Here is a 171169-nt window from a genome sequence, read left to right as displayed (position 1 = left end):
AACGCCTACCGGCAGCTGGCGGCGCAGTGCGACTATCCGCTGCACCTGGGGGTGACCGAGGCGGGTCCGGCGTTCCAGGGCACCATCAAGTCCGCCGTCGCCTTCGGCGCGCTGCTGTCGGAGGGGATCGGGGACACGATCCGGGTGTCGCTGTCGGCGCCGCCGGCGGAGGAGATCAAGGTCGGTATCTCCATTCTGGAGTCGCTGAACCTGCGGCAGCGGCGGCTGGAGATCGTCTCGTGCCCGTCGTGCGGGCGGGCGCAGGTGGATGTGTACAAGCTGGCCGAGGAGGTCACGGCGGGTCTGGACGGCATGGAGGTGCCGCTCCGGGTGGCCGTCATGGGCTGTGTCGTGAACGGTCCGGGTGAGGCCCGCGAGGCCGACCTGGGTGTGGCTTCCGGTAATGGCAAGGGGCAGATCTTCGTGAAGGGCGAGGTCATCAAGACCGTGCCGGAGTCGAAGATCGTGGAGACCCTGATCGAGGAAGCCATGAAGATCGCCGAACGCATGGCGGCCGAGGGAGCGGCGCCCGGCACCCCCGACGTCACCGTCGGCTGAACGAACCCCCGACGGCTCCGTCGGCTGAAACAAAGAGGAGGGGGACCCAGCATGTCGATGCTCGAATACATCAGGGAACCGCAGGACCTCAAGGAGGTACCGGCGGACCGCCTCGACGAACTGGCGGGGGAGATCCGCCAGTTCCTCATCCAGGCGGTCGCCCGCACCGGCGGCCACCTCGGGCCCAACCTGGGGGTGGTCGAGCTGACCATCGCCCTGCACCGGGTCTTCGACTCGCCCGCCGACCGAATCCTGTGGGACACCGGGCACCAGTCGTACGTCCACAAGCTCCTGACCGGCCGCCAGGACTTCTCCAAGCTCCGCGGCAAGGGCGGCCTGTCCGGTTACCCCTCGCGCGAGGAATCCGTCCACGACGTCATCGAGAACTCCCACGCCTCCACCGTGCTCGGCTGGGCCGACGGCCTCGCCAAGGCCAACCAGGTGCTGGGCAGGCGCGACCACGTCGTCGCGGTCACCGGGGACGGCGCGCTGACCGGCGGCATGGCCTGGGAGGCGCTCAACAACATCGCGGCCGACGACCGGCCCCTGATCATCGTCGTCAACGACAACGAACGCTCCTACGCGCCCACCATCGGGGGCCTCGCCGACCACCTCGCCACACTCCGCACCACCGACGGCTACGAGCGCTTCCTGTCCTGGGGCAAGGACGTGCTGCACCGCACGCCGGTCGTCGGCAAGCCGCTGTACGAGTCGCTGCACGGCGCGAAGAAGGGCTTCAAGGACGCCTTCGCGCCCCAGGGCATGTTCGAGGACCTGGGCCTGAAGTACGTCGGCCCGATCGACGGGCACGACATCGAGGCGGTGGAGTCCGCGCTGCGCCGCGCAGCCCGCTTCCACGGCCCCGTACTGGTGCACTGCCTCACGGAGAAGGGCCGCGGCTACCGGCCGGCCCTGGAGGACGAGGCCGACCGCTTTCATACGGTCGGTGTGATGGACCCGTTCACGTGCGAACCGGTCACGCCGCCGGGGGCACCGTCCTGGACCTCCGTCTTCGGCGACGAGATGGTCCGCATCGGGGCCGAGCGCCCGGACGTGGTCGCGGTCACCGCGGCCATGCTCCAGCCCGTGGGCCTGGGCAAGTTCGCCGAGGCGTATCCGGACCGGGTCTGGGACGTGGGCATCGCCGAACAGCACGCCGCGGTCTCGGCCGCCGGCCTGGCCACCGGCGGCCTGCACCCGGTCTTCGCGGTCTACGCCACCTTCCTCAACCGGGCCTTCGACCAGGTCCTCATGGACGTGGCGCTGCACAAGTGCGGTGTCACCTTCGTCCTGGACCGGGCCGGCGTCACCGGCACCGACGGGCCGAGCCACAACGGCATGTGGGACATGTCCGTCCTCCAGGTCGTGCCGGGCCTGCGGATCGCCGCGCCCCGCGACGCCGACCAGCTCCGCGCCCAGCTGCGCGAAGCCGTCGACGTGGCTGACGCGCCCACCGTCGTGCGCTACCCCAAGGAGTCCGTCGGCGAGCCGATCCCCGCGCTCGAACGCGTCGGCGGAGTGGACGTCCTCGCCCGCGGCGACCGCGAGGACGTGCTGCTGGTCGCGGTCGGCGTGATGGCACCGGTCTGCCTGGCGGCGGCGGAACTGCTCGCGGCCCGCGGCATCGGCACCACCGTGATCGACCCCCGCTGGGTCAAGCCGGTCGACCCGGAGATCCCGCGGCTGGCCGCCCGGCACGGGGCGGTGGCCGTGGTGGAGGACAGCAGCCGCACCGGCGGCGTCGGCGCCGCGGTCGGCCAGACGCTGCGCGACGCCGACGTGGACCTGCCGCTGCGCACCTTCGGCATCCCCGAACAGTTCCTCGCGCATGCCAAGCGGGGCGAGGTGCTGGCCGACATCGGGCTGACCCCGGCGGAGATCGCGGGCCGCATCGCGGAGAGCCTGCCCCGTACGGACGACCGCGCGGCCGTCGCGGCCGTCAAGGAGACCAACGACGCATGAGCGGATTCGACCTGACCAAGCTGCTCGCCGAGCGCGGCGGGGAACGCTACGACCTGCACGCCAAGTACCTCAACCATCAGCTCCCGCGGATGCTGCACACCATCGGCTTCGACCGGGTCTACGAGCGGGCCGAGGGCGCGTACTTCTGGGACGACCAGGGGCAGGACTACCTCGACATGCTCGCCGGGTTCGGCGTGATGGGCCTCGGCCGGCACCACCCCGTGATCCGGCAGGCACTCCACGACGTACTGGACGCCGGGCTCGCCGACCTCACCCGCTTCGACTGCCCGCCGCTGCCCGGGCTGCTCGCCGAGAAGCTGCTGAGGCACACGCCGCACCTGGACCGGGTCTTCTTCGGGAACAGCGGCACCGAGGCCGTCGAGACGGCCCTGAAGTTCGCCCGGTACGCGACCGGCAGACCCCGCGTCCTGTACTGCACGCACGCCTTCCACGGCCTGACCACGGGCTCGCTCTCGGTCAACGGCGAGGCCGGCTTCCGCGACGGCTTCGCGCCGCTGCTGCCGGACACCGCGATCGACATGGGCGACCTGGAGGCGCTGGAGCGGGAGCTGAAGCGCGGCGACGTGGCGGCCTTCGTGGTGGAGCCGATCCAGGGCAAGGGCGTGCACCCCACCCCGCCCGGCTTCCTGCGCGCCGCACAGGAACTGCTGCACAAGCACAAGGCGCTGCTGATCGCGGACGAGGTGCAGACCGGCCTCGGCCGCACCGGCGACTTCTTCGCCCACCAGCACGAGCCCGGCGTCGAACCGGACCTGGTCTGCGTGGCCAAGGCGCTCTCCGGCGGCTACGTACCGGTCGGCGCGACGCTCGGCAAGGAGTCGGTCTTCAAGAAGGTCTACTCCTCGATGGACCGGGTGCTGGTGCACTCCGCCAGCTTCGGGGCCAACGCACAGGCCATGGCCGCCGGGCTCGCGGTCCTGACCGTCATGGAGGACGAGGGGATCGTCGCCGGCGTGCGGTCGACGGGCGAGCTGCTGCGCACCCGCCTGACCGAGCTGATCCCCAAGTACGAGCTGCTGCACGACGTGCGGGGCCGCGGCCTGATGATCGGCATCGAGTTCGGCCGCCCGAAGTCGCTGGGGCTGCGCAGCCGCTGGACGATGCTCCAGGCGGCACGCAAGGGGCTGTTCGCGCAGATGGTCGTCGTGCCGCTGCTGCAGAAGCACCGCATCCTCACCCAGGTCTCCGGCGACCACCTCGAAGTCATTAAGCTCATCCCGCCGCTGATCGTCGGCGAGCCGGAGGTGGACCGGTTCGTCGAGGCGTTCACGGCCGTCATGGACGATGCCCACACCGGCGGCGGCCTGATGTGGGACTTCGGGCGGACGCTGGTGAAGCAGGCGGTCGCCCACAGATGAGCTGACGACGGGGGAGCGGGCAGTGGTCGCACCGACGACGGTACGGGCCGTGAACACGATGACGGCGCGCTGGGCGCGGGCCGCGGCCGGGGGCGGCGGCGCGGAGCGCTCCACCGTCCTCACCGCGGCCGGCGTCTGGCCCCTGCTGGCCCTGCTCGCGGGCCCGGCCCACGGCCCGGCCCGCGCGGAACTGTCCGCAGCGCTGGGCGTGCCCGCCGAATCCGCCGCCGCCGCGGGCCGGGAACTGCTCGCCGCGCTGGACGCCGCGCCCGGCGTCCGCGCCGCGGTCGGGCTGTGGGCCCGCCGCACGCTGGAGCTGCGCCCGGAGTGGCGCGCCGGGCTGCCCCTGGACACTCACGGCGAGCTGACCGGGGACGTCGAGGCGGACCTGGCGGAGCTGAACGCCTGGGCCGTGCGGCGCACCGACGGCATGATCGAGAAGATGCCGCCGGTCCTCGCCCCGGACACGCGCTTCGTACTGGCCTCGGCGCTGGTGGCCCGGACCACCTGGACGTGGCCGTTCGGCGAAACCCTGCTCGACCCGCGGACCGGCCCGTGGCGCGGGCGCCGGTCGGCCGGCCTGTTCCGCCTCGGTCCCCTGGACGACCTCCTCGCGGTGCACGGCACGCCGTACGGCCCGCTCACCCGGCTGCGCGTCGAGGGCGACAACGGCCTCGACGTGCATCTGCTGCTCGGACCCGAGGACCGCCCGGCGGGCGAGGTGCTGGAGACCGGGATCGCGGCACTGGACGGGGCGTACGCCACCACGTACGGGGAGGCGCTGCCGGAGGGCGATGCGGTGGCCCCGGGCGTCACCGTCGGTACCGTACCGAGCTGGAGCACCGGGCCGACCCTGGTGACCCGTGCCGTCTCCTTCACCGTCGATGCGGACCACGACCTGCGCGACCGCGCGGCACTGTTCGGCCTGGAGAGCGCGCTGGACACCGCGCATGGGCACTTCCCCGGCATCAGCGCCTACCCGCTGGCGGTCTCAGCGGCCCGCCAGTCCGCCACGGCGGCCTTCGGCCCGCTGGGCTTCCGTGCCGCGGCGGTGACCGCTGTCGCCGCGGCGCCCGGTGGCGCGCCGCGCACACCGCAGCACCGCGCCCGCCAGGTAGAGGCGCGCTTCGACCGCCCTTTCGGGTTCCTGGCCGTGCAGCGGGGGACCGGCCTGGTCGTCGCGGCCGGCTGGGTGGCCGAGCCGCCGGTCAGTCCTCCAGCAGGCGTTCCCGCAGGCGGCCGCGGGTTTCCGGGGTGAGCTTCAGGCCCTCGGTGAGGTACGCCTCGGTGGAGCCCCAGGTGGACTCGATGGTGTCGAAGGCGGCGTGCAGGTACTCGGCACGCGCGTCGAAGAGCGGTGCCAGCAGCGCCATGACCTCCTCGGACATGCCGGCCGCCGAGCGGTCGGAGCGGCGCACCTTGTACCGCCGGCGCGGGTCGTTGGACTCCAGGTAGTCCGCCTCGATGGCCTCCCGCTCCACGCCCACCGCGAGCAGGGTGACGGCGATGGACAGGCCGGCGCGGTCCTTGCCGGCCGCACAGTGCATGAGCGCCGGCACGCACTCCTCGGCGAGGGAGTGCAGCACCCGGCTGTGGTCGGCGGTGCGGGTCGAGATGATGTGCCGGTACGTGCGGGCCATCCGGCCGGCCGCCTGGCCGTCGCCGAGGACCGTACGCAGCTGGTCCAGCTCGCCGTCGCGCACCATCGCCCAGAACTCCGCGCCGTCGGCCGGGTCGGTGAGCGGTATGTTGACGTGGCGCACGCCGGGCAGCGTGACGTCCGGGCCCTCCAGCTTGATGTCGGCGGCGTTGCGGAAGTCGAAGATGGTGTGCAGGCCGAGGCCGCCGAGGAAGGTGGCGTCCGCCTCCGTGGCGTGCGCGAGGTGACCGCTGCGGAAGAGCCGCCCCTGTCGTACGCGCCGCCCGTCGACCGTCGGAAGCCCGCCGACGTCGCGGAAATTGCGCACCTCCACGAGCAGGGGCTCGGTCGACTGGACCTGCGGCGGCTGCTGCGTCGTCACGGGCGCGCTCCTTTGACGTCGGCCGTCGACGCTGCTCGTCGACGAGCGGGCTGTTTCGACCATACGGCACTGGTGCAATAGGCAACTAGCTCGCTCGGCCACTGTTTCCGACCGTATGACGTCGCAGTCTCGTCGTTCTGGATCTCATTGGGGCCCGCTCGCGGTCGCTCGGAGCCCGAGTTGGACCGTGACGGACGTTCACTCTTATTCCGACTTGGTCAGAATTTGACTGAGTGGCGATCATCACCTCCCGTCAACCCCTGGTTACGGTGGCGTAGGTCACTCCCTAAGGTGAATTATGTCCTGACGTGGCAGAGGATTCGAAGAAGATAAGCAGCAGCGAAGGTGGCTCGATCGGGTCGTACGCAGCCGTCGGCGACAGTTTCACCGAAGGCGTCGGCGACCCCGGTCCCGACGGCGCGTTCATCGGCTGGGCGGACCGGCTCGCGGTCCTGCTCTCCGACCGCCGCCCGGAGCACGACTTCCGGTACGCCAACCTCGCCGTGCGAGGCCGCCTCCTGGACCAGATCGTCGCCGAGCAGGTCCCGCGCGCCAAGGAGCTGGGTCCCGACCTGGTGACCTTCTGCGCCGGCGGCAACGACATCCTCCGGCCAGGCTCCGACCCGGACGCCGTCGCCGAGCGCTATGCCGCCGCCGTCGCCGACCTCAAGGAGTCGGTGGGCACGGTCCTGCTCTGCACCGGCTTCGACACGCGCGGCATCCCCGTGCTCAAGCATCTGCGCGGCAAGATCGCGACGTACACCGCCCATGTGCGGGCCATCGCCGACCGGTACGACTGCCCGGTGCTGGACCTGTGGTCGCTGCGGTCCGTGCAGGACCGGCGTGCCTGGAGCGACGACCGGCTGCACCTCTCGCCCGACGGCCACACCCGGGTGGCGCTCCGCGCGGCCCAGGTCCTCGGCCTGGACGTGCCCGCCGACCCGGACCAACCCTGGCCGCCGGAGGCCCGTACCGCGGCCGACGCCCGCCGCGAGACCATCCACTGGGCGCGCGAGCACCTCGTGCCGTGGATCGGGCGGCGGCTGCGCGGCGAGTCCTCGGGCGACCACGTCACGGCCAAGCGGCCCGAGCTGGCGCTGCTGGAGGCCGACGCGGCCACGCTCGCCCAGGTGGCGGTCCCGCAGCGGGCCGACGCCGGCCCGGCCCAGACGCTGCTGCCCTAGTACCCGGCAGCTCGAGGCCGGACTAGTACGCGAGATCGGCCCAGACGACCCGGCCCCGGCCGTCGTCGGAGGGCCGTTCGCCCCAGTCCTCGGACACCGCGCCGACCAGCAGCAGGCCGCGCCCGCATTCCCGGTCCGTACTGCGCGGCTGCGCGTGCGGCCGGGAGTCACTGTGTCCCTGGTCGGTGACCGCCACCCGCAGCCGCGCGCCGTCGAGGGTCAGCGCGCAGTGCACCCGCTCGCTGTCGGTGTGCCGCACGGCGTTGGTGAACAGCTCCGAGACCACGAGCTCGGCGTCGTCGCGCACCTGCTCGGTGGCGCCCCATTCCCGCAGCGCAGAGGTGACTCTTCGGCGGGCCTCCGGAACGGAGGTGCGCAGCGCCGGCAATTGGAAGGCGTCGCTGAGGAGTTCGACGGCGACGCCGCCGCATCCCCTTAACGATGCCGCGTTGTGGGAGGAAGGCACTCCGCAACTATGTGCGATGTTGGACAACCTTGGCAAGGATCATTCTGCAAATTGCAGAATCGTCATCGCAGTCTGTTCGCACTTCTGATGGCATGACACACTGCTGACCACGGAACTCGGTTGGAGGAGATCACAAGTGGTGGACGCACGGTCGGGCGGTGCTCCGACCGTCCTGCGGGTTGTCCTCGGCAAGAGGCTGCAGGACCTTCGCGAGAAGGCCGGACTCACCTTCGAACAGGCCGCCGATGCCCTCGACGTCACGCACGCGACCGTTCGCCGCATGGAGAAGGCCGAGGTCGGCCTCAAGATCCCCTATGTGGAGAAGCTGCTCGCGACCTACGGTGTCACCGACGCCGAGGAGAGCGAGACGTTCGTCGCCCTCGCCCGGGAGGCCAACCGCCCCGGCTGGTGGCACCGCTTCCGGGACGTCCTGCCCGACTGGTTCAGCGCGTACGTCAGCCTGGAGAGCGCCGCCAACCTCATCCGCGCCTACCAGCCGCACTACGTCCCCGGCCTGCTCCAGACCGAGGGCTACGCGCGCGCCGTCCTGCGCGCCGGCATGCCGCACGCCTCCGTCGAGGAGATCGACCGCTGCGTCGACCTGCGCATGGAACGGCAGTCGCTGCTCCGCCGCGACAACGCGCCGATGCTCTGGGCGGTCCTGGACGAGACGGTGCTGCGCCGCCCGGTCGGCGGCTCCGAGGTCATGCGCGAGCAGATCGGCCGGCTCATCGAGGCCACCGAACTCCCCAACGTCCGGCTTCAGGTCATCCCGTTCGCCGCCGGCCCGCACCCCGCCATGTACGGGCCGTTCCACATCTTCCGGTTCCCCATCCCGGAGCTGCCCGACATCGCGTACGCGGAGAGCCTGGTCGGTGCCGTGTACTTCGACCAGCGCGGCGATGTCTCGCAGTTCCTGGAGGCGCTGGACCGGATGTGCGCGCAGGCCGCGCCCGCACACCGCACCGCAGCCCTCTTGAGTGGCTTTCGCAAGGAGATCTGAACCATGGATCGCATACGCATCTACAACGGCATGCCCGCCAGCGAACTGGGCAGCGAGGGCTGGCACAGGCCGTGGAGCGGTGGCAACGGCGGCGAGTGCGTCGAGGCGATGAGACTTCAGGACGGCCGGGTGGCGCTGCGCCAGTCCACCGACCCCAACGGCCCGGCACTGATCTACACCCACGGCGAGATCGAGAGCTTCATCCGCGGCGCGAAGGCCGGCGAGGCCGACTTCCTGCTCGCGCCCTGCGGATGCGGAGAGATGAGGACGGCGTGAGCGACATCGTTTTCCCGGCGCACGGCGATCCCGCGGCGGACCGAGGCTTCACCGTCGAGGAGATCGACACCAGCCGGCCGCATCCGGCCCGGATGTACGACTACTACCTCGACGGCTGGGACAACTACGAGGTCGACCGCGAGGCCGCCGACCAGGTGATCCGCGTCCACCCCCAGGTCCGCGACAGTGCCCGCGCCAACCGCGCCTTCATGCGGCGTGCCGTCCGGGACGCGGCCGACAGCGGCATCCGGCAGTTCCTCGACCTCGGCACGGGCATCCCCACCTCGCCCAACACCCACGAGGTCGCCCGCGAGAGCGCCCCGGACGCCCGGGTCGTCTACGCGGACAACGACCCGATCGTCGCCACCCACGCGGGCGCCCGGCTCACCTCGGCGCCCGGCACCGGCTTCGTCCTCGGCGACGTCCGCGACCCGGCGAAGCTGCTGGCCGACCCGGTGGTCCATGCGCTGATCGACTTCGAGCGGCCGGTGGCCCTGCTGCTCGTCGCGGTGCTGCACTTCGTGCGCGACGACGAGGACCCGGCCGGGGTGGTCACCGCGCTCGCGGACGCCCTGCCCGCAGGCAGCCGGCTGATCCTCTCCCACGCCACGGGCGAGCCGTACGAGGCGTACGAAGCGGGCCGCACGGACGAGGTGGCGCGGGACGGCGTCCTGAACGTCTACAAGAACGCCACCGCCACCCTCAACCTCCGCGACAAGGCGGCGGTCGAGCGGCTCTTCGGGCCGTTCCGGCTCCAGGAGCCCGGCGTCGTCCGGGTCCCGCTGTGGCGCCCGGACGGCCCCGTGCCCACCGCCGAGGAGATCAACAACACGATCTTCTACGGCGGTGTGGGCATCAAGGACTGAGCGCCCGTCACCGAGGCGGCGGCGCGGGCGTCACGCGGTGAGCGAGGGCGCCCGTGTCTCCGCCGCCGGCACCTCGGCCGGCTCCCGCACCGACCGGACGGCGGCCGGCTCGTCACCGGCCTCCTCGTCACCGGCCGCCAGCAGTTCGTCCGCCGAGATGAGCGCCGTGTGCGTGCCCTCCGACGTGCAGGCGTGCGCGCCCGCGAGCGTACCCAGCCGGGCGCACTCCTCCAGGTCCCGGCCGGCCAGCCGGCCGTGCAGGAAGCCGCACACGAACGCGTCGCCCGCGCCGTTGCTGTCCACCACCGGCGCCGACGGCACCGCCGCCGGGACGTGCCGCGGGGTGGAGTCGTCCGGGGTGAGGAGGTACGCGCCGCCCGCGCCCGCCGTCGCGATCACCGCCTCGGCCCGGCCGTCGCTCAGGATCTCCCGCATCACCGACGCGATCCGCTCCCCGGCACCCGCGGCGCTCAGGAACACCAGGTCCGAGCGGAGCGCGAACTCCCGGTGGTGGTCGGCCAGCCCGTCCCAGTCGTGCAGGTCCGTGGAGACGGGGACGCCCAGCTCCCTGATGTCGTCGTAGAGGAACCGCGCGAAGTGCATGATCGACAGATGCACGTGACGGGTCCTGCGCAGGTACGGGAGATAGTGCTCGGCCGGCATCCGCAGGTCGAGCGGGTCCCGGCCGTCGTAGAACGACGTGCGGCGGCCGTCCGGGGAGACGAGGTTCACCGCGCGGCGCGTCCCGTGCGGCGAGATCATCGGATCGAAGTCGACGCCGGTGCCCCGCAGCCGCTCCTTGACCAGCTCACCCTCGTGGTCAGCGCCGATGAAGTCCACGAACGCGGTGGACAGCCCGAGCGCCGCACAGCCCAGCGCGACGCCCGTACCCGTATGCCCCGCCCACTCCCGGACCGGCGGTACGGCGTACGAGTCGGCCTGCGGTACCGGCAGCGCGCCGACCCGGACGATCGTGTCCACACCCGATCCACCGACGACCAGCACGTCGTACGGCTGGGTCGGCCGGGTGTCCTGCTGGATTCCCTGCTGGAATGTCACAAGTGTCCTTGAATCCCTGGCTGGTGAAACCGATAACGGCCCATTGGGGGCCGCTCCGGGGAGTGTAAACGCCACACTCCCCGCGCAACGCCAAGTCACTACCCCGTCACTCGCTGAGACGCGCCCCGCACCCCCGCCACCACCGTTTTCCGGACAACCCCCGCCCCGCACCCGCCCCACCCGGCCCGCCCCGCGACCCCTGCCGCGGCGTGCCGGTCAGCTCGCGGCGCACCCCCACGCCGCCCGCGGGCCGCGGCTCCACTTGGCCGATACCCGATGCCCCGGGCAGCCGGGAGAGGATGGCGGCATGGCGGACGAGGCGGACGGACTGTTCCCGCGCGAGGTGTTCCCGCGCGAGCGGACGGAGGTGGCACCGGGCGCGGTGCACGTACCGGACTGGCTGGACGCGGCGGAGCAGCGGGAACTGCTGACGGCGTGCCGCGACTGGGCGAGACCGCCGGCCGGGCTGCGCACGGTGCGGACCCCGGGCGGCGGCGTGATGTCCGTCCGGCAGGTCTGCCTCGGCCGGCACTGGAGCGCGGTGCCGCGCTGCCCGGACTGCGGCCGCGCGGTCCGCCACAACCCCGACTGCCCCGGCCGGCACTCCTACCCCTACGCCTACACCCGCACCGTCGTCGACGGCGACGGCGCGCCCGTGAAGCCCTTCCCCGAACGGCTCCGGACGCTCGCGGACCGGGCGCTGCGCGCGGCGTACGGCAGCGGGGCGGCAGCGGCACCGTACGCGCCGGGCGCGCCGTACGACATCGCGCTGGTCAACTTCTACGACGACACCGCCCGGATGGGCATGCACCAGGACATCGACGAGCGGTCCGACGCGCCCGTCGTCTCCGTCAGCCTCGGCGACACCTGCGTCTTCCGCTTCGGGAACACCGAGACCAGGAACCGGCCCTGGACCGACGTCGAGCTGCGCAGCGGCGACCTCTTCGTCTTCGGCGGCCCCTCCCGGTGGGCGTACCACGGCGTGCCCCGCACCACGCCCGGCACCGCTCCCGCGGCGCTCGGCCTGCGCGGCCGGCTGAACCTCACCCTCCGCGCCGGAGGCCTGGACCACCCCGCCGCACGCCCCTGAAAACCGGGTGCGTACCTGCTGCGCCGGGCGGCACGCTGGACCATGGACTGGACGACGACGCACGACCTCGACACGTTCCTGACCACGGCGGGTCCCTTCCTGCGGACCCGCCCCGACGCGCACACGCTGCTGCTCGGCGTCACCGCCACGCTCGCGGCGTCGGGCCCGGCGGTCTACGGCGACCGGCCACCGCGGTACGGCTGGTGGCACGGCCCGGACGGCCGCGTCGCCGCCGCCTTCGTATGGACCCCGCCGCGCCCCCCGCTGCTCTCCCCGATGCCCGGCCGGGCGGCCGCCGCCCTCCTGGACGTCCTGGCGGCGGGCCCCGAGCCGGTCGGCGGGACCAACGGTCCCCGCGTCGCCGCCGACGCGTTCACCGCCGCCTGGGAGCGCCGCGCGGGCCGCCCGGCGCGGCTCCGTACGCAGCTCACGCTCTACCGCCTGGGGGAGCCCGCCCCGCCCGACCCGGCGCCCCGCGGCCGGGCACGCGCCGCCACCGCCGCCGACCGGGACCTCCTCGTGGCCTGGTGGGGAGAGTTCGCACGGGAGAGCGACGGCGAGCCGTCCGGACACGCCGGCTCCGTCGCCGACCGGCTGGCGTACGGCGGGCTCATGCTCTGGGAGGCCGACGGCCGCCCGGCGGCCTTGGCGGGCCGCTCCCGCACCGTCGCCGGCATGGCCCGGGTCGGCCCCGTCTACACCCCGCCCGAGCTGCGCCGGAACGGCTACGCCGCGGGCGCCACCGCCGCCGTGTCCCGCGCCGCGCTCGCGTCCGGCGCCGCCCGGGTGCTGCTCTTCGCCGACGCCGCCAACCGCACCAGCACCGCCCTGTACGAGCGGCTCGGCTACCGCCGGGCCGGCGACCACAGCCGGTACGACTTCCCGCCGGACCGCTGAGGACCGGACGGCACACCCCGCTCATCCGTGCCACGAGTCGTCCGGCGTTCTGCGGGTACCCATCACCCGTCCGGCGGTACGCGGAATGCCCGGGCCGGTCGCGCGGTTGCCCGAGGAGGGTGATGGTGTTGTGTCCGGGCGGTGCGGCACCGCGGTCGTCGTGGGCCGCCGGCCCGCAGTTCCGCCGACCGTCCCGAACCTGGAGGTGTCGTGACCGCTCCCCGCTCTTGGCGCATGAGTACCGGCTCGTGGCGCACCGCCGCTTTCGGCGCCGTGCCCACTGGAGAGCGGCTGGCCAGGATCCGCCGCTCCCCGCAGTTCGTGGACGGACAGTTCCGCAATCCGGTGGCGACCCGGCAGCTCCGCCAGGGCCAGACCCTGCCGATGGTCCGTACGCAGCTGAACAAGGAAGGCCGGCTGCGCAGGTCGCCGGTGGGCGAGGTGCCGGTGCACCGGCCCACCGCCGCCGACCTGGCCCGGCCGCCCGCCTCCGGGCTGCGCATCACCTGGATGGGCCATTCGAGCGTGCTTGCGGAGATCGACGGTCAGCGGGTGCTGTTCGACCCGGTCTGGGGAGAGCGTTGCTCACCGTTCGGCTGGATCGGGCCCCGGCGGCTGCACCCGGTGCCGCTCCCGCTGGCGGAGCTGCCGCCGGTCGACGCCGTCGTCATCTCGCACGACCACTACGACCACCTCGACATGCCGACCGTCCAGGGGCTGATCGACACCGGCACCGCTTTCGTGGTGCCGCTCGGCATCGGCGCCGACCTGGAGTACTGGGGCGTACCGCCGGAGCGGATCACCGAGCTGGACTGGCACGAGTCGGCCCGGGTGGGCGGGCTGACGCTGACCGCCACCCCGGCCCAGCACTTCTGCGGACGCGGGCTGCGGGGTCCCCAGCACACGCTGTGGGCGTCCTGGGTGGTCGCCGGGCCCGAGCACCGCGTGTACCACAGCGGCGACACCGGTTACTTCGAAGGCTTCGCCGAGATCGGGCAGGCGCACGGCCCGTTCGACCTCACCATGATCCAGATCGGCGCGTACAGCGAGGAGTTCTGGCCGGACATCCACATGACGCCCGAGGAGGGCCTGCGCGCCCACATCGACCTCGGCGGCGGCCGTCCCGCCGGCGCGCTGCTGCCGATCCACTGGGGGACGTTCAACCTCGCGCCGCACCCGTGGGCCGAGCCGGCGGAGCGTACGGCAGCGGCGGCCATGGCGGCCGGCGCGAAGCTCGCCGCGCCGGTGCCCGGCAAGCCGTTCGAGCCCGCGGACGAATTCACCGTGGAGCCGTGGTGGCGGGCCGCGGCCGTACCGCCGGCCCACGGGTGGCCGTGCTGGCCGCCGGAGGGACCCGCGGCGATGGCGAGCGGGGCCGGCGAGGCGAGCAGCGCACCGGTCGCGGGGGAGTGACGGGCGAGAGAAGGTGAGCGGAGCGGCGGCCTGCGGGCCGCCGCTTCCGCCGTTTCCGGAACCGGGAGGGGAGGAAATCCCGGGCGACGAACGGCAGTTCGTAATCCCTCGCACTTCCGTACGAGGAACTGCCACTCAGGAAGGTGGCGTGGGGTAGCGAAACCCCGAAGTCCGCCCGGTCGGCCCCACCCCAACAACTAGCGTGCGTGCTCCGCGAACCGCCGACGGCCGATCCGGAGGGCGCCGATGCCTGCTGCATTTCCCCAGGGGACGGGGACCGACGTGTCCCAGGAGAACCCCGCATCCCACGGGACCCGGGGGACGGGGGGAATGGTTCCCGCACCGCTGCCCGGGCGGCGGCGGGACCGCGAAGGCGCCCGGCACAGCCGCGTACCCCTGCGCGAGACGGCCGCCGACTCCGTCATACGTGTCCGCCTCGTCCGTCTCGCGGCGGTGCCCTGCCTGCTCGTCGCCGCCACCTGCTCCGCCGTGACCGCGTTCGTCGCCCGGTCCGGCGGACAGCCGCTGAGTGGCGTCGCATGGATCGTCCTCGGCTGCGGCTTCGCCCTGGTGTGCGGCGTCACCGCCGTCGCCTGCGCCGCCGCCACCGCCGAGGCCCGCGCCACCGTCCAGCGCTACGCGCGCCTCCGCGAGGTGTGCGCCCGCAGCCAGTCCGACCTGTACGCCCTCGTGCACCGCGTACGCCAGGGGGAGTGGCTCCAGCAGCGCGCCCCCGAACCGCTGCCCCGCCCCGCCGGCGACACCCTGGACCTCCTCCTCCACGACGTCTCCGCCGCCGGCCGCGCCGCCGAGACCGCCGTCATCGACGCGGTGGCCGTCGCCCGCGGCAACGCCAGCGGCAGCGAACAGAAGGTCGAGGTCTTCGTGAACCTCGCCCGGCGCCTCCAGTCCCTGGTCCACCGCGAGATCGAACTGCTCGACGAGCTGGAGAACCGGGTCGAGGACCCGGACCTGCTCAAGGGGCTCTTCCACGTGGACCACCTCGCCACCCGCATCCGCCGCCACGCCGAGAACCTCGCCGTACTCGGCGGCGCCATCTCCCGCCGCCAGTGGAGCCGCCCGGTCACCATGACCGAGGTCATGCGGTCCTCCATCGCCGAGGTCGAGCAGTACCCGCGCGTCAAGCTCGTACCGCCCATCGAGGGCACCCTGCGCGGCCACGCCGTCGCCGACGTCATCCACCTCCTCGCCGAGCTGGTCGAGAACGCCACCGTCTTCTCCGCGCCGCACACCCACATCCTGCTCCGCGCCCAGCTGGTCACCGCCGGTCTCGCCGTCGAGGTCGAGGACCGCGGCCTGGGCATGGACCTGGAGGAGCAGGACCGGATGAACGCGCTGCTCGCCGACCCCGACCACGTCGACGTCGCCGAACTCCTCAACGACGGCCGCATCGGCCTCTTCGTGGTCTCCTCCCTGGCCCGCCGGCACGGCATCGTCGTCCGGCTCCAGAGCAACATCTACGGCGGCGTCCAGGCCGTCCTCATCCTGCCGCAGGGCCTCCTCGGCGACGAGCCCGCCGAAGAGGCCGACCGGCCGGCCGCCCCCGCCCCGCCCGCCGTCGCCCCCGCCGAGGCGCGCGAGCGGCACCGCGGCGTCGCGCGCACCGCCAACGGCCATACGGACCTCGGCACCGGCATCCTGCCGCCCCCGCCGCCACGCGCCGGCCGCCCCGTCCCGGCCCCGCCGGCCCACCGCCCCGCCCCGGCACCGCAGCCCGTCGCCGCAGCGCCCCGCGGCACGGCCGGCGCGCCCGTGGAGCCCACCGACCCGCGCCGGGATGCCGCACGCGCCGAGACGCGTGACCCGGGCAGCGGCCGGGCCGCGGCGGCGGACGCTCCCACCGCCGCCGCGGCCCCGGATCCCGGCCCCGTCCTACTCCCCCCGGCCCCGCCCGCCACCACCGGCGACCGGCCGAACCTGCCCCGCCGCCGCAAGCAGGAACACCTCGTCCCCGAGCTGCGCGACCCCACCCCGCCCGGCGGCGTCCGTACGCCCGGGCGCCCCGAGCCCGAGCACGACCCCGGCCTGATGGCAGCCTTCCGGCGCGGCATCAGCCTCGCCGACGACGCCTACGACGCGGCCGCTGCCCCGGGCACCGACCACCACCCCGCCCCCGCGTACGGCAGCAGCGCCCCGTACGACCAGACCGGCAACGGAACGGCCGTGAGCCGCCCACGAGGAGACGACCAGAACCATGGTGAGTGACCTTCACGTACAGCCCCAGCGGCACGGCGGCCGGCCAACGACGGACCTGTCCTGGCTGCTGACCGGACTCGTCCAGCGCGTCCCCCACGCCAGAAGCGCCCTGCTGCTCTCCTCCGACGGCCTGGTCAAGGCGGCACACGGCTTCGAGCCGGACAGCGCCGACCACATGGCCGCGCTCGCCTCCGGCCTGTACAGCCTCGCCCGCAGCGCGGGCGTCCGCTTCGGCGACGGCGACGACGTCCTCCAGGTCGTCGTCGAGCTGGAGTCCACCCTGCTCTTCGTGTCCACCGCCGGATCCGGCGCCAACCTCGCAGTCCTCGCGGGCCGCGAGGCCGATGTCGCCGTGCTCGGCTACGAGATGGGCATGCTGGTAAAGAGCGTACGGCCCTACCTCGCCACGCCCGCGCGACACCAGGCACGGGCGGGCGGGCGCTGAACATGGCGGTACGTCGCCGGCGACGGCACGGGTCGGAGCCGCTGTGGCTCGACGACGAGGCCGGCCGCCTGGTCCGTCCGTACACCGTCAGCAACGGACGGACCCGCCCCACCGCCCAGTTCGATCTGCTGACGATGGTGATGGCCACCGGCAAACGTCCGGTGACGTGTCAGGGCCCGGATCACATGCAGGTCCTCGGACTGTGCGGCGGCCCGGTCTCCGTGGCCGAGGTCGCCGCACACATACGCCTGCCGGCGGTGGTCACCAAGGTGCTCCTCGCGGATCTCGTCGACTGCGGAGCCCTCACCGCCCGGGCCCCCGTGCAGGATCCGAACGGCCCGTCGCCCCATACCGATCGAGCTCTCCTGGAGGCGGTGCTGAATGGACTCCGACAGCGTCTTTGAAACCCCCCGTACTTGTGAACCGTATGCTCCGGACGCCGCGTCCGAGGGCGCCTCTTTTCCCTCCGCCCTGAAGATCCTCGTCGCGGGCGGCTTCGGGGTCGGCAAGACCACCTTCGTCGGCGCCGTCAGCGAGATCGAACCGCTGTGCACGGAGGAACTCCTCACCCAGGTCAGCATCGGCACCGACTGCCTCGACGGGGTCGAGGACAAGACCACCACCACCGTCGCGATGGACTTCGGGCGCATCACCGTCAGCACCGACCATGTGCTGTACCTCTTCGGCACACCCGGCCAGGAACGTTTCTGGTTCATGTGGGACGAGCTGTCGGCCGGCGCGCTCGGCGCCGTCGTCCTCGCCGACACCCGGCGCCTCGAACACTGCTTCTCCGCCGTCGACTTCTTCGAGCGCCGCGGCATCGAATTCATCGTCGCGGTCAACCAGTTCGACGGCTCCTTCCACTACGAGCCGGACGAGGTGCGTGCCGCCATAGACCTCTCACCCAGCACCCCGGTCGTGCTGTGCGACGCCCGGCACTGCAGTTCCGCGACCAACGTCCTGGTCGCCCTCGTCCAGCACCTACTGACCCCCGCATTCGCCTCGGAGCTGCCATGACCCGCCCCGCGTCCCACCTGTCCGCCGCCACCTACGACCCCACCCGGCACCTGCTGCTGACACCGGACGACGACGAGGCGCCGGCCCGCGTCGCCCGGCTGCGTACGCTCGGCATCGGTGAGGCGCCGCTGCCCGCCTTCGACGACTTCGCGCGCAATCTCGCCCGGACCACGCAGGCGCCGTACGCCATGGTCAACTTCATCGACGAGCACCGGCAGTACTTCGCGGGGCTGTACACCCCGGCCGAGGAGCAGGCCCCCGTCGAGCTGGGACCCGCGCCCGCCAGCGCACAGCCGGGCCGGGTGATGGCCCGTGACCACGGCTACTGCCCGCACGTCATCGTTCGCCGCAAGGCGCTGGTCCTGGAGGACGTCTGCGACTACCCGCGGTTCGCCGGCAACCCGGTCGTCGACGAGATCGGCATCCGCTCCTACCTCGGCGCGCCGCTGATCGACCGTACGGGCATGGCGCTCGGCACGGTCTGCGTGGTGGACCTCGAACCGCGCCCGTGGGGCCGCGAGGGCCTGGAGACCATCAAGTCGATGGCGGCCCGGCTGGTGGACCAGATCCACCTGATGGAGCGGGAGCACACGGAGGGGCTGTGAGCCGCCGCCCGCGGTACGGAGGAACGGCCCGGTGGGGCCCCGCTGCCGGACAGCGGGGCCCCACCGGGCCGTTGTGTGCGGCTCTCCCGCGGTAAGCCGCCATGACGTCGATTCCCCCGGTCAGCAGCCCACTCCCGCGTAGGCCTGGTGGGGGTCGTACTGCTGGGGCACGTGCTCCGTCGTGCGGACCCGGTCCGCCAGCCGGCTGGACCACTCGCCGCGCGCCGAGCCCAGCGCCAGCTCGCCCAGGCGCAGCAGCTGGATGTCGGAGGTGCCGGCCGGCGCGAAGATGTGGTGCGCGTCCCGCAGATAGCGCTCCACCGGCCGGTCGGTGAACAGCCCGCACGCGGCGTGGATGTCCATCGCGTCGCGCGCCGACTCGATCGCCGACTCGACGTTGACGAGCTTGGCGTTCATCAGCTCGGCGTCGCAGCTCTCGCCCCGGTCCAGCAGGTGCACCGCGTGGTAGGCGGCGAGCCGGGCGGTCAGCAGCCGGGACTGGATCCGGCCCAGTTTGATCTTGATGTTGGTCAGCGCCCCGAGCGGCTTGCCGTAGCGCTGCCGTTCCGCGCAGAAGCGCGCGGTCTCCTCCAGGACCGCCTGGTGGATGCCGAGGGAGACGGCGGTGAGGTTCGGGCGGCCGTACAGCACGCTGGAGGAGTACGCGACGGACAGCCCGTCGCCCTCCCGGCCGAGGAGATTGGCCGCCGGGACGCGGCAGTTCTCGAAGAACAGCTCGCCGAAGCTGAAGCCGTGCAGGCCCATGGTGGTGGTCTCGGGGCCGACCCGGAAGCCGGGGCGGTCGTGCTCCACGAGGAAGGCCGAGAGGCCCTGCGAGCCCTCGCCGGTACGGACGACCACACCGTGCAGATCGCCGACGTGGCTGTTGCCGACGTAGATCTTGCTGCCGTTGAGGACGTAGTCGTCGCCGTCCCGGACCGCGCTGCTGGTCATGCCGAGGACGTGGCCGCCGGAGTGGGGTTCGGTGACCGCGATGGTCGGGAGGCACTCGCCCGCGGCGATGGCCGGCAGCCAGGTCTTCTTCTGCTCCTCGCTGCCGAAGTGGATGATCTTCGCGACGCCGAGCTGGGAGGCCTGCACCATCGCGCCCATGGCGGCGCTGACCCGGGAGAGCTCCTCGATTATCACCGTCTTTGCCAGGTGCCCCGCCCCCATGCCGCCGTAGCCGCGGGCCACGGTGGCGCCGATCCACCCCTGGCGGGCGATCCGGCGCGACAGGGCGTGGCTGACGGTGCGGCCGGCCTCCATCTCGGCTATGCGGGGCCGGACTTCGCGCTCTGCGAAGTCGCGCACCCTGTGCCGGAGTGCCTCATGCCGCTGGTCCGTGAAGTAGCGATGCAAGACGAGCCCTCCTCCGTAATGCGTCCGCGCTAGTGGAATTCGTTCATCCGGTATGCATCATTCCTCGATCGGATCCGGACAGTTGTTCTTTGGTTACCCCGAGTGCAATACCCGTTGGCATACCTGGCGCAGGGCGCATAAAACCTCTACTCATCGCATTTATGCGAAGACATCGGAGTGCGCATTGATCCTTCACCACCCCGTGGGGCTCCCACATGCGAAAACGCAGAACTGAGGCAGGAGTGATCAGAGTTGCTCGCTACGTGGGTACGCATGACCGAATTTCGACGGGGTCGCGTCACCGGAGGAGTGCGTAGCGCACGCACGTAGAGCACCCCTCCACGGCGCACCGCACCAGCGCAGGACGGCGCGGGGCGCGGCCTGCCGGTGCCGTAGCACACGCACGCCCGCCCCGCGCCACCCGACGCCTCCCCCTCGTAGGGCTAGTGGCCGGGGTCGCAGCAGGAGTCCCGGCGCAGCTGCCGGCCCACCGCCGCCCAGTCCTCCGCGCCGGCCGCCCGCGCCGCAGCCTGCCCCCGACCCTCGAACGCGCCCACCAGATCGCCCTGTTCGTACAGCCGCCCGCCGCGCAGCACCCCCGACGTCCGCACCAGCGCGTCGAAGTCACGGAACGGATCACCGTCCACCAGCGCCAGATCCGCGACCTTGCCCTCCTCCAGCGTCCCCAGATCCCGCTCCGCCCCGAACACCCGCGCCGGCAGCGCCGTCGCCGTACGCAACGTCTCCGCCACCGACAGCCCCGCCCGGTGCAGCGCCCGCAACGCCAGATGCAACGACAGCCCGATCGGCATCAGCGGCGCATCCGTACCCAGCGCCACCAGCCCGCCCTCGCCCAGCACCCGCCGGTAGAACGCCGTCTCCCGCGCGAGATCCGCCAGCTCCGCCTCCGTCGGCCGGTGCCCCGCGTCCTCCCGCACCAGCGCCACGTCCCACGGCGGCATCAGCGCCGTCACCCGCGGGTCGTCGGCCAGCCCGGGATCGGCGCCGATCAGCACGCCCGACGTGAAGGGCGTCGCCACGAGATGGAAATTCGTCGCCGTGTACACCTCCGCCACATCGCCGTACGTACGCGACGTCGCCGACACCGCACGCCCGAACTCCAGCCGCTGCGTCGCCTGCAGATGGGTCGTCAGATCCTGGCCCAGCTGCACCCCCGGCGTCAGCAGATGGCTCCCCGACCGCACCCCCAGCCGCTCGTGCGCGAACTCCGCCGCCTCCCGCATGACCCAGCCCGGCGCCCGCACATACGTCTTCACGAAGTCCCAGTCCAGCGCCGCACCACGGGCCAACGACCGGCGCAGCCCCTCGCGCGTCCGGTGCGCCCGCCCCATGCTGTACGCCACCCGCGCCCCGTCCAGCAGCTCCCCGCAGCTCAGCAGCCGCGGACCGGCCAGCACCCCCGCGGCCACCGCCTCCCGCAGCCGCGCCTGCTCGTACGAGAAACCACCGAACGACACGGCAGTGGTGATCCCGTACGCCAGCTGCAACGCCGTCTGCCGCCCGCCGTACGTCAGCTGCCAGGGATGCGTGTGCGAGTCCCACAGCCCCGGGATCACCGTCCGCTCCGAAGCGTCCACCCGCCGCGCGGCCCGGCGCCCGGCACGGTGCGGCGCGACCGCCGCGATCCGCCCGTTCCGGATCACCACGTCCACGTCGTCCCGGACCCGCTCGCCCGTCCCGTCCCAGAACCGCCCCGCATGCACCACCGTGTCCGCCGTCCGCGCCCGCCGGTGGTCCAACCGCAACGGCACCGTACGCGGCGCCCCGCCCGCCGCCGGCACCGTCCGCAGCCGCCCCGCCGAAAGGTAGAGCAGCGTACGGGAATCACCCGACCAGGACGGATGGTCCGCCGGCTCCTCCGTCAGCTGCCGCGGCGCACCGTCCGGCGTCCCGTCGGCGCGCACCGGCAGCAGCCACAGCGCCGACTCCGCGACCACCGCCAGCCACTGCCCGTCCGGCGACCAGACAGGGCCGGAGTCGTACCGGTCGGAGATCGAGACGTGCGCGTCCGGCGCGTGCAGCCGGCTCGCGCCCGACTCGGCGTCCACCACCCGGATGAGGTTGTAGCCCTCACGGAACCGCTGGTTGAGCCGGTTCCGGTCGCACAGCGCGAGATACCGGCCGTCCGGCGACCAGCTCGGCCGCCCCGGCAGCCCGCCCCCGCCCAGCGGCGCCGCGAGCTTCCGCTCCGTACCGGCCGCCAGGTCCCGCACCACGAGATTCCCCGACATGTCCAGCGCGGCCAGCCACCGCCCGTCGGGCGAGAGCGCCGGATGCACCCGGCCGCCCTCCGCGAGCACCCGCTCCGCACCGGTCGCCACGTCCCGCCGCCGCACCGCGTACAGCCCGTCCCGGTCGTCCGCGTACACCAGCGCCCGGCCGTCCCGCGTCCACGACGGCGCCAGGAGATAACGCGTCGGCGCCGTCCGCACCAGCCGCCGCGGCGCGCCGCCCGAGACGGACGCCACCCACAGCCCGTTGAGCGCGGCGAACGCGACCCGGCGGCCGTCGGGGGAGAGCGCGGGCAGATGCACACCCCGCACCGGGCGCGTGCCGTCCCGCTCGAAGCCGTAGTCCTTGACCCGGTACCGCGGCCGCTCCACCGGCATCCGCGCGGCGAACGGAATGGTCTCCGCGGCATCCGGACGCTCCGGCCGGACGACCGTGAACTGCCCGCCCACCGTCACCAGCAGCTCCTCGCGGGAGATCCAGCGCGGCGGCACCGGCATCACATCGCCGTCCACCGCCACCGCGGCGCCGTCCACGACCAGCGTGCAGGTGGGCCCCGGCGCCGGAGTCGTCCGCACGTAGGCCAGCCGCCCGGCAGGCGACAGCGCCGGAACCATGACCTGCGCGGCCGCCTTCTCGGTGTGCTCGGTGACCACCGCCCCGCCGCCGTCCGCCGGCACCGAGGCGACCGTACGGGACTCCAGCGCGGTGCCCGCCGGCCGGCCGCGCACGAACCAGACGCGCGCGCCGTCCGGCGCCCACACCGGGTCGAAGTCCTCCCATGCGCCGTCCTGATGCGGCCCGTCCTGGCCCGGCACGCCCGTGACCTGCGTCAGCTTGCCGCTCGCGAGCTCCAGCACCCAGATCCGGTACGGGCTGCCCGCCACCGGGTCGCCGCCGCGCTCCGAGGCGAACGCGAGCCGGGTGCCGTCCGGCGACCAGGCGGGCCCCCGGTCGTCCCACGGCCCGTCGGTGACCTGCCGCAGCCCCGAGCCGTCCGGGGCGAGCGTCCAGATGTGGAACTGACCGCCCTGATAGCCGCAGACCGCCAGCCGCGAGCCGTCCGGCGCGAAGACCGGCCTCGTCGGCTCCAGGAGCGGCGGGGTGAGCGCCGTCGCCGTACCGCCCGAGCGCGGCACCGACCACAGCACGTTCTGGACCTCGGCGATCAGCCGCTCCCCGTCGGGGGCGAGGGTGGCGGCGCCGTTGGTGGCGGCGGTGAAGGAGAGGGTGGTGGCGCGGGTCGCGGCGGCCGGAGCGGTGGTGGCGGGTGCCGCGGAGGCGGGGGCCGGGAGCCCGGCGAGCCCCACTGCGGCCGCCGCGGTGGCGGTGCCCTGAAGAAAGCCGCGGCGGGAAAGGGGAGAGGGAACGGCGCCGGCGTCGGCGTCCGGGAAACTGTCCGTGGTGTCCAACGGTCCTCCTATGACAGGGGATACGTGTGGTGCACAACCAGCCAGGAACCCGCCGATCTTGTCACGCTCCGGACAGCGAAGGTCAACACCTCGTCACGTCACCTCTTGGCGCGTCCCGCCCCCGGACGAGAAAGTGGCCTGGTTCACGGGCGAGAAGGTGGCCTGGTCCGCCCCGCGCCGCCCGCGTCAACAGTGAGGAGACGACGCCCATGCAGCAGGACTTCCACGAGGCGCCCGACGGCACCCGAGTGGCCACCTACACCTGGCTCCCCGGGACGGGCCACCCGCGCGCCCTCGTACAGATCGCGCACGGCGCCGCCGAACACGCCCGCCGCTACGACCGCTTCGCCCGCTTCCTGACCGCGCACGGATACGGCGTCCTCGCCTCCGACCACCGCGGACACGGCGCCACTGCCGCGTCCACCGGCGGCCGCGGCGTCGTCGGCGAGGATGCCTGGCGCCGCACCGTCGACGACCTCAAGGCCATCGGCGACACGGCGCGCGGCCTGCACCCCGGCGTGCCGCTGGTGCTGCTCGGCCACAGCATGGGCTCGATGCTCGCCCGCGACTACGCCCAGGAGTACGCCGACGGGCTGGCCGGGCTGATCCTCTCCGGCACCTTCCGTACGCTGCCCGGCGCCGAGATCGAGGGCTCGATCGCCGCACTGGAGGCCGAGGCGGCGCGCCAAGGCCGCACCGCGCTCTCGGACTTCATTCCGCGCCTCTTCGGCTCGTTCAATGATCCGTACCCGCACCGCACCGGCTTCGAATGGCTCTCCCGCGACGCGGCCGAGGTGGACACGTGCGCCGCCGACGACGACTGCGGTTTCCCCTTCTGTACGGGGCTCGCGCTGGACTGGGTACGCGCCGTCCGCAAGGTCAACGACCCGGCGAACCTCGCCCGCACGCCCCGCGACCTGCCCGTCCACCTCGCTGTGGGCGACCAGGACCCCTGTAACCAGCGGATGACCCTGGTCTACGAACTCCTGGAGGACTTCCGCTATCTCGGCACCGAGGACCTGACCTGGACGGCCTACCCCGACGCCCGCCACGAGATCCTCAACGAGACCAACCGCGACGAGGTCCAACAGGACCTGCTGGCCTGGCTGGACAAGCGAGTTGTCAGTGGCGGGCAGTAGCTTGAAATGAGTGTGGCGGCGGTGGGGGAGGGGCCACGTCACTTCTCGGGGAGAGGGAGGGGCCCTGCCCAGGGCCACGAGCCCCGCCCCCTCCCCGCCCCCAAGAACCCCCCAGCCCTCACCCCGCCCCCAAGAACCCCCCGATCCGCTCCCTCAGCGGCGCCGCATCCAGCCCATGAGCCGTCAGGTGGGCCGCCATGTCGCCGTACCGCCGCAGCTCCCGCCGCCCCACGCCCAGTCCCAGAACGCGGTGCGGGATGTCCTGCAGCGCCTCGCCCGCGGCCGCCGACGACGTGCCCGCCAGGTACGGCTCGACCAGGACGACGTCCGCCGCGCCCGTCCCGCCGGCGGCGGCCCGCAGCGCCGCGCCGTCGAAGGGCCGCACGGTCGTCGCGTACAGCACCGTGACGTCCATCCCCTCCGTCGCCGCCAGCACGTTGTCCAGCATCGGGCCGACCGCGACGACCGTCCCCGCGCGCCCCTCGCGCAGCGTCAGGAAGCGGCTGCCGTCCACCGGGCGCGACGCCTCGTTGGTCTGCACGGAAAGCCGGACGTACACCTTGTCGTCGCCGGCCGCAGCGGCGTGCCGCAGCAGCACCTCCGCCTCGTCCGGATGCCCCGGCACATGCACGGTCCACCCGTCGAGCGTGTCCATCAACGCCACGTCGCCGGGCGACATATGGGTGAAGCCGCCGGCGGGCCAGTCGTACGCCCCGCCCGCGCTGACGAGTACGCCGCCGACCCCCTGGTGTCCGAAGTCGAGCTTCACCTGCTCGAAGGGCCGCTCGACCAGGAAGCTGGCAAAGGTGTGCACGATCGGCCGTATGCCGGTCAGCGCCAGTCCGCCGCCCACCCCGACCAGCAGCTGTTCCCTGATCCCCACGTTCAGCACCCGGTCCGGGTGCCGGTCCGCTGCCGCGACGAAGCCGTCCCTGCCGATTTCGGCGAGTACGACGGCCAGCCGCGGATCCTCGTCCAGCAGCCGCGAGGTGACCGCGGCGAAGCGTTCCCGCATGGTGTCCATGTGCTCAGGCCTCCTTGGGCTCGACGCGGGCGACGACGGCGTGCGGCCGTCCCGGATGCGGTGCGGTGTACCCGGCGTACAGCGCGTCGTGATCGCGGCCGTCGACGGTCCGCACGGACCACCCCGCCGCCGCGAAGCGCGCGGCGATCCCGCCGTCCAGCGGGTACGAAGCCGAGGCGTTGTCGACCACGACCACATGCAGCCGGTCCAGCCCGGCGGGCCCGGCGTACGCGATGGCCTCGTGGTTGCTGCCCTCGTCCAGTTCGGCGTCCCCGATCAGCACCCAGACCGCGGGTTCGGTGCGGCCCTGGGCGCGCAGCCCGAGCGCGGTGCCGACCGCGAGCGGCAGCCCGTGCCCGAGCGATCCGCTGCCGATCTCCGCGCCCGGTACGAGCTGCCGGTCGGGGTGGTGCCCGAGCGGCGAGTCGTACGAGCCGAACCCGGGCAGCCACTCGGCCGGGAAGAACCCCTTCGCCGCCAGCACCGCGTAGTACGCCATCGGCCCGTGCCCTTTGGACAGCAGGAAGCGGTCGCGGTCCGGGTTCTCGACGGTGCCGGGCGAGACCCGCAGCACCCGGTCGTACAGCACCCACAGCGCGTCGAGGGTGGAGGTGGCGGCGGGCCCGTGCTTCTCGTCCCCGGTCATGAGCCCCATGAGAGAGGGCAGTTGGTCATACCGGTCGTACGGGAGCGGGCCGGCGTCGGCGCGCTCCCTCGCCATATCGGTCGTCATCTCGGTCATGCGACCACCGTGCAACCTCAATCAAACTTGAGGTCAAGCGGCCGCCGCCCGAGAGTGCCCCTCATCCTTGGGGCGACCCCTCTTCCTTGGGATGACCCTTCCGCCGGCCTTCCGGAGCTCACGCCCCAGGCTTGAACACATCCTGCTCGATGAGCAGCTTGTCGATCCGGGCCTTGTCCACCCGGTTGGTCACCTCCTCGACCTCCTGCCGGTCGCGGACGCACTTCGCCAGCGTGAACGCCGACGACACCACGAAGATGAGCCCGAGCCCGAGGAAGCTCCGCTCCCAAGCCCCTACGGGCAGCTTGGCGATCCCGATGGCCAGGGCCGCCAGCGACAGCCCGAACGAGAGTGCGGCCTGCACGAAGAAGGCCGTCGTCGTCGGACGCTGAATGGATGGTGTGCTCATGAGGGGTAGCGTGGCGCCCCGTGACCCGCGCCACATGAGTACGCCTACTCATCCTGTACCCGCGCGTCACCCCCGCCCCTTCGGCCGTCCCGCAGCGCGCACCCTCTGACATGGGGTATTGTTCTCGTGCACGGCCGCCCGGGGATCCCCCGAGCCGGCCCGGCACCGGGACGTGGCGCAGCTTGGTAGCGCACTTGACTGGGGGTCAAGGGGTCGCAGGTTCAAATCCTGTCGTCCCGACTCGGAAGAGTCGCAGAGCAGAGGCCGTATCGGAGAGCATCCGATACGGCCTTTTCCTGTATGCGGGGCCTTCTCCGGCAAGGCCCTCGAACTCGAACTCGCCGTCGAACAGGTGGGGTTCGGTGCTTTGGCGGGCGCCTCAATGAAAAGCCGGGCATGTGCTGCCACCCCTCCTCATGTCCCACATCGTGATATCCCCCGACCGTTGAATGAGATAGATGAGATGGTCGCGCTGCTCAGGCGGTTCGTGCGACTTTTCCGCGAGGGGGACGCGCGCTGCCGTCGGGCCGCCGGCGCGCGCTGCCGGTGACCGTTCTCCACCCTCGCGCGAAAGACCGAGACATGTCCGCATCAGCCAGCAGCCCCGCCCAGGCACCCGTCAATTCGCGGTCCCGCGTGCTCATCGCCAGCCTCATCGGTACGACGATCGAGTTCTACGACTTCTACGTCTACGCGACCGCCGCCGTCCTGGTCTTCCCCAAGCTCTTCTTCCCGAGCAGCGACCCGACGACGGCACTGCTGTCGTCCTTCGCGGTGTTCGGCGCCGCGATGATCGCGCGCCCGATCGGTGCCGTCTTCTTCGGGCACCTCGGCGACCGGCTCGGCCGCAAGGGGACGCTGGTGGTCTCGCTGCTCACCATGGGCATCGCCACCTTTCTCATCGGCGTCCTGCCCACGTACGCACAGGCCGGCTGGGTGGCCACCGCGCTGCTGGTGCTGATGCGGATCGCGCAGGGCTTCGCGCTCGGCGGTGAGTGGAGCGGTGCGGCGCTGGTCGCCACCGAGAACGCTCCCCGCGGCAAGCGCGCCCTGTACGGCACCTTCCCGCAGCTGGGTGCCCCGCTCGGTTTCATCATCGGCAACGGCCTCTTCCTGATCATCGCCGCGCTGCTGCCGTCCGCGGCGGGCGCCGACCCGTCCCAGCCCTCCGAGGCCTTCCTGAACTGGGGCTGGCGCATCCCGTTCCTGTTCTCCGCCGTGATGGTCGCGATCGGCCTGTGGGTGCGGATGCGGCTCGTGGAGTCGACGGTCTTCGCCAAGACCCGCGAGGCCGGACTGGTGCGGAAGCTGCCGCTGGTCACGGTCTTGCGCAGCCACTGGAAGCAGCTGATCCTCGGCACCTTCGTCATGCTGGCGACGTACGTGCTCTTCTACCTGATGACCACGTTCTCGCTGAGCTACGGGCGTGCCGCGAAGAACGCCGCCGTGCCCGGCCTCGGGTACGGCTACACCACGTTCGTGCTGATGATGATCTTCGGCGTGCTGTTCTTCGCCGCGTTCACCCTGATCTCCGGCCCGCTGGCCGACAAGTACGGCCGCCGCGCCACCCTGATCTGGATCACCGCCGCGATCGTGGTCTTCGGGCTCGTGTGGGTGCCGCTGATCGGCCTGGGCACGCTGGGCGTGGTGCTGTGGCTGGTGCTCGGCTTCACGCTGATGGGCATGACCTTCGGTCCGATGGGCGCGCTGCTGCCGGAGCTGTTCCCGACCAGCGTGCGCTACACCGGCTCCGGCATCGCCTACAACGTCAGCTCGATCCTCGGCGCGGCCGTCGCCCCGTTCATCGCGGTGGCGCTGTGGGAGGCTGGCGACGGCTCGCCGTGGCTGGTCGGCGTCTACCTCTCCGCGATGGCGCTGCTGACCCTGATCGCCCTCGTGCTCGGCAAGGAGACCAGGAACGTCTCCCTGGACGCCGGGGAGCCCGAGCCCCGCGGCGCCGACGAGGATGCGGCCGCCACCGCTGTCGCTTCCGCCGTCTCCTGAGACGCCCGCCCGAAGCCCGCCGCGGCCCCCTTCGTCCACCTGCGGGCGAAGGGGGCCGCACGCATCCGCGGTCAGTCAGCCAGAGATGTCTCCGTCGCCCCACTCCGCACCGGTGAATTTTCTTGACTCCTGGCGGGAAGTTGGCCAGAGCGAGAGCTGCTGCAGTCGTGGTGACGAGGAGAGAGAAGGCTTGCGATGACGGAGGAACCGGCCGGCGACCGCGCCCGGTTGAACGGCATCGACGTGCGGTACCACGTGGCCGGGGACGGGCCTCCCGTGGTGCTGGTGCACGGGCTGGGGGAGGACAGCGGGGCGTGGGAGCGGCAGCAGGCGGAGCTGGCCGGGTGGCGGACGTACGCGTACGACCTGCGGGGGCACGGCGGGAGCGGGCTGGGGGCCGCCGAGGGCAGCCTTGAGCAGTTGCGGGACGACCTGCTGGCCTTCCTGCGGGAGGTGACGGGCCCCGCGGTGTGCGTCGGGTTCTCGCTGGGCGGCGCGGTGGTGCTGGCCGCGGCGGCGACCGCGTCCGAGCTGGTCACGGGGGCCGTGGTGTGCGGTACGTCCACGGTGGTGGGGAAGGCCGCCGTGGAGTTCTACGAGGAGCGGATCGCGCTGGTGCGGGGCGGTGACCGGCAGCGGCTGGCGGCGGCGATGCGGGCGGACACCGTGGCCGCGCTGTACGGCACGGACGCGGACGCCGAGGCGGTGACCGCGCGGCGGATGGCCGCGATCGGGGACGGCGCCGGCTACGCCAACGCGGCGGCCGCGATGGCCGGGCTGCGGGAGCGTCCGCTCACCCCGGCGCTCGCCGCCGTCGAGTGCCCCGTGGTGGTGGTCGGCGCCGCGCAGGACACCTTCTGTCCGCGGCGGGCCGCCGACATCATGCTGGACGGGCTGAAGGCGGCGCCCTGCGACGTGACGTACGAGGAGATCCCGGCCGCCGGGCACCTGATGAACATCGAGCAGCCGGTGGCGGTCACGGACCGGCTGACGGCCGCGTTGCGGTCGATGGCGTAACGCCCCCTGCCCCGGGAGTCGGACGACCGAGTGAGGGCCCCTGCCCCGAGAACCGGACGACCGCGTAACGCTCCCCGTCCCGGGAGTCGGACGACCGCGTGACGCCCCTTGCCCCGAAAGCCGGACGTACGGCTCCCGGGGCAAGGGGCAGGCGGGAAGGCACGCGAAGCCCGTGCGGGCGGGCGACCGGACGGGACGCCCGCTACGAGATCTTCGGCATCTCTCCCTTGGTCGTCTGCAGGTCGATCACGGAGAAGCCGGCGCCCTGCTGGTCCGAGACCGCGGCGAAGCGGCCGAACGGGCTGTCGTGCGGCCCGAAGTGCACCTGGCCGCCGAGCCTGGTGATCTTCGCGATCGTGTCGTCGCAGTTCTCGACGGCGAAGTACGGGTTGATGTGCGACGGCAGGTCGGCGGGGAAGTCGCTGGTCATCTTCATCCGGCCGAGGGTGGTGTCGCCGCCCAGGTCGTAGAGGGCGAAGTCGATGGCCTCGTCCTCCATCCGCTTCACGCCGTACGAGAAGAGGGCGGGGAAGAACGCGTCCGCCTTCTCCGCGTCGCGCGTGGTGATCTCGGCCCAGCAGTACGAGCCGGGCTCGCCCTGCTTCTCGAAGCCCAGGTGGGTGCCGGGCTGCCAGAGGCCGAAGACGACGCCGCCGGGGTCGGCGGCGATCGTCATGTGCCCGAAGTCGTGGACGGCCATGGGGTCGATGACCACGCGGCCGCCGAGGTCACGGATCTTGTCGGTGCGGGCCTGGATGTCGGCCGAGGCGAAGAACAGGCACCACGCGGTCGGCCAGTCGTCCTGGCCGGGCATCTGGGGGGCGAGGCCGGCGACCGCCTTGCCGTCGGAGTACGCCTGCGTGTAATTGCCGAGCTCCGCCGCGCTCTCGCCGAACGTCCACCCCAGGACGTCGCCGTAGAACGTCTTCGCCGCCTCCAGGTCGGGGAACGAGGCGTCGAGCCAGATGGGAGTGCCCTCAGGTTGAACGGCCATGACGTGCCTTCTTCCGTCTTCCGCTGTGAGGTGCCTTCGAGAGGTCTGTTCGATTTGCCACGCTATCGACTGATCTTGCGTTTCGCCTGGCGAAGTATTCGAACATATGGTCAATTCTCGCGGCGGAGGGCAAGGGGGGCGGGGCCGTGCGGCCTCAGCCCAGTTCGAGGCTGGTCACGCCGAAGACCCGGGACGCGGCGAAGTCGCGGACGGGCCCGGTGTACATGCGGGCCGTGTCGAAGGACGGCGTGAGGCCGAGCGATTCGGCGAGCGCGACGGCCTCCGTGTTGGTCTCCGGGATGTCGACGGCGAAGGGGGCGCCGCCCAGGTCGGCGGTGAGCGCGTCGAGCAGCACCCGGGCGTCCTCGGCGGTGTCGGCGAAGAGCGGGCCGACGCGGTGCGCGTCGAGACCCGGGCGGATCACGCCGTACCCGGTCACCCGGCCGTCCACCACGCGGGCGAGCGCGCGGTGGCCCTCGGCGGTGAGCCAGTGGCGCAGGAACTCCGGGCGGTCGGCGGGGTAGCAGGCGCTGTCGTACGCGAGCAGCGCGTCGAGCCCGGCGGTCTCGGCGGGGACGACGTCCGCGGGCGCCGGGCGGCCGCCGGCGGGCACCGTGCCGCCGAACCGGCTGGTGCGGTAGGCCAGTTCGAAGCCGGAGCGGCGGTAGTTGTCCTGCTGGGCCGGTACGCCGTCCAGGCCGACGGTCCGCTCGCCGGCGTGGGCGAGCGCCGTCTTCCAGGTGGTGAGGCCGTGGCCGTGGCCGCGCTGGTCGGGCCGGACGAGGTAGAAGCCCAGGAAGGCGTAGTCCGGGCTGTAGTTGACGACCGAGATGGCGGAGACCGGTTCGCCGTCGATCCGGCCGATGAAGAACCCGTCGGGGTCCTGGGCGAAGAAGCAGGCGGCGTCGGAGAGGCCCGGGTTCCAGCCCTCGGCGCCCGCCCACTCGCTGACGACCTTCCAGTCCTCCGGCGTCGCTCGCGTGACGACGAGCTGGTCAGGGGCGTGCTGGGGCATCTCGGTGTCCTTTCCGGCGGTGGCGGGCCGACGCGGGACGGCCCGGCGGGCGGTAGCCATCCTTCCCGATCCGTACGCCGCTATCCAGCGGCTTCCGGGCGATCACCCCGGGTCGGGTGACGCCTGCGCGGTGGGCGGTTCCGGCCGCCGCGCGGTGCCTGACGTATGGCCGAATAACGACGGAAGAGAAGGTCAAGTCAAGGAACGGCTAAGGAAAAGAAAGGAAAAGAGGCGGTCAAGTGCCTGGAACGGGTGGTTTGTGATGTGCGGGCGGGAGGGGTGGAGCGCTAGCATGGGAATTGGTTGTCTGGGGCAACCAATTCCCGGGGCGGGGGAGCTCACTTGTGCCGGGTGCGCCGCCATGCGCCGTGCCGGCCCTGGGCACCACCGACCAACGGAGTACCACCACCGGGGTGCCGGGACGAGCGCGCGCCGGTGTCAGGAGGACGATTCATGCCTGCCGAGGCAGCCGCATCCCAGACCACCCCCACAACCCCCCACGACGGCCAGGGCAGTTCGCCGGAGGACGGGTTCCGTACATACGTCGAGGACAACCTCGACGCGCTGGCGGCCGACCCGGACCGGGAACTGCTCGTGCACGGCGACCGCCGGCTGACCGCCGGTCAGTTCTGTGACCTGGTACACCGTATGGCACACGCCATATCGGCGCAGGGCGTCGAGCGCGGCACCACCGTCACGCTGCTCAGCGGCAACCTCCCCGAGGCCATCGCCGCGCGCTACGCCGCCAACCTCGTCGGCTGCCGCGTCAACCACCTCTACAACAAGCTCTCCGCCGACGTGCAGGCCAACATCGTGCGCGACGTCGAGACCCGGGCGCTGATCGTCGACCCGCGGCTGGCCGACCGCGCCGCCGAGCTGACCGAGCGCGCGCCCGTGCCGACCGTGCTCACCCTCGGCGAGGCCAAGCGGGAGGTCGGCCGGGACGTGCTGGCGCTCGCCGCCGAGCAGACCGCCGAGCCGTTCGAGAGCACCGCGCGGCCGGACGACATCTGCAACATCCGGCACACCGGCGGTACCACCGGCCACCCCAAGGGCATCGTCACCACGTTCCGGCAGCTCAACCGCATGCGCCGGATGATGCCCGAGCAGGCCGAGCAGGGGTACACGCCCAAGCAGCTGGTGTGCACCACCATCGCGCACGCCGCCGGCATGCTCGCCGACGTGATGTTCCTCAGCGGCGGCACCGTCGTCCTGCACGACGACTTCGAGCCGGCCGAGGCGCTCGCCACCATCGAGCGCGAGAACATCACCCATCTCTTCCTGCTCCCGCCGCTGGTCTACCAGCTGATGGACCACCCGGACTCCGGGCGCCGCGACCTGTCCAGCCTGCGCGCCCTCACCTACGGCGGCTGCCAGTCCTCGCCCGCCCGCATCGCGGACGCGGTCCGCCGCTTCGGCAAGGTCCTGGTGCAGTTCTACGGCCAGAACGAGGCCGGCGGCATCAGCGTGCTGCCCGCCGAGGAGCACGACCCGGAGAACCTGGAGCGGCTGCGTTCGGCCGGCAAGATCCTGCCGGGCGTCGAGGTGGCCATCCGCGACACCGACGGCAAGGACCTGCCGGCGGGCGAGCTGGGCGAGATCTGCGTCCGCTCGGCCGGCACGATGACCGGCTACTGGAAGCAGCCCGAGCTGACCGCCGAGGTGCTCAAGGACGGCTGGCTGCACACCGGTGACGTGGGCTTCGTCGACGCCGACGACTACATCACCGTCGTCGACCGGATCAAGGACATGATCGTGGTGGTCGGCGGCCACGTGTACACCACCGAGCTGGAGGACCTGCTCAACTCGCACCCGAAGGTGCTGCAGAGCGCCGTCTTCGGCGTCCGGGACGCGGACAACATGGAGCAGGTGCACGCCGCGGTCGTGGCCGCGCCGGACAGCGGCCTGGAGGCCGAGGAACTGCGCGCGTCGGTGCGCGAGGCGCGCGGCGCGATGTACGAGCCGGCGAGCATCACCTTCGTCGACGCGCTGCCGCTGACGGACGCGGGCAAGCCCGACAAGAAGCTGCTGCGGCAGCAGGCCGAGGCCGCGCGCGACGCCGGCTGACCGGCGCCCGCCGGCCGGGCCGGCCGCGCCGGTGCTCCTGTACGCGTACCTGCCCGTACGGGAGCACCGGAGGCCGCTCGGCAGGCCGTGACGGGCGCCGGTGCCGGGCCCGTCACACGTCCGGGTAGACCGCCACCCGCACCGCGCGCGGCCCGTGCATGCCCTGGATCATCGCCGATTCGATGTCGCCCGAGCGGCTGGGCCCCGTGACCAGCTGGAGGCCGGACGGCATGGGGTCGAGCCGGCCGAGCGCCGCGATCAGCGCCGCGTAATCGGCGTGCAGCCGGGAGAGCGGTACGACCGCGAGATGGGTGCCCGGGAGTACCGCCGTGCCGCGCGGGCGGCCGGGCGCGGGGCCGAGCGCGAGGGTGCCGGTGTCCGCTGCGGCCCCGAGCACGCCGGTCACCCCGACCTCGGCGTCCCACGGGTCCCGCGGCCGCTCTCCGGCGACCTGCAGGCCCGCCAGGTCCGGATGGTCGTCGACGAGCACCGGGCGGTCGCCCGCCCACTCCCGGACCAGCGCCAGCGCCTCGCCGTGCGAGGCGGTCAGCTCCGCCCGTCCGCCGGCCTCCGCCAGCCGGTCGCGGAACAGCTCCGCCGACTGCTGGTTCATCCCTGCCTCCCGTCGCCCTGCCTGCTCTCCTCGTACCGCCGGAACCAGCGGCGGAAGGCGCCCGCCTCCCGCAGCGGTGGCAATGCCCGGCCCTCGGCCCAGGCGCGGCCGGGCCCGGGCAGCCGGGCCACCAGCCGGTCGGGGAGCAGCCGGCCGGCCAGCCGGGCCGCCGCCATCGTGGCGCGGAAACCGGCCTTCGTACGCCAGGCCAGCGCCCAGGCCCGCCAGCCCGCGCGGGCCGTCCGGCCGGCGGGCCGTTCGCTCTCGTGCCGCGCGCGGAGGTCCACCAGCAGGTCGGGGATCGGGATTTTGACCGGGCAGGCGTCGTAGCAGGCACCGCAGAGCGAGGAGAGGAACGGCAGGTCGGAGTCGGTGCCGGGGTCCCCGATCAGCGGGCTGAGCACCGCGCCGATCGGACCGCCGTACACCGCGCTGTACGGGTGTCCGCCGCCCACCGTCCGGTACACAGGACAGGAGATCTGGCAGTTGCCGCAGCGGATGCAGGCGAGCACCTCTTCCTGGGGCGTACCGAGCGCCTTCGTACGGCCGTTGTCGAGGATGACGAGGTGCACCTGCTCGGGCCCGTCGGTCTCGCCTTCCCGGCGCGGCCCGTTGACCAGCGTCTGGTAGACGGAGACGCGCTGCTTGGTGGCCGCGTCGCAGAGCAGGGGGATGAGGACGCCGAGGTCGGCGAAGCGCGGGATGACCTTCTCGACGGTCATCACGGCCACGTGGACGCGCGGCTGGGAGGTCACCATGTCGACGTTGCCCTCGTTGGTGACCAGGGCGAGGGTGCCGGTGTCGGCGGCGGCGAAGTTGACGCCGGTGATGCCCATGTCCGCGGCCTTGAAGTCGGCGCGCAGCCGGGTGCGCGCGAAGGAGGCCAGGTCCTCCGGCTCTCCTGAGACCTCGTCACCGGCCAGCTGCCCGAAGAGATCCGCCACGTCCTGCCGGGACTTGTGCAGCGCGGGCCCGACGATATGGCTGGGCCGCTCGTCCGCCAGCTGGACGATGTACTCGCCCAGGTCCGTCTCGACCACCTCGACGCCGTCCGCGGTGAGGTGGGAGTTGAGGTGGATCTCCTCGGTGGCCATCGACTTGGACTTCACCGCGAGGCGGACGCCGTTCTCGCGGGCGATCCGCCCGATGACGGCGCGGGCCTCGGCGGGCGTGCCGGCCCGGTGCACCACGCCGCCGTTCCGCTCGACGCTCCCGGTCAGCTGCTGGAGGTACTTCTCCAGGTCGGTGAGGGTCTCGCGGCGGATGGCTGCGCCCTGCTCGCGGAGCCGGGCCACCTCGGGGGTCCACGTGCCGACGTGCCGTTCCTCGTTCAGCGCGGCGAGGCGGTCGTGGGTGGGGCGGGCGGTGCGGACGGTCAGCGCGTCCCGGGTGATCAGCGGCAGCGGGCGCCGGTGCGGAGGGATCTCGCCGGCCGCCCACTCCGGGCGGTCGGGACGGATGCGCTCACGGCCGGCGAGAGCGGAGGAGCGCTGCCCGGCCGTGTCGGCGCCGCCACGGGGTCGCTCGGTCATGCGGGCACCTCCGCCGGGACGAGCGCGTCGCGCGCCAGCTCCGCGAGGTGCCGGGTGCGGACCGGCGGCCCGGTCTTCCGCGCCCGGCCTTCCAGGTGGAGCAGGCAGCCGGGATCGGCCGAGACCAGCCAGTCGGCGCCCTCGGCAGCGGCCGAGCGGAGCTTGGTGTCGGCCATCGCCACCGACACCTCGGGGAACTTCGCGGCGAAGGTGCCGCCGAAGCCGCAGCAGGTGTCGCAGCCCGCCATCTCCCTGACCTCCAACCCCTCTATTCTGCCGAGCAGTTGGCGTGGTGTGCGGCGCTCGCCGAGGGTGCGTGTCAGGTGGCAGGAGTCGTGGTACGTGACCGAGCCGGGCAGCCGGAAGCGCAGCTCCGTGCCGTAGGCCATCACGAACTGGCTGAACTCATAGGTCCGTTCGACGAGCGCGCGCTGTTCCGAGGTGGGGGTGCGGAGCCGGCCGAGGTGGTGGTGGAGGTGGGCGGCGCAGGAGCCGGAGGGGGTGACCACCGCGTCGTACGGTGCGAAGATCCGCAGCCAGCGGTCGAGCAGTGCTCCGGCCTCCCCCGGGTGCCCGGAGTTCAGCGCGGGCTGGCCGCAGCAGGTCTGGCCGCGCGGCAGTTCCACCGTGACGCCCATCGCCGCCAGCACCTCCACCGTGGCGCGGGCCGGACCGCCCGCCGCCAGGTCGCCCATGCACGAGGTGAACAGCGCGACGCGCTCGGGGCGGGGCCGGGCGCCCGTGTCCGCTTCCGTCATACGACTCCTCCAGTTCCGTACCGTCGAGCTCAGGCCATCACCGACTCCACCCGCCGCGCCGTGTCCCGTACCGCGTCCGCCAGCGCCAGCACCTCGTCGCGGCCGATGACGAAGGTGACGGTGGAGACGCTGACCGCGCCTACCGTGCGGCCGTCCGGGGTGTGGACGGGTGCGGCGAGGCAGCGCACGTTGGGTTCGTTCTCCTCGTCGTCCAGGGCGTAGCCGCGCTCCCGTACGCCGGCCAGTTCGGCGGAGAGCGCGTGGAGGGTGGTGAGGGTGCGGTCCGTACGCCGCTCCAGGCCGGTGCGGTCCACCAGCTCCGCCAGCGCCGCCGCGTCGAGCCCGGCGAGTATGCACTTGCCGATCGCGGTGGAGTGCAGGGGCTGCTGCATGCCGACCCGGGAGAGGAACGCGAACGGCTGCACGCCCTCGACCTTGTGGGTGTAGACGATGCGGTCCCCGCTGCGCAGACCCACGTGGATGGTCTGGCCGATCCGGTCCTGCAACTCGACCAGGACCGCCTCGACGGTGGTGTGCCGGCGGCCGCGGGCGACCGCCGCGCCGACGCCGCTGGCGGTCGGGCCGATGCCGTAGCGCCCGCCGGGGTGCGCCACCGCCCAGCCCTCGGCGACCAGCGTGCCCAGCAGGCGGTGGGCCGTGGGCTTGGAAACGGCGGCGCCGGCGGCCAGGTCGGCGAGGCGCAGCGGCTCCTGTGCATGGCAGAGCGTCTCGATGAGCCGCAGCACTTTGCGGGGGCCCGCGCCGTCGTTGGGTCTGCCGGAATCCGTCTGTGCAGAACTCGTTGACACGTCTTCGAGGCTAGGGCTAGCTTCCCCCGATATTCCACCCCCCTGAACGACGTTTCGCCAGGCAGAACGGGCGGAACGGCGGAACATCCCTGGATCATTCGTGCCGACGTCAGGAGAATCCGTGCCGACTCAGGCGGAGATACGGCAGCTGTCCGACCGGGCAGCACAGCACGTCCTCAGCAAACAAGGCACCGATACGGGGCGGCGCACCGGCTGGCTCATGATCTCGACGATCCTGATCGAGGCCTGGGACCTGTACGCGATCTCGTTCCTGCTGCTGTTCGTCAAGAACGACCTGCACCCCAGCGCCGCGATGCTCGGACTCGCCTCCGGCGCGGTGCAGTTGGGGGCGCTCATCGGCGCGCTGGGCGGGGGCTGGGTCGCCGACCGGATCGGCCGGCGCAAGGTCTTCATCATCACGATGGCGCTCTTCGTGGTGCTCGCGCTCAGCCAGTCCTTCGTGACCAGCATGTGGCAGCTGGTCGCGGTCCGGTTCCTGCTCGGCATCCCGCTGGGCAGCGACATCTCCACCGGCTACGCGTACATCATGGAGACCATGCCCAAGGGTAAGCGGGAGGTGATGGGCAACCGCTGGCAGGGCATGTTCGGGCTCGGCGAGATCGCCGCCATCGCGGTGATCACCGTGATGTACCTCAGCGGCATGGACCACGGCCTGCTGTGGCGGATCGGCCTCGGCCTCGGCGCGCTGCCGGCCCTCGCGCTGCTCATCGGGCGGCTGGACGTGCCGGACACCGCGCTGTGGCTGGTGCAGCGCGGCAAGTTCAAGAAGGCCAAGGCCGTCGCGAAGGAGATGTTCAACGACGACCTGGACATGCTGCCGGACGAGGACTTCGTCATGGAGCGGCCGCGCACCCGTGACTTCCTGAAGAGCATCTGGCAGGACCCGGTGCGCCGCAAGGCCAGTGTGTTCGCGTGGATCTCCAACGCCATGCAGGGCGCCGAGTTCGCCGCCTTCGCCTTCTATCTGCCGGTCATCCTCGTCCTCACCGGCGTCTCCGGCATCGGCGCCACCAACTTCGTCACCGGCGCGATCTACATCATCGCGACCGTGGCGGGCTTCGTCGCCCCGCAGATCACCCCGAGGATCGGCCATCGCGGGGTGGCCCGCGTGGGCTACGGCATGGCGTTCGTCTCGCTGCTGCTGGCCGCGCTCTTCCTGCACCTGGAGTGGCACGTACTGGTGCCGCTGGCCGCCGCCGGCCTGATGTGGGGCCACTACTGGGACGCGTCCAACGGCATGACGATCGCCTCGATGGTCGCGCCGAGCCGGTACAGGGCCACCGCCTCCGGCTTCGGCTACCTCTTCGTCAAGCTCGCCTCGTTCGTGTCCATCTTCTTCTTCCCGATCCTCTTCACCGAACTGGGCGTGCCGCTGGCGACCGTGATCGTCTCGCTGCTCTCGCTGACCGGATACCTCGCGGCCACCTACATCCTCCCCGAGGTCTACGGCTATGTGGAGCAGGAAGCGGGCGCCGGGCCGGACGCCGTCCCATCGCCGCCCGGTACCGCGGCACTTCGCGACTCCGGCGAGCCGGCCGCGTAAAGAAACGGTGTACGAGGAGTGAACGTTCCGGTCCGGCGCTCAGTGTGCTGATCAACAGCGGTGCCGCGAGCGCCGGACGCCGGGAATGCATGGGATGAATCGCTTCTCCTGCTCGGCAGTTCATGCCGATCCGCCCGAATATGGGCAGGTCAGTGGCCCGGGGTGAGTGAGCGGCAGCAGGCGGCGCATGAAATCGTGGGCACAGGGACGGTCCTGGTCACCGTCACCCCCCTCTCCCACGGCCCCGACGCAGGGGTCTTGTTGACATGCACCGCGTAGAAAGGTGATGGCATGCCCATCGCACTGCTCCGGAGGAAGCGGGCCGCCCGAGGCCCGCGCGGAGCCGGCCTCCTGCACCCCGTCCCCCCGGGTGCGGGTGCCTTCAACTGTGAGGTGCTCGACCCGCTCGGGGAGCCCCTGCCCCAGGCCGAGGTCACCGTCACCTCGGCACACGGCGGGCAGGTGGTGGCGAAGCTGACGACCGACCCGTACGGTCTGTTCTTCGTGACGCTGCCCGTCGGCCGGTACAGCGTCCTGGTCTCCGCCGACGGACTGCAGCCGAACCGGCAGACCATCGACGTCAGGGAAGGCGAGACCCTGCCCCTCTCGTCGATCCGCCTGGACTCCTCCGAGCCGCCCGAGCTGCCGCAGCCCGGCACCTGGCTCTTCGACCCGCCGCACACCGCGATCCGGTTCATCGCCAAGCACGTCGGCATGGCCAACGTGCACGGCCGGTTCACCCGCTTCCAGGGCGGCATCCGGGTGGCCCCCGACATGGCCGACTCGCGCATCGAGGTACGCATCGAGGCGGCGAGCATCAACACCGGCAACAACACCCGGGACGGCCACCTGCGCTCGGCGGACTTCCTGGACGTCGAGAACTACCCGTACCTGCACTTCGCCTCCACCCGCTTCATCCACAAGGGCGGCCAGAAGTGGGTCGTGCAGGGCGTCCTGGAGATGCACGGCGTCAGCCGCACCGTCAACCTGGACACCACCTACCTCGGCGCCGTCAACGGCGGCTACGGCGAGGAACTGCGCTGCGCCGCCCTGGCCAAGACCGAGCTGCACCGCGAGGACTACACCCTCAACTGGCGCAACATGCTCGCCCGCGGCATCGCCGTCGTCGGCCCCACGGTCAAGCTGGAGCTGGACCTCCAGGCGATGTACCGCAGCGCGGACACGCCTACTCCGCCGGACTAGTCGGCCCGACCGCGGTCCCGACGAGCGCGCGACAGGCCTGCGAGACCTCGCGGGCCTGTTCTCGCGTTCCGGGGGCTCGCGGGCGCCGGTGCGCGTTGTGATGGGATCGGCGCATGGAATCAGCGATGCCGGAGTGGGATCATTGCGCGGCAGGAGCCACGCAAGCCGACGCGACAGGCTGCCGCGGCCGCAAGGCGGAACGGTACAGCCGCTGCGTCGCCCACCTGGAGCAGCCGGAACTCCTCGATTTCCTGGCGACGTTGTCCGCGGCGGCGGACGTGGATTTCCGCGGCGTCACCTTCGACGCATCACTGCTCGGGCGCATTCTCGATGCCGTCAAGGCCCCCACCGACGGCAAGCCCGTTTTTGGTACCGCCGACTTCACCGAAGCACGGTTCTCGGGTTTCACGCCCCTGCGGGGCGTCGAGTTCCGCAGCGAAGCGAAATTCGACGGGGCGCGGTTCGACGGGTCCGTCGATTTCAGCCGCTCGGTGTTCCGTGCGGGAGCGAGCTTTGCCCACTCGGTCTTCGAGGGCGAGGGGTCCGTCGTCTTCCACGAGGCGGCTTTCGAGGGCGGGGTGCAGTTCTGGGACGCGGATTTCTCGCACGGCATCGGTGTCGTGGGAGCAAGGTTCGACGGTTACGCGCAGTTCGGCGGGGCGCGGTTCCGGGGCGAGTCGTATTTTCAGGGACTCTCCTTTGCCGACTCCGTCGAGTTCGAACACGTCACCTTCGAGGGCGCGCTGTACCTCCTCCACTCCGAAGTGTCCGGGTTCATGTCCTTCGCGCATGCGACATTCCTTGAACACGTGGTCATCGGGCCCATATCCGGGGCCGATCACTTGGAAATGGTGCGTGCCAATTTCCGCGCGCCGAGTGAAGTGACGGCCTCCGCTCGCCGCATCACGTACACGGACGTACGGCTCGAAGAGCCGGCTGTGCTGGAAGCCTCTTCGACAGCGGTGGAGCTCGACGGCGCCGTCCTCCTCCAGCCCCTCACCGTGGCATCCAGGCCGGCTGCGGAGTCCCGCGCCGAAGCGGGCGGCTTCGGTATGGCCGCCATTGTCTCCCTCGCACGCGTCGACGCCGTCATGCTGTTCCTGCACGAGGTCGACCTCCGGCGCTGTTCCTTCTCTCGCGCCCGGCACCTGGACCAGATCCACATCGAGGGCGAGTGCCGCTTCGCTCAGCCGCCATCCCCAACGGGCCCGGGCAACGCGTGGCCGTTCCGCTGGACCCGGCGCAAGGTCCTCGCGGAGGAAGGGCTCTGGCGTGCCCGGCGTGGACCTCGGCGCGGCCGGCCGGGATGGCTTTCCTCGGTCGTGGCGGAGGAATCCGGTACCACCCCCGGTGCGGCGACCGTCGAAATCCTGTACCGGAATCTGCGAAAGGCCCTCGAAGACGGGAAGGACGAACCAGGGGCCGCCGACTTCTACTACGGCGAGATGGAGATGCGCCGGCACAGCCGTGGCTGGCGCACCACGGAACGGTGGCTGCTCCAGGCGTACTGGCTGCTGTCCGGCTACGGGCTTCGCGCGGCCCGCGCACTGGGGTGGCTCTCCGTAGCCATGTTCCTCACGATCCTGCTCATGATGGGATACGGCCTGCCCGACGCGTCCCCTGCGCAGAGCGCCACCGGCACGGTTCCCGCGGGCGGCGGCAGGGTCACCTTCAAGATCGACAAGGACGATCCGAAGAACCCGACCGGCCGCCGGTTCACCGGCGAGCGGCTGGAGAAGGCGCTGACCGTCACCCTCAACTCGGTGGTGTTCCGCTCCAGCGGCCAGGACCTCACGACCGCGGGTACCTACATCGAGATGGCCTCCCGCTTCTCCGAGCCGGTCCTCCTCGGCTTCGCGGCTCTGGCCGTGCGGGGTCGGGTCAAGCGGGGGAGCTGAACTCCTCGCGCTGCGGGTGGGCCACCACCGCAATGGCGTGTGCCGAGTGGGGTGCGGAGCAGCGCCCTGCCTCTTGCGTCCGGGGCCCGCGCTCGGAGATCGTTCCGTCATGAACGAGTACGTGCATCCGGCGGACGACGGCGGGGCGGCACCGGGCGATGCCCTGTGCATCGGCGGGCCCGGGGTGGTCCTCGACGACGCGCAGGTCACGGAGTTCGTCACCCGGGCGCTCGACGGGGCGGACCTGGGCGGGCGGAGTGTCTGCGTCGTGGTGCCCGACGGGACGCGGAGCTGTCCGCTGCCGCTGCTGCTCTCCGCCGTGCACGGCGCGCTCGCCGGGCGGGTGAGCCGGCTGACCGTGCTGATCGCGCTCGGCACCCACGCCGCCATGGACGAAGCCCGGCTGGCGGAGCATCTGGGCTACCAGGAGGGCGGGCTCGCCGCGCGCTATCCGGGCATGACCGTACGGAACCACGAGTGGTGGGACCCCGACACCTTCGTCTCGCTCGGCACCCTCTCCGCCGACCGGGTCGGCGAGCTGTCCGGCGGGCTGCTGCACCACGCCGTCGACGTCCGCCTGAACCGCGCGGTCGTCGACCACGACGTCACCCTCGTGCTCGGCCCCGTCTTCCCGCACGAGGTCGTCGGCTTCTCCGGTGGCAACAAGTACTTCTTCCCCGGCGTCGCGGGCGCCGACATCATCGACCTCTCGCACTGGCTGGGCGCCCTGATCAGCAGCGTGGAGATCATCGGCACCCGCGGCATCACGCCCGTACGCGCGCTCATCGACGAGGCCGCGGCCCTCATCCCCGGCCGCCGCCTCGCCCTCTGCGCCGTCGCGCAGTCGGGGACGGACGCGCTGCACTCCCTCGCGTACGGCACACCGGAGGCGGCCTGGGCAGCGGCGGCCGAGGTCTCCGCCGAGACCCACATCCGTTACCTGGACGCGCCCGTGAAGCGCGTCCTGTCGGTCATGCCGGAGAAGTACGAGGACATCTGGACCGCGGCCAAGGGCTTCTACAAGCTGGAGCCGGTCGTCGCGGACGGCGGCGAGGTCATCCTCTACGCGCCGCACATCACGCAGCTCTCCGCCATGCACCCGGAGATCGGCGACATCGGCTACCACTGCCGGGACTACTTCACCAAGCAGTGGGACCGCTTCAAGGACCTGCACTGGGGCGTGCTGGCCCACTCCACGCACCTGCGCGGCGCGGGCACGTACGACGCGGAGGCCGGGGAGGAACGGTGCCGGGTCACCGTCACGCTCGCCACCGGCATCCCCGAGGACGTCGTACGCGCCGCGAACCTGAACCACCTCGACCCGGCGGACATCGACCCCGCGGCCTTCGCCGCCGACCCGGAGACCCTGGTCGTGCCGCACGCGGGCGAGATCCTCCACCGGCTGCGCACGAAATGAGGAGCGGTACATGACCTTCGCTCAGCTCCCGGAGCTCACCGGCGCGGACGCCGAAGCGGCCGACGCGGTCGCCGCGCTGCTGCGCGACGCCGCCCCGCTCGGCGTCGCCTTCTCCGGCGGCGTCGACTCCTCGCTGCTGCTGGCGCTCGCCGTACGGGCGCTCGGTGCCGAGCGGGTCGTCGCGGTCCTCGGCGTCTCGCCCAGCCTCGCCGCGGACGAGCGGGCCGGGGCCCACCGGGTGGCCGCCCACATCGGCGCGCGGGTCGTCGAAGTCACCACGTACGAAGGGGAGTCGGCGGCCTACCGCGCCAACGGGCCGGACCGCTGCTTCCACTGCAAGGACGAGCTGTTCACCAGGATCTCGGACGAGGTCGCCGCCGAGCACGGCCTCGCGGCGGTCGCGTACGGGGAGAACGCCGACGATGCCCGCCGCCCGGACCGGCCCGGCAGCCGCGCCGCCACCGAGCACCGGGTGCTGCGGCCGCTCGCCGAAGCGGGCCTGGACAAGGCCGCCGTACGCCGCCTCGCCCGCGCGCTCCGGCTGCCCTGCGCCGACAAACCCGCCGCGCCCTGCCTGGCCTCCCGCATCCCGCACTTCGAAGAGGTCTCGCCCGCCAAGCTCGGGCAGATAGAACGGGCCGAGAAGGCGCTGCGGGGACTGGGGTTCAGCGACTGCCGGGTACGGCACCACGGAGAGGTGGCGCGGGTCGAGCTGCCGGTCGCGGAGATCGCCCGGGCCGCCTCCGACGAGCTGCGCGAGGCGGTACTGAGCGCCGTACGGACGGCAGGCTTCCGCATGGTCGCGATCGACCTGGCGGGTATCCAGTCCGGCGTGTTCACCCTGCCGCTGGTGGGCATGACGGGAGGCGGCCGTGATGTCTGAGAACGCGCCGGGGCCCGAGGCGGCGATGAGCGGGGCGACGAGCCTCGCCGGGTTCGCCGAGCTGGATCATGACCGGGCCGCGCGGCGTGGATATCCCGAGGCGGTCTACTGCGAGGGCAAGACGGCCGGTCAGGTCGCCGCCATCGCGGCCGCGGTGCGCGAACGGTACGCCGGAGCCGGGGACATGGGCCCCGACATACCGGTCACCCTCTTCACCCGGGCCGACGACACGCACGCCAAGGCGGTGCTCGCCGAACTCCCCGACGCACGCCACGACACGGAGGCCCGGTTGCTCGCCTGGCCACCGGGGCCGCCGACCGCGACCGGCGGCAAGGTGACCGTGGTCTGCGCCGGTACCTCCGACCTCCCCGTGGCCCGGGAAGCCCTGCTCACCGCCGTGTACCTCGGCCGGCAGACCGAATTCGTGGCGGACGTGGGCGTCGCCGGGCTGCACCGGGTCCTCGGCAAGCTCGACCTGCTGCGTTCCGCGCGGGCCGTGGTCGTGGTCGCGGGCATGGACGGCGCGCTGCCCAGCGTGGTGGCCGGGCTGGTCGCGGCGCCGGTCGTCGCCGTGCCCACCTCCGTCGGGTACGGTGCCGCCTTCGGCGGCCTCGCCCCGCTGCTGGCCATGCTCAACGCCTGCGCCCCGGGCGTCGCCGTGGTCAACATCGACAACGGCTACGGCGCGGGCCACCTGGCAGCCCAGATCGCGGCACCGTTTCCCGCCGCGCCCTGAACCGTGCCGCCGAAGCCCCGCCCGCCCCGTGGCGGCCGTTGGCAACGCATCAGGCCCCGCCGGGCAGCGTCGCGCCCGGTACCAGGCCGGCTGATACGGCTGCCGCGACCGCGGCGTCAAGGAGGGTGGCCGCGGGGAGGCCGCGGTCGGCGGCGAGGGTGGCCACGTCGTCGAACTCGGGGGTGGCCCGGACGATCACTCCGCCGCGGTGCGCGACCTTGACCGGCAGCTCGGCGCCGTCCGCCACGGTGACGCGTACCCACGTGCGTTGCAGCGCGGTCTTCCGTACGGCCGACTCGCGCACCCCGATGGTGCTGGTCTCGCGGAAGATCAGGTCGCGCAGCGCGTCCGCCCGCTGTCGTGGGGCCAGTACCCGCAGCGTGTGCGCAGGGCGGCCCTTCTTCATGAGGATCGGTACCAGCCAGGCGTCCGAGGCGCCGGCCGCCAGCAGTGAGGCGAGGACGCCGGGCCACAGGCGCGGGTCCAGGTCGTCGACGTTGGCCTCCAGGACGGTGGCGGACGTCTCCTCGTCCGTGCCGGCCGCCGCGGCCGCGGGGGTACCGATCACCACGCGTACCACGTTCGGGCGGCCCGGGGTGTCCCGCGTGCCCGCGCCCACCCCGGTCGCCTCGGCCCGCAGCCGCGGCAGTTCGCCGCACTCCGTGGCCAGCGCGGTCACCAGCGCCATGCCGGTCGGCGTGGCCAGCTCGCCGGCGCCGCCGCCCACCACCTCCCAGCCCGCCGCCAGTTCGAGCACGGCGGGCACCGGCACCGGCAGGTCGCCGTGGGCAGTGCGGACCCGGCCGGAGCCCAGGGCGGCCGGGCTCGCGGTGATCCCGTCGATGTCCAGTTCGTGCAGCGCGGCACAGACCCCGACCACGTCCGCTATCGAGTCCCAGGCGCCGACCTCGTGGAAGTGCACCTCCTCGACCGGTACGCCGTGCACGCGGGCCTCCGCCGTCGCGAGCCGCCCGAAGACCGCCAGCGCACGGTCGCCGACCCGGCCCGGCAGCCCGGCCTCCTCGATCCGGCCCCTGATGGCGCGCCAGGTCCGGTGCGGATGGTCCTCGGCGAGCGGTTCGACGCAGACCCTGGTGGCGCGCAGCCCGGCGCGGGTGACGGCCGACCGGGTCAGCCGTACGGCGCCGGGGATCACCGCGTCGATCGCGTGCTGCACGGCCTCCGGCGCGGCTCCGGCGTCGATGAGCGCGCCGAGCAGCATGTCCCCGGCGACGCCGGAGGTGACGTCGAGCCAGGCGTCGCGGTGCGGCGCGGTCATGCGGTCGGCTCCCGGCGGCCGGACGGACGGAAGTGCGGCGTGTCGGACATGCCATTGATCCTATGGACCTCACACGCGCCGTGCGACCAGGTCTTTCCTGCCGTACCCGGACGGATCAGGTGTTCGGCGGGGTCTCGTCCGGGAAGATCTTCGTCACGATCGTGCCGTCCTCGGTGAGGTAGGCGTGCAGCATGCCCTCGCTGCTGTGCGGCGCGTCGAAGGTGCCCTTGCCGTCGAGCGCGATCACCCCGCCGTCGCCCCCGAGCTTCGGCAGCCGCTTCACCAGCACTTCGTACGCCGCCGCTGCCACGTCCTTGCCGCCGAACTCCATGAGGTTCGAGATCGTCGCTGTCGCGGCGCCGCGGAGGAAGATCTCGCCGTCGCCGGTGGCGCTGGCCGCGACGGTGCCGTTCTTGGCGTACGTACCGGCGCCGACCACGGGGGAGTCGCCGATCCGCCCGGACATCTTGTTGGTCATTCCGCCGGTGGAGGTGGCGGCGGCCAGGTTGCGCCGACCGTCCCGCGCGACCGCGCCCACGGTGCCCTTCGCCTGCTCGTCCGCGAGGGCCGCCGAGGAGCGGGCGCCGGCGGCCGAATGGTCCCCGCCGGCCTTCTTCTTGGCCGCCATCAGGGCGTCCCAGCGGGCCTGCGTCCAGTAGTAGTCCTGCGTCACCGTCGCCAGGCCGTTGCGGGCCGCGAAGTCGTCGGCGCCCTCGCCCGCCAGCAGCACGTGCGGCGACTTCTCCATGACCAGGCGGGCGGCGGAGATCGGATTGCGGACGTGGCGCACCCCGGCGACCGCGCCCGCCGCCAGGTCCGAGCCGCGCATGACCGACGCGTCCAGTTCGTGCCCGGCGTCCGCGGTGAAGACGGCGCCCTTGCCCGCGTTGAACAGCGGGTTGTCCTCCAGCGACCGGACCGCGGCCTCGACCGCCGAGACGCTGTCGCCGCCCCGGTCCAGCACCTTCTTGCCCGCCCGTACCGCGTCCGCGAGGCCGTCCCGGTACGCCTTCTCCCGCTCGGGCGAGGTCTCGTCGCGCTGCAGCGCGGTGCCGGCGCCGCCGTGCACCGCGAGCACCACGTGCCGGGCGTCGGGCCGCGCCTTGCCCTGCGGTGCCCCGGCCGCCGCGAGGCGCCCGGCGGCGGGCCCGGCCGAGGCGTCGCCGTCCCCGCGCCCGCCGCCCGTGGTTCCGTACGGCACGGTGGTCAGCAGCCCGGCGGCCACCGCGGCGGCGGCCAGTACCGGCAGGGTCCAGGGGCGGGTCAGGAGCTTGCCGGTACGTGGACGGGTGCGCATGCGTCCTCCTCGCCGTTCGGTGGGCTCGACCGTGGAGCGGATGCACCGTACATGCGGATGTGGTGCGTGTGCACCAGGACGAAACGGGCGCAGAAAAGTCCAAGTCCCGACCGGCGAGGCGGCATTGACGTCCGTTCCCGCATGTCGGAGGCTTGCGGACGGTTCCAGGCACCGGCTCCGCTTCCCTTCATGGACCGGCCGCGCACTCGCAGTCCGCCACACCTCCGGAGGCCACGTGACCGTCTTCGCCAGATCGCTCACCGGCTCGCTCGCCGTGCTGCTCGCCGCCGCCACGCTCGGTGCCGCGCCACCGGGCGGCGCGGCACCGGAAGCCGGCCACGAGCGGCCGCTCCCGGTGATCTCGCCGACCCCGCAGCACATGACCCGGGTCTCGGCCGACGTCCCGCTCGGCGGCCGCGTCCAGGTCGTCGTCGGGAAGGACACCGACGAGGCCGCGCGCCGGCTGCTCCTCAAGACACTGCGCGCGCACGGCGTGCATGACATCGATGTCAGCACCCGTGCCGACCGCCACGCCGCACTCACCGTGCTGCTCGGCCCGGCCGCACGCGCGGACGTCGCGGCGGCGCTGCGCGGCACCGACGTACCGGACCACGCCGAGGGGTACGCGCTGCGCGTCGCCGACCACCGGTCGCGGCAGGCCACCGTCGCCCTAGGCGGCACCGACGCCGCCGGCCAGTACTACGCCGTGCAGACCCTGCGCGGCCTGATCGCCGAGGGCCGGATCGCCGGCGCCTCGGTCTCCGACTTCCCGGCCATGCCGCTGCGCGGCTCCATCGAGGGCTTCTACGGCTCCCCGTGGACCCATGAAGAGCGCCTGGACCAGATGGACTTCCTCGGCGAGGTCAAGTCCAACACCTACGTCTACGCGCCCAAGGACGACCCGTACCACCGCGAGAAGTGGCGTGATCCCTACCCCGCCGACAAGCTCGACGAGCTGGGCGCCCTGGTGCAGCGCGCGACCGCCCACCACGTCCGCTTCACCTTCGCCGTCTCGCCCGGCAACTCCATCTGCTACTCCGACCCGGCCGACGTCAAGGCGCTCATCGCCAAGCTGGAGTCGCTGTACGGCCTGGGCGTCCGCTCCTTCTCCGTGCCGCTGGACGACATCAGCTACACGAAGTGGAACTGCGCGGGGGACGAGAAGAAGTTCGGCGCGCCGGGCCGCGAGCCCGCCGCCGAGGCCCAGGTCGGCCTGCTCAACGAGGTCCAGCGCGCCTTCATCGCCACCCACGAGGGCACCAACCCGCTCCAGATGGTGCCGACCGAGTACGGCGACCTGACCGACACCGCGTACAAGCAGAAGCTCCGCTCGGCGCTCGACAAGGACATCGAGGTGATGTGGACCGGCACCGAGGTGGTGCCGTCGGAGATCACCAACGACCAGGCCGCCAAGGCAGCCGAGCTGTTCGGCCGCAAGGTCTTCGTCTGGGACAACTACCCGGTCAACGACTTCGACAAGACCGCGGGCCGGCTGCTGCTCGCCCCGTACGACAAGCGCGAGGCCGGCCTCTCCGACCACCTCAGCGGCGTCGTCTCCAACCCGATGAACCAGGAGGCGGCCAGCAAGCTCGCCGTCTTCACCATCGCCGACTTCGCCTGGAACGACCGCGGTTACGACGTGCGGCGCTCGGCCCGGCAGTCCGCGCTGCACCTCGCGGGCGGCGACCCGGGGACCGCCGACGCCGTACAGACCTTCGTCGACCTCAACCACCTCGCGCCCGGCTCCACGCCGACGCCGTGGCAGCCGCAGGCCCCGGTGCTCAGCGCCCGGCTGGCGGCGTTCTGGAAGGCGTACGACAGCGACCCGGAGGCGGCGGTGGCGAAGCTGCGCCCGACGGTCGACGGCATCGCCCGTGCGCCGCGGGTGATCCGCTCCGGGGTGTCCGACGAGCTGTTCCTGCACGACGCCGACCGCTGGCTGGACGCCACGGCGCTGTGGGGCTCGGCGATGCGGCACGGCCTCGCCGCGCTGACCGCCGTGCAGGACGGCGACACGGCGGGGGCCGCGAAGGAACGTGCCGCCATGGACGCCGACGCGAGCGCCGCAGGCAGGATCACCTCCGACCCGGAGGAGACCCGCCCGCACGGCGCGGTCAAGATCGGTGACCCGTTCATCGGCGACTTCCTCGCCAAGGTGCGCGAGCTGCAGGACGCGGCGGCGCAGGACTGACCGGAGGCCGGGGTGCCCTCGTACGGGAGCACCCCGGACCGCCCTACTTCACATACGCGTTCGTGTAGGTCTTCTCCAGGTCGACGTCCGCCTTCGCGATCTCCGGCGTGAAGGCGGACAGCACCTTGTGCACCGCCGCCGCGCCGTCGGCCCGGATCCGGCCGTCCTTGGCGTACGCGTCCTTCGCCTGCGCGATGGCCTTCTCGTAGACCGCAGGATCGTCACCGGCGTACTGGCGCGGCATCTTCGCCGCGATCTCCTTGGCGGAGTGGGTGTCGATGTACTTCAGCGCCTTGAGGACCGCCTTCGCCAGCTTGCCGGCCTGGTCGGGATGGTCCTCCAGCCAGTCGCGGTCGGAGTAGAGGACGGCGGCGGGGTAGGTCGAGACCCCGAAGTCCTCCTGGACGCCCTTCTCGGTACGCGTGTCGGTGAGCAGCTTCACCTTCTCCGCGCCCACCCGCTTCTGGAGCTGGGAGACCGCCGGGTCGAGCATGACGGCCGCGTCCACCCGGCCCTGCTCCATCGCCGCGACCGCCGTGGAGTCGCCCCCGATTCCCTGCACGCTCGCCGCGTCGGCCTTCATGCCGTGGTCGGTGAGCAGCTTCTTGAGGAAGAAGTCGGTCGACGAACCGGGCGCGGTCACGCCGACCTTCGCGCCCTTGAGGTCCTCGACCGAGTCGATCTTCTTGCTCGCCCCGGGGGAGACGGCCAGCACCAGCGAGGGGTAGCGCAGCATGTTGACGAACGAGACCACGTCCCGGTGCTTGGCCTGCATCTGGATCGTGTGGTCGTAGTAGCCGCTCACCACGTCCACACTGCCGCCCTGCATCGCCTGCAGCGCCTTCGAACCGCCCTGCAGGTCCTCCAGCCGTACCTGGACGCCCGCCTCCTTGTAGTAGCCCAGCTGCTGGGCGAGCGTGGTGGGCAGGTAGACCAGCAGCGGCTGGCCGCCGACGCCGATGCGGACCGCGTCGCCCCCGCCACCGGACGAGCAGCCCGAGACGGCCGCGAGCGTGGCGAGGCAGGCAGCCGCGGCCACGGCGCTGCGCAGGGGGCGACGGGCGGGATGGTGCGCCATGAACTCTCCTGGAGGAAGGGGGACGGGTCAGGCGTGGCCGCGCTCGCGGGCGGGCTGCCAGCGCAGCAGACGGCGTTCGACGCGGTTGACGAGGAGGTCGATGACGACGACCACGGCGGAGAGCACGACCATCCCGGCGAACACCCCGGTCGTGTCGAACGTCCCCTCCGCCTGCGCGATCAGGTAGCCCATGCCTTCGGACGCGCCGAGGTACTCGCCGACCACCGCGCCGACGATCGCGAAGCCGACGCTGGTGTGCAGGCTGGAGAAGATCCACGACATGGCGCTGGGCAGCAGCACGTGCCGGATCAGCTGGCTCTCCTTCGCGCCCAGCATCCGGGCGTTGTCGACCAGTACCCGGTCCACTTCCCGTACGCCCTGGTAGGTGTTGAAGAAGACGATGAAGAAGACCAGCGTCACGCCGAAGGCGACCTTCGACCAGATGCCGAGCCCGAACCAGAGCAGGAAGATCGGTGCCAGGACGACCCGCGGCAGCGCGTTGAGCACCTTGATGTACGGGTCGAGGACGGCGGCCAGGGTGCGGGCGCGGGCCAGCAGGAAGCCGATGCCCAGGCCCAGTACGCCGCCGATGACCAGCGCGAGCGCCGCCTCCAGCAGTGTGGTGAGCAGATGCCCGTAGATCTCGCCGCTGCCCAGCCACTTGCCGATGCGGCCGGCCACGGCGGCGGGGGAGCTGAAGAAGAACGGGTCCACGACGCCGGTACGGGCGCCCAGCTCCCAGCCCGCGACGAGCAGGACGGCCAGGCCGAGCTGGGCCGCGAGCACGGCGGGCCGGGACGGGCCGGTCCGGCGGCGGCGCGGGGGCCCGGCAGGCCGTGGCGACGTGGCGTCAGCCGGCGTCCTGGACAGCTCCGGCGCCCGCGGTCCCGTGGGAAGCGCGCTCATAGGTCCTCATCACCTCGTTCCTCAAGTCCGCCCAGATCGCGCCGTACAGCTCGGTGAAGCGCGGCGTGGTCCTGATGTCGAGAAGGTCGCGCGGCCGGGGCAGGTCGACCGGGTACCGGCCGACGACGCCGCTGCCGGGACCGGCCGACAGCAGCACCACCTCGTCCGACAGCGACACCGCCTCCTCCAGGTCGTGGGTGACGAAGAGGACCGTCTTGCCGCTGTCGGTCCACAGCGCCAGCAGCTCGTTCTCCATGACCTGCCGGGTCTGCACGTCCAGCGCGCCGAACGGCTCGTCCATCAGCAGGATGTCCGGATCGCCGATCCAGGTCTGGGCGACGGCGGTGCGTTTGCGCATGCCGCCGGAGAGCTGGTGCGGGTAGGCGTTCTCGAAGCCGGTCAGGCCCACGCGGCGGACCCACTCGTGGGCCCGCGCCAGGCGTTCGGCCTTGTCCACGCCGGACAGTTCGAGGCCGAACGCCACGTTCTGCACGACGGTCTTCCAGGGCAGCAGGGCGTCCTGCTGGAACATGTATCCGGCCCCGCGGTTCAGGCCGTGCAGCGGTTCGCCGCCGATACGGACCTGCCCGGCGGACGGCTCGCGCAGCCCGGCCACCGCGTTGAGCACCGTGGACTTGCCGCACCCCGTGGGCCCGACCACCGAGACGAACCGCCCCGGCGCCACCGTCAGATCCACCTCCCGTACGGCCGTGTAGTCGCCCTCGGCGCCCTGGTACGTCATCGTGACGCCGCGCAGCTCGACGGCCGCGCTGTCGTCCCCGACAGCCATCGGCACCCTCCGTTCAGCGGGACCTGAAGATCACTCGCCGGTCATGATTGGTCACCGCACCGTGATCGCGCAACGGTCCCGCACGACGAAAGTCGGTCAGGACGTCTCACGAGGGGGAGGGGCCGCGTGCGCGGCCGGTGTCACCAGCGCATCGCGGTGAAGTCGACCGGCCGGGGCGTCAGTCGCCGCGTACGCGCCACAAGGCCGCGCAGCCGCTCCGCCATCCGGTCCGCCGGCAGGTGCTTGCGGTCGCCGTGGCCGGGCAGCAGCCACTCGAAGCGCAGCTGCCCCGCGGTACGTGCCAGGGAGGCGGCCAGCTCCTCGATGGAGTACCAGGTGACGCTCTCGGCCACCTCGACGTCTCCCGTCGTGCGGGACCAGTAGAAGCTGTCCCCGCTGAAGCAGTACCGCTCGTCGGCGACGTACAGCACGCTGCCCCGCGTGTGGCCGGGCAGCGGGTGCGCGACCAGCCCCGGGCCGATCTCCACGCGCTCCGTGCCGCGCAGCACCCGGTCGGCGTCGGGCGCCGCGTCCAGGTCACCCTCGTGGATCCAGAGCCGGGCGCCGAAGTAATCCGCGTACTGGCGGCCGTGTGCCGCGTGGTCCCGGTGGGTGAGCAGGACGTCGGTGACCGGGCCGAGCGCCGCGTACTTCGCGGCGAGCACCTCGCTCCAGCGCGGGGTGTCCACCAGCACGAGGTTTCCCGCCGGGCGGCGTACCAGGTAGGAGTTGGCGCCGGCGGTCTGCCGCGAGTTGTGGCCGCAGAGCGAGACGGCCGCGTCGAGGGCCAGCGGGAACGGGTCGAGCGCGGGATCGAGGCGCCCGGAGGCGGGGCGTACGGAGCGGGTCGGGCAGGCGAAGGCGGCGGCGTGCACCGCCCGGTCCTCCGCCGCGTCGCGCGGCTGGCGTACCACCTTGGACCGCCGGCCGACCCGGTCGATCAGGCCGGGCGCGAGCTGCCTCGCGACATCGCAGTCGGTGCAACGGTCGTCCACGTACCAGTCGTTGTCCATGGCGCCAGTACAACGGCCGGGCGGGGAAAGAGGAACCCGGGGCGGGTCTTGTCCTTGCTGGTCAGGTGCTCTCTGCGGGACATTGACGGGAGTTGAGTGGCGAGTGCATGACAATGAGTGCTGGGTGCTGGGTGCGCCGTGGCGTGCGCGGCCGCGGCGCACCGGGCAGTCAGGGCATGATCAGCGGTGCGCCGCGGCCGGGTCGGAGGCAGGCTCCGGGCCTGCGGCAGGCTCAGCCGGCCTGCGGGAACGGGCTGTTGCCCGGGTCGGTGAGGGACATCCCCAGCTGGGCGCGCTCGGTGAGCCAGCGGGTGGGGCGGTACCGCGGATCGCCCGTCGTGCGGTGCAGCGCCTGCTGAAGCGCGAGCAGCCGGGGAGCGCCGATGGTGTCGCCCCAGGCCAGCGGCCCGTGCGGATAGCCCAGACCGGTGGTGACGGCGAGGTCGATGTCGGCCGGTGCCGCGAGGCCGCGCTCCGCGATGGACGCCGCGACCGACACGATCGAGGCGAGCAGCCGCTGCGCCACGGAACCCGCGGCGTCCCGTACGACGGTCACCGCGTACGGTTCCGCGTCGCCGCCCGCCGCCGCGAGGACCGCACGGGCGTCGCCCGCCACCTCCGGGTCGGTGGCCGGCGTGGCGGCCAGCACCCGGCGCCGGGTGGCGAGGGACAGCGGGTCGACGCCCAGGGTGCGGGCCGGGGGCAGGCCCAGCCCCGCCACCGCTTCGGCGACCGTCGTGCCCCAGGTGGCGACCAGGACCAGCGAGTCGTCGCCCGGGCGTTCGGCCTCGTCGAGCACCGCTCCGGACGCGGCGAGCGCCGAGCGCAGCGCCTCCGTGCCGGGGCCCGTGCCCGCCACCCGTACGGGCCGCTTGGCGTCGCCGGTGACGGGCGGTTCGGGGACGGCGGCCGGCGTCGGGTCCTCGGGGCCGTACGCGTACCAGCCCCGGCCCGTCTTGCGGCCGTGCAGCCCCGCGGTCACCCGGTTGGGGGTGAGGAAGGACGGGCGGAGCCGGTCGGAGTGGCGGAAGCCGTGCCAGATCGTGTCGATGACCGCGGCGGTCACGTCGAGCCCGGTGAGGTCCATCAGCTCGAACGGGCCCATCTTCAGGCCGAGCACGTCCCGCGCGACACGGTCGATGCCGGGCACGTCGGCGACGTTCTCCTCCAGCAGCGCCAGCGCCTCGGTGGCCAGGCCGCGCCCGGCGTGGTTGACGAGGAACCCGGGGGTGTCGGCGACCACCACGGCACGGTGGCCGGTGCCGGTCACCAGCCCGGTGAGCAGCTCCGGGATCTCCGGCCGGGTCGCCGCGCCCGGCACCACCTCCACGATCCTCATCAACGGTACGGGGTTGAAGAAATGCAGGCCCGCCAGGCGCGACGGATCCGCCAGCGTGGCGCCGATCGCGGTGACGGACAGGGAGGAGGTGTTGGTCGCGAAGACCGTGGACGCGGGGAGTGCCTCGGCCAGCTTGCCGAAGACCTCGGCCTTGGTGTCCAGGTCCTCCCGGGCCGCCTCGATGACCAGCTCGACGTCGTCACCGGGCGCCCAGGGGGAGTCCAGCGGCACGATGCGGGCGAGCGTGTCCGCCGCTTCGCCTTCCGTGATCCGGCCCTTGGCGGCGGCCCGGTCGAGCATGCCCCGCACGAAGTCGACGGCCGCGCCGACCGCCTCCGTACGGATGTCGGCCAGCTCGACGGTGTGCCCGGCGGTGGCGGCCCACTGGGCGATGCCGCGGCCCATCACGCCGGCGCCCACGATCCTGATTCGCATGTTGGATACTCCCTTGGTTCTTGGGCGGGGGCGCTGCTGGATTGGTTCCTTGGCGGGGGGCCGCTCTTCGATTCCTTGGCGGGGCCGTTCCTCGGTTCCTTGGCGGGGCCGTTCCTCGATCCCTTGGCGGGGCCGTTCCTCGATCCCCTGGCAGGGCCCCTCCCTCTCCCCACAAGGAAAGTCCCGTCCCCACGAAGAGAGCCCCGTGGCCGAGACCCCCTCCCCCGCCTCCACCACACTCCTCGTGACGTTACTCCCACTCACTGACAACCCGCGGGTTGTCCACAGTGGGTTGTCCACAGGCCCTCAGCGCAGATAGACCCGCCCCGGGTCGACATCCTCGCGCAGCAGCCGCAGTTCATCCGCGCCGGGCGGGCGGACCGTCTCCACCGTGTCGGCGACCGCGAGGTCCCAGCCGGTGTTCTCGCGTACCTGGTCCACCGTCACGCCCGGGTGCACGGCCACCAGCGTCAGTTCCTGCCCGACGCCCGTACGGGCCAGGATGCCCAGCTCGGTGATGACCCGGGTGACGCCCGTGCCGAGCGGGCGCACACCCTCTTCGAGTGCGCGGTCGGGGCCCGGCGTGGTGCAGAAGTCCAGCTCCTCGGTGAACGAGCGCGGGTCGTGGCGGCGCATCACCACGAACACCTCGCGGGAGTTGGCCATCACCTCGATCGCGCCGCCGGATCCGGGCAGCCGCACCTTCGGCGCGTCCCAGTCACCGATGACGGAGGTGTTGAGGTTGCCCCACTTGTCGATCTGCGCGGCACCGAGGAACCCCACGTCGATATGGCCGCCCTGGAGGACGTACCCGAAGAGCGCGGGCATCGAGAGGACCGCCTCGGCGCCGGTGATCAGCACCGCGTCGGCGATCGTCTCGGGCAGGTGCGAGGGGTGCGCGCCGCACACCCCGGACTCGTACACGATCTCCAGCCGCGGGGCGACCGTGAGGTGCGCGAGCGAGGCGGCGAGCGTGGGCAGCCCGATGCCGGCGAACACCGTGCGGCGCGCCGCCAGTTCACGCGAGGCGACGACGGCGAGCAGCTCCGACGACGTCACGCCGGTAGTGGTGGTCAGGTCCGTCATCCCAGTCGCCTCCCGTAGTTGACCGGCAGGCTCAGCGCCTCGCCGACGGCGAGGGAGTCCCAGAACTCCTCGCCGAGCTTGCTGACGTACTCCGCGTGGTCCGCGGTGCCGTACACCCACTCCTTCAGCCAGTCCTGGAGCCGGTCGGGGTCCTTGCTGATGCCGGACCAGGCGCGGTAGAAGGCGTTGTCCCGGTCGTAGTAGCCCTGCGCGAAGGACGGGTGGGCGCCGCGCGGGCAGGCCACCACCGCGTCCACCGCGTGCGAGGGGATCACCGTGCGGTTGGGGTCGGAGCGGACGACCTCGTCCTCGACGATCTCCTCGACGACCACGACCGCCTTGTCCGCCGCGTAGACCGCCTCCGCCTGGACGCCGGTCAGGCCCCAGATCTGGGTGTTGCCGCTGCGGTCGGCGCGCTGCGCGTGAATGATCGTCACGTCCGGGTTGACCGGCGGCACGACGTACACCTGCTCCGGTTCGCCGTCCGGGCCCGGGTAGGGCGAAGTGACCTTGCGCAGGCCCTCGTTGACGGAGGGCAGGTCGCTGCCGCCGTACGAGCGCAGCGGGTGGAACGGCAGCCGCTGGGCGCCCGCGAGGTAGCGGCAGATCATGCCGTAGTGGCTGTACTCCTCGAAGTCCAGCGGCTCCGGATCGGCCTTCTCCACCCGGCGCCGCAGCTCACCCAGCGAACCGGCCGAGGAGTTGCCGACGAACGAGGAGACCAGCCGGGACACGCAGCCGGCGGCGAGCATCTGGTCCACGACGATGTCCGCGGTCATCCGGACGACGGTGAGGTCCCGGCGGCCCTGCCGGATGATCTCGTGCCCGGCGGCGGTGGGGATGAGGTGCGTGAAGCCTTCGAGGGAGACGGTGTCCCCGTCATGGACGAAGGAGGAGACGGCCTCCCGCATCGTCATGGTCTTGTCCACGGTGCTCCTCGGCGTGCGGGGTGTGGATCCGGTCCCGCTTACCGTTTCACCGGCCATTGATCTCCGTCCAATACCGAATTAAGGTCAGACTGATATCGGAAAGGAAATAGTCGGCTCGCGGGAACGGACGGAACGGTATGGAGCTGCGGCATCTCACCGCCTTTGTCGCGGTGGCCGAGGAGCTGCACTTCGGGCGGGCCGCCAAGCGCCTGCAGATGGCGCAGCCGCCGCTCAGCCAGCAGATCCGCCAGCTGGAGAAGGAGCTGGGCGTCCAGCTCTTCGAGCGCAACACCCGCTCGGTCCGGCTCACCAGCGCGGGCCAGTCCTTCCTTGATCCCGTACGCACGGTCCTCGCCGACCTGGACACCGCGACCCGCGCCGCCAAGGCCGCCGGGCGCGGTGAGTACGGCCGGGTCACCATCGGTTTCGCCGGTGCCTCCACGCACGAGACGCTGCCGCTGCTCACGCGCGCCGTGCGGGCCGCGCACCCGGCGCTGGAGCTGGTGATGAAGGGCCAGACGTACGCCAACGTCGCGCTGGCCGGGGTCGCCGACGGCTCGCTCGACCTCGGCTTCGTCCGCCTCCCGGTCACCCAGGCGGGCGTCACGACCCGGGTGATCGACGAGGAGGAGCTGGTCTGCGCGCTGCCCTCGGACCACCCGCTGGCCCGCCGCCGGCGCATCCCCATCGCCGCGCTGGCCGACGAGCCGTTCGTCAGCTTTCCCGCCAACGCCGGGTCCACGGTCCGGGACGCCACCGTCCGGGCGTGCGAGGACGCCGGGTTCAACCCGCGGGTGGTGCAGGAGGCGCCCGACTCGTACACGATCCTGGCGCTGGTCGCCGCGGGCGTGGGCGTCACCCTCACCGTCACCTCCTGCCAGCACATCCAGCAGACCGGGCTGGTCTACCGGCCGCTGGCGGGCCCGCCGATCCGGCTGCAGGCCGCGCTGGCCTGGCGTCCGGACAACCCCTCGGCGGCCCTGCGTACCGTCCTCGCGGTGGCCGAGGAAGCGCTGCCCACGCCTGAAGGGAAGGCTCCGGTTCGCTCCTGACCTGCGGCGATCTCGGATTGATAAGGCTGGCGTCCGAATCCTGGCCGAATTGGATATTGGACCGGCTCAGTACTCGGGTGGAAAAGTCACCGGGAAGCGCCCACCAGGAAAGGCCGTGGCATGTCCGAGCCCACAGAAATCGTCCTCTGCGAACCGCTGCGCACCCCGATCGGCAAGTTCGGCGGCGCGCTGGCCGGACAGCGCCCCGCCGCCCTGGCCGCCCTGCTGATCGGCGAGATCGTCCGCCGGACCGGCGTCGCGCCCGAGAAGGTCGACGAAGTGATCCTCGGCCACGCCTGGCCCACCTCCGACGCGCCGGCCATCGGCCGGGTGGCCGCCCTGGACGCCGGCCTGCCCGACACCGTCACCGGCGTGCAGGTCGACCGCCGCTGCGGTTCCGGCCTGCAGGCCGTGCTGGACGCCGCGATGCAGATCAAGGCGGGCTTCAGCGACGTGGTGATCGCCGGCGGCGTGGACGTGATGAGCGCGGCGCCGTACTACACCCACGACGGCCGCTGGGGCATCAAGGGCCCGAACCTCACCCTGCACGACTCCCTCACCCGCGGCCGGGTGACCGCGGGCGGGGCCAACCACCCGATCCCCGGCGGCATGATCGAGACCGCCGAGAACCTGCGCCGCCGGTACGGCATCAGCCGCGCCGATCAGGACGCGCTGGCGCTCCGCTCGCAGCAGCGGGCCGGACGCGCCATCGAGGCGGGCCTCTTCGACGAGGAGATCGTGCCGGTCACCGTGCGCGGCCGGAAGGGTGACACCGTCGTCTCCGCCGACGAGCACCCGCGCCCGGAGACCACCGCCGAGCAGCTGGCCAAGCTCAAGCCGATCATGGGCAGGCAGGACCCCGAGGCCACCGTCACCGCGGGCAACGCCAGCGGCCAGAACGACGCCGCCGCTGCCTGCCTGGTCACCAGCGCCGCCACCGCCGAGCGGCTGGGCCTCGCCCCGATCGTGCGGCTCGTCTCCTTCGCGCGGACCGGCTGCGCCCCGGAGACCATGGGTCTCGGCCCGGTCGGCGCCACCCGCTCGGCGCTGGACAAGGCGGGCCTGAAGCTTGCCGAGATGGACCTCATCGAGCTGAACGAGGCGTTCGCCGCACAGGTGCTGGCCTGCACCAAGGAGCTGGGCCTCGGCGAGGCCGACCACGAGCGGCTCAACGTCAACGGCTCCGGCGTCTCCCTCGGCCATCCCGTCGGCGCCACCGGCACCCGCATCCTGGCCACCCTCGCCCGCGAGATGAAGCGCCGCGAGGCCCGCTACGGCCTGGAGACCATGTGCATCGGCGGCGGCCAGGGACTCGCGGCCGTCTTCGAGCGGATCGCCTGACACCCGGCTGATCCCGCGTACGGAGCCCCTCCGTCACGGAGTTCCTCCGCACCCGTACAAGTACATCGCGCACCACCCGTACCACCCAGGGGCGCCGCTCGGGACGACGCGGTGCCCATGGTGTCCCCTTCCCCTGCTCAAAGACGCCCAGGGAGTCCGTATGAGTGCGCCCACCGCGCCCACCGCACGCGACCGCACCAGAGCCGCCAACCGCGCCGGGATCGGCGCCTTCATCGGCTCCACCATCGAGTGGTTCGACTTCTACATCTACGGCACCGCGTCGGCCCTCGTCTTCGACAAGGTCTTCTTCCCCGAACTGGACGGCGCCCTCGGCACGCTGGTCGCCTTCGCGACCTTCTGGGTCGGCTTCCTGGCCCGGCCGCTCGGCGGCATCGTCTTCGGGCACTACGGTGACCGGCTCGGCCGCAAGAAGACCCTCGTCATCACCCTGCTGATGATGGGCGTGTCCACCACGGCCATCGGGCTGCTGCCCGGCTACGCCTCCATCGGCGTCGCGGCGCCGGTCCTGCTCGTGGCGATACGCATGATCCAGGGCATCGGCCTGGGCGGCGAGTGGGGCGGCTCCGTCCTGATCGCCTCCGAGTCGGCGCCCAAGGGCAAGTCCGTGCTGTACGGGGCCTTCGCGCAGCAGGGCTCGCCCGTCGGCAACACCCTCAGCACCCTGTCCTTCCTGGCCATCAGCCGGCTGCCCGACGACGCCTTCACCTCCTGGGGCTGGCGGGTGCCGTTCCTCGCCTCCGCGCTGCTGGTCATGGTCGGCCTCTTCGTCCGGCTGAAGGTCGCCGAATCCCCGGCGATGGCGAAGCTGATCGAGAAGAAGGAGGTCGCGAAGCTGCCGCTGACCGAGGTGCTGCGCAGCCACCCGATGCTGATCGTCCTGGGTATCGGCGCCTGCACCATCGGCCTGTCGGCCACGTACTTCAAGTCCACCTTCGCGCTGTCCTGGGCGACCAGCGCCCTGGACTTCGACCGCAGCTCCTTCCTCACGATCATCCTGGTCGCCAACATCACCCAGATCATCGTGCAGCCCTTCGGCGCGGTCCTCGCCACGCGGATGAAGAGCTGGTCGCGCGCCGTCTGCCTGATGCTGATCCCCGAACTGTTCCTGATGCCGGTGATGTTCCTCCTCATCGGCACCGAGAACCACGGCCTGGCGATGTTCGGCGTCGCGGTCGCCACCGTCCCGCACTGCCTGTACTACGCGGCGCTGGCCGGCATGCTCGCCAGCCGCTTCCCCGCGCACCTGCGGTACACCGGCATCTCGCTCTGCTACCAGCTGTGCGGCACGCTGCTGGGCGGCACCACCCCGATCATCGGCCAGTCGCTGCTGAACTGGACCGGCTCGATCACCGCGGTCATCGTCTACGCGGTCTTCCAGGTCGCCCTGACCATGGGCTGCATGCTGCTGCTCCTGCGCCGCCCGAACCACGACGAGACGGCGGGGGACGCCGCGGCGGGGGTGCCCGTCACCGCGCCGCTGCCCGCGCGGTAGGAAGGGCGGCGGGCCGGCTGGGATGCTCGTGGACGTCCGTACGTCCGACGCCCACGAGGAAGGCCCCGCCGTGCCCGCCCCCGAGTCCTTCGTCCGCCTGCGCGGCCGCCGCTTCGCCTGCCTCGACTCCGGCGGTCCGGGCCCCGTCCTGCTCGCGCTGCACGGACTCTCCGACCACGGCGGCCCCTACACCCCGGACGCGTACGTGGCGGACGCGGCGGCCCTCCTGCGCGCCCTGGACGCCGGCCCCGCGGCCGTACTCGGCCACTCCATGGGCGGCGCCGTCGCCTTCCTGCTCGCCGAACGCCACCCCGACCTCGTGCGGGCCCTCGTCGTGGCGGACATGACCGTACGCAACCACGAGCCCGAGACGCGGCCCGTCCTGGACGTGTCGCGGTGGCCGCGCCGCACTCCCTCGCGCGCGGCCCTGCGCGCCGCCATCGAGGCGCGGGGCATCCCGGACGCCGGCTACTTCCTGGACAGCGCGGCGGAGTTCGAGGACGGCTGGGGGCTGCTCTTCGACACGGACGGCATGATGGCCTCGCAACGCGCCTTCACCGGCGACTTCTGCGCCCGGTGGGCCGCCTCCCGGCAGCCGGCCCTGCTGCTCAGGGCGGGCGAGAGCTTCCTGCTGACGCGGGCCACCGCGGAGTGGATGGCCGCTGCCCGGCCGCACACCGCACTCACCGAGTTCCCCGGCTGCGGGCACTGGCTGCACGCCGACGACCCCGCAGGGTTCGCGCGGGCCGTCGGCGGATTTCTCGACACCGTCCGTATCCGGGGAACCTTCTCAACCACGAGTTGATGCACGCACGCACCGGGAAGAGGTGACTGTCCGTAGGTGGACTGGTGCGTGTCGTTCCGCTCATGAAAGGATGAGCGCAGCGGAGAGCGCGCGACTCAACTGTCCGTTGGGTGCGCGCGTCGTTCGGCCGCTGCTGGGACCAGGACAGACAGGGATGGGGCACGGACATGGCGCGAGGAGGCGACGGTACGCCGAAGAGCGAGCACAGCCCGCTCGCCGAGCGGCTGAACCACCTCTTCGCCCATATGCACCCGCCCGGCGCGCCGTACACCAACGCCTACGTCGCCGAGGAGATCAGCGAGGGCGCCGAGTACGGTGACGTGACGCTCTCCGAGCAGTACCTGTCCATGCTCCGCAAGGGCAGGCGCACCAACCCCAGCCACGAAGTGCTGCGCGCGCTCGCCAAGTTCTTCGCGGTGCCGGTCGGCTATCTGGTGGGGGACCTCTCCCAGCCGCAGGCCGACCGGGTGGAGGAGGAACTGAGCTTCCTCGCGGCCATGCGCGACCAGCGGGTGCGGACCATCGCGCTGCGCTCGGTCGGTCTGCCGCCCGAGGTGCAGGACAGTCTCACGACGATCATCTCCCAGTTCCGGCAGCAGATGGACCTGCCGCCGGACCCGCCGGCGACCAGCGGTGAGGAACCGCATGCCGGCCACTGACGAGCAGCTCTTCGTCGCCTGGCGGCGGACGGGATTCGAGGACGGTACGGCCATGCGGGTACGGCGCATACGCCGGAGGTGCAAGCAGCTCGTCCAGGAGCTGGCGCTGCCCGCCGCGACCGACCTGACCGGCCTGTGCGAGGTCGTGGCACGGCGCGTGGGGCGTCCCGTGCGCATCGCGCCGATGAGCCTGGGCGGCGTGGTCTCCGGCATGACAGCGGGCACCGACGACGGCTGGTGGGTCTTCTACGAGCGGCAGACCTCGCCCTGGCACCAGACCCACATCGTCCTCCACGAGCTGAGCCACCTCCTCCTCGGCCACGAGCAGGACCCCACCGTCACCGAGAACGCGCTGAAGGTCTGGACGCCCACCATGGACGTCGCCACGGCCGCCCGGCGGATGGGCCTGACCGCCCGCTTCGCGCGCCACCACTGCTACGACGACGCCACCGAGCGCGAGACCGAGGTCCTCGGCACGCTCCTCATGGCGCACCTGGTGCCCGCCACCGCCAAGGACGATCCGCCGCTCAGCGGTGACGCGGCCGAGATCGCCGCCGCGCTGGGCCCGGCGCTCAAGCACATCCGCCGCGAGCTGGACGGCGCCCGGGACAGCGGCCCGGAGGACCGGGGGACCGGCTCCGAGGACGGAGGGCCGCCGCGTGTTTGACGTGGTCTATCTCTGCTTCGCGGCCGTCGCCTGGGGGCTCGCGGGCTACAAGTTCCGCGCCTGGCTGCGCGACCGCGCCAACGCCGACCTGGGCCTGACGTCCCTGATGACGGCGGGCGTCGCCACGGTGTTCCTGTTCTCGGCGCCGAGCCTGTACCGCGCCTTCGACCGGTTCACCGGCGTCGCCAACCTCGCCATGGTCTTCCTGTACTCCTCCGTCGTGGTCTTCGCGGCCGGCGCCCTGGTGCTGCTGCTGCGCTGGACCGGCGGCGAGGACGAGGCGGCCCGCCGCCGGGCCCGCGGCCGCACCCGTACGGTCCTCGGGCTCGTCGTGGTGGCGTGGGCGGTGGCCGTCACCGGCTTCGCCGTCGGCCGCCCGGACTCCGTGGAGCACCCGCGGGACTTCAGCACCGCGTACACCGACGCGCCCGGCGTCATGGTCTTCCTGATGCTGTACCTGGCCATCTTCGGCGCCAGCCTGGCCGGGCTCGGCACCCTCTGCCCGCGCTACGCCACCAAGGTCGGCCCGTCCTGGCTGGCCCGCGGCCTGCGCGTGCTGGCCGCCGGCTGCTGGCTGGGCCTGCTGTACTGCGCCTGCAAGCTCATCGGCTTCGCGCTCTCCTGGGCCGGCAGCCCGGCGCTGTGGCTCTCCAACGGCGTGGCCCCGCTGAGCGCTTCGGTCGCCGCGATCCTCGTCCTCATCGGGTTCGCGCTGCCCGCCGCCGGTCCCCGCGCCTCCGCCTGGCGCCGGCTGCGCCGCCTCTCGCCCCTGTGGCGCGAGGCCACCGCGCACGCCCCGGAGGTGACGATGGAGGGCTCGCGGCCGGGCGGCTGGCCCTTCGCCGACCTGGAGTGGCGGGCCAACCGCCAGATGGCGGAGATCCGCGACGTACAGCGCGGCATCCGCCGGTACGTCGAGGCCGACGCCGTGGACTTCGCCCGCGAGCGGGCCCGCGCGGTGGGCATCGAGGCGGCGCAACTGGCCGCGGTGGCCGAGGCGGTGGCGCTGCGCAGGGGCCTGGACAACCGGCAGGCCGGCCGGCTCCCGGAGCCGTACGCCGAATCCGTCGTCGTCACCACCGACATGGCGCCGGCCGCGGAGTACGAACACCTGGCACTGGTCGCGGACGTCTACCGCTCGTCCCTGGCCGAGACGGTCCTCGCCGAGTTGCAACAACGCAGCACCGTGCAGGAGCGGGGGGCATAGCGCCGCGAGGCGCACCACAGACAAGGTGGCTCGGTACGGGGGTCCGAACCGCCTACGGCACAGGGCGGCACGGGGCTTCGGCCCCGGGGCCGCCCTGTGCTCTGTCCGCTGCCGAAGACGGGCCCCGCCCCGGGTGGGGGCGACCGGCCGGCACCCCATAAGGTCGGGATCCATGCAGAAGACCCCCACATCCGACCGCCCGGACCCCCTCGACCCGACGATGCTGCTGGACGACCCGTACGCGGCGTACGAGGGGCTGCGGGAGGCCGGTCCGGTGCACCGGATCACCGGTCCCGACGGGCAGCCCGCCTGGCTCGTCACCCGCTACGCCGACGTCCGCAGCGGTCTGGCCGACCCCCGGCTCGCACTGGACAAGCGCAACAGCTCGAACGGTTACCGGGGTTTCTCCCTGCCGCCGGCCCTGGACGCCAACCTGCTGAACATGGACCCGCCGGACCACACCCGCGTCCGCCGCCTGGTGGTGAAGGCGTTCACGCCCGGCCGCGTCGAGAAGCTGCGCGCTCCCGTGGCGAAGGTCGCGCAGGACCTGCTGGACGCCGTCGAGCCCAAGGGCACCGCCGACCTGATCGCCGACTTCGCGGGCCCGCTGCCGATCATCGTCATCTGCGACCTGCTGGGGGTACCGGAGACCGACCGGCACGACTTCCGCTCCTGGACCGACGCGCTCATCACGCCCGACCCGTCCCGGCCCGAGGCGATGAAGGAGGCGATCGGTGCCATGCTGCGCTTCTTCACCGGGCTGATCGCCACCAAGCGCGCCGAGCCGGGGGACGACCTGCTCTCCGACCTGATCGCCGTGCGCGACGAGGCGGATTCCGACGGCGGGGTGGCGGGGGACCGGCTCAGCGAGGACGAGCTGACCTCGCTCGCGTTCCTCATCCTCTTCGCGGGCTACGAGAACACCGTCCACCTCATCGGCAACGCCGTCCTCGCACTGCTCGACCACCCGGACGTGCTGGCGGAGTTGCGTGCCGATCCCGGGCTGCTGCCCGCGGCCGTGGAGGAGTTCGCGCGGTACGACGGCCCGGCGCCGCTGGCCATCCGCCGCTTCCCGGTCGAGGACGTGGAGATCGGTGGTGTGCGGATTCCCGCCGGGGAGAGTGTGCTGCTCTCGCTGGCGTCCGCCAACCGTGACCCGGAACGGTTCCCCGAGCCCGCGACACTCGATCCGCACCGCGATATTTTCGGCCATCTCGCGCTCGGTCACGGCATCCATTACTGCCTCGGCGCTCCGCTCGCCAGAATGGAGACGCAGACGGCCCTCAACGCCGTGATTCAGCGTTTCCCAGGGCTTCGCCTGACCGTTGCGAGCACGGAGTTGCGGTGGCGCAGGTCCATCCGAGCGCGTGGCTTGATGTCGCTCCCCGTCGCCTGGTAACAGCGACTCGAACAGGCTTTTCCTGCATAACCGTTCCGGCATGCGGTAGAAAGGTTCTGAGCCCGCCCGGTGTGCATCCCCCGTCGCACCGGGCGGGCCTTCCGCTGCGACACGTGAGCCGTCTGGCGCATCAGGTACTGCGCGTGACCGCTTGTTTCCCTAGCGTGGTTCCATGGGAACCGACACCGCTTCGACCAGGACCACGGGCACCCTGACGGCCATAGCCGTGGCGGGCGCCCTTCTCGCACTCCCCGCCCCCGCGCATGCCGCGCCGACGACACAGGGCAGGGCACTCCCCGAACGTTCCGCGCCCCATACGGCGGCCTGGCCCGAACCCGTCCTGCCCGGGTCCTTCCTGCCGTCCTTCAGCCCCCGGCGGCCCGCGGCGGCGGCCCCGGCCGGCATCAGCGCCAAGGCCTGGGCGGTCACCGATGCCACGACCGGCCGGGTGGTGGGCTCGAAACAGCAGCATCGCCAGCTGGCCCCGGCCAGCACCCTGAAGACGCTCTTCGCGCTCACCGTCCTGCCGAAGTTCCCCGCCGACATGGTCCGCACGGTCACCGCCGCCGACCTCAAGGGCGTGGGCGAGGGCAGCAGCCTCGTCGGCATCAAGAAGGGGCAGCGCTATACGGTCGCCGACCTGTGGCGGGGCGTCTTCCTCCGCTCCGGCAACGACGCGGTGCACGTCCTGGCGAACATGAACGGCGGCTGGCAGGCCACCGCCAAGGAGATGCAGGCCAAGGCCCGCACGCTCGGCGCCGACGACACGACCGTGAAGACACCGGACGGCTACGACGCGGCCGGGCAGGTCTCCTCGGCGAGCGATCTCGCCCTCTTCGCCCGCAAGGGCCTGCAGAACGCCGACTTCGCGCGGTACTGCGGCACCGTACGGGCCACCTTCCCCGGCGGCGCCAAGGGTGCGCGCGCCATAGTGAACACCAACCGGATGCTGTCCGGCACGAGCGGTGTGAAGCGCTACCCCGGCATCATCGGCGTGAAGAACGGCTACACCAGCAAGGCGGGCAACACCCTCATCGCCGCAGCCAAACGCGACGGACGCACCCTCGTGGTCACCGTCCTCGACCCCAAGAACAGGAAGAACGCGGTCTACAAGGAGGCTGCCGCCCTCCTGAACTGGGGCTTCAAGGCGGGCTGAGGCGCTGTCCCCGGACCCGGGAGCCGGTGCGGCTCCCGGGCTTCAGCGGTCCGCCGCGGCGCGCAGCCGGGGCGCGTGGGCGGCGGCCGGGACCGGGCCCCGCAGCGATCCGGCCAGGTCACCCGCCCAGCGGACGAGCCCGGCGACGTCGATGCCGTGCGGTGCCGAGTCCGCGTACGGCCCGAGCGCTGCGGCGCCGCGGGTCAGCAGCGTGCCGGCGCCCGTGACGTTGCCGCGGGCCGCGTGGGTGAGCCCGACGGCCAGCTGGGCGAGCCCGCGCCACAGCTCGCGCTCCTCCGGCGGCCCGGACTTCCACGCGTCCTCCAGCACCTCGTGGGCGTGGAACGGCATCCCGTCGTCCAGCAACCGCTGCGCCTCCGCCAGCGACTCCGCCGGCTCCCGTACGACGCCCTCCGGCTGCCGGGCGACGCCGGGGGAGCCGTACGGCAGCGGGCGGCCCAGGCCGTCCCGCGGCCGGGCGTTGCGCGCCCGACCCTCGGTGTCCCGGTCCCGGCGCCGGGGCGTCCCGGCGCCGCGCGGGGCCGCCGCCGCGCCGTTCCCGGTGCCGCCGTCGGCCGCCTCCGCCGCGCAGTGCGGGCACGCGGCGGCCGGGTCCTCCCGGATCCGGCCGCACGCGTCGCAGACCCGGTCCAGCCAGCAGGCCGGGTCGCCGCCTTCGTCGTGGCTCCGCGTGCTCATCAGCCGTCGACGACCTCTGTCTCGTAGAAGCAGTAGTGGTCCTTGATCTCCGCCACGGCCTCCTTGGGCTCCGGGTACGCCCACACGGCGTCCTCGGGAGCGTCCGGCAGGGACCAGTAGGACGCGTCGCCCTTGAAGGGGCAGTGGGTCGTGGTCCCGGAGGGGACGAGGCGGTCGGTACGGACGTCCTGCGGCGGCAGGTAGTAGCGGGCCGGATACCCGGTCTCGCGCAGCACCAGCGGCCGGGTGCTGTCGGCGATCACTTCCCCGCCGTGCACCACGCGGACATGGGTGTCGCTCCGCTCGACGGTGATGCGGTGGCCTGTGGTCATCAGTGGTCCTCCCGGACGAGGGACGGTCCCCTCCAGGATGTCACCCACGGACGGTGCGGGCCCGGAACATCCGGACCCGCACCGCTGTCAGACCTCCCGGATGCCCCGCCCCGCCCACTCCGGGGCCGGGGCGGTCAGGGACGTGAGGCGGTCGCGCACCGCGTCGGGCAGCGGTGCCGAGCGGCCGGTGGCCTGGTCGACGTGGAGGGCGAAGAGTTCCTCCGTGGCGACCGGTTCGCCGGCCGGTTCGCCCGCCGCGTCGGCGACGTACATCTCGTGCAGGAAGCGGGCCTTCTTGGTGTCCGCGCCCAGCACGGTGGTACGTACGGCCAGTTCGGCGTCGCGGTCGACCTCGCGGAGGTAGCGGACGTGCGCCTCGACCGTGTACAGCGAGCAGCCGGTCGCCTCGCGGTACTCCGGGCCCAGCCCCGTCTCCGCCATCAGCGCATCGGTGGCGAAGCCGAAGACCAGGACGTAGTACGCCTCACTGAGGTGACCGTTGTAGTCGATCCACTCGTCCTTGACGGTCTGCCGGAAGAGCGGCAGCGCGCCGGCGGCCGCCGTCACTTGGCCCCGCCGAGCCGGCCGGTTGCGCGCAGCACGTTGATGACGCCCTGGTCGCGCTCGGCCACCAGGTCCGCGTACGTCCGCTCGCCCGCCTCGGCCTCGCAGCCGTCGACCATGGCGTCCCGCAGCTCGCGGGTCAGCTCGGGGGCCTCCAGGCGGGTCCACGGGGACTTCAGGGACGGGCCGAAGTGGTCGAGCATGTGGCCCATGCCGCCCTCGCCGCCGGCCAGCGCGAAGGTCAGCAGCGGACCCATGAACGCCCAGCGCAGGCCCGGGCCCTCGGTGATCGAGTCGTCGATGTCCTGCACGCTCGCCTCACCGTTGGCGACCATGTGCAGCGCCTCGCGCCACAGGGCCTCCTGGAGCCGGTTGGCGATGAAGCCGGGCAGCTCGCGGTCCATGGTGATCACGGACTTGCCCGCGATGTCGTAGAAGCGGGAGGCCCACTCGACGGCGGCGCTGTCGGTCTTCTCGCCGCCGACGACCTCGACGAGCGGGATCAGGTACGGCGGGTTGAAGGGGTGGCCGACGACGAGACGGCCGTTGTCGGCGGCGTCGGAGTGCATGTCCGACATCGGGTAGCCGGAGGTGGAGGAGGCGATGACCACGCCGTCGCGGGTGGCGTCGGTCAGCTCGGCCAGCAGCGAGCGCTTCAGCTCCAGCTTCTCCGGGGCGCTCTCCTGCACGAAGTCGGCGTCGGCGACGGCCTCGGCGAGGGTGGGCGCGACGGTGAGGCGGTCCTGCGAGGCGCCTTCGGCGAGCCCCATCTGCTCAAGGGCGGGCCAGGCGGCGGAGACCAGGCGGCGCAGCTTCTCCTCGGCGTCGTCGGCCGGGTCCCAGGCGGTCACGTCGTAACCGCGGGCGAGGAAGTGGGCGACCCAGCCGCCGCCGATCACGCCGGCGCCTATGCAGGCGACCTTGGTGACGTCTTCGGGGGCGAGCGGAGCGGGGGAGGACATGGGGAGGGCTCTCCTGGGGGTGGGAACGGGCGTACGGGAGGCGGGAGTCAGGCGCGGGGCTTCAGGCCCATGCGGGCGCGGGCCTGGTCGGGGGTGGCGACCTTGGCGCCGAGGGACTCGGTGATGGTCACGGCGCGCTCGACGAGCTGCGCGTTGGTGGCCTTCACGCCCTTGGAGAGGTACAGGTTGTCCTCCAGGCCCACGCGGACGTTGCCGCCGAGCAGGATGGACTGGGCGACCCACGGCATCTGCATGCGGCCGAGCGCGAAGCTCGCCCACTCCGCGTTCTCCGGCAGCATGTTGACCATCGACTGCAGCACGCCCGGGTCGGCCGGGGCGCCCCACGGGATGTCCATGCACAGCTGGAAGACGGTCGGGTCGTCGAGCAGGCCCTCGGCGCGCAGCTGCTTGGCGAACCACAGCTGGCCGGTGTCGAAGATCTCCAGCTCGGGGCGGACGCCCAGCTCCTGGATGCGCTTGGCGCCCTTGCGGAGCATCTCGGGGGTGGAGATGTAGAGGTTGTCGCCGAAGTTCAGCGAGCCGCAGTCCAGGGTGCAGATGTCGGGGAGCAGGTCCTCGACGTGCGGCAGCCGGTCCAGGCCGCCGACCAGGTCGGTACCCGGCTGGGCGCCCTTCTCCAGCGGCTGGTCGGGGTCGAGCACCAGGTCGCCGCCCATGCCGGCGGTCAGGTTGATGACGACGTCGGTGCCGGTCTCCTTGATGCGCTCGACGACCTCGGCGTACAGCTTCGGGTCGCGCGAGGGGTCGCCGGTCTCGGGGTCGCGGACGTGGATGTGCACCACGGCGGCGCCCGCCTCCGCCGCCTCCACGGCGGACGTGGCGATCTGCTCCGGCGTCACGGGGACGTGCGGGGAGCGGCGTACGGTGTCGCCCGCGCCGGTCAGCGCACAGGTGATGATGACCTCGTCGTTCATGACGGGAGTCCCTTCTGCGGGTGGGTGGGTGACGGACCGTCAGGTATGACGGCAGGGGAGGAGTGGGGGTGCGCGGGCAGGCGTCGGCCACGCCTGCCCGCGCACGATCGTGGGCGGACGGTCGTCCGGGGGTGCCTTACGAGGCGGTCAGCTCGTCGTCCACGAAGGCGGTCAGCGCGGCGTGCATGCTGTCCGGGGTGGTGCTGCCGGGCGCTGTGGCCAGTACCTGGGTGGCCAGGCCGTCGATCAGCGCGGTCAGCCGCAGCGCGGTGAACTCCACGTCGACGGGGCGGAACACGCCCTGTTCGACGCCGCGCCGCACGACGTCGGCGACGGTGGTCCGCCACTGCCGGTAGTAGTGGTCGTGCAGCCGCCCGACCTCGGTGGAGCGGGCCGCCTGGGCCCACATGTCCAGCCAGACCAGCCACTGCCGGCGCTGCTGCTCCGTGCGCGGGGTCTGCAGCGCGATGAGGTGCAGCATCTCCTCGCGCGCGTCGGCGGCTCCGGCCAGGCCCTGCGCGCGGCGCGCGGTGTCCTCGTCCATGCACCAGCGGACGGCGGCCTCCAGGAGGTCGTCCCGGCCGGGGAAGTGGTAGTGGATCGCGGCGGTGCTCGTCCCGCAGGCCGCCGCGATGTCGGCGACACGTACGGAGTGGAAGCCGTGCTCGGCGATCAGGCGCACCGTCTCGCGGACGATCTGCAGTGGCCGGCCGCCTTCGGGGAGGGCGGGTGCCGCCCCGTCCTCCGGTGGTGCGGGCGTCCCGGCCCGGGAACCCAGCAGCCAGCCCGTGTCCACGCCGCCGATCTCGGCGATGCGGACGATTTCGGCGATGGTGAAGCGGCGGGTCCCGCCGAGGGACCGGGAGAGCTTCGAGGGGTCCATCACGATGCGCCGGGCGAACTCACGGTGGCTGCAGCCGATGCCGTCGATCACCTTTTTGACGCGGTCCGTGAGGTCGCCGTTCTCGTCGGCGAGCCGGGTGCCGGGGTCTTCCTGCATGGTCCGGGACCGTAGCAGCGTGATGAGATCACCGCAACACCCGATGCGTCGATTCTCGGGAAAACCCTAGGCTCTGGGCGGGTAAGTGGCGCGTGATGAGCGCTGACTGATGAGAAAGTCAGATTCGGTGTCCGGTGGGTCCGGCCAGGTGCGCAGACATCCCCTAAGGGGTGGAAATGTGGGAAAGTGGCGACATGGCCGAACGGGGCGCGCAGTCCCCTCCCGTGTCGCCGCCGGAGGAGTGGCCCGCCCCGCCGGACCGCATCCTGGCGCTGAACGGGATGGGCGGCTTCGACTGGGACCTGGAGCGCGGCCGGCTGCACATGGACGCCGCCGCGCTGCGGATCTTCGACCTGCGCGCCGACGAGTACGACGGCCGTCCCACCTCGCTCTCCCGCCGGGTCCCGCCCGCCGAGGCCGCCCGGCTGGACTCCCTGGTCGCGCAGGCCATCAAGGACGGCAGCGAGTCGTACGGCGCCTACTTCCGCGTCCGGCGCCACGACGGCACGCTGCGCTGGATCCACACCCACGGCACGATCTACCGGGACGACAGCGGACGGCCGCACCGAATCGTCGGCATCGTCCGCGACGCCCGCCAGGAGCTGGAGCTCTCCCGCACCGCGAGCCCGGTGACCCCGGGCGCCCGGCGCCGCGGGCACACCTCCGTCGTGGAGCGCACCACCGCGGCCCTCGCGCACGCCCGGAGCGTCCGCGACGTCATCGCCGTCCTCGGCGACGACCAGGGGCTGAGCCGGCTGGGCGTGGAGAACGTCATCCTGGGGCTGGTGGAGGCCGGCCGCATCCAGCTCGTCTCCGAGGGGCAGGCCGGGAGCTTCGTCCCGGAGCACCGGTTCACCCGAGTGGCGGACGAGTTCCCGATGAGTGAGGTCGTGCGCACCCTCACGCCGCGCTTCGTCCGCTCCCGCGCGGAGTTCGCCTCCTGCTACCCACGGCTCTGGCCGCACGTCCAGCCCCTGAACGTCGGCTCGGCCGCCTACCTCCCGCTGATCGCGCAGGCCCGCCCCATCGGCGTCATCGGCCTCTTCTACCGGGAGGAGTGCGAGTTCAGCACGCACGAACGCAGCATCCTCGTGGCGCTCGGCAGCAGCATCGCGCAGAGCCTGGCCCGCGCGATGCTCTTCGACCAGGAGCACGACCTCGCCGAGGCGCTCCAGCGCGCCATGCTGCCGCGCCGCATCCCCGGCGTCCCCGGCGCCCGCATCGCGGTGCGCTACCGCACGGCGCAGCTGGGCCAGGACATCGGCGGCGACTGGTACGACGTCATCCAGCTGCCCGGAGGACTCCCCTCCGGCGGAGGCAGGGTCGCCGTCGTCATCGGGGACGTCCAGGGCCACGACACCCAGGCCGCCACCCTCATGGGCCAGCTGCGCATCGTCCTGCGCGCGTACGCCGCCGAGGGTCACGCGCCCGCCACCGTCATGGCCCGCGCCTCCGGCTTCCTGCACGAACTGGACCCCGAGCGCTTCGCCACCTGTACCTACGCCGACATCGACCTGACCACCGGCGCGCTGCAGATCGTCCGGGCCGGCCATGTCGATCCGCTGGTGCGGCACGCCGAGGGGATCTGCCGCCGGCTGTCCGTGCCGGGCGGGCTGCCGCTCGGCCTGTCCGCCGAGTTCGGGCAGCTGGACTACCCCGTCACCACCGTGCACCTCGCGCCCGGCGAGACGCTGGTGCTGTGCACCGACGGCCTGGTCGAGCGGCCCGGCGCCGACCTGGACGACGGGATGGCCCGGCTGGCCCGGGCGGTGCGCACCGGGCCGCAGGACGTCCAGCAACTCGCCGACCTGCTGTGCAGGCTCTCCCTCAGCGGTGACGGCGAGGACGACATGGCGCTGCTGCTGCTCCGCCGCAGCGGCACGGCCCCGCCGGACCACCACGGCACGGTCCGCCGGCAGGTCGCCCCCGGGGACGCCGACGCGCTCGCCGAGGCCCGGCACATGATCCGGGACGCGGTCCGCGGCTGGGGCGCGCCCGGGCGTGCCGAGGAGATCGAGCTGGTCGCCGACGAGCTGATCACCAACGCGCTGCTGCACACCGACGGGGCCGCCCTGGTCTCGCTCGCGCTGCCCAGGAGCGGGGAGCGGCGGCTCCGGCTGGAGGTCGCCGACCGCTCCAGCGTGCTGCCGCACCGCGAGGAGCCGGCCGACAGCCGGGTGCACGGGCGCGGCCTGCTGCTGGTCGACCGGCTGGCGGACGTCTGGGGCGTGACCCCGCGGGGCAACGGCAAGAGCGTGTGGTGCGAGTTCCTGTGTCCGTGATGCCGGGGAGGCGGATCGGGCGGCGGTCCGCACGAATGGCTGTCGTCTACAGCCTGTAAGGCGTGAAGGTGGCCCCCGCCACATACATGCCGCGCTCCGCGTGCTTTACTGCCGCGTGCCCACTGAGACCGCTCCCACCGGCCTGCGCTCGCGCATATTCGCCGACCTCACCCCGCTGCGCACCTCCGTCCACTACCGCCGCCTGTGGACCGGCAACACCGTCTCCTGGGTGGGGCAGCAGATGACCGCGCTCGCGGTCTCGCTCCAGGTCTACGACATCACCCACTCGACGTTCTCCGTCGGGCTGGTCGGCCTCTGCTCGCTCGTCCCGCTGGTCGTCTTCGGCCTGTACGGCGGCGCCATCGCCGACACCGTCGACCGCCGCACCCTGGGCCTGTTCAGCGCGCTGGGCGCCACCACGATGTCCGTCGTACTGGCCGGCGCCGCCCTCTTCCACGTCCGGCAGGTCTGGCTGCTGTACGCCGTCGTCGCCCTCCAGGCCGTCTGCTTCGCGATGAACTCGCCGGCCCGCTCGTCGATGATCCCCCGCCTGCTGCCCACCGAGCAGCTGCCGGCCGCCAACGCGCTGAACTCCCTCACCAGCAACCTCGGCCTGATGGGCGGCCCGATGCTGGGCGGCCTCATCGTCGGCTGGTGGGGCTACCAGGCCGCGTACCTCATCGACGTCGTCGCCTTCACCGCCTCCCTGTACGCCATGTGGCGGCTGCCCTCGATGCGCCCGGACCACGAGGCGGGCCCGGACGGCGCCCGGCCGAAGCGGGCCTCCGTCCTGGACGGCCTGCGGTTCCTGGCCACCCGCCCCAACCTGCGGATGACCTTCTTCGCGGACCTGGCCGCGATGGTGCTGGCCCAGCCGCGCGCCCTCTTCCCGGCCGTCGCCGCGCTCTGGTTCGGCGGCGACGCCAGGACCGTCGGGCTGCTGGTCGCCGCGCCCGCCGTCGGCGCCGTCCTGGGCGGGCTGTTCTCCGGCTGGCTCGGCGTCATCCGGCGGCACGGCCTGGCGATCCTGCTCTCCGTGGCCGCCTGGGGCGCCGCCGTCGCCGTCTTCGGCCTCACCCGCAACCTCTGGCTCGGCCTGGTCTTCCTGGCGGTCGCGGGCTGTGCCGACACCGTCTCGATGGTCTTCCGCTCCACGATGCTGCAGGCCGCCACCCCGGATCAGATGCGCGGCCGGCTCCAGGGCGTCTTCATCGTCGTGGTCGCGGGCGGCCCGCGGCTCGGCGACTTCCTCGCCGGCTCCGCCGCCGACCTCGCCACCCCGGCCGTCGCCGTGGTCGGCGGCGGCCTGGCCTGCGTCGTCGTGGTGACGCTGCTCGGCCTGGGCCGCCCCGCCTTCGCCCGCTACGACGCCCGGGACCCGCAGCCCTGAGCCGCCGCGCGGCCGCTCAGTACCGGGTGATCGCGGTCTCGCCCGACCTGGTCCCGATCGCGATGTGCGGCCGCCGGTCCGGGTCCGCCCAGGCCAGGATGCGGGCCATGGCGTCGGCCGGCACCGAGACGCAGCCCGCCGTCGCGCCCTTCCCGTTGACGTGCAGGAAGATCCCGGCGCCCCGGCCGCGCACCGGCTCGTCGTAGTTGAAGCCGATGACCAGCGCCCGGTCGTACTGCGTCGGGTAGTCCGCCAGCCGCTCCGACTCCTTCGCCGCGCAGTCTGCGGGCAGCGGCTCGGCCCAGCGGTTGTACGCGGTGGAGGCGTTGTCCTCGCACCACCAGGAGTCGTCGTGCACCGGGCGGTAGTCGACCTCGGTACCGGGCGGGGCCGCGCTGATCCCGAAGCCGTACGGCAGGTCGTACAGGCCCGTGGGAGTGGTGTTCGTGCCCTGCTCGCGAGTGCTGCCCTCGGTCACGCCCTTCGAGCCGAACCGGGCCGGCGCCGAGCCCGCCCGCTCCCAGTGGCCGTGCCGCTTCTCCCACCAGACCAGCCGGCCGTGGGTGGCGGACGTCTTCGGCGCCACCGCCGTGATCAGCTGACTGCCGCCGCCGGTGTCCGCCATCCGGGCGGGCAGCGGCGCCCCGGTCCGCTCCGCCGCAGGGGGCCCGGGGGACGCGGCGGCCGGTCCTGAGCCGGCCGTGGCGGCCAGCGCGAGCGCGGCCGCACCGGCCGCCAGTGCCAGGAACGAAGGCTTCATGACGGCACTGTAGGGCGCGGCCGCCCCGCCCGCGCCCCCGCGCACGGGTCTTTTCCGCGCCCGCTGCCCATCCGATTCCGCCGCGCGCGGCAGCGATAGCCGGGCCAGACTCGGGTACGGGGGCGAGAAGAACCACCGCCGCGGGCGGATCACCCGCGGTACGCACCGCACCGTGAGATCCAGGAGGTCTTCCGTGGAACGGCAGCCGCACCTCGCGCGCGCTCACGACCCCGGCGGCCCGACACCGCCCAACCCGGGCCCGGGACCGGTCCCGGACCCCGTGCCGGGCCCGCCCGACCCCGTACCGCCCACCCCCGAACCGTCCCCCGTGCCGCGGCCGCCCGGCCCGAGCCCGGACCCGGTACCGGAGCCGTCGCCGCAGCCGAGCCCGCTGGGCTGACCCGGCGGGATTGACCTGCCCGTAACGGGAACCCGTGCGTACGGCCCCGTGGCCGTACGCACCCCGTACGGCCCTGCGGCCGCCCGCACCCGCACCATCAGAAGGACAGAAGGAGAGGTGCTTCCCATGGCCATCGCCACGGTGAATCCGGCCACCGGCGAGACCCTCAAGACGTTCGACGCGCTCAACGAAGGCGAGATCGAGGACCGCCTGGTCCGCGCCGACCAGGCCTGGCAGGAGTACCGCACCACCGGCTTCGACCGGCGCGCCGCCCTGCTGCGCAAGGCGGCCGACCTGCTGGAGGCCGACGCCGACGACGTCGCCCGCACCATGACCACCGAGATGGGCAAGCCGCTGGCCCAGGCCCGCGCGGAGGCCGCCAAGTGCGTGAAGACCATGCGCTGGTACGCCGACCACGCCGAGGCGCTGCTCGCCGACGAGCACCCGCGGGCCGCCGACATCAAGGACTCCGGCGGGGCCCGCGCCTACGTGCGCTACCGCCCGCTGGGCCCGGTGCTCGCGGTGATGCCGTGGAACTTCCCGCTCTGGCAGGTGATCCGCTTCGCCGCGCCCGCGCTGATGGCGGGCAACGTCGGCCTGCTCAAGCACGCCTCGAACGTCCCGCAGACCGCGCTGTACATCGAAGAGCTCTTCCGCCGCGCGGGCTTCCCCGAAGGCGCCTTCCAGACGCTGCTCATCGGGTCCGGCTCGGTCGAGATGATCCTGCGCGACCCCCGGGTGGCCGCCGCGACGCTGACCGGCAGCGAGCCCGCGGGTCGCTCCGTCGCCGCCATCGCCGCCGACGAGATCAAGAAGACGGTGCTCGAACTGGGCGGCAGCGACCCGTACATCGTGCTGCCCTCGGCCGACCTGGAGAAGGCGGCGGCCACCGCCGTCACCGCCCGGGTGCAGAACAACGGACAGTCCTGCATCGCCGCCAAGCGCTTCATCGTCCACACCGACGTCTACGACGAGTTCGCCGCCCTCTTCGCCGAGAAGATGGCGGCGCTGGAGGTCGGCGACCCGATGGCGGACGGGACGGACGTCGGCCCGCTCTCCAGCGAGCAGGGCCGCGCCGACCTGGAGCAGCTGGTCGACGACGCCACGATGCACGGTGCCTCGGTGCTGTGCGGCGGCGGACGGCCCGAGGGCATGGACCAGGGCTGGTTCTACCGGCCGACCGTGCTCACCGGCATCACCAAGGACATGAAGATCTACTACGAGGAGGCGTTCGGCCCGGTCGCCACGCTCTTCCGGGCCGCGGACCTGGACGAGGCGATCGCCGTCGCCAACGACACGCCCTTCGGCCTCAGTTCCAACGCCTGGACCGAGGACCCGGCCGAACAGGACCGGCTGGTGCGCGACATCCAGGCGGGCGGCGTCTTCTTCAACGGGATGACCGCCTCGCACCCGGGCATGCCGTTCGGCGGCGCCAAGCGCTCCGGCTACGGCCGGGAGCTGGGCGACCACGGCATCCGGGAGTTCTGCAACATCACCACGGTCTGGTACGGCGCCAAGGGCTGAGCCCTGGATGACCGCCACCGCATGGGCGCTCGGGGCCGGGCACGGATCACGGGCCCTCGGGGCCGGGCACGGTGAACTCGCACCACAGCGCCTTGCCCGCGCCCCGGGCCTCCGCGCCCCACCGGTCCGACAGCGCCTCGACCAGCAGCAGGCCGCGGCCGGTGGTCGCGGTCTCGCCCGGGGTGCGCCGCCGCGGCCAGCGGCTGGACCGGTCCTCGACCTCCAGCCGCACCCGGTCCGGCGGGCCGGAACGCAGCTCCAGCGAGACCAGCGCACCGCTGTCGGTGTGCCGCAGCGCGTTGGTGATCAGCTCGGTGGCCACCAGTTCGAGGTCGCCCGCCACCTCACCCGCCCGCCACTGGTCCAGCATCCGCCGCAGCTCGGCACGGACCTCGGCCGGGCCCGTGGGGTCGGCCTGGTGGACGTGGAGCCGGATCCGCGGGGTCGCCGGGCCGCCCGGCTCGGCCAGCCGCCGCAGCAGCAACAGCGCCATGTCGTCCGGCGATCCCGGCCGCTCCCACAGCAGGTCCGAGAGGTGGTCGGCCAGCTCGTCCAGCTCGCCGGGCCCGTCCCGCACGGCGCCGGTCAGCGCTTCGAGCCCGGTCAGGATGTCCGAGCCCGGCTGCTCGACCAGGCCGTCGGTGCACAGCAGCAGCGTGGATCCCGGCTCCAGGGACAGCTGCGTCTCCGGGTAGTGGTCCTCGCCGAAGACGGTGGCGAGCCCCAGCGGCAGCCCGCCGCGCACCGTCGGCCAGTGCACGTGCCGCTCCCCGTCCACGAGCAGCGGTTCCAGGTGCCCGGCCCGCGCCACGTGCAGCATCCCCGAGGTGAGGTCCGCCTGGATGTACGTGCACGTCGCGAACCGTTCGGTCTCCAGCTCGGCCAGGAAGCGGGAGGCCCGCCCCAGCACCGTCTGCGGCGGATGCCCCTCGCCGGCGAAGGCACGCAGCGCGATCCGCAGCTGGCCCATGACGGCCGCCGCGTGCGTGTCGTGCCCCTGTACGTCGCCGATCACCACACCCGTACGGCCCTGCGGCAGCGGTACGACGTCGTACCAGTCGCCGCCGACGTCCCGGCCGGTGCGCGCCGCGTGGTAGCGGACCGCGACGTCGCCGCCGGTGATGCCGGGGATCCGGCGCGGCAGCATCGAGGCCTGCAGTCCGGTCGCGATCTCCCGCTCCTGGTCGAAGAGGGTGGCCCGCTGGAGGGACTGCGCGATGACGCCGGCCAGCGCCAGCGCCAGGTTGCGGTCCTCCGCCGTGTAGACCTTGGCCTCGGTGTTGACCAGCGCGAGTGCGCCGATCACCTTGTCCTGCGCGACCAGCGGCAGGAAGGCGGCGCTGCGGATGCTGATGTGCCGCACGTACGGGCGGAGCCGCGGGTAGCGCTGCAACAGCTCCTCGTGGGAGGTGACATAGGACGGTTCCCGGGTGAGGGCCGCGTCGGACAGCGGCAGCGTCCGGTCCAGCGGCATGTGCAGCAGCTCCGGCACGTCGTCCAGCGGCGGAGTGGCCGCGATGACGTCGAACACGCCGTTCTCGACCAGGCCGAGGACCAGCGCGTCGGCGCCCAGCCGCAGCGGGCCGCCGGGCGCGGTGAGCACGTCGGTGACGTCCTCGACCGACAGGGCCCGCGACAGTGCGGCGGTGGTCCACTGCACCAGCCTGGTCTGCCGCTCGCGCTCCTCGTCGGAGATGTTCAGCAGCGCGGAGTCGGCCAGCTCGGCGGTGGCCTCGCGGACGATCCCGGCCATCCGGTACGGCCGTCCGCTGCCGTTGCGCAGGATCCGGCCCTGGGCGTGCGTCCAGCGCGGCGTGCCGTCCCGGCAGCGGATGCGGAAGTACGCGGCGCAGGACCGCCGGCCCTGCTGGATCGCCTGCACGACGACGGCGTCCAGCCGGTAGCCCTCCTCCTGCGGCACGCGGGGGAGCAGCGAGAGCCGCGTCCCGTCGAATTCCTCCGGGCGCAGGTCGAAGACGGCCAGGCCGCCGGGGTCCAGGTCGAAGGCGCCGCTGTCCAGGTTCCAGTCGAAGGAGCCCATCCGGTTGAGCGCGAGCAGGTCCGGCAGGGCGATGCCCGGCCGGTGGGGCCGCTCCCGCCCCCCGAGGAGGCTGCGGCGGCTCCGGCGCGGCGCCCGCGCACCGTCTGCCGCCTCGGGCCCGTCCCAGCTCCGCTCCATACCGGGATCTTACGGTCATATCGGGTAAGGATGGGAACCGAGGACGGCGGGGTGTCCCGGACCGCGCGCCACGCCGTCACCCCTCGTGCCCGCGCCCCACCGGCCATGAGAGGCCCCAGGACATCGGGGCACCGGAGGCGGTGCCCGACCGACGGATCGAGGAGACCGTGAACAGCACCCTGCCCGTCATCGCCGGCGTCGACGGCTCGCCGAACAGCCTCCGGGCGCTGGACTGGGCGGCCGAAGCGGCCCGGCTCACCGGGGCCCGGCTGCACGTGGTGCACGTCTGGCCCATCACCCCCATGCCGCGCGCGCTGGGCGACGCCCGTCCGCGCCCGACTCCCGACCCCGCCGACCCCGTGCTGCGCGAGGTCCAGGAGCATCTGGCCGACCGCGCCGACGTTCCGGAGACCCGGTACCTCGCCGCGCACGGCGCGTCCACCTCGACGCTGATCCGGCTGAGCGCGCAGGCCAGACTGCTGGTCCTCGGCTCGCGCGGCCGCGGCGGCTTCACCAGCCTGCTGCTCGGCTCGGCGGGCCGGGCCGCCGCCATGCGGGCCGCCTGCCCGGTCGTGGTCGTGCCCGACGAGCGGCGCGCCGACCCGGGCGCCGGGGCGCAGGGCCGGGTGGTGCTCGGCCTGCACCCCGAGGAGACCTCCGACGAGGCGGTGGACTTCGCCTTCGCCGCGGCCGAACGCAGGTCCGCCGAACTGCGGGTGGTCACCGCGTACCCGAGCCCGTACCCGCTGCTCGTGGACCCCGAGAGCCTGCCGCCCGGCCACCGCACCTCGGGCGAGGAGGAGGCCCACGCCGGCGCCCGCCAGGACGAGCGGCTGCGCCCCTTCACCGAGCGCCACTACCCCGAGGTGGCGGTGGACCAGGTGGTCGCGCAGGGCGATGTGGCGGGCCGGCTGGTCGCCGCGTCCCGCGCCGCCGACCTGGTGGTGGTCGGCCGGCACCGCCGCCGGCTGCGCGAGGGCGGCCTGATGGGCTCCGTCGCCAACGCGGTCCTGCTGCACGGGCACTGCCCGACGGCGGTGATCCCCGTACGGTGAGCCGGCTCAGCTCCCCACGGCGGCCGGCGCGTGCACCGGCGTGCCGGTCCGCGTGCGGTGCGCGAGCTTCGCCGTACGGGTGGCCACGTCCACCGTGTACGCGTCGATCGTCAGGCCCTTCGCGGAGACCTTCAGCACCATGAAGCCGTGGCTCGCGAAGTCCTGCCACGCCGCCGGATTGCTGAAGTGCGCCTTGCCGTCGCCGGTCTTGGACGCGGCGCCGCAGACGACCTGGCGGGTGCCGCCGGTGCGCGCGGACGGCTCCAGGATCTGGAGCGTGTGGTCGTGGCCGGACAGGATCAGGTCCGCGCGGCCGCACACCACCTCCTCGTACAGCTCCTTGAGGTGGATGCCGCTGGTGTAGTGCCCGATGGTGAAGCCGTCGTAGGAACCGGCGCTGCCGTGCTTGCCGTTGTTGAGGTACGGGTGGTGGCCGAGCACGATCTTCCAGCGCGCCCGCGACGCCTTCAGCGCGCCCTCCAGCCAGGCCCGCTGCTCGCGCATGTAGCGGCCGTCCCAGTGGAAGTAGGGGTCGGTCTGCACCACGTAGGAGGAGACCGGGGTGGTGTCCAGCGCGAAGAACTCCACGAGCGGATCGCCCGCGGCGCCCTCGCCACCGCTCCCGGCCGGCAGCGCCACGCTGTAGTAGCGGCTGGGCATGTACCACCGCTTCGAGGTCGTCGCGTAGGCCACCTCCCGGTCCCCGCGCGAGGGGTCGCCGCCGCTGCCGGGTATCAGCCCCGAGCAGTCGTGGTTGCCCAGGATCATCAGCCACGGCACGTCCATGCCGGTGTTGGGCTTCTCGAACTTGTCCTGGAACTCGGAGTCGTGGGCGGATTCCGGCCCGTTCTCGTAGATGTTGTCGCCCAGCCCGACGGCCAGTCCGATCCGTTCGGTGCGCATCAGGTCGCGCGCTGCCGCGGCCACCGCGTACTGCCCCTCCTCGCCGGTCCCGGCGTCGCCGGTCACCAGCACGGCGAACTCCCCGTCGCTGTCGGCCGCGGGGAAGGGGTACTTCCCGTCCGCCGCCCGGTCCCGCGCCGCGGCCGCTCCGTACGGCAGCGCGGCGAGCGCGGCTCCGGCGACGGCGCCGCCGAGGAGCGTGCGCCGGTTCAGCAGGGGAGCGGGGCGGGTGTCGGCGGGGCTGGTCGGGTCCCCGCCGGGGACGGTGCCGCTCCGCAGCCACCGGTCCTCGGTCATGTCCGCCTGCGGCGGAATCAGCTCACACATGCCAGGAGTTGTCTCATGACCTACTGGTCAGTTGGTGAAGATGTCATGAACATGGAGTGGACGTACTGGGGTCGACGAGCCGTCGCAGCGTGCGTCCGCAGTGCCGCGCGTAGGCCCGCTGGAAGACCGGCACCAGCGGCCCCGCCAGCCGGGTGTACCACCGCGCCGGCAGGCTGAAGGCGGTGACGGTGAACCAGACGGAACCGTCGGGGCGCAGCTCCGCGACGAAGGACTCCTCACCGCGCTCGGGGTGCCCGTCGAGCGTCCCGTAACCGAAGCCGATCCGGTCGCTGTCGTACGTGCTCCACACCACCCGGCAGGGCGCGGCGACGCGCAGCGGGCCGATGCCGAGCCCGGTCTCCACCGGGACGCCCGGATCGGCGCTCGCCGCGCCCGCCCGGACGCGCACCCCGGCGGCCCGGTGCATCCGGAAGGTCGTGATCGCCTCGCCCGCCCTTTCGAGCACCTCCCGGCCGTGGCCGACGAGGACCTCCACCCGCAGGTGGTGGTACCCGGCGGGCAGCGGGCCGTGCTGGGTGGCGCCGTGTTCGGGGTAGCTGAGTGCGGCGGTCATGAACGCTCCTCGGTACGGGTGGAGTGCTGCAGGCGGCGCGCGGCGAGCAGGGCGCACAGGGCGAAGCCCAGCGCGTTGCCCACGCCATGGGTCGCCGCCATCCAGGTCAGGGTCGGGTGCGGCAGCCCGCTCGCCTCGCCCAGCGCCCAGCTCAGCGCCAGGAGCATGGTCACCACGAGCGTCGCGGCCGACACGGCGGACAGGGCGCGGGTCGTGCGGCCGGCGACCCGCGCGCCCCGCAGGGTGGCCAGTCCCACCAGCCACATCCCGCAGCTGAGCACCGCGGCACCCGCGAACTCCACCCACTCGCCGGTGAAGTACCCGGCCAGCACCAGCAGCGTGCCGGCCGGGACGCCGAGTGCGGCGAGGCGGGCGGCCGGGGTGTCGGCGGCCCGGCAGGCCAGCCCCGCCACCAGCGCGGCGGCGAACCCCGCGAAGTGGAAGTGCGGCACGGTCAGCGACAGCATGCGCAGGGAGAAGCCGAACAACTCGGTGCCGTACCGCTCGGCGGTCAGCGCCAGGCCGGCCACCGCCGGAGTGGCCAGCGCGGTGAGTACGGCGATCTCGCGCGGCGCGAGCGACCGGGTGCGCAGCAGTCGCCGGGGCGCGAGCAGGGCGAGGGCAAGGGTGGCCGCGGCGTAGCAGGCGGCGAGTGCGGTGGCGGCGGGTCCGCGCGGCAGCCACAGGCTCACCGCGCCGAGCGTAGCGGGCAGCCACCAAATCCCCCGCAGCCGCGCCGCGCCGGGCTCATCGACCAGCGCGAGCCCCATCGGCATCACCGCCACCATGCCCAACATCACCACCAGCCGCACAACGATGTCCACGCCACTCCCCGCCACTTGAACGTGTTCAACTAATCCACACAGCGGACCGTACACCCAGAGTTGAACACGTTCAAGCAGCCCCGCCCACCCGTCTTTTCCCCCACCACCGACGGGAGGGGACGGGCCGGAGCGGGTGGGGTACCGGACGTAAAGCGAAGCAGTCCGGTACCCCACCCGCGGAGGCCCGGCACCGTAGCGTCAAGCCCCGCGCAGCGGTAACCGCCCGCCGCAGGCGAAACGGCGCCGCACCCGGCAACGGCGAAACGGCGCCGCCCCCGGCAACATCGACGCCCCCCGCAGCGAAGAGGGTGCCTTAACCGTCCTTCGCCCCGTGCCGCCCCGCCCCCGCGGCAAACCGAGCCGCACCCTCGGCCGCCTGCGTCAACGACGCCACCCCGTACCGGAGTTCGGCGGCCATCGCGTCCTCCTCGGTGCGCCCCGCCTGCTCTCGCACCGACGCCCGGTCGCCCCGCAGACAGCCCTGCGGGAACCGGGCGATCTCCGCCGCCAGCGCCTCGGCCTCGGCCCTGGCCCGGCCCTTCGGCACCACCCGGTTGGCCAGCCCGATGTCCAGCGCCTCGGCGGCCGGCACCGGGCGGCCGGTGAGGATCAGGTCCATCGCCCGGCTCTCGCCGATCAGCCGCGGCAGCCGGACCGTGCCGCCGTCGATCAGCGGTACGCCCCAGCGGCGGCAGTAGACCCCGAAGACCGCGTCCTCCTCGGCCACCCGGAGGTCGCACCAGAGCGCCAGCTCCAGGCCGCCCGCCACCGCGTACCCGCTGACCGCCGCGATCACCGGCTTGGACAGCCGCAGCCGGGTCGGCCCCATCGGCCCGTCGCCGTCCGGCTCGACCCTGTTGCCGCGCGGCGTGCCGATCGCCTTGAGGTCGGCGCCCGCGCAGAACGTGCCGCCCTCGCCCCACAGCACCGCCACCGAGGCGTCGTCGTCACGCTCGAACTCCCGGAAGGCGTCGGCCAGCTGCCGGGCCGTGGCGCCATCGACCGCGTTCCGGGCAGCGGGCCGGGACAGCACGACGGTGCTGACCGGCCCCTGCCGCTCGACCCGTACCGCGCTCATCCGCGCGCGTCCGCAGGCGACTTGGTGCGCGTACGGGCCAGGATCGCGCCCAGGTCCACGCCGGCCGGCAGCGTGCCGAAGGCGTTGCCCCACGCGCCCGCGAGCCGGGAAGCGCAGAAGGCGTCCGCGACCGCCGGGTGGCTGTACCGGACGAGCAGCGAGCCCTGCAGGACCAGGGTCAGCCGCTCGGCGAGCGTGCGGGCCAGCAGCTGCGCCCGCTCCGGGTCGGCCAGTTCCGGCAGCATCGCCTTCAGGTCCGCCACCGCCGCGTCCAGCCGGGCGTCCGCGCCGGCCGCCTCCGCCACCTCGGCGAAGTACGCGTCCAGCGCCGCCGGTTCCTTGGCCAGCGCGCGCAGCACGTCCAGCGCCGCGACGTTGCCCGAGCCCTCCCAGATGGAGAGCAGCGGGGCCTCCCGGTACAGCCGGGGCATCCCCGACTCCTCGACGTACCCGTTGCCGCCCAGGCACTCCAGCGCCTCCGCCGCGTGGGTCGCGCCGCGCTTGCAGACCCAGTACTTGCCGGCCGCCAGCGCGAGGCGGCGCAGTGCGCCCTCCGCGGCGTCACCGGACTGCGACCTGTCCACCGCCGCCGCCAGCCGCATGCCCAGTGTGGTCGCCGCCTCCGACTCGACCGCGAGGTCCGCCAGTACCGCGCGCATCAGCGGCTGGTCCGCCAGCTCGCGGCCGAAGGCGCGCCGGTGCGCGGTGTGGTGCAGCGCCTGCCGCAGCCCGGCCCGCATCCCCGCCGCCGACCCCAGCACGCAGTCCAGCCGGGTCATGTTGACCATCTCCACGATGGTCCGCACGCCGCGCCCCGGCTCGCCCACCGGCCAGGCCACCGCCTCGTCGTACTCGACCTCGGAGGAGGCGTTGGAGCGGTTGCCGAGCTTGTCCTTGAGACGCATCAGGTGGAAGCGGTTGCGGCTGCCGTCGGGGAGCACGCGCGGGAGCAGGAAGCAGGTCAGCCCCTCCTCGGTCTGCGCGAGGGTCAGGAAGACGTCGCTCATCGGCGCGGAGGTGAACCACTTGTGGCCCGTGATCCGGTACGTGCCGTCGCCCGCCGGCACCGCACGCGTGGTGTTGGCCCGGACGTCCGAGCCGCCCTGCTTCTCCGTCATCGACATGCCGGCGATCAGCCCGCTCTTGCCCAGCGGCGGCCGCAGCCCGAAATCGTACGTACGGGCCGCGAGCAGCGGCTCGTACTCGGCGGCCAGCTCCGGCGTGGCCCGCAGCGCCGGGACCGCCGCGTACGTCATGGAGATCGGGCAGCCGTGCCCCGGCTCGGCCTGCGACCACACGTAGAACTTGGCGGCGCGGACCAGGTGGCCGCCCGGCCGGCCCTCCGCCCACGGCGCCGCGTGCAGCCCCTGCTCCACCGCCACGGTCATCAGCTGGTGCCAGGCCGGATGGAACTCCACCTCGTCCACCCGGTGGCCGTACCGGTCGTGGGTGTGCAGCTTCGGCGGCTGCTCCTCCGCCATCCGGGCCAGCTCCTGGACCTCCTCCGAGCCGGCCAGTGCGCCCAGCACCTGCACCTCGCGCTCGCCCCAGCCGGCGTCCTCGCGGCGCAGCGCCTCCAGCAGGGCCGGGTCGTCCGCCGCGCTGAATCCGGTGAGCGGCGGGGCCTGATTCACGACTTCATGGGTCACGGTCATACGGTGGACATTACAGAGCTGCGACAGGCGACGGAAGGGCGTAATGCGCGCGGCGCCGTCCGGTGGTTAGGATCCGGGCAGGCATGGACACGAAGAGAAGTACCGGGACGAGGGGCGCCGCCGTGGTGCACGACGACGAGCGGGCCCCCCTTGAGCTGCGGCCGCTCACCGCACGCTCCGTCGTGCTCAGCACCCTCCTAGGCCACCACCCGCCCCGGCTGCCCGCCCGCGCCCTGGTCCGGGTCGGCGAGCTGTTCGGCATAGCCGAGGGCACCGTCCGGGTCGCCCTCTCCCGGATGGTCGCGGCCGGTGACCTGCGGCAGCGCGACGGCGCCTACGGGCTCACCGCACGGCTCCTGGACCGCCAGGCCCGGCAGGACGACAGCCGCACACCGTGCACCGTGCCCTGGTCGGGGGAGTGGGAGATCGCCCTGGTCAGCGGCGCCGAGCCGCGGACCGCCACGGAGCGCGCCGCGCTCCGCCAGGCGATGGCGGCCCTGCGCCTCGGCGAGCTGCGCGAGGGCAGCTGGCTGCGCCCCGCCAACCTCGACCGGCCGCGCCCCGCAGTCGCCACCGCGCAGTGCACCTGGCTGACCGGGACGCCGGACGACGACCCGCGCGCCCTCGCCGGCCGGCTGTGGGACCTGGCCGGCTGGTCGGCGCGCGCCCGTACCCTCCTCGCCGCCCTCGACGAAGCCGCCGGCCCGGCCGGCCGTTTCACCGTCTCCGCGGCCATCCTCCGCCACCTCCTCACCGACCCTCTCCTCCCGGAGCCCCTGCTCCCCGAGGACTGGCCGGGAGCGGAACTCCGCACCCGGTACGACGGATTCGAGGCAGAACTGAGCACCCTGCTCCGCCGCTACGCGGAGGGGTGAGGCGGGGGCGGACGGCCTCGGGGAACACCGGTCCAGCGGCGTTCTCCCGCGCGGCCGCCCTGCCCGGTCGGGTCAGAGAAGGTGGCCGGCTTCGACTTGGTGCAGGTGGATGAGGATGTCGTAGGAGCGGCTGAGGGCGGTGTCCGGGTCTTTGGCCGACCAGTACAGGCCGTAGGAGCGAGTGGGGCGTGCCGTGTCGAGCCAGGCTCGGGCCGCCGCGGGCGCGGTGCGCAGGTCGAGGCTGAAGTCGCGGTGGCGAACCTTGTCGAGGGTGTTCTCGTTGTGGCCGTTCGGAGCGGGGTCGACGGTGTAGGTCTTGGGCTGCTGTGCGGTGTAGTCGGGCAGTGCGTTGATGGAGCCCTCGTTGAAGGTCAGGCCGATGCTGACGTAGTCGTCGCCGAGTCGGCGGTGCAGGACCATGCCGGTGGGCTCGGGGAACTGGGCCGGGTTGTCGCTGGTGTAGGCGATGTGGCCGTTGTTCGAGGCGAGCAGGATCCTGCCGCCTCGATGGCGCAGCCACCAGGCGGTGTTGGCGGCCATGGCCCGGTCGCGGTAGCGCATCCGCTCGGAGAACTGCTCGTCGGGGAAGGCGTAACCGTTGAAGCTCTGGGCGATGGCGGTGGCGTTCTGCACCGCCCAGGCGTACGCCTCTCGGCTGTGCTTGTCGGCGCTTGGCGCGCGCCCCCGGTCGCGCAGCAGCGCAAGGGCAGCGGCGGCCTTGTCGGCGTCGGCCTTCCGTTCGGTCGGGCTCTTGGCATAGAGCTGGTCGGTCATCCACGGGCCGGCCTCGGTGCCTGCTTCCGGCCGCAGGGAGGCGTACGAGGCCGCCATGTCGGAGGCCAGGTCCGGGCGGTATTCGGCGACGTAGTCCGCGACCTGGTCGAAGGCTGTTCTGCCCGGGAAGCCGAGGTCGTTGCCGACGAAGCGCAGCCGCGGCCGGTCGGGGTGGGCAACGTTGTAGCGGCGCATCCAGTGGATCAGGTCGAGATACTCCTGGGTGTTCCAGAAGACGTACTGGCCCTGGAACTCGTCCCGCATGATCCGCGCGGGATCGCCGACTCCGCGGGTGACATAGGCGTCCAGGCGCAGGCCGGTGCTCCAACTCGCCTCCAGGGCGAAGGTGGTGAAGCCCTTGGTGGCCACGAGGTGGCGGAAGACGCGCTGCTTGAGGGTGAAGAACTCGTGGCCGCTGTGGCCGGCCTCGCCCAGGCCCACGATGCGGGCGGCGCCGACCATGTGAGCGAGGGCATCCAGGTCGTCCAGAGGGTGCGCGCCGCGGTTCAGGGCGTCCACCGGGCCCGCGGCCGGTGAGGCCGCTGCCGTGGCGACGCCGCTGAGGCTCCCCGAGGTGAGGGCGACGGTGCCGGCCAGGCCGAGCAGGTAGCGTCGACTGACGGGGTGAGCGTCGCTCATGGCATCTCCCTCAACTGGTGGATTCGGCGCGACTATAGAGAGATTTGCGCGAGCGTTCAATGCGTACATCTTATGCGTACGCCTAAGACGGGCGAATCAATTGTCGAGTAGGGTTCCGGCATGGGAAATCGCGAGGATCTGCTGGCGGGGGCCAGGCGCTGCCTGGAGGAGAAGGGCTGGGCCCGCACCACTGTGCGTGACATCGCGACCGCCGCAGGTGGCGTGAGCATGGCCGCCATCGGCTACCACTACGGCTCCCGCGAGGCGCTGTTGAATGCCGCCCTCATCGAGGCGATCGACGAATGGGGCACACGGATCGGCCGCACGCCGGCCTCCTTCGGGGACACCGGAAGCAGCGCGGCCGAGCGCTACAAGGCGATGTGGGCCGCGATCATCAAGTCCTTCCAGGACGACCGAACCCTGTGGCTGGCCACGATCGAGGCCCTCCTGCAGGCCGAGCACTCCGAGGAGCTGCGCCGCCATCTGGCCGGCGGACAAGCGCAGGGTCGTCGGGGCCTGGCCGCCCTGCTGCTCAGCACGCCCGAGGGCGAGACGGACGACGCTGCCGCCCGCACCCTGGGCGCCGCGCAGATGGCCCTGTTCACGGGCCTGATGACCCAGTGGCTCACAGACCCCGAGCAGGCCCCCGACGCGTCCGAGGTCGTTACTGGCCTGCAGGCCCTCGCCGGCATCGTCAACTCGGACACGTAGGAGAACGTCCTGGGCCGGAAAGAGTTGAAGGCGGGGCAGGCCAGGAGCCTCGGGAGGGGCTGCCCCGCCGGCTTTCAGGTGCCCGGGGCCGGGTTCTCCGGGCCGAACGTGAAGTCCAGGAAGAGGGCGGCTGACAGCACCGCGTGGCTGCCGCGGGGGGCCAGTCCGGAGTCGCGCATGCGGGCGTGCAGCCGGTCCAGTGCGGCGCGGCCGCCCGGGCTGTCGTAACCGCCGGCCCGCACCACGTCCCGGGCGTCCATCTGTACCGAGAGCAGCGCCGCCGGTCCGCCCTCGTGCAGCAGCGAGGTGTCGTCCAGCGTCGCCATCAAGGTCAGCAGCGCGTCCATCCGCGCGGCGGTCTCGGGCCTGCCGTGCGCCCGGGACTCGCGCAGCGCGGGCAGCGCGACCCGCCGTATGTGCGGGAACCCCGAGTGGGCCTGGCCGGTCGCGCCGGGTACGTGGAAGTGCAGCCGGGCCCGGCCGCCCGGCGTGTCCGCGGGGCCGGGCGCGCCGTCGTACGGCAGCCGGGCCAGTGTCGCCGCCGCCGCGCAGGCCGTGTACGCCGACCGGCAGCCGGTGGCCGCCGCGCCCGCCACGAGCAGCCCGACGGCCCACAGCTCGCCCCGGTGGGCGGCGGTCCCGTCCGCGGCCCGCTCGCCGAGCCCGCCCAGTTCGGTGCGCAGCCCGCGGTCGAGGGCGCGGCCGTCGGCGGTCTCCGCGACGGCGGCGAAGGTGGGGCGCAGCGCTTCTATGGAGCGCAGTCCGGCGGTGCTGTCGGCGTCGTGCGGCACCGTCATGTCGGGGACGCGCGGCAGCCGGGCGCGTGCGGTGCAGGCGGCCACCGCGAGATCCGCGAGGAGATCCGGGGTGACCGGGGGAGTGAGGCGGGCGGGCGAGGTCGGCGCAGGCCGGAGCATGGCGGTGCCTTCCTTCTGTCGTACGGGTCGGACCTCGGAGCACGCGGAACGGCGCTCCGAGCCTGTGATGCCGCCCGCGGCACCCCGGCAAGCGGGACCTTCGTCCCGTATGTCCGGACCGTAGGTCCCCCTTCCGCGTGCCTTCCCCGGGGACCGGTGGGAACCGGCCGGGTCCGTGGCCCGGCGTTTGGGGCGTCGGGCCGCGGACACCCGCAACGTCCCAGTCCACGACGTGGAGGTCGGTCACATGACCCGCACGCACGAGTCCGGTGAGGCCACCGGGACGAAGGACAAGAACTACAACCTGCTCTGGTACACGCAGACGTGCCTGGACAACGCGCTGCGGATGGAGACGTACATCCAGGACGCGGAGCGGGAGAAGGACGCCGAGCTGGCGGAGCTGTTCCGCAAGGCCCAGGCCGACAGCCGCAAGGGTGCCGAGCTGGGCAAGCAGCTGCTGGGCAGCCGGCTGAGCAGCTGAGGGCAGGGGCGCTGGGTGGGTCCTCCGCGGAGGACCCACCCAGCGCTCGTCACTGCAGCGGCAGCACACACACCGGCATCGGCGCCTCGAACGGCGTCCCGGTGGGCCGCAGGTCTCCCGAGTCCGGGTCGACGGCGAAGACGGTGACCGTGTTCGACCGCTGATTCCCCGCGAACAGCAGCCGGTGGTCCGGTGAGAACGTGATGTGCCGGGGGAAGTCGCCGCCCACCGGCACGGTGTCCAGCAGCCGCAGCCGGGCGCCGTCCTCCGCCACGGCGTACCGGGTCAGGCTGTTGTGCCCGCGGTTGGCGAGATAGGCGAACCGGCCGTCGGGGGTGACCAGGAACTGCGCCGGGTAGCTGGTCCCGTCCCCGGTCCCGGTGGACTGCGGGGCGCCGGGCGTGAGCCGGCCGGTGGCGGGGTCGTACGCGCAGACCACCGCCGTGTTGTCGACCTCGTTGGCGAGGTAGGCGTACCGGCCCCCGGGGTGGAAGGTCAGCTGGCGCGGGCCCGCTCCGGGGCGCAGCGCCGCCGTCGACACCTGGTGCAGTGTGCCGGCAGACGGGTCCAGGCGGTACGTGTACACCGTGTCGGTGCCCAGGTCCAAGGCGAGGACGTGACCGCCGTCGGGCGTGGTGACGATCTGATGCGCGTGCGGGCCGTCCTGGCCGGGGCCCGGCGGCGGCGCGGAGTGCGTCACCAGGTCGGTGCGCTCGCCGAGGGCGCCCGTCGTGGTGTCGACGGGGTGCACGGCGACGCTGCCGGAGGAGTAGTTGGCGCTCAGCAGCCAGCGGCCGGAGGGGTGGACGGACAGGTGGCAGGGGCCGGCTCCGCCCGTCGGCCGGCTGCCCAGCACGCGGTGCGCGCCGTCCGCGGCGAGTGCCACGGCGGTGACCGCGCCGTCCGTGCTCTCGTCGACCGCGTACAGCGTCCCGCCGTCGGGGGAGAGGGTGAGGTAGGACGGGTCGGCGACGCCGGGGAGCACGCCGTTGCCGGTGATCAGCCCCGTCGCCGGGTCGTACGCCGCCAGTCCGATGCCGCTGCCGCCGCCCGGCATCGAGGTGTAGGTCCCCAGGAACAGCGGCCGGAGTCCGTCGGATCCCCGGTGCCCGTCGCGCCCCGCAGCGGTGGCCGGTGCCGCGCCCGCGGTCGCCAGGCCGGCGGCCGAGGCGCCCGCCGCCAGCGCGCCGAGGAAGCCGCGGCGGCCGAGCCGCCCGGAGGGTCCTGACGCTGACGAGCGGTCGTTCATGGCACACCTCGGCATCCATCGGCATGATCCGGCGTCGGTCGGCAGCCAGAATGGTCCATACCACCGGAGCTGACAAGAGCCCGTGCGCGCCCGGCCCGCCGGGGTCACGTTTGCCCGCTTTGCACGGAAGAGTACGATCTTGCGTGAGGGGTTACCCGTATCGGTGAGCGACATACCGCCGGCGAACAGAGCGGGAGCGAGTCCGATGACCTTCGACGAAACGGTGTCCGTACCGGCCGGTGACGCCTCCCTGACGGGCGATCTGCGAGTCCCCGAGCACCCCAGCGGTGTGGTCGTCTTCGCGCACGGCAGCGGCAGCTCCCGGCACAGCCCCCGCAACCGCGGGGTCGCCGAGTACCTGCACGCCAACGACCTGGCCACCCTCCTGCTGGACCTGCTGACCGAGGACGAGGACCGGGTCGACGAGGTGACCCGGGAACACCGCTTCGACATCGGCCTGCTCGGCGAACGGGTCGTGGCGGCCGTCGACCTGCTCCGCACCCACCCGGCCACCGCGGGCCTGCGCCCGCACCTCTTCGGCGCCAGCACCGGCTCCGCCGCCGCGCTGGTGGCCGCCGCCGAACGCGCCGACCGCGTCAGCTCCGTCGTCTCCCGCGGCGGCCGCCCCGACCTCGCCGGTGCCGCGCTGAGCCGGGTACGCGCCCCCGTCCTGCTGATCGTGGGCGGCCGCGACACGGAGGTACTGGAGCTGAACCGGCAGGCCGCCGACCGGCTGCCGGTCCGCTGCGCACTCCACGTGATCCCCGGCGCCACCCACCTCTTCCCCGAGTCCGGCGCCCTGGACCAGGTCGCCATCGTGGCCCGCGACTGGTTCTTCGCGCCGGGCAGGCCGCCGCACCGGGAGGGCGGCCCGCTGTGAGGCGCTTCACGGACCGCGGAGACGCCGGCCGGCAGCTCGCGCGGCGGGTGCGGGAACACCTGGAGACGACCCGGCCCGACCTGGTCGGCGGGCACCCGCCCGACGGCCCGGTCGTCCTGGCGCTGCCGCGCGGCGGTGTCCCGGTGGCCGCCGAGATCGCCCGCGACCTGGGCGCACCGCTGGACGTCCTCGTCGCCCGCAAGATCGGCGCCCCCGGCCAGCCGGAACTGGCCATCGGCGCCCTCGCCGGCGAGGACCGGCCGCTCTTCGACGCCCGCGCCCTGGAGTTCCTCGGCCTCACCGAGGAGGGGCTGGCGGCCGACGTCGCCCGCGAACGCACCGAACTGCACCGCCGCGAGGACCTCTACCGCGGCCGGCGCCCCCCGCCCGAGCTGACCGGCCGTACGGTCGTCCTCGTCGACGACGGCCTGGCCACCGGCATGACGGCCCGGGCCGCCCTGCGTGCCCTCCGCCGCCACGGCCCCGCCACCGTCCTCCTCGCCGTGCCGGTCGCCTCCCCGACCACGGCCGCCGCGCTGGCGGAGGAGGCCGACGACCTGCTCTGCCTCAGCCGGCCACCGGACTTCCGTGCGGTGGGCGAGTGGTACGACGACTTCACGCAGGTCTCCGACGAGGACGTCATCGACGCGCTGCACCGGACGGCCGCCGGCCGCTAGCGCCGCCGCGCGATCCGGCCTCCGCCGCCCCGCGGGCTCAGGCGTGCAGAGTGAGGGACGGCCGGGCGCCGTTGAGGTAGTGGGCGCCGATGTCGCGGAGCCGGTGCGTGGCCGAGCTGCGTGCGGTGAGGGTACGGGCGTTTCGCCAGAAGCGGTCGAAGCCGGGGTCGGTGGCGGGGGAGAGACCCGGTGCCCCCGCGGTGAGTTCGAGGATCCGGGTGGTGATGTGCAGCGCTGCTTCGGCGGTGACGGCCTCGGCCGCGGAGACGAGGAACGCGATCTCGGCGCGCTCGTCCGGCCCGAGCGCGGGACCCGTCAGCAGCCCCTGCGCCATCGCGTCCGTGGCGTGGCCGACGACCGAGGACGCGCTGTGCGCCGCGGTCGCCAGCTCGCCGTAGGCGAGGAGCAGGTACGGGTCCTCGCCGGGCGCCGCGGCGTATTCGCCGCTGCCGGTGTCGGTGAACGGATGGACGCCCGGCGACACGCGGCTCACGTCGCGGGCCTCCGCCAGCGCGCCCTCGGCGTTGCCCAGACCGACGTGGAGCAGGATCAGGCGGAGCGCGAGCGGGGCGAGCGCGGTGTACGGGAGGACGGTGTGCTCGTCCCCCGGGACCGTGCCCAGGACCTGAGCGGCCGCCACCGGCACGTCGTCGCAGCCGACGGTGGCCGCGCCGGTGAGCCGCTGCCCGAGCCGCTCCTCCGGCGCGTCGGGGGTCACGGTCGTCCGCGCCGGGTCCACCACGACGACGACCGGCTCCCCGGTGTCGACGCGGTGGGCCGAGAGGAGGAACCGGTCGGCCGTGCTCGCGCCGGCGGCCAGCGCGCGTACCCCGTTGAGCACGTACTTCCTGCCGTGCGGCGCGAGCCACAGGCCGCTGCCGTCCGGGCTCTCCGGCGCGTCGGTGCGCCCCGCCCAGAGCCACCGCCCGCGCGCGGCCCGGAGTTCGAGCCGCGCGGCGTGTTCCGGGGTGCCGAAGAGCCGGGGTCCCCAGGACGTCACGTGGTGGTGGGCGAGGAGCTCCGCGAGGGAACTGTCGGCCGTGGCGATCTCCCGTACGGCGGCGCAGGCGGTGCGCCAGTCCGTGCCGCGGCCGTCCGGGCCGGGCGGCGCGAGGAAGGCCGGCAGCCCGGCCTCGCGCAGCCCGGAGACCTCCTCGTAGGGCGGCTTGCCCGCCCGGTCGCGGGCGCTCGCGTCCACGGCGAGGTCGTCGGCGAGTTCCCGCACGGTGCGCGGCCAGGGCCCGCCGTCGGCCGGCTGCCCGGCGGGCGCCGGACAAGGGGTGTCGAGGGACACGCGATACCTCCGGGAGGGGTTGCGGGGTGGGGGGTTCGGGGCGGCGGCCGTCAGGTGGTGGTGGCCTCGGCGGGCCGGGTGTCCGCCGGCTCCGCCGCGGGCCGCTCCGTGGCCCTGTTCGCGCGGCGGTGTTCCTTGACCGAGTAGGCGACGGCCGCCGCCCACAGGACGTAGACGAAGCCGTAGACCGTCCACTGGGTGGCGTCGCCGGCGCCGAGCCAGTCGCTGCGCAGCAGGGTGCGGATGTTGGTCAGGACGATGAGGCCGCCCACGGCGGAGCCGAGGATGCGCGGCGGTACGTGGCGGACCAGCCAGGCGGCGATCGGCGCGGCGATCAGCCCACCGGCCAGCAGGGCCACCGCCCAGAGCCAGTTGACGCCTTCGCCGCCGAGGCCGACGAGGAAGCCGAGGCTCGCGGCGACCGCGACCAGGAACTCGCTGGTGTCGATGGAGCCGATGACCTTGCGGGGCTCCAACCGGCCGCTGGCCAGGATCGCCGGCGTGCCGACCGGACCCCAGCCACCGCCGCCGGTGGCGTCCAGGAACCCGGCGACCAGCCCGAGCGGGGACAGGAACCGCTTGCGCAGCGGCTTGTCCAGCTTGTCGGTGGGCAGCCCGGCGACGGTGAACCGGCCCAGCACGTACAGCCCGAGGCCCAGCAGCAGGAGGGCCATCACCGGCTCGGCGAGCTCGGTGGAGAGCGCGGAGAGGAACGTGGCGCCCGCGAACGCGCCGACGGCCCCGGGGATGCCGATCTTCAGCACGACCCGCCAGTCGACGTTGCCGAAGCGCCAGTGCGCGGCGCCCGAGGCGAGGGTGGTGCCGATCTCGGCGAGATGGACGGTGGCGGAGGCGGCGGCGGGGTTGGTGCCCACGGCGAGCAGCAGTGTGGTGGAGGTGACGCCGTAGGCCATGCCCAGGCTGCCGTCCACCAGTTGGGCACCCAGCCCGGCCAAGGCCAACAGGATCAGCGTACGCACGGCGACCTCACAGATTCCCTAGTTTTCCCACTGGATTGATAGGAATACTCGGCGCGCCGGCGCCCGGTGACAAGAGGGTGTTCAAGGAGCGGACGGAAGTCTCTCGCGATGCGAGACGTCCCAGGTGGGGAAGGGTGCCGTCAGAGGGGAGTTCGCGTCAGGGGTTGGTCCAGGCTTCCGGACTCTCCGTCAGCGACAGGACGTCGGCGGGGAGTCGGGCGGACGCGACATCGGCCAGCGACACCCCGTCCAGGATCTGCCGGACATTGGCGCGCAGCGCGACCCACAGCGGCAGCAGCGATTCGGCGGGCCCGGTGTACGACAGCTCCGGCGGCCGGACGCCGCGCACCGACACCAGCGGCCCGTCCACCGCGCGGATGACCTCCGCGATGCTGATGGCCTCGGCGGGCCGGGCCAGCCGGTAACCGCCGTTGCCGCCGCGCTGGCTGCGCACCAGCCCGCCGCGGCGCATGTCGTTCAGGATGCCTTCGAGAAACTTGTGCGGGATGTCCTGGGCGGCGGCGATGGCCTCGGCCTTGAGCGGTCCGGCGTCGTTACAGGCGGCGAGCTGCAGCGCGGCCCGTACCGCGTAGTCCGCCCTGGCTGAGATACGCATGCCGGCATTATCCCGCACGGTGGACGGCGCGCCGGGCTGCCCGCGGCCCGCACCGTGGACGGCACGCCCGGCGGGCCGCGTCCTACGATCACCGGATGGCACACGCGAACGGCGACGGATACCTCCTCGACAATCAGCAGACCGAGGCCGGACAGCGCTTCGGTGCGATGTCCGAGCTCTTCGACCCGGTCACCTTCCGGCATCTGACGGCCGTGGGCGTGACCGAGGGCTGGCACTGCTGGGAGGTCGGCGCGGGCAGTCCCGGCGTACCGGCCTGGCTGGCCGCGCGCACCGGCCCGGCCGGCCGCGTCCTGGCGACCGACATCGACACCGTGTGGATGCCGCCGGACGCCCCGTTCGAGGTGGTACGGCACGACGTGGCGGCGGAGGAGCCGCCGCCCGGCACGTTCGACCTGGTGCACGCACGCCTGGTCCTGCTGCACGTACCGGAGCGCGCGGCCGCCCTCGCGTCGATGGTGCGGACGCTCCGGCCCGGCGGTGTGCTGGTACTGGAGGACGCCGACCCGGCGCTCCAGCCGCTGTGCTGCCTGGACGAGCACGGGCCCGCCGAGCGGCTCGCCAACCGGCTGCGGCGCGGCTCCCGCGAACTGCTGGCCCGGCGCGGCGCCGACCTGGCCTTCGGGCGGACCCTGCCCCGCCTGCTGCGCGAGGCGGGCCTCACCGAAGTGGCGGCCGACGCGTACTTCCCGGTCACCTCGCCGGCCTGCGACACGCTGGAGGCCGCGACCGTACGGCAGCTCCGTGGCCGCCTCGTCGAGGCCGGTCTCGCCACCGAAGCCGAGATCGAGGAACACCTCGCGAACGTCACCGCGGGGCGGCTCGACCTCACGATGGCCCCGCTGATCTCCGCGTGGGGCCGCAAGCCGGGCGGCGGCCACTGACCGGCGCGGCTCAGAACGGCGTGCGGCTGCCACTCCTGTGATCGGCGGTGACTTCGTCGATCACATGCCGCGCGATGCCCGCCATCCGCGGATTGCTCTCCCGGTAGGCGCGCAGTTCGAGGAGGGCCACCGACAGCGCCCAGCCGCGCCCGCGCGCCCAGGCCGCGTCGTCCGCACCCACGCCGGCCCGGAAGGTCCCGCGCGCGCCGGCCGGCAGCAGGTACCACGCGGCGAGCAGATCGACCGCGGGATCGCCGAGCCCCAGGCAGCCGAAGTCGATGACGGCGCTGAGCCGTCCGCCGTCGAGCAGGACGTTCCCCGGCTGGAGGTCCGAGTGGATCCAGACCGCCGGGCCGGCCGGCTCCGGCGCCCGCAGCGCCGCTTCCCACACGGCGGCCGCCGCCACCGCATCGACGGTGCCGCGCACCACTTCGAGGGCGCCACGGGTCACGTTGTCCCGCGTCGCCAGCGGCGCACTGCGGAACGACGGCGGGCCGTCCGCCGGTTCGATCCGGTGCAGCGCCGTGACGAACGCGGCCAGGTCCTTCGCGAGCAGGGCGGGGTCCGGCGCGGACACCGGAACCCCCGGGCCGGGCGCGCGTCCGACCACCGGATCGGTGCCCGGGAGCCAGCGGTGGACGGACCAGTCCCAGGGGAAGTCCTCGGCCGGCGTCCCCCGGCCCAGCGGCACGGGCACGGCCACCGGCAGCCGCGGCGCGAGCCACGGCAGCCACCGGTGTTCCTTCGCCACGTCCGCCGCCGAACCCGCCGTCCGCGGGAGCCGTGCGACCATGTCGGCGCCGAGCCGGAACACGGCGTTGGCCGTCCCCGCGGTCCGCACCGGCTCGACGGGCAGCCCCGCCCACCGGGGGAACTGCGCGGCGAGCAGCCGCCGTACGAGCGGCACACCGCCGCCCGGCCCGCCGTTCCACCCCGTACCGTCGCCCATGCGCACCTCTCGCGTTCCGCTGTCCCCTGGCGGCCGGCACTATGCCCGGCCCGAAGCCGCTCCTGCCACAGGATTTCCGCGGGCGGCGACGGATTCGGCGGTGGCCTGTGCACCGGCCTGTGCGGAGCCCGTGGCGCCGGCACCGAGCGCGAGGTGCGGCCAGTGCGCGGTGTCGCGGCGGAGCCGACGGTCGTGGGTGGCCATCACCACCGCGGCCGCCGTCGCTTCGAGCGCCTCGGTCAACTCGTCGACCAGGGCGATCGAGAGATGGTTGGTCGGCTCGTCCAGCAGCAGGGCGTGCGGCCGGGCGGCCAGTGCGAGGGCGAGGTCCAGCCGCCGCTGCTGGCCCATGGACAACTCCCGCACGGGCCGGTCCAGATCGCGCCGGGCGAGCAGCCCCAGTTGCTCCAGGGGCAGCGTCTCGCCACCGTCCAGCCGCCCGGCCGTGACCAGCGCGGCGAGAGCTGTGCGTCGTACAGCTCGCGGGCGCGGCGGCGGGCCGGTGCGGCGGACTCCTGGCGGAGCAGCCGGACCCGCGCGTGCCGGGCGTGGTGCACCTGCCCGGAGTCCGGTGCCAGGTGCCCGGCGAGCACGGCGAGCAGCGTGGACTTGCCCGCTCCGTTGGGGCCCGAGACCATCAGCCGCGATCCGGACCGGAGCGTCACGTCGGCGGGCGCGGTCAGCCCGAAAGCCCAGCTCACAAGCGGTGTGGGTCGGGCGGGGAAGGCCGTCGGGAAAAATTTTCGGCGGGTTGTTTGCCGGGGAAAGCCGGGGGCAGCAGGAGTTACGTGCTTCGGCCCGTAGGCACGCCCCGTGGGAGCAGTGTGACTTCCGCAGGACGCGCCTGTCAGGCCGCTCTTCCACGGATGAAGAAGTGTCCATTTGGAACGAGATGCTGACCCAGGAGCCCGGACCATGCTCGTGAAGACGCAGAACACAGTGCAGACCGAAGACCGCCGGTTCGCCGCGGAGGTTCCGGAGGCGTGCGAGGTGTCGGACGCGGCGGCATCGGCACCGGAGCGCGGCACGGAGGCCCGCGCCACGCGGCGTCGCGCCGAGCAGTCCCAGAACCGCCCGCCGAACAAGCCCCGCGGCATCAAGCGGCAGCGCCGCGCGGCGAAGCCGGCGGCCCCCGCCACCACCGGGCGCCGCGGCCGGCACCCGCACGACGACGCCCCCGACACCGCCGAGGACTTCCGGCGCCTGGTGACGCTGGCGGACGGTCCCGAGCGGCAGGAGCTGCGCGGCCGGGTCATCAGCGCCTGGCTGCCGATGGCCGAGCGCCTCGCGCTGCGCTTCCGCAACCGCGGTGAGAACCTGGAGGACCTCCAGCAGGTCGCCGCCATGGGCCTGGTCAAGGCCGTCGACCGTTACGACCCCGCGCACGGCAACGCCTTCGAGAGCTTCGCCGTGCCCACGGTCATCGGCGAGATCAAGCGCCACTTCCGGGACCACATGTGGGGCGTGCACGTCCCGCGCCGGGTCCAGGAACTGCGCAACCGCGTACGCGCCGCCCGCCAGGAACTCACCAGCAACATCGACGACCACGGCCCCACCCCCGAGCAGATCGCCGAGCACACCGGCATGCCCGTGGAGGACGTCCTGCTCGGTTCCCAGGCCCTGAACAGCTTCAGTCCCCTGTCCCTGGACGCGGAGCTGCAGAACAGCGACGACGGCTGCTCGCTCGCCGACACCCTCGGCACCCCGGAGGCGGGTTTCGACCTGGTCGTGGCCCGGGAAGCGGTCAAGCCGTACCTCACCGACCTCCCCGAGCGGGAGAAGGAGATCCTCTACCTGCGGTTCTTCCGCGACATGACGCAGAGCCGGATAGCCGAACGGCTCGGCCTCTCCCAGATGCACGTCTCCCGGATCATCTCGCGCACCTGCCGCCAGATCGCCGACCGCATCGAGGCCGGACCGGAGCGTGCGGCGGCGTGAACTCCGTACGTCTTCTCACGATCCGGCTCCGGTCGGCCGCGTACCGGCTGCTCGCGGGCCGCGGCGCCCCGCAGCCGGCCCAGGCCGGCCGGGCCCCCGTGCCCCGGCCGGCCGCTCCCGGCGAAGCGGTCTGACGACATGGCCCGGCGCTGCCGTCGCCGCAAACGCTTCCGGCCCCTCGGCAAGTGCCGAGGGGCCGGAAGATGAGTAGCGGGGACAGGATTTGAACCTGCGACCTCTGGGTTATGAGCCCAGCGAGCTACCGAGCTGCTCCACCCCGCGTCGGTGGTTTCACTCTACGCCATCGCACGCCCGTTCACCCAATCGTCGCCGTTCGGCGCCGCCCCGGCGGGCCCGCCGAAGGTACGGCGGTAGGTGTGCGGGCTGACCCCGGTGGTGCGCTTGAAGCGGTCGCGGAAGGCGGTGGGCGAGCCGAAGCCGACCTCGCCGCCGATGCGCTCGACCGGCTGCCGCGTGGTCTCCAGCAGGTGCTGGGCCCGCCGGATGCGGGCACGGTGCAGCCACTGCAGCGGGGTGGTCCCCGTCTGCTCCCGGAAGCGGCGGATGAGCGTACGGGTGCTGACCCCGGCGTGGCCGGCGATGTCGGCCAGCGTCAGCGGGCGGGCGAGGTTGTCCCGGAGCCAGTCCAGTACCGGCTCCAGCACCGATCCGTCCGGCGCGGGCACCCGGTCGTGGACGATGAACTGCGCCTGCCCGCCCTCGCGTTCCAGCGGCATCACCGACAGCCGGGCGGCGTCGGCGGCCACCGCGGAACCATGATCCCGCCGGATCATGTGCAGACACATGTCCAGCCCCGCCGCGGCGCCGGCGGAGGTGAGGAACTGCCCGTTGTCGACGTACAGCACGTTCGGGTCGACCTCGATCTCCGGATGCGTGGCGGCCAGCAGATCGGCGGCGACCCAGTGGGTGGTGGCCCGCAGCCCGTCGAGGAGCCCGGTCGCCGCCAGCGGGAAGGTGCCCGAACAGATCGAGGCGATCCGGGCACCGGCGTCGGCGGCCTGCCGCAGCGCGGCCCGCACGCCCGGACCGACCGGCGCCGTGACATCGGCGGTACCGGGCACGATGACGGTGTCCGCGCCCGCCAGCCCGTCCAGCCCCCACGGCGCCCGCAACGTGAACGTCCCCGCGTCCACCTCCGCCTCCTCGGCACAGACCCGCACCCGGTACCCCGGCCGCCCGTCCGCCAGCCGCGCACGCTGAAACACCTCGACCGGCGTCGACAGATCGAACGGAACCACCCGGGGCAACGCGAGAACGGCAACCGTCAGCATGAGGGGAACGTACCTCGCCGCCCTTTGCGCGCTGCCGGTGGCTCCCGGCCCGGCAGCGGGTGAGCGGTCAGCCGCGGTCGCCCGTCAGCAGCTCCCGCATGTGTTCCGCCGCGCGTACCGCCGCGTCGCCGCAGCAGTTGTTGAAGAGGACGTGGACGTGCTCGGCCCGGTCCGCCATGTGCCGGATGCGCGGCACCCACTCCGTCAGCTCCGATGTCCCGTACGCGTACCGGAAGCGGTCCTCCTTGCTGCCGCGGCCCCACGAGGCGCTGCGGCCGTGGAAGCGCACCACCGCCGTGTGCGGCGAGGTGACCGGGGCGACCGGCGGTACGGAGCGGGGCAGCGTCTGCGTCATGTCCACGGCCACGGCCGCCATGCCCAGCTCGGTGAGGAGTGCCGTCGTGCGTTCCGCACGGTCCCCCTGCCACCAGCCCGGGTGCCGGAACTCGACGGCCACGGGCCACCCTTGGGTGCGCTCCCGGCAGCGGGTGAGGAACGCCTCCCAGCGGGAGCCGGGCGCGCACCACGGCGGGAACTGGAAGAGGAGCGTGCCGAGGCGGCCGGCCCGCCGCAGCGGTTCCAGGGCCTGCCCGAACCGCGTCCACACCTCGTCCAGCAGTCCCGGGTCGGCGTCCCGCACGCCGCCCGGCCGCGCCGCGGCGGGACGCAGATCGGGCGGGAGCGACCGCGGCGGGGTCGGATGCCCGGTCAGCAGGGAGAACGCCTTCACGTCGAAGCGGAAGCCGTCCGGGGTGCGCTCCGCCCACAGTGCGCTGTTCCGTGCGCTGGGCAGTGCGTAGTACGTGGCGTCGACCTCCACGACGGGGAACTGCTCGGCGTAGTACCGCAGCCGGCCCTCCGGGTCCCGCCGGCCGGGCGGGTACCACCCGCTCCGCACCAGCGCCCGGTCCGTCCACGAACACGTACCGACGGCGACACCGCTCATGGCGGCCGCGTACCCCGTCCCCGCGGACTCAGCTCCGGGCGGACGGCAGGAAGCGCACGTGCGGGCGGCCGTCGGGTCCTGCCGGGGTGACGTCGGCCGCGACGCCGTAGACGTCCGCGATCAGCTCGCGGGTCAGGACCTCGGCGGGTGTGCCGCAGGCCACCACCCGGCCCTCCTTGAGGACCACGAGCTGATCGCAGTACATCGCCGCCAGGTTCAGGTCGTGCAGGGCGACGACGCTGGTGAGGCGGAGGGCGGCGATCAGGTCGAGGAGGTCGAGCTGGTGCCGGATGTCCAGGTGGTTGGTGGGCTCGTCCAGCAGCAGCTCGCGCGGCTCCTGGGCGAGGGCGCGGGCTATCTGGGTCCGCTGGCGCTCGCCGCCGGAGAGGGTGTGCCAGTGCCGGTGGGCCTTGCCCTCCAGGCCGGTGCGGGCCAGTGCGGTACGGACGGCCTCCTCGTCCGCCGCCGACGCGGGTGCCCATGCGCGGCGGTGCGGCACGCGGCCCAGCCGTACCACGTCAAGGACGGTCAACTCCGTTTGGGTGTCGGCCTGTTGGTCGACCACGGCGACGCGCTGGGCGACCGTCCGGCGGCCCGACCGAGTCAGTGGGCGGCCGTCGAGGGTGACGACACCGGAGTCCGGAGCGGTGACACCGGAGAGCAGCCGCAGCAGGGTGGACTTGCCCGACCCGTTGGGGCCGAGCAGCCCGTTGAGGGTGCCGGGGCGCGGGGTGAGGCTGACCCCGTCCAGGACCAGGGTGCCGCCGGCGGTGCGGGAGACCCGGTCGGCGCGCAGGCCCTCCGGTGCGGGATCGGTCATCGGGTGCTCCGGGTGCGGTACAGGACGAGGACGAAAGCGGGCACGCCGATCAGCGAGGTGACCACGCCCACCGGGACCTCCTGCGGGTCCAGCACCGTGCGGGCGAGCGTGTCGATCCAGATGAGGAACACCGCCCCGGCCAGCGCGGTGACCGGCAGCAGCCTGCCGTGGCCCGGTCCGGTGAGGGCGCGTGCGGCGTGCGGCAGCACCAGGCCGACGAAGCCGATCGCTCCGGCCGAGCTGACCAGCGCGGCGGTCAGCAGCGCGGTGGTGGACAGCAGGATCCACCGGGTGCGGGTCACGGAGACGCCCAGCGCGGCCGCCGCGTCCTGCCCGAACGCGAACGCGTCGAGCGACCTGGCGTGCCCGAGGCAGACCACCAGGGCCACCGCCAGCGCGGCCAGACACAGGCAGACGTCCGTCCAGCCGGCCCCGCCGAGCGAGCCGAGGAGCCAGAACAGCACGCCGCGCGTGGTCTCCGCGTCGGCCGCCGTCAGCACGATGAAGGAGGTGAGCGCGGAGAACAGCTGCATGGCCGCGACACCGGAGAGCACCACCCGGTCCGTGGATCCGCCGAGTACGTGACTGAGCAGCAGGACCAGCGCGAAGGCGCACACGGCGCCCACGAACGCACCGCCGGAGAGCGACAGCGCTCCACCGCCCACGCCGAGTACGACGATCATGACCGCGCCGGTCGAGGCGCCGGACGAGACGCCCAGGACGAAGGGGTCGGCGAGCGGGTTGCGCAGCAGCGACTGCATGACCGCGCCGCACACGGCCAGCCCGGCGCCGCACACCGCCGCGAGCAGGGTGCGGGGGAGCCGCAGGTTCCACACGATCCCGTCCCGGATGGGGGTCAGGTCACCGTGCCCCCGGCCCAGGTGGGCCGCCACCGTGGACCAGACGTCACCGACCCCGATGTCCGCCGGGCCGATGGTGATGGCCACGGCGACGGACGCGCAGAGCGCCGCGAGCCCGGCCGCCCAGGCCAGGGCCTGCCGCAGCCCGCGTATCGCGGCCGGTGCGGCGGGCCGCGCCGGGGTCACTTGTCGAGTCCGTGGCTGCGCAGCGCCGCCGCGACCTTCTCCACGGCCTCGACGGTGCGGATGGTGGGGTTCATCGACTGGCCGCTGAGCAGCACGTACCGCTTGTGCCTGACCGCGTCCATGTTCTTGGTGACCGGGTTCTCCGAGAGGAACTCGATCTTCTTCGCGGCGGTCTCGGCCGTCTCCGACCTGCGGGTGAGGTCGCCGATCACCAGGACGGCGGGGTTGCGGTCCGCGACGGTCTCCCAGTTGATCTGCGGCCACTCCTCGTGGGTGTCGTCGAAGACGTTCTTGGCGCCGAGCGCCCGGGTGACGGCGCCGGGGGCGCCGCAACAGCCCGCCATGTAGGGCGACTCGGAGTTGGCGAACCAGTACAGCATCGTGACGTCATGGGCGTCGATGCCGGCGGTGGCCTTCTTCACCCGTGCCTTCAGGCCGTCGACGAGCCGCTCGCCGCGCTCCTCGACGCCGAAGATCCTGGCCAGGTCGCGGACCTCGCCGTAGACGACGTCCATGGTCACCGGCTTCGTGCGGGACCCGTCGCCGTCGCCGCCGTTGTCCTTGCCGGTGCAGTCGCTGGGGGAGAGGTACGTCGGTACGCCCAGCTCGTCGAACTGCCCTCGCGTGGCCACCCCGCCCTTGCCGAGGGTGGAGGCGAACGAGGCAGCGACGAAGTCGGGCTCGGTGGCCAGCACCTCCTCGAAGGACGGGCCGTTGTCGGCCAGCCGCTCGACCGTGGAATCGGCCCTCTCCAGGCCCTTGAGCACCGGGTCGGTCCAGGTGGCGGTGCCCACCATGCGGTCGGCCAGACCGAGGGAGAGCATGATCTCCGTCGTTCCCTGGTTGAGGGAGACGGCGCGCTTCGGGGGGCCGTCGACGCGCACCTTCCGCCCGCAGTTGTCGAGGGAGACGGACCGGCCGGCGCTCCCGCCCTTGGCGGAGCCCTCCGTCGGCGAGGCGCCACCGCCGCATCCGGCGAGCAGCGCGGTGGCCACCAGGAAAACGGCGGCACGACGGACGGGGTGCGGGAGCGGCACGGGAGTTCCTTCGGCGTCGAGGGCTCTTGCGCGAAGCCCGGTCTGCGGTGTTCCCCCGGCACGGCCGGCGCCGGAGGCCGCCAGCAGGTCTTCGGACTCGGGCTCATCCGGACGGAACGCCTTCCCGGACCGCGTACGCCGTCCAGTGGCAGATGTCCCGCCCGTCACCCTCACCGCTGCGCGTCAGTTCCGGATTCGCACCGGATTCCCTGACCCGTACAGGTGCACATGCACATGCAAGGTACGACTGGCTCCGGCAAGCTACCACAGGCCCATGTGGCCACCGCGGCGACGGCTGCCCCCCCTGTGACTCCTCCCCCTAGGGGACGCCCCGTACATCTCCAGAGTGATCGGCAGCGCGGCCGTACATCCCGAGAGCGACCGGGATAACCGCAGGTGGGGGGACGTCCGGCGGCTTCCTCGGCACATAGCGTCGGTGCCTGACCGACGCAAGTGACCAGGAGGACTCGGGATGTACGGGAAGGCATTCGCTCCGGAGTATCAAGGGGAGCTGGGGGCGGAGTTGAGTGTCAACTCCTCGTACGAGGACGTGCTCGTCGCCGCGCGGCGCGCACGGGACGCGGCCGGGGGGCCGGGGGACGCCGCACGGGCCGCGCTCGCCGAGGCGGAGGCCGGACGGCGGCTCGGGAGGGTGGCCGAGGCCGAGGCCGCGTGGCGGGCCAGCTACCGGAGCGCGCGGACGGCGGGGGAGCCCGGCAGCATGGCGTGGGCGCTGTGGAGCGGCGGCACGCTCGCCCGCCAGTGCGGGCGGCTCGCGCTCGCGCGCCGGCTGCTCGCGGCGGCCGTCGCGTTCGCCGAACCGAGCGGCGACCGCCTCGCGCACGGCTACGCGCTCGCCGGGCTCGCCGAGACCGGCCGCATACAGGGGGACTACGAGGCCGTCGCGGAGCTGCACGAAGAGCTGCTGGCACAGGCCAGGGCGCACGGTGAGGCGCGGCACATGGTGTGGGCGATGTCGGGGATCGCGCAGATGCACCGCAACACCGGCGGATACGCGGAGGCCCTGGCGCTGTTCGAGGAGTCGGCGCAGGTCGCCGAGCGGGCCGAGGACTGGCGGGGGCTCGCCTGGTCGCTGCGGGGCGTGGCCGACGTACGGTCCGTGCTGGGGGAGACCGAGGAGGCGCTGCGGCTGCTCGGCCGGGGCGAGGCCCTCTGCCGGGAGCTGGACCTCGCGGGGGCGCTGGCCTACAACCGCAAGATGCGCGGCAACGTGCTGTACCGGGCCGGGCGGTACGAGGAGGCCGCCGTGGTCTACAGCGGCGCGCTGGCGGAGTTCCGGTCGATGTCCGAACCGCGGGGCACGGCGCTCGCGCGGCTGGGGCTGGTGAAGTCCCGGGCGCACCTGGGGTGGCCGTACGACGAGGTGGCCGCCGAGCTGGACGACGTCGAGCGCGAGGTCACCCGGATCGGGCTGCGGCACGCCCGGGACATGGTCAGGTCCTTCCGCGCAGAGCTGTCGGCGGAAAGAACTGCCGTACCGGCTCCCGGTGCCACCACGCCCCGGTCTCCCGCAGTTCCCGCCAGGTTGTGAAGCGGTAGCGGTAGAACTGGGCGCGTACGTGGCGGGGCGGCGCGTCCGGGAAGGGGTTCCGGCGCAGCAGCCGCACGGTGTCCGGGTCGTTTTCCAGCAGTCGCTCCAGGAAGGGGCCGAACCAGCGGCTCGCGTAGCCCGGCGACAGCGCCGCGAACCACATCAGCCAGTCCAGCCGCAGGTGGTACGGGGCGAACGGGCGCGGCATCCGGCGCACGTCCCCCGGCTTGCCCTTGAAGTCGTACTCCCGCCACTCGGTGGCATCGGTGATCACCTCGTCCGCCGTGCCCTCGACGACCACCTCGTGCCGGACGCGGGTGACGGAACCGAAGGCGCCGTACGAGTTGACCAGGTGCAGCGGCTCGTACGAGGTGTTCATTCGCTGCTGCCGGGAGACCAGATTGTGGGCCGGGCGGTAGCTGAGCACGAGGACGGCCGCGGTCACGGCGAGGACCACGACCTCGTACCAGAGCGGGGGCGGGGCGAGGCCGGCGGGCGGGCCCGCGAGACCGCCGAGGCCGAGCGCCGAGGCGTCCACGACCGGGACGGCGATCACGATCGTCAGCCAGTTCAGCCAGGCGAAGTTGCCCGAGAGCACCAGCCACAGCTGGGTGACGATCACCGCCAGCGCCGCCCAGGTGGCCACCGGCTGCGGGGTGAAGAGGAGCACGGGGGCGAGCAGCTGGGCCACGTGGTTCGCGGCCGTCTCCACGCGGTGCACCGGTTTCGGCAGGTGGTGGAAGAACCAGCTCAGCGGGCCCGGCATCGGCTGCGTCTCGTGGTGATAATCCAGGCAGGTCAGGTCCCGCCAGCAGGGGTCGCCGCGCATCTTGATCAGCCCGGCGCCGAACTCCAGCCGGAACAGCAGCCAGCGCAGCAGCCACAGCACCAGGACGGGCGGCGCGGTGCGCGCGTTGCCCAGGAAGACCGCCAGCGCGCCGGTCTCCAGGAGCATGGTCTCCCAGCCGAAGCCGTACCAGGTCTGGCCCACGTTGACGATCGAGAGGTACATCGCCCAGAGCGCGGCCCACCACACCATCGACGCCCACAGCGGCACGGCGTCCGCCGCGCCCGCCAGGACGGCCGCCGACAGCAGCGCGCCCGCCCAGGCCCAGCCCGCGAAGAACCGGTCCGAGAAGCGCCAGTGGAAGACCGAGGGGGCCTTGCGGAACGGCACCCGGCGCACGAATTCCGGCACCGGCGTCATCCCGCGCTCCCCGATCAGCGCCCTGAACTGCAACGCGGCCGAGACGAACGCGATCACGTACAGCGCGGCCAGGGCCCGCTGGAAGACCAGCCGGCCCAGCCAGTACTCCGGTGCCGGGAACCACTCCACATGCCTATCCGTAGCATCGGCGCGTGCCCACTGCCCACCGTGCGGCGCCCGTGTTGCCGACGATCCCGGGACTCCGCGACATGGCTGCCGCCCCCGCCGACGTGGCCGAAACGGGCCGCACGGGGGCGGTTTCTCCGTCCTGTAACCCTATCGACGGTAATTGCCGCGCAGTCGGGCACTCATGTCGTTAGGCTGAGCGGTGACGGACGTCCTGTCTGGGAGATGCCGACATCCTCGGCCCGTCGCGGGATGCGCCACGAACCATGGCCGAACTCCCGGTTGTGACAAACGGCGCCACCGCGTCAGTACCTCATCCCGTTGGCTAAGGAGTGCGTGGTGGCACCGGAACAGACGATCAGCAAGCAGCCCCGACCGAAGCAGGGCGAGCGCCAGGGGCGCATCAGGGAGGTCCGCAACCTGGAGGTCTGGAGCCGCTGCGCCCCGGTCCACCTGGCCGGCTGCGAGGACGAGTCCGCGACCGAGCAGCACATCTTCCGCGGCATCGACTGACGCACCGGGCCGGCCGGGTCACCGGCCGGCTGACCAGCACACCGTTCCGGGCGCCGGCCGCGCCGGAACGCCGCTGCGGCCGCTGCCTACGGACGGCGGCCCAGCAGGCAGAGCAGCCGGGTGAGGTCATCGGCCCCCGGCGGCGGCTCGATCGCCGGCGCGAACAGCCCCGAGCCGCTCAGCTCCTTCGCGTAGGGCTCGACCTCGCGCAGCGCCTGGCCCACCAGCTCGCCCGGCAGTTCCTCGGACGCGCCGATCGCCCGTGACAGATCCCAGGCGTGCACCACCGCGTCCATCGTCATCTGGCTGCAGTACGGGGCGGCGCCGCTCGTGCCGTACGAGAGGTGCACCTCCCGGTCCAGGGCGCCGGGCTCGGTGAACGCCGCGACCGCCGCGACCGCGGCCCGGTCCCAGGTCGCCACCGGATTCTCCCCGAGCACGTCGCCGTCGAACTCGTCGCCGACCTCCTCCATGGTGGCCCCGTCCCGCACCAGCCGCGGCACCCACAGCTGCTCGGCGGTGAGGTGGTTCACCAGGTCGCGCACCGTCCAGTCCGCGCACGGCGTCGGGGCGTCCCACTGGTCGTCGCGCACGGTGTGGACGCGGTCCCCGAAGAGGTCGATGGCCTCGCCGTGGCGGCGGAGAATGTCGTTGGACTCCATGACTCCTCAGCATAGGAGCGGGGGTCCGTAACGGCGCCGCTCCGACGCGCCCCCGTGAGCCCTCCCGTACGCGCCCGCGACACTGACGCATCGTCAGTGGTGCGGCTGTTCTGCCGTGAGCACTCTGGTCAATCCCCGGTGCGGCCGGTTTGATGTGCGCGAGCCGTACATCATTGGAGGCTGCATGGATCTCCCGTCCGCACCCGCCGCCATCCGCTCCGCCGGCCACGAACGCCCCTACCCCGCCTTCCAGAACCGCGCCGCCCGTATCGCGACCGGGCTACGGGCCCTCGGGATCGCGCCGGGTGACCGGATCGCGGTGGTAATGCGCAACGAACCGGCCTATCTGGAAGTCACCACGGGGGCCGCCCAGGCGGGCATCTCCGCGGTGCCCGTCAACTGGCACTTCCGCCATGACGACCTGGCGCACGTCCTCGCCGACAGCGGCAGCCGCGCCGTCTTCGTCCACTCCGACATGCTGCCCGCCGTCACCGCCCACCTCCCGGCCGGCGTGCACGTCATCGAGGCGCCCGTCCCGGCGGGTGTCGCCGCTGCCTGCGGCTTCGACGCGCCCCCGGTCAGCGGCGCGCATCCGGTCCTGGACGACTGGCTGGCCGGGCACGAACCACTGGCCGATCCGGTGCCCGACCGCCCCTCCACCGTGATCTACAGCTCCGGCACCACGGGCCGTCCCAAGGGCGTACTGCGCGAGCCCGTGGCGGCCGCGGCGCTGCCCGAGGCGGTGGCGAGCTTCCTCTCCTACTTCGCCGTGCGGCCCGGCGGCCGCACCATGATCCCGGCGCCGCTGTACCACGCCTCGCCCAGCCAGCACGCCGTCCTCGCGGTCGCCTGCGGCCTGGACATCACCCTCATGCCACGCTTCGACGCCGAGGAGTTCCTGCGCCTGATCGAGGCGCACCGCGTCGAGCAGGTGCAGGTCGTCCCGACCATGCTGGTGCGCCTGCTGCGGCTGCCGAAAGAGGTCCGCGAGCGGTACGACCTCTCCTCCCTCACCTCGGTCGTGCACGCCGCCGCGCCCTGTCCGCCGCACGTCAAGCACGCGATGATCGACTGGCTCGGGCCGATCCTCCGCGAGTACTACGGAGGCAGCGAGACCGGCGCCGTGACCTGGTGCGACAGCGAACAGTGGCTGGCCCACCCCGGCACGGTCGGGCACGCGGAGGGCACCTGCGGGGTGGCCGTGCTCGGGCCCGACGGCCGGGTGCTGCCGCCCGGCGAGACCGGCGAGATCTACCTCAGACCGGCCGACACCTGGCCGCGCTTCACCTACCTCGGCGACCCCGCCAAGCGCACCGCCATGGAGTCCGCCGCCCTCCCCGGGTACGTCACCATCGGCGACATCGGCCACCTCGACGAGGACGGCTACCTCTACCTCAGCGACCGCCTCAACGACATGGTCATCTCCGGCGGGGTCAACATCTACCCGGCGGAGATCGAGGGCTGCCTGCTCTCGCTCGACGGCGTCCGGGACGCCGCGGTGTTCGGCATCCCGGACGCCGAGTACGGGGAGGCGCTGGCCGCGCACGTGCAGGCCGACCCCGCCGCCGGGCTCACCGCGGCCGACGTCCGCGCCCACGTCGGGGCCCGGCTGGCCAAGTACAAGGTCCCCAGGACCGTGGTCTTCGAGACGGCACTGCCCAGGGACCCGTCCGGCAAGCTCTTCAAGCGCCGCCTGCGGGAGCCCTACTGGGAAGGGCACGACGCAAAGATCTGAACACAAGTCCCCTTCCGCCGACGGGAGTTGGCGTGCCATTCTGTGCGCCACATCAGTGAACTCCGTTCACGTGTGTGACTCGCGTGGCTTCCGTCGGCGGAAAGGGCGTAGGCATGACACACCTCGGGCACTCCGGACGGCACATGGGGCGGCGGGGACTGCTCGCCGCCGGCGCCGCACTCGCCGCCGTACCGGCGCTCCCCGCGACCGCCCGCGCGGCGACGGCCGGCGCCCCGCCCGACGGACTCCCCTCCAGAGACGCGATCGTCGCCGTGCTGCGCCGGGTCGCCGACCACTGGATCGGCACGCACGCCGACCCCGGCGACAACCAGTGGGCCCGCGCCACCTTCTTCGGCGGGCTGCTGGACCTGTACCGGCTCACCCGCGAGGCGCGCTACCTCGACTACGCGCGCGGCTGGGCCGAGGGCCACGGCTACGCGCTGCACAGCGGCGTGACCACCCGGCACGCCGACGACCACTGCGCCGGGCAGGCCTACCTCGACCTGTACGAACTGGAGCCGGAGCAGGGCAGGATCGCGGCCATCGAGGACTCGCTGCACCGGATGGTCTTCACCGACCGGCCGGAGAAGAACGACGACTGGTGGTGGGACGACGCACTGCACATGGCCATGCCGCCGTTCGCCCGCATAGGCAAGCTGCGTGCCGAACCCGCCTACTGGGACAAGCTGTACGCGCTCTACACGCACACCAGGTCGGCGGAGGGCGGCCCCGGCCTGTACGCCCCGGACTCCGGCCTCTGGTACCGCGACAAGCGCTTCCTCCCGGGCGGGATCCTCTCGCCGGACGGGAAACCGGTCGTGTGGTCGCGCGGCAACGGCTGGGTGGCCGGCGGCCACGTCAAGACCCTCAAGACGCTGCCGGCCGGGGCGCGGCACGTACCGGAGTTCCGCACCACCCTGGTACGGGAGCTGGCCGCGCTGCGCGGTGTCCAGCGCGCCGACGGGTTCTGGAACGTGAACCTGGCCGACCCCGCGCACCTCCCGGGCCCCGAGACCAGCGGCACGTCCTTCTTCGTGTACGCCACCGCCTACGCGGTCCGCGCCCGGCTCGTCCCGCGCGAGCAGTACCTCCCGGTGGCGGCCCGCGGCTGGCACGGGCTGACCACGACGGCGGTGCACGCCGACGGCTTCCTCGGCTACGTCCAGGGCGTCGGGGACCGGCCCGAGTCCAGCCAGCCGGTCGGCCCGGACACCACGGCCGACTTCGGGGTGGGCGCCTTCCTGCACGCGGGCTGCGAACTGGCGGCACTGGCCGGCTGAGCCGCGGCCTGCCCCTGCCGGTCAGCGGGGTACGAGAGCCTCTTCGAGGAGACCGGCGAGCAGGGCCGCGCCGGAGCCGTCCGGGTCGAGATCCGGGTCGTAGATGGTGAGGTTGAGGCCGACGCAGCGCTCCGACCGCACGAAGGTGCCCAGGAGGGCGGCGAGTTCGCCGGGCAGCAGGCCGCCGTCGTCGGGGCTGTCGACGGCGGGCATCACGGACGGGTCGAGCACGTCCGCGTCCAGATGCACCCAGAAGCCCTCGGTGACGGGGGCTTCGAGGGTCTGCAGGACCGCGCCCGCGATCTCCTCGGCGCCCCACTCGCGGAGCTCGCCCACCGTCGCGTTCATGATCTTCAGCTCGGCGAGTTCGGCCCGCTCGGTGTCGTAGTCCCGGATGCCGAGCACCCGTACGTCCTCGTCCTTGAGGTAGGGCCGCAGCCCTTCGAGGTCGGTCAGGTCCGGCTGGCCGCGGCCGGTCGCGAGGGCCAGCTCCTCGCCGCCGGCCGCGCCGACGTGGTCGGCGTTGCCCGGGTGCCGGAAGTCCGCCGACCCGTCGAGCACGGCGATGCCGTACCGGCCGATGCGGCGGAGGGCGAGCGAGGCGCCGAGCTGGATGGAGCAGTCGCCGCCCAGCACGACCGGGAAGTCCCCGGCCCGGACGTGGTGTTCGATGCGGTCGGCGAGCCTGCGGGTGTACGCGGCGAGGGCCGCGGCGTTGAACACCCCGTCTCCGGGCCGCCAGCCGCCGCGGTCGTAGCGCGGCGGCACGACGACGCCGCCCTCGTACGCGCCGAGCCGCTGCAGCAGCCGCTGTTCGCGCAGCGCGCCCGCCAGCTTGTAACAGCCGGGCACGGTGCCCTCGGCGGGCGGGCGGAGGCCGAGGTTGGACGGGGCGTCGATGACCACGATGCGGCGCATCCCGTCATCCTGCCTCGTGCGGGACGGTGGGGGCCAGAGCTGCCGCCCCGCACGGTGCTTCGCGGAGGCGCGTCAGGCGGCGGCCTTGTCGGGGACGATCTGCAGCTTGCGGCCCGTGCCGCGCTTGAAGGTCTCCAGTGCCTCGGCGTACTCGTCCAGCGCGAACCGGTGGGTGATCATCGTCTCGGAGTCGATGACGCCCTTGCCCAGCAGCTCCACCGCGCGCCCGTAGCTGTGCAGGATCGCCATCGAACCGACGATGCGGATCTCGTCGTTGTAGATCCGGAACGGCGAGAACTGCGCCATCTCCTGGTCGGGCGCGCAGCCGAACTGCTGGAACGTGCCGCCGCGGATCGGCCGGGTCAGCCCGTCCTCGATCGCCTTGACGTTGCCGGTGCAGTCCGTGACGACCTGCCAGCCCAGCCGGGGGCCCGCCAGGTCGTCGGCGCTGGTGGCCACGTGGTCGGCGCCCAGCTTCTTCGCCACCGTGAGCCGGTCCGCGTTGATGTCCACGACGGACACCGAGCCGGCCCCGGCGCGCTGGGCGACCTGCATGTAGAGCAGGCCCATCGTGCCCGCGCCGTAGATCAGGAAGTGGTCCCCGAGCTTGGGGTCGACGATGTCGAAGCCGCGCACGATCGTCGACAGCGGCTCGATGAGCGGCGCGTGGCGCAGCTCGACGGTCTCGGGGAGCCGGTAGCAGTTCTTCGCGGGGACCTTCACGTACTCGGCGGCCGCGCCGTCCACGGTGATGCCGATCGTGCCCCACTGCTCGCAGAGGTTGCCGCGGCCGATGGCACAGAAGTGGCAGGCGCCGCAGTAGATCGCCGGGTCGGCGGCGATCTTGTCGCCCTCGGCGAAGCCGGTGACGCCCTCGCCCACGGCGACGATCTCGCCGGAGAACTCGTGCCCGGGGATCACGGGGTACTTGGTCGGCCCGAACTCGCCCGCCAGCATGTGCACGTCCGTACCGCACAGCCCGGCGGCGGTGACCTCGACGACGACCTCGCCGCGGCCGGGCGTCGGGTCGGGCACGGTGGTCACGGACAGCTTGTTCGGTTCCTCGATGACTACTGCGCGCATGGTGCTTCCACCTTTCGGGAGGGGGCGGGGCGGCTCAGGCGACCAGGTTGCGGGTCTCGACCTGCTTGATCTTCTCCACCTTGGGCGCCGAGCCGCCGCCGGCGAAGTCCGAGACCAGCCAGTGGTCCAGGCACACCAGCGCGGCGTGCACACCCATGGTGCGGCTGCCGAAGCAGGCGATCTGCGCGTCATTGGACTTGCGGGCCCGCTCGGCGCTGTAGCTGTCCGGGATCTGCGCGGCACGGATGCCGGGCACCTTGTTGGCGGCGATGGCCATGCCGATGCCCGTACCGCAGACCAGGACGGCGCGTTCGTGCTCGCCGCGGGCGACGCTGCGCGCGACCCGCTCGGCTACGTCCGGGTAGTCCTCGTCCGGGGTCGCGCTCAGGTCCGTGACCGGGTAGCCGAGGCCCTTGAGGTGCGCGATGATCGCGTTCTTCATCTCGAAGGCCGCGTCGTCGCAGCCGATGGCGATGCGGTAGGTCATGGTGGTCTCCCTGGGGGTGTTCAGACGGGGACGATCTCGTCGAGGACGCGGCGCAGGCCCTCGGTGTCGTGGGCGAGCCGGCCGAGGAAGAGGCCGTCGACGGGGCCGACGGAGAGCCGTTCGTACGTGCCGGGCCCGGCGGTACCGCCGTAGATCAGCCGGCCGCGCACGTCGTGCTCGTCCAGGCAGGCACGGATCGCGGCGGCCACGGTCAGGACGTGCTCGGCGGGCGCGGGGTCGGCGGCGCCGATCGCCCAGACCGGCTCGTAGGCGATGACGACCTCGCTGCCCGGCACGGCGCCCGCGAGCGCGGCCCGTACCTGCCGGCGCGTCTCCTCGACGGCCGCCGCGAGGTCGGTGCCGTCCCGCTCGCCCGCGCAGACGACGGGGACCAGCCCGGCGGCGGTGGCGACGCGGGTCTTGGCCCGTACGACGTCGTCGGTCTCGCCGAAGTGCGCGCGCCGCTCGGCGTGCCCCACCTCGACGTACGTGGCACCGGCCTCGGTGAGCATCCCCGCGGAGACCTCGCCGGTCCACGGCCCGGACTCCGCCCAGTGCACGTCCTGCGCGCCGAAGGCGACCCCGGTGCCGGCCAGCAGCTCGCGCGCGTCGGCCAGGGCCGGGAAGGAGGGGAGGACGAAGAGGTCGACGGCGCGTGCGCCGAGCCCCGCGGTACCGGCGAGCGCGGCGACGTCCGCGAGCCACTTCCGGGTCTCGGCGAGACCGAAGTAGAGCTTCAGCGAGACACCTACGACGGGGCGGCGGAGGTCAGGAATCACGTCGTTCATGATGCTTAGAACAAAAGCACATGTGAAGTTCTCAAATCAAGACGTGAACTTCACGAGATCGATGTTATTTCTACCGTCGGCCTGCTGCGGGCCATGACCTCAGAGGTCATCGACGCGCTGACCCCGCCCTGCGAATCTTGGGGTCGGCGCGGGCCGCACGGGCGGGCCGGCGCCATCCGACGGGGAGAGGGGACCGGCATGAGCGCGTACGCCGTGGCGCACCTGAAGAACGACAGCCGGCACGAGGACGTGCTGTCCTACATCGAGCGCATCCAGGGGACGTTCGTCCCCTTCGGCGGCCGCTTCCTGGTGCACGGCGTCGAGCCCGAGCTCCGTGAGGGCGTCTGGCCCGGGTACGTGATCCTCGTCGAGTTCCCCGACCTGGAGCGGGCTCGCGAGTGGTATGACTCGCCCGAGTACCAGGAGATCCTGCCGCTGCGCACCCGGCACATCGAAGCGGACGTCGTGCTCGTGCCGGGGGTCCCGGTCGACTACGACGCGACGCGCACGGCGGCAGCCGTCCGGTCCGCGGCGCCGAACGGCGACTGACCGGAGGCGGTTCCGGGGCCCGTCACCCCTGCCACAGGCGGCGGAGTGCGGTGTTCACCCGGCCGGGGCGGTCGCGCTGCGGGGCGTGGCCCGCGTCCTCGACCCGGAGGTGGCGGGCGCCGATCACGTCGGCGACCTGCTCGCCGTATCCGGGCGGCGTCGGGTGCGGACAGCCGCGGTGGGCGTCGTAGGGGCGGCCGGGCGCGCCGTTGACGATCAGCTTGGGCCAGTCGGCGGTGAGCAGCGCGGCGGGCCGGAGGCCGGGGGCGCCGGTGGCGGGCTCCCCGTACGCCGCGAGCCGGCCCGCCGTGGCCCGCAGGGCGCACGGTTCGAGCAGCGTCAGGGAGCGGACGGCCTGCGGCGCGGCCGCCGCGACGTGCAGGGCCACCGTGGCACCGGTGCAGTGGCCGACCAAGTGGGCGCCCTGGTCCAGGAGTTCCGCGACGCCGGAGCGCTCGGCGCCGGTGCCGCCGGCCGCCGGGCCGACCAGCTCCAGCCGGAACAGCTCGGCCAACGTGCGCTGTCCGGCGAAGACTTCGGTGCCCGGGGCCAGCGAGCCGTACACCATGACGACGCGTGGGGCGCCGAGTGTCGCCTCGTCCCAGACCGTTGTCACCATGGGTCGCTCACGCCTCATGCGCCACCACCATAGAGGAGCCGGTGGTCTTGCGGCGCCGTACACGTCAGGGTCACAGCCCGGCGACCTCCGCCAGCACCCGGGCCTCCGCCAACTCCTCGGCGCCGCCTGTCACATCGTCGTGCGCCGCGGCCCACAGGGCGCTCTCCACGGAGCGGGCCACGCCCCAGGCGGCCAGCCGCTCGGCCGGCTCGCCGAGACGGTCGGCCAGCAGGCGCAGCCGGGCGCGCAGCACGTCGGCCGGCGAGTCGTGCGCGAAGGGGTCGTCCAACTGCGTCAGCAAGGGCCAGGGGTCGTACCCCGGATCGCCGGTCATCGGCTTGGGGTCGATGGCGGCCCAGCCGCGAGAATCACCGGTGGCCAGCACGTTGCCCGGGTTGAAGTCGCCGTGCACGACGACCTCGCGGCGGGCCGAGGCGGGCAGCTCCCGCAGCAGCGAAGCGCCGAGCGCCACCAGGCCGGGGTCGTACGGCGGCCGGAGCCGGTCCGCGCGTTCCCGTACCAGGTCGGACCACTCGGCACAGACCGCCGCCACGGTCTCCAGCTCGCCTTCCGGGGGCCGCGGCGCGCGCCACAGGGCCTCCAGTACGTCGGCGGCGCGGCCGAGTCCCTCTTCGGGGGAGAGCGCGGTGTCCGGGGGAGCGGTGTGCCCGCCGGCCTCCGGGACCGCGTCCAGCAGCGTGGTGCCCGGTACGCACTGTTCGAGGAGCAGCGCATGGCGGGCCGGGTCGTGGTCGAGCAGCCGTACCGCGCCGTGGCCGCCCCAGGCGCGCAGCGCGGCGGCCTCGCCCGCCGCCTCCCGGTGCGGCCAGGTCACCTTCAGGACGGCCCGGCCGCCGTCCGGCAGCCGCACCGGTGCCACCCAGGAGCAGCTGCCGCCGTCGAACGGTGCCGACATGCGCAGCCCCCAGCGTTCCGCGGCCTCGCCGACCAGCTGCGGCAGCCGGGCCAGCCAGGCGCGGCCGGACGCGTGCCGCGCCATGGTCCCGGCCACCGGGAGGCCGGGCGGGAAGAGGTCGGGAGGGGGGACGTCCGGTGGGAGGAGGCCGGGCCGCCGGTCGGCGGTGCCGGTGGCGGCGGGGGTGGCGCCGTCGGCGCGTGGGGGCTCGGGCATGGGCGCACGGTAGCGGTTGTCGGCGGCCGCGGGTGGCCGTGCGGCGGGAACAGGGACACGAGTGTGAAACTCTTGAAGCCCGCCAGACGAGAAAGAGGCGCACGGCGATGACGGAGAGCGCGGCCGCACGGCCCAGGAACCCGCGCGGCCAGGGTGACCGGCTGCGCGCTGAGCTGCTGACCGCCACCGAGCGGCTGCTGGAGCAGGTGGGCAGCGAGGACGCGCTGTCGCTCCGCGCCGTGGCCCGTGAGGCGGGTGTCGCGGCCCCCAGCATCTACCGGCACTTCGCCGACAAGACCGAGCTGGTCTGGGCGACGATGCAGGTCAGCTACGAGCGGCTGGTCGAGGACATGGCCGCGGCCGGCGCGCTGGTTCCGGAGGGGGACCCGGTGGCGCGGCTGCGGGCACGCTTGCGTGCGTACTGCCGGTACGCCATCGACCACCCGGCGAAGTACCGGCTGCTCTACGAGACCCGGCAGTCCCCGGTCGGCCCCGAGCGGCTGGCGCAGCACCCGGCGGGCCTCCTGGTGCGCGGCCTGCACGACGCGCTGGGGGCGTGCGAGGAAGCAGGATGGCGGGTCCGCTGCTCGCGGGACGAGGCCCCGTACGTCCTGTGGTCGGCGGTCCACGGCCGGGTCATGCTCTGGCAGGTACTCCCCGCCGCGAAGAACCCCGAACGCCTGCACCGCTTCGTCGACGACATCCTCGACCTGCTGCTGGAGCGCGCGGACTCCGGCGCCTGACAGCCCCCGAATACCTCGTACGTCCCGGTGCGGGGGAGCTGCGACCGCAAGGTTGTATTTGGCAACCACCACCAGCCTACCCGCTGCCCGAAAGGGAGTTGACGGGGGCCCCGGTCCGTTTACCTGGCTTTTACGGATGTAAGTTTACGGGTGTTAGGCGAGCGTCCGATGCGGCGCCACCGTCCGTGTGTCCGCAAGGAGCGACATGACCGTCACTTCCCCCCATGCCCCGCTGCCCGTGGAGCCCCCCACCGGCTGTCCCTTCGACCCGCCCGCCGAGTTCGGCCGGATGCGGATCGAGGAGCCGATCAAGAAGATCTCGCTGCCCGACGGCAGCTGGGCCTGGCTCGTCACCCGGTACGCGGACATCCGCGCGATCCTCGGCGACACCCGGTTCAGCTCCGACACGCTCACCCCGGGCTACCCGCTCAGCGGCATGACCGGCGGCGCGACCACGGAGAACCGCGGCTTCATCCGCATGGACCCGCCGGAGCACACCCGGCTCCGCCGGATGGTCACCCGCGAGTTCATGGTCAAGAAGGTCGAGGCGCTGCGCCCGGAGATCCAGCGGATCACCGACGAGCTGTGCGACGCGATGCAGACCGCCCAGCTGAACGGCGCCGAGTCGGTCGACCTCGTCGAGGCGCTCGCCCTCCCGGTGCCCTCCCTCGTCATCAGCCTGCTGCTCGGCGTCCCCTACGAGGACCACGCGCTCTTCCAGGGCCTCACCGGCAAGCTGCTCTCCCGCACCATCCCCAAGGCGGAGGCCGACGCCGCCCGCGAGGAGCTGCGCGCGTACCTGGACCGCCTGGTCACCGCCAAGGAGGCGAACCCGGGCGACGACATCCTCAGCCGGCTGATCGTCGAGCAGCAGCAGGCCGGGGAGATCAGCCACGACGACGTCATCGGCTTCGCGGCCCTGCTGCTGGTCGCCGGGCACGAGACCACCGCCAACATGATCGGCCTGACCGCGCTGAGCATGATGGGCGAGCCGGGGACCGCGCAGCAGCTGCGCGAGGACCCCTCGCTCATCCGCGGCGCCGTCGAGGAGCTGCTGCGCTTCCACAGCATCATCCGCAACGGCCCGCGCCGCGCCGCCACCGAGGACATCGAGATCGGCGGGCAGCTCATCCGCGCCGGCGAGGGCGTCGTGGTCGCCGTGCCGTCCGCCAACCGCGACGCGGAGACCTTCGAGAACCCCGACACGCTCGACGTCTGCCGCCCCAACTCCCAGCACCACGTCGCGTTCGGCTACGGCATCCACCAGTGCCTCGGCCAGGCCCTGGCCCGCGTCGAGCTCCAGGTCGTCCTCGCGACCCTGCTCCGCCGCTTCCCGACGATGCGGCCCGCCGTGCCCATCGAGACCATCCCGTTCCGCACGGACATGGCGATCTACGGGTGTCACGAACTGCCCGTCACCTGGTAGATCCGTACCGCACCACCCAACGGAATTCCGCAGGAACCCCCACAGGAGCAAGAAGCCATGAACATCACCCTCGACGAAGACAAGTGCTGCGCCGCCGGCCAGTGCGTCCTGGTCGCCCCCGAGGTCTTCGACCAGCGTGACGAGGACGGCGTCGTCGTCCTGCTGGACGCTCAGCCGCCCGCCGAGCAGCACGCCGCGGTCCACGAGGCCGCCGCCATCTGCCCCGCCGCCGCCATCCAGGTCGGCGCATGACCGACGGACGCATCGCCGTCGTCGGCGCCTCGGCGGCCGGCCTCGCCGCCGTCGAGGCCCTGCGCCGGGGCGGCTGGACCGGCACGCTGACCCTGATCGGCGACGAGCCGCACCTGCCCTACGACCGGCCCCCGCTGTCCAAGCAGCTGCTCTCCGGCGACTGGCAGGCCGACCGGCTGGGGCTGCGTACGGAGGTCCAGCTCGACACGCTGGACCTGGACCTCCGGCTCGGCACCCGGGCCACGGCCCTGGACGCCGCGACGCGCACCGTGACCCTCGCCGACGGCGAGCGGCTGGAGTGCGACGGCGTGATCGTCGCCACCGGCGTCCGGGCCCGCACCCTGCCGGGCCTGGCCGACGCGGCCGGCATCCACACGCTGCGCACGCTGGACGACGCCCTCGGGCTGCAGACCTGGCTGTCCGGAGCGCCCCGGCGGCTGGTCGTCGCGGGCAACGGCGTGCTGGGCTGCGAGGCCGCCGCTGTCGCCCGCGAGCTGGGCCACGAGGTCACGCTCGTCGGGCGCGACCCGCTGCCCATGCACCGCCTCGTCGGCGACGGCACGGGCACGCTGCTCGCCGCCGAGCACGAGCGGCACGGCGTACGGATGCTGACCGGTGGTCTGGACGGCGTCGAGACCGCGGACGGGCACGTCACCGGCGTACGGCTGACCGACGGCAGCGCACTGGACGCCGACACCGTCCTGCTCGCCATCGGCTCCGAACCGGCGGTGGACTGGCTGCGGGCCGACGCCGCGCTGGACACCACCGACGGGCTGCGCTGCGACGAGTTCTGCGCCGCGGCACCGGGCGTCTACGCCGCCGGTGACGTGGCCCGCTGGTACCACCCGGGGCACGGCCGCCACCTGCGGATCGAGCACCGGATGAACGCCACCGAGCAGGCCATGGCGGCGGCCCGCAACCTGCTCGCCGAGCTGGGCACCACCGAGGACGGGCGCCGCCCGTTCACGCCGGTCCCGTACTTCTGGTCCGACCAGTACGGGATGAAGCTCCAGGCGTACGGGGTGCTCGCGGGCGCCGACCGGGCCGAGACGGTGCTCCTGGACAAGGAGCAGCGCCAGGTGGCCGCGCTCTACGGCCGGGACGGGCTGGCCACCGGCGTGCTCGCCGCGGGACTGCCGCCCCGGCAGATCCGCGGGCTGCGCGCGGTGATAGCCACCCCCGGGCCGTGGGACGAGGCCCACACGGCCCTGCGCACCGCCCTCGGCGTGGAGTGAGACGGGGGACGCCGGCCGGTGCACCGCAACCCACCGGCCGGCGTCCCCGATCATGGAGGGCATGACCGATTCGTACGTACGGGTGCGCGGCGCCCGTGAGCACAACCTCCGCGCCGTCGACGTGGCCATCCCGCGCGACGCCTTCTGCGTCTTCACCGGCGTCTCGGGCAGCGGCAAGTCCTCGCTCGCCTTCGGCACCCTCTACGCCGAGGCGCAACGCCGGTACTTCGAGTCGGTCGCGCCGTACGCCCGGCGGCTGATCCACCAGGTCGGCGCGCCCCGGGTCGAGGAGATCACCGGCCTGCCGCCGGCCGTCGCCCTGGAGCAGCGCCGCTCCGCCCCCACCTCCCGCTCCTCCGTCGGCACCGTCACCACGCTCTCCAACAGCCTGCGCATGCTGTTCTCGCGCGCCGGCGACTATCCGGCGGACAGCACCGGGCGGCTGGACTCCGACGCCTTCTCGCCCAACACCGCGGCGGGCGCCTGCCCCGAATGCCACGGACTGGGCCGCGTCCACCGGGTCACCGAGGACTCCCTCGTCCCCGACCCCGCGCTCTCCGTCCGGGAGGGCGCCATCGCCGCCTGGCCCGGCGCGTGGCTCGGCAAGAACCTCCGCGACATCGTCGCCACTCTCGGGTACGACATCGACCGGCCCTGGCGCGACCTGCCGCGGCAGGACCGGGACTGGATCCTGTTCACCGAGGAGCGGCCGGTCGTCACCGTGCACCCGGAACGCGAGGCCGGGCGCATCCAGCGGCCGTACAAGGGCCAGTACCAGAGCGCCCGCCACTACGTGCTGCACACGTTCTCCGACTCGCAGAGCGAGACGCAGCGCCGGCGCGTCGAGCGGTTCCTGGTCTCCGAGGACTGCCCGGCGTGCGACGGCCGGCGGCTGCGGCCGGAGGCGCTGGCCGTCACCTTCGCGGGCCACGACATCGCCGCGCTGGCGGGCATGCCGCTCGCGGCGCTGGCCGCGCTGCTGCGGCCGACGGCCGAGGGCACGGACGAGGAGAGCGTGGCGGGCACCCTCGCGCGCGACCTCGTCGCCCGTATCGAGGTACTCACCGAACTCGGCCTCGGCTACCTCGGCATGGACCGCCCCTCGCCCACCCTCTCGGCCGGCGAACTCCAGCGGCTGCGGCTGGCCACCCAGCTCCGCTCCGGCCTCTTCGGCGTGGTCTACGTCCTGGACGAGCCCTCCGCCGGGCTGCATCCGGCCGACACCGAGGCGCTGCTCACCGTCCTGCACCGGCTGAAGGACGCGGGCAACTCCCTCTTCGTCGTCGAGCACGACATGGACGTCGTCCGCCGGGCCGACTGGCTCGTGGACGTCGGCCCGCGCGCCGGCGAGCACGGCGGACGGGTGCTGCACAGCGGCCCGGTCGACGGCCTGGCGAAGGTGGACGACTCCCTCACCCGCCGCTTCCTCTTCGACGGGCCGGACGGTGCCGGGGCGCGCGAACCGCGGAAGCCCTCCGGTACGGTCCGGCTGTCCGGGATCACGCTCCACAACCTGCGGGCCCTGGAAGCGGAGTTCCCCCTCGGGGTCTTCACGGCCGTCACCGGCGTCTCGGGGTCCGGCAAGTCCACCCTCGTCACCCGGGTGCTCGCGGACGCGGTACGGGAGCGGCTGGGCGGGGACGCGGCGGGGGACCGGCCGGACGCGGGCGCCGAGGAGGGCGGCGACGAGACGCGGACCGTGGCCGAACTGGCCGCCGCCGAGGGCCTGGACGCCGTCGACCGGCTGGTACGCGTCGACCAGAAGCCCATCGGCCGCACCCCGCGCTCCAACCTGGCCACGTACACCGGTCTGTTCGACGCCGTACGGAAGGTCTTCGCGGCCACCGACGAGGCGCGGGCGCGCGGGTACAAGGCGGGCCGCTTCTCCTTCAACGTGGCCGCCGGACGGTGCGAGACCTGTCAGGGCGAGGGGTTCGTCGCCGTCGAACTCCTCTTCCTGCCGGGTACGTACGCGCCGTGCACGGCCTGCCACGGCGCCCGCTACAACCCCGAGACGCTGGAGATCACCTACCGGGGCCGGAACATCGCCCAGGTGCTGGAGATGACCGTGGACGCCGCGGCGGACTTCCTCGCCGAGGTGCCCGCAGCGGCCCGCAGCCTGCGCACGCTCCAGGACGTCGGCCTGGGCTATCTGCGGCTCGGCCAGCCCGCGACCGAGCTGTCCGGCGGCGAGGCGCAGCGCATCAAGCTCGCCGCGGAGCTGCAGCGCACGCGTCGCGGGCACACGCTCTACCTGCTGGACGAGCCCACCACGGGGCTGCATCCGGCCGACACCGAGGTGCTGCTGCGCCAGTTGCACGGGCTGGTGGACGCCGGCAACACGGTGGTCGTCGTGGAACACGACATGGGCGTGGTCGCGGGGGCCGACCACGTCATCGACCTCGGCCCCGGCGGTGGCGCCGACGGCGGGCGGGTCGTGGCTGCCGGTACGCCGGCCGAGGTCGCGGCGGCGGAGGGCAGCCGTACGGCGCCTTACCTCGCCCGGGCGCTCGGCCGCGTATGACGGTCGGTTAATGTACCCGGGTCGGCCGGGGCTCCCGGACGGCACGACGACAGCACCGCACGAAGGGGGCGCACCCGTGGCAGACATCGAGCAGGCCAAGGCGACGTTCGCACGTTTCGACCAGAACGGCGACGGAATGGTCACGGCCGAGGAGTTCAAGCACGCGATGGCCGAGATGGGTGACCCCTACGTCACCGGCCCGGTCGCCGAGGCCGTCATCAAGGCCCGCGACACCGACGACGACGGCCTGATGTCCTTCGACGAGTTCTGGACCGCCCTCCAGAAGGCCTGACCCCTCCAGCGTCCGAAGGGCCGCTGCCCCCTGTACGCGTACGCCCGCCGGAGTCGTCTCCGGCGGGCGTACGCGTTGCGTCTTCCGGTGTCCGGCAGGGGAGAGCGGGCTCAGAGCCGCCCTTCGCGGTCCTCCAGGTCGCTGATCTCCCGGTTCGCCTTGGCCAGCTCCGAGCGGCGGTAGGAGTAGGCGAAGTAGATGATCAGGCCGATGATGAACCAGCCGGCGAAGCGCAGCCAGGTCTGCCATTCCAGGAAGGTGATCAGCCAGATGGAGAAGACGACTCCTATGGCCGGAACGAGCGGGACGGCCGGGCACCGGAAGGAGCGGGGGAGTTCGGGGCGCTTGTAGCGGAGCACGATGACGGCGATGCAGACGACGACGAAGGCCAGCAGGATGCCGATGTTGGTCAGTTCGGCCGCCTCGCGGATCGGCAGGAACCCCGCGATCAGTGCCGACGCCGCGCCCACGATCCAGGTGACGCGGGTGGGGACGTGGCGGGTGGGGTGGGTCTTGGCGAACCACTTGGGGAGGAGGCCGTCGCGGCTCATGGAGAACCAGACGCGGGTCACGCCGAGCATGAACGTGAACATGACGGTGAGGATGCCGATGATCGCGCCGACCGCGATCACGTCCGCCAGGCTGCTCAGGCCGACCGACTTGAACGCGGTCGAGAAGCCGCTCTCCGGGTCGATCTTCGTGTAGTTCTGCATGCCGGTCAGCACCAGGCAGGCGAGGACGTACAGCACCATTGAGATCAGCAGCGAGTACAGGATCGCCTTGGGCATGTGGCGCTGGGCGTCCTTGGACTCCTCCGCCGCCGTCGACATGGCGTCGTAGCCGAAGACGGCGAAGAAGACCGTGGCCGCGCCGGCGAACGCACCGCTGAGGCCGTGCGGGAAGAACGGCGTGTAGTTCCCGGTCTTGATGTGGAAGAAGCCGACGCCGATGACGACCAGGACGACGAGGACCTTCAGCCCGACGACGATCGTCTCGAAGCGCGCGGCGTTCTTGATGCCGAGGGTGAGGAGGTACGCGATCAGGAGGCAGAGGATCGCGGCGAAGAGGTCGACCCGGTGCCCCTCCCCGGAGCCCGGCGCGCCGAGCATCCAGGCGGGCAGCTCCACCCCCAGCTCACCCAGCAGGAAGCTGAAGTAGCCGGAGATGCCGATCGCCACCACGGCGACGATCGCGGTGTACTCCAGCAGCAGGTCCCAGCCGATGAACCAGCCCGCCAGCTCGCCGAGGACCGCGTACCCGTAGGTGTAGGCGGAGCCCGCCTTCGGGATCATCCCGGCGAACTCCGCGTAGGAGAACGCGGCCGCCGCGCTCGCGATGCCCGCGATGAGGAACGAGACCAGGACGGCGGGCCCGGCCTTCTCGTTCGCGACGGTGCCGGCCAGCGTGAAGATGCCGGCGCCGATGATGCCGCCGACGCCGATGGCCGTCAGTTGCCAGAGACCGAGGGAGCGGGTGAGCTGTTCGCCTTTGCCGCCCTCGGTCTCCTGGATCATTTCGATCGGTTTGCGGCGTAGTACGCCCTGTCCCGCACGCAGGCCCATGCGATGTCCTCTCGTCGGTCCGACGGCGGATCATCATTGTCCTTATCGCGGGCTTACGGAAGGCGACTCCCCACACCGGGAGCGGGAACGTCGAATCAGTCCGAGTCCTCCAGGCGGAAGCCGAGCTTCAGGCCGACCTGGTAGTGCTCGATCTCGCCGTCGACGATGTGGCCGCGTACCTGCGTGACCTCGAACCAGTCCAGGTTGCGCAGCGTCCGGGACGCGCGCCGTACGCCGTTGCGGATGGCAGTGTCCACGTTCTCGTGGGACGTTCCCACGATCTCTGTCACACGGTAGGTCCGGTCGGTCACGGCAGACTCCCTCGTCGGCGTGTCGGGCTTTTCCTCCTACGGTGCACCCGCCCGCCGCGGTCCGCCTCCCGAGCGGGGGGTGCTACGGGACGACCGTGACCGGCCAGCGGCCCGCCTTCACCAGACGTACCGCGACCGAGCCCATGATGCGGTGACCCGCGGATTCCGACGCGCCGACCACCACCGCGTCGGCCTTCAGATCGTCAGCCATCCGGAGCATCGCGCCGTACGGGTCGCCGCGCACGACGTGGAACTCCCAGCGGAGGTCGTAGATGCCCTGGAGGCGCTCGGTGGAGGCGCGGATCTCGGCCATCAGCTCTTCGGCTATCTCGTCCGTCGTGGGTGCCACCGGGGCGCCGAGCGCGGCGCCGGCCGCCAGCACCGGCTGGACGTACACCAGGACCAGCTTCGAGCTCTGCCGGCGGGCCAGCCCGGCCGCGTACGAGGCGGCTCGCCACGACGACTGCGAGCCGTCGATGCCGACGACGATGACCTTGGGGCCGTCCGTGCCGCGCTCGAAGGGCGCGGGCGTCTTCTCCTCCACAGGGAGGAGGTTAACGCCCGCGCCCCGGAGCGATCCCGCGGGGCTTCACAAGATCGCTCACCCCGCGTACGCGGCCCGGCGGCGGTCCCTCACGACCCCGCGCCGTTGCCGCGCACCGGTAGCACCGGCCGCCAGGGCGCGAACGCACTGGCGTCGCGGGGCAGCATCGCCGCGAGCTCCGGGCAGTGCCGCAGGATGACGGAGTTCATCCCGCCGCGCGCCACCCAGTCCATGCCCAGCGGCGTGTAGATCTCCGGCCGGAAGTCCACGGTCAGGAACCGGTCGGACTGGATGCGCCGGCTCGCCATCAGGATGAAGACGCGGAAGGCGGTGTCGCTGAATCCGAAGCCCTCCGGCGGGTTCTCCGCGAACAGTCCGACCACGGTGTCGACCTCGTCGACGTTCCGGTACACGTCCTTCAGCAGCGCGGCCGTGTCCGGATCGGCGGAGATCTCGTCGAACCGGGTGACCCGCGGCTTGTGCAGCCCGGCCCGGAAGTCGTTGTACCGCGGCACCCCGCGCCGCCGCGTCCGGACGATGTCGGCGACGGACAGGTCGAGGATCTCGCCGTCCCGCTCGAAGTGGGTCAGCGCGCGCGGGTAGTTGTGCAGGGTGATCGCGCCCGGGTGCGCGATGCCGAGGGAGTACAGCGAGTCCGTCAGGCCCGTCTTGCGGGCCAGCGACTCGGCCGCGCCGCCCTGCAGGTCGTTGAAGGTCAGCGCCTCCAGACGCTGCCCGAAGTGGTGCTCGCGCAGCTCGTAGTCGTCCGGGAGCAGCGGGTGCATCCGGTAGACGGTGACGAAGTCCTCGGTCAGCGAGTACGGCACGTCGTGGTGGTCGGGGAGGGTCTTCGGAATGCCGGTCAGCGAGTGCGACTCGACCAGCCACAGCCCCAGCTTGTGCAGCCAGTTGTCCGGCGGGCCGTCCCAGTTGGTGCGCAGCGCGATGTCGATGGACTTCGTGGCCAGGATGGCGGGGGTCCACTCCACCGTGTGGATCTTCGCGATCAGCGCGGAGACGACGAGCCGGGCGGTCTGGTAGACCTGCTCGGCGGTCATCTTCGGGTACTCCTTGTGCAGCGCGTCGCAGACCGCGTTGTGCTCGCGCGCGAAGAGCGTGTGCATGACCGACAGGCCCAGCCACCAGTTGTCGGCGAAGCCGGTCAGCGGGATGCCGTTGCTCCCCATCGGCAGATGGCCGTCCTCCAGGCGCAGCTTCGCGCCGTCCGGCTCGCGCAGGCCGCGCGCGGTGCGCTCGTCGCTGCCGTAGACCTCGGAGCCGTCCCACCACGGCGAGGTGGTGTTGGCGAAGAGGATCGGCGGCTTGCCGGGGCGCTCCAGCCCCTTGTTCTCGGCGATCCGCATGACGTTCTCGGCCGGGCCGCCGGGGGTGTTGTACCAGCTGCTGCCGGGCGGCAGCGGCACCTCCACCGAGCGCTCGGCGAGCGCGTAGCGCCGGTGGTCCACCCAGTCGTGCACCTGGAACTGGATCCAGGCAGCGGCCAGGATGTTCAGCGAGGAGGCGGGCTGGAACGAGCGGCGGTGCAGCAGCTCGCGGGCGACCGTGACGGGGTTCGGGGAGTCGAAGAGGTCGGGGCGGTACACCGGCTTGAGGTTGCGGCCGAAGGTCGAGCCCACCGCGCCCATCCGGGGCGCCGACAGGTCGGTGTGCGAGCCGTCGTACGAGCGGGCCGTGCGGGCGCGCTCGTCCACCGTCTCCGGTACCGGAACCGCCTTGGGCGGCGCCTCGGGGATCTCGGTGTCGATGAGGTTGCGGCGGCGCAGCACCTGGCGCAGCGCGACCAGGTTGAGCAGGCCGGCGTTCAGGGGCAGCCGGTGCCAGGGCACGTAGCGGTTGAGGGCGGTGAAAACGGCCCGCAGGGGCCGGCCGAGCAGGCTGTTGCGCAGCGGTTCGCCGGCCGGGAAGCGGGTGCCGAGCCGGTGTGCCGCACTTGCCCGGTACGCGGCCTTCCTGGCCCGGTTGAGGTTGCCCAGCGGGCGGAAGTCCTCCGTGGTGTGCCACGGGTTGAACGCCAGCTGCTCGATGCGGCGGGCTGCGGAGGCCGCCTCGGCCGTGGTGATGTCCTGGCGCGGGACGGTGAGCCGGGCCAACGGGACGACGGGCGCGTCCGACTCCCGCCAGTCCGTGGCGCCGTCCTCGACGGGGGTGCGCTTCTCGTCCACGAACCGCTGTACGCACAGGTCGAATTCGACGTCGGCGGCGGCCAGCCGCTCGGCCAGCTCGTGCCGCAGATGGTCGGGGTCGTGCCGGTCCGGGCGGGGCGCGGGCGCGCCGCCGGGCGCGGGCCGCAGCTGGTAGCGCACCGGCCCGGCGTCGCCCCACAGGCACGATCCGCGGCTCCAGTACGTCTCACGGGCCAGCGAGCCGACCGTGTGGCGCGCTGCGGCCTGCACGTTGCGGCGCATCCGGCTGGCGGTGGCCCAGCCGACCGCCAGCGGGAGCTTCACCAGCAGCCCGAACGCCTTCTGCAGTGGTGTCCTGGCACCGGCCATGGCCTTGGCGAAGGCGACGAACTCGCGGGCGTCGCGGGCATGGCTCACCGGGAAGTTGGTGCCCAGCAGGTCGTGGGTCTCCTCCGGCGACACCTCCACCCGTACGGCGATGCCGCGCAGATCGGGCGAGACATCGGACTGCGGTATGCCGCTGGCGTTGGAAAGCCGTACGAGCGCGGGATATTCGGCTCCGGGCTGGGCGAATCCCTGGGCCAGCGCGGGTGGCAGGTCGTCGTTGAACCGCAGCCGGGCGTTCTCCACGCCGAGCACGCCCTTGGCATGGAACGCGCGCCGGACGCCGTGCGTCCCGCCGCTGCCCTTGTTGCGCAGCTGCACGCGCATCAGGTCGCGCGCCAGCTTCTCGAAGACCAGTCGCTCCGCTTCGGGACTGCCGCCTTCGTACGTCTCGTACTGCACGTAACTCACGGTGTCGGCCATGGGTCCGCACCCTCCGTACGGGAAGAAGGGCGCCCGACGCTACTCGCCCCCGCGCGGCCGGGCAGGGTCCGATTCGGGCCGATTCCGCCGGGCTCGCGGCGGCCCGCGACACGGCTGGTTACGCCGTGCGACGCCGCCTGCCGGGCCGCCGCTGGACAGCGGGGTGCGGTGCGCGGGGTGCCCGGGCCGGCTCGGCGGGAGGGCCGATCCTGGGGTGGACGCGGCGGCCGCGCGCCGGTCCCGGTGGGGTCACCGGTGTCCAGCCCGGTGTCCGGCAACCGTACGGGAGCGGGCTCCGCGGTCGTCGTAGCGGCTCGCCCGACGGCTCTCAGGCGTCCTCGTCCTCGGCCGGTGCCGGGGGCCAGGCGGTGGGGGAGAGGAGGCCGAGGGTGTAGGCGCGGGCGATCAGGGCGGTGCGGTTGGGGACGCGGTAGCGGCGGGTCAGGCGGGTGAGGTGGTAGTTGACGCCGTCGACGGTGAGGCCGAGGTCCTTGCCGATGGCCGCCGTGGTCGCGCCGGCCGCCGCGAGCGCGAGGATGCGGGACTCGACGGGGCTGACCTGCGCGGACGGTGGCGGCGTCGGGCGGGACTCGTGGACACGGAGGATGGCGAGCAGGGCCGGCGGCTCATCGGAGGGGTCGCCGACCGGGTCCAGGGTGAGCATCCCCTCGCGCTCGGGCCCGGCCGAGCCCTCGCGCCAGCGGACCTCGACGGGGTAGCGGGAGCGGCGGCCCATCCGTACGGCCTCCACGAGCCGGCCGACCTGCGAGATCGCCCGGGGGCTGAAGTGGTCCAGGAGGTTGCGGCCGCGCAGCTGGCCGCGGGTGGTGCCCCAGACCGAGGCCATCGCCGGGTTGGCGATCAGCACCTCGCCGTCGGCGCGGCACACCGCCACCGGCAGCGGCATCCGGTCCAGCAGGATGAGGAAGTAGTTGTGCCAGGGCGCGGCCGCCGGTCCCGGCACCCCCGGGTGCGCGAAGAGGTCGTCACTCATCGGCCGGCTGCACCCGTTCCTCTCGTCCCATGCGTCCATCGCACCCGCTCCGCTCCGCGGCCGGCCGGGCCGCCGCACCGCAATGATCATCTTCGCCCGGGCCGCAAGCCCCCTGGCGAAGAAAACACTGCACAATCATGCAGTTACCGCGGGGAGCGCGGCACACCGGGCCGGTCACTGTGGAGTCATGAGCGACACGCAGCTGCAGAGCGCCGACACCGTCACCCTCGGCGACGACGGCATCCCCGTGGTGGACATCACGGCCGCCGGTCTCTCCCGTACCCCCCTCCAGCGGGCCATGGGCCTGGCCCGCGACCACGGACCGGTCTTCCGGCGCCGGCTGCACGGCCGGGACGCCACCTTCGTCACCTCCGTCGACCTGGTGACGGAGCTGGCCGACGAGACGCGCTTCGAGAAGGCCATCGGGCCGGCGCTGGAGAACGTACGGGAGTTCGCCGCCGACGGCCTCTTCACCGCCTACAACGACGAGCCCAACTGGGCCAAGGCACACGACATCCTGATGCCCGCCTTCGCGCTGGGCTCGATGCGCACCTACCACCCGGCGATGCTCGCGGTCGCCCGCCGGCTGATGGCGAGCTGGGACCGGCGGATCGCCGACGGCGCGCCGGTGGACGTGCCGGACGACATGACCCGGATGACGCTGGACACCATCGGACTCGCCGGATTCGGCTTCGACTTCGAGTCCTTCGGGCGGGAGCAGCCGCACCCCTTCGTGGACGCGATGGTGCGCTGCCTCGAATGGAGCATGACCCGGCTGGCACGCAAGCCGGGCGTGGACTACTCCGAGAAGGACGAGGCGTTCCGCGCCGACGCCGACTACCTCGCGTCCGTCGTGGACGAGGTGATCAGCGCGCGCACCGCCTCCGGGGATACTTCCCCTGGCTCCGCCGGGGAGGCCCCTACCGCCGACGACCTGCTGGGCCTCATGCTCGGCGCGCCGCACCCGGAGGACGGCACGACGCTGGACCCGGCGAACATCCGCAACCAGGTCATCACCTTCCTGATCGCCGGCCACGAGACCACCTCCGGCGCGCTCTCCTTCGCGCTGTACCACCTGCTCAAGGACCCCGTCGCGCTGCGGCTGGCGCGCCGCGAGGCCGACGAACTGTTCGGTGACGCGGCGGACCCGGACCCGTCCTTCGAGGACATCGGCAAGCTGGCCTTCACCCGCCAGGTGCTCAACGAGGCGCTGCGGCTGTGGCCCACCGCGGCGGCGTTCAGCCGGCGCGCGAAGGCGGACACCGTGCTCGGCGGCCGGTACGCCGTCAAGGCGGGGGAGATCTTCACGGTCCTCACCCCGATGCTCCACCGCGACCCGGTGTGGGGCGACAACCCCGAGCTGTTCGACCCGGCGCGGTTCTCGCCGGAGGCGGAGGCGGCCCGCTCCCCGCACGCGTACAAGCCCTTCGGGACCGGCGAACGTGCCTGCATCGGGCGGCAGTTCGCGCTGCACGAGGCGACCATGCTGCTGGCCCTCCTGGTGCACCGGTACCGCTTCGACGACCACGGCGACTACGCGCTGAGCATCAAGGAGACGCTGACGCTGAAGCCGGACGGCTTCACGGTCCGGCTCGCCGAGCGCTCCGCCGCCCACCGCGCGGCCGACCGCGCGGCGCTCGCCGTGCTCCCCGGCACCGGCGCCGCGGACGAGGGCCCTGTCGCCGACGACGGGCTGCCCACCCGCGTCCACCAGGACACCGGTCTGCTGCTCCTGCACGGCACCAACTACGGCACCTGCAAGGACTTCGCCGAGCGGCTGGCCGACGAGGGCGCGTCCCTGGGCTGCGCCACGGAGATCGCGCCGCTGGACACGTACGCCGGCGGACTGCCCGCCGACCGTCCCGTGGTCGTCGTGGCGGCGTCCTACAACGGCCGCCCGACCGATGACGCGGCCGCCTTCGTGGCGTGGCTGGAGGACGCGCACGAGGGGGCGGCGGACGGCGTTCCGTACGCGGTCCTCGGCGTCGGTGACCGCAACTGGGCCGCCACCTACCAGCGCGTGCCCACCCTCCTGGACGACCGGCTGGACGCACTCGGCGGCGACCGGCTGCTGCCGCGTGCCGAGGCCGACGCCTCCGGCGACATGGCCGGCACGGTCAAGGACTTCACCACCGCGCTCCGCACCGAACTGCTCACCCGGTACGGCGACCCGGCGAGCATCGGCACCGCCGCGGCGCCCGAAGAGGCCGCGTGCACCGTCACCGAGATCACCGGCGGCCCGCTGGACGCGCTCGCCGCCCGGCACGGCCTCACCGCCATGACCGTCACCGAGGCGTACGACCTGACCGCCGAGGGCTACCCGCGCAAGAAGCGCTTCCTGCGGCTCGCCCTCCCCGAGGGCGTCACCTACCGCACCGCCGACCACCTGAGCGTGCTGCCCGCCAACGCGCCGGAGCGGGTCACCCGCGCCGCGCAGGCACTCGGCGTGGACCCCGCGGCGGTAATCAGCATCCGGCAGCCGGGCGCGGGACGGAACGCGCTGCCCGTCGACCGCCCGCTGTCGGTGCACGAACTCCTCACCTACCACCTGGAGTTGAATGCCCGCCCCACGGCCGAGCAACGCGCGCTGCTCGCCGCGCACAACCCCTGCCCGCCCGAGCGCGCGGCCCTCGAAGCGCCCGGCGACGACGACACCCGTACGACGCTGGAGCTGATCGAGGCGTACCCGGCGCTGCGCGGCGCGCTCCCGTGGCCGGTCGTGCTTGACCTGCTGCCGCCCATGCGGACCCGGCACTACTCCGTCTCGTCCTCCCCGGCGCAGGACGGCCGCCACGCCGACCTGATGGTCTCGCTGCTGCCCGGCGGCACCGGTTCGAGCCATCTGCACACCCTGAAGGCGGGGGACACGGTGCTCGCCCGCGTGCAGCCGTGCCGGGACGCCTTCCGCATCGATCCGGCCGATCCCACCCCGGTGATCATGGTGGCGGCCGGCACCGGCCTGGCGCCCTTCCGCGGCGCCGTCGCCGACCGCACGGCGGCCGCCGGACCGCTCGCGCCGGCGCTGCTGTTCTTCGGCTGCGACGCGCCCGACGCGGACTTCCTGCACGCCGAGGAGCTGCGCGCCGCGGAGACGGCCGGCGCCGTCGGGGTGCGCCCCGCCTTCAGCGAACGGCCCGAGGAAGGCCGCCGGTTCGTCCAGCACCGCATCGCCGCCGACGGTGAAGAGGTCTGGCGGCTGCTGGAGTCGGGCGCCCGGGTGTACGTCTGCGGCGACGGCAGCCGTATGGCACCGGGCGTACGCACCGCCTTCCGGGAGCTGTACGTGCGGTTCGGGGGCGGCACCGCCGAGGAGGCCGAGGCCTGGCTCACCGGGCTGACCACCGAGGGCCGCTACATCGAGGACGTGTACGCGGCGGGTTGATCCCCGGGGGCGCGCGGGGGCTGACGGAGGCGGCGGGGACCGCCACGCGTACGACGAGAAGTGCGCAGACATGCCCGTTCCCGCTCTGGCCCCGGCGCGCCCGGCGCGCCAAGGTGGACCCGTGCGACGGGTGCGGCTCCCTCGGACACAGGCGCCGAAGGGGCCGCACCCGCCGCCGGGGCGTCACGACCCGCGCCCCGGAGACCGGCCGTCCGACCTTGGAGCGTCATGACCCACGCCCTGATCATCGGTGGTGGCATCGCGGGAGCGGTGACCGCGATGGCCCTGCAGAAAGCCGGCATCGAATCGGAGGTCTTCGAGGCGTACGCGAGCGGCGCCGACGACGTCGGGGCCTTTCTCGTCGTCTTCGAGAACGGTCTGGCGGCGCTGCGCGTCATCGACGCCGACGGGCCAGTGATCGAGAACTCCTTCCCGGCCGGCCGGGTGGAGTTCCTCAGCTACACGGGCAAGCGGCTGGGCGAGCGCCCGATGACCGGGGCCGACCGCCAGGACGCCGACGGGACGGAGAGCGCGGCGCCGGACGGATCGGGCCCCCGGACGATGCGCCGCGCCACCCTGTACCGGGTACTGCACGACGAGGCCATCCGCCGCGGCATCGCCGTCCAGCACGGAAAGCGGCTGGTGGCCGCCGAGACGGTGGAGAACGGCCGGATCGTCGCCACCTTCTCCGACGGCACCCGCGCCGAGGGCGACCTGCTCATCGGCGCCGACGGCATCCACTCCGTCACCCGCAAGCTCATCGACCCCGCGGCGGCCCGGCCCCGCTACACCGGCCAGAACACCGTCTGCGGCTACACCCGCGACGCGAAGAACGCGCCCGAGCACGGCACTTACCACATGATCTTCGGCAAGAAGGCGTTCTTCGGCTGCACCCGCGCACCGGACGGCGAGACCTGGTGGTTCGCCAACGCGCCGGGCCCCGAACTCTCCCGGGAGGACCTCGCCGCGTCCACCCCCGACCACTGGCGGCACCGGCTCGCCGGCCTCTTCGACGAGGACAACACCCCGGCCGCCGACATCATCCGGTCCACCGGCGAGACCATCATCGGCTCCAACTCCTACGACATCGCCTCCACCCCGCGCTGGTGGACCGACACCATGGTGATCATCGGGGACGCCGCGCACGCCGCGGCGCCGAACGCCGCCCAGGGCGCGTCCATGGCCATCGAGGACAGCATCGTGCTCGCCAAGTCCCTGCGCGACCAGGCCGGCAACCGCCGCGCCTTCAAGGCGTACGAGGAACTGCGCCGCGAGCGCGTGGAGAAGGTGGTCGCGGCCAGCGCGCACATGGCCCGGCGGACCGCGGTGGGCCCCGTACGCCGCGTCGTCCGCGACACCGTGCTCCCGCACCGCGCCCGCCGCAGCGAGGCCGGCGCCGCCGACTGGCTCACGTCGTACCGGATCGAGTGGTGACCGGAGCCCCGCCCGTCCGGCGCGGCGAGCGGGGCCCCTGACGGTAGGTCAGGAGAAGTCGATCACCGGGCGTCCGCGCACGCCGCCGGCCTCCAGCAGCCGGTGTGCGTCGGCCGCCCGCTCGGCGGGGAAGACCTCCGCGACGCGCAGCGTGAGGACGCCCTCCTCGGCCTGGCGGCGCAGCCGGTCCAGGCGCTCGGTGTCCGTGGCGGCGTCCGAGACCAGCACGGGACGTACCTCGATGTCCCGCTCCGTGCCGCCCGACCAGCCGCGGAACACCGTCAGCCGGCCCCCGTCGGCGACGGCGCCGAACAGCGCCTCGCCCTGCAACGACCCGTCCACGAGCCCCGGCACACCGTCCGGCACCAGCTTCCGGATGCGCTGTGCCACCTCGTCGCCGCGCGGCACGACCTCGTCGGCGCCCAGCTCACGCACCAGCTTCTCGTCGGCCGGCTTGGCGTCGGCGATCACCCGCAGCCCGTCGGCCTTCGCCAGCTGGATCGCGTACCCGCCGAGGGCGCCCGCCGCGCCGGTCACGGCGAGCGTGTCACCGGGTGAGAGCGCCAGCTCGTCGAGGGCGAGCCGGGCGGTCAGCGCGTTCATCAGGAGGGTGGAAGCGGCGGTGAGGTCCGTACCCTCCGGCGCCGGCACCACCGAGGCGGCGGGCACCACGATCTTGTCCGCGTACGTGCCGCCGTGCGGCCCGGTGGGCACCACCAGGGCCACCACCCGCTGCCCCACGGTGAGCCGGCCGTCGCCGTCCGGGCCGAGCAGGTCGACCACCCCGGCCGCGTCCATGCCCGGCACGTAGGGCGGCTCGCGGTCCGTGAGCCGCTGCGCGTGCGCGCCGGACCGCAGCAGCGTGTCCGTGGGGTTCACCGCCACGGCGTGCACCCGGATGCGCACCTCGCCGGGGCCGGGCTGCGGCTCCGGCACGTCCAGGGCCCGAAGCGCGTCGGGCCCGCCGAATTCTTCCACTCCGATAACTCGCATACGGGCGGCAACCGGAGTGGAGGTGCGGCTATTCCACGGGGGCTTCAGGAGCCGGTGGGTTTACGCCCGCCGCCCGGCGAGGTGGACTGCACGAACAGCAGGGCAACGCCCGCGAGGAGTACGTTCCGCGTCGCGGCCTCCAGCCCGTTCCAGTCCTTGGACTGCCACATCGCGAACCACTCGCCGCCGATGGCGAGGAAGCCGGCGCCGAAGAGCAGTACGACCATCAGCAGCCCGAGAGTGCTGAGCCGACGGGCCCGCTCACGGCGCATCGCCCACAACACGGTGGCCAGCACCAGCACGGCGGCGGCGGCCGTCTCCCACGCGATGATCGCGAGGTAGGCGGCGTTCTGGAGCCGGGGCGAGGTGATGGCCCGCCACATGAGGTCGGGGTCCTCGAAGGTCGTGTCCATCGCGAGGACGTGCTGGACGAACGCCTGGTTGGTGCCGAAGTCGGTGATGTTACCGAAGGCGACGAGCGCCATGTACAGCGCGACCGTGCCCGTGAGAATGCCGGCGGCGAGGGTGGGCGCCGCCGCTGCTCTTCTGCCGACCATGGCGCCATCGTAGACGGCCGTGGAACGCCTGGGAACGGGGCGACGGACGTCCGTTCGAGGCGTCCCCCGTGTCCCCCAAGTCCCGTACGCTGCCGCCTGATCGACTGACCAACGAGAAAGCAGGGGCACATGGGCGCACATCGGCGTACGGGGACGATGGTGGCGGGTGTGGCGGGAGCGGCACTGGTGGCGGCCGCGGTGGTCTGGCCGGCCGCCACCGGTACCGCGGAGGCGGCGAACACGACGTACGACACGACCACGGCGGTGGGCGTGCACAACGCGTACGAGAAGGACAAGTACCCCTACTTCGCGGACGCGCTCGACTCCGGCGCCGGCCTGCTGGAGCTGGACGTGTGGACCAACGGGCTGGGGAAGTCCTGGCGGGTCTCGCACGGCAACCCGCTCGGCAACGACAACAACTGCGAGAACGCCAGGACGCCGGCGGAGCTGCGCACCAAGTCCCGCGATCAGGACCTCGGCGGCTGCCTCGCCGACCTCCGGGCCTGGCACGACGCGCACCCCGGCCACCGTCCCGTGCTGCTCAAGATGGAGCTGAAGGACGGCTTCAACGACAAGGGCGGCCGGGGGCCCGACGAGTTCGACACGCTGGTGCGCGAGAAGCTGGGGGACGCCGCCTTCGGGCCCGGCGACCTGATCGGGGACCACGCGACGCTGGACGAGGCGGTACGGGCCGACGGCTGGCCGGAGCGGTCGGCGCTCGCCGGCAAGTTCCTGATCGAGCTGATACCCGGCACGGTCGAGGAGGGGAATCCGGCCGACAAGCTCTGGACCGACCGGGAGTACGCCACCCACCTGCGCACCCTGGCCGGTCAGGGGAAGCTGGCCTCCGCCACCGCCTTCCCCGCGGTGCACGGCGCCGAGAGCGGCGACCCGCGCTCCCGCTACACCGACGCCGCGCTGCGCCCCTGGTTCGTGGTCTTCGACGGGGACGCCTCGGCCTACACCGGCGGCATCGACACCGCCTGGTACGACACCCGCCACTACCTCGTGATCATGACGGACGCGCACAAGGTGGCCCCGGAGATCGACGGAACCAAGCCCACCGAGCAGCAGGCCAAGGACCGGGTGGCGCTGCTGGCCAAGGCGCACGCCAGCGTGCTGACCGCCGACTGGTACCCGCTGCCGGGCGTGCTCGGCACGGTGACGCCGCGTGGCTGAGATGTGACGGAAGGGCGCCGCGGCGGCCGGTCGTGTGTTGTACAGGTTTCAAGCACTGTGTATGGTCGGAGTGTGGCTTGAAGTTTCAAGTACTTCCGATCCGACAGGGAGAGCCCGTATGACGTCCCCCGCCGCGACCGCCGCCCGAACCGGTGCGTCCACGCCTTCGCCCGCCCACGACCTGGGCCTGCTGGTGCTCCGGCTCGCCGTCGGCCTCACCATGGCGGCGCACGGCTCGCAGAAGCTCTTCGCCTGGTTCGGAGGGCCGGGGCTGGACGGCACCGGCCAGTTCTTCACCATGAGCGGCTACCCCTCCGGCAAGGCCATGGCCGTGGTCGCCGGGCTCAGCGAGACCCTCGGCGGCCTGGGCCTCGCCCTCGGCCTGCTCACCCCGCTCGCCGGCGCCGCCGTCCTCGGCACGATGGTCAACGCGCTCGCCGTGAAGTGGGGCGGCGGCTTCTTCGCCCCGAAGGGCGTCGAGTACGAGCTGCTGCTGACCGCGGCCGCCGCCGCGCTCACCCTCACCGGCCCCGGCCGCTGGGCCGTCGACCGGCTGCTGCCCGGCCTGCGCCGCGACCGCGCCGCCTACGGCTTCGCCGCCGTCGCCCTCGGCCTGATCGTGGCCTTCGTCGTCCTGCTGCTGCGCAAGTGACCCGACAGGGAGGTTCCCCATGTCCGTACGCCGCCTGAACCACGCGGTCCTCTACGTGCGCGAGCTGGCGCGCTCCGTCGCGTTCTACACCGACGTCCTCGGCTTCACCGTGGACACCGAGATTCCGGGACGCGCCGCCTTCCTGCGGGCGCACGACACCCGGAACGACCACGACCTCGGCCTCTTCGCCCTCGGCGACGGCGCCCCGGGCCCCGAGTCCGGCCGCGCGGGCCTGTACCACCTGGCCTGGGAGGTCGGCACGCTCGGCGAGCTGGCGGGGACCGCCGAGCGGCTGCGGGCCGCCGGCGCGCTCGTCGGCGCCAGCGACCACCTCGTCTCCAAGTCCCTGTACGCCAAGGACCCGGACGGCATCGAGTTCGAGGTGATGTGGCGGGTGCCGCGCGAGGACTGGCCGGGCCCGGAGGACGGCGGCGGCCGCGTCCTCCCGCTCGACCTGGACGAGGCGCTGCGCCGCTGGGGCCCCGATCTGGCGACCGGGGCCGCCGCGGGCTCCGCCACCTGAGGGTCAGCCCCCGGAAGAGGGCAGCAGATCCTTCAGGGGCTGGATCGCGTCGGCGCTGCGCAGCCACGGATCGTCGAAGTCCCACACCAGGAACAGCAGGAAGGCGATCAGGGCGGTGAACACCCCCGCCATCAGGAGCTCCCGCCCCGACCGCCGGATCTGCAGCGTGAACATCAGGCCGACCGTGACCACGGCGCCGGCGAGCAGCCCGAACCACACCACGAGCGGCAGGGTCGGCCCGGCGCCCAGGCCCCGGGCCGACCGTGCGCCGTCCGCCACCGCCACCTGGTCCACCAGCGGCTGGTAGGTCTGGTTCTCGAAGTCGTTGCGCGGGTGGTAGTCGGACACGCTGGCGCGCACCTTCAGCATCAGCGCGTCCCCGCGGGGCGTCAGCTCGCCCTTCTCGGCCATCACCGGCCATTCCTTGTGCACCACGTACGAGGCGTAGGCCTGCACGTCGGACCTGATCCGGTCGCGCGCCGGCTCCGGATACGCCCGGGCCCGCGCGCTCACCTCGTGCAGCGCCTGCGCCTCCGTGCGCACCGTGTCCTCCGCGGCGCTGCGCGACTCCCACACCCCCGCGATGGCCAGGCCCAGCACGATCGCGTAGACCACGCCGACCATCATCGTCATGTACTCCATGACGTCCGGCGTCTCGGTCGGGTCGTCCTCCTCCTCGTCGATGCGCCGCTGGTTCAGCACGGTGACGAGCACGACCACACCGCACGTCGCGGCGATGGCGATGGCCAGCACGAGCCAGTCCGACATCAAAAACCTCCAAGGGAACAAAAGCGGTGACGGGCCCGTGATCAGGAGCGGCGGCCGCCGGAGCCCGACGAGCCGCGGGGGTGCAGCGCGGCGGCGGCGAGCACGGCCGGAGCGGTGAGCAGGAGCATGTTGGTGACCAGCGAGCCGCCGTTCGCGGGCGGTCTGGTGCTGACGGCGTACGACCGCGGGGTCAGGGACGGCGAGGGCTTCGGCGCCGCGGTCGTCGGCGAAGGCCTGGGCGGGGCCGGCCGGGGTGGTGCGGGTTTCGGCGGCGCGGCCTTCGGGGGCGGCGGCGCGGGCGGCGTGGTGGCCGGCGGGGGCGGCGCAGGCTCCCGCGGTACGGGTCTCGGCGGGGGTGGCGCGGGCTTCGGTGGCGGCGGCTTCGGCGCGGGCGGCCGGGGCGTCGGCGAGGTACAGGGCCAGTGCCAGCCGTCGGGCAGCCCGGGTACCCCGGTCGGCGGCGTCACCGGCGGCTTCGTCCCGGCGTAGGAACAGTTGTCGCCGTGCGCTGCCGCCGCCGGCGCCCAGCCCACCCCTGCCACGAACGCGGCGACGGCCAGGGCCAGTCCCGCACGATGCGATCCGTACACGCCAGGAGATTGCGCAGCCCGCGGCTCCTCAAGCCTGCCGGGCGGGGGATTCCCCTGATAGTGCGAATTACCCTACGGTCGGGTGCGTGACGGCTGCAGAGGTGTTCACGCCCGCTACCTACGCCACCGGCGTTCCCTACGAACTCTTCCGTGAACTGCGCCTGACCAGCCCGGTCTGCTGGATCGAGGAGCCCGGGACGGGCGGCTGGCCGGCCGGGCCCGGCTACTGGGCGGTGCTCCGGCACGCGGACGTGAAGCACGTGCTGCGTACCCCGGACGTGTTCTCCTCGTACGCGGGTGCGACGCAGATCCGGGACCCCGACAGCGCCCGGGACCTCGCCTTCGTCCGGGCGATGATGCTGAACCAGGACCCGCCGGACCACTCCCGCATCCGCAAGGTCGTCGCCGCGGCCTTCACGCCGCGCGCCGTACGGGAGTTGGAGGCGGTCATCGACGCCCGGGCGGCGCAGCTCGTGGGACAGGTCGCCGAGGCGGGCGAGGCGGACTTCGTCGAGGTCGCGGCCGACCTGCCGGTGTGGACGCTGGCGCACGTCATGGGCGTGCCGGACGAGGACCGGCGGCTGCTGTTCGACTGGTCGAGCCGCGTCATCGGCTACCAGGACAGCGAGTACGCCGCGCTGAGCACCGCGGACCCCGCGACGCTCAGCCCGATGGGGCGCGCGGCGCTCCGGTACCGGCCCGGGACCGCGGTACGCCCCGACGGGCGGCCGGTCAACCCGCGCTCCCGCGAGGCGCTCGCCGACATGTTCGCCTACGCGCACGCGCTCTCCGCGCACCCGCGCCCCGGCACGGTGATGGCCCATATGCGGGAGGGCGGCCTGACGCGCGAGGAGTTCGAGAACATGTTCTTCCTCTTCGCGGTGGCCGGGAACGAAACGCTGCGCAACGGCATTCCGGGCGGGCTCTGCACACTGCTGCGCCATCGGGACCAGTTCGAACGGCTGCAGAGGGAGCGGGAGTTGATTCCCGCCGCCGTCGAGGAGATGCTGCGCTACTGGCCGCCGGTGATGAACTTCCGGCGCACCGCCGTACGGGACGTGGAGCTGGGCGGGCAGCACATCAGGGCCGGCGAGAAGGTCGTGGTCTACCACGCCTCCGCCAACCGCGACGAGACCGCCTTCGCCGACCCCGACCGCTTCGATGTCGCCCGCCGCCCCAACGACCACGTCAGCTTCGGCTTCGGCCCGCACTTCTGCCTCGGGTCGCATCTCGCCCGGGTCCAGATGCGGGCCGTGTTGACGCACGTACTGGACCGGCTGCCCGGCCTCGACATCGCCGGACCGCCGGTCCGGCTGGTCTCCAACTTCCAGAACGGACTCAAGCACCTGCCGGTACGGGTTGCCCGGTAACACCCGCCCGGCCGATTTGACGTCGACGTGACAAACCCCGCGGAGAGCTGACACGGGAAACATTGACGCCGACTCCCGGACACCCGAGGCTATTTGTCGGTAATTCCGTGCTGCGCGCGCCGGCCTCCGGGAAGGACAGAACGACGATGAGGATCGGGCTCCTTTTCGATCTGCGTAATCCGGCGCAATGGGAACGGCCGTGGGCCGACCATTACGCGCGGACGCTGGAATTCTGCGAGGAGGCCGACCGGCTCGGTATCGGCGGGCTGTGGTTCACCGAGCACCACCGCTTCGAGGACGGCTATCTGCCGCAGCCGCTCACCTTCGCCGCCGCGGCCGCGGCGCGGACCCGGCAGGCCCGGATCGGCACCTCGGTCGTCATTCCGGCGCTGCGCCATCCCGCCCTGCTGGCGGAGGAAGCGGCGGTCGTCGACCTGATCAGCGGGGGCCGCCTGGAGCTGGGTATCGGCGCCGGTTACCGGGTCCCGGAATTCCAGCTCTTCGACGTCCCGTACGAGCGTCGCGTCACGCGGGCCGGGGAGGCCGTCGCGGAGGTGCGCCGGCTGTGGCGCGAACGGACGGTGACGCCGCTGCCGCTCCAGGCGGACGTGCCGGTGTGGGGCGGGTTCTACGGGCCGCGCGGCGCGCGAATGGCGGGCCGGCTCGGCATGGGACACCTGCACGTCTCCCGCTCCCTGTTCGCGGAGTACACGGCCGGGCTCGAAGAGGGCGGCCACGACGCCGGCACGGCGCGCGTCGGCGGCCTGGTGCCCATCGTGCTGGCGGACGACCCCGAGGCCGCCTGGGTGCGGATCGCGCCGCACCTGGCCCACCAGAAGAACACCTACCGGCGGGGCTGGTCCGAGGGCAGCGACCGGCCGGAGCTGCCGTGGCTGGAGCCGGACCCCGAAGCGCCCGAACTCCGTGAATTCCTCCGGGTCCTGACGCCGGAACAGGCAGCGGCGGAAATCCGGGCGATGACGCGGGACCTGCCCGTGGCACACCTCATCTTCTGGGCGAGCATCGCCGGAATGCCGGACGACCTGGTGGTACGCAACATGGAGCTCTTCACCGGGGAAATCGTTCCGCTGTTCTCCTGACCGCACCCGAAAACCACCGACACCCGAGACGAAGCGGAGAGCACCGTGGTCACCTATTTCGACGCCGTGAATGAAGCGCTGGAACGCCTGGACGACCTGGGATTCGAGCGCGGCGACCGCAACGAACTGGTCAATCACGGCCCGATGGCGGCGGAGGTGCTGGCCACCCTCGGCCACGGCGCGGAAATCGGCAACTGGGTCGAGGTCTACCGGGCCAAACCCCATCACGACCGGCCCGCGCCCCGTTTCCCGCTGGACGCGTCGGACGAAGGCTCCTGGCGCGCCGCGCTCGGGGACTTCACCCGCGCCGGGGACTGGGAGCAGTTGTTCGCCCGGGAACTGGCCGGTGCCCCGTGGCGCGACGTACTCGTCCAGTGGTGGCCGCGGCTCATCTCCGGCCTGCTGGCAGGCATCACGCACGGCGCGATCCGCACGGCCCACGCCGTACGGAGCCTGTCCGGCACCCCGAAGCCCGGCCCCGCGCAGCTCACCGAACTCGCGCGCGGGCTGGCCTACTGGGCGGCCCGGTACCGCGGCCTTCCGGGGAGCGCCGACTTCCGGGGCACGGCCGGCCTGGCGCAGGCCGTCGCGGACCTCCCCCGTGAGCTGATGGCGGACTCCCTGCACCCGCCGGAGGCGCGGGTCGTCTCACGGGAGCGGCTCCACCGGATCGACGCGATCCCCGGATACGCCGAGGCGCTGCGGGCGGTCGCCCCGAAGGACCCGCAAGCGCTGCTGAGCGACATGACCGCGGAATTCGCCGGGCTCTACCTCGTCCACACCGAGATCTACCCCATCCCGCTGCTGCACGGCGTGACGCTGCCGGCCGCCGTCCGCTTCGTCCTGCCGCACCTGCCGGGCGACATGCATCTGCCGACGGTGGCGGCCGTGTGGCAGCTCCACGTGGCGCTGCTGCTCTCCTTCACCGGTGGGCGGCGGGGCGAGGCCACCGCCCGTGAGAGCGCGCTGCGGGCCGAGGTCCCGCCGTTCGCCGAGCTGACCGCCCGCGCCGTGGAGCACAAGGACGAGCACGTCATCAAGTTCACCGAGGCGTGCCTGCGGGAGAACGGCCTGCGCCCCGACCCCCGCTACGCCGCCGCCGTCCAGGCCGCCCAGCAGCGCATCCCGGTCCCGGAGCTCGGGCTCATCCCGTAAGGCCCGCGACCGGCCGCCTTGCTCCGTACGGCGCTACCGGCTCCGTACGGCGAGGGACAGCGCGAAGCGGTCCGCCTCGTCCGTCCACCACTCCCGGAGTTCCATCCCGGCCGCCTTCAGCTCCGTGCGCACGCCCTCCTCGCGGAACTTCGTCGAGACCTCCGTACGCACCTCCTCGCCCGCGTCGAAGTGCACCGCGAGGTCCAGCGCCGGGATCTTCACGGTCTGTTCCTTCAGGGACCGCAGCCGCATCTCGATCCACTCGCGCTCGGCGTTCCACACCGCCCGGTGCGCGAACTGCGTCAGGTCGAAGTCGGCGGCGAGCTCGCGGTTGACGACGGCGAGGACGTTCTTGTTGAACTCCGCCGTGACGCCCTGGCTGTCGTCGTAGGCGGCCACCAGCGTCGCCTCGTCCTTGACCAGGTCCGTGCCGAGCAGCAGCGCGTCACCGGGCGCCAGCAGGTCGCGTACGGAGCGCAGGAAGCCGGCCCGCTCGGCGGGGAGCAGGTTGCCGATCGTGCCGCCGAGGAACGCCAGCAGCCGGGGGCCGGGGGTTTCGGGCAGCCCCAGGCCGTGCTGGAAGTCGGCCACGAGGCCGTGCACGGTGAGTCCGGGGCGCTCGGCGAGCAGCGTCTCGCCGGCGGCGGCCAGCGCGCTCTCGCTCACGTCGACGGGGACGTAGGTGTGCAGCTCGGTGAGCGCGTCCAGCAGGACCCGCGTCTTCTCCGAGGAGCCGGAGCCCAGCTCGATGAGGGTGCGGGCGCCGGTGGCGGCGGCGACGTCCGCGGCGCGGGCGACCAGGATCTCCCGCTCGGCGCGGGTCGGGTAGTACTCGGGCAGTGCGGTGATGTCCTCGAAGAGGTCGCTGCCCCGGGCGTCGTAGAACCACTTGGGCGGCAGTGTCTTCGGGCTGCCCGTCAGGCCGTGGGCGACGTCGGTGCGGAGGGCGGCGGCTGTGGCGTCGAGGGGCAGCGTGCGGGTGACGGCAAGGGGACTCACGCGGCGGGCTCCTTGAGCGGGGTGAGCAGGACATCGCTGGCGTTGGCGGTCAGCAGGGTGCGGTCGGGGACCTCGGTCCAGTCGTCCGTGTCGTCGGAGGGTTCGGAGGCGATCAGCATGCCGGGCGCGGCGCCCGGGAGGGCGCGGTGGAAGAGCGTGTCGCCCCAGGTCGTGGCGGTGACCGTGGCGCCGTCGGTGAGCAGCAGGTTCAGCCGGGAGCCGGGCGCGGCGGCGGCCACCTCGGTGACCGTCTCCGACAGCGCCTCGGACGCGTCGGCGCCCTGCTCCAGGCGGTGCTTCACCAGCGCCCAGAGAAACGCGGCGTCGCAGCGCGCCTCCAGGCCGAGCAGCGCTTCGGAGGGCAGTGCGGCAGCGAGCGGTCCCAGCGAGCCGGGCCAGCCGCTGACCGCGCCGTTGTGGCTGAACAGCCAGGGCCCGCCGGCGAACGGTGCTGCGGCGGCCTCGCCGTCCGGGCAGGCGAGCGTGGCGTCCCGTACGGCGGCGAGCACGGCGCCGCTGCGAACGACCCGGGCGAGGTCGGGCAGGCCGGCGTCGGCCCAGATCGGCCCGGCGCGGCGGTACCGGGCCGGTACGGGGTCGCCCGGGGCGTACCAGCCGATGCCGAAGCCGTCCGCGTTGACCGTGCCGTACTGCTGCCGGCGCGGCGCCCAGGACTGCCGGTACAGGCTGTGCTCGGGCGCGGTGAGAACGTCGCCGAGCGGCACCTCGGGACCGACGTAGGCGAGATGGCGGCACATCAGGTGGGCCCCCTCCGCGCTATGAGGGCGGCGCGCGTCACCGCCTCTGGAGCCCGCACTCTCACGCCTCCTCCGGGCCGGCGTCGCGGGCGGTGCGGAAGCCGGCGAAGATCTGCCGCCGGACGGGGTGGTCCCAGTTGCGGAACGTGCCGCGGCAGGCCACCGGGTCCACCGCGAACGACCCGCCGCGCAGCACCTTGTACGCGCCGCCGAAGAACACCTCGGAGTACTCGGGGTACGGGAACGCCTGGAAGCCGGGGTAGGGCAGGAAGTCGCCCGAGGTCCACTCCCACACGTCCCCGATGAGCTGCCGGACACCCAGCGGTGACTCGCCCTCGGGGTAGCTGCCGACCGGCGCCGGCCGCAGGTGGCGCTGGCCGAGGTTGGCGTGCTCGGGGCCCGGGTCCTCGTTGCCCCACGGGTAGCGGCGGCTGCGTCCGGTACGCGGGTCCCAACGGGCGGCCTTCTCCCACTCGGCCTCCGAGGGCAGCCGCCGCCCGGCCCAGCGCGCGTAGGCGTCGGCCTCGTACCAGCTCACATGCAGAACCGGTTCTTCAGGAGCGACCGGCTCGGTGACGCCGAAGGAACGGCGGACCCACTCGCCGCCCTCGTGCCGCCAGAACAGCGGCGCCTTGAGGTTGTTCTCGCACACCATCCGCCAGCCTTCGGGGGCCCACCAGCGCTGCTCCCGATAGCCGCCGTCCTCGACGAACCGGAGATACGCGGCGTTGCTCACCGGCATCGTGTCGAGGTGGAAGGCGGGCAGCAGGCGGTGGTGCGCGGGGCGTTCGTTGTCCAGCGCCCACGGCTCGCTGGAGGTGCCCATCGTGAAGTGTCCGGCGGGCACCAGCACTTCGGCCTCCGTCACGCCGCCGGAGGTGTCCGGCGGCGGGGGAGCGGTGAGGGCAGCGGGGCCCCGCCGGAGCTGGTGGGTGATGAGCATCGTCTCGTCGTGCTGCTGCTCGTGCTGCGCGACCATGCCGAACGCGAAGGCCTGCTCCACCAGCCGGTCGCCGCGCAGCGGGGTCTTCCCCAGCACGTCCAGCACCCGGCCGCGCACCTCGGCGACGTAGCTGTGCGCCTCGGCGGGGGCCAGCAGCGGCAGCGAGGGCCGCTCGGCCCGGGGGTGCTCGAACGCGTCGTACACCGAGTCGATCTCCGGGCGCAGCGCTTCGAGGCCGCCCACCGCCCGCATCAGCCACTGCTCCTCCTGGTTGCCTATGTGGGCGAGGTCCCACACCAGGGGCGACATCAGGGGCGAGTGCTGGGCGGTCAGGTCGGGCTCGTCGACACAGGTGGTCAGCGTCTGCGTACGGGCGCGCGCGGCGAGCAGTGCCGACGCCGCGCGGTCCCGGAGCGTTTCGGGATCGTGGATCACTGGCTGTCCTTCCCTGGGATGCGCTCGACGGTGCGTGCGTACTCCGCGGCGAGCGCCGCTTCCTGCGCGTCTGCGGCGCGCCGGGCCGCCGCGCTCTCGGTGTCCGGCGCGGCGTACTCGGGCGCCGCGTACGCCGCGTCCAGTACGTCGTCGGCCGGGCAGCGGCCGTGCGCCACGTAGCGCTCGGTGAACTCCTCCACGGCGGCGAGGACGTCCGGCCCGGCACCGAGCCGGGGCAGCGCCTCACGGGCAGCGGCGAAGCAGGTCGTCGCGGCGGCGGCCAGCTCCGGATCGGTCAGCGCGTGCCGCGCCGCACGCCGCCAGAGGGGGTTGCGCGGCGCGGGGCGCTCGCCGGCGGTCTCGGCGAGCGGCTTGACCGCGCGGTACGCGGTCTCGGCGGCCTCGGGGTCGTCGAACAGGGCCGTGGTCACGGCCAGCGGCACGATCCAGCCGTCGCCCGGCTGCGCGTCGATCATGCGGAGTTCGAGGTGGCCCCGCGGCCGGACCGGGGGAAAGAGCGTGGTGACGTGGTAGTCGAAGTCCTCCTGGGTGGGCGCCCTGGGGACGCCCGTGCGCACCCAGTCGCGGAAGGTCAGGCCTTCGGGGGCGTCCCAGGGGCCGCCCGGGGTGCGCAGGCACATGACGGGCGCGTCGAGGACGTACGCGGTCCAGGCGGCGCGCGGATCGGAGCCGTCGGCGGGCGCGAGAGTGCGGGCCGGGTCGAGCTGCGACCACACGGCCTGGCGGGTGGAGCGGTAGCCGGTCGGGCACCCTTCGCTGGTGGGTGAGTTGGCGAAGGCCGCGGTGAGCACGGCGCCGAGGAGGTGGGCCAGCCGCCAGCGCCGCCCGTGGCCGAGCGGGCCGGGCTCTTCGTGGCCGGCGTCGAGGCAGACCTGTACGGATGCGGTGCCGCACATCATGGACCGCCCGGCCGGTCCCCAGCGGTCGAAGTACGCCTCCATGGCGTCGTACCGGGGCTCGTCGAGGATGCGGTGCGGCGGGTGCCAGGGATTGTGGCCGTGGCCGGCCAGGCTCAGGCCCATGGCGCGCAGCGCCGTGCGGACCAGCGCCAGGTCGGCGGAGACGGCGGTGATGCACTCGGTGAGGGAGGCGGCGGGAAGCGAGCTGAGCTCCAGCTGCCCGCCCGGCTCGAAGGTGAGGGCGGAGTGCAGGGGAAGCGCGTGCAGGGCGGTCATCGCGCTGCGTACGCGCTCGCGGGGCAGGGGACATCGGGGGTTGCGGGAGTCGTGGACGAGATATTCGATCTCGACCCCGATGCGCCGCGGTGGTCCGGTCTTGAAACATATGCCGTGCAGGTGCGCCGCCAGTTCCTGTTCCGTGACCGCGTGGTGTGCGGGCATGGACCTCACTCCCTCCGTGGCCGGACGACCGGACGCAGGCCTCCCACCTAAGCGGGTGCGAGCGGCGCACTCAAGGGCGCATCAGCGCCCAGGGAGCGCGAGCCGCGCACGGCCCGCCTGCGGTCGCGCCGGTGTACGACGGCGCGCCCGCACGGGAGTCTCTCACTGCCGGTACCCCGCCAGGAAGCGTCCGATGCGGCTGATGGCGGCGTCGAGGTCGTCGGCGTACGGGAGTGTCAGGATACGGAAGTGGTCGTGGTGCGGCCAGTTGAACCCGGTGCCCTGCACCACCTGGATCTTTTCGCGAAGCAGCAGGTCGAGGACGAATTTCTCGTCGTCGTGGATCTTGTGCACGGCCGGGTCCAGGCGCGGGAAGGCATAGAGCGCGCCCTTGGGCTTCACGCACGACACACCGGGGATTTCGTTCAGCCGCTCCCAGGCCCGGTCGCGCTGCTCGCGGAGCCGGCCGCCGGGCAGCACCAGCTCGTTGATCGACTGGCGGCCGCCGAGCGCCGCCTGAATGGCGTACTGCGCCGGGGCGTTCGGGCACAGCCGCATCGAGGCCAGCGTGCCCAGCCCCTCCAGGTAGTCGGCGGCGTGCTGCTTGGGGCCGGTGACCATCAGCCAGCCGGAGCGGAAACCGGCCACGCGGTACGCCTTGGAGAGCCCGCTGAAGGTGAGGCACACCAGGTCGGGGGCGAGCGCCGCGGCGTTGTGGTGCACCTCGTCGTCGTACAGGATCCGGTCGTAGATCTCGTCGGCGAAGACCATCAGGCCGTGCCGCCGGGCCAGGTCGAGCATGCCCTCCAGCAGCTCGCGCGGGTAGACGGCGCCGGTCGGGTTGTTCGGGTTGATGATGACCAGCGCCCGCGTCCGGTCGGTGATCTTCGCGGCCATGTCGTCCAGGTCCGGCAGCCAGTCGGCGGACTCGTCGCACAGGTAGTGCACCGGCCTGCCGCCCGCGAGCGAGGTCACCGCGGTCCACAGCGGGAAGTCCGGGGCCGGGATCAGCACCTCGTCGCCGTCGTCCAGCAGCGCCTGGACCGCCATCGAGACCAGCTCCGAGACGCCGTTGCCCAGGTAGATGTCGTCCACGCCGACCTCGGTGAGGCCGAGCGACTGGTAGTGCTGGGCGACGGCCCGGCGCGCCGGGAGGATGCCGCGGGACTCCGTGTAGCCGTGCGCGCGGGACAGGTTGCGCAGCACGTCCTGCAGGATCTCCTCGGGCGCCTCGAAGCCGAACAGTGCGGGGTTGCCGGTGTTCAGCCGCAGCACACTGTGCCCGGCCTCCTCCAGTGCGTCGGCGTGCTCGATCACCGGCCCGCGGATCTCGTAGCAGACGTCGGCCATTTTGTTCGACTGCTTGAACTCCATGCGGCGGCCTCCCGGTCCCTCGCTCGCCGCGGTGCGGCGCGTCTGTGGCATTACTTGGTTTTACCAAGCTGCGACTTGGAAAGTCCAACTTCTTGTCTATGCTGGGGATCATGCCGCGCCGAAGTTATGACCAGTACTGCTCCGTCGCCCGCGCCCTGGACTCCGTGGGCGACCGCTGGACCCTGCTGATCGTCCGGGAGCTGCTGGCCGGGGCCCGGCGCTACACCGACCTGCACGCCGACCTGCCGGGCGTCAGCACGGACATGCTCGCGGGGCGCCTGAAGGACATGGAGCGCGACGGGCTGGCCGCCCGCCGCAGACTCGACCCGCCCGCCGCCGCCTTCGTGTACGAACTCACCGACCGCGGCCGGGCCCTCCTGCCCGTCCTCACCGCACTGGCCGACTGGGGCGCGCCCGAGCTCGGCGCGCCGCGGCCGACCGACGCGGTGCGTGCGCATTGGTTCGCCGTACCGCTCATGCCCCGGCTGGCCCGGTACTTCGCCGACCGGCGGGCGGAGGACGGGCCCGTACGGGTCGTGGAGGTGCGGCTGGACGAGGGGACGTTTCACGTCACGCTGGACGAGGAGGCGGCCGCACAGGGGCGCGTGACGGACGTCTACGGCTACGCGGACGGGCCGGCCCCCGCGCCCGACGCCGTCCTGGAGCTGGACACGGCGGCCTGCGCCGAGGTGATCTACGATCGGCTGTCACTCGCCCAGGGCGTCGGCACCGGCCGCATCCGGGTGACGGCCAGCGGCGAGCCGGCCGGCGTCACCGCGGCGCCCGCGAGCACGGCGGCGGGATGACACATGGGGAAGACGGGATGACACGTGGGTAAGGCGCCCCTGGCGGTCTTCGACCTGGACAACACGCTGGCGGGCACGGCGCACCGGCAGCATTTCCTGGAGCAGCGGCCGCGCGACTGGGAGGGCTTCTTCGCCGCGGCACCGGACGACCCGCCGCTGCCCGAGGGCATCGCGCTGGTCCTGGAGAGCGCCGCCGAGTGCGAGATCGTGTACCTCACCGGGCGGCCCGAGAAGTGCCGCGCCGACACGTTGGAGTGGCTGGCCCGGCACGGCCTCCCCGAGGGCCGCGTCCGGATGCGCCCCTCCGGTGACCGCCGCCCGGCCCGCCACACCAAGCTGGAGCTGCTGCGCAAGCTCGCCCGGGGCCGCGAGGTGCGGGTGGTCGTGGACGACGACGAACTGGTCTGCAATGCCGTCGAGGCCGCCGGCTTCCGGGTCGTACGCGCCGACTGGGCCACCCGCTCGGCCGCCCTGAAGGACGCCCAGGAGCGCGAGGGCCGCACCTGAGAGGCCCCGCGACCCGGATGCGGGCCGGATTCAGCGACGGAGCGTGAGCACGTGCGCCCTGAGCTTCTGCCACGGGGTGGCCGGGAGCCGGTGCGACGAGCCGCGCGCGTAGTGGCGCTCCAGGTAGAACTGGCCTACGGAGAGGACCGAGGTCAGGATCAGGTACCAGGCGGCGGCGAGGAAGAGCATCTCCACCGGGGCGCCGGAGAGCTGCCCGATGTCCTGCGCGTACCGCAGCAGTTCGTAGTACTGCACCGCCGCCACCAGTGAGGTCGTCTTCAGCATGGTGATGACCTCGTTGCCCGTGGGCGGCACGATGACGCGCATCGCCTGCGGGATCACGACGCGGCGCAGGGTCTTGCCGTGGCGCATGCCCAGGGCGTGGGCGGCCTCCGTCTGTCCCTCGTCGACCGCGAGCAGGCCCGCGCGGCAGATCTCGGCCATGTAGGCGGCCTCGTTGAGCCCGAGCCCCAGAAGTGCCGTCAGGAAGGGGGTCATGAAGCCGGCCCACTCGCCGCTGTACAGCGGGCCGAGCCGCACGTACTCGAAGACCAGCCCCAGGTTGAACCAGACCATCAGTTGGACCAGCACCGGAGTGCCGCGGAAGAACCAGATGTAGAACCACGCGAGCGACGCGGTCACCGGGTTCCTGGACAGCCGCATCACCGCGAGCGTGATGCCGCCGGCGGTGCCGATCGCCATGGACAGGACGGTCAGCAGCAGGGTCTGCCCCACGCCTTCGAGGATGCGCGGGTCGAAGAAGTAACCGGGGACCGCGCCCCAGTTGATCCTGCCCCGCGCGAAGGCGGCGACGAGCGCGACGAACGCCGCGACGGCGAGCACGGCGACGGCGTAGCGGCCCCAGTGGCGCACCGGAACCGCCGTGACGGCCGCCGGGCCGCCGGCCGGCGCGGTGTCCGGCCGGTCAGGAACCGCCATTGATCTCGGCCCTGGGCAGCGCGCCGTCGGTGACGCCCCACTTCTTGAGGATCTTCATGTACTCGCCGCTGTCCATGACCGCGTCCATGGCGGACTTGAGCGCGTCCCGCAGCCGGGTGTTGCCCTTGGCGACGGCGATGCCGTACGGGGCCGCCTGCACCTGCTCGCCGACGAGCCGGAAGTCGCGGCCGCCGCCGGAAGTGCGCGCCGCGTACTCGGCGACCGGGTAGTCGGAGATGCCGACGTCGCCGCCGCCGGCCCGCAGCCGGGTCTGGGCCTGCTGGTCGTTGTCGAAGGACTCGATGGCGACCGTGTCCTTCCCCGCCGCGGCGCACTCCTGGGACAGGGCCCTGGCCAGGTCCTCGGAGACGGAGCCGCGCTGCAGGACGGCCTTCTTGCCGCAGAGGCCGTCCCAGCTCTTCGGGGCGCCGCGGGCGCCCTTCCTGACGTACATCGACACACCGGCACTGAAGTAGTCGACGAAGTCCACGCCCTCGCCCACCTTCTTGCCGGTGGCCGGATCGATGCCGTTCTGCCGGTTCTCGGTGTCCGTGAACGCCGACATGGCGATGTCGTAGCGCTTGGCGCGCAGCCCGGTCAGCAGCGTGTCGAAGGTGCCGATGCGGAACCGGAACTCCACGCCCAGCTGCCGGCCCATGGCCGCGGCCAGGTCGGGATCGAGGCCGACGGCCCTGCCCTTCTCGTCCTTGAACTCCACCGGCGGGTAGGCGATGTCGGAGCCGACTTCGAGGTACCCCTTGTCGCGGATGTTCTGCGGCAGTTCGGCGGCGAGCGGGGCGGCCGAACCGGTGCCTTCCCGCTCGCCCGCGTCACCGCCCCCGCCGCCGCACGCCGTCAGCAGCAGCGCTCCGGCGGCCAGTGCTGCCACGCTCGTCGCCGCCCGCCGTGCCAGGGGCGTCCGGAGCCCGTCCGGGGCCGTACGGAGGGTGCTGTTCGCCGTCATGGTCGGACACCTCCGGCAGCGCGGGCCGACGCGGGTGCGGCAGGTCCTCGCACGCCGCGACCCGGTCGTGCGCGGACCGGCCTGCTGCGCATTATGGGCGCGGCGCCGACGGCCCTCCAGACGCCTTGCGGCCATGTCCGCGCGGTACGGGGCCGGGAGCGCGCGGCGGCCCGCTCAGGGGGCGTCGGCGGGCCCGTTGCGGGTGCGTATGCGCTCGCCCTGGGGGCCGTACAGGTGCAGCAGCTCCACCGGGTCCGGGCCCGCGTTCTCGAAGCCGTGCGGTGTGCGGGTGTCGAACTCGGCCGCCTCGCCCGCCCCGAGCAACAGGTCGTGCTCGGCCAGGGCCAGGCGCAGCGTGCCGGAGAGCACGTAGAGCCAGCCGTAGCCCTCGTGGGCGCGTTGCGCGGGCCGCCCGGCGCCGGGCCGTCCTGCGGGCAGGATCCGCTTGTACGCGCGCAGCCCGCCGAGCCGGCCGGTGAGCGGCACGAAGACGTGGCCGTCCCGGGTGACGGGGCTCGGGTGGACGCGCGGATCGCCGGTGGACGGCGCGCCGACCAGCTCGTGCAGCCGTACGCCGTACTCCCTGGCCAGCGGCAGCAGCAACTCCAGAGTGGGCTTGCGCTGCCCGGACTCCAGGCGCGAGAGGGTGCTGGGCGAGACGCCGGTGCGCTCGCTCAGCGCGGCGAGGGTGGTGTCCCGTTCGCGGCGCAGCGCCCGTAGGCGGGGCCCCACGGCGGCCAGGACGCGTGCGAGGTCGTGGTCCGGCATACGGCTATTTGCTGCCTCGGCAAGAAACTTTGTCAAGCGGTGCCGGGCGCCGGACGATCGGCAGCGGTGAGTGACACACCGGCACGATGACGGAGGAATGCGCAGATGACCGACATGCAGATCTCGGACGAGGAGTTCTGGGACGCCCGGTACGGCGAGAGCGAGCGGATCTGGAGCGGCGAGCCCAACGCCGCGCTGGTCCGTGAGGTGGCCGGGCTGACGCCGGGCCGGGCCCTGGACGTGGGCTGCGGCGAGGGCGGTGACGCGATCTGGCTGGCCCGGCAGGGCTGGCAGGTCACGGCGGTCGACGTCTCCGGCGTCGCCCTGGACCGCGCGGCCGGGCACGCGGCCACCGCCGGCGTCGCGGACCGGGTCGACTGGCAGCGCCACACCCTGGGCGAGACCTTCCCCGAGGGCAGCTACGACCTGGTCTCCTCCCACTTCCTGCACACCTACGGCCCGCTGCCGCGGGCGGAGGTACTGCGGACCGCCGCCGGCGCGGTGGCGCCCGGCGGGACGCTCCTCGTGGTCGGTCACTCCGGCATGCCCCCGTGGGAGACCGACGCGCATCCGGACGTGCACCTGCCCGGCCCCGAAGAGGTGCTCGCGGACCTCCGGCTGGCCGAGGGGGAGTGGGAGGTGCTCGTCTGCGCGGAGCACGAGCGCGTCCAGACCGCCCCGGACGGGCAGCCGGCCGTCCGCACCGACAACACGGTCAAGGCGCGGCGCCTGAAGGGCTGACCGGCCCGGTACGCCACTCACGGGGCGGGCGGCCCGCCCGCCCCGATTGCCTCCCCGACACCTGTTCCCTCAGCCATACCGACCGCTTAGTATGCCGATGGCACCGAGGCCGACCGACGTGGTGAGGGGAAGCTCAGTGAAGGCATGGCGGGTACACGCGAACGGCGAGCCACGAGAGGCGATGCGGCTGGACGAGGTCCCCGACCCGCAGCCCGGGCCGGGGCAGCTGCTCCTCCGGGTGAAGGCCGCGAACGTCAACTTCCCCGACGCCCTGCTGTGCCGTGGGCAGTACCAGGTGCGCCCGCCGCTGCCCTTCACGCCCGGCGTGGAGATCTGCGGCGAGGTGCTCGCCGCCGGTGAGGGCGCGAGCGTGGCCGAGGGCACCCGGGTACTGGCCCAGCCGCCGCTGCCCGACGGCGGCTTCGCGGAACTGGCCGTGGTGGACGCCAGGACCGTCCTGCCGGCGCCGGACGCGCTGGACGACGCCGAGGCCGCCGCGCTGCACATCGGCTACCAGACCGGCTGGTTCGCGCTGCACCGCCGCGCACACCTCCAGGCCGGCGAGACGCTGCTGGTGCACGCGGCGGCGGGCGGCGTCGGCAGCGCCGCCGTCCAGCTCGGCCGGGCGGCCGGCGCGCGCGTCATCGGTGTCGTCGGCGGTCCCGAGAAGGCGGCGGTCGCCCGCGAACTCGGCTGCGACGTGGTCGTCGACCGGCGCAGCGAGGACGTCATCAAGACGGTCAAGGAAGCCACCGGCGGCCGCGGCGCCGACGTGATCTACGACCCGGTGGGCGGCGACGCGTACGCCCAGTCCGCCAAGTGCGTGGCCTTCGAGGGCCGCATCCTCGTCGTCGGCTTCGCCGGCGGCACCATCCCGAGCCCCGCGCTCAACCACGCGCTGGTCAAGAACTACTCGATCGTCGGCCTCCACTGGGGGCTGTACAACACCAAGGACCCGGCCTCCATCGGCGCCTGCCACGAGGAGCTGACCAAGCTCGCGGCCCAGGGCGTCATCAAGCCGCTCATCGGCGACCGCGTACCTCTGGAGGGCGCGGCCGACGCGGTACAGAGGGTCGCCGACGGCGTCACCACAGGGCGCCTCGTGGTCGTCCCCGGAGAGGCGGCGGGCCGATGAGCACGGGAGCCGAGGACCTGCGCCGGCGCACCGCCGAACTGCTCGCCGCACACCCGCCCGCCACCACCGACCGCATGGACTTCCTGCGTGCCCGCTTCGACGCCGGGCTCGCCTGGGTCCACTTCCCCGAAGGGCTCGGCGGCCTCGACGCCCCCCGTGCCCTCCAGGCCGTCGTCGACGCCGAACTGGCCGCGGCCGGCGCGCCGGACAACAACCCGCGCCGGATCGGCATCGGCCTGGGCATGGCGGCGCCGACCGTCCTGGGCTTCGGCACCGAGGAGCAGAAGCGGCGGTTCCTCAAGCCGCTGTGGACCGGCGAGGAGGTGTGGTGCCAGCTCTTCAGCGAGCCCGGCGCCGGCTCCGACCTCGCGGCCCTCGCCACCCGTGCCGTGCGGGAGGGTGGGGGCACCTCCCGCTCGAGCGAAGCCGAGAGTGGGGGAACGTGGGTGGTCAACGGCCAGAAGGTGTGGACCTCCGGCGCGCACAAGTCCCGCTGGGCGATCCTCATCGCCCGTACCGACCCCGAGGCCCCGAAGCACCGCGGCATCACGTACTTCGTGTGCGACATGACCGACCCCGGTGTGGACGTCCGGCCGCTGCGCCAGATCACCGGCGAGGCCGAGTTCAACGAGGTCTTCCTGACCGACGTCCGCATCCCCGACGCGCACCGGCTCGGCGAGGTGGGGGAGGGCTGGAAGGTCGCACAGACCACCCTCATGAACGAGCGCGTCGCCATCGGCGGCGCCCGCATCCCCCGTGAGGGCGGCATGATCGGCGTCGCCGCCGCCGACTGGCGCGAGCGGCCCGAGCTGCGCACGCACGACATGCACCAGCGGCTGCTGCGCCTGTGGGTCGACTCCGAGGTGGCCCGCCTCACCGGCGAGCGGCTGCGCCAGCAGCTCACGAAGGGCCAGCCGGGCCCCGAAGGCAGCGGCATGAAGCTCTCCTTCGCGCGGCTCGCCCAGGAGATCAGCGGCTGGGAGGTGGAGTTCCTCGGGGAGGACGGCCTCACGTACGACGACTGGACGCTGCGCCGCCCCGAAGGCGTGGACTTCACCGGGCGCGAGGCCGGCTACCGCTACCTGCGCGCCAAGGGCAACAGCATCGAGGGCGGCACCTCCGAGGTGCTCCTCAACATCGTCGCCGAACGCGTACTCGGCCTGCCGTCCGAGCCGCGCACCGACAAGGACGTCGCGTGGAAGGACCTGCCCCGATGACCGACCAGCCGACGCCCGCGGACACCGCGGCGGCCGACCTGCCCGAAGGCCCGGACCTGCTCTACTCGGAGCACGAGGACGACCTGCGCGCCGCCGTGCGGTCCCTGCTGGCCGACCGCGGCGGCCCCTCCGGGGTGCTCGCCGAGCTGGAGTCCGGGCGCACCCACGACGCCGCCCTGTGGCGCTCGCTCGCCGCCGACATGGGGGTGGCCGGACTGCTCGTCCCCGAGAAGCTCGGCGGCCAGGGGGCCGGCCCCAGAGAGGCCGCGGTCGTCCTGGAGGAGCTGGGCCGGGCCGTGACGCCCGTGCCGTACCTGACCAGCGCCGTCCTCGCGGTCACGGCCCTGCTCGGCTGCGACACCGACGAGGAGGAGCCGGCCGGGCTGCTGGCCGCGCTGGCCGGTGGCGAGCGGGTGGGCGTGCTCGCGCTGCCGCTGACGGCCGCGCCCGGCGGTCCGCTGGAGCCGACCGTCCGGGCCGGGGCCGACGGCGCCCTGCTCGGCACGGTCACCTCGGTCGCCGACGCGGCCGCCGCCGACGTGCTGCTGGTACCGGTACGCGCGGCGGACGGCATCGAGCTGTACGCCGTGGACACCGGTGCGCCGGGGCTGCACATCGAGGGGGCCACCCCGCTGGACCTCACCCGTGGGCTCGCCCGCGTCACCTTCGACGGGGCGGCGGGCCGCCGGCTCGCCGGTGCCGACCGGGCCGGCGCGGCCGTGCGGAAGGCGCTGCTCACCGGGGCCGGGCTGCTCGCCTCCGAACAGCTGGGCATCGCCGAGTGGTGCCTGGCCGAGCTCGTGGAGTACACGAAGCAGCGTAACCAGTTCGGCCGTGCGGTCGGCTCCTTCCAGGCCCTCAAGCACCGGATGGCCGCGCTCTGGCTGGAGGTGGTCTCGGCGCGGGCCGCGGCGCGCAACGCGGCGGACGCGCTGGCGGCCGACAGTCCCGACGCCCCCGTGGCGGTGGCGGTCGCGCAGGCGTACTGCGCCCCGGTCGCGGTCCGGGCCGCGCAGGAATGCCTCCAGCTGCACGGCGGCATCGGCATGACCTGGGAGCACCCGCTGCACCTCTTCCTCAAGCGCGCCAAGAGCGACGAGATCGCCCTCGGCGCCCCCGGCCACCACCGTGCGGCCCTCGCCGAACTGGTGGACCTCACGGCCCCGTAGGGCACCGGGAGGCGGCACCCGCGCCGTACCGGGGCCGCAGGACACGAACGGACGCCGGCCGGCGGCTGTGGGGGCCGTCGGCCGGCGTCGTTGTACCCGGCCGACGTTCTTTGCGGGCGTCTCGGCTTGCATGTCGGAAAAGTGAAGTTCGGAGTAGCGTCGTAGGCATGAAGGTCGCACCCGGACGACCCCTGCACCGGGCGGCCCCGGCTCTGACGGCCGCGTCCGCTGCGCTGCTGCTCGCGGTGGGGCCGGCCGCCGCGGCGGGCGCTCCGGCGGACCGGGCGGCTGCCACGGGCTCCGTGGCGAGGGTGGACGAGCAGCCCCGGGCGGCGGCCGGCGAAGGGCTGCAAGCGGCGGCCGACGCGCTCTCCAAGGGGCCCGTGTACGTCGACCCGCGGGCCGACGGGCAGCTGCCGCCCGGACAGGCGGACGCGCTGGCGAAGGACATCGAGGACGCCGGCAAGCCGGTCTTCGTGGCCGTGCTGCCCGCGACCTCCGAGTACCCGCCCGCGACGCTCTTCGAGGACCTGCGCACGCGCGTCGGTATCAAGGGCGTCTACGCGGTGCAGCTCGGCGACCGCTTCGACGCCCGGGCCGACGGAGACGTGATGTCGGGCGAGTCGGTGCGCCACCTCGTGGGGGCGGCCCAACGGGCACACCCGGGTGACGCCACCGCTCAGCTGAAGGACTTCGCCGCGCAGGCCACGAAACAGGTCGGGAAGGGCACGCCGGAGTCCTGGCAGGGTTCGGGCGGAGACGGCGTGAGCAGCGGCGCGCTGGTCGGGCTCGGGGCGCTGGTCGTCCTCGGTGCCGGCGGCGCGTACACCGTCCACCGGCGGGCCAAGCGCCGCCGGGAGGCCGAGGAACAGGCCGCGCTGGACTCGCTGCGGGTGGTGGTCGACGAGGACATCACCGCGTACGGCGAGGAGCTGGACCGGCTGGACTTCCGGCCCGGCGAGCCGGGTGCCGACGACGCGATGCGCGCGGACTACGCGCACGCCCTGGACGCGTACGAGAACGCCAAGCAGGCCATGGGGCGGGCGCGCCGCCCCGCGGACGTACGGAAGGTGACCGAGGCGCTGGAGGACGGCCGCTTCGCGCTGGCCACGCTGGAGGCCAGGCGCGAGGGCCGGCAGCTCCCGGAGCGCCGCCCCCCGTGCTTCTTCGACCCGCGGCACGGACCGGCCGTCGCCGACGCGCGCTGGGCGCCGCCAAGGGGCTCGGAGCGCACCGTCCCCGTGTGCGCGGCCGACCAGGCACGGCTGGCGGACGGCCAGGAACCGATGGCGCGCACGGTGCGCACTCCGTACGGCGAGGACCGCCCGTACTGGGAAGCGGGCTCCGTCTACGCCCCCTGGGCCGGCGGCTATTACGGCATGCTCGGCGGCGGGCTGCTGCCCGGCCTCTTCCTCGGCACGCTGCTCGGCTCCTCGATGACCGGCCCGGCCGCCTACGGGTGGGGCGACGGCGGGCACGGGGACGAGCTCGGCGGCGGGGACTACTCCGGCGGCGACTTCAGCGGTGGCGACTTCGGCGGCGGCTTCGGGGGCGGCGGGGGATTCGGGGGCGACGGCGGGGGATTCGGCGGCGGTTTCGGCGACTGACCGCCGCCTCCGCACGATCGCCGGGCCGGGGCCGGCACCCGTTCCGAAGCGCCGGCAAGGACCGCATCTCCGGCGGCAACGACCCGCATCTCCGGTGGTAAGGACCACGTCTCACAGCACTCTCTTACATGTTGTTTAATTGCAATCCGTTCGCAAAAGCTTTGCGACAGCATGAGACGGCATGAGGCAAGAGGAGAGTGGTGCATGTCAGCGCGGTCCATACGAGGCGTGTCGGCAGCGGCCCTGGCGACGACGCTGGCCCTCGGCGCCGCCGCCTGCTCCACGCCGTCCGACGGCAAGGGTGCCGTGGGCGCGAAGGACTCGGCCGTGGTCGGCATCGCGTACGAGCCGGACAGCCTGAGCCCGCTGCTCGGCTACGGCAAGGACGGCAACTCCAAGATCTTCGACGGACTGCTCACCCACGACGCGGACATGAAGCTCAAGCCGGCGCTCGCCGCGAAGCTCCCCGAGGTCACGGACGACGGCCGCACCTACACCTACACCCTGCGCAAGGGCGTGGAGTTCAGTGACGGCAAGCCCTTCACCGCCGACGACGTGGTCTTCACCTACCGGACCATCCTCGACGCGAAGACCAACAACGCCTCCAAGGCCGAGCTCGACGCGATCAAGAGCGTCACGAAGAAGGACGACCACACCGTCGTCTTCCACCTCAAGTACCCCTACGCGCCGTTCGCCGAGCGCACCGTCCTGCCCATCGCGCCGCAGCACATCGCCGGCAAGCAGGACGTGAACAACGGGTCCTTCACCACCCACCCGGTCGGCACCGGCCCGTACGTCCTCACCCGCTGGTCCAAGGGCGAGAAGCTCGCCTTCAAGGCCAACCCCCACTACTGGGGCGGCGCGCCGAAGGTGAAGAAGTTCACCATGGCGATCATCAAGGACGACGACGTGCGTGCCACCCGGCTGCGCTCCGGCGACCTCGACGGCGCCATCCTGCCGCCCAACCTCGCCGCCGCCTTCAAGTCCGCGCAGGATCAGAAGACGTACACGGCGAAGACCTTCGACTACCGCAACGTCACGCTGCCCAGCGCGAACCCGGTCACCGGCGCCAAGGCCGTCCGCCGCGCCCTGGACCTCGCCGTGGACCGCGACGCCATGGTCAAGGGCATCCTCAACGGCGCGGGCAAGCCCGCCTACGGGCCCGTGCCCACCGACAGCCCCTGGTTCACCAAGGGCACCGAGCGCGCCCACGACCTGAAGCAGGCCGAGCGCATCCTCGACGAAGCGGGCTGGAAGAAGGGCCCGGACGGCATCCGCGAGAAGGGGAAGCAGCGCGCCTCCTTCACCCTCTGGTACCTCTCCGGCGACAAGCTCCGCCAGGAGCACGCGCTCGCCTTCGCCTCCGACGCCAAGAAGGCCGGCATCGAGGCCAAGGTCGAGTCCGGCACGTGGGAGGTCATCGAGCCGCGCATGAAGCACGACGCGGTGCTCGCGGGCGGCGGCAGCCCCGCCGACCCCGACTTCGACCAGTACCTGCTGCTGCACTCCTCGCTCGCGGGCGACGGCTTCAACAACATGTCCCGGTACAAGAACGACAAGGTCGACCGGGCGCTCGTCGACGCCCGCCGCACCGACGACCACGACCGCCGCGAGGCCGGGTACGACACCGTCCAGCGCGAGCTGCAGAAGGACCCGGCGTACATCTTCCTCACCCACATCGACCACCTCTACGTCGTCGGTGACAAGTGGCAGGTCCCGGGCGAGCAGGGGCTGTCCACCCAGATCGAGCCGCACGACCACGGTCTGGCCTCCGGGCCCTGGTGGAACGTCGAGGACTGGCAGCCCAAGAAGTGAGAGCCCTGAAGTCCCTGCCCTGGGGGCCGATGGCACGGATGACCGGCCGGCGGGCGCTGCTCGCCGTCCCGGTCCTCCTCGCCGTCACCTTCGGGGTGTTCGCCGTCGCGGCGGCCTCGCCGTTCGACCCGGTCAAGGCGTACGCCGGGGCCGCGGGCCTGACCGCGTCCCAGGAGAACCTCGACCAGATCCGCCACAACCTCGGCGTCGACCAGCCGCTCCTCACCCGCTGGTGGGACTGGCTGACCGGCGCCCTCACCGGCGACCTCGGCGACTCCGCTTCGCTGCGCGCCCCGGTCTCCCAGGTCATCGGCGAACGTCTCGGCTGGTCCGTGCTGTTGTGCGCGCTCGCCTTCGTGGTCGCCGTCCTGCTCGGCACCGTACTGGGCGTACTCGCCGCCCGATGGCGCGGCGGCATGTTCGACCGTACGGTGAGCGGCGCCGCGTACGCGCTGGAGGCCGCGCCGCCCTTCTGGCTCGGCCTGCTGGCCGTCTGGCTGTTCGCGCTCAAGCTCGGTGTGCTGCCGGCCGGTGGCCTCACCGACACCGGGAGCGCCATCGCCACCGCCGGCCAGGTCGCCCGTCATGTGGTCCTGCCCGCCCTCGTGCTGGCCGTCTCACAGCTTCCGTGGTTCGTGCTGTACGTGCGCCAAGGGGTCGGCGACGCGCTCGCCGAGGATCCGGTGCGCGGCGCGCGCTCCCGGGGCCTGCGCGAGCGCACCGTCCTGTTGCAGCACGCGCTGCGCAGCGGGCTGCTGCCGGTGCTCACCCTGATCGGCTCCCGGGTGCCCGAACTGATCACCGGCGCGCTGCTGGTGGAGACCGTCTTCAGCTGGCCGGGCATCGCCGCGGCCACCGTCCAGGCCGCCACCAGCGTCGACTTCCCGCTGCTCGCCGCGCTGACCGTGCTGGCCACGGCCGCGGTGCTGATCGGGAATCTGCTTTCGGACCTGCTGTACGGTCTCGCCGACCCGAGGGTGGCGTTCGATGGCTGAGCTCACCTGGCACCCCGCGCGGCCCGGTACCGGCCGGGACCGGAGCAACCGCACCCTGAGGCTGGTCACCTCGGCCGTCCTCATGGCCGCCGTACTGCTCGCCGTACTGCTCGTGCCGCCGCTCGTCCCCGTGGACGCGCAGGCCGTCGACCTCGCCGCCAAGCTGCAACCGCCCTCCCTCGCGCACCCCTTCGGCACCGATGAGGTCGGCCGGGACCTGCTGCTGCGCTGCGTCTACGGGCTGCGCGTCTCCCTCCTGGTCGGCGTGGTCGCCGCACTCACCGCCACCGTCATCGGCACCGCGGTCGGCGCGCTGGCGGGCGCGCTCGGCGGCTGGGCGGACCGGGCCGTGATGCGGGTCGTCGACCTCTTCTCGTCCGTCCCGCACCTGCTGCTGGGCATCTTCATCGTGGCGATGTTCCGGCCCGGCGTCTGGCCGGTGATCATCTCCGTCGGGCTCACCCACTGGCTGTCCACCGCGCGCATCGTGCGGGCCGAGGTGCTGTCGCTGCGCGGCCGGCCGTTCGTGGACGCCGCGGTCTCCGGCGGCGCCTCACGGTGGCGGGTGGCCGTACGCCACCTTCTCCCCGGCGTGCTGCCGCGGGCCGGGCTGGCCGCCGTCCTGATGGTGCCGCACGCCATCTGGCACGAGTCCGCGCTGTCCTTCCTGGGGCTCGGCCTGCCGGCCCACGAGGCGAGCCTGGGCATCATGGTCAACTCGGCGCGCAGCTCCCTGCTGGCGGGCGACTGGTGGCCCACGCTCTTCCCCGGCCTGTTCATCATCGTCCCCACCCTCGCCGTCGCCGGCCTCGCGGGCGCCTGGCGGGAACGGATCGATCCGCGCCGCCGATCGGAGCTGATGCTGTGACCACCGCAGACGCGCCACCCCGGTCCGTGCTGTCCGTACGGGGGCTCTCCGTACGCTTCCGGATGCGCGGCGGCCGGCACATCGCCGCCGTCACCGACGCCTCCTTCGACCTCGCGCCCGGCGAGTGCCTGGCCCTGGTCGGCGAGAGCGGCTGCGGCAAGTCCGTGCTGGCCTCCGCGCTGCTCGGCCTGCTGCCGGGCAACGCGCGGACCGCCGGCTCCGCCCTGCTGGCCGACGCCGCCCAGGAACCCGCCATCGACCTGCTGACCGCCGGCGAGCGTGCACTCGCCCGGAGCGTGCGCGGCCGGCGGGTGGGCCTGGTGCCGCAGAGCCCGGCCGCGCACCTCACGCCCGTACGCACCGTACGGGCCCAATTGGAGGAGACCGTCCGCGAGCTGACGGACGTCCCCCGCCATGAACTGCGCTCGGCTGCAGAGGGGGCAGCCGAGCGCGCGGCCTTCCCCGCCGACCACCTCGACCGGTATCCGCACCAGCTCTCCGGGGGCCTCGCGCAGCGCGCCGCCACCGCGCTCGCACTGGTCGGCGAGGCGCCACTGCTGATCGCTGACGAGCCGACCACCGGGCTGGACCGCGACCTGGTCGACCGTACGGTGGACGAGCTGCGCCGGCACGCCGCGGACGGACGCGCGCTGCTGATGATCACGCACGACCTCGCGGCGGCCGAACGGATCGCCGACCGGGTCGCCGTCATGTACGCCGGCCGGATCGTCGAACTCGGCAACGCGAAGGAGTTCTTCGGCGCCCCCGGCCCCCGGCATCCGTACGCGCACGGGCTGCTCGACGCCCTCCCCGAACGCGCCTTCACGCCCATCCCCGGGCAGCCGCCCGAGCTCGGCGCGCTCCCGGACGGCTGCGCGTTCGCCGCCCGCTGCCCGCACGCCACAGCAGCCTGCGAGACCGTCCCCGAGCCGGTCGACGGCGTCGCCTGCCACCACGTACCGACGGATGCGCGGGACCGCGCGCAGGAGCCCGCCGATGCTTGAACTGACGGACATCACCGCCGGCTACGACCGCGGCAGCCCCGTCGTCCGTGACGTCTCCCTGCGCGTCGCCCCGGGCGAGGCGGTCGGGCTGCTCGGCCCCAGCGGCTGCGGCAAGTCCACGCTCGCCAGGGTCGCGGCCCTGCTGCACCGGCCGGAGCGGGGCAGCGTCGTGGTGGACGGGCAGGCCGCGCCCGGCTGGCGGCACCGCGCACCGCGCGCCCTCCGCACCGCCTTCGGCGTCGTCTTCCAGCAGCCCCGCCTCGCCGCCGACCCCCGGCTGCGCCTCGCCGACCTGATCGCCGAGCCGCTGCGCGCGGTCGGCCTCCGCGGCGAGGCGGCCGAGCGGCTCGCCGAGCTGGTGCCGCGCGTGGGCCTGAGCCCCGAACTCCTCGGCCGCCGCCCGCACGAGGTCAGCGACGGCCAGCTGCAACGCGCCTGCCTCGCCCGCGCCCTGATCCTCCGGCCGCGCTGGCTGATCTGCGACGAGATGACCGCGATGCTGGACGCCTCCACCACGGCCGCGCTGGTCGCGGTGGTGGAGGAGTACCGGCGGATGACCGGCGCCGGCCTGCTCGCCGTCGGCCACGACCGGGTGCTGCTGGAACGGTGGTGTGACCGCACGGTCCGCTGGGAGGCGCTGCCGGGCGACGCCGCCGCTGTCCGGTGACCCGCAGTGATCACCCGTTCGGCGGACGCCCGACGGCCGGGTGAAGGGCACGAAATACGCCAAACTGGCGCCGATGATGGCCCGTTCGGGCCACCGAGGGAGGTTCGCCATGGCCATTTCGATCTCAGTCGTCGTGCTGCTTGTGGTGCTCGCCGTCGTCTTCCTGCGCAGCGGCCAGCTCAAGGTCTCGCACGCCATCGTGTGCATGCTCCTCGGCTTCTTCCTGGCCGGCAGCAGCATCGCCCCCGACATCAGCAACGGCCTGTCCGGCGCCGCCGACCTGGTCAGCAGCGTACGGCCCTGAGAGGAGCACCCCTCAGGGCCGCATGCGTACGGGTGCGGGCGGGCGCGGTCAGTGCTGCCGCGCGAACACCCCGATCCCGTTCGGCACCGGGCGTTCCGCGCCGCCCGAGGGGTTGTTGCGCACGGTCGCCGTGGCGCTCCCCGGCTCGCGCAGGACCAGTGTCGTGGAGCCGCCGCCGTCCAGGTTCATCGCGTCCCGGGCGCCGATCCGCTGCATCAGCCCGGCGAGTTCACCGATCGTCAGACCGGCGTTCCCCTTCGTGCCGTCCAGCGCGAGCAGGTACAGCACATGCCCGCCCGGGCCGATGCCCGCCGCGGTCCGGACCGCCGACGCGACGGTGTCGAGGCCGGGGAGCGGGGCGCCGTCCCGCACGACCGGGAAGCCGCCCACCGCGAACCGCAACGCCGCCGGCCGCTGCCCCACCAGCCGTTCGGTGATCCGTACCCGCTCGCCCACCGACAGCTTCCGCAGTTGCTGAGCCCCTTCCTCGCGGCCGACCAGGACAGTCGTGCCCTCGGCCACCCCGCCGCGCCCCGGTGTGTCCGCGATCTGCTCGACCCGGCCGCGGCGCACCGTGACCTCAGCGGTGTCCGTACTGCACGGCGCCGCCCGGTCGGTGTCCGTACCGCACGTGGCGCGGACCCGTGACGTGGTGCCCCACTGCGACGTGTACGCGCCGATGCCGCCGACCGGCAGCGCGTACAGGTTCAGGCCACGCAGCGGAACCGTTCCGCCCGGCGTGGTCACCGAGCCCCGCAGGGACAGTCGGTCCAGCCGGGCCCGCCGGTCGGCGCCCACCGTGAGCACGTCCTCGGTCGTCGTGCCGGGCGGCAGCGCGGGCCCGAACCTTTGCCCGTCCGGCACCGCCGACTTCAGCGGTCGTCCCTCGGAGATCGCGGGCCCGACGGCGGCTCCCGTCGGCTCGACGCCCGGGTGCTGAGTCTCCGTTATGTTGAAGAAGTCACCGTTCACCCCGGCCACCGCGCCCCGCGTCCCGGCCATCGCGGACACCGCCTGCCGTGCCCCGACAGCCCCCGCGTCCAGCAGACCGACCGACACGCCCGGTCTGGTCAGATCCACCGTCACCAGATGTCCCCGCACGGTGCCGCGCGGCACCGCCATCGAGAACTGCCGGTACGTCACCCCGGACGCCGCCGGGGCCGCCCGGCCCGTCCGGAGCACGTCCACCGAGGCGGCGGCGCTCCCGCCGCCCGCCACACCTCCGCCGGCCAGTGCACCGGCCGCCACCAGAACCGTCAGAACCGCGCGAACACGACCGAATCGCTGCTTCACGATCACCCCAGTTGTCACGCCAACTGTCCTTTGGGCCAACGAAGTACACCACCGACCGAAGCCATCGGGAATCCCGGAGATGTCATGAATCACTCCATTCCGAGAAAACCGTCCCTCCGCAGTCGTTCGTACACCGGCGTCGGCCCGTTCACGCGCAGAAGCGCCGTGGCGTCGATATGCGCCGCTCTGCTGGCGGGGGTGGTGCCGCCGGCCGCCGCTCGCGGCACGGGCCCGCACCGGACGGCGGAGCGCGGCCCGGCACCGCTGCGCCGGGCGCACGCCCACAACGACTACGTGCACGACCGCCCGCTCCGCGACGCGCTGGACCACGGCTTCGGCAGCGTGGAGGTGGATGTCTGGCTCGTGGACGGCCGCCTGCTGGTCGCTCACGAGGAGGCGGAGCTGGACCCGCGGCGCACCCTGGAAGCGCTGTACCTCGATCCGCTGCGGTCGCTGGTCGCGGCCAACGGCGGCACGGTCTTCAAGGACCATCCGCTGTCCCTGCAGCTCCTCGTCGACCTCAAGACGGCGGGCGCGCCGGCCTATCAGGAGCTGGCCCGCCGCCTGCGGCCGTACGCGCCGATGCTCACCGTCTGCGCGGCGGGCCGGGTCCGTACGCGTGCCGTCACCGCCGTGGTCTCGGGCGACCGCGGGGCCCGCGGGCCGATGGCGGCGGAGCGGGTGCGCCGCGCCTTCTACGACGGCCGGCTCACCGACCTGGGGACCGCGGCACCCGCCACCTTCATCCCGCTGGTCTCCGCGAACTGGTCCGAGCGGTTCCACTGGACGGGCGCCGGGCCGATGCCCGCGGCCGAGCGCGCCGAACTGCGCCGGATCGTGGCCGCCGCCCATGGGGAAGGGCGGCGGCTGCGCTTCTGGGCCACGCCCGACGCACCGGGCCCCGAACGCGCCGCGGTGTGGCGGGAACTGCTGGCGGCGGGCGTGGACCACCTCAACACCGATGACCTCGCGGGGCTGGAGCGCTTCCTCCGCGCGGCCGGCGGGTGATGCCCGGGGGCGTGGGCACCGGCTACCGGAGGGACGCCTTCACCAGGCTCATGTAGCGCGACCAGTCCCAGTAGCGGCCCGGGTCCGTGTGGTCGGTCCCGGGCACCTCCACGTGCCCGATGATGTGCTGACGGTCGACGGGTATGCCGTACCGTACGCAGACCGCGGCCGTGAGCAGCGCCGACTGCCGGTACATCGCCTCGGTGAACCAGCTGGGCTGGTCCACCCAGCCCTCGTGCTCGATGCCGATGCTGCGGGTGTTGTAACCCCAGTTGCCCGCATGCCAGGCGACATCGTCCTCGCGGACGAACTGGCCGATGTACCCGTCGGCCGAGCGCACGCAGTAGTGCGCGGAGACCTGTTTCTTCGGGTTCTGGAAGATCTTCACGGTGTCGGCGTACGTCTCCTGCGTGACGTGGACGATCACCCTGTCGATGCCGTACTGGGACGGGCGGTTCGCCGCGGTGAAGTTGGCGGCGGCGGCCGGCGTCCAGTGCACGTCGGGGTAGCCGGCACGGGGGGCTCCGCCGGCGCGGTGGGGGGCGGCGTGCGCCTGGCCGGTGCCGAGGGGGAGGAGGGCGGCGGCCGCGGCGGCTGCGGCGGCGCCGGTGAGCAGTCTGCGGCGGGACGGCTGAGGACTGTCGTGCTGCATGCGATCTCCTGCCAGAGGACCATGGGGGGAGGGGGAAGCTCGCGTACCTGCCATGGCTCACGCGCCATGGCGTGATGTCATGGACATGCGGCCCCGCCATGATGCGGGGCCGCACGCCCGCTGCCAAGGTTCTTCCCGGTCCGCCAATGGCTCGACCAATAACGGCGCGAAAACTTCCGGCGCCGCCTCACCCCGGCTCCTTTCACGCCTTCGCCGCAACAGGAGTACGGCGACGGCGCCGTGGGCGCCATCGCCGTCGCACTCCGGAAGAGCGCCTCCCGCCGGGGAGGTGGAAGAGCACCTGCGGGGAGGTGTCCGGCCCCTGCTGCGGCACCGCACAGCCCGCAGGGACCGGCGGGCCCCTCAGTGCCCGATCTCGACGTCCTCAAGGACGCCCAGCGCGTCCGGCACCAGCACGGCTGCCGAGAAGTACGCGCTGACCAAGTACTTGATGACCGCCTGTTCGTTGATCCCCATGAAGCGGACCGACAGGCCGGGCTGGTACTCGTCCGGAAGGCCCGTCTGGTGCAGACCCACCACGCCCTGGTTCTCCGCGCCCAGACGCATGGCGATGATCGAGCTGGTCTGGTCGGGGTTGACCGGGATCTTGTTGCAGGGCAGCAGCGGAATGCCGCGCCAGGCCCGTACCTCCTGGCCGCCGAACTCCACCCCCGTGGGGTAGATGCCGCGGGCGTTCCACTCCCGGCCGATGGCCGCGATGGTGCGCGGATGCGCCAGCAGCACCTGGGTCTTCCGGCGGCGGGAGATCAGCTCGTCCAGGTCGTCCGGGGTGGGCGGGCCGGAGCGGGTGTGGATGCGCTGCTTGAGATCGGCGTTGTGCAGCAGGCCGAACTCCTTGTTGTTGATCATCTCGTGCTCTTGCCGCTCGCGCAGCGCCTCGACCGTCAGCCGCAGCTGCTGGTCAAGCTGGTTCATCGGGTCGTTGTACAGATCGGCGACCCGGCTGTGGATCTTCAGCACGGTCTGCGCGACGTTGAGTTCGTACTCCCGCGGCGACAGCTCGTAGTCCGCGAAGGTGCCCGGCAGCTGCGGCTCGCCGACATGGCCGGACGTCACCTCGATGGCCGCTTCGCCGTGCTTGTTCTGCGCCGGGACGAGCGCGTCGCGGAACTGCTCGATGTGGTTGCGCAGCGCGTCGGACCGCCCCGCCACCTCCTCGTACGCGGAGCGGGGCAGCACCAGTGCGGTACCCCGGGTCACGGCGCGTACGGTGTGCTCCCAGGTGCCGTCCCCGGAGAGCAGCGCCGTGGCGCCCGTGTGGTCGCCGTCGGCGAGCACGCCGAGCACGGTGTCGTCGCCGTACTTCCCCTCGCCCACGCGCTCCAGCTTGCCGTGCGCGATCAGCACGACCTGGTCCGTGGGTGTGCCGCGCTCGACGAGCACGTCGCCCGGGGCGAAGTCGCGCTGCTCGAAGCGGCCGGCCAACGCCTCCAGCGCCGCCTGGTCGGTCAGGCCGCGCAGCGGTGCCAGTTCCCGCAGTTCGACGGGGATGACGCTGACGTCGCTGCCGGTGTTGGTGAACTCCACCCGGCCGTCGCCAAGGGTGTGGGAGAGCCGCCGGTTCACCCGGTACGTACCACCGGAGACCTCCGTCCAGGGCAGGACGCGCAGCAGCCAGCGGGAGGAGATCCCCTGCATCTGCGGCACGGTCTTCGTCGTGGTGGCCAGATTGCGGGCCGCCGCCGTGGCGAGGCTCGACCGGGCCTGTCCGTTCTGG

At 73.0% G+C, this 171169-nt stretch carries 158 protein-coding genes, 2 tRNA genes, 1 pseudogene and 1 riboswitch (1 of these 162 cut by a window edge); of the genes and pseudogenes, 83 read left to right on the top strand and 78 right to left on the bottom strand.

Annotated features, from left to right (window positions below; genetic code table 11):
* From ACZ6WH_RS16080 to ACZ6WH_RS16065, 4 genes are all read left to right on the top strand, one after another.
* Positions 1 to 558, top strand: a 558-nt coding sequence (locus ACZ6WH_RS16080; RefSeq protein ID WP_469728938.1) for a flavodoxin-dependent (E)-4-hydroxy-3-methylbut-2-enyl-diphosphate synthase, incomplete at its 5' end; no start/stop codon positions are given.
* Positions 559 to 609: 51 nt separating this feature from the next.
* The gene (gene dxs / locus ACZ6WH_RS16075; protein ID WP_469728936.1) at positions 610 to 2520 is read left to right on the top strand and encodes a 1-deoxy-D-xylulose-5-phosphate synthase; all 1911 of its coding nucleotides are present in this window, start codon (positions 610 to 612) and stop codon (positions 2518 to 2520) included.
* Positions 2517 to 3899: an aspartate aminotransferase family protein gene (locus ACZ6WH_RS16070; RefSeq protein ID WP_469728935.1), complete on the top strand. Its 1383-nt coding sequence runs from the start codon at positions 2517 to 2519 to the stop codon at positions 3897 to 3899. Before dxs ends, ACZ6WH_RS16070 begins: the two co-directional genes overlap by 4 nt.
* A 58-nt stretch (positions 3900 to 3957) precedes the next feature.
* Positions 3958 to 5157, top strand: a complete 1200-nt coding sequence (locus tag ACZ6WH_RS16065; protein WP_469728983.1) for a serpin family protein — start codon at positions 3958 to 3960, stop codon at positions 5155 to 5157.
* On the opposite strand, the gene ACZ6WH_RS16060 is transcribed toward ACZ6WH_RS16065, so the two are convergent.
* The gene (locus tag ACZ6WH_RS16060) at positions 5108 to 5920 is read right to left on the bottom strand and encodes a tyrosine-protein phosphatase (protein WP_432860687.1); all 813 of its coding nucleotides are present in this window, start codon (positions 5918 to 5920) and stop codon (positions 5108 to 5110) included. The two genes, ACZ6WH_RS16065 and ACZ6WH_RS16060, sit on opposite strands and share 50 nt — an antisense overlap.
* A gap of 308 nt (positions 5921 to 6228) precedes the next feature.
* Here ACZ6WH_RS16060 and ACZ6WH_RS16055 point away from each other — a divergent pair.
* Positions 6229 to 7014 (top strand): annotated as a pseudogene (locus ACZ6WH_RS16055) (SGNH/GDSL hydrolase family protein); the annotation flags it as partial.
* A gap of 112 nt (positions 7015 to 7126) precedes the next feature.
* Here the strand turns inward: ACZ6WH_RS16055 and ACZ6WH_RS16050 are convergent.
* Positions 7127 to 7570: an ATP-binding protein gene (locus ACZ6WH_RS16050; RefSeq protein WP_432860689.1), complete on the bottom strand. Its 444-nt coding sequence runs from the start codon at positions 7568 to 7570 to the stop codon at positions 7127 to 7129.
* A 136-nt stretch (positions 7571 to 7706) separates the two neighbouring features.
* Between ACZ6WH_RS16050 and ACZ6WH_RS16045 the strand changes: the two genes are divergently transcribed.
* The 3 genes from ACZ6WH_RS16045 to ACZ6WH_RS16035 are packed head-to-tail and all read left to right on the top strand — an operon-like array spanning position 7707 to position 9715.
* Complete coding sequence (locus ACZ6WH_RS16045) at positions 7707 to 8573, top strand: helix-turn-helix domain-containing protein (RefSeq protein ID WP_361561246.1); 867 nt, start codon at positions 7707 to 7709, stop codon at positions 8571 to 8573.
* A 3-nt stretch (positions 8574 to 8576) separates the two neighbouring features.
* Complete coding sequence (locus ACZ6WH_RS16040; protein WP_469728932.1) at positions 8577 to 8849, top strand: DUF397 domain-containing protein; 273 nt, start codon at positions 8577 to 8579, stop codon at positions 8847 to 8849.
* Positions 8825 to 9715: an SAM-dependent methyltransferase gene (locus ACZ6WH_RS16035; RefSeq protein ID WP_432860693.1), complete on the top strand. Its 891-nt coding sequence runs from the start codon at positions 8825 to 8827 to the stop codon at positions 9713 to 9715. Before ACZ6WH_RS16040 ends, ACZ6WH_RS16035 begins: the two co-directional genes overlap by 25 nt.
* A gap of 30 nt (positions 9716 to 9745) precedes the next feature.
* On the opposite strand, the gene ACZ6WH_RS16030 is transcribed toward ACZ6WH_RS16035, so the two are convergent.
* Complete coding sequence (locus ACZ6WH_RS16030) at positions 9746 to 10717, bottom strand: carbohydrate kinase family protein (RefSeq protein ID WP_469728981.1); 972 nt, start codon at positions 10715 to 10717, stop codon at positions 9746 to 9748.
* Between the two features lie 364 nt (positions 10718 to 11081).
* Between ACZ6WH_RS16030 and ACZ6WH_RS16025 the strand changes: the two genes are divergently transcribed.
* From ACZ6WH_RS16025 to ACZ6WH_RS15990, 8 genes are all read left to right on the top strand, one after another.
* Positions 11082 to 11864 (top strand): alpha-ketoglutarate-dependent dioxygenase AlkB family protein, encoded by a 783-nt coding sequence (locus ACZ6WH_RS16025; protein ID WP_432860695.1) that lies wholly within the window; start codon positions 11082 to 11084, stop codon positions 11862 to 11864.
* Between the two features lie 42 nt (positions 11865 to 11906).
* A complete protein-coding gene (locus tag ACZ6WH_RS16020) occupies positions 11907 to 12761 on the top strand; it encodes a GNAT family N-acetyltransferase (RefSeq protein ID WP_469728929.1) in 855 nt (284 codons plus the stop codon).
* A 234-nt stretch (positions 12762 to 12995) separates the two neighbouring features.
* Positions 12996 to 14174, top strand: a complete 1179-nt coding sequence (locus ACZ6WH_RS16015; RefSeq protein ID WP_469728927.1) for an MBL fold metallo-hydrolase — start codon at positions 12996 to 12998, stop codon at positions 14172 to 14174.
* A gap of 330 nt (positions 14175 to 14504) precedes the next feature.
* Positions 14505 to 16400, top strand: coding sequence for a sensor histidine kinase (locus ACZ6WH_RS16010; RefSeq protein WP_469728925.1), 1896 nt, complete (start codon positions 14505 to 14507; stop codon positions 16398 to 16400).
* Positions 16390 to 16836: a roadblock/LC7 domain-containing protein gene (locus tag ACZ6WH_RS16005; protein WP_432860705.1), complete on the top strand. Its 447-nt coding sequence runs from the start codon at positions 16390 to 16392 to the stop codon at positions 16834 to 16836. Before ACZ6WH_RS16010 ends, ACZ6WH_RS16005 begins: the two co-directional genes overlap by 11 nt.
* A 2-nt stretch (positions 16837 to 16838) precedes the next feature.
* Positions 16839 to 17240 carry a DUF742 domain-containing protein gene (locus ACZ6WH_RS16000; RefSeq protein WP_361561262.1) on the top strand — a complete coding sequence of 134 codons (402 nt, stop codon included), beginning with the start codon at positions 16839 to 16841 and terminating at the stop codon, positions 17238 to 17240.
* Positions 17218 to 17853: a GTP-binding protein gene (locus ACZ6WH_RS15995; protein WP_432860707.1), complete on the top strand. Its 636-nt coding sequence runs from the start codon at positions 17218 to 17220 to the stop codon at positions 17851 to 17853. The genes ACZ6WH_RS16000 and ACZ6WH_RS15995 overlap by 23 nt, the downstream gene beginning before the upstream one ends.
* Positions 17850 to 18458 (top strand): GAF domain-containing protein, encoded by a 609-nt coding sequence (locus tag ACZ6WH_RS15990; protein WP_432860709.1) that lies wholly within the window; start codon positions 17850 to 17852, stop codon positions 18456 to 18458. Before ACZ6WH_RS15995 ends, ACZ6WH_RS15990 begins: the two co-directional genes overlap by 4 nt.
* Positions 18459 to 18578: 120 nt before the next feature.
* Here ACZ6WH_RS15990 and ACZ6WH_RS15985 read toward each other — a convergent pair whose 3' ends face one another.
* Together ACZ6WH_RS15985 and ACZ6WH_RS15980 are read right to left on the bottom strand one after the other, a co-directional pair.
* Entirely contained in the window at positions 18579 to 19820 is a 1242-nt protein-coding gene (locus ACZ6WH_RS15985) for an acyl-CoA dehydrogenase family protein (RefSeq protein ID WP_469728922.1), read from the bottom strand.
* A gap of 443 nt (positions 19821 to 20263) precedes the next feature.
* Complete coding sequence (locus ACZ6WH_RS15980; RefSeq protein ID WP_469728920.1) at positions 20264 to 23482, bottom strand: amidohydrolase family protein; 3219 nt, start codon at positions 23480 to 23482, stop codon at positions 20264 to 20266.
* Positions 23483 to 23691: 209 nt separating this feature from the next.
* On the opposite strand from ACZ6WH_RS15980, the gene ACZ6WH_RS15975 reads away from it, so the two are divergent.
* Complete coding sequence (locus tag ACZ6WH_RS15975) at positions 23692 to 24621, top strand: alpha/beta fold hydrolase (protein WP_469728918.1); 930 nt, start codon at positions 23692 to 23694, stop codon at positions 24619 to 24621.
* A 118-nt stretch (positions 24622 to 24739) separates the two neighbouring features.
* Here the strand turns inward: ACZ6WH_RS15975 and ACZ6WH_RS15970 are convergent, their stop codons facing one another.
* The 3 genes from ACZ6WH_RS15970 to ACZ6WH_RS15960 all read right to left on the bottom strand — a co-directional run bounded on the left by ACZ6WH_RS15970 (position 24740) and on the right by ACZ6WH_RS15960 (position 26796).
* Positions 24740 to 25645, bottom strand: coding sequence for a transketolase family protein (locus ACZ6WH_RS15970; RefSeq protein ID WP_469728916.1), 906 nt, complete (start codon positions 25643 to 25645; stop codon positions 24740 to 24742).
* A gap of 4 nt (positions 25646 to 25649) precedes the next feature.
* Positions 25650 to 26366 carry a transketolase gene (locus ACZ6WH_RS15965; protein ID WP_469728979.1) on the bottom strand — a complete coding sequence of 239 codons (717 nt, stop codon included), beginning with the start codon at positions 26364 to 26366 and terminating at the stop codon, positions 25650 to 25652.
* 139 nt (positions 26367 to 26505) lie between these two features.
* Positions 26506 to 26796 carry a YiaA/YiaB family inner membrane protein gene (locus ACZ6WH_RS15960; protein WP_469728914.1) on the bottom strand — a complete coding sequence of 97 codons (291 nt, stop codon included), beginning with the start codon at positions 26794 to 26796 and terminating at the stop codon, positions 26506 to 26508.
* Positions 26797 to 26962: 166 nt separating this feature from the next.
* On the opposite strand from ACZ6WH_RS15960, the gene ACZ6WH_RS15955 reads away from it, so the two are divergent.
* From ACZ6WH_RS15955 to ACZ6WH_RS15945, 3 genes are all read left to right on the top strand, one after another.
* A tRNA-Pro gene (locus tag ACZ6WH_RS15955) sits at positions 26963 to 27036 on the top strand.
* A 342-nt stretch (positions 27037 to 27378) separates the two neighbouring features.
* The gene (locus ACZ6WH_RS15950; RefSeq protein ID WP_469728912.1) at positions 27379 to 28800 is read left to right on the top strand and encodes an MFS transporter; all 1422 of its coding nucleotides are present in this window, start codon (positions 27379 to 27381) and stop codon (positions 28798 to 28800) included.
* A gap of 195 nt (positions 28801 to 28995) precedes the next feature.
* Entirely contained in the window at positions 28996 to 29817 is an 822-nt protein-coding gene (locus ACZ6WH_RS15945; protein WP_469728910.1) for an alpha/beta fold hydrolase, read from the top strand.
* Positions 29818 to 30019: 202 nt separating this feature from the next.
* On the opposite strand, the gene ACZ6WH_RS15940 is transcribed toward ACZ6WH_RS15945, so the two are convergent.
* Together ACZ6WH_RS15940 and ACZ6WH_RS15935 are read right to left on the bottom strand one after the other, a co-directional pair.
* Entirely contained in the window at positions 30020 to 30811 is a 792-nt protein-coding gene (locus tag ACZ6WH_RS15940) for a VOC family protein (RefSeq protein WP_469728908.1), read from the bottom strand.
* A gap of 154 nt (positions 30812 to 30965) precedes the next feature.
* Positions 30966 to 31826, bottom strand: a complete 861-nt coding sequence (locus tag ACZ6WH_RS15935) for a GNAT family N-acetyltransferase (protein ID WP_469728905.1) — start codon at positions 31824 to 31826, stop codon at positions 30966 to 30968.
* A gap of 453 nt (positions 31827 to 32279) precedes the next feature.
* Between ACZ6WH_RS15935 and ACZ6WH_RS15930 the strand changes: the two genes are divergently transcribed.
* Positions 32280 to 33893 (top strand): AMP-binding protein, encoded by a 1614-nt coding sequence (locus tag ACZ6WH_RS15930; RefSeq protein WP_469728903.1) that lies wholly within the window; start codon positions 32280 to 32282, stop codon positions 33891 to 33893.
* Positions 33894 to 34005: 112 nt separating this feature from the next.
* Here ACZ6WH_RS15930 and ACZ6WH_RS15925 read toward each other — a convergent pair whose 3' ends face one another.
* The 4 genes from ACZ6WH_RS15925 to ACZ6WH_RS15910 are packed head-to-tail and all read right to left on the bottom strand — an operon-like array spanning position 34006 to position 37605.
* The gene (locus ACZ6WH_RS15925) at positions 34006 to 34506 is read right to left on the bottom strand and encodes a LutC/YkgG family protein (protein ID WP_469728901.1); all 501 of its coding nucleotides are present in this window, start codon (positions 34504 to 34506) and stop codon (positions 34006 to 34008) included.
* Positions 34503 to 36038: a lactate utilization protein B gene (locus tag ACZ6WH_RS15920; protein WP_469728899.1), complete on the bottom strand. Its 1536-nt coding sequence runs from the start codon at positions 36036 to 36038 to the stop codon at positions 34503 to 34505. Before ACZ6WH_RS15920 ends, ACZ6WH_RS15925 begins: the two co-directional genes overlap by 4 nt.
* Positions 36035 to 36796, bottom strand: a complete 762-nt coding sequence (locus tag ACZ6WH_RS15915; RefSeq protein WP_469728897.1) for a (Fe-S)-binding protein — start codon at positions 36794 to 36796, stop codon at positions 36035 to 36037. The genes ACZ6WH_RS15920 and ACZ6WH_RS15915 overlap by 4 nt, the downstream gene beginning before the upstream one ends.
* A 29-nt stretch (positions 36797 to 36825) precedes the next feature.
* A complete protein-coding gene (locus tag ACZ6WH_RS15910; RefSeq protein ID WP_469728895.1) occupies positions 36826 to 37605 on the bottom strand; it encodes an IclR family transcriptional regulator in 780 nt (259 codons plus the stop codon).
* Positions 37606 to 37726: 121 nt separating this feature from the next.
* On the opposite strand from ACZ6WH_RS15910, the gene ACZ6WH_RS15905 reads away from it, so the two are divergent.
* The 6 genes from ACZ6WH_RS15905 (at position 37727) to larB (ending at position 45306) form a co-directional block, all read left to right on the top strand.
* Complete coding sequence (locus tag ACZ6WH_RS15905) at positions 37727 to 39169, top strand: MFS transporter (RefSeq protein WP_469728893.1); 1443 nt, start codon at positions 37727 to 37729, stop codon at positions 39167 to 39169.
* Between the two features lie 291 nt (positions 39170 to 39460).
* The gene (locus ACZ6WH_RS15900; protein WP_469728891.1) at positions 39461 to 40372 is read left to right on the top strand and encodes a YceI family protein; all 912 of its coding nucleotides are present in this window, start codon (positions 39461 to 39463) and stop codon (positions 40370 to 40372) included.
* Positions 40373 to 40485: 113 nt separating this feature from the next.
* On the top strand, positions 40486 to 42270 hold the full coding sequence (locus ACZ6WH_RS15895) for a pentapeptide repeat-containing protein (protein WP_469728890.1): 1785 nt from the start codon (positions 40486 to 40488) through the stop codon (positions 42268 to 42270).
* A 109-nt stretch (positions 42271 to 42379) separates the two neighbouring features.
* A complete protein-coding gene (locus ACZ6WH_RS15890; protein ID WP_469728888.1) occupies positions 42380 to 43687 on the top strand; it encodes a lactate racemase domain-containing protein in 1308 nt (435 codons plus the stop codon).
* Between the two features lie 10 nt (positions 43688 to 43697).
* Positions 43698 to 44570, top strand: coding sequence for an ATP-dependent sacrificial sulfur transferase LarE (larE, locus tag ACZ6WH_RS15885; RefSeq protein WP_469728886.1), 873 nt, complete (start codon positions 43698 to 43700; stop codon positions 44568 to 44570).
* Positions 44563 to 45306, top strand: coding sequence for a nickel pincer cofactor biosynthesis protein LarB (larB, locus tag ACZ6WH_RS15880; protein ID WP_469728884.1), 744 nt, complete (start codon positions 44563 to 44565; stop codon positions 45304 to 45306). The genes larE and larB overlap by 8 nt, the downstream gene beginning before the upstream one ends.
* A 49-nt stretch (positions 45307 to 45355) precedes the next feature.
* Here the strand turns inward: larB and larC are convergent, their stop codons facing one another.
* Together larC and ACZ6WH_RS15870 are read right to left on the bottom strand one after the other, a co-directional pair.
* Positions 45356 to 46585 (bottom strand): nickel pincer cofactor biosynthesis protein LarC, encoded by a 1230-nt coding sequence (gene larC / locus ACZ6WH_RS15875; protein WP_469728883.1) that lies wholly within the window; start codon positions 46583 to 46585, stop codon positions 45356 to 45358.
* A 115-nt stretch (positions 46586 to 46700) separates the two neighbouring features.
* Entirely contained in the window at positions 46701 to 47882 is a 1182-nt protein-coding gene (locus ACZ6WH_RS15870; RefSeq protein WP_469728881.1) for an isoaspartyl peptidase/L-asparaginase family protein, read from the bottom strand.
* 235 nt (positions 47883 to 48117) lie between these two features.
* Here ACZ6WH_RS15870 and ACZ6WH_RS15865 point away from each other — a divergent pair, with 235 nt between their 5' ends.
* The gene (locus ACZ6WH_RS15865; RefSeq protein WP_469728880.1) at positions 48118 to 50073 is read left to right on the top strand and encodes a beta-N-acetylhexosaminidase family protein; all 1956 of its coding nucleotides are present in this window, start codon (positions 48118 to 48120) and stop codon (positions 50071 to 50073) included.
* A 43-nt stretch (positions 50074 to 50116) separates the two neighbouring features.
* Here the strand turns inward: ACZ6WH_RS15865 and ACZ6WH_RS15860 are convergent, their stop codons facing one another.
* The 7 genes from ACZ6WH_RS15860 to ACZ6WH_RS15830 form a co-directional block, all read right to left on the bottom strand.
* Positions 50117 to 51151, bottom strand: coding sequence for an ABC transporter substrate-binding protein (locus ACZ6WH_RS15860; RefSeq protein ID WP_469728878.1), 1035 nt, complete (start codon positions 51149 to 51151; stop codon positions 50117 to 50119).
* 27 nt (positions 51152 to 51178) lie between these two features.
* The gene (locus tag ACZ6WH_RS15855) at positions 51179 to 52057 is read right to left on the bottom strand and encodes an ABC transporter permease (RefSeq protein WP_469728877.1); all 879 of its coding nucleotides are present in this window, start codon (positions 52055 to 52057) and stop codon (positions 51179 to 51181) included.
* Positions 52002 to 52847, bottom strand: coding sequence for an ABC transporter ATP-binding protein (locus ACZ6WH_RS15850; RefSeq protein ID WP_469728876.1), 846 nt, complete (start codon positions 52845 to 52847; stop codon positions 52002 to 52004). Before ACZ6WH_RS15850 ends, ACZ6WH_RS15855 begins: the two co-directional genes overlap by 56 nt.
* Before the next feature lie 140 nt (positions 52848 to 52987).
* On the bottom strand, positions 52988 to 53860 hold the full coding sequence (locus ACZ6WH_RS15845; protein ID WP_469728874.1) for an MBL fold metallo-hydrolase: 873 nt from the start codon (positions 53858 to 53860) through the stop codon (positions 52988 to 52990).
* A 232-nt stretch (positions 53861 to 54092) separates the two neighbouring features.
* Positions 54093 to 55634, bottom strand: coding sequence for a 3-hydroxyacyl-CoA dehydrogenase (locus ACZ6WH_RS15840; RefSeq protein ID WP_469728872.1), 1542 nt, complete (start codon positions 55632 to 55634; stop codon positions 54093 to 54095).
* A gap of 306 nt (positions 55635 to 55940) precedes the next feature.
* Positions 55941 to 56720 (bottom strand): CoA-transferase subunit beta, encoded by a 780-nt coding sequence (locus ACZ6WH_RS15835; RefSeq protein ID WP_469728871.1) that lies wholly within the window; start codon positions 56718 to 56720, stop codon positions 55941 to 55943.
* Entirely contained in the window at positions 56717 to 57637 is a 921-nt protein-coding gene (locus ACZ6WH_RS15830) for a CoA transferase subunit A (RefSeq protein WP_469728977.1), read from the bottom strand. Before ACZ6WH_RS15830 ends, ACZ6WH_RS15835 begins: the two co-directional genes overlap by 4 nt.
* Positions 57638 to 57786: 149 nt before the next feature.
* Here ACZ6WH_RS15830 and ACZ6WH_RS15825 point away from each other — a divergent pair, with 149 nt between their 5' ends.
* From ACZ6WH_RS15825 to ACZ6WH_RS15785, 9 genes are all read left to right on the top strand, one after another.
* Complete coding sequence (locus tag ACZ6WH_RS15825; protein WP_432860770.1) at positions 57787 to 58701, top strand: LysR family transcriptional regulator; 915 nt, start codon at positions 57787 to 57789, stop codon at positions 58699 to 58701.
* A 120-nt stretch (positions 58702 to 58821) separates the two neighbouring features.
* A complete protein-coding gene (locus tag ACZ6WH_RS15820) occupies positions 58822 to 60042 on the top strand; it encodes an acetyl-CoA C-acetyltransferase (RefSeq protein WP_469728868.1) in 1221 nt (406 codons plus the stop codon).
* 160 nt (positions 60043 to 60202) lie between these two features.
* Entirely contained in the window at positions 60203 to 61555 is a 1353-nt protein-coding gene (locus tag ACZ6WH_RS15815) for an MFS transporter (RefSeq protein ID WP_469728867.1), read from the top strand.
* Between the two features lie 28 nt (positions 61556 to 61583).
* Complete coding sequence (locus tag ACZ6WH_RS15810; protein WP_469728865.1) at positions 61584 to 62360, top strand: alpha/beta fold hydrolase; 777 nt, start codon at positions 61584 to 61586, stop codon at positions 62358 to 62360.
* A gap of 167 nt (positions 62361 to 62527) precedes the next feature.
* Positions 62528 to 63019 carry a helix-turn-helix domain-containing protein gene (locus tag ACZ6WH_RS15805; RefSeq protein WP_361561321.1) on the top strand — a complete coding sequence of 164 codons (492 nt, stop codon included), beginning with the start codon at positions 62528 to 62530 and terminating at the stop codon, positions 63017 to 63019.
* Entirely contained in the window at positions 63006 to 63686 is a 681-nt protein-coding gene (locus ACZ6WH_RS15800; RefSeq protein WP_469728863.1) for a hypothetical protein, read from the top strand. The genes ACZ6WH_RS15805 and ACZ6WH_RS15800 overlap by 14 nt, the downstream gene beginning before the upstream one ends.
* Positions 63679 to 64893, top strand: coding sequence for an MAB_1171c family putative transporter (locus ACZ6WH_RS15795; RefSeq protein ID WP_469728861.1), 1215 nt, complete (start codon positions 63679 to 63681; stop codon positions 64891 to 64893). Before ACZ6WH_RS15800 ends, ACZ6WH_RS15795 begins: the two co-directional genes overlap by 8 nt.
* 172 nt (positions 64894 to 65065) lie before the next feature.
* Positions 65066 to 66292, top strand: a complete 1227-nt coding sequence (locus tag ACZ6WH_RS15790) for a cytochrome P450 family protein (RefSeq protein ID WP_432860782.1) — start codon at positions 65066 to 65068, stop codon at positions 66290 to 66292.
* Between the two features lie 172 nt (positions 66293 to 66464).
* Entirely contained in the window at positions 66465 to 67448 is a 984-nt protein-coding gene (locus tag ACZ6WH_RS15785; protein WP_469728859.1) for a D-alanyl-D-alanine carboxypeptidase family protein, read from the top strand.
* A 42-nt stretch (positions 67449 to 67490) separates the two neighbouring features.
* Here the strand turns inward: ACZ6WH_RS15785 and ACZ6WH_RS15780 are convergent, their stop codons facing one another.
* From ACZ6WH_RS15780 to ACZ6WH_RS15755, 6 genes are all read right to left on the bottom strand, one after another.
* Positions 67491 to 68072 (bottom strand): DUF309 domain-containing protein, encoded by a 582-nt coding sequence (locus tag ACZ6WH_RS15780; protein WP_469728975.1) that lies wholly within the window; start codon positions 68070 to 68072, stop codon positions 67491 to 67493.
* 74 nt (positions 68073 to 68146) lie between these two features.
* A complete protein-coding gene (locus ACZ6WH_RS15775) occupies positions 68147 to 68479 on the bottom strand; it encodes a DUF427 domain-containing protein (RefSeq protein ID WP_469728857.1) in 333 nt (110 codons plus the stop codon).
* Positions 68480 to 68566: 87 nt separating this feature from the next.
* Positions 68567 to 69046: a thioesterase family protein gene (locus ACZ6WH_RS15770; RefSeq protein WP_469728855.1), complete on the bottom strand. Its 480-nt coding sequence runs from the start codon at positions 69044 to 69046 to the stop codon at positions 68567 to 68569.
* Complete coding sequence (locus tag ACZ6WH_RS15765) at positions 69043 to 70005, bottom strand: 3-hydroxyacyl-CoA dehydrogenase NAD-binding domain-containing protein (RefSeq protein ID WP_432860790.1); 963 nt, start codon at positions 70003 to 70005, stop codon at positions 69043 to 69045. The genes ACZ6WH_RS15770 and ACZ6WH_RS15765 overlap by 4 nt, the downstream gene beginning before the upstream one ends.
* A gap of 47 nt (positions 70006 to 70052) precedes the next feature.
* Positions 70053 to 70940, bottom strand: coding sequence for a beta-keto acid cleavage family enzyme (locus ACZ6WH_RS15760; RefSeq protein WP_432860792.1), 888 nt, complete (start codon positions 70938 to 70940; stop codon positions 70053 to 70055).
* Between the two features lie 136 nt (positions 70941 to 71076).
* Entirely contained in the window at positions 71077 to 71940 is an 864-nt protein-coding gene (locus ACZ6WH_RS15755) for a TetR/AcrR family transcriptional regulator (RefSeq protein WP_432860794.1), read from the bottom strand.
* 194 nt (positions 71941 to 72134) lie between these two features.
* Here ACZ6WH_RS15755 and ACZ6WH_RS15750 point away from each other — a divergent pair, with 194 nt between their 5' ends.
* Positions 72135 to 74222, top strand: coding sequence for a SpoIIE family protein phosphatase (locus ACZ6WH_RS15750; RefSeq protein WP_432860796.1), 2088 nt, complete (start codon positions 72135 to 72137; stop codon positions 74220 to 74222).
* Positions 74223 to 74337: 115 nt separating this feature from the next.
* Entirely contained in the window at positions 74338 to 75612 is a 1275-nt protein-coding gene (locus tag ACZ6WH_RS15745) for an MFS transporter (protein ID WP_469728852.1), read from the top strand.
* 16 nt (positions 75613 to 75628) lie between these two features.
* On the opposite strand, the gene ACZ6WH_RS15740 is transcribed toward ACZ6WH_RS15745, so the two are convergent.
* Positions 75629 to 76372, bottom strand: a complete 744-nt coding sequence (locus ACZ6WH_RS15740) for a L,D-transpeptidase family protein (protein ID WP_469728850.1) — start codon at positions 76370 to 76372, stop codon at positions 75629 to 75631.
* A gap of 526 nt (positions 76373 to 76898) precedes the next feature.
* Between ACZ6WH_RS15740 and ACZ6WH_RS15735 the strand changes: the two genes are divergently transcribed.
* Entirely contained in the window at positions 76899 to 78296 is a 1398-nt protein-coding gene (locus ACZ6WH_RS15735; RefSeq protein ID WP_469728848.1) for an NADP-dependent succinic semialdehyde dehydrogenase, read from the top strand.
* Positions 78297 to 78342: 46 nt separating this feature from the next.
* Here ACZ6WH_RS15735 and ACZ6WH_RS15730 read toward each other — a convergent pair whose 3' ends face one another.
* Entirely contained in the window at positions 78343 to 80475 is a 2133-nt protein-coding gene (locus ACZ6WH_RS15730; RefSeq protein WP_469728846.1) for a SpoIIE family protein phosphatase, read from the bottom strand.
* 167 nt (positions 80476 to 80642) lie between these two features.
* Here ACZ6WH_RS15730 and ACZ6WH_RS15725 point away from each other — a divergent pair, with 167 nt between their 5' ends.
* Positions 80643 to 81530 (top strand): universal stress protein, encoded by an 888-nt coding sequence (locus ACZ6WH_RS15725; protein WP_469728844.1) that lies wholly within the window; start codon positions 80643 to 80645, stop codon positions 81528 to 81530.
* A 6-nt stretch (positions 81531 to 81536) separates the two neighbouring features.
* On the opposite strand, the gene ACZ6WH_RS15720 is transcribed toward ACZ6WH_RS15725, so the two are convergent.
* From ACZ6WH_RS15720 to ACZ6WH_RS15700, 5 genes are all read right to left on the bottom strand, one after another.
* Positions 81537 to 82760: a metallophosphoesterase gene (locus ACZ6WH_RS15720; RefSeq protein ID WP_432860808.1), complete on the bottom strand. Its 1224-nt coding sequence runs from the start codon at positions 82758 to 82760 to the stop codon at positions 81537 to 81539.
* A 43-nt stretch (positions 82761 to 82803) separates the two neighbouring features.
* Positions 82804 to 83334, bottom strand: coding sequence for a DUF1990 family protein (locus ACZ6WH_RS15715; protein WP_469728841.1), 531 nt, complete (start codon positions 83332 to 83334; stop codon positions 82804 to 82806).
* Positions 83331 to 84158, bottom strand: a complete 828-nt coding sequence (locus ACZ6WH_RS15710; RefSeq protein ID WP_469728839.1) for a YndJ family protein — start codon at positions 84156 to 84158, stop codon at positions 83331 to 83333. The genes ACZ6WH_RS15715 and ACZ6WH_RS15710 overlap by 4 nt, the downstream gene beginning before the upstream one ends.
* A gap of 313 nt (positions 84159 to 84471) precedes the next feature.
* The gene (locus ACZ6WH_RS15705; RefSeq protein WP_469728837.1) at positions 84472 to 85236 is read right to left on the bottom strand and encodes a crotonase/enoyl-CoA hydratase family protein; all 765 of its coding nucleotides are present in this window, start codon (positions 85234 to 85236) and stop codon (positions 84472 to 84474) included.
* On the bottom strand, positions 85233 to 86891 hold the full coding sequence (locus tag ACZ6WH_RS15700) for an acyl-CoA dehydrogenase family protein (RefSeq protein WP_469728835.1): 1659 nt from the start codon (positions 86889 to 86891) through the stop codon (positions 85233 to 85235). Before ACZ6WH_RS15700 ends, ACZ6WH_RS15705 begins: the two co-directional genes overlap by 4 nt.
* Positions 86892 to 86974: 83 nt before the next feature.
* Here ACZ6WH_RS15700 and ACZ6WH_RS15695 point away from each other — a divergent pair, with 83 nt between their 5' ends.
* On the top strand, positions 86975 to 87766 hold the full coding sequence (locus ACZ6WH_RS15695) for a PaaX family transcriptional regulator C-terminal domain-containing protein (RefSeq protein ID WP_469728833.1): 792 nt from the start codon (positions 86975 to 86977) through the stop codon (positions 87764 to 87766).
* Between the two features lie 72 nt (positions 87767 to 87838).
* On the opposite strand, the gene ACZ6WH_RS15690 is transcribed toward ACZ6WH_RS15695, so the two are convergent.
* Positions 87839 to 89179 carry an erythromycin esterase family protein gene (locus tag ACZ6WH_RS15690; RefSeq protein ID WP_469728831.1) on the bottom strand — a complete coding sequence of 447 codons (1341 nt, stop codon included), beginning with the start codon at positions 89177 to 89179 and terminating at the stop codon, positions 87839 to 87841.
* A gap of 120 nt (positions 89180 to 89299) precedes the next feature.
* Between ACZ6WH_RS15690 and ACZ6WH_RS15685 the strand changes: the two genes are divergently transcribed.
* Positions 89300 to 89890 (top strand): TetR/AcrR family transcriptional regulator, encoded by a 591-nt coding sequence (locus ACZ6WH_RS15685; RefSeq protein ID WP_469728829.1) that lies wholly within the window; start codon positions 89300 to 89302, stop codon positions 89888 to 89890.
* A 74-nt stretch (positions 89891 to 89964) separates the two neighbouring features.
* Here the strand turns inward: ACZ6WH_RS15685 and ACZ6WH_RS15680 are convergent, their stop codons facing one another.
* Entirely contained in the window at positions 89965 to 90807 is an 843-nt protein-coding gene (locus tag ACZ6WH_RS15680; RefSeq protein WP_469728827.1) for a triphosphoribosyl-dephospho-CoA synthase, read from the bottom strand.
* 247 nt (positions 90808 to 91054) lie between these two features.
* Between ACZ6WH_RS15680 and ACZ6WH_RS15675 the strand changes: the two genes are divergently transcribed.
* Positions 91055 to 91288, top strand: coding sequence for a hypothetical protein (locus tag ACZ6WH_RS15675; protein WP_432860820.1), 234 nt, complete (start codon positions 91055 to 91057; stop codon positions 91286 to 91288).
* Between the two features lie 49 nt (positions 91289 to 91337).
* On the opposite strand, the gene ACZ6WH_RS15670 is transcribed toward ACZ6WH_RS15675, so the two are convergent.
* Positions 91338 to 92537: a lactonase family protein gene (locus tag ACZ6WH_RS15670; protein ID WP_469728825.1), complete on the bottom strand. Its 1200-nt coding sequence runs from the start codon at positions 92535 to 92537 to the stop codon at positions 91338 to 91340.
* A gap of 205 nt (positions 92538 to 92742) precedes the next feature.
* Here ACZ6WH_RS15670 and ACZ6WH_RS15665 point away from each other — a divergent pair, with 205 nt between their 5' ends.
* Both ACZ6WH_RS15665 and ACZ6WH_RS15660 read left to right on the top strand, forming a co-directional pair.
* Positions 92743 to 93417: a dienelactone hydrolase family protein gene (locus ACZ6WH_RS15665; protein WP_469728823.1), complete on the top strand. Its 675-nt coding sequence runs from the start codon at positions 92743 to 92745 to the stop codon at positions 93415 to 93417.
* Positions 93414 to 94094: a phosphoribosyltransferase gene (locus ACZ6WH_RS15660; RefSeq protein ID WP_432860826.1), complete on the top strand. Its 681-nt coding sequence runs from the start codon at positions 93414 to 93416 to the stop codon at positions 94092 to 94094. The genes ACZ6WH_RS15665 and ACZ6WH_RS15660 overlap by 4 nt, the downstream gene beginning before the upstream one ends.
* Before the next feature lie 37 nt (positions 94095 to 94131).
* Here ACZ6WH_RS15660 and ACZ6WH_RS15655 read toward each other — a convergent pair whose 3' ends face one another.
* The 3 genes from ACZ6WH_RS15655 to ACZ6WH_RS15645 form a co-directional block, all read right to left on the bottom strand.
* Positions 94132 to 95388 carry an acyl-CoA dehydrogenase family protein gene (locus ACZ6WH_RS15655; protein WP_469728821.1) on the bottom strand — a complete coding sequence of 419 codons (1257 nt, stop codon included), beginning with the start codon at positions 95386 to 95388 and terminating at the stop codon, positions 94132 to 94134.
* 50 nt (positions 95389 to 95438) lie between these two features.
* Positions 95439 to 96368: a sulfite exporter TauE/SafE family protein gene (locus tag ACZ6WH_RS15650; RefSeq protein WP_469728819.1), complete on the bottom strand. Its 930-nt coding sequence runs from the start codon at positions 96366 to 96368 to the stop codon at positions 95439 to 95441.
* Positions 96369 to 96525: 157 nt separating this feature from the next.
* Positions 96526 to 96984 carry an RrF2 family transcriptional regulator gene (locus tag ACZ6WH_RS15645; RefSeq protein WP_432860832.1) on the bottom strand — a complete coding sequence of 153 codons (459 nt, stop codon included), beginning with the start codon at positions 96982 to 96984 and terminating at the stop codon, positions 96526 to 96528.
* Between the two features lie 95 nt (positions 96985 to 97079).
* Between ACZ6WH_RS15645 and ACZ6WH_RS15640 the strand changes: the two genes are divergently transcribed.
* Complete coding sequence (locus tag ACZ6WH_RS15640; RefSeq protein WP_469728817.1) at positions 97080 to 97886, top strand: methyltransferase domain-containing protein; 807 nt, start codon at positions 97080 to 97082, stop codon at positions 97884 to 97886.
* Positions 97887 to 97896: 10 nt separating this feature from the next.
* Here ACZ6WH_RS15640 and ACZ6WH_RS15635 read toward each other — a convergent pair whose 3' ends face one another.
* The 3 genes from ACZ6WH_RS15635 to ACZ6WH_RS15625 are packed head-to-tail and all read right to left on the bottom strand — an operon-like array spanning position 97897 to position 99473.
* On the bottom strand, positions 97897 to 98835 hold the full coding sequence (locus ACZ6WH_RS15635) for an aminoglycoside phosphotransferase family protein (protein WP_469728815.1): 939 nt from the start codon (positions 98833 to 98835) through the stop codon (positions 97897 to 97899).
* Positions 98836 to 98874: 39 nt separating this feature from the next.
* Positions 98875 to 99186: an AAA family ATPase gene (locus tag ACZ6WH_RS15630; RefSeq protein WP_469728814.1), complete on the bottom strand. Its 312-nt coding sequence runs from the start codon at positions 99184 to 99186 to the stop codon at positions 98875 to 98877.
* Entirely contained in the window at positions 99075 to 99473 is a 399-nt protein-coding gene (locus ACZ6WH_RS15625) for an ATP-binding cassette domain-containing protein (RefSeq protein WP_469728973.1), read from the bottom strand. Before ACZ6WH_RS15625 ends, ACZ6WH_RS15630 begins: the two co-directional genes overlap by 112 nt.
* Positions 99474 to 99750: 277 nt before the next feature.
* Between ACZ6WH_RS15625 and ACZ6WH_RS15620 the strand changes: the two genes are divergently transcribed.
* A complete protein-coding gene (locus ACZ6WH_RS15620; protein WP_469728812.1) occupies positions 99751 to 100773 on the top strand; it encodes a SigB/SigF/SigG family RNA polymerase sigma factor in 1023 nt (340 codons plus the stop codon).
* Complete coding sequence (locus tag ACZ6WH_RS15615) at positions 100770 to 100907, top strand: hypothetical protein (protein WP_469728810.1); 138 nt, start codon at positions 100770 to 100772, stop codon at positions 100905 to 100907. The genes ACZ6WH_RS15620 and ACZ6WH_RS15615 overlap by 4 nt, the downstream gene beginning before the upstream one ends.
* Positions 100908 to 100981: 74 nt before the next feature.
* Here ACZ6WH_RS15615 and ACZ6WH_RS15610 read toward each other — a convergent pair.
* The 6 genes from ACZ6WH_RS15610 to ACZ6WH_RS15585 form a co-directional block, all read right to left on the bottom strand.
* A tRNA-Met gene (locus ACZ6WH_RS15610) sits at positions 100982 to 101055 on the bottom strand.
* Between the two features lie 14 nt (positions 101056 to 101069).
* Positions 101070 to 102065, bottom strand: a complete 996-nt coding sequence (locus ACZ6WH_RS15605) for a GlxA family transcriptional regulator (RefSeq protein ID WP_469728808.1) — start codon at positions 102063 to 102065, stop codon at positions 101070 to 101072.
* Between the two features lie 67 nt (positions 102066 to 102132).
* A complete protein-coding gene (locus ACZ6WH_RS15600) occupies positions 102133 to 103011 on the bottom strand; it encodes a DUF72 domain-containing protein (protein WP_469728806.1) in 879 nt (292 codons plus the stop codon).
* 28 nt (positions 103012 to 103039) lie between these two features.
* A complete protein-coding gene (locus tag ACZ6WH_RS15595; protein ID WP_469728805.1) occupies positions 103040 to 103831 on the bottom strand; it encodes an ABC transporter ATP-binding protein in 792 nt (263 codons plus the stop codon).
* On the bottom strand, positions 103828 to 104877 hold the full coding sequence (locus tag ACZ6WH_RS15590; RefSeq protein WP_469728803.1) for a FecCD family ABC transporter permease: 1050 nt from the start codon (positions 104875 to 104877) through the stop codon (positions 103828 to 103830). The genes ACZ6WH_RS15595 and ACZ6WH_RS15590 overlap by 4 nt, the downstream gene beginning before the upstream one ends.
* Positions 104874 to 105914 carry an ABC transporter substrate-binding protein gene (locus tag ACZ6WH_RS15585; protein ID WP_469728801.1) on the bottom strand — a complete coding sequence of 347 codons (1041 nt, stop codon included), beginning with the start codon at positions 105912 to 105914 and terminating at the stop codon, positions 104874 to 104876. Before ACZ6WH_RS15585 ends, ACZ6WH_RS15590 begins: the two co-directional genes overlap by 4 nt.
* 65 nt (positions 105915 to 105979) lie before the next feature.
* Positions 105980 to 106181, bottom strand: a riboswitch (cobalamin riboswitch).
* A 205-nt stretch (positions 106182 to 106386) separates the two neighbouring features.
* On the opposite strand from ACZ6WH_RS15585, the gene ACZ6WH_RS15580 reads away from it, so the two are divergent.
* On the top strand, positions 106387 to 107466 hold the full coding sequence (locus ACZ6WH_RS15580) for a tetratricopeptide repeat protein (protein ID WP_469728799.1): 1080 nt from the start codon (positions 106387 to 106389) through the stop codon (positions 107464 to 107466).
* On the opposite strand, the gene ACZ6WH_RS15575 is transcribed toward ACZ6WH_RS15580, so the two are convergent.
* Positions 107369 to 108802 carry a lipase maturation factor family protein gene (locus ACZ6WH_RS15575; RefSeq protein ID WP_469728797.1) on the bottom strand — a complete coding sequence of 478 codons (1434 nt, stop codon included), beginning with the start codon at positions 108800 to 108802 and terminating at the stop codon, positions 107369 to 107371. The two genes, ACZ6WH_RS15580 and ACZ6WH_RS15575, sit on opposite strands and share 98 nt — an antisense overlap.
* Before the next feature lie 336 nt (positions 108803 to 109138).
* On the opposite strand from ACZ6WH_RS15575, the gene ACZ6WH_RS15570 reads away from it, so the two are divergent.
* The gene (locus ACZ6WH_RS15570) at positions 109139 to 109312 is read left to right on the top strand and encodes a hypothetical protein (RefSeq protein WP_181138496.1); all 174 of its coding nucleotides are present in this window, start codon (positions 109139 to 109141) and stop codon (positions 109310 to 109312) included.
* An 86-nt stretch (positions 109313 to 109398) separates the two neighbouring features.
* Here ACZ6WH_RS15570 and ACZ6WH_RS15565 read toward each other — a convergent pair whose 3' ends face one another.
* On the bottom strand, positions 109399 to 109974 hold the full coding sequence (locus ACZ6WH_RS15565) for a TIGR03086 family metal-binding protein (RefSeq protein WP_469728794.1): 576 nt from the start codon (positions 109972 to 109974) through the stop codon (positions 109399 to 109401).
* Positions 109975 to 110158: 184 nt separating this feature from the next.
* Here ACZ6WH_RS15565 and ACZ6WH_RS15560 point away from each other — a divergent pair, with 184 nt between their 5' ends.
* Both ACZ6WH_RS15560 and ACZ6WH_RS15555 read left to right on the top strand, forming a co-directional pair.
* Positions 110159 to 111709 (top strand): AMP-binding protein, encoded by a 1551-nt coding sequence (locus tag ACZ6WH_RS15560; protein WP_432860858.1) that lies wholly within the window; start codon positions 110159 to 110161, stop codon positions 111707 to 111709.
* Positions 111710 to 111822: 113 nt separating this feature from the next.
* The gene (locus ACZ6WH_RS15555) at positions 111823 to 112989 is read left to right on the top strand and encodes a glycoside hydrolase family 88 protein (RefSeq protein ID WP_469728792.1); all 1167 of its coding nucleotides are present in this window, start codon (positions 111823 to 111825) and stop codon (positions 112987 to 112989) included.
* Between the two features lie 21 nt (positions 112990 to 113010).
* On the opposite strand, the gene ACZ6WH_RS15550 is transcribed toward ACZ6WH_RS15555, so the two are convergent.
* From ACZ6WH_RS15550 to ACZ6WH_RS15535, 4 genes are all read right to left on the bottom strand, one after another.
* On the bottom strand, positions 113011 to 113907 hold the full coding sequence (locus ACZ6WH_RS15550) for an arginase family protein (RefSeq protein WP_469728790.1): 897 nt from the start codon (positions 113905 to 113907) through the stop codon (positions 113011 to 113013).
* Between the two features lie 72 nt (positions 113908 to 113979).
* Positions 113980 to 114990, bottom strand: a complete 1011-nt coding sequence (locus ACZ6WH_RS15545; RefSeq protein ID WP_469728789.1) for a zinc-dependent alcohol dehydrogenase family protein — start codon at positions 114988 to 114990, stop codon at positions 113980 to 113982.
* Between the two features lie 34 nt (positions 114991 to 115024).
* Positions 115025 to 115477, bottom strand: a complete 453-nt coding sequence (locus ACZ6WH_RS15540; protein WP_469728787.1) for an RpiB/LacA/LacB family sugar-phosphate isomerase — start codon at positions 115475 to 115477, stop codon at positions 115025 to 115027.
* Positions 115478 to 115497: 20 nt separating this feature from the next.
* Positions 115498 to 116256 (bottom strand): triose-phosphate isomerase family protein, encoded by a 759-nt coding sequence (locus ACZ6WH_RS15535; protein ID WP_469728785.1) that lies wholly within the window; start codon positions 116254 to 116256, stop codon positions 115498 to 115500.
* A gap of 207 nt (positions 116257 to 116463) precedes the next feature.
* Here ACZ6WH_RS15535 and ACZ6WH_RS15530 point away from each other — a divergent pair, with 207 nt between their 5' ends.
* A complete protein-coding gene (locus tag ACZ6WH_RS15530) occupies positions 116464 to 116814 on the top strand; it encodes a DUF1330 domain-containing protein (protein ID WP_469728783.1) in 351 nt (116 codons plus the stop codon).
* A 22-nt stretch (positions 116815 to 116836) separates the two neighbouring features.
* Here ACZ6WH_RS15530 and ACZ6WH_RS15525 read toward each other — a convergent pair whose 3' ends face one another.
* Entirely contained in the window at positions 116837 to 117451 is a 615-nt protein-coding gene (locus ACZ6WH_RS15525) for an alpha/beta fold hydrolase (RefSeq protein WP_469728781.1), read from the bottom strand.
* Between the two features lie 52 nt (positions 117452 to 117503).
* A complete protein-coding gene (locus ACZ6WH_RS15520) occupies positions 117504 to 118565 on the bottom strand; it encodes an aminoglycoside phosphotransferase family protein (RefSeq protein ID WP_469728779.1) in 1062 nt (353 codons plus the stop codon).
* Positions 118566 to 118672: 107 nt separating this feature from the next.
* Here ACZ6WH_RS15520 and ACZ6WH_RS15515 point away from each other — a divergent pair, with 107 nt between their 5' ends.
* The 6 genes from ACZ6WH_RS15515 to ACZ6WH_RS15490 all read left to right on the top strand — a co-directional run bounded on the left by ACZ6WH_RS15515 (position 118673) and on the right by ACZ6WH_RS15490 (position 125037).
* The gene (locus tag ACZ6WH_RS15515) at positions 118673 to 119308 is read left to right on the top strand and encodes a TetR/AcrR family transcriptional regulator (RefSeq protein WP_469728777.1); all 636 of its coding nucleotides are present in this window, start codon (positions 118673 to 118675) and stop codon (positions 119306 to 119308) included.
* Positions 119309 to 119513: 205 nt separating this feature from the next.
* Positions 119514 to 120734: a cytochrome P450 gene (locus ACZ6WH_RS15510; protein ID WP_469728775.1), complete on the top strand. Its 1221-nt coding sequence runs from the start codon at positions 119514 to 119516 to the stop codon at positions 120732 to 120734.
* 57 nt (positions 120735 to 120791) lie between these two features.
* Positions 120792 to 120986, top strand: a complete 195-nt coding sequence (locus ACZ6WH_RS15505; RefSeq protein ID WP_361561376.1) for a ferredoxin — start codon at positions 120792 to 120794, stop codon at positions 120984 to 120986.
* Positions 120983 to 122221 carry an NAD(P)/FAD-dependent oxidoreductase gene (locus ACZ6WH_RS15500; RefSeq protein WP_469728773.1) on the top strand — a complete coding sequence of 413 codons (1239 nt, stop codon included), beginning with the start codon at positions 120983 to 120985 and terminating at the stop codon, positions 122219 to 122221. Before ACZ6WH_RS15505 ends, ACZ6WH_RS15500 begins: the two co-directional genes overlap by 4 nt.
* A 61-nt stretch (positions 122222 to 122282) precedes the next feature.
* A complete protein-coding gene (uvrA, locus tag ACZ6WH_RS15495; RefSeq protein WP_469728771.1) occupies positions 122283 to 124745 on the top strand; it encodes an excinuclease ABC subunit UvrA in 2463 nt (820 codons plus the stop codon).
* Between the two features lie 76 nt (positions 124746 to 124821).
* Positions 124822 to 125037: an EF-hand domain-containing protein gene (locus ACZ6WH_RS15490; protein WP_469728769.1), complete on the top strand. Its 216-nt coding sequence runs from the start codon at positions 124822 to 124824 to the stop codon at positions 125035 to 125037.
* A gap of 110 nt (positions 125038 to 125147) precedes the next feature.
* On the opposite strand, the gene ACZ6WH_RS15485 is transcribed toward ACZ6WH_RS15490, so the two are convergent.
* The 5 genes from ACZ6WH_RS15485 to ACZ6WH_RS15465 all read right to left on the bottom strand — a co-directional run bounded on the left by ACZ6WH_RS15485 (position 125148) and on the right by ACZ6WH_RS15465 (position 131399).
* Positions 125148 to 126599 carry an amino acid permease gene (locus tag ACZ6WH_RS15485; RefSeq protein ID WP_469728767.1) on the bottom strand — a complete coding sequence of 484 codons (1452 nt, stop codon included), beginning with the start codon at positions 126597 to 126599 and terminating at the stop codon, positions 125148 to 125150.
* A gap of 95 nt (positions 126600 to 126694) precedes the next feature.
* Positions 126695 to 126910 carry a dodecin gene (locus ACZ6WH_RS15480; RefSeq protein ID WP_432860885.1) on the bottom strand — a complete coding sequence of 72 codons (216 nt, stop codon included), beginning with the start codon at positions 126908 to 126910 and terminating at the stop codon, positions 126695 to 126697.
* 82 nt (positions 126911 to 126992) lie between these two features.
* Positions 126993 to 127454: a universal stress protein gene (locus tag ACZ6WH_RS15475; RefSeq protein ID WP_361561382.1), complete on the bottom strand. Its 462-nt coding sequence runs from the start codon at positions 127452 to 127454 to the stop codon at positions 126993 to 126995.
* A gap of 89 nt (positions 127455 to 127543) precedes the next feature.
* Positions 127544 to 130405: a peroxidase family protein gene (locus tag ACZ6WH_RS15470; RefSeq protein WP_469728765.1), complete on the bottom strand. Its 2862-nt coding sequence runs from the start codon at positions 130403 to 130405 to the stop codon at positions 127544 to 127546.
* Between the two features lie 328 nt (positions 130406 to 130733).
* Positions 130734 to 131399, bottom strand: a complete 666-nt coding sequence (locus ACZ6WH_RS15465) for a PAS domain-containing protein (protein ID WP_469728763.1) — start codon at positions 131397 to 131399, stop codon at positions 130734 to 130736.
* Positions 131400 to 131586: 187 nt separating this feature from the next.
* On the opposite strand from ACZ6WH_RS15465, the gene ACZ6WH_RS15460 reads away from it, so the two are divergent.
* Positions 131587 to 134781, top strand: a complete 3195-nt coding sequence (locus ACZ6WH_RS15460) for a cytochrome P450 (protein WP_469728761.1) — start codon at positions 131587 to 131589, stop codon at positions 134779 to 134781.
* Between the two features lie 228 nt (positions 134782 to 135009).
* Positions 135010 to 136215: an FAD-dependent monooxygenase gene (locus tag ACZ6WH_RS15455; RefSeq protein WP_469728759.1), complete on the top strand. Its 1206-nt coding sequence runs from the start codon at positions 135010 to 135012 to the stop codon at positions 136213 to 136215.
* A 48-nt stretch (positions 136216 to 136263) separates the two neighbouring features.
* On the opposite strand, the gene ACZ6WH_RS15450 is transcribed toward ACZ6WH_RS15455, so the two are convergent.
* Complete coding sequence (locus ACZ6WH_RS15450; RefSeq protein WP_469728758.1) at positions 136264 to 137208, bottom strand: NADP-dependent oxidoreductase; 945 nt, start codon at positions 137206 to 137208, stop codon at positions 136264 to 136266.
* 44 nt (positions 137209 to 137252) lie between these two features.
* Positions 137253 to 137765 carry a DUF2165 domain-containing protein gene (locus ACZ6WH_RS15445; protein WP_469728757.1) on the bottom strand — a complete coding sequence of 171 codons (513 nt, stop codon included), beginning with the start codon at positions 137763 to 137765 and terminating at the stop codon, positions 137253 to 137255.
* A 129-nt stretch (positions 137766 to 137894) separates the two neighbouring features.
* On the opposite strand from ACZ6WH_RS15445, the gene ACZ6WH_RS15440 reads away from it, so the two are divergent.
* The 3 genes from ACZ6WH_RS15440 to ACZ6WH_RS15430 all read left to right on the top strand — a co-directional run bounded on the left by ACZ6WH_RS15440 (position 137895) and on the right by ACZ6WH_RS15430 (position 140119).
* Positions 137895 to 138944 (top strand): phosphatidylinositol-specific phospholipase C domain-containing protein, encoded by a 1050-nt coding sequence (locus ACZ6WH_RS15440; protein ID WP_469728756.1) that lies wholly within the window; start codon positions 137895 to 137897, stop codon positions 138942 to 138944.
* Between the two features lie 118 nt (positions 138945 to 139062).
* Complete coding sequence (locus tag ACZ6WH_RS15435; protein ID WP_432860901.1) at positions 139063 to 139596, top strand: DoxX family protein; 534 nt, start codon at positions 139063 to 139065, stop codon at positions 139594 to 139596.
* A gap of 19 nt (positions 139597 to 139615) precedes the next feature.
* Entirely contained in the window at positions 139616 to 140119 is a 504-nt protein-coding gene (locus ACZ6WH_RS15430) for a VOC family protein (protein WP_469728754.1), read from the top strand.
* A 3-nt stretch (positions 140120 to 140122) separates the two neighbouring features.
* Here ACZ6WH_RS15430 and ACZ6WH_RS15425 read toward each other — a convergent pair whose 3' ends face one another.
* The gene (locus ACZ6WH_RS15425; protein WP_469728753.1) at positions 140123 to 140887 is read right to left on the bottom strand and encodes a bestrophin-like domain; all 765 of its coding nucleotides are present in this window, start codon (positions 140885 to 140887) and stop codon (positions 140123 to 140125) included.
* Positions 140888 to 141019: 132 nt separating this feature from the next.
* Here ACZ6WH_RS15425 and ACZ6WH_RS15420 point away from each other — a divergent pair, with 132 nt between their 5' ends.
* The 4 genes from ACZ6WH_RS15420 (at position 141020) to ACZ6WH_RS15405 (ending at position 145102) form a co-directional block, all read left to right on the top strand.
* Positions 141020 to 141376, top strand: coding sequence for a hypothetical protein (locus ACZ6WH_RS15420; protein ID WP_469728752.1), 357 nt, complete (start codon positions 141020 to 141022; stop codon positions 141374 to 141376).
* Positions 141377 to 141563: 187 nt separating this feature from the next.
* Positions 141564 to 142847, top strand: a complete 1284-nt coding sequence (locus ACZ6WH_RS15415) for a cytochrome P450 (RefSeq protein WP_469728751.1) — start codon at positions 141564 to 141566, stop codon at positions 142845 to 142847.
* A 146-nt stretch (positions 142848 to 142993) separates the two neighbouring features.
* Complete coding sequence (locus ACZ6WH_RS15410) at positions 142994 to 143947, top strand: LLM class flavin-dependent oxidoreductase (protein ID WP_469728750.1); 954 nt, start codon at positions 142994 to 142996, stop codon at positions 143945 to 143947.
* A gap of 45 nt (positions 143948 to 143992) precedes the next feature.
* Positions 143993 to 145102, top strand: coding sequence for a questin oxidase family protein (locus ACZ6WH_RS15405; protein ID WP_469728749.1), 1110 nt, complete (start codon positions 143993 to 143995; stop codon positions 145100 to 145102).
* Between the two features lie 33 nt (positions 145103 to 145135).
* Here the strand turns inward: ACZ6WH_RS15405 and egtD are convergent, their stop codons facing one another.
* From egtD to ACZ6WH_RS15380, 5 genes are all read right to left on the bottom strand, one after another.
* Positions 145136 to 146101 carry an L-histidine N(alpha)-methyltransferase gene (egtD, locus tag ACZ6WH_RS15400; RefSeq protein WP_469728748.1) on the bottom strand — a complete coding sequence of 322 codons (966 nt, stop codon included), beginning with the start codon at positions 146099 to 146101 and terminating at the stop codon, positions 145136 to 145138.
* On the bottom strand, positions 146098 to 146859 hold the full coding sequence (gene egtC / locus ACZ6WH_RS15395; protein ID WP_469728747.1) for an ergothioneine biosynthesis protein EgtC: 762 nt from the start codon (positions 146857 to 146859) through the stop codon (positions 146098 to 146100). The genes egtD and egtC overlap by 4 nt, the downstream gene beginning before the upstream one ends.
* A gap of 61 nt (positions 146860 to 146920) precedes the next feature.
* Positions 146921 to 148237 (bottom strand): ergothioneine biosynthesis protein EgtB, encoded by a 1317-nt coding sequence (egtB, locus tag ACZ6WH_RS15390; RefSeq protein WP_469728746.1) that lies wholly within the window; start codon positions 148235 to 148237, stop codon positions 146921 to 146923.
* The gene (egtA, locus tag ACZ6WH_RS15385; protein ID WP_469728744.1) at positions 148234 to 149598 is read right to left on the bottom strand and encodes an ergothioneine biosynthesis glutamate--cysteine ligase EgtA; all 1365 of its coding nucleotides are present in this window, start codon (positions 149596 to 149598) and stop codon (positions 148234 to 148236) included. Before egtA ends, egtB begins: the two co-directional genes overlap by 4 nt.
* A 162-nt stretch (positions 149599 to 149760) precedes the next feature.
* Complete coding sequence (locus ACZ6WH_RS15380; RefSeq protein WP_469728743.1) at positions 149761 to 150972, bottom strand: pyridoxal phosphate-dependent aminotransferase; 1212 nt, start codon at positions 150970 to 150972, stop codon at positions 149761 to 149763.
* 107 nt (positions 150973 to 151079) lie between these two features.
* On the opposite strand from ACZ6WH_RS15380, the gene ACZ6WH_RS15375 reads away from it, so the two are divergent.
* Both ACZ6WH_RS15375 and ACZ6WH_RS15370 read left to right on the top strand, forming a co-directional pair.
* On the top strand, positions 151080 to 151778 hold the full coding sequence (locus ACZ6WH_RS15375; protein WP_469728971.1) for a winged helix-turn-helix transcriptional regulator: 699 nt from the start codon (positions 151080 to 151082) through the stop codon (positions 151776 to 151778).
* A 24-nt stretch (positions 151779 to 151802) separates the two neighbouring features.
* Positions 151803 to 152285: a phosphatase domain-containing protein gene (locus ACZ6WH_RS15370; RefSeq protein ID WP_469728742.1), complete on the top strand. Its 483-nt coding sequence runs from the start codon at positions 151803 to 151805 to the stop codon at positions 152283 to 152285.
* 30 nt (positions 152286 to 152315) lie between these two features.
* On the opposite strand, the gene ACZ6WH_RS15365 is transcribed toward ACZ6WH_RS15370, so the two are convergent.
* The 3 genes from ACZ6WH_RS15365 to ACZ6WH_RS15355 form a co-directional block, all read right to left on the bottom strand.
* Positions 152316 to 153224, bottom strand: coding sequence for an amino acid ABC transporter permease (locus ACZ6WH_RS15365; RefSeq protein ID WP_469728740.1), 909 nt, complete (start codon positions 153222 to 153224; stop codon positions 152316 to 152318).
* On the bottom strand, positions 153211 to 154188 hold the full coding sequence (locus ACZ6WH_RS15360) for an ABC transporter substrate-binding protein (RefSeq protein ID WP_469728738.1): 978 nt from the start codon (positions 154186 to 154188) through the stop codon (positions 153211 to 153213). The genes ACZ6WH_RS15365 and ACZ6WH_RS15360 overlap by 14 nt, the downstream gene beginning before the upstream one ends.
* Positions 154189 to 154362: 174 nt before the next feature.
* The gene (locus ACZ6WH_RS15355) at positions 154363 to 154956 is read right to left on the bottom strand and encodes a helix-turn-helix domain-containing protein (RefSeq protein ID WP_469728736.1); all 594 of its coding nucleotides are present in this window, start codon (positions 154954 to 154956) and stop codon (positions 154363 to 154365) included.
* Positions 154957 to 155061: 105 nt separating this feature from the next.
* Here ACZ6WH_RS15355 and ACZ6WH_RS15350 point away from each other — a divergent pair, with 105 nt between their 5' ends.
* The 11 genes from ACZ6WH_RS15350 to ACZ6WH_RS15300 all read left to right on the top strand — a co-directional run bounded on the left by ACZ6WH_RS15350 (position 155062) and on the right by ACZ6WH_RS15300 (position 166478).
* Positions 155062 to 155697, top strand: coding sequence for an SAM-dependent methyltransferase (locus ACZ6WH_RS15350; RefSeq protein ID WP_432860925.1), 636 nt, complete (start codon positions 155062 to 155064; stop codon positions 155695 to 155697).
* A 136-nt stretch (positions 155698 to 155833) separates the two neighbouring features.
* Entirely contained in the window at positions 155834 to 156832 is a 999-nt protein-coding gene (locus ACZ6WH_RS15345) for an NADPH:quinone oxidoreductase family protein (protein ID WP_469728735.1), read from the top strand.
* Positions 156829 to 158049: an acyl-CoA dehydrogenase family protein gene (locus tag ACZ6WH_RS15340; RefSeq protein WP_469728734.1), complete on the top strand. Its 1221-nt coding sequence runs from the start codon at positions 156829 to 156831 to the stop codon at positions 158047 to 158049. Before ACZ6WH_RS15345 ends, ACZ6WH_RS15340 begins: the two co-directional genes overlap by 4 nt.
* Positions 158046 to 159218: an acyl-CoA dehydrogenase family protein gene (locus tag ACZ6WH_RS15335; protein ID WP_469728733.1), complete on the top strand. Its 1173-nt coding sequence runs from the start codon at positions 158046 to 158048 to the stop codon at positions 159216 to 159218. The genes ACZ6WH_RS15340 and ACZ6WH_RS15335 overlap by 4 nt, the downstream gene beginning before the upstream one ends.
* Positions 159219 to 159385: 167 nt before the next feature.
* Positions 159386 to 160825 carry a hypothetical protein gene (locus tag ACZ6WH_RS15330; protein WP_469728732.1) on the top strand — a complete coding sequence of 480 codons (1440 nt, stop codon included), beginning with the start codon at positions 159386 to 159388 and terminating at the stop codon, positions 160823 to 160825.
* 204 nt (positions 160826 to 161029) lie between these two features.
* Positions 161030 to 162640 (top strand): ABC transporter substrate-binding protein, encoded by a 1611-nt coding sequence (locus tag ACZ6WH_RS15325; protein ID WP_469728731.1) that lies wholly within the window; start codon positions 161030 to 161032, stop codon positions 162638 to 162640.
* Between the two features lie 38 nt (positions 162641 to 162678).
* Positions 162679 to 163635, top strand: coding sequence for an ABC transporter permease (locus ACZ6WH_RS15320; RefSeq protein ID WP_469728969.1), 957 nt, complete (start codon positions 162679 to 162681; stop codon positions 163633 to 163635).
* On the top strand, positions 163628 to 164503 hold the full coding sequence (locus ACZ6WH_RS15315; RefSeq protein ID WP_361561407.1) for an ABC transporter permease: 876 nt from the start codon (positions 163628 to 163630) through the stop codon (positions 164501 to 164503). Before ACZ6WH_RS15320 ends, ACZ6WH_RS15315 begins: the two co-directional genes overlap by 8 nt.
* A 62-nt stretch (positions 164504 to 164565) precedes the next feature.
* Positions 164566 to 165507, top strand: a complete 942-nt coding sequence (locus ACZ6WH_RS15310; RefSeq protein ID WP_469728967.1) for an ABC transporter ATP-binding protein — start codon at positions 164566 to 164568, stop codon at positions 165505 to 165507.
* The gene (locus tag ACZ6WH_RS15305) at positions 165500 to 166174 is read left to right on the top strand and encodes an ABC transporter ATP-binding protein (protein ID WP_469728729.1); all 675 of its coding nucleotides are present in this window, start codon (positions 165500 to 165502) and stop codon (positions 166172 to 166174) included. The genes ACZ6WH_RS15310 and ACZ6WH_RS15305 overlap by 8 nt, the downstream gene beginning before the upstream one ends.
* Before the next feature lie 109 nt (positions 166175 to 166283).
* Positions 166284 to 166478 carry a hypothetical protein gene (locus ACZ6WH_RS15300; RefSeq protein WP_361561410.1) on the top strand — a complete coding sequence of 65 codons (195 nt, stop codon included), beginning with the start codon at positions 166284 to 166286 and terminating at the stop codon, positions 166476 to 166478.
* 48 nt (positions 166479 to 166526) lie between these two features.
* On the opposite strand, the gene ACZ6WH_RS15295 is transcribed toward ACZ6WH_RS15300, so the two are convergent.
* Positions 166527 to 167789 (bottom strand): phosphodiester glycosidase family protein, encoded by a 1263-nt coding sequence (locus tag ACZ6WH_RS15295; protein WP_469728727.1) that lies wholly within the window; start codon positions 167787 to 167789, stop codon positions 166527 to 166529.
* Between the two features lie 147 nt (positions 167790 to 167936).
* Here ACZ6WH_RS15295 and ACZ6WH_RS15290 point away from each other — a divergent pair, with 147 nt between their 5' ends.
* Positions 167937 to 168779: a phosphatidylinositol-specific phospholipase C/glycerophosphodiester phosphodiesterase family protein gene (locus ACZ6WH_RS15290; protein WP_469728726.1), complete on the top strand. Its 843-nt coding sequence runs from the start codon at positions 167937 to 167939 to the stop codon at positions 168777 to 168779.
* Between the two features lie 22 nt (positions 168780 to 168801).
* Here ACZ6WH_RS15290 and ACZ6WH_RS15285 read toward each other — a convergent pair whose 3' ends face one another.
* Entirely contained in the window at positions 168802 to 169431 is a 630-nt protein-coding gene (locus tag ACZ6WH_RS15285; RefSeq protein ID WP_469728725.1) for an N-acetylmuramoyl-L-alanine amidase, read from the bottom strand.
* Between the two features lie 363 nt (positions 169432 to 169794).
* Positions 169795 to 171169 carry the 3' portion of a family 2B encapsulin nanocompartment shell protein gene (locus tag ACZ6WH_RS15280; RefSeq protein WP_469728723.1) on the bottom strand. Its footprint extends 41 nt past the window's final position, so the window shows 1375 of its 1416 coding nt (coding positions 42-1416); its start codon lies off the right edge, out of view; it ends in the stop codon at positions 169795 to 169797.

The organism is Streptomyces sp. NPDC050806 (genome assembly GCF_055586425.1).
The sequence above is the reverse complement of the archived record's forward strand: the minus strand, read 5'-3'. Positions and strand labels throughout refer to the sequence as shown.

Coding starts and splice junctions, on each gene's coding strand:
- dxs (WP_469728936.1), top strand. CDS start 610: ATGTCGATGCTCGAATACATCAGGGAACCGCAGGACCTCAAGGAGGTA.
- ACZ6WH_RS16070 (WP_469728935.1), top strand. CDS start 2,517: ATGAGCGGATTCGACCTGACCAAGCTGCTCGCCGAGCGCGGCGGGGAA.
- ACZ6WH_RS16065 (WP_469728983.1), top strand. CDS start 3,958: ATGACGGCGCGCTGGGCGCGGGCCGCGGCCGGGGGCGGCGGCGCGGAG.
- ACZ6WH_RS16040 (WP_469728932.1), top strand. CDS start 8,577: ATGGATCGCATACGCATCTACAACGGCATGCCCGCCAGCGAACTGGGC.
- ACZ6WH_RS16035 (WP_432860693.1), top strand. CDS start 8,825: ATGCGGAGAGATGAGGACGGCGTGAGCGACATCGTTTTCCCGGCGCAC.
- ACZ6WH_RS16025 (WP_432860695.1), top strand. CDS start 11,082: ATGGCGGACGAGGCGGACGGACTGTTCCCGCGCGAGGTGTTCCCGCGC.
- ACZ6WH_RS16020 (WP_469728929.1), top strand. CDS start 11,907: ATGGACTGGACGACGACGCACGACCTCGACACGTTCCTGACCACGGCG.
- ACZ6WH_RS16015 (WP_469728927.1), top strand. CDS start 12,996: ATGAGTACCGGCTCGTGGCGCACCGCCGCTTTCGGCGCCGTGCCCACT.
- ACZ6WH_RS16010 (WP_469728925.1), top strand. CDS start 14,505: ATGGTTCCCGCACCGCTGCCCGGGCGGCGGCGGGACCGCGAAGGCGCC.
- ACZ6WH_RS16005 (WP_432860705.1), top strand. CDS start 16,390: ATGGTGAGTGACCTTCACGTACAGCCCCAGCGGCACGGCGGCCGGCCA.
- ACZ6WH_RS16000 (WP_361561262.1), top strand. CDS start 16,839: ATGGCGGTACGTCGCCGGCGACGGCACGGGTCGGAGCCGCTGTGGCTC.
- ACZ6WH_RS15995 (WP_432860707.1), top strand. CDS start 17,218: ATGGACTCCGACAGCGTCTTTGAAACCCCCCGTACTTGTGAACCGTAT.
- ACZ6WH_RS15990 (WP_432860709.1), top strand. CDS start 17,850: ATGACCCGCCCCGCGTCCCACCTGTCCGCCGCCACCTACGACCCCACC.
- ACZ6WH_RS15975 (WP_469728918.1), top strand. CDS start 23,692: ATGCAGCAGGACTTCCACGAGGCGCCCGACGGCACCCGAGTGGCCACC.
- ACZ6WH_RS15970 (WP_469728916.1), bottom strand. CDS start 25,645: ATGGACACCATGCGGGAACGCTTCGCCGCGGTCACCTCGCGGCTGCTG.
- ACZ6WH_RS15965 (WP_469728979.1), bottom strand. CDS start 26,366: ATGGCGAGGGAGCGCGCCGACGCCGGCCCGCTCCCGTACGACCGGTAT.
- ACZ6WH_RS15960 (WP_469728914.1), bottom strand. CDS start 26,796: ATGAGCACACCATCCATTCAGCGTCCGACGACGACGGCCTTCTTCGTG.
- ACZ6WH_RS15950 (WP_469728912.1), top strand. CDS start 27,379: ATGTCCGCATCAGCCAGCAGCCCCGCCCAGGCACCCGTCAATTCGCGG.
- ACZ6WH_RS15945 (WP_469728910.1), top strand. CDS start 28,996: ATGACGGAGGAACCGGCCGGCGACCGCGCCCGGTTGAACGGCATCGAC.
- ACZ6WH_RS15940 (WP_469728908.1), bottom strand. CDS start 30,811: ATGGCCGTTCAACCTGAGGGCACTCCCATCTGGCTCGACGCCTCGTTC.
- ACZ6WH_RS15935 (WP_469728905.1), bottom strand. CDS start 31,826: ATGCCCCAGCACGCCCCTGACCAGCTCGTCGTCACGCGAGCGACGCCG.
- ACZ6WH_RS15930 (WP_469728903.1), top strand. CDS start 32,280: ATGCCTGCCGAGGCAGCCGCATCCCAGACCACCCCCACAACCCCCCAC.
- ACZ6WH_RS15925 (WP_469728901.1), bottom strand. CDS start 34,506: ATGAACCAGCAGTCGGCGGAGCTGTTCCGCGACCGGCTGGCGGAGGCC.
- ACZ6WH_RS15920 (WP_469728899.1), bottom strand. CDS start 36,038: ATGACCGAGCGACCCCGTGGCGGCGCCGACACGGCCGGGCAGCGCTCC.
- ACZ6WH_RS15915 (WP_469728897.1), bottom strand. CDS start 36,796: ATGACGGAAGCGGACACGGGCGCCCGGCCCCGCCCCGAGCGCGTCGCG.
- ACZ6WH_RS15900 (WP_469728891.1), top strand. CDS start 39,461: ATGCCCATCGCACTGCTCCGGAGGAAGCGGGCCGCCCGAGGCCCGCGC.
- ACZ6WH_RS15895 (WP_469728890.1), top strand. CDS start 40,486: ATGGAATCAGCGATGCCGGAGTGGGATCATTGCGCGGCAGGAGCCACG.
- ACZ6WH_RS15890 (WP_469728888.1), top strand. CDS start 42,380: ATGAACGAGTACGTGCATCCGGCGGACGACGGCGGGGCGGCACCGGGC.
- larE (WP_469728886.1), top strand. CDS start 43,698: ATGACCTTCGCTCAGCTCCCGGAGCTCACCGGCGCGGACGCCGAAGCG.
- larB (WP_469728884.1), top strand. CDS start 44,563: ATGTCTGAGAACGCGCCGGGGCCCGAGGCGGCGATGAGCGGGGCGACG.
- larC (WP_469728883.1), bottom strand. CDS start 46,585: ATGACCGCGCCGCACCGCGACGCCTGGCTCGACGTCACCTCCGGCGTC.
- ACZ6WH_RS15870 (WP_469728881.1), bottom strand. CDS start 47,882: ATGCGCACCCGTCCACGTACCGGCAAGCTCCTGACCCGCCCCTGGACC.
- ACZ6WH_RS15860 (WP_469728878.1), bottom strand. CDS start 51,151: ATGGCGCACCATCCCGCCCGTCGCCCCCTGCGCAGCGCCGTGGCCGCG.
- ACZ6WH_RS15855 (WP_469728877.1), bottom strand. CDS start 52,057: ATGAGCGCGCTTCCCACGGGACCGCGGGCGCCGGAGCTGTCCAGGACG.
- ACZ6WH_RS15850 (WP_469728876.1), bottom strand. CDS start 52,847: ATGGCTGTCGGGGACGACAGCGCGGCCGTCGAGCTGCGCGGCGTCACG.
- ACZ6WH_RS15845 (WP_469728874.1), bottom strand. CDS start 53,860: ATGGACAACGACTGGTACGTGGACGACCGTTGCACCGACTGCGATGTC.
- ACZ6WH_RS15840 (WP_469728872.1), bottom strand. CDS start 55,634: ATGCGAATCAGGATCGTGGGCGCCGGCGTGATGGGCCGCGGCATCGCC.
- ACZ6WH_RS15835 (WP_469728871.1), bottom strand. CDS start 56,720: ATGACGGACCTGACCACCACTACCGGCGTGACGTCGTCGGAGCTGCTC.
- ACZ6WH_RS15830 (WP_469728977.1), bottom strand. CDS start 57,637: ATGACGATGCGGGAGGCCGTCTCCTCCTTCGTCCATGACGGGGACACC.
- ACZ6WH_RS15825 (WP_432860770.1), top strand. CDS start 57,787: ATGGAGCTGCGGCATCTCACCGCCTTTGTCGCGGTGGCCGAGGAGCTG.
- ACZ6WH_RS15820 (WP_469728868.1), top strand. CDS start 58,822: ATGTCCGAGCCCACAGAAATCGTCCTCTGCGAACCGCTGCGCACCCCG.
- ACZ6WH_RS15815 (WP_469728867.1), top strand. CDS start 60,203: ATGAGTGCGCCCACCGCGCCCACCGCACGCGACCGCACCAGAGCCGCC.
- ACZ6WH_RS15805 (WP_361561321.1), top strand. CDS start 62,528: ATGGCGCGAGGAGGCGACGGTACGCCGAAGAGCGAGCACAGCCCGCTC.
- ACZ6WH_RS15800 (WP_469728863.1), top strand. CDS start 63,006: ATGCCGGCCACTGACGAGCAGCTCTTCGTCGCCTGGCGGCGGACGGGA.
- ACZ6WH_RS15790 (WP_432860782.1), top strand. CDS start 65,066: ATGCAGAAGACCCCCACATCCGACCGCCCGGACCCCCTCGACCCGACG.
- ACZ6WH_RS15785 (WP_469728859.1), top strand. CDS start 66,465: ATGGGAACCGACACCGCTTCGACCAGGACCACGGGCACCCTGACGGCC.
- ACZ6WH_RS15775 (WP_469728857.1), bottom strand. CDS start 68,479: ATGACCACAGGCCACCGCATCACCGTCGAGCGGAGCGACACCCATGTC.
- ACZ6WH_RS15765 (WP_432860790.1), bottom strand. CDS start 70,005: ATGTCCTCCCCCGCTCCGCTCGCCCCCGAAGACGTCACCAAGGTCGCC.
- ACZ6WH_RS15760 (WP_432860792.1), bottom strand. CDS start 70,940: ATGAACGACGAGGTCATCATCACCTGTGCGCTGACCGGCGCGGGCGAC.
- ACZ6WH_RS15755 (WP_432860794.1), bottom strand. CDS start 71,940: ATGCAGGAAGACCCCGGCACCCGGCTCGCCGACGAGAACGGCGACCTC.
- ACZ6WH_RS15750 (WP_432860796.1), top strand. CDS start 72,135: ATGGCCGAACGGGGCGCGCAGTCCCCTCCCGTGTCGCCGCCGGAGGAG.
- ACZ6WH_RS15740 (WP_469728850.1), bottom strand. CDS start 76,372: ATGAAGCCTTCGTTCCTGGCACTGGCGGCCGGTGCGGCCGCGCTCGCG.
- ACZ6WH_RS15735 (WP_469728848.1), top strand. CDS start 76,899: ATGGCCATCGCCACGGTGAATCCGGCCACCGGCGAGACCCTCAAGACG.
- ACZ6WH_RS15730 (WP_469728846.1), bottom strand. CDS start 80,475: ATGGAGCGGAGCTGGGACGGGCCCGAGGCGGCAGACGGTGCGCGGGCG.
- ACZ6WH_RS15720 (WP_432860808.1), bottom strand. CDS start 82,760: ATGTGTGAGCTGATTCCGCCGCAGGCGGACATGACCGAGGACCGGTGG.
- ACZ6WH_RS15715 (WP_469728841.1), bottom strand. CDS start 83,334: ATGACCGCCGCACTCAGCTACCCCGAACACGGCGCCACCCAGCACGGC.
- ACZ6WH_RS15705 (WP_469728837.1), bottom strand. CDS start 85,236: ATGAGCGCGGTACGGGTCGAGCGGCAGGGGCCGGTCAGCACCGTCGTG.
- ACZ6WH_RS15700 (WP_469728835.1), bottom strand. CDS start 86,891: ATGACCGTGACCCATGAAGTCGTGAATCAGGCCCCGCCGCTCACCGGA.
- ACZ6WH_RS15695 (WP_469728833.1), top strand. CDS start 86,975: ATGGACACGAAGAGAAGTACCGGGACGAGGGGCGCCGCCGTGGTGCAC.
- ACZ6WH_RS15690 (WP_469728831.1), bottom strand. CDS start 89,179: ATGAGCGACGCTCACCCCGTCAGTCGACGCTACCTGCTCGGCCTGGCC.
- ACZ6WH_RS15685 (WP_469728829.1), top strand. CDS start 89,300: ATGGGAAATCGCGAGGATCTGCTGGCGGGGGCCAGGCGCTGCCTGGAG.
- ACZ6WH_RS15680 (WP_469728827.1), bottom strand. CDS start 90,807: ATGCTCCGGCCTGCGCCGACCTCGCCCGCCCGCCTCACTCCCCCGGTC.
- ACZ6WH_RS15675 (WP_432860820.1), top strand. CDS start 91,055: ATGACCCGCACGCACGAGTCCGGTGAGGCCACCGGGACGAAGGACAAG.
- ACZ6WH_RS15670 (WP_469728825.1), bottom strand. CDS start 92,537: ATGAACGACCGCTCGTCAGCGTCAGGACCCTCCGGGCGGCTCGGCCGC.
- ACZ6WH_RS15665 (WP_469728823.1), top strand. CDS start 92,743: ATGACCTTCGACGAAACGGTGTCCGTACCGGCCGGTGACGCCTCCCTG.
- ACZ6WH_RS15645 (WP_432860832.1), bottom strand. CDS start 96,984: ATGCGTATCTCAGCCAGGGCGGACTACGCGGTACGGGCCGCGCTGCAG.
- ACZ6WH_RS15640 (WP_469728817.1), top strand. CDS start 97,080: ATGGCACACGCGAACGGCGACGGATACCTCCTCGACAATCAGCAGACC.
- ACZ6WH_RS15635 (WP_469728815.1), bottom strand. CDS start 98,835: ATGGGCGACGGTACGGGGTGGAACGGCGGGCCGGGCGGCGGTGTGCCG.
- ACZ6WH_RS15630 (WP_469728814.1), bottom strand. CDS start 99,186: ATGGGCCAGCAGCGGCGGCTGGACCTCGCCCTCGCACTGGCCGCCCGG.
- ACZ6WH_RS15625 (WP_469728973.1), bottom strand. CDS start 99,473: ATGGTCTCGGGCCCCAACGGAGCGGGCAAGTCCACGCTGCTCGCCGTG.
- ACZ6WH_RS15620 (WP_469728812.1), top strand. CDS start 99,751: ATGCTCGTGAAGACGCAGAACACAGTGCAGACCGAAGACCGCCGGTTC.
- ACZ6WH_RS15605 (WP_469728808.1), bottom strand. CDS start 102,065: ATGCTGACGGTTGCCGTTCTCGCGTTGCCCCGGGTGGTTCCGTTCGAT.
- ACZ6WH_RS15600 (WP_469728806.1), bottom strand. CDS start 103,011: ATGAGCGGTGTCGCCGTCGGTACGTGTTCGTGGACGGACCGGGCGCTG.
- ACZ6WH_RS15595 (WP_469728805.1), bottom strand. CDS start 103,831: ATGACCGATCCCGCACCGGAGGGCCTGCGCGCCGACCGGGTCTCCCGC.
- ACZ6WH_RS15580 (WP_469728799.1), top strand. CDS start 106,387: ATGTACGGGAAGGCATTCGCTCCGGAGTATCAAGGGGAGCTGGGGGCG.
- ACZ6WH_RS15565 (WP_469728794.1), bottom strand. CDS start 109,974: ATGGAGTCCAACGACATTCTCCGCCGCCACGGCGAGGCCATCGACCTC.
- ACZ6WH_RS15560 (WP_432860858.1), top strand. CDS start 110,159: ATGGATCTCCCGTCCGCACCCGCCGCCATCCGCTCCGCCGGCCACGAA.
- ACZ6WH_RS15555 (WP_469728792.1), top strand. CDS start 111,823: ATGACACACCTCGGGCACTCCGGACGGCACATGGGGCGGCGGGGACTG.
- ACZ6WH_RS15550 (WP_469728790.1), bottom strand. CDS start 113,907: ATGCGCCGCATCGTGGTCATCGACGCCCCGTCCAACCTCGGCCTCCGC.
- ACZ6WH_RS15545 (WP_469728789.1), bottom strand. CDS start 114,990: ATGCGCGCAGTAGTCATCGAGGAACCGAACAAGCTGTCCGTGACCACC.
- ACZ6WH_RS15540 (WP_469728787.1), bottom strand. CDS start 115,477: ATGACCTACCGCATCGCCATCGGCTGCGACGACGCGGCCTTCGAGATG.
- ACZ6WH_RS15530 (WP_469728783.1), top strand. CDS start 116,464: ATGAGCGCGTACGCCGTGGCGCACCTGAAGAACGACAGCCGGCACGAG.
- ACZ6WH_RS15525 (WP_469728781.1), bottom strand. CDS start 117,451: ATGAGGCGTGAGCGACCCATGGTGACAACGGTCTGGGACGAGGCGACA.
- ACZ6WH_RS15520 (WP_469728779.1), bottom strand. CDS start 118,565: ATGCCCGAGCCCCCACGCGCCGACGGCGCCACCCCCGCCGCCACCGGC.
- ACZ6WH_RS15515 (WP_469728777.1), top strand. CDS start 118,673: ATGACGGAGAGCGCGGCCGCACGGCCCAGGAACCCGCGCGGCCAGGGT.
- ACZ6WH_RS15510 (WP_469728775.1), top strand. CDS start 119,514: ATGACCGTCACTTCCCCCCATGCCCCGCTGCCCGTGGAGCCCCCCACC.
- ACZ6WH_RS15505 (WP_361561376.1), top strand. CDS start 120,792: ATGAACATCACCCTCGACGAAGACAAGTGCTGCGCCGCCGGCCAGTGC.
- ACZ6WH_RS15500 (WP_469728773.1), top strand. CDS start 120,983: ATGACCGACGGACGCATCGCCGTCGTCGGCGCCTCGGCGGCCGGCCTC.
- uvrA (WP_469728771.1), top strand. CDS start 122,283: ATGACCGATTCGTACGTACGGGTGCGCGGCGCCCGTGAGCACAACCTC.
- ACZ6WH_RS15485 (WP_469728767.1), bottom strand. CDS start 126,599: ATGGGCCTGCGTGCGGGACAGGGCGTACTACGCCGCAAACCGATCGAA.
- ACZ6WH_RS15470 (WP_469728765.1), bottom strand. CDS start 130,405: ATGGCCGACACCGTGAGTTACGTGCAGTACGAGACGTACGAAGGCGGC.
- ACZ6WH_RS15465 (WP_469728763.1), bottom strand. CDS start 131,399: ATGAGTGACGACCTCTTCGCGCACCCGGGGGTGCCGGGACCGGCGGCC.
- ACZ6WH_RS15460 (WP_469728761.1), top strand. CDS start 131,587: ATGAGCGACACGCAGCTGCAGAGCGCCGACACCGTCACCCTCGGCGAC.
- ACZ6WH_RS15455 (WP_469728759.1), top strand. CDS start 135,010: ATGACCCACGCCCTGATCATCGGTGGTGGCATCGCGGGAGCGGTGACC.
- ACZ6WH_RS15450 (WP_469728758.1), bottom strand. CDS start 137,208: ATGCGAGTTATCGGAGTGGAAGAATTCGGCGGGCCCGACGCGCTTCGG.
- ACZ6WH_RS15445 (WP_469728757.1), bottom strand. CDS start 137,765: ATGGTCGGCAGAAGAGCAGCGGCGGCGCCCACCCTCGCCGCCGGCATT.
- ACZ6WH_RS15440 (WP_469728756.1), top strand. CDS start 137,895: ATGGGCGCACATCGGCGTACGGGGACGATGGTGGCGGGTGTGGCGGGA.
- ACZ6WH_RS15435 (WP_432860901.1), top strand. CDS start 139,063: ATGACGTCCCCCGCCGCGACCGCCGCCCGAACCGGTGCGTCCACGCCT.
- ACZ6WH_RS15430 (WP_469728754.1), top strand. CDS start 139,616: ATGTCCGTACGCCGCCTGAACCACGCGGTCCTCTACGTGCGCGAGCTG.
- ACZ6WH_RS15425 (WP_469728753.1), bottom strand. CDS start 140,887: ATGTCGGACTGGCTCGTGCTGGCCATCGCCATCGCCGCGACGTGCGGT.
- ACZ6WH_RS15410 (WP_469728750.1), top strand. CDS start 142,994: ATGAGGATCGGGCTCCTTTTCGATCTGCGTAATCCGGCGCAATGGGAA.
- egtC (WP_469728747.1), bottom strand. CDS start 146,859: ATGTGCCGCCATCTCGCCTACGTCGGTCCCGAGGTGCCGCTCGGCGAC.
- egtA (WP_469728744.1), bottom strand. CDS start 149,598: ATGCCCGCACACCACGCGGTCACGGAACAGGAACTGGCGGCGCACCTG.
- ACZ6WH_RS15380 (WP_469728743.1), bottom strand. CDS start 150,972: ATGGAGTTCAAGCAGTCGAACAAAATGGCCGACGTCTGCTACGAGATC.
- ACZ6WH_RS15365 (WP_469728740.1), bottom strand. CDS start 153,224: ATGGCGGTTCCTGACCGGCCGGACACCGCGCCGGCCGGCGGCCCGGCG.
- ACZ6WH_RS15360 (WP_469728738.1), bottom strand. CDS start 154,188: ATGACGGCGAACAGCACCCTCCGTACGGCCCCGGACGGGCTCCGGACG.
- ACZ6WH_RS15355 (WP_469728736.1), bottom strand. CDS start 154,956: ATGCCGGACCACGACCTCGCACGCGTCCTGGCCGCCGTGGGGCCCCGC.
- ACZ6WH_RS15350 (WP_432860925.1), top strand. CDS start 155,062: ATGACCGACATGCAGATCTCGGACGAGGAGTTCTGGGACGCCCGGTAC.
- ACZ6WH_RS15340 (WP_469728734.1), top strand. CDS start 156,829: ATGAGCACGGGAGCCGAGGACCTGCGCCGGCGCACCGCCGAACTGCTC.
- ACZ6WH_RS15335 (WP_469728733.1), top strand. CDS start 158,046: ATGACCGACCAGCCGACGCCCGCGGACACCGCGGCGGCCGACCTGCCC.
- ACZ6WH_RS15330 (WP_469728732.1), top strand. CDS start 159,386: ATGAAGGTCGCACCCGGACGACCCCTGCACCGGGCGGCCCCGGCTCTG.
- ACZ6WH_RS15325 (WP_469728731.1), top strand. CDS start 161,030: ATGTCAGCGCGGTCCATACGAGGCGTGTCGGCAGCGGCCCTGGCGACG.
- ACZ6WH_RS15320 (WP_469728969.1), top strand. CDS start 162,679: ATGACCGGCCGGCGGGCGCTGCTCGCCGTCCCGGTCCTCCTCGCCGTC.
- ACZ6WH_RS15315 (WP_361561407.1), top strand. CDS start 163,628: ATGGCTGAGCTCACCTGGCACCCCGCGCGGCCCGGTACCGGCCGGGAC.
- ACZ6WH_RS15310 (WP_469728967.1), top strand. CDS start 164,566: ATGCGCGGCGGCCGGCACATCGCCGCCGTCACCGACGCCTCCTTCGAC.
- ACZ6WH_RS15305 (WP_469728729.1), top strand. CDS start 165,500: ATGCTTGAACTGACGGACATCACCGCCGGCTACGACCGCGGCAGCCCC.
- ACZ6WH_RS15300 (WP_361561410.1), top strand. CDS start 166,284: ATGGCCATTTCGATCTCAGTCGTCGTGCTGCTTGTGGTGCTCGCCGTC.
- ACZ6WH_RS15285 (WP_469728725.1), bottom strand. CDS start 169,431: ATGCAGCACGACAGTCCTCAGCCGTCCCGCCGCAGACTGCTCACCGGC.